Raw genomic sequence first — 227,894 nt, 5'->3', positions numbered from 1 at the left:
CACGAACGACCTGACCCAGACGGTGTGGGGCTTCTCCCGCGACGACGTGGAGGCCTCGTTCTTCACCGCGTACCTGGAGAAGGGCATCTTCGGGGTGTCGCCGTTCGAGACGATCGACAAGGACGGCGTCGGCTCGCTGGTCCGCAGCGCCGTCGCGGCCGGCCGGGCCACCCGCCCGGACCTGAAGCTCGGTGTCTGCGGCGAGCACGGCGGCGACCCGGAGTCGGTGCACTTCTTCCACGAGGCGGGTCTGGACTACGTGTCCTGCTCCCCGTTCCGCATCCCCGTCGCCCGCCTGGAGGCGGGCCGTGCGGCGGCGGAATCGAAGGGCAGCGACAGCCGCTGACCCGGCACCCCACCCCCTGACTCCGGAGCTGTCGTCGGCTCACTCGTACCCTCACCGACCCGACGGCGGCTCCGGAACTCCGAGAAGCGACGGCACCCCGTGCGGGGGTGCCGCCGCTTCGTTTTGTTCTGGGGAAAATAGGTGTTCGACGTTGTGCCTTTTCTTCGTTCAATACGCAAAGATTGTTCAATGCGCAAAGACATGGGCCGCGTTCGGACCGGGGTGCGGCCCATGGATCCCCATCCATGGACCGCACCCGGCTTACCCCCGTCGGGAACGGAGCCGCTCCTTCGCCCACCGCCGCCGAACGAGCAAAACCCCCCACGGCCTTCACTCGCTCTTCCGGTGGCTCCGGATTTCGTACCCGACGTCGTACAGCTTTTCGGGAGGGGGCATGCCGAGGCGAGACGTTTCACCTCTGGCCGAAACCCCGTGGTGACGTGCTGTTACGGATCACCTACCCTTGAGCGGGGGTAATTGCAGGTGCAACAGATGGGGGTTCGGTGTTGCGTATCCATATGTCCGGAGTGGACCTTTCCAAGGTGCGGATGGCCACTCGGCCGGATGCGCTGTGGGAAACCATTCTGAGTTTCCACCGGCTGAGGGACCGGCGTGGTTCCACGGTGTTCGGGAAATGGCGTACGGAGGCCCGGCCCCGGTTGAAAGGTGAAGTACGTCTGCTGGCCGCCCTGATTCCACCGCGCGGCTATTTCCCGGACTTCCTGACGCCTTCTCAGGAAAGCAGCGAGCCGTACGGCATCGAGACCGGAATGGAAGTGCTGCGCAACACCCCGCCCGCGCGGATCCGCGCCGAACTCGCCCTGCTGGGCGCCGGACGCCGCGAGGCGGGCCGCGCCCCGGACGGACGCGCCGAGCCGCTCGGCCGGTTCATCGACGCCCTGCGCGGCTACCACCGTGCCGCGATCGAACCCTACTGGTCGCACATCCGGGCCAGCATCGAGGCCGACCGTGCCATCCGCGGCCGCGCCCTCCTGGACGGCGGGGCGGAAGAGCTGCTCGCCTCCCTCCCGCCCATGATCCGCTGGCGGGCCCCCGTGCTGGAGGCGGACTACCCCGTGGACCGCGAACTGAGTCTGGACGGGCGGGGACTGCTGCTCCAGCCGTCCTACTTCTGCCGCGTCACCCCGGTCGTCTACCGCGACCCCCAGCTCCCGCCGGTCCTCGTCTACCCGGTCACCCACTCCCATGCCCCGGTCTTCACCGAACCGGGGCCCTGGCTCGGCCGGCTCCTCGGCAACACCCGCTCGACGGTCCTGAGCGTCATCGGCAACGGCTGCACGACCAGCGAACTCGCCCTCCGGGCAGGAGTCTCCCTCGCCTCGGCGAGCCAGCACGCCTGTGTGCTGCGCGAGGCCGGCCTGATCCACACCCTGCGGCACGGCAGCTCCGTACTGCACACGCTGACCCCGCTGGGCGGATCGCTGCTCAGGGGCGGCGCACCGCTCGCCCTGTCCTGATGCCGGAAGGTTTCTTCGTGCCGCAGGGCTTCTTCTTCGCCGACACCGATGAGTTCTGCGCGGCCCGGCCGTCTACCTGTCGTAAAACGTTCGAACAGAAGAGTTCGAACAGCGGGGCTCGGACAACAGGGCTCGGACAACAGGGCTCGGACAACAGAGAGAGCGGAACGGCCATGCCTCAGATGATCTTCGTGAACCTGCCGGTCAAGGACCTTGAGACGACCAAGACCTTCTTCGGCAAGCTCGGCTACTCGTTCAACCCGCAGTTCTCCGACGAGAACACCGCGTGTCTCGTCATCAGCGACACCATCTTCGCCATGCTCCTGACGGAGCCCCGCTTCAAGGATTTCACCAAGAAGGAGATCGTCGACGCCTCGAAGTCCGTGGAGGTGATGCTCGCCCTGAGCGCCGAGAGCCGGGAGAAGGTGGACGAGCTGGTCGACACCGCCCTCGCCTCCGGCGGATCGCCCGCCAACGAGCCGGTCGACCTCGGCTTCATGTACGGCCGTTCCTTCGAGGACCCGGACCACCACATCTGGGAGGTCGTGTGGATGGACCCGTCCGCGGTCGAGGGCCAGCAGGGCTGACCGGCCGCGGCGGGCTCAGGGGCGGGGCGTGTCAGGACGTGAGGCCCGGATACGCCACCCCTGTCAGCTGCTCGGACGCCACCCAGAGCCGCTCGCCCGCCACATCGTTCAGCGTCCAGCCCGCACGCCAGGACGGGCCGGGCGCACCGCGCCAGCCGAGCAGCCTCGGCCCGGTGAACGAGTCGGGGCGTACGCCGGGCGCGGTGGCCGCGTACAGAGTGGGCAGCGCACCGGCCGACGCGGGCTGGGCGACGATCCGGTTGCCCAGCTCGAAGATCCGCTCCGCCGCCCTGCGGCTCTCCATCCGGACGCCCGCCGTCTGCAGATTGGTCGCCGCGTACCCGGGGTGCGCCGCGGCGGCCACCAGGTCGCAACCGGCGGCCGAGAGCCGCCGCGCCAGCTCGTGGATGAAGAGCAGATTGGCGGTCTTCGAGCGGCCGTAGGCGATCCAGCGGCGGTAGTTCCGCTCGCTGTTGAGATCCCCGATATCGATGTCGGCCACCGCGTGCACACTGCTGGAGACGCTCACCACCCGCGCCCCGGGAGTGGCGAGGAGCTTCGGGAGCAGCAGTCCGGTGAGGGCGAAGTGCCCGAGGTGGTTGACGCCGAACTGCCTCTCGAAGCCGTCGGCCGTCCTCCCGTAGGGGAGGGCCATCACCCCCGCGTTGTTGATCAGCAGATCGAGCCGGTCGGGCGTGTGGGCCGCGGCGAACTTCCGTACGGAATCCAGATCGGCCAGATCGAGCGGTACGAACTCCACGTCCGCGCCGGTCACGGCCGTCCGGATACGGGATGCGGCCTCCTTGCCGCGCGTCTCGTCACGGCAGGCGAGCAGTACGCGCGCGCCGCGGCGGGCCAGTTCCCGTGCCGTGTTCAGTCCGATGCCGCTGTTGGCTCCGGTGACCACGGCCGTGCGGCCGCTCTGATCGGGGATGTCGCTCGCGTTCCAGCCCTGGCCCATGACCCCCAGCGTACGGCCGCGGCGCACCGGCCGAACGGGCCGGTCGGGCCCGGATTCCGCCGGGCCCGACCGGGACCTTCCGCCGGGCCCGGAAGCCCGGAAACCTCAGAGTTGGCTCAACTCCGCCGCTGTCCGCCCGTATCGGTTGGACGGGGCACGTATCGCCTTTTTAGGGTCGCGACCATGCCCGACATAGCACTCACCACCCTGGTCGTCCTCTGCCTCGCCGCAGCCGCGGCGGGCTGGATCGACGCGGTGGTCGGCGGCGGCGGACTGCTGCTGCTGCCGGCCCTGCTCCTGGGGCTGCCGCACGTCCCGGCCGCACACGTCCTCGGCACGAACAAGGCGATCGCGATCGTCGGCACCTCGGGTGCCGCCGTGACGTACGCACGCAAGGCACCGGTGAAGGTCGCAACGGCCCTGCGGATCGGGCTCGCGGCGCTGGCCGGATCGATGACCGGGGCGTTCTTCGCCGCCGGGATCAGCAGCGAGGTGCTGCGCCCGGTGATCATGGTCGTGCTGCTGGCGGTCGCGGCGTTCGTGATGCTGCGGCCCTCGTTCGGCAGGGCGGCGGACGACGGTGCGCGGCAGAAGGTCACCCGGGCCCGCACCGTCACCGCGATCGTGCTGGTCGGTGGCGGCATCGGCTTCTACGACGGGCTGTTCGGCCCCGGCACCGGAACGTTCCTGGTGCTGGCGCTGACCGCGGTGCTCCACCTCGATCTGGTGACGGCGTCCGCCACCGCCAAGATCGTCAACGTCTGCACCAACGGCGGGGCGCTGGCGATGTTCGCCTACCAGGGCAGCGTGATGTGGCAGCTGGCCGCGCTGATGGCGGTCTTCAATCTGGCGGGCGGGCTGATCGGGGCGCGGATGGCGCTCAGGAAGGGCAGCGAGTTCGTCCGCGGGGTCCTGCTGGTCGTGGTGTTCTCGCTGGTCGCGAAGCTGGCGTTCGACCAGTGGACGGCGTGAGGGGCGGGCGGCCGGCGGAAGGTGTCGGGCGGCCGGGCTTCACCGCACCCCGGTGAGATGCGCGTACGCCACCACATTGCCCCGGTAACCCGTCGTCCTGGAGAAACCGCCGCCGCAGGTGATCAGCCGCAGCGAGGCGTAGGGCGAGGCGCCGTACACCCGCTCGTCGGGGAAGTTCTTGTTCTCGTAGACCTCGACCGCGTCGAGTGAGAACACGGCGGTACGCCCGTCCTGGCGGACCACCTCGACCTTGTTGCCCTTCTGAAGGGTGCCCAGGTTGTAGAAGACCGAGGGCCCCGTCGCGTCGTCGACATGTCCGGCGACGATCGCGCTGCCCTTCGAGCCGGGCGGAGTGCCGTCCCGGTACCAGCCGACGACGTTGCGGTTGTCGGCCGGCGGCACATCGAGACTGCCGTCGGCCCCGAGCCCCAGACGCATCATCGGGGCGTCCACCCGGATGCTCGGGATGCGGATGCGTACGGGCGCCGAGGGCTTCAGCGGTTCGGCGAGCGGGGCCCCCGGCTGCAGCTCGGGGCCGCCCGCGAAGGCCTGGGCGGCGGCCGGCTGGGGCGGGGTCAGCTCGGCACCGGAGCCATGGCGGATCAGCCAGATACCGGCCAGCGCCGCGACGACCAGCAGCCAGCCCTTGCCCTTCTGGGACACGGTCGCCCTCCGGGTGACGGGATACGGACGGCACGGGTCGTTCCCGTCCCGGTGGTACAGGACATTTCCGTCCCGGTGGCGCGCGGCCACCGGGACGGAAACCGGGCGGGTACGGAGACGTGAATCCGTCTCCGTCAGCCGGCTGTCTGCGTGCCGCTCGCCCGGCGACGCAGGAGCCAGGCTCCGCCGACGGCGGTCGCGGCGAGTACGCCGGCGCCCGCCGCGATCTGGGAGGTGTCGGACCGGACACTGCCGCCGACACCTGTTTTGACGTGCCCACTGGGAGTGGCGGGTACGGATGAGCCGTCGCGCCCGGACGACGCGTTGTCGCCACCGGACTGGTTGTCACGCCCGGACGCCGAACTGTCCTGGCCGGACGAGGAGTTGTCGCGTCCTGAGGATGAGCTGTCACGCCCTGACGACGAATTGTCCCGACCGGATGACGAGTTGTCCCCTCCCGATGACGAGTTGTCCCGACCGGAGGACGAGCTGTCGCGCCCTGACGAGGAGTTGTCGCGTCCCGACGACGAACTGTCACGCCCCGACGAGTTGTTCGACTCGGACGACGGGCTGTCGCGCTTTGCCGACCCCTCGTCCCCGGAGCCGGTGGCGAGCCCGGGGATGGCGTTGAGCCCGCCGACGGAGTCGAGCAGCGAGGGTATGTCCAGCCCGGACGGAGTATTGAGCCGCGACCCGGCGGGATTGTCCGTCCCGCCCTCGTCGTCCCGCGCCTCCTGGTCGCCGTTGGCCCGCGGAGCGGCCGCCGAACCGACCCGCAGTGCGCCGGCCTCAGCTGCGTACGCGTACGCAGGCCCGGCGGTGAAGAGGCCGAGCGTGGCAATGGTGACCGCGGAAGCGGCGGTACCGGTCACTAGGCGGGCAGGACGCATGGGGGGTTCCTCCGGCGATGGCGCGAGTAGGTGTGTCCTGACCTCGAGCTAACGGGTGGTCCGCCACCCATGCCTGCTGACACGAAGTCAGCTTTCACCCGAACGGACCGGCGCGTCATCCTTGCCAAACCGCATGTGTGCAGGTCATGGCGGTGATCGAGACGAGGGTGGTCGGTCTCTTACTGCCCGGTGCCGATTGGGTGACACCACCCCGGAGGGGAGTGGCGCACATCACATCCGAACCTCCGTGGCTGTCGGACGAGCGTCCGGCGCCTCAGGCCGGGGCGGCGGCGGACCAGGCGACGACCGGCGGCCGCACCCGGGCGCAGAGCGGCTGCCCCTTCGCGTCGGAGAGCGGCAGCCGCGCGGTGAGGTGCCCGGAGTGCACGGCCGCTTCGAGCACGGTCGGATCGATGTCGGCCAGCATCAGCTTGGCCCGCCGGAACATGGTGAAGACGCCGTTCTCGTCGACCGTGCCCCAGGACAGATAGACGAAGCGCCCGCCGAGCCGGTTCTGCACGTAGGGCCCCTCGATCTCGACACCGTCCCCGGCCGGGGCGACGGTGCAGTCCAGGGTCCACGAGGCCGACGGGGTGTCGCCCGGGTGCAGGCCCAGCAGCTCGCCGGGTCTGTCCTTGCGCTGCACGCCCACGTGGATGTTGTTGGCGCCGGGGAAGCTGGTGCCGGGCCCACAGGTGAGGCCGGGGAGGTGCGAGCCTTCGATATGGATCTGCATGCCCCCATGCTCGCTCGCCCAGGACACCGATCCTCCGCCGGGCCGGAGCCGTGGGGGTCCGGCGTGATGCCGGAGGGCGTCAGACCGTGTCCCACGGCGCACGGTCGTACGCCTGCCCGATCCGCTTCATCAGCTCCTCGTCCACCGTGAACTCGATGTCGTCGATCCGCCGGACCGGTGCGATGCCCTGCGAGTTGGTGAGGAACGCGGAACGGAACGCGGTCAGCCCGTCCAGCGTCACCGGGCGCCGTACGGACTCCAGCCCCGCGCCGGGCAGTTCCTGCTCCAGCAGTGCCTTGGTGATGCCGAGCAGCGAAGGGGCGTCGGGCCAGACGACCGAAGTGCCGTCCCAGAAGCCGATGTTGGTGATCGCCCCCTCCGTCACCACCCCGCCCGGCAGGGTCAGCAGGGCCTCGTCGAAACCGGCGCGTGAGGCGAGCCTTGCGTAGTACGTCTGGCCGAACTCGCCGGGACGCTTGATGTGCGGCACGGTCCGGGCGTACGGAACGGACATCACGGCGTGCGGCTCGGCCGACTTCTGTGCCGGCTCGCGCACCGTGACCATGACGGTCGTCTCCGTGTCGCCCGGCGGCAGGAAGGCGTGCACCCGGGTGGAGGCGTCCCGTACCCCCGCACTGTCCAGCGCGTGGCGGATCAGCTCGCGGACCCGGTCCGCGTCCAGTGCGCGCTCGAACAGCTCCTGGTTGGCGGAGTCCAGCCGGGCCAGATGGAGGGCGAGGCCGCGCACCTTTTTGCCCCGTACCTGCATGGCCGTGAAATGGCCGTAGTTGAGGAAAGCCGGAATCCGTAGATCCGCTTCGGTGGCCGGGTGTCCGTCGAACTCCGCGTACGGGAAGAGAGAGGGAGTCGTCATGCGACCCACCGTATGCCGCGAGAAGCTGGGCCGGCCCTCGGCGGACAGCGCTTGACCTCAACCATGGTTGACATACGAGCCTCTCCGTATGGACCTCATCGCAGCACCCTCATCCCTCGCATCCTCGTCCCTCACGCCGGGGAACGCCTCCACCGCACCCCTGAAGGTCGCGGTCATCCTCGCCAGCAACCGGGAGGGACGGTTCGCCCCCGTCGTCTCCGGCTGGTTCCTCGCGCGCGCCGCCGGTCGCCCCGGCATCGAGACCGATCTGATCGATGTCGCGGAACTCGGCCTCCCGATCGCCCTCTCCCACCGGCCCGACGCCGACGCGCAGGACCGACTGGCCACCGTGGCCGCCAGGTTGGCCGCAGCCGACGCCTTCGTCGTCATCACGCCCGAGTACAACCACTCGTACCCGGCCCCGCTGAAGAACCTCATCGACTGGTACCACGCCGAGTGGCAGGCCAAGCCCGTCGCCTTCGTCTCGTACGGCGGGGTCTCCGGCGGTCTGCGCGCCGTCGAGCACCTGAGGCAGGTCTTCGCGGAGCTGCACGCCGTCGGCATGCGCGAAACCGTCTCGTTCCACAACGCGGGCGCCCTGTTCGACGACGAGGGCAGGCACAAGGACCCGGCCGGCTGCGACGCGGCGGCCAAGGCACTGCTCGACCAGCTGGACTGGTGGGGGCGCGCGCTGCGCGACGCCAAGGCCGTCCGTCCTTACGGCGTCTGACCTGCCGGACGCTGCGCCGCGCCACGATGCCCCCGACAATCGACGCAGGGAGCAAGCACGCCCCGTACCCCACACCGAGGAGCCCGAAGGTGACGACGCCGGCATGGCTGACCGTACTGACCACGACGGACAGCGAGGAGAAGGCCCATTCCCTGGCGCAGGGCGCGGTGGAGGCGCGGCTCGCCGCCTGCGTACAGATCTCCGCGCCCGTCACCTCGGTCTACCACTGGCAGAACGCCATCGAGACCACCGAGGAATGGCAACTGCTGTTCAAGACGACGGCCGAGCGGTACGACGAACTGGAGGCCCATCTCCTGGCGGCGCACGACTACGAAACACCGGAGATCATCGCGATCCCGGTGCTGCGGGGCAGCGCCCGCTACCTCGACTGGGTGTCGGCAGAGGTGGCCCCGGTGGCGGCGCTGTAGAAGCGGCGCTGTAGAGGGGCCGCTGTGGAGGGGCACTGCAGAAGCGGCACCCGCTACCGCTCGTCCGCCGCCAGGGCCTGCGAGATCCCGGGCTCCCGCGGCCCCAGGAAGTGCGGGTCGGGCTTGAACGCGGCGTCCAGCGCCGCCTTCCCCGCCGCGAACACCTCCCGCGTCCCGCCGTAGTACCAGGTCGCATCGTGTACGGCGTCGACGCCGACGCCGTACGCATCGATACCCGCGGTCCGGCACAGTGTGATCGCCCGCCGGATGTGGAACCCCTGGCTCACCAGCACCGCGCGGTCGACCCCGAAGATCTTCTTGGCCCGGACACAGGAGTCCCAGGTGTCGAACCCGGCGTAGTCGCTCACGATCCGCCGGTCCGGCACGCCGTGCGCCCTGAGGTACGTGCGCATGGCATCCGGTTCGTCGTACTCCTTCCGGCTGTTGTCACCGGTCACGAGCACGACCTTCACCTTCCCGTTCCGGTACAGCTCGGCGGCGGCCTTCAGCCGGTTCGCGAGATACGGCGACGGCTTGCCCTGCCAGAGCCCCGCCCCGAACACCATGGCGACCTGCTGCGCGGGCGCGTCCGCGGTCGTCCTGACGCGGGCGTCGGCGACGGAGTACATCCAGGTCGCGGGCGCCAGCGCCGCCACACAGGCGACCATCACCCCCTGCACGGCCCGCCGCTGCCCGCGCCGCGTCCGAGGCCACCGCGGCCTCAACCGCCCGAGCCGCCTCAGCCGTCCCGGCCGCTTCTCCCGCATGGGTGCCCCCTGTTCGTGACCTCTGCCTTGCCGCCCACATGAGCCGTCTCACATGATCGGACGACGGATGCGTAGAAAGGGTTCTCCATCTCCCGGTTCCGTGGACTTCATTACAGTTTTCCGATTCCGCCGCGGACACTTCGAGGGCATTTCGAGGGCATGATGGCTGCCATGAACCGATCCGGAACCGGAACGGACGACTGGGTAGCCGTCGCCGCGTACGAGAATCTGAAGGGCCGACCGCATCCCGCGGCTGCCGTCCGCGCCTGACTGCGGGACCGGGGCATCGACTGGATGCCTTTCGTCGACGACGACCTGCACATCGACCTGGCCTGCGGCCCGGGGCCGGACGGCCACTGGCACGGCTGGATCACCGTACGGATCCGGGCCTCGGCGCTGATTCCGCTCGGCCTCCATCCCGATCAGCCCACCTCACAGCCGGGTTTCCCGCCCGCCCCGGCGTGGTGGCACGCGGCGGCGGAACGGGCGGCCCGGAAAACCCGTTGAGTACGTGCCCGCAGCCCGCGACGCTGACCCCATGTCTTCCCCGCGCTATGTGTTCCTCGACCCGGACGGTACGGCCACCGACTGGCTGTACGTGGTGGTGACGGCCCCCACCGACGTCGTCTACCAGCAGCAGTACGGCGGTACGGCCTGTCGGCAGGGCGAGGCCGAGGGCTTCCTCGTCCCGCTGCACGCGCCCGACGAACTCGGCGCGCTGCGACAGCTCTTCGAGCGGCACTTCCGCGGTGCGGGCACGAGTGGCCGCCCCTGGACGCCGGACGAGCGGGCCGCCCTGCACGGCGCGGTCGAGGGCATCCGCTACTGGTTCAACGACGGCGTCGACGACCATCCCCACGAACTGCGGTGGGACGAGGCCCGGTTGGACGAGACGGACGAGGCGTGGGTGCCCGTGCTCACCCCCGACGGGCCGGGCGTGCTGCTCTGGTGCAACTCGGACTGAGCCCGAACGGAGCCCGATCAGAGCCCCGTCAGAGCCCGAACGGAAGCCCGCGGGCCTCCCAGTAGCATCGGGCAATGCTCCTTCCACGGCTGATCGCCTCCGATCTCGACGGCACGCTCCTGCGCAACGACGGCACCCTCTCGCCCCGCACCCTGCGTGCCCTGCGCACGGCCGAGAGCGCCGGTGCGGAGGTCGTCCTCGTCACCGCCCGGCCGCCCAGGTTCGTCGACCGGCTCGCCGAGGCCGCCGGGCTCGCGGGGACGGCCGTGTGCAGCAACGGGGCGCTGGTGTACGACATCGGGACGCGCACCGTCGTCTCCTCCCGCGCCCTGCCTCTCGCCACCGCCCAACGCGTGGCCACCGCACTCGCCGCCGCCGTGCCCGAGATCGGCTTCGCCCTGGAGACCGGCAACCAGGTCCTGTACGAACCGGCCTACCGGCTGCGGCTCTCCGAGGACCTGGACGCCGAGCTGCCCGTGCCGTCGCTGGCGGACCTGTGGCTGACCGACGTCCCCGTCACCAAGCTGCTCGCCTGGTCGGACCGGCTCGACGCGGACACCCTGCTGGCCGCGGCCAGGGAAGGGACGGGCGACGAGGTGCAGCTGACCCACTCCGGCGGGCGCGGGCTGCTGGAGATCAGCGCGTCCGGTGTCACCAAGGCCGGCACCCTCTCGATGCTCTGCGCCGGGCGCGGCATCGATGCCGCGGAGGTCATCGCCTTCGGCGACATGCCCAACGACCTGACCGTCCTGGACTGGGCGGGTGCCGGCTACGCGATGGGCAACGCCCACCCGAGCGTGCTGGCCGCGATCGGGACGCACACGCTCTCCAACGAGGAGGACGGGGTCGCGCACATCATCGAGCAGGTCTTCGGCGGCACGGCCTGACCCCGAAACCGCTCCACCCGTCACCCTCGCGCAACGGTGCGGCAACCTCGGCCCTGCACCATCGGTCCATGACGGAGTCGGCACCGGCACATCCCGATGAGTCCCTGCCCCTCGACAGCACGGCGCAACTGTTGACCCGAATCACCGCACAGCTCGGCACCCAGCTCAGCCTCGTCTCCCTGAACGGAACCCGACGGCCCGCGCGGGCGCCCGCCCCGGGGCCCGTGCGGCGGATCGCGGCCGGGGCCGTGACGGCCGAATAGCGCCTTCCCCGAGCCGCCCGCCGCGCATCCGCCTGCCCCCTGTTGTCGGTTCGGCCGTTTACTGTCGGACCCATGGACGGCATGGACGACATGGACTGCACGGACGGTACGCAGGGCACTCAGGACCACGGCCCGGCCTCTCACGGCACGGCCCCCTACAGCGCGGCCGACGCCGAGCGCTGGGACACCGAGCCCGACAAACGGCCCGGCCGTACCGCATTCCAGCGTGACCGCGCCCGAGTGCTGCACTCCGCCGCACTGCGCAGGCTCGCCGGGAAGACCCAGGTCGTCACCCCCGGCACCCGCGGCCACGCCTGGGACGCCAGCCCGCGTACCCGGCTCACCCACTCCCTGGAATGCGCCCAGGTCGGCCGAGAACTGGGGGCGGCGCTCGGCTGCGACCCCGATCTGGTCGAGACGGCCTGCCTCGCCCATGACCTGGGCCATCCACCGTTCGGACACAACGGCGAGCAGGCGCTCAACGACTTCGCTTCGGACTGCGGGGGCTTCGAGGGCAACGCCCAGTCGCTGCGCCTGCTGACCAGGCTCGAACCGAAGCGGTTCGTGCCCGACACCCGGACCGGCGAGCTGGTCAGCGTCGGGCTCAACCTGACCCGTGCCGCGCTGGACGCCGCCACCAAATACCCGTGGCCGCGCGGCGGGCACCCCTACGACCCCGGCTCGCCGAAATTCGGGGTGTACGAGGACGACCTGCCGGTCTTCGAGTGGGCCCGCCACGGCGCCCCGAAGGACCGCAAGTGCTTCGAGGCCCAGGTCATGGACTGGTCCGACGACGTCGCGTACTCGGTGCACGACTTCGAGGACGGACTGCACGCCGGGCACATCGACCCCGGCTGTCTCCACTCCGAGCACGAGCGGAACGAGATCTGGGCGGTGGCCATCGGCCGCTACGTCCCGGCGGACACCGCCCCCCAGGAGCTGGCCGACGCCCTGGACCGGCTCATCGGCCAGGACTGGTGGCCGCACGGCTACGACGGATCGGCCGTCGCCCAGGCCCGGCTGAAGGACGCGACGAGTCAGCTGATCGGCCGCTTCTGCCTCGCCGCCGAGAGCAGCACCCGACTGGCGTACGGGACGGGCCGCCTCGGCCGGTACGCCGCCGAGCTCGTCGTCCCCCGCGAGGCGCGCAACGAATGCGCGGTGCTCAAGGCGGTCGCCGACCGGTATGTCATGCAGCGCGCCGAGCAGGAGGCGATCCGCGCCGACCAGCGGATCGTCATCGCGGAACTGGCCGCCGCGCTGACCGCACGCGCCCCGGAGGGGCTGGAGCCGCAGTTCCGGGCGCTGTTCCACGCCGCCCCCGACGACAGGGCCCGCAAGCGGGTCCTGGTGGACCAGATCGCCGCCCTGACCGACGCCTCCGCCCGCTCCCTGCACGCCTCGCTCGCCGGACGCCGCCCCTGACCGCGGCCCCGTCCGGGACAGGCCTGTGACCACTGGGTGTGACCTGATCGGTGTACACCCCCTTTCGCCATCACGCTGCGTGCGGGACGCTCGCAGTCGGGCCCCGCGCAGCTAGCATCGAGGAGGCATCAAGTGGTCGACGCACATCGGACGTTCGTCATCGTCGGCGGAGGACTGGCAGGAGCGAAGGCGGCCGAGACACTCCGGGCGGAGGGTTTCAGCGGCCGGGTGATCCTTCTCGGCGACGAACGGGACCATCCCTACGAACGGCCCCCGCTCTCCAAGGGCTATCTGACCGGCAAGGAGGAACGGGACAGCGTCTTCGTCCACGAGACCGCCTGGTACGCGGGTGCCGACATCGAGCTCCACCTCGGCCAGACCGTCACCGCCCTCGACCGGGAGGCCCGCTCCGTAGAGCTCGGCGACGGGACCGTCGTCCACTACGACAAGCTGCTGCTCGCCACCGGGGCCGAGCCGCGCCGCCTTCCCATTCCGGGTACGGAGCTGACCGGCGTCCACCATCTGCGCCGCCTCGCCCACTCCGACCGGCTGCGCAACGTGCTGGCCGCCCTCGGCCGCGACAACGGCCATCTGGTGATCGCCGGGGCCGGCTGGATCGGTCTTGAGGTCGCCGCGGCGGCGCGCGGGTACGGCGCCGAGGTCACCGTCGTCGAACCCGAGCCGACCCCGCTGCACCAGGCCGTGGGCCCCGAACTCGGCCAGATCTTCACCGATCTGCACAGCGACCACGGTGTCCGCTTCCACTTCGGCGTCCGCCTCACCGAGATCATCGGCCAGGACGGCCTGGTCCTCGCGGTCCGGACCGACGACGGCGAGGAACACCCGGCACATGACGTGCTCGCCGCGATCGGCGCCGCCCCCCGCACCGGCCTCGCCGAAGCCGCGGGGCTCGACATCGCTGCACGCGAGGACGGCGGAGGCATTGCCGTCGATGCCTCCCTGCGTACCTCGGACCCGCACATCTTCGCCGCCGGTGACGTCGCCAACGTGGCCCACCCGCTGCTCGGCGCCCGGCTGAGGGTGGAGCACTGGGCGAACGCGCTGAACAGCGGCCCGGCGGCGGCCCGCGCCATGCTCGGCAAGGACGTCAGCTACGACCGGGTGCCGTACTTCTTCTCCGACCAGTACGACCTCGGTCTCGAATACTCGGGCTGGGCGCCGCCGGGCAGCTACGACCAGGTGGTCATCCGAGGCGATGCGGGCAAGCGCGAGTTCATCGCCTTCTGGCTGAAGGACCGCCGGGTGCTGGCCGGGATGAACGTCAATGTGTGGGACGTCACCGAGACCGTGCAGGAGCTGATCCGCTCCGGCCGGCAGATCGACCCGGACGCGCTGGCGGACCCGGCCGTCCCTCTGGCCTTGCTGGACTGAGCGGAGCCGGGCCGGGCCCGTCCGGTGCGGGCCGGGTCGCCCCGGCTCCCCACGGATCACATCGGCGCGCGGCACAGCTGTCCTACCTCACCCGTAGACTTCACCCGTGGCAGGCAGGATCAATGACGACGACGTGAAGGCGGTACGGGACGCGGTCCCGATCGACGCCGTCGTTTCCGAGTATCTCCAGCTGCGCAACGCCGGCGGCGGCAACCTCAAGGGCCTCTGCCCGTTCCACGACGAGAAGTCCCCCTCCTTCCAGGTCAGCCCGAGCAAGGGTCTCTTCCACTGCTTCGGCTGCCAGGAGGGCGGCGACACGATCGCCTTCGTGATGAAGATCGACCATCTCTCGTTCTCCGAGACGGTCGAGCGCCTCGCCGCCAAGGCGGGCATCACCCTGCGGTACGAGGAGGGCGGGTACAACCCCTCCCACCAGCGCGGTGAGCGCATCCGGCTGGTCGAGGCACACAAGGTGGCCGCCCAGTTCTACGCCGAGCAGCTGGACGGCCCCGAGGCCGAGATCGGCCGGAAGTTCCTCGCCGAGCGCGGATTCGACCAAGCCGCGGCCGCCCATTTCGGCGTCGGCTACAGCCCGGCCGGCTGGGACCACCTCACCCGCTACCTGCGCGGCAAGGGCTTCAGCGACAAGGAACTGATCACCTCCGGCCTCTCCCAGGACGGCAGGCGCGGCCCCATCGACCGCTTCCGCGGCCGGCTGATGTGGCCGATCAGCGACACCTCCGGCGAGGTCGTCGGCTTCGGCGCCCGCAAGCTGCGCGACGACGACAACGGCCCGAAGTACCTCAACACCCCCGAGACCGCGATCTACAAGAAGTCCCAGGTGCTGTACGGCATCGACCTGGCGAAGAAGGACATCGCGAAGGCCAGCCGGGCCGTCGTCGTCGAGGGCTACACCGACGTCATGGCCTGCCACCTCGCCGGGATCACCACCGCCATCGCCACCTGCGGCACGGCCTTCGGCGGCGACCACATCAAGATCCTGCGCCGCCTTCTGATGGACAACGGCAGCGCCCGGGTGATCTTCACCTTCGACGGTGACGCGGCCGGGCAGAAGGCCGCCCTGCGCGCCTTCGAGGACGACCAGAAGTTCGCCGCCGAGACCTACATCGCGATCGCCCCGGACGGCATGGACCCGTGCGATCTGCGCCTGGCCAAGGGCGACGAGGCCGTCCGCGACCTGGTCGAACCCCGCACCCCCCTCTTCGAGTTCGCGCTCCGTCAGATCGTCGCCCGCTACGATCTGGAGACCCCGGCGGGCCGCGCCGCCGCGCTCGACGAGGCGGCACCGGTCGTCGCCAAGATCAAGACGGGCAGCGTGCAGCGCGAGGTCGCCGTCCAGCTGGCCGGCTTCGTCGGCATCCTGGACCAGGAGTACGTCGTGCACCGGGTCAACCAGCTCGCCCAGTGGGCCCGCGGGCGGGGCGACCGGCGAGGTCCCGAGCCGTCCTCCTCCCGCGCCGGCGCGCAGCACCAGCAGGTCCGGGCCCCCGCCGCCCCTTCCGGCCCCGCGCTCAACCTCCGCAGCCCGGCCCACCGCACCGAGCGCGAGCTGCTCAAGCTCGCCCTGCAGCGGCCCGTCCTGGTCTCCCCGGCCTTCGACGCCTACGGGGTGGACGAGTTCACCGCCCCGCCGTACGCCGCGGTCCGCCAGTGCATCGCGGAGGCGGGCGGCGCGGAGCTGGGCGTCCCCGACACCCGCGAGTACCTCGTCCAGGTGCTCGACGCGACCCCCAACGACACGGTGCGCAAGCTGGTCACCGAGCTGGCGGTCGAGGTCTTCCACGGCAAGTCCATCGACGAGGCGTACGCGGGCGAGCACCTGGTCAAGGTCCGCCTGCGCGCCGTCGACCGCCGGATCAACGACGTACAGGGCAGCCTCGCCCGCCTCGGCAGCAATGTCGCCCCGGACCATCTCGCGGCCGCGCAGAACGAGGTCTGGGTCCTCCAGCAGTACGCCCAGTCCCTGCGCAACAACGGCGCCGACGCGCTCTGACGGGGACGGGGCGACCCCCGCGGCGGTGCGCCCGCCGTCACCGTATCCGGCCGGTCACGGACCGGACTCAGAAAGTCCGCGCACGCCCCTCGTGGCAGCGATGTGTCGTACTCCACACTGGGGGCGGTGCCTGAGTCATCGGAGCGCGGCAGGACCACCGGGCGGTGGTCCTCCATCCCCGCGGTCCGGCAGCGATCACCTGGAGGTCGCCCCCGTGCAGACCCGGACCCTGACCCTGACCGAAACCGAGCACGTCTCGGCAATCCCCGCGCAGAACCGGGCCGTGCATCATCCGGAGACCGCGGTGGAGCCGCAGAAGACCGCGGTGGAGCCGCAGATACCGTCCGATCCACCCGATCCACCCGACCCACCCGAGGCACTCATGGAGGAGCTGCCCCAGGCGCCCGAACCGCCCCAGCCGCGGGGCCGCCCGGAGACCGCCGGTCCTTCCTCCGACCTCTTCCGTCAGTACCTGCGGGAGATCGGCCGGATCCCGCTGCTCACCGCCGCCGACGAGGTGGAGCTCGCCCGCCGCGTCGAGGCCGGTCTCTTCGCCGAGGAACGGCTCGCGAGCACCCCCGACCCCGACACCCGACTGGCCGTCGATCTCGACCGGTTGGTGGTCATGGGGCGGGTGGCCAAGCGCCGTCTGATCGAGGCCAACCTCCGCCTCGTCGTCTCCGTCGCGAAACGCTATGTCGGCCGCGGGCTGACCATGCTCGATCTGGTCCAGGAGGGAAACCTCGGACTGATCAGGGCGGTCGAGAAGTTCGACTACGCCCGGGGCTACAAGTTCTCGACGTACGCGACCTGGTGGATCCGGCAGGCCATGTCCCGCGCCCTCGCCGACCAGGCGCGGACCATAAGGGTCCCGGTCCATGTCGTCGAGCTGATCAACCGCGTCGTACGGGTCCAGCGCCGGATGCTCCAGGAGCGCGGCTACGAGCCGACGCCCGAGGAGGTCGCCGACCAGCTCGACCTCACCCCGGAGCGGGTCGGTGAAGTCCTGCGGCTGGCCCAGGAACCCGTCTCACTGCACGCCCCGGTCGGCGAGGAGGAGGATGTCGCCCTCGGCGACCTGATCGAGGACGGCGATGCCGCGTCCCCCGTCGAGTCCGCCGCTTTCCTGCTGCTGCGCGAGCACCTGGAAGCGGTGCTCTCCACGCTCGGCGAGCGTGAACGCAAGGTGGTCCAGCTGCGGTACGGGCTGGACGACGGGCGGCCCCGCACCCTTGAGGAGATAGGCAGGATCTTCGGCGTGACACGCGAACGCATCCGTCAGATCGAGTCCAAGACCCTCAACAAGCTGCGGGACCACGCCTTCGCCGACCAGCTCCGCGGCTACCTGGACTGACCCGCCGCCGCACCCCCGCGCAAGGAGGGCCCGTCCGCCGGACGGGCCCTCCTTGCCGCGATCACTGCTTCTTCCGGTCGGCTTCCTCTAGTCGACCTCGGCGACCGCCTGCGCGAACTGCGCCGAATACAGCCGGGCGTACGCGCCCCCGGCGTCCAACAGCTCGTCGTGCGTGCCCTGTTCGACGATCGAGCCGTTCTCCATCACCAGGATGACGTCGGCGTCCCGGATGGTGGAGAGCCGGTGCGCGATCACAAAGCTCGTACGGCCGTGCGCCAGACGCGCCATCGCCTTCTGGATCAGCACCTCGGTACGGGTGTCGACGGAGCTCGTCGCCTCGTCGAGCACCAGGATCACCGGGTCGGACAGGAATGCCCGCGCGATGGTGATCAGTTGCTTCTCGCCCGCGCTGACGCCGGAGCCCTCGTCGTCGATCACCGTGTCGTAGCCGTCCGGCAGGGTGCGGATGAAGCGGTCGGCGTGGGCCGCCCGCGCCGCCTCCTCGATCTCCTCCCGGGTGACCTTGCGCGAAGCGCCGTACGCGATGTTCTCCGCGATGGACCCGCCGAACAGCCAGGTGTCCTGGAGGACCATGCCGATCCCCGACCGCAGGTCGTCGCGCGACATCTTCGCCACGTCGACCCCGTCGAGGGTGATCCGGCCGCCCGTCACCTCGTAGAAGCGCATCAGCAGATTGACGAGCGTGGTCTTGCCCGCGCCGGTCGGGCCGACGATCGCGACCGTGTGACCCGGCTCGACGTTCAGCGACAGACCCTCGATGAGCGGCTTCTCCGGGTCGTAACGGAACGACACCTTCTCCAGTGAGACGCTGCCCCGCAGCTCCTCGGGATGCTCGCCAGTGCCCGGTGCGGGGTCGGCGCCCTGCTCCTCGGCGTCCAGCAGCTCGAATATCCGCTCGGCCGACGCGACGCCCGACTGCACCAGGTTCGCCATCGAGGCGACCTGGGTCAGTGGCATCGAGAACTGCCGCGAGTACTGGATGAACGCCTGCACATCACCGATCGACAGCGAACCCGAGGCGACCCGCAGACCACCGACGACGGCGATCAGCACATAGTTCAGGTTGGAGACGAACATCATCAGCGGCTGCATGACCCCGCTGTTGAACTGCGCCCTGAAGCCCGCCTCGTACAGCGCCTCGTTCTGCTCGGCGAAGTCCTTCGCGGACTCCTCCTGCCGTCCGAAGACCTTCACCAGGGTGTGTCCGGTGTACATCTCCTCGATGTGGGCGTTGAGCTTGCCCGTCACCTTCCACTGCGCCACGAACTGCGGCTGCGACCGCTTGCCGACCTTCGCGGCCACGACCACCGAGAGCGGCACCGTCACCAGCGCGACCAGCGCCAGCAGCGGCGAGACCCAGAACATCATGACCAGTACGCCGACGATGGTGAGCAGGGAGTTGATGAGCTGGCCCATCGTCTGCTGCATCGTCTGCGAGATGTTGTCGATGTCGTTGGTCGCCCGGCTGAGCACCTCGCCGCGCTTGGCCCGGTCGAAGTAGGACAGCGGCAGCCGCGACAGCTTCGTCTGGATGTCCTCGCGCAGCCGGAACACGACCGCGTTGATGATCCTGATCGACAGCCGGGTCGCTACCAGCATCAGCAGCCCGGCACCGACATAGACCGCCAGTGCCACCAGCAGTACGTCGCCCACAGCGCCGAAGTCGATGCCGTGACCGGGGACGAAGTCCACCCCGGAGAGCATGTCGGCGAGGCCGCTGTTGGTCCTGCGCAGGCCGTCGATGGCCTGCTCCTTGGTCGTTCCCTCCCGCATCCGCCGGCCGACGACCCCGGCGAACACCAGGTCCGTCGCCCTGCCGAGGATCTTCGGCCCGACCACCGAGAGGCCGACGCTCAGCACACAGGCCAGCAGCATCACGTACAGCGAGGTCTTCTCCGTGGCGAAGCGCTTCAGCAGCCGCTTCGAAGAGCCCTTGAAATCCATGGACCGGTCGGTCGGCGCCCCGCCCGCCATCATGCGTCCGCCAGGACCGGCCATTACGCGGCCTCCGCTTCCGTCAGCTGGGAGAGCACGATCTCCCGGTACGTTTCATTGCCGTCCATCAGCTCGTGATGGGTGCCGGAGCCGACGACCCGGCCCTCGTCCAGCACCAGGATCCGGTCGGCGTCGCGGATGGTGGACACCCGCTGCGCGACGATCACCACGGTCGACTCGGCCGTCTCCAGCGCCAGCGCCCCGCGCAGCGCGGCGTCGGTGGCGTAGTCGAGCGCGGAGAACGAGTCGTCGAAGAGATAGATCTCCGGCCGCTGCACCAGCGTCCTGGCGATCGCGAGCCGTTGTCGCTGCCCGCCGGAGACATTGGTGCCGCCCTGCGCGATCGGCGCGTGCAGGCCGTGCTCCAGTTCCTCTACGAACTCCTTGGCCTGCGCGACCTCCAGCGCGTGCCACAGCTCCTCGTCGGTGGCGTCCGGGTTTCCGTACCGCAGGTTCGTCGCGACCGTCCCGGAGAACAGATACGGCTTCTGCGGGACGAGACTCACGGTCTTCGCCAGCAGCGTCGGCTCCAGCGTGCGTACGTCCGTGCCGTCGACCAGCACCTGACCGTCCGTCACATCGAAGAGCCGCGGTACGAGTCCGAGCAGCGTCGACTTCCCGCTGCCCGTCGATCCGATGATCGCGGTGGTCTCGCCGGGGCGGGCCACCAGATCCACCGACCGCAGCACCGGCTCCTCTGCGCCCGGGTAGCGGAAGTTCGCGCCGCGGACCTCCAGATGGCCATGGGCGCGCAGTTCGCGGACCGGCTCGACGGGCGGAACCACGCTCGACTCGGTCTCCAGGATCTCCTGGATGCGCTCGGCGCATACCTCGGCGCGCGGCACCATCATGAACATGAAGGTGGCCATCATCACCGACATGACGATCTGCATCAGATAGGCGAGGAACGCGGTCAGCGCGCCGATCTCCATGCCGCCGCTGTCGATGCGGTGCGCACCGAACCAGACCACGGCGATCGACGACACGTTCACGACCGTCATCACGGTCGGGAACATCAGCGCCATCAGCCGGCCGGTGGACAGTGCCACATCGGTCAGTTCGTTGTTGGCGCCGCGGAAACGCTCCTCCTCGTAACCGTCGCGGACGAAGGCGCGGATGACACGATTGCCGGTGATCTGCTCGCGCAGCACCCGGTTCACGGTGTCGACCCGCTCCTGCATGGTGCGAAACAGCGGACGCATCCGCTTGACGATCAGGCTCACCGCGATGCCGAGCACCGGCACCACCGCGAGCAGCACCGCCGACAGCGGGACGTCCTGGCCGAGGGCCATGATGATGCCGCCGACGCACATGATCGGCGCCGAGACCATCAGCGTGAACGTCATCAGGACCAGCATCTGGACCTGCTGCACGTCATTGGTCGTACGCGTGATCAGGGACGGTGCCCCGAACCGGCCGACCTCACGTGCCGAGAACGACTGCACCCGGTCGAAGATCGACGCCCGGACGTCGCGGCCGAGTGCGGACGCGGTGCGGGCGCCGTAGTAGACGGCCCCCATGTTGCAGACCACCTGGGCGAGGCTGACGGCGATCATGATGCCGCCGAACTCCAGGATGTAGCCCGTGTCCCCCTTGACGACACCGTTGTCGATGATGTCGGCGTTCAGGGTGGGCAGATAGAGGCTGGCGCAGGTCTGCAGGAGTTGGAGGAGGACCAGCAGCAGGATGGGTTTCTTGTACGGGCCGAGAAAGGCCCGCAGGAGTTTTATGAGCACGCGTGTCTCTCGGAGTCGGCAGAGGTCGGGAGTCGACCCATTTTCCGGTACCCCCGACGGGGACAGCGAACGATTTTATTCAAGACCAGGTCAAAAAAAAGACCGAGTACATATGTGGAGGGTCGGTCTCCGTCAGATGTACCCGGTCGGGTCACGCAGGGTGTCCGGCTCAGGACGCGGAGTCGAACGCCCCCGGATGGATCTGGTCCCGCGTCGCCCGGTACTGCTGGAGCACAGCCTGGCCGACCGACGTCTCCTCGCCCGGCTCAAGCACCTGCGCCGCCGCGCCCTGCCAGGCCGGGGGAGTGCGCGGATCGAGCGTCCCCTGTGAGACCCCCAGCGCCCAGGCCGCCTGCCGGGCCGCACCCAGCGCCGCGTACTCGGCGGGCTGCGGCACGACCACCTGCGTACCGAACAGCGCGGGCGCGAGCCCCTGTACCGCGGGCAGTTCGGCCGCCGCACCCAGCAGGAACACCCTGCGCACCTCGACACCCCGCTCGCGCAGCACATCGAGCGCGTCGGCCAGCGAGCACAGCATCCCCTCGAACGCCGCCCGTGCCAGATGCTCCGGCTTCATCGACTCGCGCCGCAGCCCGCACAGCGTCCCCGCCGTGTGCGGCAGATGCGGGGTGCGCTCGCCCTCCAGATACGGCAGGAGTACGAGCCCGGAGGCGCCCGGCGTGGACTTCAGCGCCAGCGCGGACAGTTCCTCAAGGCCCTCGACGCCCAGCATCTCGGCGGTCCCGCGCAGCGCGCGTACCGCGTTCGACGTGTACACCACCGGCAGATGCATCCCGGTCGCGTCCGCGAACGAGGTGATCATCCCGCTCGGATCGGACAGCGCCTCGTGGTGCACCGCCATGACCGAACCCGAGGCGCCCAGCGACACCACCGTGTCACCGGCCCCGACCCCGAGCCCGAACGCCGCCGCCATCGTCTCGCCGGTCCCCGCCGAGATCAGCAGCCCCTCGGGCGTCGTCCCGGCCGCGTCGGACGGGCCGAGCACCTCGGGCAGTGCAGCCTGGCGCCCGAGCGCCAGCTCCACCAGATCGGGCCGGTAGGAACCGCTGCCCGCCGACCAGTAACCGGTGCCGGACGCGGCACCCCGGTCGGTGGTCCGCCGGGCAGGGCGCCCCAGCAGCTGCCACACCAGCCAGTCGTGCGGCTGCAGCACCGAGGCCACCCGCTGGGCCGCCTCCGGTTCGGTCCGCGCCAGCCAGCGCAGCTTCGCCACCGGCTGCGCGGCCTGCGGAACCGACCCGACGGCCTCGGCCCAGGCCTGCCGCCCGCCTAGCCCCTCGACCAGATCGGCAGCGGCGACCTGAGCCCGCTTGTCGTTGCCCAGCAGCGCCGGACGTACGAGATTGCCCTGGTGGTCCAGCGGTACCAGGCCGTGCTGCTGCGCGGAGACACCGATGGCCTGCACGCCTTCGAGCAGCCCGCCCGTGGCCGCCTCACCGAGCGAGAGCAGCCACACCTGCGGGTCGACCTCGGTGGCCTTCGCCTCGACGGGGTGTGCGGCGTACCCCCGGCGCAGCACGGCGCCCGTGTCCGTATCGCAGACGACGATGTGCGTGAAGGCGGAAGAACTGTCCAAGCCGGCGACTATGCCCATACCCAAGATTCTGCCGCACCGCCGGAGCGTTTCCGTACCGGTGGCGCGGCAGTGACCGGGCGGGCCGGGCTAGGTATTGGTGGTGCCCCAGTCGTCCTCGCCGTTGCGGCCGCGGTCGCGCAGCGAGCGCACCCGGTCGGCCACCGAGGCGGGCACCTTGTCGCCGACCTTGTCACTGACCGCGTGGTACGCCTTGCCTGCCAGATCGCGGCCGCTCTGCGCCGCGGACTCGGCGGTGTTGCGCACGGCAGGATTCTGGGCGAACTGACGTGCGGACTTCTTCATCTGCTCGTAGCGCTCGCGCCCGGCCCGCGTGCCGATCACGTATCCGAGGGCCAGTCCGGCGATGAACGTGAGCCGGTACCGCATGGCTGCCACCCTTCCTTGCTCAGTGCAACGCTCACTGCGACGTGTGCTGCCCGCCTACCCGCGGGCACCCGAGATCACCCCGGGCGATACCGATTGGCAAAGCACCCCCCTGCTTGCGCTAATGTATGTGTCGCAGCGAGCGCGCGCCGCCCGGCAGGAGCCAGGCAGGTAGGGTTCGGTGCAAACGCAGCAATCCCCTGTAGCTCAATTGGCAGAGCAGCCGGCTGTTAACCGGCAGGTTACTGGTTCGAGTCCAGTCGGGGGAGCGCGATCCCCTGTAGCTCAATTGGCAGAGCATTCGGCTGTTAACCGGAGGGTTACTGGTTCGAGTCCAGTCGGGGGAGCAGAACGGAAGAGGACCCTGCGGGGTCCTTTTTCGTGTGCCCGGCGCCGGCCCTCCGCCGTGGTGCGTGTGGGGTGCACGTGACTCTTTCGCGTCTACTTCGCTCCGTCCGGAACCGGGCAGGGGACAGCGCTGTCTTCATGGTCATGCGAAGCCGACCATCCGGAGCGAGAGATCGTATGACCGGCTATGCTGCGGCAGACGGCGCGCACACTTGTACGCGCCACGCCGAAAAGGGGCGGTAGCTCAGCCGGTTAGAGCAGCGGACTCATAATCCGTCGGCCGTGGGTTCGAGTCCCACCCGCCCCACCGAGTGTCCCCGGGCAGAATCGTTCTGACCTGGGGAAACGTGTTTTTCGGGGGCGTTTTGCGTGCAGCGGACGTGGCACGGAGGTGCAGCGCACGTGGCTCTCGGGGCAAGTGCGACGAGCCATGCGATGCTGTGGCCTGGCCTTTTCCAGTGCTGTGCTCGTGGAAGAGGTTATGAGTGCTCCCACGGCCCCTCGGCGCGGCGTGCCGCGAGCGAGGTAGGGGCTGCGGCCTCGGCGTCGACCGGGTCGGGTTTGCCCCTGCGGGCGGTGGTTCTTGCGGTCGGCCGGTCGGCGGTAGCCGAGTGGGAGGCTGGGAACCTCCTCTTCATCGATCACCGAACCGACGGCTTCGGGGCCATCGGGGAGATGTCATTCGGAGACCCCGACTACGCGAAACTGTGGCCCAGCCTGCCCGTCATGCTCCGTGACCTGTGCAGCGCGGTGGAAAACCCGACCCCGGTCAGCCTTGCGCGACGCTTTCCTTCTCTTCACGAGAACCGGATGGTCGAGTGGGTCACGGACTGAGGCGAAGGGCCCGTCCGGGGCGGTCCGTTCCGGGCCGGCCGGGGATCTTCCCGGTCCGGCGAGACCCCGTGTCGTAGGCTGCGCCGCGAGAGGCGCGACGAGGGAGTGGGGGCCGGTCATGGATGAGGCACAACGGGCGTGGCGGCGGCTGGCGGGCTGGCTGGAGGCGCATGCCCCCGTGACCGCGGCCTCGGTTCTGGGCCCTGCGGCTGCGGCTGCGGCGGACATCTCCGCGACGGAGGACCGGCTGGGTGTCGCGTTCCCGGCCGAACTGCGGGCCTGGCTGCTGGAGTCGGGGGCCGGAGAGGTCACCGAAGGGGTCGCGCCCGGGAACCGGGACTTTCTGGGGCTCGTGGCCATGGAGCGTACCTATGCGTTCAAGATGGAGATCGAGCGCGACGACCCGTCCGACGATCCGGAGTTCCCCTTCTGGCACGAGCAGTGGATTCCGGTCGTCTCGGACGAGGACTCCTGTTACGGAAAGTTCCTGGACGCGCGAAGCGGCCGGATCGGTTCATTCGGTGACGGGGACGCGCCCTCCTTCGAGGTCCATGCTTCGCTGGCCGGCCTGTTCGACGACACCGTCGCCCTCATGGAGCAGATCTCCGCCGGGGCGTCGCCTACGGCCGGACATGTGGAGGACGGCCGACTCGTCTGGGACTGACGCCCTCACCGCACGGGCAGGGCCCATGGCTCGGACGACGCCATGGGCCCTGCCGCTGTTTCCTCCCGGGTTAATGGGGCTCGCGAAGCGGCTGTGCGAGGTCTTGAATCTGAACCGGTCCAGCTACTGCAAGTGGCTTGCCGGCAGGGAAGCGAGGACGTCCCGGCACAGAGAGGACCGGCTCCTGGCCGAGCGGATCCGCGAGGTCCACCGCGACGAGCGAAGGGCCTGCGGGTCAACGAGAAGCGGGTCGCACGCGTCATGCGGACGTTCTTCATCACCGGGGCGCGGGAGTGCTCATGTCTGGTCCAGGAGCAGAGGCTCACCGGCACCGAGCTGCGCGAGGGTGACGAAGCTGCCCGGAGCGAGATCGCGCGCCGTAGCGATTGACAACGCCGGATGCCGTCGACGGGTGGCTCGCGCACGCGCTGGCCGCGCACCTCGGCCACTACGCCGCCCCGGCTCGATCTCGTCCGCGCGATCGGTCAGCTGCTTGAACCTGCGCTGCTCGGCTTCCCGGGTTTCGGCGGCAGCAACTTCGGCAGCACACTCGGCCTGGACTCAGCCCATTCTGAAACCATCAGTTATTGGGCCATTCAGTCATTTGAGGATTCTGTGGCGTTAGCAGGTGCCACTCGGCGAGATGTATGCGCGTGAGGGAACACTTTGTACCGCCTGTTCGGGCTGGACTCATGTGAGGAGCGTGGACAAGATGGCGACCTTCTCGACGTGCGGCGGGACGGGCATGGCAGTCCCGTGGCTCAAGAGCCACTGATCGCGGAGTTCTTCATGCGGTTGCGACACCTGCACCAGGGTCTCAAGCTCCGAGGAAGCACGGGGCGGCCTGGGAGTCACGAGCCGGCACGCGGCCGTTTCCCACGGCCTCGCGCCTGGCACATTCTTTTGGCCGTGGTCGCGCTGGTCCTCGCCGGAACGGCGTGGATCGCGGTCACCGGTCTGCTCGCCCGGTCCGAACTGCTGGCCGCTCAGCGGTCGCTGGAGACGCTGCGGCGCTCGGTCACGGGTACCGGGGGGAACGCGGAGCCGGCGGCTGCGACAAGGGACCCCGAGGCGGCGATGCGCTCTGCGAACGCGCATGCCGCCCGCGCCCACCGCCTCACCACCGGGCCCGCCTGGTATCTCTTCGCGCAGGCTCCATTCCTCGGCCGGCCCGCGGAGACCGTCCGGGGCGCCGCGAAGGCCGCCGACCGGTTGACTCACGACGTCCTTCCACCGGTCGTGCGCCTCGCTCCCGAGCTGGCCGGAGACTCCCGAAAGGGCGGGTTGGGAGCTCTCCTGTCCGCATTGGGCGGTAAGGCTCCGGAGCTCGAACGAGCGGCGCGGATCGCCGCCGGGACGCGCGCGGAGGTCGACGAACTGCCTCGCACCACCTGGCTGCCCGCAATCGATCGCGCGCGCGTTCGACTCGTTCGACTGCTCGACCGGACCGCCCCCGCCACAGCTGATGCCGCTCTGGCTGCCCGTGTACTGCCGCCGATGCTGGGCGAACAGAGTCCGCGGCGGTATTTTGTCGTCGTCCAGAACACCGCGGAAGCCCGAGGCACCGGCGGAATGCCAGGGGCCTTCGCCGTGCTCACCGCCGTCCGGGGAGAGCTGCGCTTCGAGACCTTCGGCAACGACGACACAGTGACGGGCGCCAACCCCACGGTCGACCTGGGGGCCGAATTCGCCGCCCGCTACAGCCAGGCCGAGCCCACCCGATACTGGGCCAACTCCAATCTCAGCCCGCACTTCCCCTACGCGGCCCGTATCTGGGCGGCAACCTGGCACCAACGCAGCGGTCAGCAAGTGGACGGTGTGGCCGCCTTGGATCCCATCACGCTGGGGCGATTGCTGCGGGCCACAGGCCCGGGACGGCTGCGCGACGGCACGGCGCTCACCGCCGACAACGTGCTGGATCTCACGGAGCGCACGGGCTACGCGCGCTACCCCGATGACGCGAAGCGCAAGGAGTTCCTGCTCGATGTGGCGCGCACGGCAGTCACCACTCTCGCGGACGCCCTCCGCGACCCGCGTCGCCTTCCCGGACTGGTCAAGGCGGCGTATGGCGACGTATCGGAGGGGCGGCTGAAGGTGTGGAGCGCCCGCGAAGACGAGCAACGTCTCCTGTCGACCCGGCCGTTGAGCGGTACGTTGCCCCAGCAGCCCGGCCCCTTCGCCGGACTCGTTGTCAACAACGCCGCGGGTGGCAAGCTCGACTACTACCTTGAGCGAGAACTGAGCTGGGTCCCGGGCCGCTGTACGCCGGACGGCCGCCTCGTTACTGCGCGGATCACTCTCGCAAACCGAGCTCCGGCGTCGGGGCTTCCCGCCTACGTCACCCAGCGGGGCGACAAGCCTGCTCACCGCCCTCGCCCGGGAGACAACCGGCTGCTGGTCTCCTACTACGCCAGCAGGGGTGCACAACTCACCGGTGCGGCCCTCGACGGCCGGTCCACCACGGTGGATATCGGAGAGGAACGCCATCACCCGGTCTACACACTGGACTTGGAGCTGCCGGCGCAGCGCAGCCGCACCCTGACGCTCCAGCTGCTGGAGCCGGTCAGCGACCGCGCCCCCGTGCTGTGGCACCAGCCGCTGGTCACACCCCTGCGAGCCCGGGCGGAGTCCTATCCGGCGTGTGGCGACTGACAGCGGCTGACAGAGCAGCGCGGACCGTGGACACGGGTGGAATCAGACGGCCTGCGTTTCTCCTGAGGCGGCTTCTTTTCGGATTTCCGGAGCTCCGTCCGCCAAGGTGGCGTACACGCTGTCGAACCATGCGGCGGTAGAGGCCATGTCCACCGTCGTGGTGTCGGCGAGCGCTCCGGCGGCGAGCACGGAACGAACTTCCGGACGCATGATGCGCAGGATGGCTTCGGCCAGCCGTTGTGGTGAACCGGGCTGGACCAGGATGCCGTTGTCACCGTCGCGGACCAGGTCGGGGATTCCTCCGACCATCGTGGCCACCACCGGTACACCGGACGCGAGGGCCTCCATGACCACCACGGGCAGCGCTTCGTAGTGGGAGGCCAGAACCAGGGCGTCGGCGGCCGCCACCAGTCGGCCGGCCTGCGGAACCCGCCCCAGGTATCGCATCCGGTCCTGCAGTCCGCGCCGGCGGATGTCCGTGAGCACCTGCTCACGGAGGGGACCGTCCCCCGCCAGGACGAACAATGCGTCAGGGCGCCGATCGAGCACCAGGGCGGCTGCTTCGACCAGCAGCGTGTGGTTCTTCACCGGACGGAAGTTGGCCACGAAGGCCAGTACGAAGGTGTCCGAGGGGATCCCGAACTCCTCCCGCAGCTGGTCCGCTCGCCGCGCCCAGCCACGCTGCGCGGCCACGTCCACCCCGTGGATCCGCGTACGGACCCGGCGAGCGCCCCGCACGGACCTGGAGGCGGCCACCTGCGGTGAGACCGCCACCGTCAGATCGTCCAGATGCCGGGTCGCCTGATTGAGCAGCCTGGTCAGCGGATGGCAACGGACATAGTGCACCGTCGAAACCAGTGCCGGTCGCAGGCGCATCAGACGCAGAGCGGGGCGCAGCACCGCAGCGGGCAGAGGGGAGTGAACATTTACCACATCGGGAGCCAGGCGCCGCACCGTACGGACCAATCCGAGGTAACGCAGCCGCCGCGGACAAGAGCGGAGATCGACGAGTGATACTCCGCAGTCCCGGAGCGCATCCACCAGTTCCTCCGTCGAGGCATCCAGGAAGACCACGGTGTAGTCACGGTCGGTCCGGGGAGACCGGCGCAGGCGTTCCACCAGAAGGACCTCGGCCCCGCCCACGTCGAGGGTCTTGATCACTTCGCAGATACGCGCCATGGTCATCGAGTCGCTTTCCGAAGCCTACGAGGCCCTGTGCCGTCGCGCGTCAGCACAATAGGTGCTGGGTGGCACCCGCAGACGAGGCCTTGGCCCGGTTCCGCGTGTCTCGAGGGGCCATCACCCGAATACCGGACGGCGGACACCGCGGGCACACCCTCTTTGAGGGCGTGCCCGGGGGTGCTGCCGGAGCGCTTTGTCCAGCAGCAGCGTTTCACGCTCGCAGGATGTGGGCCCAATTGTCGATCGCGGAACACCTGGTCCAGGGCATCACTGCGGTGCCGCCGGAGTGCCTGCCGTCCGGGACAGCGTGGCGGCCTTCCGGGCCTCACGTGAATGCGGCACGTCCACCGGCCGGACCGCTCTCGGGCGGCGCCCGGACCCACCGCTGCGTCTCAACTGGACGGCTGCACGGGCGAACCCCTCTGTCGGCCCCCCGGCCGGGACCGCGACGCGCGGCGAAGCGGTCGTGGCAGAGGGGATCCTGAGCAGCAGCCGTACCGCCCCGACGCCCACTGCGGAGGCGGCAAGGAGCGCGATGCCAGGAGCGAGCAACCCGTAGGTCACCAGCGTTGCGGACAGGCAGCCGGCTACCGCGAGGACGCTGAGAAATCGGACGACCTGCTGCACCGTCATCCCCAGGCGCCGCAACCGGTGGGCGATATGGTCCGTGCCGCCCTGCAGCAGGGGCCTTGACTCCCGATAGCGGGACACCATCACCAGCGTGGTGTCCAACGTGGGCACCAGGGTGGCGAGTAGCAGGCTGACGGGTCCGGAAAGGCCGGTGGTGTCACTGTGGAGCACCATCATCGCGGAGGCCAGTGTGAAGCCGAGGAAGAGCGATCCCGCGTCGCCGAGGAAGATCCGTGCCGGATGCCTGTTGTGGAAGAGGAAGCCGACGCAGGCCCCGGTCAGGGCCGCCATCACCACACCCAGGCCATCCGGGCCGTCTGCCGGGACGGTCAGGCAGATGAATCCGCCGATGACGCCACACAGCGATGCTGCCGCGCCGTCCATGTTGTCCAACAGGTTGAACGCATTCGTCACGAAGACGATCCACACGACGGCGAGCACGGCGTCGAAGGCGCCGCCGAAGACCGTCGGATGCCCCCCTGCCAGTACCACCATCGCGGCCATGGACGTCTCGACGCACAGCCGGATCCCCGGCCCGAGCTGGCGCAGATCGTCGATGAGTCCGAGGACGCACACGATCGCCGCGCCGCCGAGCAGCACTGCGAGAACCGGGTCGAAGTCCGCTCGGGCGCGCGCGATGGCGGCACCCGCGACGAGCGTGGCGATCGCGACGGCGACACCGCCGAGGTAGGGCGTCGGCCGGGTGTGCGCCTTACGGGCGTTGGGACGGTCGGTGATCCCATGGCGCAAAGCAAGGCGTCTCAGCGGCTCCGTCAGCAGCAGTCCGAGCAGCAGGGCCGCGGCGCCTGCTGCTGTCGTGACCGCTGTGTTCACGCCGGTCACCTTCGCGCCAGAGCGGTTTCGGCAACGGGCCCGCTGGTGACGGGGGGACGTTGCTCCGGGGTGCCCGGGCCATGTGCCGGCAGGTCGGTGCGCCATTCGGCACGGGCGTCCGCGATCGCGTCCGCTAGTACATCGGTGAGGCTGTGCCGGGGCCGCCAGCCCGTCAGGGTGCGGAGCTTCGTGGTGTCGGGGACTCTTCGTTCCATGTCCTCGAAGCCCGGTCCGTATGCCTCGGCGTAGGACAGATGCTCAACGTGTGAGACGCTTCCGGTCTGAGCGATGATCCGGTCGGCGAGCTCGCGGATGCTGATCTCGTTGTCCGCGCCGATGTTGAAGGTCTCGCCTTCCGTCCCCGGATGATCCAGCAGGAGCAACAGCGCGGCGACGGCGTCGGCGACATGCAGGAAGCAGCGCCTCTGGCGGCCGTCCGCATGGATCGTGAGGGGCTCCCCGCGCACCGCCTGCTGGGCGAATCGCGGGATGACCATTCCGTACGCCGGGCTCTGGCGGGGGCCCACGGTGTTGAAGAACCGGACCACGGTCGATCTCAGCCCTCGCTCCCGGTGGTAGAGGCAAGCCATGATCTCGTCAACTGCCTTGGCTGTGCTGTACGACCACCGGGCCACTGAAGGGCTGCCCAGGATACGGTCGGAGGTCTCGCTCAGCGGTCCGGAGGAATTCTTTCCATAGATCTCCGAAGTGCTGGCGATCAGAACCCTGCGATCGTGACGCAGCGCGGACTGGATGACCGTCTCGGTGCCCTTCGTGTTCGTGATGAACGAACTCAACGGTTGCTCGACGATGAGTTTGACCCCGACGGCGGCAGCCAAATGGATGACGCTATCGCATTCCTGAACCAACTCGTCCACGAGCGGCGCATCCAGCACGGAGCCGTGAATGAATCGGAAACACGGGTTCGCTTCTGCCTGGGCGAGGTTCTCCTGCCTGCCGGTGGTGAGGTTGTCGAGGACAACCACGCTGTGTCCGGCGGCCAGCAATGTGTCCACGAGGTGGGAGCCAATGAAGCCGGCTCCGCCGGTGACCAGGTACTTCGAACAACGATCCATGCGCGGCGTCTCCGGTTCGGGTGGTGGGGTTCTCGGTTCCGCAGAGCTCGTTCACATTGCCGAGCCAACGATGACCTATGCGATGAATAGCGGAAATTGAAACCCCGTCATCTGATGGTGGCCCGCTTCGGCGCGTCTGTCCGTTACGGAATCAGGGTGATGCCGGTCGGACACAGTCCACAGGTTCTGATCGGAGCGGCTTCGCGTGCGTAAATGGGCTCGGCATATGCCGACTTCCCCGCGATTACGGAGTGATGAGCTTGCGTCAGAACAGTGACGCGGACGGTCGAAGGCTGATCGTCGTGGGTCTGGGATACGTGGGCCTTCCCATGGCCGTGCGGGCGGTGGAAGCGGGGTATTCGGTCGTCGGCGTGGACACCGACGAATTGCGCGTCAAGCGCCTGAGCGCCTGCGACTCCTACATCGAAGGCGTCGACGACGCGCGCCTCATGGCCGCCGTGGACAGCGGACGCTTCCGCGGCACCACCGATTACGACGTGATCGACGGATTCGACGTATGCGTCATCACTGTGCCGACCCCGCTGCGTGAGGCCGTACCCGACCTGAGTTTCGTGGAGTGCGCCGGCCGGAGTATCGCCCCGCGCATCACACCCGGCGCCACCGTGGTCCTGGAATCCACCACGTATCCCGGGACGACCGAGAGCCTGCTGCGCCCGCTGTTGGAGTCGGGCAGCGGGTTGAAGGCAGGCGCGGACTTCCACCTCGGCTACAGCCCCGAGCGTATCGACCCCGGGAACCCCGACTGGCACCTGGAGAACACACCCAAGGTGATCTCCGGCATCGACGAAGCGTCGCTGCGCAGTATCGAGCGTTTCTACGGCGACATCGTGGAGCGCACAGTGCCCGTGAACTCCTGCCGGACCGCCGAGTTGACCAAGCTGCTCGAGAACACCTACCGACACGTCAACATCGCGATGGTCAATGAATTGGCCATGGTTGCACGGCAGTTGGGGGCTGACATCTGGGAGGCCGTCGAAGCCGCCAGTACCAAGCCGTTCGGGTTCATGCCGTTCAGACCTGGTCCGGGAGTAGGCGGACACTGTCTGCCGGTCGACCCCTCGTATCTCTCGTGGCAGGTCAAGAGGTTGCTGAGACAGGACCTGCGATTCATCACCCTGGCCAATGAGATCAACGATCACATGCCCGCCCATGTGCTCGGGCGGATCACCCGCGGCCTGAACGAACGCGGCAAGTCGGTCAAGGGCTCGCGCGTACTGCAACTCGGCTTGGCCTACAAGAAGAACACCGGCGACATCCGCGAGTCGCCGGCCCTCGTCCTCGCCCGGTCGCTGCTCGGCCTCGGCGCCCGGCTCGTCGTGGCGGAGCCCCATACCGACTCGTATCTCGTTCCCCCGGAGATCACGCGGGTGGAACTCACCGAGGCGGAGATCCGGGCGGCCGACGTGGTCGTGGTGGCGACCGACCACGATGCCTTCGATTACGCGCTCGTCGAAGAGGCTGGGGCCTACGTTCTGGACACTCGCAATCGCTGCCGGGGGGAGCGGGTGGAGGTGCTCTGACCGCGTCCGCGCCCTGCCCAAGTGACAAGGAGGTGCAGCGCCAGGTGAGCGGTACATCGTCAACGGGGGTCCTGCCGGATGGCACGGGCGCCGAGACCGACGGCACGTCGCCGGCGAAGCGCTGGGGGCACCGGCGCTGGCAGGGGCATCTGAGCACCTTCTGCTCGCTCACCGTCGCCGGCCAGGTCGAGGCGGCGCTGTCGCTCGCCACCACCGCTACGCTGGTCCGGCTCGTCGGCAGTACCGAGGCGGGCGAGGTGCTGTTGACCCAGTCCATGGCATCGGTCTGGTTTCTGCTGTGGGATCCCCGGTTCGAAGACGCGCAGCAGCGGTTCGTCCCCATGGAACAACGTCGTGGCACCGGCCACGGAACCCGGCTGTACCGCCGACTTCTCCAACTGGACATGGCAGCCGGGCTGCTGGCCACGGTCGTGGGTGTGTTTGTCGCGCTGGCGGCTGCGGCCATGGGATGGATTTCCGCCGAACGGCTTTCACTGCTGGTGCCGGCCGTGCTGGCGGCGGGAGCGGCCACGCCTTCGGGCAGCGCCTCGGCCGGTTTCGCGATTGCCGACCAACTCTCGCGGATCGGAGTGATCCGCTTGAAGCTGGCCGTGTTCGGGTGCCTTGTGACGCTGACAGCACTGCTGACCGCCGGCACCGTTGGCTACCTGGTGGCAACCGTGATCACCGGCCTGGTGTCCACGGTGGCGCTCACGGTGGTCGCCTGTCGAGAGGTGTACCGGGCGTGTGGTCCAGCCACCGACGGCCCCGTTTCCATGCCCCGGGGGCTGGTGCCCTTCCTGGTGAAGAGTTCGGCGACCACGTCCGTCTCCCTGGCCTCGGACAGCGGCGTCTCCCTTGTTGCCGGACTGCTCGGCGGCCCAGCCCTTGTGACCTACCTGAAAGTCGCCGCGGCCGCGGGCCGAGTCTTCTCGAGCTTCATCAACCCCGTGGCATCACAGCTCTACCCGCGCCTGGCACGGTCCGGAGCCCATGGGCGACGTGAGGCGGTGATGCGCGACGTCCTCCGCTGCAGCGCTCTGACCGGAGGGATCGGACTGGTCGCGGTGGCGGTCGGGGCTTGTCTCCTCAGCCTTCTCGTTCGCCTGGTGTACGGCCCCGAGTACACCATCGTGTCCACGGCGGCAGTGGTGATGCTGGCGGGTGCCGCGTTGCGCGGCACGGTGATCTGGTCCAAGGTTCTGCCCTCGGCTCTGGGGTTCCCGGGTGTCAGGTTGGTCTTTCTCACCGCAGAGGCTGTCTGTCAGCTCGGGATGCTGGTCGCCGTCATTCAGATCTGCGCCGGTGCGTCGTGCAGGACGCTGGCCTGGGCATGGGGGTTGCTCGGTCTCCTGTCACTCAGCACGGCCGCTTGGTTCGTCGTGCTGTGGTACCTCACCCGGTCGATGTCCGATCCGAATGCCCCAACCGAGCCGGGCCGGTGGGCAAGTGGCCCCCCGTCCAGGTGGCAGAAAGCCCACGGCAGAGACCACGGTGGTCGTCCGCCCGCCCAGCGGCAAGGGCGATGACGCCGTGACGTAGCGGCATCATCGCCCGTTCGCAGGATCGTCGTCGCTGCCGGTGGGTTTCGGTCCGGGACGCCTCCGCCGGCATCCCGCCCGCGGTGCCGCATGCCGATCTGCTACGCGTACGCCGGCAGGGAACGGAACCACTGGACCGTCTCGGCCAGTCCCGTCTCCAGCGGAACCGCCGTGAGATTCGTGAAGAGGCTGCGCAGCACCCCGTCGTCGGCTTGGGAGTCCCGCACATCGCCGCGGCGGGGCTCCACGTGGCGGATCTCGACCGCCAACTCCAGTGATTTGGCGAGGTGATGGGCGAGCTCCAGGACGCTGACCCGGCTACCGAAGGCCAGGTTGACCGGGCTCGCGCACGTCACCTTCTGCAGGACGGCGTCGGCGAGCACCCGGGCGACCGTTCCGACGTAGGTGAAGTCGCGGGTCTGGTGGCCGTCGCCGAAGACCGTCAACGGCTCTCCGCGCAGCGCCGCATCGATGAAGGACGGAACGACCGCGGCATAGGCGTGTCCGGCAGGCTGCAGCGGGCCGTAGACGTTGAAGAAGCGGAAGGCAAGGGCCGGGAGGCCGAAAGCCGGTCCGTAGGCGAGCACGTAGGACTCGGCCGCAAGCTTGCTGGCGGCGTACGGGCTGAGCGGGCGGGTCGGCAGACCCTCGTGTTTGGGCAGGTCGGTGACCGAGCCGTACACCGACGACGAGGACGCGGCGACCAGGTGGGTGTTCCTGCGGCGGCATGCTTCCAGAACGCACATGGTTCCGGTGGCGTTAACTTCGTGGCTCGCGAACGGATCTGCCAGGGAACGCGGCACGGACGGCCGCGCGGCCAGATGGACCACTGCGTCCGCCCCGGCCAGCACATCCTCGAGCAGGTCGCGGTCGAGGATGCTGCCCTCGACCAGTTCCACGTCCGTGCCGGCGATATTGGCCGCCGTACCGGTACTCAGGTCGTCCAGGGCGATGACCTTGCCGACGGAAGGGCGGGAGGCCAGTTCACGGCACAGGTTCGCCCCGATGAATCCGGCGCCTCCGGTCACTACGACGTTCAACGGTTCGCACCTTTCGGTAGGGCTGCCGGCCACCAGCCGCGTGCGACGGCGATGGAGGTATAAAGGTCGTGGGTGTCCTGCACGAGGCGCTCAGCCCCGAACTGCTGTGATGTCCAGGCGCGGGCCTGCTCTCCCATCCGGCGGCGGAGCCGGCCGTCGCGGAGAATCCTGACGGTGTGGCGGGTGAGCGCACCGGCGTCGGGCCGGGCCAGTAGCCCGGTCTGCCCGTCCCGGACCACCTCCGCCACGCTGCCCACGTTTGTGGCCACGGCCGGCACCCCGGCCATTCCCGCTTCGATGAGGCTGACCGGCATGCCCTCGTTGTCCGAGGTGAGCAGCACCAGGTCCGCGGCGGCGTAGACGGTCTCCACATCGGCGCGCCAGCCCAGCAGGTGGAGCGAGTCGCGCGCATCGGCCGCTGCTTCCAGATCGCCGCACAGGTCTCCGTCCCCGCACACCAGGAATTGAGCGGTCGGAACGGCGCGACGTACCTCCCGGACCACCGACAGGAACCGATCGGGCCGCTTGATCCTGGTCACTCGCCCCACATAGGCAACGACGAGGCTGTCCTCGGGGATGCCGAGTTGCTTGCGCGCCTCCGAGCGGCCCGGCGATGCGGCCGGCCTGGTGCCGGGCGGCACTACGGCGTATTGGTCGGGCCGGCCGATGCCGGCGGCCAGGAGGTCGTCGCGGACGCTGCGTCCTACCGCCACCAGGCGGTCGGTGAAAGAGGCCAGGCTGCGCTCGGCCTGCACCACCAGCCGGGTCTTCGCCGGTGAGAAGTAGCCCTGCAGGAGGTGGCCGTGGAACGTGTGCACGCGTACCGGTACCCGCGCGAGCACGGCCGCCGTACGTCCGAGTGCTCCCGCCTTGGCGGTGTGCGTGTGCACGATGTGCGGACGGAAGCGGCGCATGGCGGCGGTCAGTTCTGACAGGGCGCGCAGGTCGTCGGTGGGCCGCACGGCCCGGCCCAGGGCGGGAACCCGGCAGACCTGAACATCCGGAGCCCGCTGATCCACGTAGTCGGCCTCGTCCGGGCCCACGAACCCCGCGTACAGCCGGTGATCGAACAGTGCGCTGTCGAGCCCGCGCATCAGCGTGGAGACCTGCAGGGCCGGACCGCCCACGTTCATACGGGCGATGACCCTCATCACTCGGATGCGGGAAGGTGCGGCATCGGTGGCTCGATCTCGGGGAATCACCATTCAGCCTCACCGCGTTACTGGCCAACCGCTGGGGCGGGCACTGACACAAAACTCAGGATGTGACCCATACTTACCTGTTTGGCCGACGTGACGCTGACGACGTGCCATCTGCCGCGAGAGGGGCACACCTACGGCGTACACCGCATGACGTCGGCCTTCGCGCGGTGCTCTCTCGGCCTGATGTTCCTGAGCTCGGTCACCGGTTCGAGTTGCTTCGGGTCCGCATCTTGGCGCTCTCCCCATGCCGGGCCGAGCCCCATGCCCGCGTAGACGAAGAAAAGCAGCGTCTGCATCGACCCCGCGTACAGGGTCATCTCCGTCAAGGACATGGAGAGCATGGCGACGGTGAACAGCAAAGGCGCCCCCCGTCGGCATGCCAGACGCCGGAGCAGCTCTCCCAGGAACAACACGAGCGCCAGCAGCGCGGGCAGACCTACCGAGGCAAAAACATAGACGAACAGGTTGTACGGCATGACCTGCCGGATTGCGTTCCAGCCCTGAAAATGGACCATTGACGACACGTGGCCCCATCCGCTCCCGAAGGCGGGATTCTTCAGGCCGGAGCTGATTCCGTTGATGACGCTCTGCCTACGGAGAACCGCGCTGAAGGTGTTGAGGTCCAACCACTGTGTGACCAGGTCGACCATCTGCAGCCCTGCCAGCCCGAGGCCTGCGAGAATAGTGACGATCCTGGCCGCTGAAAGCTTCTTTTGCGCCCAGACGACAAGCACGACGACGGTGGCGAACCACACGCTGCGTGTCTGCGTCAGGAAGATCCCGCAAAGGAGTACCGCGCCGACGAACCGCCCTCCCCTGAACCGCAGTTCGGAGGTGAGTAGCGGACACAGCGCGGCCAGCAGAAGCGCGCCGGTCTGAAATGGGTCGCCGATGTCCATCCCGACGAGCCGCGGCTGCCCTTCCAGCACCCCGCCGACAAGGTTGGTGAGGGCGTAGCACAGTACGCCGAGGTAGACGAGCCTCCGATCCGTCCCCCGGCGTGACAGGAGAAGAAACACCGCACAGTAGACGGCGATCCGGAGCAACGGTGTGACGGTCATGCCTGCGAAAAGCGTGGCCAGGAAGGACCAGGCCAGGAACAGTGCGAGCCACAGGCTGACCCATCCGCTGCGTACCGCTGTTGTACGTCGCTGTGCGACAACACGCAGCAGGTGGATGAGCAACAGCACGTCGCTGATGAGCAGCGGACCCGCGAGCGGGGCTTGCAGAGCGGCGATTCCGAGCCCATGGCTCAACACGATGGCGCCGGTCAGTAGAAGTGCGGGCGGCAGGACCATCCCGAGCGTGGTCAGGGTCACCAACGTCGCCGCCACCGGCCATGCCGAGCCCATGACGTTCGCCAGCGAAGCCCCGTCGGGGACGGCCGTTGGTGCACCGGGGCCCCGGTACGTGTGCGTGCTCTGAAGCGCGCTGGTCACCGGCACGGAAATTGCGGCGCCGACCATGAGCAGCACGGTTCGCCAGGACAGGGTCCGCGGCTCCTGCTCTCTTTCCTGTCGGAAGGGCAGCTTCGGGTGCGTCCTCGGCAATGTCACCGGGCCGAGTGTGGCGGCGCGGCGCGGAACTGTGTATACGGCACGCGGGAGCCCGCGTCCCCAGTACGCCGTCGGAGTGTACTGATGTGCCCGGATCGGCCCGCCGACGCCTCCTCCTGCCTCCACCCTGCGACGCTCGTGCCAAAGCGGCGACCTCGGGGGCCTTGGATGCACAGCATGACGAGGACGGCTGCCATCCGGCAGTCCGTCCATGAGCTGCATCGCCTCGGCGATGTCGCGGATGAACTGCTGGGCGCGCTCGTCGAGTTGGAGCAGCGCGTGCACCGGGCAAGCAGCCACTACGACACCGGTCCGTGGCGAGTCGAGAATTTCGCCCGAGACCTACCCGGAAAGCGGGAGCTGAGTCTCGTTGCGATGGCATCGGGGAAACCGATCGGATTCCTGATTGCCTCCCGATGTCCCGACGGCGCGCACATTCACCGCGTGGCCACCGACCCTCGCCACCAGGGCCTCGGCATCGCCTCTCGGCTGCTGGCGCTCCTTCTGGCGCGGGCGTCCGGCGTCGTCACCCTCATCTGCGACCCCCACAACCAGTCGGCGCTTGCTGTCTACGCACGTGCGGGCTTTCGCGTCACCGGCACCACGCCGGAGGGCAAGTTGTCCCTGGCGACTGGCACACCATTCCATCGGTGACCACTTCCCGAGAGGAAGACGTAATGTTCTGCAGCAACCCGATGTTCGAGCGCAGTCTGTTCGTGGGGGCTCATCTCGACGACATCGAGCTGGCGGCCGGAGGGACCGCCGCCCGCCTCGTCGAGGCGGGAGCACAGGTGCGCTTTCTGGTGATGAGCCCATCGGACTACACCAGCTACGACGGGAGCCACTTCCGCGATGCCGGCGTGGCGGTGGCGGAGGGCCGGGAAGCCGCCGCGACGCTCGGCGTCAAGGAGATCGACGTTCTGTCGTTCCCAGCCAAGGACGTGGAAAACCACTCGACCGTCGTGGAGTCGATCAACAAGGTCGTCGATGAGTTCCGTCCGACGATGATCTTCACGCACTGGCCGTTCGATACCCATCGGTCTCATGCCAACACAGCACTCGCGACCATCGCGGCAGGCCGGTACTACAACTCCGTCGTCATGTACGAGCCCATCACCCCGTCGGGCCGCAGCTATGTCGGCTTCCGCCCGCAGCTCTACATGAACATTGACGAAACCATCGAGAAGAAGCTGCAGGCCCTGCGGCAACACCGGTCGGAGTACGCCAAGTACGGCGAGCAGTGGATCGAAGGCGTCGAGGCCCGCTCCCGGTACCGCGGTTACGAGATGCGAGCCCGGTACGGCGAGGCGTTCGAGGTGTCCCGGCTGGAGGGCGTGCTGGTATGAGGGTCACCGTCCACCAGCCCGAACACCTGCCGTGGCTCGGCCTCCTGAGCAAGGTCGCCGCGTCGGACCTGTGGATCGTTCTCGACTCGGTGCCGTACCGGAAGAACTACTTCCAAAACCGCAACCGGGTCCTGCTGGACGGCCGGCCCACCTGGCTGACCGTTCCGGTGACTGCCCCGTTCGGCACGCGGATCTGTGATGTGCGGATCTGCGAGTTGCCCTCCTGGCGGCGGCGCTACCGCGGACGCCTGATCCAGGCGGCGTCCGGGACCCCGGGCACGGACCGTATCGGAGACCTGCTGTCCGTGATCGATTCGGCAGCGCCCGGCGGCTTGCTGGCCGACCTCAATCTCGACGTTGCAGATTGGCTGCTGGCGCAGTTCGACGTCAAGGTGCCGACGGTCCGTTCCTCCGAACTCGGCGCCACCGGAACCAAGTCCGAGCTGATCGTCAACCTGTGCCGGGCGGTAGGCGCCGACGAGTACCTCGCGGGGCCCTCAGGGCGCGACTACCTGGACCTTGACGCCTTCGCCGAGCACGGGATCACGGTACGGTTCTTCAACTTCGACCATCCGACGTACGCTCAGGGCTGCGATCCCTTCGTACCGTGTCTGTCGGCCGTCGATGCCTGGTCGCGGCTCGCCCCCGCCGAGCTGTCGCCGCTGCTGTCCGGCTACCACCTCAGTGCCTCATGACCGCCACGCATGCCCGTCGCCACGGACCTGACGCGGCCCGGGCTCACCGCTGTGACGATCCCGGGGTGCCGCCGGGCGAACGTCGACAACTTTGCGGACGTCCACAGCTGGAACGCGCTGGACGACCGCCGGGCCGCGTCCGGTGCATCTGGGCGGGCCCGCCTTCGACCTGTCGACGACGGCCGATGAACGTGCTCCGACGGCCGCGCCGCACCGCTCTGCTCGGGGCCACTACAGGGCTGCCGAGCTCGCCGGGCCAGAGGGCCACGCGTGGGCACGGCCGGCACCGGAGGACCTTTTGCCCCTGCCGACCCGCTACCGGATCCAGGAGGTGTGATGACCACCCACTCCGCCGTCCCCATGGAACGACAGCGCATCACCGTCGTGACCATCTCGGGCCACCGGCAGCCCGACCTTGAGGACTCCGCCGACTTCCGATCGTGGAACGCGCTGGCCGACCGGCTCGGTCACGCCTGGTGCATCTGGGCGGGCCCGCACCTGGGGTGTGACCGCGGTTCGATGCACGTGGTACGGCACCCGCGCCGCCCGGGGCTGCAGTCCCTGCTCTGGGTGGCCCGATCGGTGCGTCTCGGGGTGCGCCTCGCGCGGGCGGCCGCCCGCAGGGGCGAGACCGTCGTCCTCAACGGGGCAGAGCCCTGGGGCTGGCTGGCGGCATGGGTCGTGTCACTGGTCGTCAGGCGCCCCTGGCTGATGGACGTCCACGGCGACTACCTCGGCCTGCCGGTCGCCTCCCTCGGCCGCTGGCGGAGGGCCGTCCTCGCGCGGGCCGTCCTTACGTTCGCCCGCCGAGCCACTGAGCGCAGAGTGGTGGCCCAGTCGATGGTCGACGCGTTGTCGCGGCGCGGCATCCCCTCCGCTCTTGTGCCGCCGCGCCTCCAGCCGGTCTGGGAGAACCCGCCGGTCCGTACCGGCCCGCCGCTGGCCGGACCCGGTCTTTCCCTCCTCGCGGTCGGGCGGCTCGTGCCGTCCAAGGGATACGACATCCTCCTTACGGCGCTGGCCACGCTTGTCGAGACGGTTCCGACGGCACGGCTGCGCATCGTCGGCGACGGTCCTGAGAAGGCGAGGCTCGTGGCCCTTGCCGAACGACTCGGTCTCGCGGGCAGGGTCACGTTCCTTGGGGCTTGTGGTGTCGACGACGTGCGGAAGGAGTACGCGCGCGCCGACCTCTTCGTCATCTCGTCGAGGGACGAAGGGCTGCCGAGAACCCTGTTGGAGGCGGCGTCTGTGGCCGTTCCCGTCGTGGCGACCCGTGTCGGGGGTATTCCGGCTGCCGTGTCCGGCTGGCCCGGCATCGCGCTGGTCCGCCCTGACGCCGGGTCACTCGCCGAGGGCCTGCGCCGGGTGGCGGCGTCCCCGCCCCGGCCCGAGGACCTGGCCGCCGTACGCCGTGAAGTCCTCGCGGTCCACGCCTTCGCCGCCAACCTCGAGGAACTCGCCGGCCTCTACCGCCGTGTCACGGCCCGGGCTACGGAGTAGCGACCGCCGTGCGCTGTGACGCGCCGCGGCGGCGCAGCACGCGCGCGGGGTTGCCGGCCACGATTGCGTGCTCGGGGACGTCGCGCGTGACGACCGACCCCGCTCCGATCACGCTGCCCGACCCGATGGTCACCCCGTCCAGCAGGATCGAGCGAGCCCCGATCCAGACTTCGTCCTCGACGAGGACGCCTCGGGCTGTGATCGACTGGTGGCGGATGGGGAGGGCGAGGTCGTCGTGTCCGTGGTTGAAGGCGACGATGACGACACCGGTCGCGATGCGGCACCCGTCCCCTACGGTGATCCCGCCGGCGCCGTAGAGGACGACGTGGTTGTTCAGTGAGCAATCGTTGCCGATTGTGATGGAACCGCCCTGTGGGACCAGCTCCACGAGGCGGCCGACGAGAGTCCGCTTACCGATGGCGATGCGGGCATGCTCCTGGAGCACTGCCCGCGGCGAGACGTACGACCCGGTTCCGATGCGTGTACCGCGCAACCGAGGGGGGATGTTGGCACACGCCCGTAGCCACCTCATGGCACCAGCCCCTTGTCGAACGCCACGGCCCGCTGCTTCCTCTCAGATGGTGTCAGTCGCTGCCTTGACATGCTGACCGCGCTTTCCAGGCTGCCGGCATGTCGTGATCCTGCCGAAAAGCCAGAAAGCTGATCGCGTCCAGCAGGTGCGGCGGCCAGGTGGAATTTCCGTCCATGACTTTTCTGAAGTGACTGTGGATTCGAGATTCACGGGAGTCGAACGGAATCGCGGAATCGGTGGAGAGAAAGTCACGGCATGAACTATATGGCACCGACGCCTTGGTGGACCGAGTCGACGCAGGAGCACGACCCGGATCAGATTGGCAAGGAGCTCCGCCGACCCGATCCGCGCGTATCGGCGTTTCGGTGAAGTTCACCCATGCAGGGCCTCATCAATGTGATTTGCGACCTGTTGAATCGGTCGGATGCGACAGGGCCCTAACGGGCTTCCCGAATGTGGCGCACGATATGTCCTAATGTGGAGCGGTACATCTGAGGCGACGTCAATAGGCAGACAGATCGAGGAGGCATCAATGAGCCGAGTGTCGAAGGTTCGTCGTTGGGCCAGGCACTCCGGGGTGGGGCCTGTGATGTCGGTTTTGGGTGGATACGCTGCCATGCGTGCCCTGGGAACCGGCATCCGGAGGTACACCGAGCCGAGCGTCATGGACTTCACCCGCTCCGGTGGGCAGCTGACCACGTCCGCAGCGGATTTTCTCGGGGAGCTCGGCTGGGAAGCGACCGACGTTGAGCGCGTGCTGGACGAGTATCAGGAGGTCACCGAGGAACTGGCTGCTCGCTACGCCGCCACGGAGCTCATCTACCCCCGCACTCACGGCGTGGAGGAGGAGACCAGTGCGGTGCTGTACGGACTCAGCCGACTGCTCAAGCCTCAGTCGGTGGTGGAGACCGGCGTGGCCGACGGCCGATCCTCATGGCTGATCCTCGCCGCACTGGAGCGCAACGGCTCAGGACTGCTGCACAGCTTCGACATCAACCACACCGCCGGCCGGTTGGTCGGCGAACATCCGCAGTGGCGGCTGGAGATCCTCGACCGTGAGGAGCCCGAGTCGTCCTTCCTCGGAGCTCTGGAGCGCGTCGGACGGATCGATCTGTTCTTCCACGACAGCGACCATCTGTATCTTCCGCAACTGTTCGAGTACGGGCAGGCCTGGCCCAGAATGACCGAGGGCGGTGTCTTCGCCAGCGACGACGTCAACTGCAGCAGAGCGTTCCTGGACTTCTGCGGGAGTCGCCGTCAAAGCCCGGTCTTCCTGTTCGACTCCAGGAAGATCACCGGTGCGGTGCGGCTGCCGAGCGTTCCACAGCGGCGCGCTGAACAACTCCAGCAGGTGGGCTAGATGGTCGATGTGATGCGCGGCAGGACACACAGAGACACGGACTCCGCCGAGCCCGGTTCACGTCCGCGGCTCGTCTATGTCGTGCCCCATCTGTCCGAGGACGAGTCCGAACACTTCGCCCACATTCCGGCGTTACTGGCAGCCCTTGGCAAGCGCGTCGACGTCGCGGCCGCTGTGGAACGCGGCAACCCGCCGGCACGACTTGCCGGGGTCCGCCTCCTGATGCGCGTGCCCGGCCGGAGCCGGATCGGCCGGATGCTGGGTACCGCGCTCACGGTCCATCGCCTGTCCCGCGCCGGCTACCGGACCTACTTCCTGCGGTACTCCACCCTCTTCGTGATCGTGCTGATCCTGACCTACCCGCTGTACCGCCACCGCATCCTGCTCTGGCGCAGTGGCCTGCCCGACGTGCGGGGGCCGGAACAGCCCAGGACCTTGCGGCTCAGGGCCCGCGAGTTCCTCAACATGATCACGGCGCGGCTCGTGCACTGCCTGGTGACCGGCCCGGAGACCATGGTGCCGCTGATGGCCGGGCTGTGGGGCGTGCCGAGGCACAGGATGCGGCTGCTCTACAACGACGTCGACGCCGGGCGCTTCGCCCCCCTGGACGGGGAGGCACTCGACGCGGCACGGACACAGCTCGGCTGGGGCGACGACGAGTTCGTCGTGCTCTTCGTGCACCGGCTGTCGTATCGCAAGGGAGTCACCCTCCTCGCACCCCTGTTGGACGCGGTCGCTTCTGCCCCGCAGGTCCGCGACTCCGGCCTCCGGGTCCGGCTTGTGGTCGCCGGGGGCGGCCCGGAGCGACCCCGCCTGGAACGCGAGGCGGCCAACCCGGCGAGGCGCGGACGCATGCAGCTGCTGGGCCCCGTTCCCAATCACGATCTGCCCCGGCTGTACGCGGCGGCGGACGCCGTTGTCATGCCGAGCTACGAGGAGGGCTTCCCGCGGGTGCTGCTCGAGGCGATGGCCTCCGGCACACCGGTGGTGACGACCGATGCAGGCGGTTCGGTGGACGTTGTGGGTACCGACTACCCCTATGTGGCGCCGGTCGGTGACCTCGACGCGCTGGCGGGGCACCTTCGGTCTCTGGTGGCCGCTCCGCGTGCGGACCGGTGCGAGCTGGGGCGGGGGCTGCGGCACCGGGCGCAGAGTGAATTTTCCCCCCAGCGTGTGGCCGAGATGCTCCACGCGCTGCTGTGAGGGTGCGCCGCCGGCCGGATGGGCGGCGGCGCACCCGGCCGGATCAGCCGCGGTCGGCCCCGGCCTGTTGCCGGGCGTGCGCGCCGAAGCGGCGCGCTGCGAGCGCGTAGACGGGGCGCGGCAGCGCGGCCCGCGCGGCGTGAGTGGCCCAGATGTAGGGCGGGCGGTGGAGTCCGAGACGGTAGCGCACCGTGCCTGCAGTGGAGGGCGACTGCGGGCTCACCAGGTTCAGCCACTCCCGCACCGCGCCGTGGCCCCCGTGACTCGTCAGGGAATCGGGGGTGACGAAGCTCTGGCGGTGGTGCCGCAGTCTGTCCTCCACGATCGCGTGCCGATGGGCCTGGCTGGGGATCTTGCGGACGTCGAAGTCGACGTAGATGCTCTGCAGCCGGTTGATCACGCCGCTGTCCAGGAGATCCTCGAGTACATCGCACTCACTGCCTTCGCAGTTGAGTTTGAGGTAGATCTCGTCGTCGGCTGACGTGTTCGTCAGCAGCCAGTCCGTGGCACGTACCAGGGCGATGGTCTCCGCCCGGACGTGCCCGTCGCCCAGCTCGCGCTTGTCTGCATACACACTCGCTCCGAGCAGACCCGTCCCGAACAGGGTCGCCTGCCCTGTGCTGTTGGACAGCCCGGCCGACACGATGTGTGCCCGGGAGTCGCGGAATCCCCGGAGAATGCGTCGGCAGGACTGTGCCGGCTCGAATGAGTAGATCTTCTCGAAGCCCCAGCGGGGGTCGAGGGCGACGTCCAGGGTCTCGCCGTAGTGCCCGCCGACATCGAGGAAGACGCGCATGCTGTCCACCCTCTCCGTGTCACGCCGTGACGGCAGTCGAGCCGTGCAGACGGTCGTGGGAACGCGCGGACAGCCACTTCCACTGGCGCTCGATCCCCTCGTTGAGCGTGACCGAGGCCTCGTAGCCAAGCAGCGCACGTGCCTTCGCAAGATCCGCTTCTGTCACCTGCACGTCGCCCGGCTGGTGCGTGTCATCGTGCACCGGAACCTCGGCCCCGGTGATGTCGGCGATCCGGTTCAGCACGTCGAGCACCGAAACGCTGTCCCCACCGCCCACGTTGACCGCCTCCGCGGTCGCCTCCGCGGTCGCCGCGGCGATGGTGGCTGCGACGGCGTCCGTGACGAAGGTGAAGTCCCGGCGCTGGCGGCCGTCCCCGTACAGCCGCAGCGGTTGTCCCGTGAGGATCCCGCGCAGCATCCGGCCGATGGCCATGTCCGGCCGCTGCCGGGGGCCGTACACGGTGAAGTAACGCAGCGCGATCACACTGGTGGGGCTTGCCGGGGCGAGCGCGTAGGCAAGAGCGAGGCGTTCGGCCGCGAGCTTGGTCACGCCGTACGGTGACAGAGGAGCGCTGACGCACTCCTCGTGCAGGGGCCCTCGGCCGACGGCATCCCCGTACACACTCGAGGAGGAGGCGAGGACAAGACGGGATACGCCCGAGGACACGCATGCATCCAGCAACCGCTGCGTCGCCAGTACGTTGCACGCGAGGTACTCGCCGAAGCCGTCCCCCCACGACGGCCGGACGCCCGGCACGGCGGCAAGATGGAACACGGTGTCCGCGCCGTCGACCCAGGGCTTGATCTCGTCCGTGACGAGGTCGCCTTTGATCAGGCGGAAACCAGGTTGTCCCATCACCCCCTCGAGGTTCTCTGCAGCCATGGCATTGTCGCGGGGCGAGCGCCGGTCGACGCCGAGAACGGTGGTCCCGCGTTGCAGCAGGGTCTCTACGAGGTGTGAGCCGATGAAGCCCGCCGCCCCGGTGACGACAGCGCGTTCGATGCAATGTGCCGTATTCATCACGGATTCCTTCCGTCGGCACGGCACGCACTGCATCGGGCAGTCGCGGGCCGTCACCAGTGAATTGAACACCCCATTTTTACCGATTTGGGGGAATTTTCGGCTTAGACATTCTGGAGAATTCCGGCCATGTGCCCGGGGCTGGAGCGAGGCAGTCAATCCTGGATTTGGATTGCCCTCTCTTCCGTCTCAGACCGCTTCGGCGAGACGTGCTTCCACATCGCGCCGCCGACGGCGGCACACGGCCAGGACATCGGGCCCCGCGGAGAGCGGATCCGGTGCTGGGACAAGCCGGTTGTGGTCCGGGTCGTAGAGCACCACGTCGTAACCGTGGTCATCGAGCCACCAGCGGACCTCACGAACGGTGGAGCCGAAGTGGTGAAGGAACTTGTCGACGAGTTCGAGCATCCACACCGCCGGTTCGCCGTGGGCGACGAGCCGGTCGGCACCACGGAGAGCCAGGTGTTCCGTGCCCTCGACATCGAGCTTGCCCATCGCGAAGGGGCGCTCGGGCAGGGTGTCGTCAAGTCGGCCGAGCCTCACCTGCACGGAGCTGCCGCTGTCGGCCTCGGTCCGGATACGTGAACCCGATCCCCTGACAACGAACGGCACCGTACCCGGTTCCGCTCCGATTGCCATTTCATGGACCGTCACGCATCGCAGGGAATTCGCACGGACGTTTTCCCGCAGCCGTTTCGCAAACGCGGGCACAGCCTCGAAGGCGTGCACGGCTCCGCTCGACCCCACGAGCTTGGCGGCGAGCAGGGTGAACATTCCTTCGTTGGCGCCGCCGTCGATGAAACCGTCTCCTGGACGGAGATACCGTTTCATGAAAGTCATCTCTTCGTAGTCCGGGAGCCCGCCGAAATAGACGAAGCGACCCGGCTGCGTGCTGTCAGGATAGGCGCGGAACGACATGCCGTCGTATACGGACAGGTCCATCGGCCGCCCGACCATCCTCTTCCAGGCCTGCCATCCAGCCATGGCGGCGAAAGCCTGTGCCCTGCGCCCGCGGTTGGCGGGGTGGTCCCAGATCATTCTGGACATGCCGTGAATTGTTGTCGGCACTCGTCTGCTCCTTTTCAGCGCCGGTCATGCGAGTGGGCGCCGCCGTGCCGGCGCCACCCGGTACCACTCCTCGACGCGCTGTGCGACCCTGGGCCAGTCCAGCTCTGCGGCCGCGCGTGCCCCGAGCTCACTCATCCGCGTCCGGCCCGCTTCGTCGTCGAGCACGGTGCTCAGGACATGCACCAGATCCGCCTTCGACCCCGACGGAAAGATCCGGTAGGCGTCGCGGACGGTGACCACCGGATGGAGTGTGGCGTCGGATGAGACCACGACGGGCGTGCCCAGTGCCAGCGCCTCCAACGCCGCCGTGGGCACGCCTTCGCCCTTTCCGGAGAGCCTGCGCGACGCAAGCACGAACACGTTGGCCCGCCGGACCAGGTCGTAGACCTCCTGCTGGTGCAGCGGACCGACCAGCTCGACTCCCGGGCCCGCCGCCGCAAGCCGGCTGAGGCGATCCCGCTCCGGGCCTTCGCCCGCGATTACCAGGCGCAGCCCCGGCCGAATGCGTGCCAGTTCGTGGAACGCCTCAATGAGCAGACCGTGGTTCTTCATCGGGTTCAGCGCGCCGACGCTGACGATCAGGCCGCGCTCACGAGCCGGGGCTTCAGCGGGGGACGGCATGGCGGACAGCTCCAAGCCGCTGGACATGGTGAGGATGCGTTCCCCGTCCACGCCGCGCGCCACGAGGTCGGCGGCAGTTGCCGAGCCCAGGGCAATGAATGCCTTCACATACCGGAAAGAATGCCGGGCGAGCCACTGATGCCGGTCCGCGAGCGCCGCATGGACCGTGAGGAACAGCGGGATTCCAAGCCGTCGGCACACGGGCCCCAGCCAGGCGGTCTCGATGTGGTCGCCGTGCAGATGCACCAGGTCCACGCCGCGCCGAGAGGAGCCGGCGCAGAGGTTTCCTACCGCTGCGGCGGCTTCCGCCGCGAACGCAAATCGTTCGGAAGCCGGCGCCAGCATCCGGGACGGGGCGGTCCTCTGCAACGGCAGCCGCGTGGTTCCGATCGGTACCGTCGCGCCGTGCCGGAACGCCATCGTCACCCGGTTTCCGGCCCTGACCTGATGCCGTGTCAGGCACTCGACATGGCGTTCCATCCCACCCTGCATCGGGGGGACCCGGTAGCTCACCCGCACGATGTGCATCGCCGCGCTACTCCACTTCGCGTGCGGGCTCGTCACCTGACCACCGCTGCGGTCACCGGTGACGGCCGCCCGTGACCTCGTGTGCAATCGAATCACTGAAGGATCGCGGCACAGCGCGCCGCTTGCCGGGTGCCGCGCCGGTCCTCACCGGAAAGGACCAGCGGCGGGACCACGCGCCGAAGCTCGGGCGCCAGGTCCGCGCAGGCGAGGGGTCGGTTCGCAGTGCGCGACCCCGGCCCCTCTGGGCGTACGAACGCCGACCACTTGACAGGCTCGGGCTGCGACTCGCTTCCGTCTCCGCCTCACCCGCCGGGTCGACCGGCGTCCTGACGGAGTCCAGCGGCAACCGGGCACCACCGTGGCGGGCCGGGCGTTCCTGAGCATGCGAGGGAGGTCCGGTGCCGTGTCGTGGGAGCGGCCGGGCCCGGGCATGCGGACGGCGTCCCGGCCGAGCCCGGGACGCCGTGATCCGCCGTGCGGATGTCTCGCTCCGTCATGAACTGCGGCGACGGCGCACGGCCATCAACGTGCCACCACCCGCCGCGATCAGCCCCGCCGCAGTGCCGCCCAGCGCCAGGGCCTTCTCGCTGCCCGTCGCTGCGAGCTGCGGCCGGCTGTCCCAGTGCCCCGGTCCGCCGGATGTGGCGTTTGTGCCGAGCCCACCGCGTCCGCCGGGTTCGCTGCGGCCTGCACGGTGGTCGTCGTCCAGCACTCTGATACGGGTGGAGTACTTCAGTTTGGGGTGACGGCTTTCCAGCTCGAAGGTGTGGCGTCCAGGCTTGGTGCGCCAGGGGATGGTCACCCTACCTGCGACGACTCCCTGCGAGTTCGCCCTGAACCTGCCCAGGACGACCTCGCGCGAGTGCAGCTTTGCGGTGACCAGCTGGCGGGCGGCGAAGCACGTGCTTCGGAAGCGCAGCCTGTCTCCTGCGTGCACCGTGGTGGCGGAGAGGGTCAGACACGATTGCGGTGGGGGATACGGTGGCGGGTTCTGCTGCGCGTAGGCGGCTTGCATCCCCACCAGCGGTGCAGTGACGAGCACGGCAGCTGATGCTGCCGACGCCAGGGCAATCCGCCATTTGGGTGATGTCGTCATCTTCTTCACTCTCCTCTGCTTCAGTTCGGGCCAGGTTGCAGCGTCGGCCGTAAGCAAGATCTGGATGCCAACATTTAGTACATGGAATAAATGAGATATATGTACCGACTGGCGTGGTTCTGTCCAGAAGTCACCCGATGGTGTAGTGCTTGCTTCTCGATGGCCCACGCCGTCACCGTGTGCGCCGCCCGGGGCGTTTGACGGGGCGACACAGGGATGGCTCCCGCAGCTGAAGCGTGCGAGTCCCTATCGTCAGTTGTGTACATAGGGAACAGAAGATTCCATTTCGGGTGGTTCCCTCGGTCCCATGAGGGGTGCAGCGTGGATCTCCACGGATTCTTGAAGGCTCTTGCCAGACGCTGGCCGACCGTCGTGGTCTGTCTGGTTCTCGCGATCGGGGCGGCGCTCGCCGCGACGAGCTTCAGTACACCCGTCTACGAGGCGAGAACCCAGCTCTTCGTCGCCACCCGCACCGGCGAGGACACCACCGAGCTGAACCAGGGGCAGAGCTTCTCGCAGGCGCGCGTCCAGTCGTACGCCGCGATCGTGACCACCCGGCAGGTGACCCGGCCCGTGGTGAAGGAGCTGCGGCTGCACACCACCCCGGAGGAACTGGCGTCCCGGATCACCGCCGTCGCCCCGCTCAACACCGTGCTCATCGACATCACCGTCCGGGACACCAAGCCCGAGCGTGCGGCGCGCATTGCCAACGCCGTGGCGCAGCGGTTCAGCGCGGCCGTCGAACGACTGGAGGCGCCCAAGCGCGCGCACGGTTCGGAGCGGTCCCGAAGCAGCCGTAAGCGCGACGATGCCTCGCCCGTCTCCCTGGGCGTCACCCAGGAGGCCATCGCGCCCACCGGTCCGGTCTCGCCCCGCCCGCTGCTGAACCTGGCCGCAGGAGTACTCAGCGGCCTGCTGCTCGGCGCCGGACTCGTCGCCCTGCGCGAGACCCTCGACACCACGCTCAAGACGAGCGAGGCGCTGGGCGAGCTCACCGCGCTGCCGGGTCTCGGAACCATCCCGTTCGACAGGACCGCCCCCCGGCAGCCGCTCGTCAGCGCCGAGGGGCACTCCAAGCGCGCCGAGGCCTTCCGCAAGCTGCGTACCAACCTTCAGTTCTCACAAGTCGACGACCGGCCCCGGATCATCGTGGTGACGAGTTCCGTGCCCGGGGAGGGCAAGACCAACACCTCAGTGAACCTCGCCCTCTCGCTCGCCGAGGCAGGCGTCTCCACCTGTCTGGTCGACGCCGACCTGCGCCGTCCGTGTGTGGCCCCGACCTTCGGCCTTGTCCAGGACGCCGGTCTGACCACGGTGCTCATCGGACAGGCTCGCATCGAGGACGTGATGCAGAAGGTCGGCGGCCAGCTCTCGGTGCTCGCCAGCGGCGCCGTACCGCCGAATCCCACTGAGCTGCTCGCCTCGGCACGCATGAAAGAGGTGCTGCGCGAGCTGGCGGACACCTACGAGGTCGTGATCCTCGACACCGCGCCGCTGCTGCCGGTCGCCGACACCGTCGGACTCGCCTCGCTGGCCCAAGGCGCGCTGCTCGTCGTCCGCGCCGCGAAGACCAGCCGGGATCAGGTCCGCACTGCCGCGGAATCGCTGGACTGCGTGGGTGTCCGCCTCCTCGGCACCGTCTTCAGCATGGCCCCGGTCTCCAAGGGCGGGCGCTACGGCACCTACGGACGGTACGGCCAACTGCCCGCTCCTCGTGCGTCGGCTCTGCAGAGGGAGGCCGTCACGCCCGCGGGGGCGCGTGGCGCGAGCGAGAAATGAGCCGGGTCCTGTTCGTCTGCACGGGCAACGTGCACCGCTCGGTGCTTGCCGAGCGACTGCTGGCCGCGAAGCTTCCGTCCGGCTCGGCCGTGCGGCCGGAGAGCGCCGGCACAGAGGCGTGGCCCCGGCCCGGCATGGAGAGCTCCACCAGAGCGGTGCTGGAGAAGCTGGGTGGTGACGGCTCCGGCTTCGCGGCCCGCCCGCTCACCGCGGAGCTCGTCGCGGGAGCGGCGCTGGTCCTCGGGCTCGCCATCGAGCACCGGGAGGCGGCCGTGCGGCTCGCGCCGTCGGCGATGCGGCGCTGCTTCACCCTGAAGGAGTTCGTGCGTCTCGCCGCGGGGGGAGTCGACGAAGCGGGGGGCGGGGAAGGCCCGCGGGTCGTGGACGGCTTCGACGTCGTGGTCGCGGCCGCGGCCAGCCGTCGGGGTGGCACCCCGGTCCCGCCGGTCGACGACGACGTTGCGGACCCGTGGGGGAGGGCCAACCCTGTGCTGTACGGGTGCGCCCGCGAGATCGACGGGGTGGTGAGCACGCTGGCCCGGTTGCTGGGCGGCAGGGCCGGCGTCTGAATCGAGGATCCACGGAAGAGTTCGACCGCAAGGATGGGCAGAGTCAAGAGCTGAGCGCTTGGCGCCAGTCTCCACTTTTGAAGATCGGCGGCCTGTCCCTCCGAGGCTGCTATCCAAGTTGCCGTCGGGCTCGCGGGTGCGTGGCTGCCGGTGGATCGGGGGACGGGCAAGCCCCAGCAGTTGAAGGTGGAGGACGGTGCGGTGTGGCAGCTCGGCGACTCCGGGCGCATTCATGTGCCGCACCCTGCGTGTCCCCAACGACATCGACTACGAATGCCTACTCCGCCAGCAGCAACCCGACGGTTCATGGGATCCCGCACCCATCTGGGATGTGGTCTCCGCATCCGGGCTCGGCTACAACCGGGCCCTCGACACTGCGTTCGCCGCCCAGGCCATGCGCCTTACCGTACGACCCACAGCGGACAGGATGACCGTGAAGCCCTCAGCGCCGCCACTCCAGCAAACCACCGTTGCCTGAACCGGCGAAGTCCAGTGGGATCAGCCGGCGCCGGCCTGCTTGCGGATCTGGTCCGGTGACCCAAAACGCTCCTGGCCTCAGCCTCTCGGGCATGGCGGCGACCGAACCCCTGGCGGCCGCGCGGGGGCTGCCGACGTACCCAGTTACAGAGCGTATTCCGCCGTCCGTGGCGAGCGGGCGCCCCATGCGTCTTTGACTGGGGCGTTCGGCGCCATGCGCCTCGTGGTGCACCCGGATGGCGCATACGTTGAGCGGTAGCCGCATCGGTGTTACTGCCGCCTCTTATGCCGTGCTCGGCATCCCGCAAGGCGTGAGGCGATCGCCTCACCGTCTCGGACCGGGCAGGATCGAGGAGGGCGGAGCAGGATCGGACCGGATGGAGATATCCGGTTCACCGGCGAAGCTGCAGGTGAGGCGCGTCACCGGGATAGGTTCGAGCCCCATCTGCCCCACTGCCGCTTTCCCGGCAGAAACGTTATGACCTGCGTATATGCAAGCGACAGGGCCCTCATGGATTCCGTGGGGGCCCTCACCGCAGCCCCGGACGAAGATCAAGTGGGCGCGCCACGGCCCGGCGAGTCGCGTGCCGGATCTCCCGTGCCGTCAGGGGTCGTGCGGGCGGGCCCGATTGGGGGCGCGAGCGTTGCCGTGGGCAAAGGTCTCCGGTCGCGGAAAGCCCCCTGGATCCCAGGCCTCCCGGAGGGTGTGCCAGAGAGTCACATACGACAACGCTACGAAGGTTTATGGTGTTTCATGAGTTTTATCCGAAATACGGCTTGCACGACTTGTTGGTTGTTATGGGTCGTCGTAGTGTCGAAAGTGCCGCAGCAAGAGCAAGGAGCGGCTCAGTAGCACCCTCCAAAGGAGACGAAGATGAACGTACGCAACATCTTCGACCACAGGGACAGGGATTACGGCGGTTACGGACGAGGCCGTGGCCGAGGACGGGGACGCGGATACGGCTGGGGCCGTGGACGCGGTGGCTATGGCCGCGGCGGTTACGGCCGTGGTGGCTACGGTCGCGGCGGTTATGGCCGCGGCGGCTACGGGTGGTACTGACCCCCGACATCCCCGACTCCATCCCCGAATTCGAGGCAGGCCCGCGCTACGGCGCGGGTCGGCCTCGCGGTTTTGGGGTCCGCGCCTATGGAGATGGTCCATAGCCCGAGCACCCGTGAGACGTGACCCCGCATGCGCCTTCGCAGCTCGCTCCGGCCCACAGGGCCTCCCGAAGAGACTTCCCCGGACCCGGTGACGGATGTCCCGATCCGCACGGACCCCATCAGCATCCTCGTGGCGTTCCGTCGCTTCTGGCCGCTGACCAAGGGTGACCGGCACTGGCTGATCATCATCTTCGCGTGCACCATCGTGGCCGCCGTCGCCGAGACCGTCACGGTCCTGCTCTTCGCCAAACTCACCGACACCGCACTGCAGACCGGCTCCGTCAGTGCCTTCTGGAAACCTGCCGGTCAGTGGCTGGCCGTGGCCGTCATCGGTGCGGTGGTGGGATATCTGGGCAACTCGATCGCCGCCTGGGTCGCCGAACGCTTCGTGATGCGGCTGCGGGCACGTGTATTCAGTCATCTCCAGACGCTCCCGCCGCACTTCTACCAGCGCAATCGTCGCGGTGACCTGGTGGAGCGGCTGACCGGTGACGTGGAGGCCATCGAAGAGCTCGTGGTCTCCGGCATCGTCGGGGCGGCCTCCGCCCTGTTCAGCACGGTCTTCTACGCCGCAGCGGCTGTGTGGCTGCGCTGGGACCTGGCCCTCGCCACCTTCGTCATGGTGCCGTTCTTCTGGTTCACGACCACCCGTTTCGCCGCGCCGCTGCGCGCGGTGTCCCGGCGCGGCCGCGCAGCGGACGGTGCCATCACGGCGGTGGTCGAGGAGACCTTGGTCAACGTCGTCATGACGCAGGCGTACAACAGGCAGCACGACGAGGAGGAGCGGCTCCTCACCAAGGCACGCATCCGGCTGAAGGCTGCGGTGAAGGCCGTGCGCCTCACCGAGTTCTACGAGCAACTCGTCGAGGTCCTCGAAACGTTGTGCGTCCTGACGATCATCGGCCTGGGGGCGTGGGAGATCTCCGAGGGGCGGATGACCCTCGGCCAGCTCCTGGCCTTCGCCGCCTTCATCGGCTACCTCTACCCGCCGATCCGCTCACTGGGCCAGCTCGGCCTGACGGCCACCGCGGCGACCGCGGGAGCCGAACGGCTGCTGGAGATCCTCGACGCCCGGCCCACCGTCACCGACCCGGCCGCATCCGTACCCGCCCCGCCCCGGAGCCGCGCGCTCGGCGAGGTGGAGGCACGCCAGGTCTCCTTCCGCTACCCCGGCGGCAGCGAGCCGGTCCTGCGGGACCTCTCGTTCAGCGCGAGCCCGGGGGAACTGCTGGTCATCACCGGGCCCAGCGGTGCGGGCAAGTCGACCCTGGCGGCCCTGCTGCTGAGGTTCTACGACCCGGACGCCGGCAGCATCCGGCTGGACGACGTCTCCGTGGACGAGCTTCCGCTGACGTATCTGCGCCGGAACATCACGCTGCTGCCCCAGGACACGCTCGTCCTGCACGACACCATCGAGGAGAACATCGCCTGCGGACGCACCGATGTGACTCACCGTGACGTCGTGGAGGCCGCGCGTGCGGCCGACGCCCATGCGTTCATCGGCACCCTGCCGGAGGGATATGACACTGTCATTGCGACAGGTACGTCACGACTCTCCGGCGGCCAGCTCCAGCGCATCGCCATCGCCCGTGCCATGCTGCGCGACGCACCCGTCCTCCTCCTCGACGAGCCCACCGCCGGACTGGACAGACTGGCCGCACAGCGCATCCTCGCACCGCTGCGGCGGCTCGCCGAAGGCCGCACCACCATCGTGATCACACACGATCTGGCCCTTGCCGCGGACGCCGACCGCATCCTGGTCCTGGACGAGGGCCGTCTGGTGGAGTCGGGCACGCATACCCAACTCCTGGGCCGGAAGGGTCTGTACGCCGATCTCTTCGAGCGTCGTACCCAACCGCACAACGGCACCGTGTACTCGCCTGCCCGCCCGTCAGGGATTCACTGGCGGTAGACGGGTGGACCAGCGGGTACCCGCCGGTCGTTACCATCCGCTGTGACCGAAACAGCCGAAGAACCTGCACACCGCACACGAATACTCGCCGACCTCACCCCGCTGCGGACCTCCCCCGACTACCGGCGGCTCTGGTTCGGGAACACGGTTTCCTGGATCGGGCAGGGAATGACGGCGCTCGCCGTCTCGCTCCAGGTCTACGACATCACCGGGTCCGCCTTCTCGGTCGGGCTCATCGGCTTCTGTTCGTTCCTGCCGCTGGTCGTCTTCGGTCTGTACGGCGGGGCCGTCGCCGACACCATCGACCGGCGCAAACTGGGGCTGATCAGCTCCTCCGGGTCGTTCGTCCTCTCCATCGCACTGGTCGCCGCCACCGTCGCCGGGGTGGAGCAGGTGGGACTGCTGTACGCGATCGTCGCCCTGCAGGCGGCCTGCTTCGCGGTCAACGCACCGGCCCGCAGCTCGATGATCGCCCGGCTGCTCCCGGCCGAGCAGCTGCCCGCCGCCAACGCCCTCAACTCCATGACCGGCACCACCGGCACGCTGGTCGGGCCGATGCTCGGCGGGATCGTCGTCGGCTGGTGGGGATACCGGGCCGCGTACACCGTCGACGCCGTCACCTTCACTGCCTCGCTGTACGCGATGTGGCGGCTGCCCTCGATGCTGCCGGAGCGCAAGGAGGGCACGGGCGACAAGCGCGCATCCGTCGCGGACGGGCTGCGCTTCCTCGGGACCAGGCCCAATCTGCGGATGACCTTCTTCACCGATCTGTGTGCCATGGTGCTGGCGCATCCCCGGGCGTTGTTCCCCGTCGTCGCCGTGGTCTGGTACGGAGGCGACGCGAAGACCACCGGGCTGCTGGTCGCGGCTCCCGCGCTGGGGGCGCTGCTCGGCGGGGTGTTCTCCGGATGGCTGGGACGCGTCCGTCGCCATGGCCTCGCCGTGCTCCTGGCCGTCGCCTCCTGGGGCACCGCCATCGCGGTCTTCGGGCTGACCAGGCAGCTCTGGCTCGGGCTGCTCTTCCTGGCGCTCGCCGGGTGTGCGGACACCATGTCGATGGTCTTCCGGAACACGATGCTCCAGGCGGCGGTGCCGGACGAGATGCGGGGACGGCTGCAGGGCGTGTTCATCGTCGTCGTGGCGGGCGGACCGCGGCTGGGCGACTTCCTGGCCGGATCGGTCGCCGATCTGACATCGCCCGGTCTGGCGGTGACCGGCGGCGGGATCGCCTGTGTCGTCGCCGTATCGCTGCTGGGACTGCGGTGGCGGTCCTTCGCGCGGTACGACGCGAAGGACCCGCAGCCCTGACGGCTCAGCCCTCGGACGGCCGGGGGCGTACGACGGCGCGGGCGAAGCCCAGCTCCACCAGGTCCTGGGGGCGCAGCCGCAGCTGGCCGGCCGTGTCCCGCACCTCGTCCGGGGTGCGCTTGAGGATTGCCGCCGCCGATTCCGGGGCGATGACGGAGAAATAGCTGTCCGGGGTGACATAGGTGTTCCCCGGCGCCGCCAGGGCCAGTGCGCCGCCCGAACCGCCCTCTCCGATCACCAGCGTCGTGACGGGGACCCGTGCCCCGGCCACCGCCGCGAAGGCGTCGGCGATGGCCGCGCCCGCGCCCGCCCGTTCCGCCTCGGCGTCGTTCGCCGCGCCCGGGGTGTCGATCAGGGTGAGCACGGGAACGCCGAGCCGGTCGGCCAGCCGGATCACCCGGGCCGCCGTGCGGTATCCGGCCGGGCGGGTCGCGGTGCCGCCCTGGGCGACGTACGCGATCGTGCGCCCGTCGCGCCGCCCGAAACCGCAGAGAGTCCCCGGATCCGTACCACCGCAGCGGTCGCCGCTGAGCGGGAGCCGGTGGTCGAAATACCCGTCCAGATACGCCCCGGCGCGCGGCCGCGAGGGGGAGCGGGCCTGCCGGACCGCGTCCCAGCCGGTCGCGGGGAGGCCGGTCACGGAGAGGGCGTCCGGCACGGGGGCGGGGCCGGGGTCCGGGGAGCCGGGGGGCTGGAGCACCTCCAGCCAGCGGGCCACCGTCTCCCGGAGCTCGTCCGGCGGGACGACGGCATCGATCTGGCCCGCGGCCAGCTGGCCCTCGGCGGTGTACGCGTGAGGGTCCGCGTCCGCGGGCCGCACCCGGGATCCGGCGAACCCGACCTGGGCGCCCGGCAGCGCCAGGATCACATCGGCGCCCGCGCCCAGCGTGGCCCAGCCGCCGCCCGTCGTCGGGTCGCGCAGGACCGCGAGCTGCGCGGGGCCGGACGCCCGCAGCCGTGCCGAGGCGCGGGCCACGCGCTGCAGCTGGGTCAGGGCGACCATGCCCTCCTGCATCCGGCTGCCGCCCGTCGCGATCAGCGAGACCAGCGCAAGCCCCCGGGTCCGGGCGGCCTCGTACGCCGCCTCCAGCCGGTCCCCGGTGCGCTGCCCCAGCGAGCCGCCCAGGAATCCGAACTCGAACGAGACCAGGACACAGCGCTGCCCGTCGACGGAGGCGAGGCCGTGGACGACGGACTCCTCCTCGCCGGTGCGGGCGGCGGCGCGGGCCCGAGAGGCGGCGTACCCCTCCCAGGCGAGGGGCCCGTCCCCGGCGGAGTCACGGCCGGGCGCACCGGCTTCGGCCAGCTCCTCGAACTCGGTGGCGACGGCCGCTATCGCCGCCCTCGCCGTCAGCCGGTCAGCCATGGAGCGACCGCTTCATGATCTTGCCGAGGTCGTTGCGGGGCAGCGCGTCCAGGTAGCGGACGGTGCGCGGGCGCTTGTGCGGGGACAGCTGGGCGGCGACATGGTCCGCGAGCTCCTCCGCGGTCGGGGGCGCGGCGGGATCGGCCGCCACCACCCAGGCGACGATCCGCTCGCCCAGATCCGGGTCCGGCTCACCGGTGACGGCGGCCTCGCGGACGCCGGGGTGGTCCAGGAGCGCGTTCTCGATCTCACCGGCGCCGATCTTGTAGCCGCCGCTCTTGATCAGATCGGTGGCCTTGCGGCCGACGATCCGTACATAGCCGTCGGCGTCACGGGTGGCCATGTCCCCCGTACGGAACCAGCCGTCCCCGGTGAGCGCGGCGGCCGTGGCGTCGGGGCGGTTGAGATAGCCGGTGAAGAGGTTCGGGCCGCGCACCTGGATCTCGCCGATGGCATCGGGTGCGGCCGCGTCCCTTGTGAGGACGGTGCCGTCCTCCTCGACCAGGCGGAGCTCCACGCCGCGCAGGGGTGCGCCGACCGTGCCGGGGCGGGGTTCGCCGTCGGCCCGGACGCCGGTGTTCATCAGGGTCTCCGTCATGCCGTACCGCTCGATGACCCGGCGGCCGGTCGCCGCCGCGATCCGCTCGTGGTCATGGACCGGCAGCGCGGCCGACCCGGACACCAGCAGCCGGGCCCCGGCCAGCGCCTTCGCCAGCTCGGCCGCACCGGGGGCGGAGCTGTCGAGGGCCTCGGCCAGCCGGTGGTACATCGTCGGTACGCCGAAGAGCATCGTGCCGCCGGACGAGAGCTCCCGGGCCACCGCTTCGGTGGAGAACCTGCCCAGGTGCCGCACCGATCCGCCCCGGCGCAGCGGGCCGAGCACGCCCAGGATCAGACCGTGCACATGGAACAGCGGCAGGGCGTGGACGAGCACGTCCTCACCGGTCCACTGCCAGGCGTCCTCCAGCGCGTCCAGCGACGCGGCGATCGCCCGCCGCGGCAGGATCGCGCCCTTGGGCGGGCCCGTGGTGCCGGAGGTGTAGACGACCAGCGCCGGGGACTCGGGGGAGGGCTCGGGCAGCGCGACGCCACCGTCCCCGCCCGGAGCCGTATCGGCGTCGACGTCGACATCGATACGCTCCAGCGCGTCCAGCACGGGCGGGAGCACATCGCCCGCCCCGGCCAGCACGGCGGCCGGTTCGCTGTCGGCCACGATGTGCGCGAGTTCGCGCGTCCCCGTCTTCGGGTTGAGCGGTACCGCGGGCACCCCGGCCCGCAGCGCTGCCACGACGGCGACCACGGTCTCGGGCGTGGGCGTGGCCCAGACGGCGACCCGCCCGGCACCGGCCAGACGCGCGGCGAGCACGGTGGACGCGGTGGCCAACCGGTCGTACGTCATGGTGTGTTCGCCGAACCGGGTGGCTTCCCGCTCGGAACCGTCATCCGCCACAAACAAAAGAGAAGTCACCCCCCGCACCCTAGCGGCGCAACACACCCCCGGCCCTACCCCCGCTGAAGCCCCGCATCCGCCCGTACGCGTATACACACCCCGCCAGCGCCAGGTCCGACAGCAGCATGAAGCCGATCGAGTACGACCCCTTCGCGCTGTAGATCGCCCCCATCACCAGCGGCGGCACAAAGCCCCCCAGGCCCCCCATCGCACCGACGATCCCGGTCACGCTGCCGACCTTCGCCTGAGGTGTCACCTGGGAGACCAGCGCGAAGATGCTGCCGCTCGCGGTGCCCAGGCCCGCCGCCATGCAGAGCAGGGCGATCGTGCCGCCGGGGGCCAGTCCCGGGTCGAAGGCCTGGACGATCGCCATCAGGGCCGCCAGAGCGAGTGCCGCCGCCGTGACCAGCGCCGGGTGGACGCGGTCCGAGAGCCAGCCGCCGATCGGCCGGAAGACGACCGTGACCAGGGCGAACCCGGCGGCCTTCGCACCGGCGTCGGTCGGCGAGAGGCCGTACCAGGTCTTCAGATACGTGGGGAGATAGACGCCGAACGCGACGATTCCGCCGAAGCCGATCGCGTACAGCGCGGACAGCTCCCAGGTGACCCGCAGCCGCCCCGCGTCCCCCAGCCGGTGGGCGAGCGAGTCGGTCGGCACCGGGCGGTCCGGGTGGTCGTTGATCAGCACGGCGGCCAGCGCCGCGTACACCACGAGCGCCGCCGCGACCACCAGGAACGGCAGATTGTCGCCGTGCTCGGCGATCCGTGGGGTGAAGTACCCGGACAGGGCGACCCCGCCCATGCCCATGCCGAACACGCCGAGCGCGAGCCCCCGCTCGGCGGGCGGGAACCACGAGTTGACCAGCGGGATGCCGATCGCGAACGTCGTACCGCCAAGACCCAGCAGAAAGCCCACGGCGAGCATCGCCCCGTACGAGTCCCTCGCCGGGATCAGCAGCAGCACGGGCACGATGGTCAGCGCCGAGACCAGCGGGAACATCAGCCGGGCGCCGTACTTGTCGGTGAGCGCCCCCGCCGCGATCCGGCCCAGCGAACCGACCAGTACCGGCACCGCGACCAGCAGCGACTGCTCGAACGAGGTCAGGCCGAGCCGCTCCTTGTACTCCCCGGACATGGGCGCGATCAGATTCCAGGCCCAGAAGGTAAGCCCGAAACCGATCGTGGCCATGACGAGGTTGCGATAGGCGGCGACCCCCGCGCCGACCAGGGCGGCGGGCTGCTTGACGGCTGTGTCCACCCCATCAGTCAAGGGCGGGCGCGGTCCGCGAGCCCGCCGGGCTGCGCCATGCGGGGCAACGCCGCCGGGCGCCGCGCACGGCTGCGGGGAAAGGCCCCGGATGCGCCTTGCGAAGTCATAATCCGGACAAAGCTGCGACAATCGCGGTATGGACCGTCTGGACAGGGAAATCCTAGGCATCCTGCAGGAGGATGCCCGGATCTCGTACCGCGATCTGGGTGTACGGGTCGGGCTCAGCGCCAACGCCGCGGCCGACCGGGTGCGCCGGCTGCGGCGCGACGGCGTCATCCGCGGCTTCACCGTGATCATCGACCCGGCCGCCGACACCCGCACGGGCCTTGTCGTCTTCATCGATGTGTCGCTGCGGATCGACACGACGAACGAGGTGTTCGAGCGGGCGGTGCTCGCCCTGCCCGGCATCACCGAGGTGGTCCATGTGACCGGTGGCCACGACTATCTCGTACGGGCCACCGTCGCCGACACCGCGGGCCTGGACGGACTGCTGCGCAGACTCAAGCGGGAGGCCGGTGTCGCCCACTCCAACACCCGCATCGCGCTCAGAGCGGCGCCTGCCAGATGACGGTCGAGGAGCGCGAGCCGTCCTCGTCGCGGCCGTTGTCCGCGACCGCCAGGCGTACCGCGGCCCGCCCGTCCGGCAGCACGGCCGACGCATCCACCTCCACCTCGATCGCCGACACCCCGGCCCGCCGGTGCGCGGCCGCGAGCGCGCTCCGCAGCGCGCCGAGCAGCTGCCGGTCCACGGGGTCCCGGACCAGTGTGTCGACCGCCCCGCTGAAGTGCACCGACGGCTGGAAGCCGAGAACGGCGGCGGCGCCCCTGGTCTCCCGCAGCACCCGACCGCGGAATGTGGCGGGGGCCTCGGCGGGCGGCTGCTGGAGGGCGAAGATCGCCGTCCGCACCTCCTGAATGGTGGAGTCCAGCTCGTCGACGGCCTTGCCGAGCAGCTCGTCCGTCTCCGGGGCGGCGGCCTTGCGACGGGTCGACTCCAGCATCATCTCGGTCGCGAACAGCCGCTGGACGACGAGGTCGTGCAGATCACGGGCGATCCTGTCCCGGTCCTCGTACACCGCGAGCTGCTCCCGGTCGTGCTGGGCGTCCGCCAGGACCAGGGCGAGCGCGGCCTGCGAGGCGAACTGCGAGGCCAGCAGCCGGTCCACGGCCGTGTACGGGCGGGCGCCGCGCCGCCGGGGCAGGGCGAGGGTGCCGATCAGCCGCCCGCCGCTCTGCAGCGGCAGCATCATGCTGGGGCCGAACCGCGACCGCACATGCGTCGTCATCCGCGGATCGGTGGCCGAGTCGTCGATGAACACCGGCTCCCCGCCCAGCAGCTGGACCAGCACGGCGGAGCCGGGCTCGATGGTCGTACCGACGATCCCGGCGGGGTCGTCGAGCGTGGACGCGGTGACGATCTCCATCCCGCCCTCCGCGGTCGGCTGGAGGATCACCCCGGCGGAGGCGTCGGCGAGCGCCCTGGCCCCCTCGGCGACGGTCATCAGCGCGTCGGTCGCGTTCCCGCCGGTCAGCAGGGTGGTGGTGACGGCGGCCGCCCCCTCGATCCAGCGCTCCCGCTGCCGGGCGGCCTCGTACAGCCGCGCGTTGCCGATCGCGATTCCGGCCTGTGTGGCCAGCACCCGCAGCAGCGCCATGTCCGTATCGGTGAAGTGGCCGGTGCGCTTCTCGGTGAGGTAGAGATTGCCGAAGACCTCGTCCTGCACCCGGATCGGCGCCCCGAGGAAGGAGTGCATCGTCGGGTGGCCGGGCGGCACCCCGCTGGAGCGCGGGTCGGTGGCCAGGTCGTCCGAGCGCAGCGGCTGCGGTTCGTCGATGAGGACGCCGAGCATCCCCGAGTGCCCGTTCGGGAAGCGGCCGATGCGCTGCCGTCCGGCGTCGTCGAGGCCCGTGGTGAACAGCTCGGTGATGGTGGAGCGCTCGGGGTCGAGCACACCGAGCGCGCCGTATCCCGCCCCGGTCAGCGCGGTGGCGGTGTCCACGATCTGCTGGAGGGTGGCCCGCAGTTCGAGATCGGTGCCGATGCGCAGCACAGCTTCCAGGAGCATCGGCAGCCGGGGCGTCCGAGGGGTGCCGGCCGGCTCTTCGCCCACCGGCCCCGCGGACGCGTCCGCCGCCGTCTCGTTCGCCGATTCCTCGGTCATGCGCCGCACCCCCCGCTCTGTTCAGCAGGCGAGCGGGTCGAGAACCATCGGCTGGATCTTGCCGTCCAGCATCGCACCGAGCCCCAGTACGGAGCAGACGTCGGGCCGCTCCGCGATGTGCACGGGCACGCCCGTCGCATCCCGCAGCATCTGGTCGAGACCGGGCAGCAGCGCGCTGCCGCCGACCATCATGATCCCGCAGTCGGCGATGTCGGCCACCAGGTCGGGCGGGCAGTCCCGCAGGATCTTGCCGAGGCCGTCGAGCACCGCGGTCAGCGGGGCGTGGATGGCCTCCCGCACGGCGGCGGTGTCGACCTGCACCGAGCGGGCCAGACCGGTCGCCACGTCACGGCCGTGGATCTCGGTCGTGGCGGGGCCGTGCGCGGTCAGACCGCTGCCGCTGAGCGCCAGCTGGAGCGGGCGCACGGACTGGCTCGGCAGCATCAGGGCGTGGTGCTGGCGCAGATGCTGGATCACCGCGTGATCGATGGCGTCGCCACCGACCGGGATGCGTACGGCGGTCACGATCGAACCGAGCGAGAGCACCGCGATCTGCGTGGTCGCCGCCCCGCACACCATGATCATGGAGGCGGTCGGCTGCTCGACGGGGAGCCCGCAGCCGACGGCCGCCGCGATCAGGGTGTCGACCAGCTCGACCCGCCGGGCGCCCAGTCCGACGAGTGTCTCGACGGTGGCCCGCTGGGCGAGCGGATCGCTGTCGTGCGGGGTACAGGCGGCGGCCCGCAGCCGAGGCTTGCGGCGCAGCTGGCGGCGGAGCTTGTCGCCGAGCAGCTGGCGGAGCATGCGCTGGGCCATGTCGATGTCGATGACGGTCCCGCCGGTGACCGGGCGGACGACCCGGATGTAGTCGGGGGTGCGGCCCGTCATCTGTTCGGCGAGCGTGCCGACGGCGATGAGCGAGCCGGTACGGGTGTTCATGGCGGCGGCGCTCGGTTCGTCGACGACGAGCCCGAGCCCCTTGACGTACACACGGGTCCGCGCGGCCCCGAGGTCGACGGCGACATGGCAACGGCGCAACTGCTCAAGGCTGACGGTCACGGCAGGTTCTCCCGAGAGCGCTGATCGGAGGTACCGGCGGCGGCCGGCTCTCTTCGCATCGTGCGCCGTTCGGAGTCATCGCGCGCGTCGGGATGGGCCGTGGGAGGTACGGGCTGACAGGCCGGCAGAGGAGTGCGGTACGCCGGGATCAGCCGGGCAGAAGTCGCTGGAACAGCCCCCAGGTGAATTCGGCGACATACGGCTCACCAGTGGTGGGCGCGGTGATCGCGAGTGCCCACCGGGTCGGCGCGCTGCCCTCCATCGGACGGGCCGGTGCGAAGGCCCGCGCGACCTCGTCCACCGTGCTCGACCAGGGGCGCAGATCCTCGACCGCACGCAGCTCGGGGCCCTGCGCTCCCTCCGCCCTGACCAGCCATTCGTTCCATACGGCCCCGCCCGGCGCGACCATCACCTCGAAGCGCAGATCGGGCCAGAGCGGCACCGGCCACAGCAGCGCGTCGCACTCCAGGTCGCCGATCGTGCGGTGCACGCAGGACTCGGGCTCGCCGAGCACCGAACGGTAGCGGCGCAGGGCGCCCCGCCCGCGCGGCGCCCGCACCATGGCCTGCCAGCGGCGGTTGGCCTCCCGCATCTCGGCGAGCGAGGCGCTCAGCTCCTGCCGGGCGTCGTCGACGAGGGCGGGCTGGTGGTCGGCCATCCGGCGCAACAGGACAAGCTGGAACTCACGAGGACCAAAAGGTGTGGGCGCGGTCATGGATTCAACGGTTCCACACAGGATCCTCACCTGAGCCACTTTCGGGGTTGTCCTACCGGCATCTAATCTGCGGGCGCGATGGATTACTGCCACCCCTGTCAGCGGCATCTCAATGGCGCCCTGGCCTGTGCCGGATGCGGAACCCCCGCCGAGGCACTGAGCCACTACGCGACGCCCGCGCACTCCGGTCACGAACCGGATGCGGAGCGCGAGACGCCCGCACCGCCCCAGCCCGGGGGCCGACGCCGGGGGCGCAGTGCTGCCCGGTCCGCACGCGGCGCACGGGGTTCCCGCAAGGCGGACCGGAGAGCCGGGACGGAGGGACGCGGCCGCCGCGCACACCGCCGTCGCGGCCGGACGGCCCTGTTCACCGTGCTCGGCGTGGTGCTCGCGGCCGGGGCGCTGAGCCTGGCCGAGCTGGCCATCGAGCCGAACGGCGGCGACGGCGCCTCGGAGTACGTACGCGAATCGGTCTCGGTCACGACCGAGCCCGCCCCGGACCCCTCCGCGAGCGACGCGCCCGAGGGGCCGGGCCCGGTGGACGGCCCCTCCGTGCTCCCGGCCACCGATTCGCATCCCGCCGAGGCCACGGGTACCCGCGGGGCGACGGGCGAGGCCCGCCCGGCGAGTTCCGACGCCGCATCGGCACCGGCCTCCACCGCGCCCTCCGACTCCGCGGACCCGTCCTCCAGCCCCACCGGGGAGACGCCCGGCGATCCCTCGGACTCCCCCCGGCCCAGCGGCAAGCCGACGAAGTCCACGCCTCCGGCCCCGCCCACGCCCAGCCCGACGCCCACGCCGACTCCGTCCGAGCCGTGCTGGTTGTGGTTCTGCTGGTGAGTGGTTCGCCCCGTCGCCCGGCCCCCGGCCGCGCGATGTCCTCAGTCGCGGCGCGGGACTGACTCGCCCAGCATCCGCCGCAGCAGGTCCCGCAGCACCGCCCGGTCCCCGTGCGACAGCTCGGCCAGCGGCTCCCGCGCGAAGGTGAGCGAATCGCGCAGCTCCCGCGCCGTCCGCGCGCCCTTCTCCGTCGGCGCGGCCAGCTTCACCCGCCGGTCGGCCGGGTCCGGCCTGCGCTCCACCAGACCGCGCGTCTCCAACCGGTCGACGATGCCGGTGACGTTCGACGGCTCGCACTTCAGCTTCTCGGCGATCCTGCGCATGGGCAGCGGTTCCAGGGAGAGCAGCCCGAGCACGCGCGCCTGCGCGCCGGTGAGGGAGTGGGCCGCCGCGGCCTCGTCGTACTCCTCGTAGTAGCGCGCCACGACGGTACCGATGAGCTCGACGACTTCGAGGGTCAGAGGGTCTGTGCGAGTGGGGGCCATGACACCCAGAATAGCCGGTTACTTGACAACATGAAATATTTAGGAGCATGGTTGTTTCACAACATGAAGCATTTCCGCTTTCCCCGTCGGCCCCGGCCGGACCGGGCGAAGCTTCCCCCACCCATGAGGCATTGAGGAGACCCCGAGCCCATGTCTGCAGCACTTCCCACGTCCGGCCGTGAATGGCACCTCGTCGCCCGCCCCCACGGCTGGCCGAAGGCCGAGGATTTCGCGCTGCGTGAGGCCCCGGTCACCGCCCCCGGCGAGGGCCGCGTCCTCGTCCGCAATCTGTACTTCTCGGTCGACCCGTACATGCGGGGCCGGATGAACGACGTGAAGTCGTACACTCCGCCCTTCAAGCTCGACCACCCCATGGACGGCGGAGCGGTCGGCGAGGTCATCGCCTCGAACGCACCCGGCATCGCGGTCGGCGACCACGTCCTGCACGGTCTCGGCTGGCGCGAGTACGCCGACGTCCCGGCCAAGCACGCCGTGAAGGTCGACGCCTCGCTCGCCCCGCTCTCCGCCTATCTCGGCGTGCTCGGCATGACCGGACTCACCGCCTACGCGGGCCTCTTCGACGTCGCCTCCTTCAAGGAGGGCGACGCCGTCTTCGTCTCCGGCGCGGCAGGTGCGGTCGGCAGCCAGGTCGGCCAGATGGCGAAGCTCAAGGGCGCCTCACGGGTCATCGGCTCGGCCGGTTCCGACGAGAAGGTCAAGCTTCTCGTGGAGGAGTACGGCTTCGACGCCGCCTTCAACTACAAGAACGGCCCGGTCGCCGAGCAGCTGCGCCAGGCCGCCCCCGACGGCATCGACGTCTACTTCGACAACGTCGGCGGCGAGCACCTCGAAGCGGCGATCTCCTCGCTCAAGCTGCACGGCCGCGTGACCGTCTGCGGAATGATCGCCCAGTACAACGCCACCGAGCCGACCCCCGGCCCGCGCAACCTCGCCCTGGTCATCGGCAAGCGGCTGCGCATCCAGGGCATGCTCGTCGGTGATCACGCCGCGCTCCAGCCGCAGTTCGTCCAGGAGGTCGCCGGCTGGCTGGCCTCGGGCGAGCTGAAGTACCGCGAGACGATTGTCGAGGGCATCGAGAACGGCTTCGACGCCTTCACGGGCCTGCTGCGCGGGGAGAACACCGGGAAGATGGTCGTCTCCCTCGTCTGACGGATGCTCCGGCGCACCCGCTAGGCTCATCCGCAGGCCGTCGCGATCGTGGGCGCGAGTCGCGGCGCACAGCAGAAGGAATTTCCGGCATGGCCATTCAGGACATCACTGTCGCCTACACCGCCGTCGCCACCGCGGAGAACGGCCGTGACGGCCGCGTCTCGTCCGACGACGGCAATCTCGACGTCGTCGTCAACCCGCCCAAGGCCATGGGCGGAAGCGGCGCGGGCACCAACCCGGAGCAGCTCTTCGCGGCCGGCTACAGCGCCTGCTTCCAGGGCGCCCTCGGCGTCGTGGCCCGTCAGGAGAAGGCCGACATCTCCGGCTCCACGGTGACCGCCGAGGTCTCCATCGGCAAGACCGCCGAGGGCGGCTTCGGTCTTCAGGTCGCGATCGTTGCGACCATCCCGAACGTCGACACCGCCACCGCGCAGTCGCTCATCGAGAAGGCCCACCAGGTGTGCCCGTACTCGAACGCCACGCGCGGCAACATCAAGGTCGAGCTGTCGGTCGCCTGACCGCTCGCACCGCCCGCAACAGACCGAGGGCCGCACCCCCGACCGGGTGCGGCCCTCGGCCGTACAGCACGCACACCGCGGCGCAGGCCGCCCCCGCCCCACCAGTACCCTGACGCCATGCGTGATCTAGGGGCGGGCTTCGGCTACTTGATAAAGGGACAGCGGTGGGCCGGCGGGCACGGACGCTGGTTCGGCTTCGGGCTGCTGCCCGGACTCATCACGCTCGTCCTGTACGCGGCGGCGCTCGTCGGCCTCGGCTACGGCGCCGACGACCTGGTGGCCTGGGCGACCCCCTTCGCCGACGACTGGTCATCACCCTGGCTCGGCCTGCTGCGCACCACCCTGACCGTGCTGGTCTTCGTCCTCGGGCTCTTCCTCGCCGTGATCACGTTCACCGCCGTGACGCTGCTGGTCGGCCAGCCCTTCTACGAGTCCCTCTCCGAGCAGGTCGACCGCACGGAGGGCGGCGGGGTCCCCGAGTCCGGGCTGCCGCTCTGGCGGGAACTGTGGATCTCCGCCCGCGACAGCATCCGCGTCCTGGCGCGGGTGGGGCTGTACGCGGTGCTGCTCTTCGCCCTCGGATTCATTCCGGTCCTCGGCCAGACCGTCGTGCCCGTGATCGGGTTCTGTGTCACCGGCTACTTCCTCGCCGAGGAACTCACCGCCGTCGCGCTCCAGCGCCGCGGCATGGTCCTGAAGGACCGGCTGGTGCTGCTGCGTGGCCGCCGCATGCTGACCCTCGGCTTCGGCGTACCGCTGGGACTCGCCTTCCTCGTCCCGTTCGTCGCCGTGTTCCTGATGCCGGGCGCCGTCGCCGGAGCCACTCTGCTGGCCCGTGATCTGGTGGCGCCCGAGGAGGACGGGGACCGGATCCCCACCCCGTACACCCTCGACAAGGACTGAGGAGACCCCGCGCAATGACCGAGATCATCGCCGTCGCCGCCATCACCGTCCTCGCCGTGATCAGTCCGGGCGCGGACTTCGCGATGGTCGTCCGCAACAGCTGCCTCCACGGGCGTACGACGGGACTGCTGTCCGCCGTCGGAGTCGCCGCGGGCGTGCTGTCCACGTCACGTACACGATGCTCGGCGTCGGGCTGCTGATCGCGTCCTCGACCGCCCTGTTCACCGCGATCAAGCTGATCGGCGCGGCTTATCTCGTCTACATCGGGGTGCGGACCTTCCTGGCCCGCAGCGACATCGGCGTCGACCTGGACTCCGCGCCCGGGCTGACCCGGCTCGGGGCCCTGCGCACCGGCTTCCTCACCAATGCGCTGAACCCCAAGACCACGCTCTTCGTCGTGTCGACCTTCACCCAGGTCGTCGGGCCGACCACCGGCCTGTGGCAGCAGGCCGGATACGGCTTGTTCATGTCCGCCGCGCACCTCGGCTGGTTCGGCGTGGTCGCGCTGTTCTTCTCGAACGCGCGACTGCGCACCGCGATGCTGAGGTGGCAGAAGGCCCTCAACCGGACCATCGGATCGGTGCTCGTCGGCCTGGGCGTCACCCTGGGCCTGGGAGGGCACTGAAGACCCCGGCCCGCTGAGCGACGCCCGCCGGACCCCGGGTCAGCTGGTGTGCACCTCCAGCGCGGACCTGACCGCCGACTCCACGGCCCCCTCGATCCAGGCCGGCTTGATCGAGGTGTGGCAGCCCGCGAAGTGCAGCGGCCCCTCGACCGAGCGCACATCGGCGAACAGCTCGGTGTGCTGGCCCGGCAGCAGCACCGAGGCCTCGCCGTACGCGTACGGGTCACGCATCCACGACTGGGTGGCGCCGACACCCGTGTAGAAGACCTCGATGCGCTGCCCGTACACGTCCTGCACCCCGCCCAGGGCGTGCGGGTAGCGCTCGTCGTCGTCCAGCGAGTCCCACTTCAGCGCGTCGTCGGCCCAGCTGTACGAGGCGAGGACGACACCGCCCGCGCTCCGTTCGACCGGGTGGGACGGCTGGAACATGAAGCGGTTGGCGTTGTCGGTGACCGATCCGCCGCCGATGACATGCGCCGCCTCGGGCTGGTTGCGGGCGGTGGCGCGGTACGCCGCGTAGTGCACGCGCTGGTTGGGCGGGAGATGACCGCGCGGTACGGAGGCATGGGCGCCCAGCAGCGAACCGTCGGCCGGCGCCTTGCCCAGCCGGTAGTCGTCGTACAGACCGGGCCTGATCCTCTCCAGCTCGGTCTTCCACTGCTCCTCCTCGAACTCCCACCAGCGGAGGCTGAATTCGAGCAGCACCTTGGTCGCCGCGTCGTAGTGGATCTCGGTGATCGCGCGCCGCTTGCCGTACGAGAGCGCGGGGGCGACGGGGATGTGACGCAGCCCGGAGAACGGCACGGTGATGATCGCCCGGTCGCCGGTGAACGTCTCGCGCACGAGCGGCCTGCCGTTCTTGCCCTCGGACACCGTCTCCACCCGGACGCTGTCCGTGCCGTAACTGATCCTGGTGGCCCGGCGGTCCAGCCGCACGAGGTCCTTGACCCGCTTGTACATCGCGTCGGCCAGGGTTGCGGTGCCGTCCGGCAGCTCGAAGAACGCGGTGTCCGGGCTGATCAGGGAGGCCCCGATGAAGCTGTGCACAAAGGCGAGATGGAGCCGCGAGGTGAGGTTCTCGACCGTGCCGATGAGGTCGATGGTGCGCTCGTCGAGCTTGGCCGCCTCGGTCAGGAAGCGGAACATCGACCAGTGTCCGTACTGCTGGATGACCCGCGCCCAGCCCTCGACGAGCTCGCGGCCCTCCTTGCCCTCGAACTCCTTGCGCACGGGTGCGAAGGCATCCCGCACGATCTGCGCGGCGGTCTTGTTCTCGAACGCCGCGGGGACCCCGAACGAGCGGTTGACCGCCTGCGGCTTCTGCGCGTAGTCGGCCTTGCGCATCCGGATGCCGTTGACATGGATCCAGGTGCGGTTCGCCGGGCGGCCCTCGGCATCGACATCGACCAGATAGAAGCGGCGGCGCTTCAGACCGAAGCTGTCGATGAGCCCGGTCACGAGCGGATGGCTGTCGGGGATGCGCATGGCACCGGCCTCGGCGTACTGCTTCGGGTCGGCGAACGGCGCCTTCGCGTTCTCGTGGCCGCCCTTGCGGAAGGTCTTGATCCGGCCGCCGACGCGGTTGCCGTTGGCCTCGATCACGGTGACGGTGTGCCCGGCGCCGCGCAGCAGATGGGCGGCGGTGAGCCCGGCCGGGCCTGCGCCGACGACCAGCACCTTCTTGGGATCCTTGCGGCTGCGCGGCAGGCCCTTGGACAACAGGATGTCGCGGTAGGCGGGGACCAGCGGCTGGTCCTGTTCGTCGCGTACGAGGATGGCGCGGGCGATGGCCAGGCAGGCGTCCCAGTCCGAACCGGTGGCCGCGGGGGCGAGCGCGGTACCGGATGCGGCGGGGGCGCCGAGGGCGGCCGGAGCGACGGCCTGCGCGGAGCCCGCGGCGGTCGTGGCGAGGGCGGCGGCACCGGCGGCGGCGCCCGTGATCATGGTGCGGCGGGAGGGCAGGCCGGAGGAAGGTCCAGCAGGCTTCGAAGTCATGCCGCCACCCTGAGGCGCCCGGGACCGTGCCCTTTGCCCGAACGCGCGTAGATCACCCGGAAATCACCCGCAGGTGGGGCTTATCGATCTTGTCGTACAGGCGTCGCCGCAGGTCATGTCATGATCGAGGGTTCTCGGCTCCCGTCGTCAGGGCATGTCAGCGCACCGCGAATCCGTACACGGTCGTGGACACGTACTCCTCGCCCGGCCGAAGCACCGTGCTCGGGAACTCGGGCCGGTTCGGGGAGTCCGGGAAGTGCTGGGTCTCCAGCGCGATCCCGGCGCACGGGCCGAACGGCCACCCGTCGAAGTGGTCCGCCGTGTACAACTGCATCCCCGGCTCCGTCGTGCTGACGGTCAGGACGCGCCCCGACGCCGCGTCGTACAGCTCGGCCACCGGGCCCGGTCCGGCCCCGTCCAGCACGAAGTTGTGGTCGTAGCCCGCACCGACCGGCTTCGGCTCGCGGAAGTCGAACCGCGTCCCGTCCACCGGCAGGAACTCGCCCGTCGGCAGCGACTCCGCGTCCGCCGGGGTGATCCGCCCGGCCGAGATCCGCAGCACCTGCCCGAGCGCGCTGCCGCTGTCGTCGCCCGCGAGATTCCAGTACGTGTGGTTCGTCAGGTTCAGCACCGTGGGCGCGTCCGTCGTCGCCCGGTACGCGATCCGCAGCGCCCCGCCCCCGTCCAGGGTGTACGTCGCCGACACCGTCAGGCGCCCCGGGAAGCCCTCCTCGCCGTCCTCGGAGACCAGGGACAGCTCTACGCCGTCCGGCACCGCCCGCGCCCGCCACACGCGCTTGTCGAAGCCCAGGGCCCCGCCGTGCACATGATTGCGCCCCTCGTTGCGCGTCACCCGGTGTGTGTGCCCGTCCAGTTCGAAACAGGCACCGCCGATCCGGTTCGCGTACCGCCCGACCAGCGCGCCGAAATACGGACCGCGGTACGTCTCGTACCCCGCGAGATCCGGCAGCCCGAGCGCGACGCCCGCCCGCACCCCGTCCCTGCCGGGCACCTCGACCGACTGCACGATGCCGCCGTACGTCAGGACACGCACCCGCGTACCGTCCCGCTCCAGCGTCCAGCGGTGCACGACGGTGCCGTCCGCGAGGGTGCCGAACTCTTCCGCACGCGTCACCGTGCTCGAACCTGTGTCCATGATCACGGACCCTACGCCGGAGGCCTGGCCGAAGTGACATTGCGGTAGGCGATCTCCGCCAGCCGCGCCTGCCCGTTCCGCCCCGGGTGGAACCAGTCCCACTGGCTGAGCTGCTTGCCGGTGAACGCGTAGTCGAAGACCGCGTCGCCGTCGTAACGGCAGCGCAGATCCTTCGCGCAGACCTCCCGCAGCGCGTCGTTGTACGCCACGACCCGCTCCTGCACCGAGGCGCGCCGGGCCACGGCGCGTGCGCTCATGTCGTCCGCGTCACCCAGCATCGACTGACAGATCCCCAGCTTCCAGATCTGCTTGCCCAGCTCGTTGCCGCGCCCCGTCGACCAGAGCCGCTTGAGATCCGGCACGCTCGACACGTACACCTGCGCCTTCGGTGCCCCGGACCGCAACTGACGCATCGACGCCTCGAACGACGCCCGGAAGTCCGCCACCGGCGTCATGAAGCGCGCCGTGTCCCGGCAGGCGTCATTGGCGCCGATCATCACCGTCACCAGCTCCGGCTTCTCCTTCGCGGCCAGCGCCATCTGCTCCGGCAACTGCGCGATCCTGGCGCCCGTCTCGGCGTGGTTCCAGCTGCGCGCGGCAGCCCCCGACTTCCCGAGCAGTCGCACGGCGAGGCTGCGCACCCTGCTGTCCGTACCGGTCGCCCAGGACACCTCCGGGCAGTCCGCCAGCACCGAACAGGCATCGAAACCGCGGGTGATGGAGTCGCCGACGGCGGCCACCGACTTCGGACTGCGGTCCCACACGGGGCCCCGCTTGGCGGGCGGCCGCCGCTGCTCGGCCGCCGCGCCCTTCGTCGTCCCGTCCCGGCCGGAGTCGCAGCCGGTCAGAGCGGCCGTGCCGAGCAACGAGACCGCCGCCAGGGCAGCGGCCGCGATACGCGAACGATGGCGGGCGGAACGATCCTGCATCCCTGGGTTCCCCTCGGTTATGCCCCCGGCAACCCCTCGTGGCACCGGTCGGACGGCCCGGGTGCTCGGCAGGGTGAAAGCTGAGCGAATGATGGGCCCAGGACCGACGGTACGTCACACCTCGGACGCCGCCGCGCGGTAACTTTTCCTCGTCGAACCAGCGGCGCGCTCCCTCACCCGGCTCCACTCGGGTGGCTTTCTGTAAATCACATCACGTCACATACTGTCCCTTTTCAGGAGATTCACCCCGATGCTGTTTACTGATGACAACCTCGGGAACCGGCCGAGAAGCGACGGTACGGGCGCGAGGCCGCTGGGGAAGGCGAACTTCGTCCCACACTGGAGGTCCCGGTGACGACACGTGGAGTTCTGTACGTTCACTCCGCACCGCGCGCGCTCTGCCCCCATGTCGAATGGGCGGTGGCGGGTGTCCTCGGTGTGCGGGTACAACTGGACTGGATCAGACAGCCTGCCGCGCCGGGCACCTGGCGCTCCGAGTTCTCCTGGCAGGCCCGGCCCGGCACGGCGTCGAAGCTGGCCTCCGCGCTGCGGGGCTGGGATCTGCTGCGCTTCGAGGTGACGGCGGAGCCGAGTCCCACGTCGGAGGGCGAGCGCTACAGCTCCACGCCCGGGCTGGGCATCTTCCACGCGGTCACCGGCATGCACGGCGACATCCTGGTGCCCGAGGACCGGCTGCGGGCGGCGCTGGCGCGGTCGGTGCGGGGCGAGACCGACCTGGAGGCCGAGATCGCCAAGCTGCTCGGCAAGCCGTGGGACGACGAGTTGGAGTCCTTCCGCCACGCGGGGGAGGGCGCGCCGGTGCGGTGGCTGCACCAGGTGGTGTGAGTCCCCCGGCGTGAATTCCAGCCTCGCCGGCGTTTGAGGCGCGGGGTCCGGGGCAGAGCCCCGGTTCGGGAAGGGGCGGGTCGGGGAAAGCCCCGCGCAGCGGACGAGGCCCGCCTCCCCGAGAGGGGGAAGCGGGCCTCGGCGTACCAGCGGCGGACCGTGCGTCAGACGCTGCGGAACGCCAGAACCACGTTGTGCCCACCGAACCCGAACGAGTTGTTGATCGCGGCGATCGACCCCTCCGGCAGCGGCCGCGGCTCATCGCGCACGATGTCCGCCTCCACCGCGTCGTCGAGGTTCTCCACGTTGATCGTGGGCGGAGCCATCCGGTGGTGCAGCGCCAGGACCGTCATGACGGTCTCGATGCCGCCCGCGCCACCGAGGAGATGACCGGTCATCGACTTCGTCGCGGAGATCGCGACATGGTCGAGGTCGTCGCCCAGCACCTTGCGCAGCGCCTTCAGTTCCGCGACATCGCCCTGCGGCGTCGACGTGGCGTGCGCGTTGAGGTGCACGACCTCCGACGGCTTGAGGTCCGTCTGGTCCAGCAGGTTCTGCATCGCGGCGGCGATGCCGCGACCGGTCGGCTCGGGCTGCGCGATGTGGTGGGCGTCCGCGGACAGCCCCTGGCCCAGCACCTCGCAGTAGATCTTGGCGCCCCGCGCGGCGGCGTGCTCCGCGGACTCCAGGACGACGACGCCGGCGCCCTCGCCGAGGACGAAGCCGTCACGGCCCGTGTCGTACGGACGCGAGGCCTTCTCGGGCTCGTCGTTGTTCTTGGACATCGCCATCATGTTGGCGAACGCGGCGATCGGCAGCGGGTGGATGGCCGCCTCGGTGCCACCGGCGAGAACCACATCGGCACGGCCGGTGCGGATCATCTCGACGGCGTACCCGATCGCCTCCGCGCCCGAGGCGCAGGCGGAGACCGGAGTGTGCACACCGGCCTGGGCGTTGACCTCCAGGCCGACGTTGGCGGCCGGGCCGTTGGGCATGAGCATGGGCACGGTGTGCGGGGAGACGCGGCGTACGCCCTTCTCCTTCAGCACGTCGTACTGGTCGAGCAGGGTGATCACGCCACCGATACCGGAGGCGATGACCGTACCCAGCCGCTCGGGCTGGATCGTGTCGTCCTCACCGGCCTTGCCGGTGAAGCCGGCGTCCGCCCACGCCTCGCGGGCCGCGATCAGCGCGAACTGCGCCGAGCGGTCCAGCTTGCGGGCGAGCGGACGGGGCAGGACGTCGCCCGGGTCGACGGCCGCGAGGGCGGCGATCCGGACGGGCAGTTCGGCGAAACGTTCGCCCTCGAGAGGCTTGACGCCGGAACGACCGGCCATCAGACCTTCCCAGGTCGACGCCGAGTCGCCACCCAGCGGAGTGGTTGCGCCGATACCGGTGACGACCACGGTGCGATTGGTCGAGTTCACTGGAAAATCTTCTCCACGTGTAGAGGGTCGTGAATCAGCGGCGCCACCGCCGGGTGGCGACACAGGAGCCGGCCTGATCAGGCCTGGTGCTTGAGGATGTAGCTGGCGGCGTCGCCAACCGTCTTGAGGTTCTTGACGTCCTCGTCGGGGATCTTGACGTCGAAGCGCTCCTCGGCGGCGACGACGACCTCGACCATGGACAGCGAGTCGACGTCCAGGTCGTCGGTGAAGGACTTGTCCAGCTGGACGTCCTCGACCGGGATACCGGCGATCTCGTTGACGATCTCGGCGAGACCGGTCACGATCTCTTCCTGAGTGGCGGCCATGTTGGCGCTCCTTCGGTGTTTATCTGCAGGGTTTGGACGTCCGGGCCGAAAGGCCTGGTGTGCCTAGGGGAGAGTAACGACCGTCGCGGCGTAGACGAGACCCGCCCCGAAGCCGATGACGAGCGCGGTGTCGCCGCTCTTCGCCTGACCGGTCGCCAGAAGCCGCTCCATAGCGAGCGGGATCGAGGCGGCGGAGGTGTTGCCGGTGGTTTCGACGTCACGGGCGACCGTGACGTTCTCCGGCAGCTTCAGGGTCTTCACCATCGAGTCGATGATCCGCATGTTGGCCTGGTGCGGAATGAAGACGTCCAGGTCTTCCGGGGCGATCCCGGCCGCGTCCAGCGCCTGCTGGGCGACCTTCGCCATCTCGAAGACGGCCCAGCGGAAGACCGCCTGGCCCTCCTGCGTGATGGCCGGGAACTTCTCCGGGCGCTCGGCGTGGAACTCGTCCCACGCCACGGTCTGCTTGATCGTGTCGGACTTGTCGCCCTCGGAGCCCCAGACGGTGGGGCCTATGGCGGGCACCTTGGAGGGGCCGACGACGACCGCGCCGGCGCCGTCGCCGAAGAGGAAGGCCGTCGCGCGGTCCTCCTTGTCGGTGAGGTCGCTGAGCCGCTCCACGCCGATGACGAGAACGTACTCCGCCGAACCCTCGACGATCATGCCCTTGGCGAGGGTCAGCCCGTAGCCGAAGCCCGCGCAGCCGGCCGAGATGTCGAAGGCGGCGGGCTTGCCCGCGCCGACCTTGTGGGCGATCTCGGTCGCGATGGCCGGGGTCTGCTTGAAGTGCGAGACGGTGGAGACGACCACGGCGCCGATCTGTTCGGGAGTGATCCCGGCATCCGCGATGGCCTTTCCGGCCGCCTCGACGGACATCGCGGCCACGGTCTCCTCCTCGGAGGCCCAGTGGCGGGTGGCGATGCCGGAGCGCGAGCGGATCCACTCGTCGGACGAGTCGATCGTCTCGAGGATCACCTCGTTGGGCACGACACGGGTCGGACGGTAGCCGCCGACACCCATGATGCGTGCGTACGGGGCGCCCTTGCTGGGCTTGATCTTCGACATGCTCTCGGGCTCCTTAGGCGCCCGCGTGCTCGGTGATGAGCGCGCGGGCTGCGTCGAGGTCGTCGGGGGTCTTGAGCGCGAGGGTCTGCACACCGGGCAGCGCGCGCTTGGCGAGACCCGTGAGGGTGCCACCGGGGCACGCCTCGATGAGAGCCGTGACGCCCAGCTTCTTGAAGGTCTCCATGCACAGGTCCCAGCGGACCGGGTTGGCCACCTGGCCGACCAGCCGCGAGATGACGTCGTCGCCGATGGTGACCGTGGCTCCGTCGGCGTTGGAGACATATGTCACGGTCGGGTCGCTGATCTTCAGCTCCAGGGCGGCCTCGCGCAGCCGGTCGACCGCGGGCGCCATGTGGTGCGTGTGGAAGGCACCGGCGACCTTGAGGGGCACCACACGGCGCACGCCCTCGGGCTTGTCCTCGGTCAGCGCGGCGATCTGCGCGGCGGTGCCGGCGGCGACGATCTGGCCGCCCCCGTTCACGTTCGCCGGGGTCAGCCCGAGCTTCCGCAGGTGCGGGACCGTCACCTCGGGGTCGCCGCCGAGCAGCGCCGCCATGCCGGTCTCGGTGACCGCCGCGGCGTCGGCCATGGCGAGCCCACGGGTCCGTACGAGACGGAGTGCGGCCTCGTCTTCGATGACTCCGGCGAGGGCGGCTGCGGTGATCTCACCCACGCTGTGACCTGCGACGATGTCGGGCGACGCGTTGAGCGCGGCGGCGGACAGCAGACCGGCGGCGACCAGCAGGGGCTGCGCCACCGCGGTGTCACGGATCTCCTCCGCGTCGGCCTCGGTCCCGTAGTGGGCGAGGTCGAGTCCGATGGCGTCGGACCAGGCCGCGATGCGGTCGGCGGCACCGGGGAGGTCGAGCCAGGGAGTCAGGAAGCCGGGCGTCTGAGCGCCTTGGCCGGGAGCGACGAGTACGAGCACCCTCACACTCTCTCTTGTGAACGGTCCGGAACACCCGTGGGGACAGGGACGAAGAACCGTATGGGGAATTGTTGATGTCTGACAAAAGTCTAGGACTGGGGATCTCTCGCAGCCAAGCGCCCCAGGATCAGGGCGATTCGGAGCGTGAACGCAGAGCGGACATCGGACGGTGACCATCCGGTGACGTCAGTCACACGTCGTAGCCGGTAGCGCACGGTGTTGGGGTGGACGAACAACATCCTGGCCGCACCCTCCAGGCTGCTCGCCTGCTCCAGATACACGCTCAGCGTCTCCAGGAGTGCGGACCCCGCCTCCTCCAGCGGTCTGTAGATCTCCTCCACCAATTGGTCCCGTGCGGCAGGGTCTCCCGCCATCGCGCGCTCCGGCAGCAGATCATCGGCCAGCACCGGCCGCGGGGCGTCCTGCCAGGCACCGCACGCCCTGAGCCCGGCGGCCGCGGCCTGCGCGGACCGGGTGGCCGCCAGCAGGTCGGGCACCACGGGCCCGGCGACGACGGGACCGGCCGCGTACGGGCCGATCAGCGCCTTCGCGACATGCAGCGGGTTGTCGCTGCCGCCCGCGATGACTACGAGGCGGTTGCCGAGCACCCCGGTCAGGACCTGGAGCTTCGCGTGCCGGGCGGCCCGCCGGATCGCCTCCACGGTCAGCTCGCTGTCACCGTCCGGGGCCGTACCCAGCAGTACGCAGACATGCTCGGGGGAGTTCCAGCCGAGCGCCGCGGCCCGGGACACGGCGCCCTCGTCGGCCTCGCCGGACAGCACCGCGTTCACCACGAGCGATTCCAGCCGGGCGTCCCAGGCGCCGCGGGCCTCGGCGGCCTGCGCGTACACCTGGGCAGTGGCGAAGGCGATCTCACGCGCGTAGACGAGCAGCGCCTCACGCAGCACCGACTCGTCGCCGGGCGCGGCGACCTCCTCGATCGCGGCCTCCATGACCTCGATCGTCGTACGCACCATCTCGACGGTCTGCCGCAGGGTGATCGCCCGGGTCAGCTCGCGCGGGGCCGTGCCGAACACATCGGTCGAGATGGCCTGCGGGGTCTCCGGATGCCGGAACCACTCGGTGAACGCCGCGATCCCGGCCTGGGCCACCAGGCCGATCCAGGAACGGTTCTCCGGTGGCATCGCCCGGTACCACGGCAGTGACTCGTCCATGCGGGCGATCGCATTGGCGGCCAGCCGGCCGGAGGACTGCTCCAGCCTTTTCAGGGTCGCGGCATGCAGGTGGGCGGCGTTCGCAGCGGGCTGCTCAGGATCGGGTCGGGGCACGGACACAAGACTGCCTTATCGGACCGTGTGCACGGAGGGCCGGGGCGGCAGCGGGTCGTACTGCCGAGTATCCGCCGGGGGATCCCTCAGCGCTCCGGCAGGGCTACCGTGGGCGGGTGATTTCCGTACACCGCGCCGAAGACCGCTTCCTCGGCGGGGACGAGGCCGCAGGCATCCTGTCCCGGCACGCCTTCTCCTTCGGCAGCTTCTACGACCCGGACAATCTGCGCTTCGGCGCGGTCCTGGCATGCAACTTTGAACACCTCGCGCCCGGCGCGGGCTTCGACGAGCACCCGCACAGCCATACGGAGATCGTCACCTGGGTCGTCGAGGGCGAGCTGACCCACCGTGATTCGGCCGGCCACGCCACGGTCGTACGGCCCGGGGACCTCCAGCACCTCAGCGCCGCCGCCGGAGTACGCCACATCGAGCGCAACGACGGGGACGCCCCGCTGACCTTCATCCAGATGTGGCTGGCCCCGCTCGAACCGGGCGGCGAACCCTCGTACACGATCGTTCCCGGCATAGCCGACGCCACCCCGTACGCCCTCCCGGAAGCGGGCGCGATGCTGCACGTACGCAGACTGGCCCCCGCGGAACGCACGGCGGTCCCGGACGCGGCACGGGCGTACATCCACGTGGTGACCGGGGGCGTACGGCTCGGCAACGAGGAACTGGGGCCGGGCGACTCGGTCCGGATCACCGGCGAGGAGGGCCTTGAACTGGTGGCGCAGGACACGGCCGAGGTGCTGATCTGGGAGCTGTCGGCCTGAGCGCTCCGGTGATCTACCGGAGCCCGTCCACGAAGGTGCGCCAGGCGTCGGCTCCGACCATCAGGACGGGGCCGCCGGGGTTCTTGCTGTCGCGGACGGGGACGGCGCAGGGGAGACCGTCGACGACCTCGACGCAGTCGCCGCCGCTGGTTCCGCTGTAACTGGACTTGCGCCACTGTGCTTCGGCCAGGTCATGGCTGGTCCCCATAGCGTTCCTCCATCACACGAGCGATCAGTGTCGCCGAGTCCTCGGGGGAGAGGGCAGTGGCTTGTAAACGAGCGTAGCCGACCGAACGCTCCTTGATCACCTGGGGATTGGCGGTCATGTGGCCCTGGTCGTAGCTCTCCACGTAGAAGAGATCGGGGTCGTCATCGAACCGGAGAAGGTTGAACGACCCCATCATTCCCGTGTGCTGGCCGACGGAGAACGGAAGCACCTGGATATGCACCCAGGGGTCGTCGCGGAAGTCCAACAGGCGTGTCAGTTGCGCGTGCATGACGACGCGGCCGCCAACCTCCTGGTGCAATGCGGCCTCGCTCAGGACGACCCACAAGGCGGGCGGATTCTCGCGCTTCAGTATCCGCTGGCGGTCCAGACGGGCCGCCACCATCTCGTCAACTTTGCTCGGGTGATCGACACCGAGCAGCGCCCGCGCGTACTCCTCTGTCTGGAGGAGCCCGTACACCAACTGCGCCTGGTACGTGGAGATGTACGTCGCACGCGCCTCCATGTCCGCGTACGGCTGGAACCAGGTGGGCAGTTGGCTGCGCAGGACGAGGCCGACCAGGCGCGAGAACACTCCGTCCGTGCCGAGTGCGGCGTCCACTCGCTCGGAGAAGTCGCGGGTGGGGATCTTCTTCGTGGTCTCGATCTGGCCGATCAGGGAGCCGGTGCAGAAGATGATGTCGCCGAGCTGGCCCTGCTTGAGGCTGTGGGCTTCTCTCTGGCGGCGCAGCTCCCAGCCGTAGTAGTCCAGCGGGGAAGCGCTCGGGTCGAGCGTGTGGATGTTGGCCACGTGGGGACCTCCGGCCTGCAACGCCTCGCGGCGTTCGTTTCGGTACGTAGCCGAGCGTAATCAACGCATTGCACGCTGGTGGCATGAATGAAGCAACTGCTTTACCGAAGGACGGCGTGGAGCCGAACTATCACGCCGATTTCGCGGTGGGTGAGCACTCCGCGCGGCATCTGCGCCACATCCTGCGGCTCTACCTCACCGGCTGGGATCTTTGCGAGGTGGCCGACGCGGCCGAGCTGGCACTCACCGAACTGATCGCGAATGTCGTACGGCACGTCCCCGGCCGCCGCTGCCAGACATTCATCTTCCTGCTCCCGGGCCGGGGTGTTCGCGTCGAGGTGGCGGACGGCTTCCGTCAACTTCCCTGCGTGGCCACGGGTGATGACGAACTCGGCGAGGGCGGGCGCGGGTTGCTCCTGGTCGACGCGCTCACCGACGGCTGGGGCGTGGAGCCGCGCCGCGACGGCACCGGCAAGACGGTGTGGTTCGAGTGTCTGGCCGCGAAGGCGGCGGACCGGCCGGAGGGGACGTGGCTCAGTGGCCGGAACGGAGCTCCGCGAGCACCGCATCCGTGAACACCGGCCACGCCTCGACCGCCCACGGCCCGAAGGCCCGGTCGGTGAGTGCGACGCAGGCCGCGCCCGCGACCGGGTCGATCCACAGGAACGTCCCGGACTGCCCGAAGTGCCCGAAGGTCGCCGGGGACGACGAAGCGCCCGTCCAGTGCGGCGACTTGGAGTCCCGGATCTCGAAGCCGAGTCCCCAGTCGTTGGGGTTCTGGTGGCCGTAGCCCGGCAGCACACCCTTCAGGCCGGGGTGTACGACGGTCTGCGCGGCCAGCACCGTACGCGGGTCGAGCAGCCGCGGCGCCTGCACCTCGGCCGCGAACCGTACGAGATCGTCGACGGTCGAGACACCGTCCTTGGCGGGCGAGCCGTCCACCGTGGTCGCCGTCATCCCCAGCGGCTCCAGCACCGCCTGGCGCACGTACTCCGGGAACGGGATGTCGGTGGCCTTGGCGATGTGGTCGCCGAGCACCTCGAAGCCCGCGTTGGAGTAGAGCCGCCGGGTGCCGGGAGCGGCCGTCACCCGGTGCTCGTCGAAGGCGAGCCCACTGGTGTGCGCGAGCAGATGCCGCACGGTGGACCCCTCGGGCCCGGCCGGCTCGTCGAGCTCGACCGCCCCCTCCTCGTACGCCAAGAGCGCCGCGTAGGCCGCGAGCGGCTTGGTGACGGAGGCGAGCGGGAATCGGTGCGCGGTCGGGCCGTGCGTACCGACGACGGCGCCGTCCGCTCGTACGACGGCGGCCGCCGCGGTGTGGACGGGCCAGTTCTCGATCATCGCCAGGCTGTGCATGCGTACGAGCCTAAAGGGACGCTCGGCGCGGCTCCGAGGGGGTCACCCGGCCGCCTCCGAAACCCGTTGCCGGTTGCGCTTGCTTCGAGTGCACTCCAAGGTTCTAGCGTGGAGGGCATGACGGTGATGGAGAGCACTTCTGCGAAGGTGGACGTATGCGCGGCGGCGCCCAGGGTGCATCCGCGTCCCGAGGGGCAGGACCGCTACACCATCAGCGAGGTCGCCGAATTCACCGGGCTCACCGCGCACACCCTGCGCTGGTACGAGCGGATCGGGCTGATGCCGCACGTCGACCGGTCGCACACCGGGCAGCGCCGCTTCACCAACCGGGATCTGGACTGGCTGGCCTTCGTCGGCAAGCTGCGGCTGACCGGGATGCCGGTCGCCGACATGGTCCGGTACGCGGAGCTGCTGCGCGAGGGCGAGCACACCTTCGAGGAACGGCAGGAGCTGCTGGAGGCGACCCGCCGCGACGTGAGGACGCGGATCGCGGAGCTCCAGGACACCCTCGCCGTTCTCGACCACAAGATCGACTTCTATGCGAGTGCCCGACGGGCGCCGGAAAGGCCCTGTGCCTCATGACTGACAACAAGATCACCACCGTGGAGCTCGGCAGCGGCGGCCCGCAGGTCGGCGTGCAGGGGCTCGGCTGCATGGGCATGAGCGAGTTCTACGGTGAGACCGATGAGTCCGCCGCCCGCGAGACGCTGGAGACGGCGCTGTCGGCGGGCGTCACGCTCTTCGACACCGCGGATGTATACGGTCGCGGCGCCAACGAGACGTTCCTCGCCCCGTTCGTCGGCGCGCACCGGGACGAGATCACCCTCGCCACGAAGTTCGCCATAGAGCGGACCGACGACCCGCAGTACCGGGGAGTGCGCAACGACCCCGCGTACATCCGCCAGGCCGTCGAGGACAGCCTGCGCCGCCTGAACACCGACGTCATCGACCTCTACTACATGCACCGCCGCGACCCGGCCGTTCCGCTGGCCGAGTCCGTCGGTGCGATGGCCGAGCTGGTGCAGCAGGGCAAGGTCAAGCAGCTCGGGCTGAGCGAGGTGACCGGCGCGGAGCTGCGCGAGGCGTACGCCGTGCACCCGATCGCCGCCCTGCAGTCCGAGTGGTCGCTCTTCAGCCGGGACGTCGAGCGCAGCGCCGTGCCCGCAGCCGTCGAGCTCGGGGTGACCGTCGTGCCGTACTCGCCGCTCGGCCGGGGCTTCTTGACCGGGGCGTTCGCGGACGCGGCCAAGGACCTGTCGGAGAGCGACTTCCGCAAGTACCAGCCGCGCTTCACGGGCGACAACGCGAAGACGAACGCCGCCCTGCTGGAGCCCGTCCACAAGATCGCCGCGGCGCACGGGGCGTCGGCCGCGCAGGTGGCGCTCGCCTGGGTGCACCAGCGGGCGCAGGTGCACGGCCTGACCGTGGTGCCGATCCCGGGCACCCGCAAGAGCAGCCGCCTGCTGGAGAACGTGGGCGCCACCCGGCTCACGCTGACCACCGAGGAGCTGGCGCTGCTGGAGCCGATCGCGGGGCGGGTGGCGGGGGACCGGTACCCGGACATGAGCTCGACGTCCACGGCGCGCGAGTAGTCGTTCCCGGCGGGCCGGTTCTGGTGCCCGCCTACAGCTCCGCGAGCAGCTGGGCCTTCTTCGCGGTGAACTCGTCGTCCGTCACCAGACCCGCCCGGTGCAGCTCCCCCAGGTGCCGTATCCGTTCCGCGATGTCGGCCGGATCGCGCCGCCCCGCGCCTGCCAGGACGGCGGCCGGGGTGGCGGGGGCCGGCTGCTTCCTTCGTACGGATTCCAGTACGGCCGCGGCGAACGGCAGCGACTCGTGCACGGGGCCGTAGCCGAGGCCGAAGACCACCGCGGCCGGGTCCTGATCGGGCCGGGCGGGGTGGGGGGTCACCGGCGGCGCACCCCGCACCGCCTCCGTGCCCGCCGCGACCGCTCCCGGGGCAGTGGTCTCCGGGTTCCTCGGAAGCAGGCGCAGATAGCCCTCGAAGGCCTCGGGCGAGCGCCACTCGACGCCGCTCAGCTCCGTCACCGGGAACGTCTGGTCGCCGGCCTTCCACTTCGCCGTGGAGGCGCCCGTCCAGAACCAGCGGAAGGAGATCCGGTCGCCGTCGAAGCCGGCCCGGCCGTCGTACGCCTTGAACTGCATCGGCGCCTCGGGGGTCGCGACCAGGAACCGGTCGGCGCTCTGCGCGGCATCGGGGCCGAGCAGGGCGCGCAGTTCGTCCGCGTAGTACTCGGCGAGCGTCTCGCGCTCGGCGGGAAGCACCAGGCGGTACGGATCGCAGCCGTCCTTCAGCTGCCCGGCCGCGGCCTCCAGCAAGGGATCGGCGCCCGGTCTCGGCACCGCACGCAGGACCACCGTGCCCCGCTTGCCCGGGGTCAGCGTCACCGACGACAGCGCCGCGTACGGGACGCGGCGCTCACGCAGGCTCTGGAAGAGCCTCGGCGTACGTATTCCCCGTTCGAAGCGGATGAGCACGGAGTCGGTGTCGAACTCCCAGGTGGCATGAATTCCGGCCAGCACATCACCCATGTGCCTCATCGTATGCGGCACTTGCCCGCACGTCCCCCCTCGGCGTGAGTCCCGATGCGGGGCTCGCCGCCCGTGTCAGATCCCCTGGCCGCCGCCGGCTCCGTCGTGGCAGGTGCTGTCGGAGCTCGCACAGCTCACCGAGGCGTAGGCGCCCACGCCGATCGCGGCGAAGTTGCTGAGGCTCTCGGTGCCCGGCTCGAAATAGCCGCTGTGTCCGACCGCGCCGCCTGTCGCGGCGATGCGCGCGCCGAAGGCCGGGTCGACCGGATCGGCGCCGTGCCCGAGGCCGCCGAGCTCCAGGTTCGGTACGTCCTCGATCCAGTCGTCGTGGTCCCGCATCGCCCACACCCTGGCGTCGGTGTGCAGCTGAGCAGCGTTCTCCACCCGCATGCCGGGGCTGCCCGCGACCGCGATGTCGGCGACCCTGGAGGGCAGTTCATGCGCGGCGACCCCGCACAGCACCGAGCCGTAACTGTGGCAGAACAGCGAGACCGGGGCGTGCCCGGGCAGCGCGTCCACCAGGGCCTTCAGTCGGACCGCCCCGCGCTCGGCGAGGTTCCCCAGCGCCGCGTCCATGCCGATTCCGGCGGGCGTGGTGTAGTCGGCCCAGGCGATGACGGCGGTACGGGTTCTGGGGCGCGCGGCGCGCTCCGCCGCGTACAGCGACTTCGCCATGCCGACGGGGGCGGCGTTCACCTTGGGGGCGGGCCGCTCCAGCGTCAGCAGGTTGGTGTCGACGCCGGGGACGACCACGGAGATCCGCTCGGCCCGGCCGAGATCACCGAACACCTCCGCGGCGCGTCCCTTTCCGGACGGGTCGAAGGCGAGGATGTGCCGGCCCCGCGCGAGCATCGACTGGAAGCGTTCCATCCGGTGGAGCGCCTCGGCGCGTCCGTCGGGGGAGAGCCTGGCGTCGTGCATGCGCTGCCGCTCGACCGCCCGCGCCTGCACCAGGGCCCGCCGGTTGGCGTGGTAGCGCAGGGTGACCGGGGCGCCGTTCAGATTGCCCACGACCAAGGGGTACTTGTCGGCCAGCGCGGTGCGCTGCGCGGCCGTGAGCGTGGCGAAGAACTGCGCCAGGCGGTGCGGTGGCGCGTCGGCGTCCGGCAGTGCGCGACCTCCTACCCGGTCCCGTGCCCAGGAGGCGAGTGCGAGGGTGCGTGGCTCGTCGGACTGCTGGTGGCGTACGGCGGTCCAGCCCGTGGTCGCCAGCATCACGAACACAACCGCTACGGCGAGGAGCGCGCGCCATGCGGTGAGCGTGGGGGAGGAGTCGAAGGAAGTCACTTCGGCCCAGATTAGGAGACGCGCGACGAGAGCCGTGAAGAGGGTGACGCACATCACCCGGCCGTCGGGAATTCAGGACCCCTCATTTCACGCTGTGTTGCTCCGGGTTGCACTCTCAGACGCGCGGGGCGTCGCTCGGGGCGTCGCATGTGACCGCGGGGGCGCGGCTGTTGTGAAGTCGGTCATGCGGCGGCCTGTGAAGTCGGTCATGGCGCAGTCGGTGAAACGGTTCATGGCGCAGTCGGTGACCGGTTCATGGTGCGGCAGTGAGATGTTCGGTAAAGCGGCGCTGCGACGTTCGGCGAAGCGGCAGTGAGGTGTTCGGCGCATCGGACGGAGGTTCCATGGTGCTAGTGACCGGGCCCGGCTTCGGCCCCCGCCCGCCAGTTCCCGGCCAGGGCCGGCCCGAGCTGGTCCAGGTACGCCTCGGTCAGCGCGCGCAGCGAATCCACGCTGGTGTCCCGCCCCTGCCCCCAGAGCTGCCCGGTCACCCGCATCACCCCGGAGAACGCGGCCACGGCGACCCTCGGCCGCGGGTCCGTCTCGATGTCGAGCCCCTCGCGCTTGGCGATCAGCAGCGCGATCTCGTTCTCCAGGTCCGTGCTGCGCCGCAGGTGGGCGGCGAGCAGCGACGGCGTCGACTCGATCATCCGGAACGTACGCATGTGGAGCTCGACCGTGATGACCGCCTCGATCGCCTCGCCGATGCTGTTCCAGGCGCAGAGCACCGCGCGGCGCATCGCCTCCAGCGGGGCTTCCGCGGCGGGGCGCCTGCGCAGTTCCGAGAGGAAGTACGACTCCACCATCTCCTGTATGGCGAAGGCGGCCGCCTCCTTGCCGGCGAAGTAGCGGAAGAAGGTGCGCTGGGAGACCTCCACGGCGTCGACGATCTCGTCGACCGTGGTCTCCTCGTACCCCTGGGTGGTGAAAAGATCGAGGGCGGCGTGCAGCAGGGCGTCCCGGGTGCGTCGCTTCTTCCGTTCGCGCAGTCCGGTCGGATACGCGGCCCGTTGCCCACCGGTCACTGAACTGGTCCTCTTTCTGTTGCTTTGTCCAGCTCAGCGTACCTGTGAGCTACGTGACAGTTACTGTCTTGTGAAATGGTTTGTCAACTGTCAGCGGCTGACACTAATCTCCCGTGCATGACTAGTCAGACCACCGTCGAAACGGCGTCGCGGGAGCCACAGGAAACCGTCGTGCCCGCACCTGCCAAGGGGCTGCGCGGCCACCCCTGGCTGACGCTCTTCTCCGTGGCCATCGGCGTGATGATGGTCGCGCTCGACGGGACGATCGTCGCGATCGCCAACCCCGCCATCCAGCAGGACCTGAACGCCTCGCTCGCAGACGTCCAGTGGATCACCAACGGCTACATGCTCGCCCTCGCGGTCTCCCTGATCACCGCGGGCAAGCTCGGTGACCGGTTCGGCCACCGCCAGACCTTCCTCATCGGTGTCGTGGGCTTCGCCGCGGCATCGGGGGCCATCGGCCTCTCCAGCAGTGTCGCTCTCGTGATCGCGTTCCGGGTGCTCCAGGGCCTCTTCGGCGCCCTGCTGATGCCCGCGGCGCTCGGTCTGCTGCGCGCCACCTTCCCGGCCGAGAAGCTGAACATGGCGATCGGCATCTGGGGCATGGTGATCGGCGCCTCGACCGCGGGCGGCCCGATCCTCGGCGGCGTGCTCGTCGAGCACGTCAGCTGGCAGTCGGTCTTCTTCATCAATGTGCCGGTCGGCGTGATCGCGCTCCTGCTGGGCCTGGTGATCCTCAGGGATCACCGCGCCGAGAACGCGCCGCGCTCCTTCGACATCGGCGGCATCGTGCTGCTGTCCCAGGCGATGTTCTGCCTGATCTGGGCGCTGATCAAGGGCGCCGAGTGGGGCTGGGGCGACTACAGGACGATCGGCTTCCTGGGTGCGGCCGTGGCCCTGTTCGTGGTCTTCGCGCTCTCCCAGAAGAACGTCAGGGAGCCACTGATCCCGCTGGCGATGTTCCGGTCCGTGCCGCTGTCCGCGGGCGTGGTCCTGATGGCGCTGATGGCCTTCGCCTTCCTGGGCGGGCTGTTCTTCGTCACCTTCTACCTCCAGAACGTGCACGGTCTGAGCCCGGTCGACAGCGGTCTGCACCTGCTGCCGCTGACCGGCATGATGATCGTCGCCTCGCCGCTCGCGGGCGTCATGATCACCAAGTTCGGCCCGCGGGTTCCGCTCGTCGGCGGCATGGTGTGCACGGCGGTTGCCATGTTCGGCATGTCCCAGCTGGAGATCGGCACCGGCACCCTGACCATGTCGATCTGGTTCGGTCTGCTCGGCCTCGGCCTCGCCCCGGTGATGGTCGGCGCCACCGAGGTCATCGTCGGCAACGCCCCGATGGAGCTCTCCGGCGTCGCGGGCGGTCTGCAGCAGGCCGCCATGCAGGTCGGCGGCAGCCTCGGTACGGCGGCGCTGGGCGCGGTCATGGCCTCCCGGGTCGACTCGCAGCTCGCCGACAACTGGGCGGCCGCGAAGCTTCCGCCCCTGCCGCCTGAGCAGCTGGACGCCGCGTCCTCGGCCGTCGAGGTCGGCGTACCGCCGGTGGCCGCCAACACGCCGCCGGAGATCGCGGGGAAGATCGCGGACGTCGCCCATGACACGTTCGTGTCGGGCATGAGCACGGCGTTCATGGTCGCAGGCATCGTCGCGGTGGTCGCCGCACTCGTCGCCACGCTCGCCAAGCGCGGTGCGAATGCCGAGGCCGGCGCTGGAGCGGGCCACATCTGATCGCTCCTCGCGACGCTCCTGCGGCGTCAACACAGTGCGTACAACAGCCCCGCCGGATCGTTCCGGCGGGGCTTGTCGCCTATCAGGGTGGTGTGCCCCGCAGCCCCTTCCCCGGGCGCCGTCCCGCGGGTCAGGGTGCGTGCAAGCGATTCGCACCACCACGGGGGTATTTCCATGCGTACGACCGTTCTTGCCGCCGCCCTGGCCGCCGCCTCGCTGGCCGCCACCGCCCTGATTCCGCAGGCCGAGGCCCACTCCGCGGCCGTCCGGCCCGGAGCGTGCGAAAGCGGTCAGCTCTGTCTCTGGGAGAAGCCGGACTTCACCGGCGCCCGCCAGGTCCATGAGCTGTCCACCATCGACATCGAGAGCTGTGTACCGCTGCCCGCGGGCAGCAAGGTCCAGGCGCTCGCCAACCGCACCGGCCGCCCGGTCACCACGTACCAGTCCGCCGAGTGCGGCGAGACCGGTGAGTTCGAGACCTATCCGGGCGGCGGCACCTGGGTGCCCCGGTCCCCGTACCAGGTCAGGGCCTTCAAGGTCTGGGAGAACTGACCGGACCGGATACGCCGAAGGGCGGCGGGACCGGGAGTCCCGCCGCCCTTCGCGCGTCGTACGCGATGCCTACGCGTCGCCGCCCGCCGCGCCCGGGTGGGCCGCGGTCACATCCAGCAGCTCGTACCGGTCGATCGCCGTCTTCAGCAGCGAACGGTCGATCCGGCCCTGCTTCGCGAGCTCGGTGAGCACCGCGAGGACGATCGACTGCGCGTCGATGTGGAAGAACCGGCGGGCCGCGCCACGGGTGTCGGCGAAACCGAACCCGTCCGCGCCCAGCGACTGGTACGCACCGGGCACCCAGCGCGCGATCTGGTCCGGAACGGAACGCATCCAGTCCGAGACCGCGATGAACGGGCCCTCGGAGCCGGAGAGCTTCCGCGTGACGTACGGGACGCGCTGCTCCTCCTCCGGGTGCAGCAGGTTGTAGCGCTCCACGTCCACGGCCTCGCGGCGCAGTTCGTTCCAGGAGGTCGCCGACCAGACGTCCGCGCGGACGTTCCACTCGTCGGCGAGGATCCGCTGGGCCTCGACAGCCCACGGGACCGCCACACCGGACGCCATGATCTGGGCCGGGATCTCGCCCCGCTCGGCGCCCTTGTAGCGGTACACGCCCTTGAGGATGCCTTCGACATCCACGTTCTCGGGCTCGGCCGGGTGCTGGATCGGCTCGTTGTAGACGGTGAGGTAGTAGAAGACGTCTTCGTTCTCGTCGGGGGTCCCGCCGTACATCCGCCGCAGACCGTCCTTGACGATGTGCGCGATCTCGTAGCTGAACGCCGGGTCGTACGCGACACAGCCCGGGTTCGTCGAGGCGAGCAGCTGCGAGTGGCCGTCCGCGTGCTGGAGACCCTCACCGGTCAGCGTCGTACGACCGGCGGTCGCACCCAGCACGAAGCCGCGCGCGAGCTGGTCGGCCATCTGCCAGAACTGGTCACCGGTGCGCTGGAAACCGAACATCGAGTAGAAGACGTACACCGGGATCAGCGGCTCGCCGTGCGTGGCGTACGCCGAACCGGCGGCGATCAGCGAGGCCGTGCAGCCGGCCTCGGAGATGCCGTCGTGCAGCATCTGACCGGTCGGCGACTCCTTGTACGCGAGCAGCAGATCGCGGTCCACCGCCTCGTACTGCTGGCCCAGCGGGTTGTAGATCTTCGCGCTCGGGAAGAACGCGTCCATGCCGAAGGTGCGGTACTCGTCGGGCGCGATCAGCACGAAACGCTTGCCGATCTCCTTGTCCCGCATGAGGTCCTTCAGGATGCGGACAAACGCCATGGTCGTGGCGATCGACTGCTGACCCGAACCCTTCTTCGCGGTCGCGTACGTCTTGTCCTCGGGGAGGGGCAGCGGCTTCGCACGCACCACACGGGTCGGGACGTAACCGCCCAGGCCCTTGCGGCGGTCGTGCATGTACTGGATCTCCTCCGAGTCGCGGCCCGGGTGGTAGTAGGGCGGGTAGCCCTCGTCCAGCTGCTTGTCCGTGATCGGGATGTGCAGTCGGTCGCGGAAGCGCTTGAGGTCCTCGACCGTGAGCTTCTTCATCTGGTGGGTCGCGTTGCGGCCCTCGAAGTTCGGCCCCAGCGTCCAGCCCTTGACCGTCTGCGCCAGGATCACCGTCGGCTGGCCCTTGTGGGCCTTGGCCGCCGCGTAGGCCGCGTAGACCTTCTTGTGGTCGTGACCGCCGCGGCCCAGGTGCAGGATCTGGTCGTCGGTCATGTCCTTGACCATGTCGCGCAGCCGCGGGTCGTCCCCGAAGAAGTGCTCACGGATGTACGAGCCGGACTCGGTGGCGTACGTCTGGAACTGACCGTCCGGCGTGGTGTTCAGCTTGTTGACCAGGATGCCCGTGCGGTCCTGCGCCAGCAGCGGGTCCCAGGAGCGGTCCCAGACCAGCTTGATGACGTTCCATCCGGCGCCGCGGAACTGCGACTCCAGCTCCTGGATGATCTTGCCGTTGCCGCGCACCGGGCCGTCTAGGCGCTGCAGGTTGCAGTTGACCACGAAGGTCAGGTTGTCCAGGCCCTCGCGGGCGGCGATGGAGAGCTGGCCCAGCGACTCGGGCTCGTCCATCTCGCCGTCACCGAGGTAGGCCCAGACGTGCGACTGGGAGGTGTCGGCGATGCCGCGCGCCTCCATGTAGCGGTTCATCCGGGCCTGGTAGATCGCACCGAGCGGGCCGAGGCCCATCGAGACGGTCGGGAACTCCCAGAAGTCCGGCATCAGCCGCGGGTGCGGGTAGCTGGACAGGCCGTCCGGCGCCTTCGACTTCTCCTGGCGGAAGGCGTCGAGCTGCGCCTCGCTCAGCCGGTCGAGCAGGAAGGCGCGGGCGTAGATGCCCGGGGACGCGTGCCCCTGGAAGAAGATCTGGTCACCGCCCAGACCGTCGTCCTTGCCCCGGAAGAAGTGGTTGAAGCCCACGTCGTACAGCGAGGCCGAGGACGCGAAGGTGGCGATGTGGCCGCCGACGCCGATCCCCGGACGCTGGGCGCGCGACACCATCACGGCCGCGTTCCAGCGGGTCGCGTTGAGGACCTTGCGCTCGATCTCCTCGTCGCCGGGGAAGAACGGCTCGTCCTTCGTGGCGATCGTGTTCACGTAGTCCGTGCTGCGCATCTCCGGCACGGCGACGCGCTTCTCGCGCGCACGCTCGATGAGCCGGAGCATCAGGTAACGGGCCCGCTCGCGGCCTCGCTCGTCGACCGCGGCGTCGAGCGAGTCGAGCCACTCCTGGGTCTCTTCGGGATCGAAGTCCGGGACCTGGCTCGGCAGGCCGCCAATGATGATCGGGTTGCGATCGGATCCGGAAGCCACGCTGTTCCTTCGCTATTAGGTGCTGCTCTACGGGGCCTGGTCACGGGAGAACATGCCCCCGGGATGTATGCATGTACGCCATCACCATCGTGTACCGCGGGGGCGCAAACGTCACCTCTACCGAGGGGTAACCGCCGTGTTGCGAGACATCGCGTCCTGCGCGCGGGGATGGGCTGGTCCAAACCGCAACCATACGCCCAAGCCGTCCAAGCGTTCCCAAAGGATGTTCGACTCCGAATGGCGAACCGAAACGGCATAAGCTGTGGAAGGACGTAAAGGGTGTGACGGTAGCGCCGGGCCCCGCGAGGGACCTGCCGACAGTGCGGCGACGTGACAGGGATCGTCACCGTTTAGGCGGTCTCGCACGCTGGGTACTTGCGCGATCCGCCGCTCCCGTGTGGACTACGGCCAACGCCCCGCGCACGCGCGTGGCTGAAGCATTTTCCGAAACATGATCAGGAGGCAACCCGTGAGCGCGACCGCGGACCACGCGGAGGAGCGGACCAACCCGGCAGCACGCCTGGGGTTCGAGCCCGGACAGGTGGTCCAGGAGATCGGCTACGACGACGACGTCGAGCAGGAGCTCCGTGAGGGCATTGAGGCCACTACCGGCCAGGATCTCGTCGATGAGGACTACGACGACGTCGCAGACGTCGTCCTGCTGTGGTTCCGAGACGAGGACGGCGACCTTACGGACGCGCTGGTGGATGCCATTGGTCTGATCGAGGAAGGCGGCGCGGTCTGGCTGATGACGCCGAAGACCGGCCGTGAGGGATACGTCGAACCGAGCGACATCAACGAGGCCGCTCAGACGGCCGGTCTCTCCCAGACCAAGAGCATCAATGCGGGCAAGGACTGGACGGGCAGCCGTCTGGTCACGCCGAAGGCGGCCAGAGCCAAGCGCTGAACCGGCTGTGCCACGCACTCGCCCTGAAGGCCCCCGACGGCATGCGCCGCCGGGGGCCTTCTGCGTACGGCTGGGGGCCTTTCGCGTACGGCTGCCGGGGTCTCCTCTTTCGTACCGGGCGACCTGGCGACCTGCGGACCGGGCGCGGGATGTGCCCGTGCGGGCGCTGCGCGGCCTGCTGCGGGCTCTGCGTAGGGTGGGAGCCACCCGGACAGCCCAGCCCGGTGAACGTAGCGAAGGGACGCGTTTCATGGCGATCGAGGTCGGCACCCAGGCCCCGGATTTCGAGCTGAAGGACAACCACGGCCGGACCGTGAAGCTCTCCGACTTCCGCGGCGAGAAGAACGTCGTGCTGCTGTTCTACCCGTTCGCCTTCACCGGCGTCTGCACGGGCGAGCTCTGCGCGCTCCGTGACGAGCTGCCGAGGTTCGAGAACGCCGACACGCAGCTGCTCGCCGTCTCCAACGACTCCATCCACACCCTGCGGGTCTTCGCCGAGCAGGAAGGCCTGGAGTACCCGCTGGTCTCGGACTTCTGGCCGCACGGCGCGACCTCGCGGGCCTACGGCGTCTTCGACGAGGAGAAGGGCTGCGCGGTGCGCGGCACCTTCATCATCGACAAGGAGGGCGTGGTGCGCTGGACCGTCGTCAACGGTCTGCCCGACGCGCGCGACCTCAACGACTACATCAAGGCGCTCGACACGCTCTGATCCGGGTCCGGTGGATCCGCGGGCGTCCCTGCCAAAAGCCTGCTCCGGCCGGGAACCGGTCACTAGGATCCACTCGTTGATCGGATGCCAACGCAACGTGGAGGCGCCGGCGCCCGCCGGCCCCCAAGGAAACCAATGGGAGGACTCGTGGGAGTCAGCCTCAGCAAGGGCGGCAACGTCTCGCTGACCAAGGCCGCGCCCAATCTGACCGCGGTCATCGTCGGTCTGGGCTGGGATGCCCGTACCACCACCGGTGGTGACTTCGACCTCGACGCCAGCGCCCTGCTGACGAACGCGGAGGGCAAGGTCGGCAGCGACGGCAACTTCGTCTTCTTCAACAACCTCAAGAGCCCCGACGGCTCCGTGGAGCACACCGGTGACAACCTCACCGGTGAGGGCGAGGGCGACGACGAGGTCATCAAGGTGAACCTGGCCGGCGTTCCGGCCGATGTCGACAAGATCGTCTTCCCGGTCTCGATCTACGAGGCCGAGTCCCGCCAGCAGAGCTTCGGCCAGGTGCGCAACGCGTACATCCGCGTGGTCAACCAGGCCGACAACACCGAGCTGGCGCGCTACGACCTGAGCGAGGACGCCTCGACGGAGACCGCCATGGTCTTCGGCGAGCTGTACCGCAACGGGGCGGAGTGGAAGTTCCGTGCCATCGGCCAGGGTTACGCCTCCGGGCTGCGCGGCATCGCGCAGGACTTCGGCGTCAACGTCTGAGAAGGCGCGACCGGGCCGAGCCGTCCAGGCGCAGCCCCGGCCGCACCGACAGGTACCCCGTCCGGCGCCGCACACCGTGCGGCGCCGGACGCGCTCAACAGCCCGTTCACAGGCTCAACAGACGGTTTCATCGACTCGGGGAGGACACACCATGGGCGTCACGCTCGCCAAGGGAGGCAATGTCTCCCTCTCCAAGGCCGCACCCAACCTCACCCAGGTGCTGGTCGGGCTCGGCTGGGACGCACGATCCACCACTGGCGCCGACTTCGACCTCGACGCCAGCGCGCTGCTGTGCCAGTCGGGCCGGGTGCTCGGCGACGAATGGTTCGTGTTCTACAACAACCTCACGAGCCCCGACGGCTCCGTGGAGCACACCGGTGACAACCTCACGGGTGAGGGCGAGGGCGACGACGAGTCGGTCATCGTGAACCTCGCACAGGTGCCGGCGCACTGCGACAAGATCATCTTTCCGGTCTCGATCCATGAGGCGGACAACCGGGGACAGACCTTCGGCCAGGTCAGCAACGCGTTCATCCGCGTGGTGAACCAGGCGGACGGCCAGGAACTCGCGCGTTACGACCTCAGCGAGGACGCCTCGACGGAGACCGCGATGATCTTCGGCGAGCTGTACCGGTACAACGGCGAGTGGAAGTTCCGAGCGGTGGGACAGGGGTACGCGTCGGGTCTGCGAGGCATCGCTCTAGACTTCGGGGTCAACGTTTCGTAAAGCCGCGCACGGCGCGGGGGAGCCCCGTACACACCCGGGGGAGACCCGTTACATAACACGATGGGGTAGCCAGTGCTTCTGAAAACCTTCGGCTGGTCGTTCGCGATTACCGCGCTCGGCCTGGTCGCAGCGGTGTTCTACGGGGGGTGGGAAGCCTTCGGAGTGGTTGCGATCCTTTCCGTCCTGGAGATCTCGCTGTCCTTCGACAACGCGGTGGTCAACGCCGGAATCCTGAAGAAGATGAATGCCTTCTGGCAGAAGATCTTCCTCACGGTCGGTGTGCTCATCGCGGTCTTCGGTATGCGGCTGGTGTTCCCCGTCGTGATCGTGGCCGTCACCGCCAAGCTGGGCCCGATCGAAGCGGTCGATCTTTCGTTCAACCAGCCCGAGCGCTACCAGGAACTGGTCACGGACGCCCACCCGGCGATCGCCGCCTTCGGTGGCATGTTCCTGCTGATGATCTTCCTCGACTTCATTTTCGAGGAGCGTGACATTCAGTGGCTGCGCTGGATCGAGCGCCCGCTCTCCAAGCTCGGCAAGGTCGACATGCTGTCGGTCTGCATCGCGCTGATCGTGCTGCTGATCTCGGCCATGACCTTCGCGACCAACGCGCACCAGCACGGCGGCGGTCATGTGGACAAGGCGGAGACCGTCCTGCTCGCCGGGGTCGCGGGTCTGATCACGTATCTCGTCGTCGGCGGTCTCTCCGGCTTCTTCGAGAACAAGCTGGAGGAAGAGGAGGAGCGGGAGCACGAGGTCGAGGAGGAGGCCAAGAAGAGCGGCAAGAAGGTCTCCGCGGTCGTACTCGCGGGCAAGGCCGCGTTCTTCATGTTCCTCTACCTGGAAGTGCTGGACGCGTCCTTCTCGTTCGACGGTGTCATCGGCGCCTTCGCCATCACCAACAACATCGTGCTGATGGCCCTCGGCCTCGGTATCGGTGCCATGTACGTCCGTTCGCTCACGGTCTACCTGGTCCGGCAGGGCACCCTCGACGACTACGTCTACCTGGAGCACGGTGCCCACTACGCGATCGGCGCGCTGGCCGTCATTCTCCTCGTCACCATCCAGTACCAGATCAACGAGATCATCACCGGTCTCGTCGGCGTCGTGCTGATCGCCTGGTCCTTCTGGTCCTCGGTCCGGCGCAACCGTGCGCTGGAGGCCGAAGGCGGGGGCGGCGACGCGGGTTCCAAGGCAGAAGTCCCGTCCGGGGTGTGACCCGGTAGGGATTGAGGAACGCTTTCAGCGGGGCGGTCCGTACGGCGACGGTTCTCCGGGAACACCCGGACCCGGCCCTGCGGCCGCCCCGCAGTGATGTGTGCGGGGCCGGTGCACTACCGATACGTGTGGGGGTTGGGGATGGCGTTCTGGGACAGCCTGTGGCCGAGGCGGGAGGCGCAGTTCGAGTCGGGCAACGCGTCGACCAACTCCATCGTGCTCTCCAGGCGGCACGCCACGGTCTCACTGACCAAGCAGGGTGCGCTGACCGGCAATCTGCGGGTCAACCTCTCCTGGCGGATGCGCACCTCCGACATCGAGGGCAGGTCGCGGCAGAGCGGCCGGCTGCTGCGGCCCCTGAAGCTCTTCCAGCCCGATGTGGTCCAGGCGCACACCCAGGGCGTGGTCAACGTCGACCTGGACCTGGGCTGCATGTACGAGCTGAAGGACGGCACCAAGGGCGTGGTCCAGCCGCTGGGCAACCTCATCGGCGATCTGAACGGGCCGCCGTACATCCGGCTCAGCGGGGACGACCGCTTCGGGGCGCCCTCGGGCGAGACCGTCTATGTCAACCTCGACCAGCGCGACCAGATCAAACGGCTGCTGTTCTTCGTCTACATCTACGACCAGACGCCTGCCTTCGACCGTACGCACGCCAAGGTGACGCTCTACCCGGGCAACGGTCCGCGGATCGAGATCGAACTCGACGAACGGGCCCCGCAGGCCCGCTCCTGCGCCGTGTTCACGGTGGAGAACATCAAGGACGAGCTGATCGTGCGGCGCGAGGTGAAGTTCGTGTACGGATTCCAGTCGGAGCTGGACCGGCTGTACGGCTGGGGCATGCAGTGGGGACGGGGCTACAAGACCCGGACCTGAGCGACGCCGGAGCGGGTGCGGTGCGTCCGTCCCCGCCGGGAGCGCGTCAGGACCGTACGAACTGCGGTCCCTGCGGTGGCAGCACGAAATTCGGGTCGGGGGCGGGCGCCGCGGCCGCGGCGGGCTGCGGATAGCCGTAGGCGGGCTGAGCGGCGGCGGCGGGCTGGGCGGCGGGCTGCGGATACCCGTACGCGGGCTGGGAAACGGACTGCGGAGCGTGCTGGGCCACCGCGGGCTGCGGGTAGCCGTAGGCGGGCTGCTGGACCGTGGCCTGCGAGTCGTGAGCCGGCGCGGGCGGGAAGGCGGGCGCGGGCGGCGGGAAAGCGGGCGCGGTCACGGGCGAGAGGTCCGCTGCGGGTGAAGGAGCCGGATCGGGCTCCGCCGCGGCCTCCGCCTCGTCGACCGAGATGCCGAAGGCGGTCGCCAGGCCGACCAGACCGGTCGGATAGCCCTGTCCCACGGCCCGGAATTTCCAGCCATCGCCGCGCCGGTAGAGCTCGCCGCAGATGATCGCCGTCTCCTCGCCGGTCTCCGGCCGCACATCGAAGACGGCGAGCGGGTCCCCGCCCGCCGAGGCCGCGTCGTACAGCAGGATCCGCAGATCGCGCACCTGAGCGAATGCGGCTCCGTCGGAGGACGCCGCGACGACCACCTGGTCGACCGAGGGGTCGAGCGCGTTGAGGTCGGCCTCGATGGTGTCGGTGAGCCCCTCGGGGACACTGCGCTTGGGCAGCCGTCGTACCAGGCCGGAGGGGTGGCGGGGCTGGTTGTAGAAGACGAAGTCCTCGTCCGAGCGCACGCGGCCACTCGCTCCGAGCAGCAGGGCCGAGGCGTCCACATCCGGAACCCCGGCGCCCGGGGTCCAGCGCAGCACGGCCCTTACGGCCATGGCGTCCAGAGGGACGTTCGAGCCTTTCACCATCGCGTGCGTCATGCCCGTCATCCTGCCTGCTGGCTGCCCGTGCGGACAACGCGGGGGTCGCACCGGATATCTCGGCGACGCGTCGGAATCAGGTCGTCCGCAGTACGTGGACCCGTCGGGAAATGGACGAGTTACCCGGAATTCATGCACGTAGGGAACTGTGGACACCCGTCCGTACGTACTATTACCGGCCATACGTTGTCCGGTCGGTCAGGCAGTTCGGGGGAATCACATGCGTCATTTCGGGCATATTGCGCCCGCTGCGAGAGAGGGTCTGTTCTTCCAGGAGCCGCGCGAATTCAGCGCGGACTCGCCGGCCCGCATGCTTTCGGCCGCCCTGGGAGCGACCCTCTACAGTCCTGCCACCAGGCCGAGACTTGCTGACGACGTGATCAAGCAGGCCGGGCGCGGTGTCGTCTCGATGGTGCTGTGCCTGGAGGATTCGATCGATGACTCCGAGGTCGTGGTCGCGGAGGAGAACCTGGTCAGACAGTTCGCCGACCTCGATGCGCGCGGCGCCGAGGTGCCCCTGCTCTTCATCCGGGTGCGGGAACCGGAGCAGATCGTCGACCTGGTGCACCGGCTCGGCGGCACCGTCCGATTGTTGTCCGGTTTTGTACTTCCCAAGTTCACCGAAGAGCGCGGCGTGCTCTTCCTGGAAGCGCTCACCAACGCCGAAAAGGCGAGCGGCCGGCGCCTGTTCGCGATGCCAGTTCTCGAATCCCCCGAGCTGCTGCATCTGGAAACCCGCCGCGAAGCCCTCCAGGGAATCGCCCGCACCGTCAACAAGTACCGCGACCGGGTGCTCGCACTGCGGCTCGGTGTCACCGACTTCTGCTCGGCGTACGGGCTCCGCAGGGCGCCCGACATGACCGCGTACGACGTACAGATCGTCGGCGCTGTCATCGCCGACGTGGTCAATGTGCTGGGCCGGGCGGACGGCACGGGCTTCACGATCACCGGGCCGGTGTGGGAGTACTTCAGGCTCCAGGAGCGCATGTTCAAACCGCAGCTGCGCCGCAGCCCCTTCCTGGAGGGCCGGGCCGAGGAACTGCGTACGGCACTGATCGAGCACGACCTGGACGGCCTGCTGCGCGAGATCGAACTCGACCGGGCCAACGGCCTGCTCGGCAAGACCTGTATCCATCCCTCACACGTCGCGCCCGTGCATGCGCTGTCCGTGGTCAGCCACGAGGAGTTCAGCGACGCACAGGACATCCTGCGGCCGGAGCGCGGCGGCGGTGGCGTGCTGCGGTCCGCGTACACGAACAAGATGAACGAAGTGAAGCCGCACCGCGCCTGGGCCGAGCGGACCCTTCAGCGGGCCGAGGTCTTCGGAGTGGCGAGAGAAGACGTCGGCTTCGTGGAACTGCTGGCGGCGGGCCTCGCGGAATGAGCGGGCCCCGCGGACCGCGCGCGTCGCGTGGAACGAGTGCGCCTCGCGGAACGAGCGTGTCCCGATGAGCGGGCGCGCGGCAAGGAAAGAGACGGCGAACGTGGTGTGGTCGGGCAGCTGGGTGGCGGAGCGACTGGGCGTCGAGCTCGTCGGCGACGGAAGGCCCGACGGCGACAGAGAGCTGAAGGAGCTGCTGGGCCTCGCCCTGCGCCGCAACCCCAAGCGGGCCCACCTGCTCGTGTCGAACGTGCTCGGCAAGCACGTGCCGCAGAAGCCCTCCGTGGTGTACGGCGCCGGATTCGAGCTCGGCCGCCGGGTGCATGAGCTCCTCGGCGACGCCGAGGCGCGCCGGGCGGTCGTGCTCGGTTACGCGGAGACGGCCACCGGTCTCGGCCACGCGGTCGCCGACGGGCTCGGCGTGGCGCCGTACCTCCATTCGACACGCCGCCCCGTCGAGGGCGTGGCACAGGCGGGCGGCTTCGAGGAGTCGCACTCGCACGCCACCTCGCACCTGCTCCTCCCGGAGGACCCGAACCTGCTGGCCGGCGGGCGCGAGGCCATGGACGGCGAGCGGGGCGGCACCGCCGTGGACGGTGTTCCCTCCGACGCGCCGCTGGTGCTGGTGGACGACGAGTTCTCCACGGGCAACACCGTGCTCAACACGATCCGCGCGCTGCACGAGCAGTACCCCCGCAGCCGGTACGTCATCGTCGCCCTGGTGGACATGCGGTCACCGGCCGACCACGGCCGGCTGAGCGAGTTCGCCGCGGAGATCGGCGCGCGCGTCGACCTGGTGGCGAGGAGTTCGGGCACGGTCACGCTCCCGGAGGGCGTTCTGGAGAAGGGCCAGGCCCTGGTCGCCGCCCACGAAGGGGCCGGCTCCGCCACCCCGCGAGCGGCCGTCGGGACAGGGCGCCGCCCGTGTACCCGGGTGGACCTCCAGTGGCCCGACGGCGTGCCCGACGGGGGACGGCACGGCTTCACCCCCGCCCACCGGGCCGCCCTGGAACCCGCCCTTCCGGCCATGGCCGCCCGCATCGCCGCGTCACTGGGCGCTGCCCGCCGCGTACTGGTCCTCGGCTTCGAGGAGCTGATGTACGCCCCCCTCCGCCTGGGCATGGCCCTGGAGGACCACACCGACGCCGAGGTGCGCTACTCGACGACCACGCGCTCCCCCGTCCTCGCCGTGGACGACCCCGGCTACGCGATCCGCAGCCGACTGGTCTTCCCGGCCCACGACAACCCGGCCGACGGACCCGGCGACCGGTATGCGTACAACGTCGCGGGGGCCGGTTTCGACGCCGTGGTCGTCGCCGTCGACTCCACCGCCGACACCCCTGAACTCCACGCCCCCGACGGCCTGTTGGCGCAGCTCGCCGCGCACACCGACCACGTCCTGCTCGCGGTCGTCCCGTCGTACGTCCCCTCTTGCGCCCCGGCGGATGTCCCGGCGGATGTCCCGTGGGGCGTATCCCCGTACGCCTCCGAGCACGCCTCCCCGTACACCTCCGAACGGCAGGAGCCCCCCATGCTGCCCGAGCCCCTCCGCGGACCCGCCTTCTCCTCCTATGCGCCGGACGACGTCGGCTGGCTGCTCCAGGACCTCTCGGACACCGAACTTGAGGCGCCCACCGAGGAGCGCGAGGAGGCGATACAGAGCGGTGGCGCGCACTACGCCGAGTCGCTGCCCGTCGAGTACCAGCCGTCCGCCCAGTACCAGAACCTGTTCAAGGCGGCGCTGGACCTGTCGGCCGCCCGCGTCGCGCGCGCCGTCGGCACCGTCACGGAGACGGTCCTCGCCGAGCGCACCCCTCGTCCCGTACTGGTCTCGCTGGCCAGGGCCGGCACCCCCGTCGGCGTGCTCATGCGCCACTGGGCCCGGCAGCGGCACGGAATCGATCTGCCGCACTACGCCATCTCCATCGTGCGGGGCCGCGGCATCGACGCCAACGCCCTGCGCTGGCTGGCCGCCCACCACGATCCGGCGGACATCGTCTTCGTCGACGGCTGGACCGGCAAGGGTGCGATCACACGTGAACTGTCCGAGGCGCTCGCCGGGTTCGACGGCTTCAACCCGGAGATCGCGGTCCTGGCGGACCCGGGCGGCTGCGTCCGCACCTACGGCACCCGCGAGGACTTCCTCATTCCGTCCGCCTGCCTCAACTCCACCGTGTCCGGGCTGATCTCACGTACCGTCCTGCGCTCCGACCTGGTCGGCCCCGACGACTACCACGGCGCGAAGTTCTACCGGGAGCTCGCGGACGCCGATGTGTCCGGCCACTTCCTCGACACCGTCGCAGACCGCTTCGACGAGGTCGTCGACGCCGTGGACGCCGAGGTCAAGGAGCTCCTCGCGGCCGACCGCGCGCCCACCTGGGAGGGCTGGGCCGCTGTGGAGCGCATCAGCGAGGAGTACGGCATCCACGACGTGAACCTGGTCAAGCCGGGCGTCGGCGAGACGACCCGCGTACTGCTGCGCCGCGTCCCGTGGAAGATCCTCGCCAAGCGCGGCGCGGGCGCGGACCTCGAACACATCCGCCTGCTGGCGGAGCAGCGCGGCGTACCGGTCGAGGAGGTCGATGAACTCCCGTACACCTGCGTCGGGTTGATCCACCCGAAGTACACCAGGGGCGCGACGGGCGCGGACGGCAAGGCGGTGGAGTCGAAGTGACCACCCCGATTGCCGCGACGGCTCCGGAGACCGCTTCGGCCACCGCGGCTGCCCCGGTCACCGAGACCGCTTCGGCCACCCCTGCGACGCTGGTCGCCAGTGACCTGGACCGCACCCTGATCTACTCGACGGCCGCGCTCCAGCTCTCCATGCCGGACGCCGAGGCCCCACGGCTGCTCTGCGTAGAGGTGTACGGCCACAAGCCTCTCTCCTATCTGACCGAGACGGCCGCGAACCTGCTCGACGAACTCGCCAGGACCACGGTCTTCGTCCCGACGACCACCCGCACCCGCGAGCAGTACGGGCGCATCCGGCTCCCCGGCCCCGCACCCCGGTTCGCGATCTGCGCCAACGGGGGACACCTCCTCGTCGACGGCGAATCCGACCCGGACTGGCAGAAGCAGGTGTCCCGCAGGGTCGCCGACGAATGCGCCTCGCTCGCCGAGGTCCGCGCCCATCTCCTGGCCGCGTCCGACCCCGCATGGCTGCTCAAGGAACGGGTCGCCGAGGATCTCTTCGCCTATCTCGTCGTCGAACGTCAGCTGCTGCCCGAGGGCTGGGTCAAGGAACTGGGGGAGTGGGCGGAGCCCCGGGGCTGGACGGTCTCCCTCCAGGGCCGCAAGATCTACGCCGTGCCGGCCCCGCTCACCAAGAGCGCCGCCATGACCGAGGTCGCCCGGCGCACCGGCGCCACGCGCACCCTCGCCGCCGGTGACAGCCTCCTCGACGCCGACCTGCTCCTCGCGGCCGACCGCGCCTGGCGCCCGGCCCACGGCGAACTCGCCGACACCGGCTGGAGCGCCCCGCACGTCAGCGTGACGGGCGCATACGGTGTGGCCGCGGGCGAGGAGATCCTGCGGCACTTCCTCCGGGTCTCGGGCCAGGAGGGACCGACGAGGAGCATGTGATGGCCAAGGGCAACGAAACCAAGATCACGGACGAGCTGTACGCGTACATGCCGGCGCACAACCCACCGCTCGACGCGGTGCAGCGCGAGCTCGTCGAGACCACGTACGCCAGACTGCCCGAGCACGCGGGCATGCAGTCCGCCGAGGAACAGGGACCGCTGCTCGCCTTCCTCGTCCGGCTGACCGGGGCCCGGCACATCGTGGAGGTCGGTACGTTCACCGGCTTCTCCGCCCTGTCGATGGCGCAGGCACTGCCCGCCGGCGGCCGGCTGATCGCCTGCGACATCTCGGAGGAGTGGACCGCCTACGGCCGCGAGGCGTGGGAGAAGGCGGGAGTCGCCGACCGGATCGAACTCCGTATCGCCCCCGCGCTCGACACGCTGAGGGCGATGCCGGCCGAACCGCACATCGACCTCGCCTACCTGGACGCGGACAAGGGCGGCTACATCGCGTACTGGGAGGAACTGGTGCCCCGGATGCGGCAGGGCGGTCTCGTCGTCACGGACAACGTGCTCTTCCACGGCAGGGTGACCGACCCGCGGGCGACGGGCGGAGCGGCGGCGATCAAGGAGTTCAACGACCATGTGGCCGCCGATCCGCGGATGGACAGCGTGCTGCTCACCGTCTCGGACGGCCTGACGCTGTCCCGTAAGCGGTAGAAGCGGCCGGCGCCGGCAGTCCGGCAGCGGCGCGACTCGTGCCGGGCTCCCTCAGCCGCAGCAGCCACCCCCGCAGCAGCCGCCCCCACCCCCACCCCCGCCTCCGGCCGACGGGGCGGCGGGCGCGGACCTGGCCGACGACCCGCCCACGGCCACGGTGGAGAGAAGCTTCACGGTGTCGGCGTGCCCGGCGGGGCAGGAGGCCGGGTCCGAGGACTGAGCCATCGGGCGGCTGAGTTCGAACGTGTCTCCGCAGGAGCGGCAGCGGTACTCGTAACGAGGCATGGCCCCAGGCTATCCGGCACTATCCGGCACCGCCCCGAGGACGGCTAGGGACGGCGTACGACGGGCATCGGCGTCGTCGCCTTCCGCCCCATCCGCATCTCCTGCGCGGCCTCCTCGGGATGGCGGGCCCGCCAGTACGGGTTGTCGTGCGGAAGGCCGCCGCTGACCCGCCCGTACATCCCGAAGACCATCAGCATCAGGCCGACCACGAAGCTGAACAGCACGTTCTGGAGGCGGAAGGCGAGGAAGTTGAAGTCGGTCTCCAGCAGCGCGAGATTGACGAAGCCGCTGAGGATGAAGGCGATGCCCAGAATCATGTTGAGCGTCGAGGCGAAGTTGCCGCCGATCACCATCCCGATGAACAGGAGCAGGCCGACGCAGATGGACAGGACGCTGAGGGCGCCGTTGGTGTTGAGGCCCGCGACGGTGGCTCCGCCGGTGTTGAAGAACCCGATCTTGTCGATCAGCCCCAGGATTCCGAAGGCGAGCAGCACCAGCCCCATCAGCCCCGCACCGACCCGGTAGACGCGGTTGAGTCTGTAGTCGACCGGCAGGTGCTTGTCGAGCCGGGTGGATCTGTGGCGGCGGCGTGGAGTATGTCGTCCGGTGGTGTGCAGTACATGGGTGGCCATGTCGGTCTCCTTCGGGCGTACTACCAGGATCCGCCCACGGAGTTGCCGCCGCACATCAGGCCGCGCGTCACCCGCTGCTGCCGCTACCCGCAACCACTGCCGCTGCCCGCTATCGCTACCCGCTACCGCTGCCGGCCCCGCGCTCCTCACGGATCTCGGAGACCACCCGCGCGGCTGTCCGCCGTACCGCTTCGGTCTCGGTCAGGAAGTGCCAGTAGTCGGGGTGGCGCCCCTCCAGACCGGCGACGGCGCGCTCCAGCCGGGCCACGGCATCGTCCAGCGGACGGGCGTGACGCGGTTCGGGAGTGTTGCGTCCGGCCATGGCCAGGCGCTGGGCGTCCCGGATCGCGAAGCGGGTCCGCTGGATCTCCTGCTGCGGGTCCTTGGCCACGTCGTTCAGCCGGTGCAGCCGGTCACCGGCCGCGGACACCGCCTCGTCCGTGGCGTTCAGCAGGGCGCGCACCGTGCTCAGCCGGGAGGTCGCATCGGCCCACCGCTGCTCGTCGCGCGCCTCGGCGGCTTCCTTCAGCTTCTCCTCGGCCCGCCGTACGTTGACCGCCGCCTGCTCCGGCACGGGCTGGAGATCCTGCCAGCACGCGGCCGAGAACCGCCGCCGCAGCTCGCTCAACACCGGCTCCACGGAGCCTGCCCGGGTCGTCAACGCCTGGGCGCGGGTGCGCAGCGACACCAGCCGGTGGTCGATCTCGGCGGCCCGCTCGGGCAGCTGGGACGCCTCGGCCCGTACCGCCTCGGCATCGCGCAGCACCCGGTCGGCGCGCTGCAGGGTCTCCGCAACGCCGTGCCGGCCTGCGCCCTGGTTGAGCTTGGTCAGCTCGGGAGCGAGGGCGGCCAGACGCGCGGCGAGATCGTCCGCTCGCAGGCCGGACGCCCGCACCGCATCGAGAGCATTGCTCGCACCGAGGAGCGCCTGGCGCGCCCGCTCCACGGCGGGTGCGAGCCGGGCGAGCTGCGTCTCCGCACTGCCCAGCAACGGCCCGAGACCCTGCGCGAACCGGTCCAGCTCGCCCTTGACCCGTACCAGCTCGTCCTTGGCGGTGGTCAGCTCGGTCCTGGCACGGGCGGCGACCGCGGGCTCCAGACCGTCCCGGTCCAGATCGTGTGCGTCGACCGCGGTGATGTACGTATGACTGGCCTCGTCGATCCGCCGCCCGAGAGCGGCGAAGTCGTCCACGGCCTTCCGCGCACCGGGCGAGCTGTCCACCGCGGTGATCGTCTCGATCGAGATCCGCAGATCGCGCTGAGCCGTGTCCAGCTCGTAGAAGGCGGCAGCGGCGGCGTCCTTCGCGGCCTGAGCGTCGGCGCGCTGGCTCTCCCCGCGTCCGCCGAACCAGCGCCGCGTACCGCCACCGGCGAACGCGGCAGGCAGCGCGGCAGCGAGCAGCGGCACAGGCAGCAGCATCAGCACGAGGACATCCTTGACGCCCCTGACGGCGGAACTCCCACCCGCTCTCGCCTGCGGCCGCGCGTGTGTCGCCGTCACATCCCTCTCCCGTGCCGTTTCGCCCTGCCCGGTACATTCTCCCACCAGGTAAGGACGAACACACGGGCCGGTTAGTTCGCGCTTCGGACCGTGATTTGTCCGTTGTCGCTCCGGGCCTTCACCACATGGCTGCTGTCGTCGCTGCGCGGGACGTCCACCGAGACGCGTCCGTTGTCCGCACCGGCGTCCACCGCATACTTCGTGGAACCGCCCGGCAGATCGATGGTGATCCCCCCGTTGTCACTCCTGCTGTCCACGAGATCGGGCACGGAGCTGAACCCGAGCCGCACCCCGCCGTTGTCGGACTGGACCGACACGGACTTGGCCGAGATGCGTTCGGCGACGATGCCCCCGTTGTCGCTCTCCAGCTCAAGGGGCCCACTGGAGTCCCGGACGGTCACCTTGCCGTTGTCGGCGCGCAGCGTAAGAGGAGCGCCGAACCCGGACGCGACGACCTTCCCGTTGTCCCCCTCGACGACCACCGCCACCCCGCGCGGCACCTTCACCCGGTGCTGCGAGGCACAGTTGCTGATCAGCGCGCTGCACTTCACCTGGAGCGTGAGCGTGTCGTCCTGCATCCTCCACCGCGGATCGGGCCCGCTCCCGAGAACGACCCACCCGTCCACATGGCGGGTCACCTCGACCCTCCGCACATCGGCCGGTACGAGCTCCAGAGACGTATTGCCGGACCGGATGGTCAGCGTCTTCCCGCTCAACGCGAACGACTTGCGCTCGGCGGGCGCGTCCCCCGGATCCGTACTGCCGCAGCCGACAAGGCCAAGACCGATGAGCAGGACCCCACCGGACGCGATGAGAGTGCGGGTACGGAATGCCACGATGATCTTTCCCCCAGCTCGCACGCCGGACGGCCCCGACGCTGTCGCCCTCACGGTACGTAAGCAGCCCGCCCACCAGAATCCGGACGGCTACCGTATGAGGGGTAGGGATATCCCCCGAACAACACCACAGCGCCCCCGCACCTCAGGCCGCCCCCACCACCCCTGCCGCCCCTGCGGCCCGTGCTCACTGCGGTGCCCGACTCCGTTTGTGACCGTGGGCCGTAGTCCATGTACGCTGTTGCCTCATCCACGGGTGCGTAGCTCAGGGGTAGAGCGCTGCTCTTACAAAGCAGATGTCGGCGGTTCGAAACCGTCCGCGCCCACCAGTAGGTAGCACGACAAAGGCCCAGGTCACCGGCATCGAACCGGGAGCCTGGGCCTTGATCGTTCCTCCGCGATTCCGGCGGGGGAGTGGCGTCGTGCCATTCACGTGCCAGATGCCTCCTCCGGACCCTCCTCGGCGGGCTCGGCCGGGCGGACCTTTTTGATCTGCTCGTCGACGTGAGCGGCGATCGCGTGGTCCCGCCCGTTGACCAGGTGCTGATAGATCAGCGCGGCCGGCCTCTGCTGATCGTGGCCGGGCTGGCAGTGTTGGCGACCAACCCGGCCCTGTTGGCCACGTTCAAGGTCACCAACCATTGGGCGGTTGGCTTCGCCTCCCGGCTCTGCCCTCCCAGGACAGCCATACAAAGCACCAGCGTCTGTCGGCCAGCCTGCAAGAGTGCTCAGGCGACCGTGTTGAGCGTGTGGTTGAAGCCATGCTCGACAGCGAGCCGCTTCCCACTTGGGAACGCAATCAATTCCAGGACGTGCTGTGGAGCTGACGCCCCGGACCGTGGCCCGGCGCCACGGTCCGTACCGGCGGCGCAGTGCTCAGGTGGTCAGCGGGCCGGTTCACCGTGCCCCGGGCCTGCGCGAGTTTGGTGGCCCACAGCTGGTCGACACGCGAGCGCTCGGTGGCGTTCGGGTAGCGGTTGATGCAGGACGGGCCGGGGCCGCCGCCCGACATCAGCTCACTGCACGGCCCGCTGTAGTCGTCCGGCAGGCCCAGCACGTGCCCGGTCTCGTGGGTGACGACGCGAACCGAGTCGTTCTGCTTGTTCTGGGCGTAGTCAAGGAAGACGTAGCCGCTTCCGCGGCCGTTGGTGTAGGCGTAGGAACCGCTCGGGTCGTTGCCCTCGCGGTAGGAGAAGTCGGCACCGCTCGAAGCCTCCTGGAGCTTGACGTTGGACTCGGAGCTGTTCCAGATCGAGGCCGCGCTCGATATCTGCGAACGGAAGCTCGGTGCCTGGGAGGCGTTGTAGTAGATGGTCACCGCCTGCGCGTTGGGCTGGGCGGCGCGCTTCTCGGCGACCGACTTGAGCACAGCCTCGAAGAACGCCTTGTTGTTCGCGGCCTCCCCAACCGACCCGTCGTACCGCGCCACGGAGGTACCGGCGGAAGCGGACGGGGTGGCGGCCGTGTGAGCGCTCGCCGGCACCGCCGCGCCCAGCGCGCTGGAGGCCAGCCCCAGGCCGAGAGCGAGGGCGAGGAGTCTCGCGGACGTTCGGGACGACTTCATGTGGGGGCTCCTACTCACTCGATGACGCCAAGCGCCCGGTGCGCGGTCGACTCTGCGTGCACTCCGGTTCCGAACTGCAGCGACGTCCTGTGGGTTCGTCATTCTTAGAACGGCTCGACAGGGAGCGCAAAGGGTCCCGTCACTACGTCGCCTCGTAGGTCCCAGGACCTCGCCAGGGCAGTGCGCGGGTCTCCAGTTCGCACATGGCGGCGGGAGGGAAAGCTGTCGCGACGTCAGAAGCCTTACACCACGGGGCAGCGAGCGTGCGGGCCGGCCGGGCGGAATTGCGGGACGTGCGGCGAGATCCGCATTCAGGCCAAATAGGACAAAACATCAGATGTCGTCCACTATGTGTCTACTAAGTACGCCGGTCGGTTGCCGGAGCGCTGTGACCGACGTCATAAGATATGGGCTTCCGTTTCTTTCGCGCTCCACCGGCCCCGAGTCGCCTCCCCAGGGAGTCACCCTCGGCGTTTGGGCGGCATCCCTCACCGCTGAGCCGCCGCCGCTCAGCCCTGATCAGGATGGAAGCCCGGCCCGCCGTGCAGCCCGGTGAGCGGCGTGGGCGAGAGGTCGGCCGGTTCCTCGCCCGCCTCCAGCAGCGTGTACGTCGCACCCAGTGGCTTCGGGACTATGCGGGTCGGGCTGTCGTCCGAAAGCCGCTGGCCGCCGGGTTGCTGCGTATGCGTCCCACTACCTTGATGCCGCTGACCCGCACGTACCCGGCAACACAACTGGGTGAACTGTGGTCTGCGGCGTAACTCCGGCCTGGCGAGGCCCGTCTCGTACGGCATGGGAGACATCAACGCTGTGCTCATGTTGGAGCCTGGGCTGGCGGTGGTGGAGATTGGTGAGGGAGATGCAGCGACGCCGCACGCGATCGGCGCCCGCCGCCGGTCGATGGGCATCGACCGGCGTCCCGGTCGACCACGAGGCGGCGGGCGGCAGTTTGGGTGTCGGGGCAGTCGGTGCACTCCTGGGTGCCCAAGTACGAATCCCGGGCCCCGACTTACTGAACCGTTCCGGGTTCGGTAGAGATCTCAGATATTGGTTGTGACCTGGGGTTTCGTGGTTGCGAGGTAGTGGTTTTTCTCGTATTCGACGGGCGGGACGTGGCCTATTTCACCGTGGAGTCGTCGGTGGTTGTACCAGTCGACGTACTCGGCGGTGGCGAGTTCGACATCGGGCAGTGTCTTCCAGGGCCGTCGGGGCTTGATCAGCTCGGTCTTGAAAAGTCCGATCGTGCTCTCCATCAGGGCATTGACGCTCCTATAGTTGTCAACTCGCGGCGGCGGTCGTTCGTGGGGCGGGTCGGATCAGGTGGTAGACCTCGCGGATGACGTAGCGCTTGAGGCAGCGGATGATCTCGCGTTTCGTCTTGCCTTCGGCGGTGCGGCGGGCGACGTAGTCGATGGTGGGCTGGTGGAATCGCATGCGGACGATGACGGTGCGGTAGATCGCGGCGTTGAGCTGTCGGTGGCCGCCGTGGTTGATGCGGTGCCTGCCGCTGGTCATGCCGGAGCCGGTCGGCACGGGCGCGATGCCGGCGAGCTTGGCGAGGGCGGCTTCGGACTTGATGCGTTCGGGGTTGTCGCCGGTCACGACGAGGATCTCGGCAGCAGTATCGACGCCGATGCCGAAGGGTTCAAGCAGCTGTGGGGCCGCGCGGTGGACCAGATCGGCGATCATTTTCGTCAGGTCCTTGGCCTCGGCGTCGAGGTACTGCCACCGTTTGGCCAGTGTGCGCAGGGCATGACGCAGTGCGTCCTCGGGGCCCTCCAGCTGGCGCGGGCGCAAGGCCGCCAGGTGGCGGGCCAGGGCGATCTGCGTTTTCCCCGCGGTCTCGTTGCGCAGGGGATCGGGAGCGTGGACAAGCATCGCTTTCATGGTGACCATCGCCGCTGTGCGCTGTCCGACGGCCTGGTCGTGGGCGATCTTGAGCTGCCGGATCATCTCGGCTTCGCCGTCTGCGCTCTTGGGGGTGGCCGTCGCGAACCCGGCCAGGACGGCTCGGGCGGCGTTCTCGGCGTCCAGGGTGTCGGACTTTCCGTTCATCCGTCGCAGTCGCCGGTCCGGGCGGCCGGCCTCGACCACCTTGTGCCCGGCCCGTCGAAGGAACGAGGCCAGGGTGGCGCCGTAGGAGCCGGTGCCCTCGATTCCGAAGGCCAGAATCCTGCCGTATGAGCCTGCCCAGTCCAGGAGTTGCTGGAATCCACCGGTGTCGGTGGGAATCGTCAAGGTAGCCAGGATCCCGCCGATGGTGTCCATCACGGCTGCGACGTGCACGTGCTTGTGAGTGTCGACGCCGATCACGACGTGCCCGGACCTGTGCTGCTCGTTGGAGGTCACCGCGTTCCTTCCGGCCGGTAGCGTGGGTGCACGCTGTCGCCGGCCGGACGGACAGGACTGTCACGGGGACGCTTTGACGAGTTGGCTCCAGGCTCCTATGAGGTCACGTCCGTCCGGCGGCAGCGCTTGCTGCGTGCCCGGCCGGACGGTCGACAGATCAACGCCAGGACACCCGCGGGGTCGGTCGTAAGCAAGAGTCAGACCGTCGCGGCCGGGACTACCCGATCCTTGCGGGATCCGGTACGAAGAGAATGACAGTCGTAGGCGTCGCCGACCGATCCGATAGAGGCGGCGATGTCCGCAGTATCCAGATGCTCGGCGAGCCGGAAACTCGTGTACTGCGACCCGGCATCCGAGTGATGTATCAACTCGCCTGCTTGGAACGGGTGTTGATCGCGGTCACGCTGCCACAGCGCCATCTCGAGGGCGTCCAGCACGAACACCGTTTCCTTCACGGTGGCCGCGGACCAGCCGACGATGCGGCGGGAGAAGGTGTCCACGACGAAGGCGACGTAGACGACACCGGCCCAGGTCTTCACGTGGGTGAAGTCAGCGACCCAGCAGCGGTTCGGGGCGAGCGCGACGAAGTCGCGGTCCAGCAGGTCCGGGGCCCGCCCGGCCTGCCCGCCGGGCAGCGTGGTGATCACGCGTGTGCCACGGACCGCTCCGGCGATGTCCATCTCGCGCATCAGGCGTTCGACGGTGCAGCGGGCGACCTGATGGTCTTGCCGGTTCAGTGCACGCCAGATCTTCCGCGCCCCGTATACACGGTAGTTGGCCTCGAAGACCTCACGGATCAATTCCTTGAGTTCCGCGTCGCGCACGGTCCGGGCTGAGGGTGCGGCCTGACGTTTGTGGTGGGCATAGTAGGTGGAGGGGGCGATCTTGCATTCGTGCTCGGTGAGTACGCGGCAGATCGGCTCGACTCCGCCGAAGCGGCCCTTGTGCTCGTCGATGAAGGCTACGAGCGTGTGTGTGGCCGGTCGAGCTCGGCGATGCTTCTATGTCAAGCCACCTGCGGCAGTTCCTGGATGATCTGCTGGTCGTCATGGGCAGCCTCGTCTGCCAGCAGAGCCCGGAAGACCCGGTCGGAGATGCGGCGCCGCAGCAGTCGCAGAGCCTCTTTCACGGTCTTTCCCGCGGCGAGCTGCTTGGCGTAGTACGCAGCGCCGGGCCCGTCTTGACGGACTTGGGTGACGGCAGCCATGTGCAGGGCGTTGTTGATGGTGCGGTTGCCTCCCCGATTGAGGCGGACGCGAACCGTGTTGGAGGACCAGACGGGTATCGGGGCGGTGCCGTTGAACCGGGCGAAAGCGTCCTTGGACTTGAAGCGAGTGGCCCCGGCCGTCTCTCCGAGGATCATCGCCGCCGACAGGGCCCCGCATCCGGGCACCGCCAGCAGATTCGGAGCCAGTTCGCGAACCAGATGCCGTAGCTGGGCCTCCATCGCGTTGATGCGCAGGGTCAGGCGCCGACAATCCTGGACCAGATCCAACGCGATCTCCGCCACGACTCCGCGTCGGGCGACGAGGCCCGCTTCCAAGCTGTCCAGGACGCACAGGCGCTTCAGACCGCGCGAAGGAACGACCAGCTCGGGGTCGATCTCGTGCAGGAACCAACGCAGCTTGTTGGCGATGGCGGTGCGCTGCCGGACCAGAGTGCGTCGGTGATCGGAGCGCAACTTGACCTCGCGGGTCGGGCCGTCCAACTCGGCCTTGGGCAGATCGGGCTCTCGCAGAGCGACTCGAGCCACCGCTTCAGCGTCGATCGGATCAGACTTGCCACGCTCGCGGGCCGAGCGCCGCGCGCCGGCCATCAGTCGCGTGTGCACGCGCACCACCGCGTACCCCGACACCAGTAGGTCCGCCTCGAAACGTCGGGTCAGATGCCGGCAGTCCTCGATAGCGAGTAGGACCTGCTCAAACTGTCCCAGCCAGACGCAGACCTGCCGGCGGCCCCTGGCGGTGGCGTCCACGGTCAGCTGCGTCAGGCGCCTTCCGACCTGGTCCACCGCGACCAGGGTGCGAGTCTTCTTGTGGGAGTCGATACCGACCACGATCACGGGATGCCTCCAACGGGAGTCGGACGAGGTGTCGTCGTTCTCCGCGGGGGCACGCCTCAATCGGGCGAACAGCACGCTTCTATCAGGCCACATCGCGAAGAACGGACACGCCGACGGGGCGGCACATCGCCGAAAAGCCCTCAACTGGCGGGGCAGCAAAGAAAAGAGCCAGCCCCATCGGCATCTGTCACTGTCGCACCGTCACCGGGTCGACGTCTCCAACGATGGCATTGAAGCGAAGAAAGACGCCGCAGCCTTCAGGATCTCGTTCGCCCGCTTCAGCTCGGCGATCTCCTTTTTCATCGCTTTGATCTGCGCGGAATCCTCCGTCGTGGTGCCTGGACGGGCGCCGGCGTCGATCTGGTCCTGGCGGACCCACTTGCGCAGCGTCTCGGTTGTGCCGATACCCAGTTTCTGGGCGACCGCTTTCATCGCGGCCCACTCGGTGTCGTACTCCGGCCGCACCTCGGCGACCATCCGCACCGCACGACGGCGCAGCTCAAGCGGGTACTGGGAAGAACGTGCCATGACTCGATCCTCTCAAATGATCGAGTCCCTACCGAACCCGGAACGGTTCAGTTCGAAGCGGTCCGCGTCCACCGAGGGCGCATAGCAGGGGAGAGTCTGTTTCCGACTATCCAGCTGATCACGGCTGGTGGGTCTCCTCGCTCTCGGAGCCCACGAGGAATCCACATTCAGCCTCACTCAGCAGGAAGTTGCTGAGCGCGCCTGTATCGACCGGGCCACGTGCAATACGAAAGCGCCCCCTCCCGCACGGTACGGAAGGGGATGCAGTGACCAATTTCGATGCTGCCCCGTCGCACACGGCTGATGAAACGGAGGGGGCCGACGGTCCATCGGAAAGACCCCCATACCGTATGGGGCTAAACCGTCCTATCAGTTCATCTATCCGTTACGGAACGACGAGCGAGAACGCCAGGTCTTCCCACTTGTTCGGCATTCCCGTGATTACGTGAATGGTGTCCTTCCGCCCTCCGCACTCGGGGTGCGGCCAGAACGAGATACGAATTCCGTACTCGAAGGAAACGTACTGAAGGGTGGCCACCGGGGTGAGCCTGGTGAGATCCAGGTCCTTGTCCTCCAGTTCGACGCAGTAGCGTCCAGTGGCCGGCTTCGTGACGTTCGCGATCCCCTTGGCCCTGTTGATGCTGCCGTCCGCGTTGATCACCGCAGCGGCCTGCGCATACGGAGCCGTCACCTTGGCGGGGGTCGGCGCGGCAGCTGAGGCGGTGCCCGCCCACGTAACGCCTGCGACGAGACTCACGGCGGCGCTCGACCACACAGCCGTGCGAACCTTCTTGTTCTTGAGCAAGGGTGTCCCCTTTTTTGTCAACCTTCCTGAACTCTTCGAGGAAGGTGTGAATCGGGGGAATAATTTCAGGGATTTTGAGTTCCTTGTGATGCAGAAAGGGTTATGCGTGTGCACTTGATGAGAGTGTTCACTCTTGCATTGGAGATTCTTGATACGGGTTTTCGAAAGGAATACGAAAGCGCCCCCTGCGTCGGCCGAAGCCAGGCAAGGGGCGACGCTCATGAGCGTCGGCGGTCAACGGTCAACGGTCAGCAGGGAGGTCGTGGACGACCGGACTCTGCGCATGGTCCGGGACAGTTGGTGAATCGTGGCGGCTGGGGGCTGTACCTGGCGGGGTACGTCTGCCCATCCGCTCCGCCGTGGCCGTGTGCGTACCGTCCTTCCCTGCGGAGCCGGCAGAACCAGCCGGGTCGGGGCCGCCCTTCGGCCCGGGACGATGGGGTCGGTACCGGCCTTACCGGATGTACGGGACGGGTGGCGTAGAGCCGCTTGGGCCCGGTTCACAAGACCTCAAGGTGTCGGGAGAGGCACTGATACATCAGCTCTTGCAAAGCAGATGTCGGCGGTTCGAAACCGTCCGCGCCCACCAGTACAAAGGCCCCCAACCGATCAGCAGGTGCGGTTACTCACGGCCGGGACGCCGCTTCAGCATGCGGTCCAGATGGCTCACGGCTTCGCGCTGGGTGTCCTGGACGACGTGTAGTGGTGACGTCGGGTATTGGAACTGTCCGAATGCCTCCGGGCTGAGGGGGCGCCCGAGGCGGTTCTGTTCCGGCCCGGGGGCGGCTGTGGTAGGCAGGGCCGGTGATCAGCCGACTTCCTCTCGACGAGCAACTTGAGTCCCTGCGCGCGGTGCTGGCGCGTAACGACGTGCTGATGGAGGTGCTGGCGCGGACTGCGGCGTTGGATCTGCCTGGGTGGTATGTGACGGCGGGATGCCTGTTTCAGACCGTGTGGAACGTGGTCACGGACAGGCCGCCGACCAGCGGTATCAAGGACTACGACGTCTTCTACTTCGACGCCGACGATCTGTCCTGGGAAGCGGAGGATGCCGTGATCAGGACCGGGCGGGAGGTCTTCGGCGATCTGCCTGCGGAGGTTGAGATCCGGAACGAGGCGCGGGTTCACCTCTGGTACGAGGACAAGTTCAAAGTGGTGTGTCCGCCGTATGAATCCACCGAGGCGGCGATCGACAGCTTCGCCGCGACGACGTGCTGCCTGGGAGTGCGTCTGGAGACCGACGGCCGGTGGCGCGTGTATGCGCCGTACGGGCTCTCGGACGTGTTCAACCTCGTCGTTCGTCCGAACCCGGTGCTCGCACCCCGGTCGGTCTATGAGACCAAGGCGGCGCGGTGGCGTCAGCAGTGGCCCGAGCTGGCGGTTTTGGAGTGGCCTTCCGGGAGCGTCATGTCGGCCTCGCCCGTCGGCTGATCTCGAAGGCGTAGGTGGTCCGGTCGCCCGCGGAGAGCCGTTGCCAGGCGACAGCGACGTTGGTGTGGATACTCAGGGCGCGGGCGAGGATCGCGGCGGGGATCTCGGTGGCGAGCTGGAAGAGCGCGGCGCTGCGGGCCTGGCGAGGTGGTCTTCGGGCTTGAGGGTGTTGTTGTGCAGGAGCCGGCATGCGGTGTTCCAGCGATGCTTGTCGTCGAGCGGCTGAGCGGGGCCGTTCCAGCGGACGGCGGGGACCTCGTACTCACGGGATAGCTCTCGCCCCATATGTGACAGCCTTCGTGCGGGCGTGACGGCGAGCTCGTCCTGGATGCTCGGCAGCGCGATGTGCACGGACGAGTCGTCCAGCGCCCGCAGTAGCTGGGCCGGTGCGATCACCGGTGGCGAGACCATCTCACCTCAGGCTTGCGCCAGTTCCTTGATGCCGGGGACTCCGTGTATCGCGGGCGTATCGAAAATCGCATACACCACCGCAACGGCCCTCCGTCTCCAATGGGGGCATGAACCACAACGCATCCCTGTCGGCACCGCCCCGCCGCACGCGCAGGGTCGTGCTCCTCGGCCTGGCGATCCTCGGTGTGGCAAGCGCCGCGTTCGTCGTGCGTGGGCCGCTCATGATGGCCGCTCCGAAGTGCATGGCCGGGCGGTGGCACGGCTGCTTCGACACGTTCAACGGTGTGGTGCTCATGACGTTGGTCGCGCTGCCGTTGGCCGCGCTGGTGGTGTGGGCGCCGGCGCGCCGTCGGAGTGCTGTCGGCGTCGCATCGGCGTGGCGGATGTCGCTGGCCGAGGTGGGCATGGTCCACGGGACGGTGCCGTTCCTATGGATGACCATGATGCCGGGCGCCGGGGCCGGCATCGTCCCCGCCCGGGTGAGCCTGGTACCGCTGCGGGACCTGGTCACGATGGGGCCGCTCGGAATCGTCGGCAACCTGCTGGTCTTTGCGGCGCTGGGGTTCTTCGCGCCGATGCGGTTCGCGGCGCTGGCGTCCGTACCGCGGATCCTCGCGCTCGGGGCGGGCTGCTCGGTCCTGGTTGAAACCGCACAGTACGTCCTGCGGCTGGACCGGGTGTCCTCCGTGGACGACGTACTGGTCAACGCCGCCGGCGCCGTGCTGGCCGCGCTGGCGTCGCGCCGCTGGTGGCGCACTACGGCACATGCGCCGTCGGATCGGCCTCGCCCCGCGCCGGCACCGGCATCGGCAGGCTGAGTCGCGTGTCCGGTGTGCATACGTCTTTGAATACGTCGGCGATATGTTGTGCTGCTTAGGCTTCGGACATGCGCGTACTGATCGTGGAGGACGAGCCCTACCTGGCCGAAGCCGTCCGTGACGGTCTGCGGCTGGAGGCGATCGCCGCCGACATCGCCGGCGACGGCGACTCCGCCCTGGAACTGCTCAGCGTCAACTCCTACGACCTCGCGGTCCTCGACCGCGACATCCCCGGCCCCTCCGGCGACGAGGTCGCCCGCCGCATCGTCGCCTCCGGCAGCGGCATCCCGATCCTTATGCTCACCGCTGCCGACCGGATCGACGACAAGGCTTCCGGGTTCGGGCTCGGAGCCGACGACTACCTCACCAAACCGTTCGAGCTGCGGGAGCTCGTCCTGCGGCTGAGGGCGCTCGACCGCAGACGCGCGTATGCCCGGCCCCCGGTCCGCGAGATCGCGGGCCTGCGGCTCGATCCCTTCCGCCGGGAGGTCTTCCGCGACGGACGCTACGTCGCACTCACCCGCAAACAGTTCGCCGTGCTGGAAGTCCTCGTCGCCGCCGAGGGCGGGGTCGTCAGCGCCGAAGAGCTGCTGGAACGGGCCTGGGACGAGAACGTCGACCCCCTCACCAACGCCGTACGCATCACCGTCTCCGCACTGCGCAAACGGCTCGGCGCACCATGGATCATCGCCACGGTGCCCGGCGTCGGCTACCGGATCGATACCGGTGTGGACACCATCGCCCCCGGCAGTACGCATGCGTAGAGGCCCAGGGCCCAGCGCCCGACTGAAACTCACCCTCAGCTATGCCGGATTCCTCGCCGTCGCCGGCACTCTCCTGCTGGCCGTGGTGTGGGTGTTCCTGCTGCGCTACGTACCCGACAACCCCAAGGGCCTTCTCGGGATCTCGCCCAACCGCTACCTCCTTGTGCACACCTTCGCCCCCGCCGCGGCCGTGGCGATGGCCTTCCTGCTCGTGTTCGGCCTCGTCGGGGGATGGATCCTCGCCGGCCGGATGCTCGCGCCACTCACACAGATCCGGGATGCGGCACGGATGGCCGGGAACGGATCGCTGTCCCACCGGATCCGCATGAAGGGCCGCCAGGACGAATTCCGTGAACTCTCCGACGCATTCGACTCGATGCTCGAACAACTCGAGTCCCACGTCGCCGAGCAGCAGCGGTTCGCCGCGAACGCCTCCCACGAGCTGCGCACCCCGCTAGCCATCTCGCGGACGCTCCTCGACGTCGCCCGCAAGGACCCCACGCGGGACCGGGGTGAACTCATCGAACGCCTGCACGCTGTCAATACACGGGCGATCGACCTCACCGAGGCCCTCCTGCTGCTCAGCCGCGGCGACCGCGGGAACTTCACCCGCGAGAGCGTCGACCTCTCCCTCATCGCCGAAGAAGCCGCCGAAACGCTGCTTCCGCTCGCCGAACAGCGCCGGATCACGCTCGACGTCACCGGCGGGGCGGCCCGGACCAGCGGCTCCGCGGAGCTCCTGCTGCGGATGGTGACGAACCTCGTCCAGAACGCCATCGTCCACAACCTCCCCGCCGGCGGCACCGTGACGGTCCACACCGAGGCGCACGGCGACACGAGCGTGCTGCGGGTCGAGAACACGGGCCGTCGGCTCCCACCGGAACTGGTACCGACCCTCATCGAACCCTTCCAGCGCGGAACGGAACGCGTACGCACCGACGAGCACGCCGGCGTCGGCCTCGGCCTGGCCATCGTGCACAGCATCGTCCGCGCCCACGACGGGACCCTCGACCTCGTCCCCCGCCCCGTCGGCGGTCTCCTCGTCACGGTCCGGCTTCCCGGCACGCCGTAGTCATCGTCCCCGAGCGGGGCCCACCGGATCGGTGCACGGTTGGCAGTCGGGCATCGCGTCGAGCCCGCCCTGTCCCGACTGAAGCACTGGAAGATCCTGCGGGACTGCCGGCCCAAGGACAACGGCGTCGACCAGGCCACGCTCGGTGGTGCGGGCATGAAGGCAGGTTCTCTCAGCAACTCGTAGATACGAATCCAGCTGTACGAGAGCGAGTGCCGCCGCCGGCGTCTGCGGGAGGCGCCGTGCGCCGGGTCGGACGGGGCTTTGTGGAGCAGGGGGTGAACCAGGACCGGGGGAGGGCCCGGGTCCGCCAGGGCCACCGTGCTGTGCCAGATGAAGTAGGACGGGAGGAGCACAAGGCCGCGGCCGTTCAGATGCAGGTCACCGCCCAAGATGTGGTGCTCCACCTCCAGCACCGGGGGCCGCCAGTTCATACGCGGCGCGAGGCTGGACAGCAGGCCCTCGGCGCCGGCGCCGAGGAAGGCGCGGGCCCGTACGGCCTTATGGCTGTCCAGTGGTACGCCCGCAGGGCGTCGGTCAGCGTCCTGCGCTGCTCCGGCTCGGCGAGGCGTGGCAGCCAGGCCCTCCTGCGACTCCGGGGGGCAGGAAGTCGGGGTAGTACGCCGCGCGCGGGAAGGCGGGGAGCAGCAGGGACTCCACTGTGGGCGCGAGGCCGGACTCGGTCAGCCGGTGCGCCGCCGACCGGTACCAGCCGGAGTACGCCCGCCTGCCGCGGCGGGTCTGGAAGCGGTGCAGGCTCGATGCGATCTCCCGCGGCGGGTCTGGCTCCCCGTTTCGGCTCGCCTCCGGGGCAGCCGTACAGCAGAGATGCGCAGCAACCACACCGAATAGGGCGTGTCTCCCAAGCTCTGCATCAGCCCTGCTCCCATCGTTCGATGACGTCGCGGCACATGGCGGTGTGCTCGTCCGACACGAGCAGGACGAGGTTGCCGGCGTGATCGCTGTACTGGATCAGGACGTTGACACCGGCGTCGCCGAGCATGCGGGCAAGCGCGCCGAGCTGTCCGGGTGTCTCCTGGTTCAGCCGGGTCATGGTGACGTCGCGCACGACGGCGGGGCCGAGTCCCACGGCGTTGACAGCGGTCAGGGCGGCGGGGCCGTCGTCGACGAGGTAGTGCGCGACGGCATGCCCGTCGTGGGTGAACACACCACCGCCTTCCAGGCTCACCCCGTTGCTGCCGAGCGCCTGGCCGAGGTCGGCCAGCGCGCCGGGCCGGTTCGGCAAGTGGACCTCAAGGTCTTGCAGGTGGGCGGTCACGAGGCCACCACGGTGGTGGAGACCTTGACCGGGACTGACAGGCTGTTGGCGACGTAGCACTCGTGGTGGGCCCGCACGGCGATCTCTTGGATCTGGGTCTCGTCGGTCCCGGCGGGGACCTTGACGGTCACGTGCAGGTGGATCGTGGCCAGGCGGGCGGGTTTGGCGGTTTGGTCGAGGTGGCTCGTCGCCTCGTCGTCGTAGGCAAGCACGTCCACCCCGGCGCGGGCTGCGGCGCCGAGGAAGGACAGCATCTGGCAGGACGAGGCGGCCATGACGATGAGTTGTTCGGGGTTGAGTCGGTCGGGGTTGCCGCGGAAGGCCGGGTCCGCGCTCAGGTCGACCTGCGTGGTGGCCGGCGTGGTGACGGCGGTGTGGTCGCGCGAGTAGGCGCGGATCCCGACGGCGGTGGAGCCGTCCCAGTGCAGACGGGTGTGGTAGGCGTGCGTGTTCATGCTCGAACCGTAGGTCCGGGACGCTTCGGCACCGGCCGAAGCGTCGTCGTCGTATCGTCACCTTCATGAGCAGGGACCGGGACTTCACGAGAGCGGGCAAGGCGCTTGCCGCCCCCGCGCGCTCGGTGTTCCTGAACCTGCTCATGGACGGCACCGGACGGCCGGCCGGTGAACTGGCCCAGGGGGCCGGGGTGAGCGCCTCGACCGCGTCGGAGCACTTGGCGGTGCTCGTCGATGCGGGTCTGGTGACGTGCGAGGCGCGCGGGCGGTGCCGCTACTACTCGCTCGCCGGCCCGCAGGTCGCCACCGCTCTGGAAGCGCTCGGCGTCCTGGCCGACCCGGCGCCCGTCTCGGGGTATCGACGAAGCCGTCAGATGCAGAACCTGGCCGCGGCGCGGTTCTGCTACGACCACATCGCCGGGCGGCTCGGCATCGCGCTGACGGATGCCTGGACACACCAGGGATGGCTGGCGGACCGCGAGTCGCTCACCCTCACCGACGCCGGCGCTGACGGGCTGCGTGGCATCGGTGTGGATGTCGACGGCGCGATCCGGGCCCGCCGCGCCACCACTCGGGCGTGCCTGGACTGGACCGAACGACGAGCGCACCTTGCCGGTGCCCTGGGTGCTGTAGTCGGCAGACGGTTCCTCAAGGCCGGGTGGGTGGTGCGGCACCGCTCGGGGCGGGGCCTGAACGTCACCGAGAGCGGCCACGATCTCATTTGCGGAATCTGGGGAATCGACCTGGCCGACAAGGCCAGACCGGAACGGTGAGCGGGCTCCACCGCACGCTCGCCCATGCCCAGTGGCACCGAATCCGCCCGGTGGGGACGCGGCCGCACGCACCCGCGACGCGGAGGGCTCGGTTGCCGGTGAGCCGGTGGGGCACGCCGTGGCGACCCTCAGCGCGCGTTCATGAGGAGGCTCAGCAACCGTGCTGCACAATGGCTTTCGCAGATGGTCATGGTTTGCCGATCATTCGTAGACCGTCGCCGCTTGAAGAGCTCGGGCGAGGAACGTCCAGTCACCCGCAGCAGGTGGCTCCTTATCGAAGTTTCGATACCAACCCTCCGAGTCGTTCATCCACGCGGCGAGCCCCGGTTGCAGCGATGGTCGCCGCGCTCGCCCGTGAAGTGATCGTGCTCAACGAGAAGATCGGCGAGATCGACCGGCAGATCGAGGCTTCCTTCCGCCGCCACAAGCAGGCCGCCATCATTGCCAGCATGCCCGGGATGGGCGACCTGCTCGGAGCCGAGAACCTGGCCGCCATCGGTGGCGGCATGGATCTCTTCGGCAGCCCTGATCGCTTGGCGACCTACGCCGGCCTGGCACCGGCGCCTCGGGACTCAGGCAGGGTCAGCGGCAGTCGTCACCGCCCGATATCACCGACGTCTGCAACGGGCTTTGTTCCTGGCAGCCAAGAACAGCATCACCTGCTGCTCGGATTCATGCCGGTACTACGACCGCAAACGAGCCGAAGGCGAGAGGCACACCGAAGCAGTCCTGGCGCTGGCCAGGCGACGAGTCAACGTACTGTGGGCACTTCTCCGAGACCAGCGGCATTACGAACTCACGCCCCCGGTGGCAATCGCCCAGTAGGGTTTCTCGCCGATCGCGAACCTGATCGACCAAAGCCGACTTCTCAGGGAGGATCCCATCAGCATCGACCCATGACGCTGAGGAGACCCCTGTGATCACGCAAGGAGTACAGGTCGCAGGCCGGTGCACTGCCTGCGGAGGCACGACAATCTGCGATGTCGGTCAGTTCTTCGACCGCGGCATGCTCCGCTGGGGCACCGAAGGACGATGCGCGGACTGCCTGAATGGATGGTGCGAGCAAGACAGCGGCCCCGTTACGCCCGAGAACATTCGACAAGCGCTGCTGCAAGCGCACGGGCCAACGCGGCTTCGCCTGTCTGGAGACGTGCCGAACCTCGTTCCCGTGCTGCAAGCCCTCCGCAGTGCACAGGAACTATCCCTGGGCGAAGCACGAGCGCAGGCTGCGGAACTCGCCCGGACCGGTCTCATCGGCACACTCGTCGAGATGGAGGTCCTGGCGGTTCACCTCCGGAGACGAGCCGTCGCGGTGAGCGTTGAACCAGCAGCGTAACCCCGTCTGGACAGCACCCGCTGCGGCTTGACACCGGCATTGAGCAGTCTGGACAGCCCCGTTCACTGGGTTGAGCCCGTGTGCCTTGGGAAGCTGGTGACGATTCTGCAGCGCGGAGGCGCGGATACGGTCCGCAGGGCCGGCCGTGGAGCATTCCGCTGGAGGACAGCGCGTTGCTGGTCGCGGTGTACTGGCACACGAACTTGACGATGCAGCAGCTCGCCCTGTTGTCCAAGGCGTTCAATTCGGCCGCGGATCGCGTCATCGACCGCCTCGGGCCGTCGCTCGCGCTCCAGCCTCGCAAGCGGTTCGCCAAAGGCGCCGTGCTTATCGTGGACGGAACCCTGGTCCCGAACCGGGAGCACACCATCGCGGACCAGCCGAAGAACCACCGGTACTCAACCAACCGCCAGGTCGTCATCGACGCCGACCCCCGACTCGTCGTCGCCGTCGGCCGACCGCTGCCCGGCAGCCGTAACGACTGCAAGGCGTGGGAACTGTCCGGTGCGAAGGCCGCCGTCGGCCGGACCACGGTCATCGCGGACGGTGGCTACCGGGGCACCGGCCTGGTCATCCCGCACCGTCACGAACGCGGCCGGACCGAACTGCCTGCATGGAAGGAGGAGCGCAACACCTCCCACCGCAACGTCCGCGCCCGCGTCGAGCACGCCTTCGCGCGGAAGAAGGCATGGAAGATCCTTCGTGACTGCCGTCTGAAAGGCGACGGCATTCACCACCGCGATGCTCGGCATCGCCCGACTGCACAACCTTGCGCTCACGGGGTAACTCCCGCTCCATATGAGACCAGAGAGGCCCAGGGGAGGCGGCTCCCCGCCTCCCCGGCTCGGAGAATGCTCAGTCGATACAGAATTCGTTGCCCTCGATGTCCAGCATTGGGATGCACGACTCGTTTTCCTCATCGGCATACAGCGTTTGCACGTGGGTGGCGCCGAGCGCGACCAGTCGTGCGCACTCGGCTTCGAGTATGGCGAGGCGCTCCTCCCCCACGAGCCCGGTGCCGACCCGGACGTCGAGATGCACCCGATTCTTGACGGCCTTGCCTTCGGGGACGCGCTGGAAGTACAGGCGCGGGCCCACGCCTGAGGGATCGCTGCAGGCGAACCATGAATCCTGCTCCGCAGGAGGCAGGGTGCGGTTGAAGTCGTCCCAGGTGGCGAACCCCTCCGGTGGCGGCGGTATGACGTACCCCAACACCTCGCACCAGAAACGAGCGACGCGCTCAGGTCCTGCGCAGTCAAAGGTGACTTGGAACTGCTTGATCGATGACATCGGCGCACCATAACAGGGGGCCTCCGCCCGCCGCGTCCGAAGCCGAAGCCTTGAGGATCTTCTGAACTCGGTCCCTTTTCCGCGGGGTCCCGGGCTCATCGGCTCAGAGAGGTCTCCCGCTCCATGCGCGACAGTTTCTCGGGATTGCGCACGGCGTAGAGCCCGGTGATGAGGCCGTCGTCGATACGTACCGCCACGACGGTGTCGATCGCGCCGTCGAGCCGGAGAATCAGCGCCGGGTAGGCATTGACCTGCGCCGGGCGCAGCGACGCTGCGGTGAGCCTGCCCATCCCGGCGGCCATCAGGCGGGCCACCTTGTCGGCCCCCACGACGGGCCGCAGGACGGCCTGCTTGACTCCGCCGCCGTCGCCCAGGAGGACGACATCCGGCGCGAGGATGTCGAGCAGGCCCTGCAGATCGCCCGTTTCGGCCGCCCGTTGGAACGCATCGAGCGCGTCTCGGGTCTCGGTCGGGGAGACGATCCCGCGCGGCCGGCGCGCCGCGACGTGTGCCCGTGCCCGGTGCGCGATCTGGCGGACCGCGGCCGGGCTCTTGTCGACGGCTTCGGCGATCTCGTCGTACCCGAGGTCGAACACCTCGCGCAGCACGAACACCGCCCGCTCGGTCGGCGTCAGCGTCTCCATCACCAGCAGCATCGCCATCGAGACGCTGTCGGCCAGCTCGACGTCCTCGGCCACGTCGGGCGCCGTGAGCAGCGGCTCGGGCAGCCAGGAGCCGACGTAGGACTCCTTACGGCGGCCGAGCGTACGCAGCCGGCTCAGCGCCTGGCGCGTGGTGATCCGGACCAGGTACGCACGCTGCTCCCGCACCGTGCCGAGATCGACACCCGCCCACCGCAGCCAGGTCTCCTGCAGGACGTCCTCCGCGTCGGCGGCCGAGCCGAGCATCTCGTAGGCGACGGTGAACAGCAGGTTGCGATGGGCGACGAACACCTCGGTGGCGGGGTCCGCGCGTCCGCCGTCGGCGAGCTGCCCAGCGGCTTGCTGATCACCTCGCTCGTCCTTCTGGAGCGCGCGGGGGCTTCGGTCACGCTGAAGCCCGAGCATGAGGAGACCCTCAGGGAGGAGAAGGCCGCCTTCGTACGCGCCATGGGATAGCGTCGCCCGGCCTCGACAGGCAGTTGTCCAGCCTGACGCCAGCCACACCAGGCACGGGCGGGAGATCAGAGCGGCCTTGTGCCTCGTACCGCGTTGTTCAGGCCGTCGACGAGACGTCGCAGCCTTGCCCTGCCCGGGGCCTGGGATACGCCCGTGAAGCCGTGGCTGCCTTCGTCGACTGGGCCTTGGAGAATGTCCTGTCGGACAATTTGTTGGTCATTGCGGTCACTCAAGAGGCCAATGTCCGCTCGCGTCGACTGCTTCATCGAGTGGGAAGTGCACCGGGTGCGAAGGCGCCCGGTGCACTCAGGTGGCGGCGTGGACCGGCGCGAGTGCACCGCTGAACCACTGGGTGGTCCGGCGGCAGGTCCGGGGCGTCCCGCTCAGGCGTTGGGGCGCTTGCCGTGGTTGGCCTTCTTCTTCTTGCGGCCGCGTCGCTTGTTGCCTCGCTTGGCCATGCTGGATATCTCCCTCATTCGGAATATTTCGGACCGCCGTAAGTTTAGGTTCGGGCCGGTGCTGCCGCATCAGAGGCGCGGCGGGTGCCGCGTTCATTCCTCAGGGCATGGTCGGTGCGCCCCGGCGTTGTGGGGCCCTTGTGCCGGTAGCCGGACGCGCAGGGCCTCGGTGAACCAGGTGAAGGCCGGTGCAGGGTCGTCCGGGGGCGGCCAGGCGTTGATGACTGCGAGCAGCTGCAAGTACCGCTGCCTGCGCGGGTCGTTCGCCGCTTCCAGCAGGGTCAGCAGTCGGTGGCGCAGAGCGGTGGTGTCGGGGCGGCCGATGTCGTGTGCGTAGCTGGTCATGACCGTGTCGACGATCGGGTCCGCCCGGTGTGAGGCCGGGGTGATGCCGGCTGTCAGTGCCGGGGTGGCGTGGGCGAGGACCGTTGCTGCGGGGTCGCGGCGCAGCGCGGTCGTCGTGCTTTCGGCGCGGTCGGCCGCGTGGTGCTCGGCCATGCTGCGTATGGTGGCGCGGAAATCCGGGTCCTGGGAGAGCTCGGCCAACTCCACCCAGGCCTCCACCTGTTCGGTGTCGGGGGAGTCGGGGAGCTCCGGGGTCATCGAGCGCATGATGCCGGTGAAGTCGGACGACCCGGTGGACCCGGGGGCGGTGTCGGGGGCGCCGAACGCCGTGTCGAGGAAGTCGTCGATCAGGCGTCGGCGTTCGTCCTCCGAGAGCTTGGCCAGCTTGTGCATCAGATCCATCTCCTCAGGTGTGGACCCGCGCCTGGCCACCGTCGTCAGCACCGCGCGCCGCAGGCGCAGTGTGCGGATCTGCACCGCCAGGGACTCGGCGTGCGCTGCGGCGACCTCGGGGAGCGAGAGCTCCCGGTCCACGACCTTCCGGATCGTGGGAAGGTCCAGTCCCAGGTCGCGCAGCGTACGCACCAGGTCCAGGCGTGCGACGGCGTCGATGTCGTAAAGGCGGTGGCCGGCCGGGCTGCGGTGGGTCGGTGGCACGATCCCGCGGTCGGAGTAGAACCGGATGGTCTTGACCGTCAGCCCGGTCTGCCGGGCCAGATCACCGATCGAGTGGAGCGCGTCGCCGTCCATGCCCCCACTCTCATGCCTCCCCCTACGGGAGACTCAAGTCCTGGCACGTCGTAACGTGTCCTTCTCGTCATCCGCGGCAGTTGCACCGTCCCATGGGGGGAATCCATGTCCTACGGCTATCCGCCGACCCCGAAGCAGTCCCGTACCGGATTGATCGTCACGCTGTCCGTGGTGGGCGGGGTGGCCGTCCTGCTGGCCCTGGGTGTGCTGATCGCCGTCTCGGCCGGCAACAACTCGGCGGCGGGCGATTCGAAGACGTCGAAGCCGTCGAAGAGGCCGCCGGCCGGGGCCACGGAGGGCGGTGGTGTGTCCGAGGAGCCCACCGAGTCGCCTGTCGTGGAGGGTACGAAGGCCGAGGACGATGTGCGGATCACCAGCTGTGAGCTCGACTCGGTGACGCAGTGGCCCTCGGCGGGCGTGGAGATCGTGAACCACTCCGGGGAGCGGTCCTCCTACATCGTGAACATCGAGTTCGTGGACGGGCGCGGTACGCGCCACGGCGAGGGGCTGATGTCGTCGTCCAGTCTGGACGCCGGGCAGAAGTCCGTGGGGAAGGCCCAGGGGCTGGGGAAGTTCACGGGCAAGCTCACGTGCAAGGTCGCGAAGGTGTCGCGGTTCCCGGCTTCCTGACCTCGGGCCACCGGTCGCAGTACTCGATGTGGATCGCATGTGCCGTGAGGTGTGTTTCCGCCGCGTCACCCGTACGGGTGCGTCCGGGTGGTCGCTCGGGAGGGCGCCGCGCAGGGTCGGTTCTGTCTTGCAGTCCCGCTCCGGCCAAGGAGTCCCCATGGCACAGTCAGCGCCCACGCCCGACCCGGCTCCTTCCACCGAACCAGGGGGCATCAACCCCTGGGCGGCCGGCGGGATCACGTTCGCCGGTGTGCTGCTTCTCGTCGACGGTGTCCTCGGAGTGATCAAGGGCATCACCGGCATCGCCACCGACGAGGTCTACCGGCGGGTCAGGAACTACACGTTCAAGTTCGACGTGAGCGCATGGGGCTGGATCCACCTGGTCCTCGGCATCGTGCTCGGGATCGTCGGCTGGGGCATCCTCAAGGGCGCCACCTGGGCCCGTGCGCTTGGCGTGGTGATCGCCGCCGTCAACATGGTCGTCAACTTCGTCTGGCTGCCGTACCAGCCGGTCTGGGCGATCATCTCCATCGCCATCGACGCGTTCGTGATCTGGGCCCTGTGCACGGAGACCTCGAAGGCCGTCATCTGAGTCAGCTGTCCGAGCCAGCGAGAGGACCGCCGTGTCAGAGGTGTCAGAGGTGCCGAAGGAGAGCGCGGAAGAACTCGTCGCCCTTGCCGCCGAGGCGTACGTCTACGGGTATCCGCTGGTCCACGACCTGTCGACGGTCGAGGACTTCATGCAGACGGGCTCCGGCCCGCTGCCGCCCGCCCCCTTCAACCACTTCGCGCACGCCGGTCGACCCGCCCCCGCCGACACGCACTTCGTGCCCGGTGACAGCGACACGGTGCTCTCCATCGCCCACCTCGATCTCTCCGGCGGGCCGGTCCTCCTCCATGCCCCCGGCACGGACGGCGCGTACTACGTGCTGCAGTTCGTGGACGCCTGGACCAACAACTTCGCGTACGTCGGCAGCCGCGCCACCGGCACCGGGGCGGGGGACTGGCTCGTCGTGCCGCCCGGCTGGTCGGGCAGCGTGCCCGACGGTCCGCGCGGGGTGATCGACGCACCGACCTCCGTCGTCTCCGTCATCGGCCGCAACGCCTGCAACGGTCCGGAGGACATGGGGCGGGTCCGCGCGCTTCAGGAACAGCTCGCCCTCACCCATCTCGAACCGGGCACCCACCGCACGGGCCTGCCCGCGCCCGACCCCGACGTGCCGGAGTCGCTGCGGTTCTACGAGCAGCTCAGGGTGTGGATGGCCGACTTTCCGCCTTCCGCGGCCGACCAGGCGTATCAGGACCGGTTCCAGCCGCTGGGTCTGCTGGAGGAGGGGCCGTCGCCGTACGTGTCCGCAGACCCCGCTCTCCTACGGGCACTGACCGAGGGCCTCGCCCGGGGCAGGGCGCGGGTGGAGGAGGCGAGCCGGCCCGCGGCGGCGGGCGGGGGCTGGGAGATGGATCCGCATCTCTTCGACTACAACCTCGACCGGCACGGGGTCGGTACCGTCGACTCCCCGCAGTGGCGGATCGCGGACCGGGAGGCCGCCTATCCGGCCAGGGCGGTGGCGGCGCGGAACGCGTTGTGGGGGAGTCACGGGTACGAGGCGGTGTACGCCCACACCGCCCGCGACGCCGACGGGGAGCAGCTGAACGGCGCCCACTCCTATGTGCTGAGCTTCGAGCAGCAGGAGCAGCGGCAGCCGCCGGTCGAGGCGTTCTGGTCCGTGACCACGCACCCGGCCAGTGGCCTCGCCCCGGGTGTCGTATACGGCGAGGGCGGGTCGCCGACGGTGCACATCCGCAGGGAGCGGCCGGACGACCCGGCCGCGGCGGCGAACTGGCTGCCCGCGCCCGACGGGGACTTCCGGCTGGTGCTCGGGCTCCATGTGCCAGGGGCCGGGATCCTCGACGGTACGTACGAGATTCCCGCCGTCGAACGCAGCGGTGAGCAGTGAGCGGTGAGAAATAGGGAGAGGAAGCGGGGGAGACGTCCGGCCGTTGTCAGTGGTCCGGGTCACACTGGAGACATGTGCCGCAGTATCAAGACCCTTCGCCCGCCCGCCCTCCCCGAGGAAGCCACCGAGGAGGAGATCCGGGCCGCCGCCCTGCAGTTCGTACGCAAGGTGTCCGGCTTCCGGGCTCCGGCCGCGCACAACCAGGAGGTGTTCGACCGGGCCGTCGACGAGATCGCCGAGGCGACCGCCAGGCTGCTCGACGGTCTGGAGATACGGGGCGCCGTCAGGGCGTCGTAGTGGCCGTCGCGGGCGCCGTCAGCTGGGCGGCGGTCGCCGCCTCCGCCACCGGGCGGCGCATCACGTACGCGGCCAGCGCGCCCGCCACGAACAGGGCGAGGACCGAGACGGCCGTGCCCACCCAGCTCGCGCCGAGCCACTGGGCGCCGAAGTAGCCGAGGCTCACGCTGTAACCGGCCCAGGCCACGCCCGCCAGGGCCGACCAGGGCAGGAATTCCTTCGCCCTGCGGTGCGCGGCGCCCGCGCCCAGGGAGACGACCGAGCGGCCGGCCGGGGCGAAGCGGGCGATGACGACGAGGATGCCGCCGCCCCGGGCCAGTGCGGCGCCGAGGTGTTCCTGCGCGGAGGTGAGGCGGCGGGAGCGGGCGATGGCCCGGTCCAGGCGCTCGCCGCCGCGCCAGGCCAGCCGGTAGGCGACGAGGTCGCCGAGCACGGAGGCGCTGGCCGCGCACAGGATCAGAGCCAGGAGGGAGGGGACCTCGGGCACCTGCTCGGCGGCCCGCGTCGCGGAGGCCGCGCCCGCGACGGTGGTCGAACCGGCGGCGGCAGCCGTGGCGGCGGCGATCACCAGCACTCCGCTGGGCAGCACGGGCAGAAAGACGTCCAGGAGCACCGAGAGGGCGACCACGGCGTAGATCCATGGGCTGCCGGTCAGTGCACCCACACTCTCAAGCACCTACTACTCCCCGATCCGGAACAACGCCGCGACGTCGCAGGGGAGCGGCAGGAGCGGCAGGGCCAGCTGTACAGCGTACGCCTTGCGTTCATCCGGTGATCGATAAATTACGAGCGATGTTGGGAAGCTCACGTACACCCGGAAACGGGAAGCCAGGGTTCCGGGTGTACGTGACGAACAGCCCTTGAGCGGAAGGGCCCTGCCCGCACGCCTGTCGGGCTGCCGCGGCTGTCAGACCGATACGGCCGGTGCCTGCTCGCGCGTGCGGTCCTCGGCGCTCTCCTCGCCGCCCCGGCTGAACAGCCGGTCCAGCGCCAGCGCGCCGGGGCCGGTGAAGACCAGCAGGAGGAACACCCAGCAGAAGACGGCCGAGGGCTCGCCGCCGTTCTGCAGCGGGAAGAGCGCCTCGGGCTGGTGGACCTTGAAGTACGCGTACGCCATGGAGCCGGAGGAGATCAGGGTGGCGAAACGGGTGCCCAGGCCGAGCACCACCAGGCTGCCGCCGACGAGCTGGATGACCGCCGCGTACCAGCCGGGCCAGGTGCCGGCGGGTATGGATCCGCCGCCCATCGCGCCACCGAGGACGCCGAAGAGGGAGGAGGCGCCGTGACAGGCGAAGAGCAGGCCTACGACGATCCGGAACAGCCCGAGGGCATAGGGCTGAACCTGGTTCAGACGTGTGTGCATGGGGGGAGGCTCCTTCGGTCTGGTGGGGACGTGAACCGATTGAGCGGCCCAGATTAGGGAAACCTCACCAATGCTTGCAAGTTCAACATTTAGTCGACTGGCCGAAAGCCGTCCCGTGGTTGTCGGTCAGGGGTCGGTCAAGCACCGTCTTCAGCTGCGCACCCTTCTTCGTCGCCGTGGCCTGAACCAATGTCAGCGCAGCTTTCCGGCCATGCAGAGTGAGCGTCATGAGCTGATTGCCGAACCACGGTCCGCCGGTCCTGTGCCAGTGGACCGGAGGGGTACCCGTGCGCCCGTGCCGTGCGAGCAGCCGGCCCAGCCGCCGCCCCGCCCGGCTCCAGCCGAAGCGGAAGCCGGCCCGGAGCGCGCCGGGTATCGAGTTGTGCACGGGCGAGCAGGTCAGCTGGAGGACGCGTGCCTCCGGGGCGCCGCCCGGCACCCCGGTGGGCCATACGGGCTCCGCGATGTACGCATGGTGCACATCGCCCGACAGCACGCATACCGTCGCCGGGGCGTCCGGACCCCGGCCCGCCTGCCGGATCAGCTCGGTCAGCTTCCGGAAGGAGTCGGGGAAGGCCGCCCAATGTTCCAGGTCGGAGCGTTGACGCAGCTTCTCGCCGAACCGCGCCCAGCGCCCTTTGGGTCCGCCGCGCTCGCCACGGCACAACGCGGCGTTCCACTGCTCCGCGTCGTGTATGAGCGGCGGCAGGAGCCATGGCAGCGAGGTGCCGATCAGGAGGTGGTCGTACGAACCGGGGTCGGCGAGGGCCTCCTCGCGCACCCAGCGCGCCTCGTCGGCGTCGAGCATCGACCGTCGCTGCTCGTCGAGCTCGCGAGCCGCGCGGGTGTCCACCATCAGCAGCCGGACTCGGCCGAAAACACGCCGGTAGCTCCAGCGCGTACGGGTCGGCTCGGCGTCCGACTCGGCGGCGAACCGGCGCAGCGCCTCGGTGCCGTCCGGGACGGCGCGGACCGCGGCGTAGAGCGGGTCCGCGGCCAGCTCGGCGGGGGAGAGGTTGCCGAGGTGCTGATAGACCCAGTACGACATCAGTCCGCTGACGATCCGCTCGTGCCACCAGGGGGTGGCGCGGACGGCGGCGAGCCAGGCCTCACTGGTGTTCCAGTCGTCCATGACGTCGTGGTCGTCGAAGATCATGCAGCTGGGGACGGTGGAGAGCAGCCAGCGCACCTCGGGGTCGCGCCACGACTCGTCGTAGAGACAGGTGTAGTCCTCGTAGTCCGCCACCTGGGGGCCGGGCGGCTCGCTCAGATCGCGGCGTGCGGCCAGGCGGAGGCGGGTCGCCTGCGAGGTCTCGTCCGCGTAGACCTGGTCGCCGAGGAGCAGCAGTACGTCGGGGCGTTCCGCGCCGGGGTCGTCGGCGAGATGGGCGGCCAGGGTGTCGAGGGCGTCCGGTCCTGCCGGGTCCGGTCCGTGCGAGTGGTGTCCGGGGGCCGGGGGAGCCGCCCACCGGCAGGAGCCGAAGGCGGCCCGGACGGTCCGCTGGTCCGGCTCCTTGGCCAGGGGCGGGGTGGTGATCGTGCTCGGAGGGAAGCGGGAGTCCTCGGGCGGCCACACCCGTCGGTCGCCGAGCAGCACCTCGTACGCCGTCGTCGAGCCCGGCGTCAGGCCCGTCACCACGATCAGCGCGTAGTGGTGGCCGGCGACCGCGAACGTAGGGGAGGAGCCCGACGCGCCGTCCGCGCAACGGACTTCGGCCGTGCACGGCCGGTCCGCCTCGATCCAGACGGTCGCGGTCGAGGCGGTCTCCCAGTCGACGTACCGCAGCAGTGGTCCCAGCCGGAGCCCGGCCATGGTGTGCCTCCTCGCATCGTCCCGGTGTACGGGTACGGAGCCGTGCGGCGTGCACGGCCCCGTACGGTACGGAACGACGGGGGAGGGCGGGGCGGTTCCGCCGGGCGGGTCCGGCCCCTGGATGCGGGCCGGGCGTTGCGGTCCCCGGCCCGCGGTCCGCCTTCGCCGTTGTCCCGGGCGGTCGCTCAGCAGTCGCTCGGTTGTCCTTCGGCAGCCGGACGGCGGCCGGTCAGCAGCCGTTCAGGACCGACTGCAGGGCGCTCTTCTCGGCCGAGTCGACGCTCAGGTTGTAGTAGTGCTTCACATGCACCCAGGCGCGCGTGTACGTGCACCGGTACGCGGTGCGCGAGGGCAGCCAGGTGGCCGGGTCCTGGTCGCCCTTGGACTGGTTGACGTTGTCCGTGACCGCGATGAGCTGAGGACGCGTCAGGTCGTTGGCGAACGACTGTCGTTGGGCGGTCGTCCAGCTGCTGGCGCCCGAGCGCCAGGCCTCGGCGAGCGGGACCATGTGGTCGATGTCCAGATCGGATGCGGCGGTCCAGGTGGCGCCGTCGTACTCCGAGTACCAACTGCCGCTGACGGCCGCACAGCTGGAGTCCTGCGTCACGTTCGTGCCGTCCCGCTTGAGGACGACCTCGCGGGTGTTGCAGGCGCCCGACTGGGTGATCCAGTGCGGGAACTTGTCGCGGCTGTAGCCGGTCGACGAGCCCTCCGCGGAGACCGTCAGCTGGCTCAGATACGTACGGGCGGTCGATGCCGCGACCGGGGTGGGCATGGCCGCCTGGGCGGTGGGGGCGGTGAGCAGTCCGGTGGTTGCGGCGAGGGCGGCGGATGCGGCGACGACAGCGATGCGACGCGCGTAGACACCTGACATGCGAACTCCCTTGAAGTGGGGGGACCTTGGACGGGTGACCCTTGGGGCCCGGCCATCGTGGCGGCGCCAGGTTTCCGTGGGGTGGGCGCCAGGTAACAGGGTGGCGACATGGGCACGTCACATCAAGGGTTCTGACGAACAGCGCCGGAGCACGGGGCGTACGTCCCCATCTGGGTGGGCGTACGTCTCCGTCCGCGTGGGCGCAGGTGCTGATGCACCGGCAATTCGGCTGCACGGCAGGCGGATTCACGCTGCCGGTCCGAGCCGGGTCGGTCATAGGGTTACGGCGTGCTGCTACCGGTCAACATCACGCTCGGTGTCGTCCTCGCCCTGCTGCTCGTGGCGGCGGCCGCCGTCGCCGCCCTGGCCTCGCTCGGCCGGTCGCGCGAGATCCTCCTGGCCGGGCTGCGGGCCGCGGTCCAACTCGCCGCGGTTTCCCTGCTCATCGGCTGGGTGGTCCGATCGCTGCCGCCCCTGCTCGCGTTCGTGGCGCTGATGTACGCCGTGGCGGTACGGACCGCGGGCCGCCGGGTCACCGGCAATCGCACCTGGTGGTGGGCGGCTCTGCCGATCGGGGCGGGGGTCGCGCCGGTGGTCGCCCTGTTGCTGCTCACCGGGCTCGTCCCGGTCCGGGGCATCGCGCTGATCCCGGTGACCGGCATCCTCATCGGGGGTGCGCTGACCGCGACCGTGCTGGGCGGGCGGCGGGCGCTGGACGAGCTGACGACCCGGCGCGGCGAGGTGGAGGCGGGCATGGCGCTCGGGCTGCTCGACCGTGACGCGAGGCTGGAGATCGCCCGGCCCGCGGCGGCGGACGCACTGCTGCCGGGGCTCGATCAGACGCGGACGGTGGGGCTCGTCACCTTGCCGGGCGCCTTTGTGGGCATGCTGCTGGGCGGCGCCTCACCCGTCCAGGCGGGGGCCGTGCAGCTGTTCGTGCTGGTGGCGCTCATGGCCGTGCAGGCGGTGGCCGTCACGACCGTGCTCGAACTGGTGGCACGCGGACGGCTGCACAGGGACTGAGCCCGCCGGGCGGTCGTCGCGCGCCGGTGTGCGGCTGCCGTGCGCTGGTGTGTGGACAGCTATCGCGCGCTGATGTGCAGCCGGATCGAACCGTCGGCCGCCGCTTCCACCCGGAGCTGAGTCAGGTCCTCGACATGCGCGTCGGGCGAGAGCGCCGCGGCACGCGGGCCGACGCCCACGACGCGCATGCCCGCCGCCCGGCCGGCCGCGATGCCCGCCTCCGAGTCCTCGAAGACGACGCAGTCCGCCGGGGCGAAGCCCAGTTCGGCCGCGCCCTTGAGGAAGCCCTCGGGGTCCGGCTTGCTGGCGCCGACGCTCTCGGCGGTGACGCGGACGTCCGGCATCCGCAGGCCGGACGCGGTCATCCGGGTCCGGGCCAGCGCCTCGTCGGCCGAGGTGACCAGGGCGTGCGGGAGCCCGGCGATCGCGTCCATGAAGGCGGGCGCACCGGCGATCGGGACGACGCCGTCGGTGTCGGCGGTCTCCTCGGCGAGCATGACCCGGTTGTCCGCGTAGTTCTGCTCCATCGGACGGTCCGGGAGGAGCACCGCCATGGTGGCGTACCCCTGCCGCCCGTGGACCACCTTGAGGGCGGCCTCCGGGTCCAGGCCCTCCCGCAGTGCCCACCGCCGCCAGCAGCGCTCCACGACGGCGTCGGAGTTCACGAGGGTGCCGTCCATGTCCAGAAGGAGGGCGCGGGCTGTGAGGACGGTGGCCGGCATGGGCGGGCTCCAGGGCGCGGGGGGAGGAGAAGACGCGGGAAAGAGAACAAGCAGCCCCGCCCGCCGGTCAGGGGGTGGCGGGCGGAGGCTACTTTGTTCCATCACGATACAAAAACCTGCCCGAGAAAGCCAATCCTGCCCCGGACGGGCTCCCCGACGGGCCTCTCGGGCTGGGCGGTCAGGAGCGTCCCCGGCCCGTCGTCTCCGCCTCCAGGGCGCGGCGCGTATGGGGTCCGTACACCCCGGACGGGTCGCCCTCGATGGACTTGTAGGACTGGTAGACGCGTACGGCGCGCTCGACCTGGCTCGTGAAGTCGCCGTCGTCCCTGCCGTGGAACAGCCAGATCTCCGACAGTCGCCGTTGCAGCTCGGCCACCGCGGGCCCCCGGTCACCGCGGCGCAGCGTGGGACCGGCCGGTGAGGTGGGCGGTGCTGTCGACTGCGGAGCGCTCGTCTGCGGCGTGGACGCGGGGGGCGAGGTGGTGGCGGACGGTGAGGGTGACGCCGAGGCGCTCGCCGAGCGGGACGCGGAGGCGGTCGCGGACGGTGACGCGGAGGCCGGTCCGGAGGGCGAGGGCGATGCGGAGGCCGATGCGGATGCGGACTCCTGCGCCGGAACGCTCGCCTCGGGGGCGCTCACCACCGTGCTCGGCAGGGCCTGTTCCCGGTCGGCTTCCCCGTTGCCGCTTCCGTCGAACAGCCCGCCCGCGAACGCCGCCGTGCCCACCACCGCGGCCACGGCCGCCCCCACGGCCAGCGCCCCGAAGGGGCGTCGGCGGCGTGGCTGAACGGGATCGTCGGCGGGATCGACGGGTGCGGGTACGGGATTCGGTACGAAGACCGAGTTCAGTGCTGTCGTGCCGGCCGGTGGCGCCTCGGCCGGGGCGACGGCGTCCGGCAGCGGGCCCGCGAGTGGCTCCGTGAGTGGCTCTGTGACCGGGTCTGCCGCCGATGGCCCCCCTGCCGCCGGACCCCCCGGCGCCGGGTCGAGAAAGAGCGGCATCGTCGTGGCCGCGTCCTCCGCGGGATGATGGTGGTGCGATTCCTGCTGGTCCTGCTGTTCCTGCGGCTGCTCGTCGTCCCCCAGTGTCACGTACGGCCGGATCCGTAGCGGATCGAAGTCCTCCGCCGCCGCGACCTCCGCTCTGCGTGCCGCGCGCTCCCCGCACGCGCAGCCTGCGCGGTCCCCGGGTCTCTCGTCCGGTCTGCTGTCCATACCGCAATCCGGGCATACATGTCCGGTCATTATGGGCCCCTCCCCTTGAACTGCCTGCGATTATGCAGCCCGCCGCCGGGATGCCCAATGCCGGACCGGCCGTTCCCGCTCGGCAGGCCATAACCGTGTGGAACGGCCAGGATGGGGATGTAGCGGACCCGAGGAGATGTTCTATGGCCCAGCATCTGAGCCCCCCGGCCCCGGCCCCCGGTGCGGACCGCTCCACGCGGTCGGTCATGGTGGCCATCGGTGCGCTGCTTCTCGGCATGCTTCTGGCCGCCCTCGACCAGACCATCGTCTCCACCGCGCTGCCCACCATCGTCAGCGAACTCGGCGGTCTGGAACATCTCTCCTGGGTGGTCACGGCCTATCTGCTCGCGGCGACCGCCGCGACCCCGCTCTGGGGCAAACTCGGCGACCAGTACGGGCGCAAGAAGCTCTTCCAGACCGCCATCGTCGTCTTCCTCATCGGCTCGGCGCTTTGCGGCATCGCCCAGAACATGCCGCAGCTCATCGGCTTCCGCGCGCTTCAGGGCCTCGGCGGCGGCGGCCTCATCGTGCTCTCGATGGCGATCGTCGGCGATATCGTCGCGCCGCGCGAACGAGGCAAGTACCAGGGCCTGTTCGGTGCGGTCTTCGGTACGACGAGCGTCCTCGGACCGCTGCTCGGCGGCTTCTTCACCGAGCACCTCAGCTGGCGCTGGGTCTTCTACATCAACCTGCCGATCGGCGTCGTCGCACTCCTGGTGATCGCCGCCGTGTTGCAGATCCCGGTCCGGCGTACGCAGCACACCATCGACTACCTTGGCACCTTCCTCATCGCCTCCGTCGCCACCTGTCTGGTCCTCGTCGCCTCGCTCGGCGGCACCACCTGGGCCTGGGACTCGGCGCAGATCGTCGGTCTCGCCGTCCTGAGCGTGCTGCTGCTGACCGCCTTCGTACACGTGGAGCGCCGCGCCGCGGAGCCCGTCATCCCGCTGAAGCTGTTCCGGATCAGGACCTTCACCCTCGTCGCCGTCATCAGCTTCGTCGTCGGCTTCGCGATGTTCGGCGCGATGACCTATCTGCCGACCTTCCTCCAGGTGGTGCACGGCATCACGCCGACGCTGTCCGGTGTGCACATGCTCCCGATGGTGATCGGTCTGCTCCTCACCTCGACCGTGTCCGGGCAGATCGTCAGCCGCACCGGTCGCTGGAAGGTCTTCCCGATCGCGGGCACCGCCGTCACCGCGATGGGGCTTCAGCTCCTGCACCGGCTCACGGAGACCAGCAGCACCCTGGAGATGAGCATCTACTTCTTCGTCTTCGGCGCCGGGCTCGGCCTGGTGATGCAGGTCCTGGTGCTGGTCGTGCAGAACGCCGTCACGTACCAGGATCTCGGCGTCGCCACGTCCGGGGCCACCTTCTTCCGCTCCATCGGCGCCTCGTTCGGTGTCGCCATCTTCGGCACGATCTTCACGCACCGGCTCACCGACAAACTCGCCGCGGCGCTCGACGGCCGCACCATGCCCCCCGGGGTCAGTGCCGAGGGCCTGGCCGCCGACCCGCGCGCCATCGGCCAGTTGCCGCCCGCGCTGCGGCCCTCGGTGTTCCATGCGTACTCGACGTCGATCACCGATGTCTTCCTGTACGCGGCACCCGTCGTCCTGGTCGCCTTCGTCTTCGCGTGGTTCCTCAAGGAGGACAAGCTGCGTGGCTCGGTGACCGCCCCGGAGCCCAGCGAGACCCTGGCGTCGAACCCGGTCGAGCGGTCCTCCTACGACGAGTGCGCCCGGGCCCTCTCGGTGCTCGCCACCCGTGCGGGGCGCCGTGAGGTCTACGAGAAGATCACCGAGAGGGCGGGGTACGACCTGCTGCCCGCGGCGAGCTGGATGCTGCTGCGCATAAAACGGCACGGCACGGTCGAACCGGCCATGCTCGCCGAGACCGCCCCGGTGTCGCTGCGGGTGGTCACCGATGCGGCCCGTCAGCTGGAGGAACGCGGACTGGTCCGGCGCGAAGGCATACAGCTGGTGCTCACCGAGGCCGGCGGGGAAGCGGTGGTGAAGCTCGCGGAGGCCCGTGAGGAGTCGATGGCCGAGCTGCTCGGCGACTGGTGGGGGCCGGAACGGCCGACCGACCTGGTCAGACTCGTCTCGGAGCTGACCGCCGAGGCGAACGGTTCGAGCAGGGACCGGCCGCACTGCCCCGAGCCGAAGCGGGACCACGCGGCCGGACCCGCGTGAACCGCTGGGCGGACACCTACTGGAGCTCCTTGGCGAACCAGTGCTCCGCGTACTGCCGCCGGTGGAACGCCGGGACCTCCCGATAGCCGTGCTTGGCGTACAGCCCCCGCGCCTCGACCAGGTCGTTGCGGGTGTCGAGCCTGATCGTGCGTACGCCGAAGGCGCGCGCCGCGCTCTCGGCGGCCGCGATGAGCAGCCCGCCGCCGCCCGTCCCGCGGTGCTCGGGGCGTACGAACACCCGGGTCAGCTCCGCGGACTCCGCGTCCACCACCAGCAGCCCGATGCAGGCCGCAGGCTTCCCCTCGAACCGGCCGACGACGAACTGCCCGGTGGGCGGGGCGAGCCGGTCGGCGCCGTCATCGGTGAGCCCCTCGTCGATCTCCTCGGCGGTCGCGGGCCGGCCCCAGTAGCGGCCGGCGATCTCTTCGTAGTAGTCGCGACGCAGCAGCGCGGCATCGGGGGAGTCGAAGGGTTCGGGGGCAACGGTCCAGGCCATGCCGGTCATTCTGACTTGAGCACGATCGGAGGAGCGAACGGATAAGTGGTGGAGACTGGTGGACGGGGCAGGGGGAGCGAACGGATCGGCCGGGACGGCGCTTCACTCCGCACGCAAGCGTTCGGATTACGGCAGGCGCCATGCGCCCGCCCTCACCCCAGCGGCGGCGGAACCGTGACCGGCGGCGGAGGCGGCACCGGCCGGTGCCGCCGGGCCCGCACCACCAGCAGCGCCACCACGCCTGCCACCAGCACGGCCCCGAGCAGCGACAGCACCCAGGCGGGGACGCCGCCCACGGTCAGCAGCCTGTCCGTGTACACCATCGTCCTGTACGGGGTGTCGGCCCCGGCCGCGCGCAGTTCGTGATCGCCGTCGATCAGCTCCGGGCGCGGGAACGACTGCTCGATCGCGGTGACGAACACCGGCTTCCCGCCCGTCACCGCCGCCAGCGCCCCGGTGCCGTCCCCTGCCGGCCCCGGGTCGACCCGGCCCGCGTACGTCACCTGCGGAGCACTGCCGCCGATCGCGTCGCGCGGCTCCATCCGGTGCGCCGCCAGGACGTACAGGCCCAGCTGCTGCGGTGTCGAGGCGAGCTTCGACAGCCGCATCGGGTAGACCAACCGGTCGCTGGCGAAGCGCAGCCGCAGTGGTTCGAGGTCGCCGCCGAGGGGCTTGTTGCCGTCCCGGGGCGCGAGGCGGACGGCGACGTACTCCCACTTCTGCTCGACATAGGGCTTCAACGCCGTCGCCAGCCGGTCGGGCAGCTCGAAGCCGTTGTCCGTCAGCCACTTCTGCAGCGCCTCGGGATCGGTCGCGGCCAGCCGCGCCACGTCGAAGGGGCCGAGCCGCTCCCGGCCCACCACCTCGACCTGCGGGGCACCGGCCGAAGGACCGCCGGCCCCGTCCGCGGCGTTGCCCGAGCCGGTGAACGGCCAGTCGTCGGAGTGCGGCCAGAAGTAGTGCCTGGTCGCGTGCACCGGAGCGGTGAGGGCGGCCAGCTCGGAGAAGAGCGACGGATCGCCGAGCTCCACGCTCGCCCGGTGCGGCACCGGCATGATCCAGGCCGCCTCGGGGGCGTCCCCGCGGACCGTGAGCCGCATGACGATCTGCTCGGTACGGCCGTCCCAGCCCACCACCGATGTCTCCCGGTCGACCGAGACCTGGGTCGCCCTGCTCGGGACCATCGCCCCGCAGCCACAGGCGTACGCCGGGCTGATCAGCGATCCCAGCTGCAGCGACACCAGCATCAGCAGCAGTGACAGCGCACGCACCATCCACGCGCGCCTCTCACCCCGCACACGCCGCTTCCCCCCTGCGCACCACATGTCCCGTTTTCCTCCCCGTGATCGGCGAGCACGATCGACGAACACGATCGGCGAACACGGGAGAGGACGTGGCAACCAGCGAAGCGGTTCCGACCCGCTTCCGGCCGGTTCCGCCCTGGTCCGATCGCCCTTCGGTCATTCTTTCGGAAAAAAGCATGATGACAGTCAGGCGAATGGGGGGTTGATTGTGTCTACCTCATAGCGCAATGCGAAGGTTTCACAGCACGCCCAGGACGAGGGACGGGCACCGAAACGGTGGGAGGGTCGGCGCAGCGTGGCGAATGCGGAGCACAGTGTGCGCGGGGACGCGGCGACGGGGGCGAGGACCGGGGCTGCCCGGGCTCTGCTCTGGCTGGTTGCGGCCGCGCTGGCCGTACGGCAGATGGCGGTGGTGCTGCGGCAGCCGCCGGGGGAACGGCTCACCGATCTGGAGACCTGGATCGGTGAGAACGGTGTCCTGCACGTGACGGGCTCGCTGTACGACAGCGACCGGTTCACCGGCACCCCGTTCGCCGGGCTGGTCCTGAAGCCACTGACCCGGATCGCGGAACAGAGCCTGGGCGTCTTCTGGACCTTCGGTTCGCTGCTGCTCGTCGCCGCGCTCGGCATCGTCGCCGCCCGCGCGCTGCCGGGCCCGGTCAGCCGCCGCACCTCGCTGCTGGCCGCCCCCGTCGCGATCAGCCTGCTGATGCTCTCCCTGCCGGTCCGCAACGCGCTCCACCTCGGACAGACCAGCATCCTGCCGGTCCTGCTGGTGCTGCTGGCCTGTTTCACGGTCCGCGGGGAACGCGCCTCGGGCCTCCTGATCGGGCTCGCGGCCGCGCTCCAGCCGACCGTGCTGCTCTTCGCGGCCCTGCTCTGGCTCACCGGCCGCAGGCAGGCCGCGGTGACCGGCGGCGCCGCGTTCGCCGTCTGCACCGCGCTGGCCTGGGCCGCCATGCCGCGCGACTCGTGGACGTACTGGGTGCACCATGTCGCGGGCGCCGGGCTCGGCGACAACGCGGACAGCCTGGCCAACCAGTCCCTGCACGGCGCGCTGCTCCGGTTCGGCCTGGCGGGACCGCTCGAAATCGCGCTGTTCGTGGTGCTGGCCGCTGCCGTCGGCTACGTCGGACTGCGCCGCGCCGTACGGTACGCACGGGACGGGCAGCTGCTGCTGGCCGTCGCCGTGACCGGCTGCGTCGCCGTCGCCGTGTCGCCGACCGCCTGGCAGCACCAGTTGCTGTGGGTGCTGCTCGCGGTGGTCGGCCGGATCGGCAGACGGGCCTGTGACCGGCTGGTGTGGCCCGCGGTCGTGGTGCTCGTGCTCACGCTGCCGGGGAAGATGCTGCTGCCGAACATGGCGGTGGTCTTCCCCGTACGCGACAACGTGCTGCTGATCGCGGCGCTCGGCGCGGCCTGCGCCGCACCGTTCCTGCCGCGCACCTCGCCGTACTGGCAGCAGCCGATCCCCACGGACCACGCGGTCCCGGTCGCGTCCCGCTGGGGCCGCATCCCCCTGCTGCCGTTCTGGCAGCGGGTGCTCAGCCGGCCTAACCTGCTGCTGGAGCTGCTCCTGATCAGGGTCGTGTACTCCGCGTACGCGCACGTCAGGCTCGCGGCGACGGCAGGCCGTGCCACCGCCGAGCACCACGGCCGCCAGGTCCACTCCCTCGAACAGTGGCTGCACATCGACATCGAGCGCTGGGCCAACCAAGCGGTCGTGAGGGTCGGCTGGCTGAGGGACTTCTTCGACTACTACTACTCGACGTTCCACTTCATCGTGCCGCTGACGATCCTCGGTGTGCTGTACGTGCGGCGCCCCGCGGACTACCGCTGGGTCCGCAGCTCCATCGGCTTCGCCACGATCCTCGCGCTGGCCGGCTTCTGGCTCTACCCGCTGGCCCCGCCGCGGCTGATGCCCGGGCTCGGCTTCATCGACACGGTCCATGGCGTCCAGGACTTCGCGAAGCCGGACTACGGAACGCTGACCTCGATGACCAACCAGTACGCGGCGATGCCCTCGCTGCACTTCGGGTGGTCGCTCTGGTGCGGCGTGGTCATCGTCATGCTGGCCCCGAAACCGTGGATGAAGGCGCTGGGACTGCTGCACCCGCTGTTCACGGTCTCCGCGATCGTGGCCACGGCCAATCACTGGGTGCTGGACGCGGTGGGCGGTGCGGCCGTCGTCGCACTCGGTTTCGGGTTGACGTACGTGCTGTCGGGGCCGCGTAGGCTGCGGCTGCCGGGCGTGCCCGGGGCGGCGAAACCGCAGGACGACGCCGGGGTGGCGGTGCCGGTTCCGAGGTCGACCGACGACGCGGTGGGCAGCAGACAGCACTGATCGCACGGAGCCCGTGAGGGGCCGTGCGGAGCCGCGGAGGGCCGAAGGGGTGCCGGGACGACATACATCGCTCCGGCACCCCTTCGGCGTGGATCGCCGCCTGACCAGCATCCGCCCGACGGCCCCGGTCCGCCACTCGAACGGCTCAGGGGGCAGGCGTTCCAAGGGCCCAGGCGGCGACGGACAGTGTGGCCATGGACACCACCGTCGAGGCGACCACGGAGTTGCGGGCCACGCGGGTGTCCAGGCCGTACTGCTGGGCGTAGACGAAGGCGTTCTGAGCGGTCGGCAGCGCGGAGCAGAGCACGACGGCCAGCAACTGGTGGTCCGGCAGACGCAGCAGCGCGCCGCCGACGACGAAGGCGATCAGGGGCTGGACCAGTGTCTTGAGCACGACGGCCACCACGACCTCCGCGCGCTGCGTGTGCTGCGTGTGCTGCGTGCGCGCCGGGCGTTCCGCGGGTTGATCGTCGGCCGTCGGGCGGCCGTTCAGGGACAGGCCCAGCGTGATCAGGGCCGTCGGCACGGCGGCGGCGCCGAGCAGGTCGCAGGAATGGGCGAGCGCGTGCGGCAGCCGCAGTCCGAGCGCGGAGACGACGACACCCAGCAGCGAGGCCATGATGATGGGGTTGCGGACGGGCATGGTCAGCATCCGCCGGACCACGAGGCCCTTTCCGGAACCCTTCCCCGTGCCCGTCCCCGTGTCCAGCAGCGTCAGGATCACCGGGGAGACCAACAGCACCTGGAACAGGATGATCTGGGCGACGAACGACGCGTCGCCGAGCACCTGGACCGCCACCGGTATCCCTAGGTTGGCGGAGTTGACGTAGCCGGACGCCATGCTGCCGATCGCCCGGTCGGCCGTGCCCCGGCCGAAGAACCGGCCGGCCGCCACGAAGCCGAGTCCGCAGACCAGCGCCGTACCCGCGGCGAAGGCCACCATCGAGGGGTTGGTGAAGGCGTCGAGCCGTGCCCCGGAGACCATGGTGAACAGGGCGGCGGGCATGGCCACATGGAAGACGAACCGGCCGAGTACCGCTTCCGCGTGTTCGCCGAGGAGACCGCTGCGGCCGACCGCGTAACCGATGGCTGTGAGCGTCCAGATGGGGGCGAAAGCGGAGAGCAGGGCGTGCATTCCCGCCATGATCCTCGTGCCGTTGTGCGCTTCCCGCGCTGGGGTTCGAGGTCCGTGCGGGTACGGACGGCGGGGGCCGGGGCGTGAGGGGGAGGCCCCCGCCGTCCGAGGCTGCCGGAAGCGGTCAGCTGCCGGAAGCGGTCACCTGGAGCTGCTTGATCCCGTTGAGCCAGGCCGAGCGCAGCCGACGCGGGGCGCCGGTCAGCCGCAGATCCGGCAGCACATCGGCGATCGCGTTGAAGATCAGGTCGATCTCCATCACGGCAAGGGACTTGCCGAGGCAGAAGTGCGGACCGCCGCCGCCGAAGCCGAGGTGGGGGTTGGGATCGCGGGTGATGTCGAAGCTCTCCGGGTTCTCGAAGACCTCGGGGTCGTTGTTGGCCGAGGAGTAGAACAGCCCGACCCTGTCGCCCTTCTTGATCTGCTGCCCGCCCAGCTCCAGGTCCTCGGTGGCGGTCCGCTGGAAGGAGACGACGGGGGTGGCCCAGCGGACGATCTCCTCGGCGGTCGTGTCGGGCCGCTCGCTCTTGTAGAGCTCCCACTGATCGGGGTGGGTGAGGAAGGCGTGCATGCCGTGGCTGATGGCGTTACGGGTGGTCTCGTTCCCGGCGACGGCGAGCAGGATCACGAAGAAGCCGAACTCGTCGGAGGAGAGGTTCCCCTCGCCCTCTGCGGCGACCAGCTGGGAGACGATGTCCTTGGCCGGACACTCCTTGCGGGCGGCCGCCAGATTCATCGAGTACGAGACGATCTCCATGGCCGCCTCGGTGCCGACCTCCTCGGTGATCGCGTACTCCGGATCGTCGTACGCGGCCATCTTGTTGGACCAGTCGAAGATCCTGGACCGGTCCTCCTGCGGTACGCCGATGAGTTCGGCGATGGCCTGGAGCGGCAGTTCGACGGCGATGTTGGTGACGAAGTCGAACGAACCGTCGTCACCCGCGGCGGCGAGAGCGGTCTCCACGATCAGGCGGGCGCGGCCGCGAAGGGCCTGTTCCAGGGAGCGTATCGCCCGTGGTGTGAAGCCCCGCTGGACGATCTGGCGGACCCGGGTGTGCTCGGGCGGGTCCATGTTCAGCATGATCAGCTTCTGGACCTCGATCTGGTCGCGGCTGATCGACTTGTTGAACCGGATGACCGCGGTGTTGGTGTTCGAGGAGAAGAGTTCGGGGTGGGTGGAGACGTACTTGACGTCCGCGTGCCGGGTGACGACCCAGTAGCCCGCGTCGTCGAAACCGGAGATACCGGCCGGCTGGGTGCACCACCAGACCGGCGCGCTCTGCCGCATCTGCGCGAACTCCGGGTGCGGGACGCGGGCCTGTAGCAGGTCGGGGTCGGTGAAGTCGAACCCTTCGGGCAGATGGGGGCAGGGCATCGGCAACTCCAGGTCGGGCCGAGAGTCGCCCGAGCAATGTCTGACGACCCATCAGAAGTTGCCCGAAAGGTAGTAACGAGTTCTACAACTCGCAAGAGGGGTGGCCCGATCTGTTGCGTGAAGAGTGGGTGAGGCAGGTATGAAGCGGGCGCAAGGTGCGTGCAAGGCCCTTGCGTACCGGGGGTAAGCCTCATAAGACTGCTGTAGAACTAGAACGCGTACTAGTTCTGCCCGCGGGCGCCGGGACGCCCCTGCGGAAGTGCGAGGAGAGGACGAGCTCATGGCCGCGGAACCCGTCATCGTCGAAGCCGTACGCACCCCCATCGGCAAGCGCGGAGGCGCGCTCGCCAATCTGCATCCCGCCTATCTGCTGGGCGAGACCTATCGAGAACTCCTGGGCCGCACCGGTATCCACGCCGACTGCGTCGAACAGATCGTCGGCGGCACGGTCACCCACGCCGGCGAACAGTCCATGAACCCGGCCCGCAACGCCTGGCTCACCGTGGGCCTTCCGTACGAGACCGCCGCCACCACCGTGGACTGCCAGTGCGGCTCCTCGCAGCAGGCCTCCCACATGGTCGCCAACATGGTGGCGGCCGGAGTCATCGACATCGGCATCAGCTGCGGTGTCGAGGCCATGTCGCGGGTGCCGCTGGGCAGCGGCTCCAAGCACGGACCGGGCAAGCCCTGGCCCGACGAGTGGAACGTCGACCTGCCCAATCAGTTCGAGGCCGCCGAGCGCATCGCCCGCAATCGCGGACTCACGAGGCAGAACGCCGACTCGCTCGGGCTGATCTCGCAGGAGCGGGCCGCCGTCGCCTGGGCCGAGGAACGCTTCAAACGCGAGACGTACGCGGTCCAGGTGCCCACCACCGAGGACGAGCAGGCGGCCGGGCAGGGCATGTGGCGTCTGGTCGACCGGGACGAAGGGCTGCGGGACACCACGATGGAGGGGCTCGCCCGGCTCAAGCCGGTCATGCCCACCGCCATCCACACCGCGGGCAACTCCTCGCAGATATCCGACGGCGCCTGCGCGATCATGTGGGCGTCCAAGCGGATGGCGCGCGCCCTCAAGCTCAGGCCGCGCGCCCGGATCGTCGCGCAGGCGCTGGTCGGCGCCGACCCGCACTTCCACCTCGACGGACCGATCGACGCGACCCGCGCGGTGCTCGGCAAGGCCGGGATGTCGCTCAAGGACATCGACATCGTCGAGATCAACGAGGCCTTCGCCTCGGTGGTGCTGAGCTGGACCCAGGTCTTCGAACAGGATCTGGAGAAGGTCAACGTCAACGGCGGAGCCATCGCGCTCGGCCACCCGGTGGGAGCCACCGGAGCCCGGCTGATCACCACGGCCCTGTACGAGCTGGAGCGCCGGGACAAGGAGTTCGCGCTGATCACGATGTGCGCGGGCGGAGCCCTCGCGACGGGCACGATCATCCAGCGGCTGTAGCGCGCCTAAGGGGTGCGCCCGCTCAGTACGGCACGTGCGTGGCGAACGCGGCGGTCGGGCCGAACAGCGTGGTGTACCCGTCCTCGTGCTGGCGGCGGTGGCGCCCGGACCGGCTCACCTCGGTGAGCGGGGTCGTGAGCGTGAGCAGCCCGTCGTTGGCGAGTTCCTGTACGCGCATCAGCAGCGCCCGTACCTCCAGGCCGAGTTCGGCGGCGACCGTCTGCACGTCGAGGCCGGACTCCCAGCTCCACAGCAGTACGGAATCCATGCTGGGCGACCAGACGACCGTGTTCTCCGTCTCGACGGGCGGCATCGCGGGAAAGGGCGGGGCCGAGACCGGAGGTGGCGCCACCGGTGGTACGTCCGGTGGTACGACGATCATCTCCTCGCGCGGGTGCGGCAGAGGAATCTCGGGTGCGCAAAGAGGCTCGGCAGCCGCTTCCCGTGCTGCCTGCGCGGGCCGGCTCAGGAGTTCCTCGGCGAGGGACCGTGCGTCACTGCGGCCCACCGTGCGTCGGGCCAATCGCACTTCACGCTCGTTCAGGCCCATCAGGTCCGCGATCGAGCCGTCGTCGCCGACCGTCACGGCGAAGGCCGCAAGCGTTCTGCTCCGCTCCGCCTGCGCCTCGTCGAGCAACGCCTGTGCCTGGCGCATGCGTTCATCGCTCGCGCAGAACGCTTCCGCCAGCACGGAGTTCCTGTCCCAGAATTCTCGAGGTTCCACGTAGGAGACAACGCTCCGACGGCTGACGGGAACGGACAGCCAGGCAGAATGCGCCCAAATGGAGCAATGAGTAATCAAGACGGCCAAGTTGCTTGAATCCATCCCGGAGCGCGGCGAAGGCCCCGACCGGTGGGTCGGGGCCTTCGTATGAGCCTGCGGGGTGCCGCCGGCTCAGTACCAGTGGTTGGTCTGCCAGAACGACCAGGCGGCGCACGGGCTGCCGTAGCGGGAGTTCATGTAGTCCATGCCCCACTTGATCTGGGTCGAGGGATTGGTCCGCCAGTCGGAGCCGGCCGAGGCCATCTTCGAGCCGGGCAGGGCCTGGACGAGGCCGTAGGCGCCGGACGAGGCGTTGGTCGCGCTGGGGTTCCAGCCGCTCTCGTGCTGGACGATGTTGCTGAAGCACTGGTACTGCGCGGCGTTGCCGATCATCGACTTCGCCGTGTCCTGCGCGCTCGCCGCGACGCCGGTCGGCGCGGTGGCCGGTGCGGCCATGGCCGGGGTGACGCCGAGGCCCAGGCCGGTGGCGCCGAGGAGTACGGCGGTACCGGCGACGACGGACTTGCGGCGGGCGGTGCGGGGCAGGGCGAGGATGCTGCGGGCGAACGACACAGGCGTCCTAACGTTCGGGAACAGGGCTGTCGCGTACCGGTCCGGATCGTGCGGTGCTGCGGGTGGACCGGTCTCGTCCGACCGCGGTCCGATGTGCTGGACCGGGCGGTGCTCGGCGACGTGCTCCAGTGTTAGCGGCGCCGTTCGGCCGTGGCAACGACCCCTGGTACGAGCCCGCCTCGCACCCGGAGTCGAAAGTCCCGTACTGCCTGAGTCGCCCCAAATGCGTCATGGCAGGTCAAGGGGGATACCGGATGGTCTGTACGGGGGCCGGGCGGCTACTACCCCGGGCCGTGGAGGACCAAGGGCCTGTGGGAGTCCTCACTCGCCGGGGGCGTCGAATGTGACCTGGGCCTCGAAGGCGGCGCGGCGCGTGGCCCGGCGCAGTGCCTTCAGCAGCGTCGCGCCGACGGTCAGGGTCAGCACCAGGGTGAGCGCGGCCCGGCCCAGGTCCCAGCCGAGCGACGTGGCCGTGCAGTAGGCCAGGAAGCGCACCAGGTTCTCCGCCAGGGGATCACCCGCGTGGAACGAGATCCCCGAGCCGGCCGGGGGCACCACCGTCCATCCGTACAGGTTCATCACCGTGCCGTACGCGAAGGACGCCACGAACCCGTACACCGCGAGCATCAGCAGCTCGGCCCGCCCGCGCAGCCGGTCCGGGCCCGGCAGCAGGCCCGCGCCCATCGCGAACCAGCCCATCGACAGCATCTGGAACGGCATCCACGGCCCCACCCCACCGGTGAGCAGCGCGGACGCGAACATCGTCACCGAGCCGAGCACGAAGCCGAAGCCCGGTCCGAGCACCCGGCCGCTCAGCACCATCAGGAAGAACATCGGCTCCAGGCCCGCCGTGCCCGCCCCCAGCGGACGCAGCGCGGCGCCGACCGCGGCCAGCACGCCCAGCATCGCCACCGCCTTCGCGTCGAGACCGGAGTCCCCGATCATCGCGACGACCACACCCACCAGCAGCGGCAGCAGCGCGGCGAACAGCCACGGCGCATCCTCGGAGTGCGCCAGACCGGAGTCCGCACCGGCCAGCAGCGGCCAGCCGAACGCGACCACACCGATCGCACTGATGAGGACGAGCGCGGCGATCGCACGCGGCCCGAGGCGCACCGGCCGTGTCCGGCGCCCGACCGTGCCCCTTGCGCTCATGACGCGGCTCCCAGCGCGCCGCGCACCTGCGTCACGGTCAGCCACTCCTGCGGGGCGAGGATCTTCGCGGTCTGCGGGGCGAACGCCGGGGAGGAGACCACCACCTGCCGGGTCTCCCCGTCCGCGACGACCTCCCCGTCGGCGAGGATCACCACCCGGTGCGCCAGCTCGGCGGCGAGCTCCACGTCGTGCGTGGCCAGGACGATCGCATGACCCTCGGCCGCGAGGCCGCGGAGCACCCCGACCAGCCGGGCCTTCGCCGCGTAGTCCAGGCCACGGGTCGGCTCGTCCAGAAGCAGCAACGGGGGCCTCGCGGTGAGCACGACGGCCAGCGCGAGCGCGAGCCGCTGGCCCTCGGAGAGATCACGGGGATGGGTGTCGTCCGGTACGCCGGGCAGCAGCTCGGAGACCAGGGCCCGGCAGCTGCCCGCGGCGGCGCCCGCGTCGGCGTCGGCCGCGGCGCACTCGGCGGCGACGGTGTCCGCGTACAGCAGATCTCGTGGTTCCTGCGGTACGAGCCCGACCCGGCGCACCATCTCGCGCGGCTGCGTACGGTGCGGGATCCGGCCGCCGACGAGGACGGTGCCCGCGGTGGGCTCGACCATGCCGACGAGCGTGGCCAGCAGAGTGGACTTGCCCGCCCCGTTGCGTCCCATCAGGGCGACGGTCTCACCGGGGGAGACGGTGAGCGTCACCCGGCGCAGCGCGTCGACACGCCCACGCCGTACGCCGAGACGTTCGACCCGGACCGTGACATCGACGACCGGCGCGGGAGCCGCGGCGGCGGTCCGCGCGCCCCGGCCCAGCAGCCGGGCGAGGGCGCCGCGCCGTACGGGAGCGGCGGGCAGCGGTGTCACGGCCGCCCCGGCCGTTTCGGCCGGTATGGGCGACGGAGCGGCGGGCGGCCGTGCCTGCGCCAGCCGCTCGCGCAGGTCCGCCGCCCGGCGCCGCGCGTCGCGGACCGAGAGCGGCAGCGGCTCCCACCCCGCCAGCCGGCCCAGCGCGACGACCGGCGGATGGACCGGGGAGACGGCCATGACGTCCGCGGGCGCGCCCATGACCGGGGCGGCGCCCGGCGACGGCAGCAGGACGACCTGGTCCGCGTACTGCACCACCCGTTCGAGCCGGTGCTCCGCCATCAGGACCGTCGTACCCAGGTCGTGCACCAGCCGCTGCAGCACCGCGAGGACCTCCTCGGCCGCCGCCGGGTCCAGTGCGGACGTCGGCTCGTCGAGGACCAGGACCTTCGGATGCGGGGTGAGGACGGAGCCGATCGCGACCCGCTGCTGCTGTCCGCCGGAGAGCGTGGCGATCGGCCGGTCGCGCAGACCCGCCAGACCCAGCAGATCGAGGGTCTCCTCGACCCGCCGCCGCATCACATCGGGGGCGAGACCCAGCGACTCCATCCCGTACGCCAGCTCGTCCTCGACGGTGTCGGTGACGAAGTGGGAGAGCGGGTCCTGGCCCACCGTGCCGACCAGATCGGCGAGTTCGCGCGGTTTGTGGGTGCGGGTGTCGCGCCCGTCGACCGTCACCCGGCCGCTCAGCGTGCCGCCGGTGAAGTGCGGCACGAGACCGGACACGGCGCCCAGCAATGTCGACTTGCCGACCCCGGACGGGCCGACGAGCAGCACCAACTCGCCCTCCGGGACGGTCAGATCGACCCCGGAGAGGGTGGGGTGCTGCGCCCCCTCGTACCGCACCGAGACCTGCTCGAACCGGATCACTGGCTCTCCTTGGAACGCGGGGAACGCGGGGCGCCCACCGTGGGCGGCACGGGCGCCACCACCGCGGGCAGCAGCCCGGTCAGCACCGCGGCCGCGGGCCACAGCGGAAGCACCGGCGTGACCAGCGGGACGACCCCGGGGCGCAGCGCCTCCGCGTCGACACCGCCCGCCCAGATCATCGCCACGGCCACCGCGACCCCCGAACCCGTCACCAGCCAGGCCCGCACACCCCACCGGTCGGGCCGGTAGCGGGTACGGACCGAGCGGGCCCCGCCGAGCCGCAGCCCGGCCATCGCGGCGACGAGCCCGGCGATCAGCAGCGGCAGCCCGTACACCGCACCCTGCGCGGCCAGCAGACCGTACGTACCCGCGCACACCCCGAGCAGCCCGCCGAGCGTGAGGACGTTCGTGGTGTGCCGGACGGCGGGCGGGACCTGAGCCGTACGCCCGTATCCGCGCGCGTCCATCGAGGCCGCCACCGCGACCGACCGTTCCAACGCGCCCTCCAGGACCGGCAGTCCGATCTGGAGGACCGCCTTGATGCCGCCGGTCGGACGGCCCCGCAGCCGACGCGCGGTGCGCAGTCGCACCACATCGGCGACCATGTTCGGCGCGAACGTCATCGCGACGACGACGGCGACCCCCGCCTCGTACAGCGCACCCGGCAGCGACTTCAGCAGCCGGGCCGGGTTGGCCAGCGAGTTCGCCGCACCGACGCAGATCAGCAGGGCGGCCAGCTTCGCGCCGTCGTACAGCGCGAAGACCAGCTGCTCGGCGGTGACCCGGCCACCGATCCTGACGCCCTTCGCCCAGTCGGGCAGCGGGACTTCGGGAAGCGTGAACACCGCGTGCGTCCCCGGGATCGGCGAACCGAGGAAGACGGAGAAGACCAGCCGCACACCGATGACGAACAGCCCGATCTTGATGAACGCCCCGTACGAACGGGCCCACGGCGCGTCCGTACGGCGTGCCGCGACCACATAGCCGGCCACCCCCACCAGCAGCCCGAGCAGCAGCGGATTGGTGGTCCGGGACGCGGCGGTGGCCAGACCCAGTGCCCACAGCCACCAGGCCCCGGCGGGCAGGGCGTTGCTCCGGGTCGCCCCGGGGGCGCGCAGCGGGCGGTGCAGCCGGGCCGGGCCGGTGGTCGGGGCGGTCATCGGCGGCGGCGGGCCTGCACGACTGCGGCTGTGCCGAGGAGGAGTACGGCGCCGACCCCGACGAGCACCCCGGCGGACGGGCCGCCACCGGAGCCGCCCGAGGACGCAGAGGCGGAAGCGGAAGCAGAGGCGGGCGCGGAGGCGGCAGGTGTCCCGTGTCCGTCGTTCGAAATCTGTTCGCCGCAGCCCGAGTTCGGATAGCCGGATATGGCGCACAGCAGCGCGTCGCTGCTGTAGCGCAGCGGCTTGGCCACCGAGGCGAGCGCCTGCGCGGTGCTCGCGTCCGGGGCGACCCGCGCGCACGCCGTGCGCAGTGCGGGCGGTGTCTCTCCGGCAGGGGCGTCCGACGCCGTGCCCGGGTCGATGACCAGCGCGATCCGCTTGGTGCCGTCCTTCGCCGGGGTGTCCGCGCAGATCTGCGCGAAGCCGGGGGAGCGGCGCGGCGTCGCCGAGTCCTGGGAGTCCTCGCTCACCGAGAACCGGAAGCCCTGCACCGTGCCGTCGTCCGGCCGGACCAGGGACGGGCCCTGGGTGGCGTACGTCCAGCCGGTGCCGGAGCCCTCCCAGAACGACCAGTACCGGTAGCCGGCCGCCTGGGCCGTCCCCGCGCCCAGCACGGCCAGGACGGCGCCCAGGACCATCAGCAGGGCGGTGGCTCTTCCCGCACGCCTCACAGCTGCTGGTTCTTCCGGCGGCCGCTGATCAGGAAACCGGCGCCCGCACCGACGACCAGGCCGATGCCGACGTACCACCACACGCCGCCGATGACGTCGTCGCCGCTGTGGACCTGATCCTTCTCCGTGGCCACGTATCCGGTGTCGGTGGACGGGTCTGGTGTCGTGATCGCCGCGGGGGCGGGACCGGTCGCGTTCAGCTTGTCGACCAGGTCGACGCCGCCGAAGTCGCGGGCGTCGGCGCCGGTCGCGTGCGCGGCCAGGACCAGCTGCGCGTAGGCGGCGGGGCCGTTCTGCTCGGCCCAGGACCCGGAGTTCTTCTTCAGCCAGGCCACGGCCGGGGCCGCCTTGTCCTGGTGCCCCGCGGCGGACAGCGCGACGACCGCGTCCGCGGTGTTGCCGAAGTCGGGCTGCGGGGCGGAGTCCTCGGCGCCGGGCATCGGAGCCAGGTCCAGATGGCCGGTGGCGGCGAGGGCGCCGGAGAGGAAGTGGGCGCCGTTCTGGGCGGCCTGCTCCGGCGTGGGAGCGGACCCTGGACGGCAGCTGGGCGCCTTGCCCGCGGCGTTGTTCCCGACGGCCAGGGCCTTGCCCATCGCGCCGAGCACGGCGGCCGCGGTGGCGTCCGCGTTGGCGGTGAGTTTCCCGGCCTTGTCGGGCTGGTAGGCGAAGGCGCCGCCGTCCTTGCCGCCGCACGGGATCGCGAGTGCGAGCAGCGGGGTGTAGGGGGTCTTGCCGCCGGGCGTCGTGATGTCTCCGAGCCGCTGCCCCTGCCGGGCGAGGGCGCCGATCACCAGGGAGGTGGAGTTGGCGTCACTGGGCGCGCCCGCGGTGTAGCCCCAGCCGCCGTCCTCGTTCTGTACGGACTTCAGCCAGCGCACCGAGTTGTTCACGATGTCCCGGTGCCCGCCCACCTCGACGAGCGCCTGGGTGGCGGCCGCGGTGGCATTGGTGTCCAGCACCGTCTTCGCGTCGCACGGCACGGAGACATCGGGCCGGTACGCGGCGTAGGCGCCGTCGGCGCACTGCTGGGCGATCAGCCAGTCCACCGACTTCGTGGCGGGCGTCACGCCCTCGACCCGCTGGGCCAGGAAGGCCAGCGACTGCCGCCAGACACCGTCGTACGTGGGGTCCTTCGTGCCGTACAGCCCGGAAGGCAGCGCGACGGACGGCGAGGGCGTCGGGGACGGCGCCGCCACCGCGACCGGGGCAGCGGCCGCACAGAGCACGGTGGCGGTGGCGGCGAGCGTTGCTGCGCTGCGGCGTACGGTCATGGCGGGCGGTGCCTCTCCTGTGGGAGGAACCGGGCACAGGCACGCTTGCGCACCAGGCTCCGGCTCCGTATTCCTCGACGGTGCCGACCACCGGGGTTCCGGTGGTGCGAGCCGGTCACGACCGCGGACAGGGCATTCCGACTCACCGTCTCCTACGACGGTTCACGGCTGCGTGGTCAGTGCCGGATTTGCACCGGCTTCCCCCTGAACGGGCATGATGACGACTGGCACACTCTACCGGGACGCGGATTCCCCGGACCGGGGTGGGCGGGAGAGGCCTGGCAGGCGGGGCAGCGGATCAGCTCCTGATGACCGCCAGTGCCTCGTCGCGGACCCTGGCCATGGTGGCCCCGTCCCGGGCCTCGACGTTCAGGCGCAGCAGCGGCTCGGTGTTGGAGGGGCGGACGTTGAACCACCAGTCGGCCGCCGTGACGGTCAGGCCGTCGAGCTCGTCGAGGGTGACTCCCTCACGGCCCGCGTAGGCGTCCGCGAGCACGGCGAGGCGCCCGGCCCGGTCGGCGACCGTGGAGTTGATCTCGCCGGAGGCGGCATAACGGTCGTACCCCGCGACCAGCGCGGACAGCGGACCGTCCTGCCCGCCGAGGGCCGCCAGCACATGCAGGGCGGCCAGCATCCCGGTGTCGGCGTTCCAGAAGTCCTGGAAGTAGTAGTGCGCGGAGTGCTCGCCGCCGAAGATCGCCCCGGACCTGGCCATCTCCGCCTTGATGAAGGAGTGCCCCACCCGCGTACGCACCGGGGTGCCGCCGTGCTCACGTACCACCTCCGGCACCGTCCACGAGGTGATCAGATTGTGGATGATCACCCCCGAGTTGCCGTGGCGGGCCAGTTCCCGGGCCGCCACCAGAGCGGTGATCGCCGACGGCGGGACCGGATCGCCGTGCTCGTCGACGACGAAACAGCGGTCCGCGTCCCCGTCGAAGGCGATACCGAGGTCGGCGCCCTCGTCCCGCACCCGCTGCCGGAGGTCGACGATGTTGGCCGGGTCCAGGGGGTTCGCCTCGTGGTGGGGGAAGGTCCCGTCCAGCTCGAAGTACATCGGTACGAGATCCAGCGGGAGGTCCGCGAAGACCGTGGGCACGGTGTGCCCGCCCATCCCGTTGCCCGCGTCCACCACCACCTTCAGCGGCCGGATCTTCGTCACGTCCACCAGGGACAGCAGATGGGCGGCGTAGTCCCGCAGGGTCTCGCGCTCGCCGACCGCGCCCGGCACCGCGACCGGCTCCGGCGCGCCCGACTCCTGCCAGGCCTCCACCAGCTCACGGATCCGCGACAGACCGGTGTCCTGGCCCACCGGCGCCGCGCCCGCGCGGCACATCTTGATGCCGTTGTACCGGGCCGGGTTGTGCGAGGCCGTGAACATCGCCCCCGGCAGATCCAGCGCCCCCGACGCGTAGTACAGCTGGTCGGTCGAGCACAGCCCGATCAGCGTCACCGCCGCGCCACGGTTCGACGCACCCCGCGCGAAGGCGGCTGCGAGCCCCGGCGACGAGGGCCGCATGTCATGCCCGATCACGATCGCCTCCGCGCCCACGACCTGCACGAACGCAGCCCCGAACAGCGCGGCCAGCGACTCGTCCCACTGGTCGGGAACAACCCCTCGTACGTCGTACGCCTTGACGAGCTGTGACAGATCAGCCATGGGAATGACCGCTTTCTTCCTTGGTGGAGAGCCAGACGGCGGCGTCCGGCGGGAGGGTGCGTCCGGACAACGGGGCGCTGCTCAGTACGGGGCGGCCGGGCAGGCCGAGGGCGTCGAGCGACAGCGGACCGGGTCCGAGGTTCACCACGCACCCCAACTCGCCCCGCCGGAAGGCGAGAACGCGGTCACCGGGAGCGGAGTACCAGCGCAGGGCCGCGTGCGCGCCGGCCGGGTGCTCGCGGCGCAGACGCAGCGCGGCGCGGTAGAGGGCGAGGGTGGAGTGCGGGTCGGCGAGCTGGGCCGCCACCGTGTGGCCGGCCCAGCCCTCCGGCTGGGGAAGCCAGCAGTCGTCCGGGGCGGCGGTGGTGAAGCCGTAGGGTGGCCGGCTGCCGGACCAGGGGACCGGGGCGCGGGCGCCGTCGCGTCCCCGGTCGGTGTGACCGGAGCGTTCCCACAGCGGATCGCGTATGCGGTCGTCGGGAATGGCGGCCTGGGGCAGGGCGAGTTCCTCACCCTGGTAGAGGTAGACGGCTCCGGGGAGGGCCAGCATCAGCAGGGCGGCGGAGCGGGCCCGCAGCTCGGAGCCGTAACGGGTGACGGGGCGTACCGCGTCATGACTGGAGAGGACCCAGGTGACGGGCGCGCCCACGGACGCGGTGGCCGCGATCGACTCGTCGATGACCTCGCGCAGCACCTTCGCCTCCCAAGGCGCCTCCAGGAACGCGAAGTTGAAGGCCTGCTGCATCTCGTCCCCGCGTACGTACCGGGCGAGGCGCTCCGGTGCGAAGACGGCCGACTCGGCCACCAGTACACGGTCCGCCGGGGCGACGGCGCCCGGCGGGGCCGGGTGGGTGCTGAGAAGGGCGCGCCACTCGCGGTAGAGGGGGTGCAGTTCCTCCTGGTCGTAGTACGGCATGAGGTGGTTGCGCAGGGGGTTCTGGTGCTGGCCGGGGCCCGCGTCGGGCAGGCCCTCGGCCTTGAACAGGGCATGGGCCACGTCCACGCGGAAGCCGTCCACGCCCTGGTCCAGCCAGAACCGCAGCACGTCGGCGAAGTCCGAACGCACCTGAGGATTGCGCCAGTTGAGGTCCGGCTGTTCGGGGGCGTGCAGATGGAGGTACCAGTCGCCGTCGGCGGTACGGGTCCAGGCCGGGCCCCCGAACGCCGACTGCCAGTCGTTCGGGGGCGACACGCCGTCCGGCCCCTGCCCGCGGCGGAACAGATAGCGGTCGCGGGCCGCGCAGCCCGGTCCCCCCGACAGCGCCTCCCGGAACCACGGGTGCGCGTCGGAGGTGTGGTTGGGGACCAGGTCGACGATGACCTTCAGGCCGAGCCCGTGGGCCCGCCGGGTGAGCGCGCCGAAGTCGTCGAGCGTGCCGAGGTCCGGCGCGATGCCCGTGTGGTCGGCGATGTCGTAGCCGCCGTCGGCCAGGGGAGAGGGATAGCAGGGGGTGATCCATACGGCGTCGGCGCCCAGGTCCCCGATGTGACCGAGGCGTTCGGTCACGCCGGGGAGGTCCCCGGTCCCGTCGCCGTTCGAGTCGGCGAAGGACCGGGGGTAGACCTCGTAACAGACGGCGTCCCGCCACCAGGTCATGCGCCGCTTCCTTCGGCGAGGGCGCAGGCAGGCCCCTGGAGAGGGGCGGGCCGCGCGGGAATTGTGACCCGCTGCTGTGTGCCGGTCCCGGCCGCGAGCGTCGCCGCCCGGGCCACGGCCACGGCGGTCAGTCCCGAGTGGGCATCCGCGACCGGCGCGCCGCCGCCGCGGGCGCTGTGCAGCAGATCGGCGACGGCGGCCCGCACGCTCTGCGCGTACACATACGGCTTGCGCATCTCGCCGCCGAGGTCGATCACGGCCTCGACGCGGTGCGGGACCGTGCGTTCCACACCCCGGCCGCGGGCGGGCCGGGTATCGCCCGCATCGCGGTGCACGGTGACCGTGATGCGCTCGCCGCCGTGCGGCCGGGCTCCCGGAACGTTCAGCAACTCGCCGAATCGGCCCGGGAGTTGCTCCCAGCGCTCGGCCTCCTGATCGCCGACCCAGGCCGTGATGGTGGCGTACGTCGGGATCCACCCGGTGATACGGGTCTCGGCGAAGCCGTGGTCCAGGCGCATCAGCTGGCGTTCGCAGCGGTGGGCGTGGGTGAAGGAGTGCAGATGGGTGGCGAGCACTCCGCCCGGGTGCACGGCGTCCGCGATCACCATGTCGACGGGTCCGCCCGGACGGCGTACCGCCGTCGCGCGGACCGATTCGGGCTCGCTGCCCAGCAGTGCACGGGCCGCGTCGAAGAAGTGGACGCCGTGCTCGACGAAGATGCCGCCGCTGTGCTCCGGGTCCCAGAACCAGTGGTCGGGGCCGAGGTCCTGGTCGGCCGCGTCGTTCTCGAACAGGAAGCGGCGCGGCGCATCCAACAGCCCCTCGGCGATGAGCCGTTGTACAACGCGCAGCACCGGGTTGTAGCGCAGGACATGGTCGACGACGAGCGTGCCGGCCGAGCGGTCCGCCTCGTCGCGCACCCGGGCGGCGTCCTCGGTGGTGGTGGCGAGCGGCTTCTCGCAGAAGACGTGCCTGCCCGCGCGCAGGGCGGCGACGGCCATCTCCGCATGGGTGGCCGGCGGGGTGGCGAGAGCGACGATGTCCACGCCCTCGGCGTCGAGCAGGGCGTCGAGCCCGTCCAGGGCGACGACACCGTGACGGTCGCCGAGCGGCTTCGCGCGCGAGGGCTCGGGATCGGCGACGGCGGCGATGTGCAGACCGGGCAGGCCGGCCACGGCGTCCAGGACGTACGCCCCGAACGATCCGCAGCCGACCAGCCCGAGGCCGAGGGACGGCACCGTCACGAGGTGCGCTCCAGCAGGGCGACCCCGATGTGGGCGTCGGCCATGCCGTAGAAGACGTACAGCTTGCCGTCGACCTCCTCGATGGCCGTGGGGAAGACGACGTTCGGGACGGTGCCGGAGCGCTCCTCCTCCGTCTCGGGTGCCATCAGCGGCTGGTCGGAGCGTGCGATGACCCTCGACGGGTCGGCCGGGTCGAGGATCATCGCCCCGGCGGCGTAGGACACCTTCTGGTTCTGCACGAAGGGGTCCTCGATCGAGCCGGAGACGCCGTGGTGGATGAGCAGCCAGCCCTCCTCGACACGGATCGGCGCCGGGCCTCCGCCGATCTTCAGGGCCTCCCAGGAGTACTCGGAGAGGGCCACCAGACGGTGCTGACGCGGGCGGGTGAGGGCGCGGATGTCCTGCTCCACCTCGGCGACCGGGACGTACGAGATCCAGATTCCGGGCCGCTCGTCGGTCACTCCCGCCGGGAGGTGGACGCCCTCGCCGGGGCGGAACCAGCCGAGGTCCCACATGGGGCGGTGCAGCATCGCGTACGCCATCTCGCCGTCCGGGCCCGGGACCGGCTCGGGGAAGTGGACGACGTCCTTGTTCGGGAAGAGGTTCAGATCGGTGTCGAGGTCCGGCTGGTAGGCGAACTGGACCGGGCCGAGACGCGTCCAGTCCGTGAGGTTGTCGGAGACGGCGAGCGCCGGCTTGGGACCGAGCGGGCCGTAGGCGACGTACGACATGACGTGCTTGCCGAGGGAGGGGATCCAGGTGACGCGGGGGTCCTCGACACCGGCGTTGTTCTTGCCGCGCTCCCAGCCCTCGTCGGGGGCGAGCACCACGCCGCGGCGCTCGACGCCGGAGGGGACACCGTCGGTGAAGGTGACTTCGGCGAGACCGACGCGGGAGACGTTGCCGTCGGCGACCAGGCGCGGCAGCAGGTGCAGCGTGCCGTCGGGGGTGCGGCCGGAGGCCGGGTTGAGGACGCCCTCGACCTCGTCGGCCTCACCGGGCAGCGGTGACATCACGACGCCCTTGCGGACCAGTCGGAAGGGGATGTGCGTGGGGGTGGAGGTGCTCATGCGGGGTTCAGCCCTTTGTTCCGGAGTCGATGTCGGTGGAGGTGAAGTGGCGCTGGAAGAGGAGGAACAGGGCCACGGCGGGGGCGGCCAGCACACAGGCACCGGCCATCAGCGCGCCGGTCGGATTGGAGACCGTGCCCTGGAGGTTGGAGAGGAAGCCGGCCAGGGAGACGGCCAGCGGCTGCATGTCGGCGTTCTTGGTGACCAGGAAGGGCCAGAGGAATTCGTTCCACGGACCGATGAAGGTCAGCAGGACGCCGCTCAGCAGCGCGGGCCGGGCCATGGGGACGGCGATCCGCGTGAGGATCGTCAGTTCGCCCGCTCCGTCGATGCGGGCCGCCTCGAAGAGCGAGGCGGGCATCTGGAGGAAGAACTGGCGGAAGAGGAAGACCGCGGTCGAGTTGATCGCGAACGGCAGGATCATGCCGAGGTAGTTGTCGCCGAGGCCGTAGTCGCGGACGACCAGGACGTACAGCGGCAGCATCAGCAGTTGGAACGGGATCATCTGGACCAGCAGCAGGGTGGCGAAGACGGTGCCGCGGCCGCGGAAGTGCAGCTGGGCGAGGGCGTATCCGGTGAGCAGCCCGAAGACCAGGGTGCACAGAAGTACGCCGCCGGTCATGATGCCCGAGTTCAGCAGTGAACGGCCCAGCGAGATGGCGCCGTTGATCGCCGCGTAGTTTCCGCCGGTGACGTCGGCGGGGACGGCGGAGGAGAGGGCGCCGGTGGTGGTGGCCCGGAGCGACCCGACCACCATGTAGTAGAAGGGGAAGAGGAAGGCGAGGGCACCGGCCAGGAGGACCAGGAGCCGGACCCTGCGGCCCAGCCGGTTGTGCGCCCGCGGGGGCGTGGTGGCGGCAGTTGTGCTCATGGTGTCAGTTGCCCCTCTCGGTGAGCCTGCGGGCGAGCAGGGAGACGGCGAGCACGAAGGCCACCAGTACGACGCCGAGCGCGGCGGCGAAGTCGGGGTGCCCCTGCTCGATGCCCTTCTGGTACATGAGCAGCACCGGGGAGGCGGAGGCATGGTCGGGGCCGCCCCCGCCGGTCAGCAGATAGGGCTCGCTGAAGAGGTTCGCGCCGGTGATGACCGCGTAGATGACGACCAGGGTGGTCGCGGGGCGGACACCCGGCACGGTGACGGAGAAGAACTGGCGGATGCGGCCCGCCCCGTCGACGGACGCGGCCTCGTACAGCTCCCTGCCGACGTTCTGCAGTGCGGCGAGGTACAGCATCACGAAGAAGCCGAGCTGCTTCCAGGTGACGAAGAAGGCGATCACCGGCATCGCGAGCGTCGAGTTGACCAGCCAGGACGGATCGGGGGCGAGGTCGCCCAGCAGGTTGTTGACCAGTCCGCTGCCGCCGAACAGGAACTGCCAGACCGCGACCAGGGCCACGCTCGCGGTGACGTACGGAACGTAGTAGGCGGCCCGGAAGAAGGACCGGAACGGCAGCTTGGCATTGAGCGCCGAGGCGAGGACCAGGGATAGGCCCACGGTCAGCGGCACATTGATGACCAGGAAGACCAGGATGTTGAGGAAGGCCTGGCCCACCACCGGATCCGTGAACACCGCCCGGTAGTTGTCCAGTCCCACCCAGGGGGTGTCGGCGTCGGCGCCGGGGGCGGTGAAGTAGAAGCGGTGGAAGGAGATCCACACCGTGTAGACGAGGGGAACCGCGAAGACGGCGAGTACGAACACCACGTAAGGGGTGACGAAGAGCGCGCCTATGCGCGAAGTGCCGCGCCGGGCGGGGGCCTTGGCTTGGAGAAGGTTCATGGCGGGCCTCAGTACTCGGCGAGGATCTTGGTGATCCTGACGTCGGCATCGTGCAGGGCGGCTGCGGTGGACTGACGGCCGAAGATCACCGATCGCGTCCAGGCGTCGCGGAACGCCTGCCACATGTCGATCGATCCGGGCACGTTGGGGACCTCGACGACGCGCTCCGCCTGGTCGGCGAAGGCCTTGTAGGACGGGTTCTCGGCGAAGAAGCCGGGATACGTGGAGACCAGGTGCTCGCGCATCGGCATCTGGCCGGTGACGGCGAGGAACCTGCCGTCCTGTTCCTTCGACGTGGCGAACTTCAGCACGTCCCAGGCGGTGGCCCGGTTCTTGCAGGAGCTGTACATCCCGATGGACTTCTCGTCGCCGAAGGTGTGGATCTCGCTCGCGGGCCTGCCGTCGGAGGTCGGGACCGGGACGACTCCCCAGTCCAGGCTGTCCTTGTAGGCCGCGACGGCCCAGGGGCCGACCGTCGACATCGCGGTCTTCTGCTCACCGAGCGCGTCGCCCGGGTAGGACTCCTGCGGGGCGAGCTTCTCCGCGTACATCTGCCGCCAGAAGGCGGCCACCCGGCGGCCCGCCGCCGTGTCGAACTGCGGCTTGCCGTCCTCGACCAGCTGCTTGCCGCCGCTCTCGGCGATGAAGGCCGGGTAGAAGTCGAACCAGGACTGGAAGAACTCACTGCTCGGCGCGGGCCAGATCGCGGCCTCGGCGGCGCCGCTCCTGACGATCTTCCGGGAGGTCTCCAGGAATTCGTCGTACGTGGTGAGCCGGGGGTGCTCCGGGTCGAGCCCGGCCTTCTTGAAGATCTTCTTGTTGTAGAGGATCATCCCCGGATTGCTCTTCCACGGCATCTGGTAGTACGAGCCGTCCGCGGAGCGGTACTGGGCGGCCAGCGGACCGGTGCGCCCCTCGATGTACTTCGCGCCGTCGGGGAAGTCGCTCAGCGGGACCAGTCCGGCCTGCTTCTCGAACTGCGGGACGGCCGCGGGTGAGGTGTTGAACACCAGACAGGCGGTGCTGCCTGCGATGATCGAGGCGCTGATCGCCTCCTCGGAGGTCTTGCCCGCCGGAATGCTCTGCGCTGTGATCCTCTGATCGGGGTGCTGCCGGTTCCAGTCGGCGACCATCTTTTCGCCCCACTCGACCTCTTGGGCGTTGTTGGACAGCCAGACGGTGATCGGTCCGCGCGATGCGGCGGCGGTGACCGCATCGGGCCCCGACCGGGCGCAGGCCGTTGCCGTGGCCGACAACGCGAGTACGAGCAGCGCGTAGGCCGTTCTCCTCAGCATGAGTGTCTCCGAACTCTGCGCGCCCGGCTTCGTTGCCGGGCGGATACCCCGCCACTTCTCGGGCGGCCCGCTCGCGACTAGTACTCCAGCCGTAGATCGTGATCTTCATGTCTGATTCGCGGCTTGTCGTCGGTAATGGCTGGCTTGGGCTCGGGCCTGGTGGCGGCGTCGCCAGGCGGACCAGGCGAGCCGGTGGGCTACCTCGCGCACGGGCCGGACGACCAAGGTGATGAACAGTCGCTGGATCTCGTTGCAGGTGAGCGGGATAAGTCCGTCAGGTGCGGGGCGCCGGGCGTGTTCGTCGGCGCGGACAACGGCGAGGAAGGCGTGAGCGAGCATGGCCAGGGTGACCCAGCGGGACCAGGAGGTGTAGCGGCGGACTTGGTGCTCGTCGAGTCCGGCCAGGCCCTTTCCGGACTGGAAGGTCTCCTCCACCCGCCACCTTGATCCAGCGACGCGGACCAGGGTGTTCAGGGGCGCCGGGTCGGGTGAGAAGCAGCGGTAGTAGGCGAGTTCACCGGTGGTGCGGTTGCGGCGGATCAGCAGCTGGCGGCTGCCGGGGCGGGGTTCGGCCAGGTCGATGACGACCCAGTCGTAGAAGCGGTGTCCCTTGGCGCCGGCCCCTGCCGACAGCTTCTGCCAGGCCCGCTTCGGCACCCTCGCGGCCAAGGCATCCGCGCGGAACCTCCCGGCACCGGTGGTGACTTCGTGAGAGCAAGCGACCGCAAGCACGTAGCCGGTGCCGCGCTCTTCAAGCGCGGACCGCAGCTTCGGGTTGCCGCCGTAGACCTCGTCCCCCGCGACCCAGCCCACGCGGTGCCCGGCGTCGAGGAACCGGTCGATCATGCGGGCGGCCAGCTCCGGCTTGGTCGCGAAGACGGTGTCCTCGCCCAGGCCAGCGGCCCGGCAGCGGTCCGGATCCGCAGTCCAAGAGCGCGGGATGTACAGCTCACGGTCCACCGCCGCGTGCCCGCGGCGGCCCGCATAGACGAGGTAGACCGCGACCTGCGCGTTTTCGATTCTCCCGGCAGTGCCGGTGTACTGGCGCTGGACACCGACGGTGTGCGTGCCCTTCTTCACGTCCCCGGTCTCGTCGACCACCAGCACCGCATCCTCATCGTGCAGATGATCCAGCACGTACTCACGCACGTCATCACGTACGCGGTCGGCATCCCACCTGGCCCGGCCGAGCAAGTGCTGCATGCCGTCTGGACTCGCCTCCCCGGCCCACTCGGCGATCGACCAGCAGTTCTTGCGCGGCAGGTCCGACAGCAGCCCCAGCACCAAGTCCCGTACCCGGAGCCGGGGTTCAACCCGAGCAAACCGGCCCGCTATCCGGCCCATCAGGGCCTCGAACGTCTCCTGCCAGCGGGCAGGGTCTACGCTGTGGCTCGCGGCCACCGCACTATCTTGAAGAGTCCACACACCTCACCAAGATCACGCGGTGGCTGTCCTGTTCCCGCGACGAACGACGAGAGCACGGAGTCCTGCTGGTACTGGGGCCCTAAACCCGATGGATCCCGAGCCGAAGATTGCCGGACACCGGCAATGTGCAGAGGTCCGCCGCGCATGCATGCTGATGTCTGCCAACAGAAACGGGGACGTCAGTGGAAGCAACCACAGCCCGCAGCGTGGCGCGTGCACGCATGGGATCGGGTCTGGTAGTGACGGTCCTCCTGCTGCCCTTCGGCGGCTACGGGTTGGCCAGGGCGGGGATAGTCCCCGACGGCGCACCGATCGTGCTCGGCCTGCTGTCCGCGATCGCCGGCTTCATCCTCCTGACCGCAATGTGCGAGGAGAAAGCACCGTTCCGGCACTCATCGTCGCACCTGACTGCGCACACCCTGACCGGCGAACGGTCCGTCGACCTCAACCGGATCACCACCGTCCGGCTGCTGACGACCTTCTCGTACGGCAGCGTGTACCGGACCTTGTTGGTGCGCGACGCCCACGGTGTGCGCCTGGGTATCACGACCGAGAGAAGCCGCAGGAAGCTGCGCCGAGCGATCGAGAAGGCAGACGCGAACGCCGCGCGAGGTGTCCCCAGGCCCCGTGTGAGCCGTGCGGCCCGGGCACATCTGGGCCTTGCCCCAGGGCGAGGGCTCGTCGGCCACACGGTTCTCGCCTTTCTGCTTCTGACGGTGTCCGGGAGCCTGTACGTGGTTGCTGTACTCCGACTCGGCGGGCAGTAAGCCTTCCCCGTAATGACTGATGAGGCCGCCACAGCCACTACCACGACGACCTAACTCCTGATCACGATCTACGGCTGGAGTACTAGTCGCGCGGTGCGGGACCGATCGAGCCTCGTGGCAGGAATTCGGCGGGCGGCAGCTCCACATCGGGGGCGCTGCCGTCGGCGATCACCGCGTCGAGCGCGCGGGCGGCCGCCGCTCCCCAGCCCTGGGCGTCCACGCGGGCGGAGGTCAGGGGAGGGTGGGTGTACTGGGCCAGCATGGTGTCGTCGTAGCCGACGATGGAGAGCCGGCCGGGGACCGGCACGCCCAGCTCCTGGGCGACGGCCAGACCGGCGGTGGCCGCCAGGTCGTTGCCGTAGACGATCGCGGTGGGCGGTGTGTCGAGGGCCAGCAGCTCGCGGGTGGCCGCGGCGCCGCCCTCGGCGGTGAAGCCGCCGGGACGCAACGGGCCCTCGGGCAGGCCGAGTTCGCGCAGGGTGTCCGCCCAGGCGGCGCGGCGGTGCTGTGCGTGCCGGAACTCCTGGGGACCTTCCACGTGCGCGATGCGGCGGTGGCCCAGCTCGGCCAGGCGGCGGATCGCGGCGACGAACGCGGGCCGGTCGTCGAGCGTGACCGCGCACGGCCCGTCGACCCAGTCGCGGCGGCCCACCGCGACGGCGGGCAGACAGAGTGCGGTGAGCAGGGCGGGACGCGGATCGTCCTGGCGGATGTCGGTCAGCAGTACGCCGTCGACGCGCCGGTCGGCCGAGAGGCGCTCGTACACATCGCGCTCCTGGTCGGCCGGGGTGACGTGCAGGACGAGGCCGTCGCCGCGCTCGGCGAGTACGGACTCCACACCTGCGATGAAGGCCGGGAAGAAGGGGTCCGCGCCGATGAGTCCCGGCTCGCGGGTCACCACAAGACCGAGAGCCCCCGCCTTGCCGAGCGACAGCGCCCGCGCCGGCCGGCTGGGCGTCCACCCGAGCTCCTCGGCGGCGGCCAGGATGCGCGCCTTGGTCTCCTTGGCGAGACCGGGCCGGTCGTTGAGCGCGAAGGACACCGAGCTACGGGAGACGCCTGCGCGTCGCGCCACATCAGCGATGGTGGGCCGCTGCCTCATGACGCCTCCTTCGGATCCAGTCTCGTCTAAACCGGTTTAAGTGATCCGGCGAGCGTCACTAAACCGGTTTGAATGAGGGAAGTCAATACCTCTGGCATCACTCGGGCGGGCGGGTTGTCCGGCCTCGGGACGGTGATGCCGGAGGTGTGGGCGGGCGTCTGTGGGGGGATGTCAGCGGGTCTGCGCCGAGCAGGAGCTATGAATCACACCGCGACGGCGCACCGCGAGGGGTGGCCGCTCGGCGCAAAGGCGCCGCGAGCCCGTGACGCGGCTCACCGGCACGCCGTCGCGTTTCACACCGCGGTGCTCGCCCGCACCGAGCACTCGCACCGCCACACCGCTCACCCGCGCTGCCGGCCCGCACCGATCACCCGCGCCGCCAGCCCTCACCGCTCACTCGCACAGCCCGCCCCCCCACCGCGTAATCACACCGCGATGTACGTAACCGGCTCGCTCCCCGCCACCGCCTCCGCGCGCCCCAGCTTCACCAGCCGCCGCAGATGCGCCTCCGCCTCCGAAACGGCGATGTTCCGCGAGCCGTGCGGGATCTGCTCCCAGGGCCGGTTCCACTCCATCCGCTCGGCCAGCTCCCACGGCGTGAGCGGGGCGGCCAGCAGGCCGAGCAGCCCGGTCAGCCGCTCCTCGTGATGGTCCAGGAGTTGCTGCACGCGCGCCGCGGCATCCGTGAACGCGTGCTGATGGGCGGGCAGCACCTCGGCGACCCCGAGCCTGCCGATGCGCTCCAGGGAGTCGAGGTAGTCCCCGAGAGGGTCGGTCACGGTCGCGTCGTCCGGGTCCTCGTACAACCCGATGTGCGGACTGATCCCCGGCAGCAGATGATCCCCGGAGAAGAGCCGTCCCCGGCCGGGCAGATTCCCCGGATGCTCCTCCTCCAGATGCAGGCAGACATGGCCGGGCGTGTGCCCCGGCGTCCAGATGGCCCGCAGCCTGCGGCCCGCCAGGCCGAGGAGCTCACCGGGCACGATCTCCCGGTCCGGAAGCGCGGCCCGCAGCCCGGGCAGGGTACGCATCCGGCCACCTCTCGCCGCGGCGGCGGCCCGCAGCGGCGCGAGATGTTCCTCGGGTGCGCCGACCGCGGTGAGCTTCGCCGAGAGATACGTCAGCCAGGTGCCCGGCCCGGACTCACGGGTCCGGCGCACGATCGCGGTGTCCGCCGCATGCATGGCGATCCAGGCACCGGACGCCTCGCGCACCTGCCCGGAGAGACCGTGGTGGTCGGGATGGTGGTGGGTGATGACCACACCGTGGATGTCGCCGACACCCACCCCGACGGCGGCGAGCCCGTCGACGAGCGTGTCCCACGCCTCCGGATCGTCCCAGCCCGTGTCGATCAGGACCGGTCCGCGATCGGTGTCGAGGACATGCACAAGGGTGTGGCCGAGCGGATTGTCCGGGATGGGGACCTTGATGCTGTGCACGCCCCCGCCGTGGTCGGTCACCTGTGTCATGGGCTCCCCATTTCTCGCTCCGAGTCATGGCCGGCGCACCGGGCGCACGACTGTGCGGTGCACCGCGCCCACTGTAACGAGAACTTGTTTCAGTAGTAGCCCCAGTCGACCATCTGTCAAGTGCGCCTGAGGAGCCAGGCGTTCACCCCGAATGCGCGGACCCGGCACAGGCGCCGGTCGTCAGCCGCCGGCCCACCCACGAGAGATCGCGCATCACGACCACCTGCCTCGGCACCTTTCTGCCCTCTCACCTCTCGGGGCCCGCCGCACAGGCCAACGGCGGTGCGATCGTCTGGGCATCCGCGCCCTCGCCGACCCACAGCCAGATGAACAGCGCGGCGGTCGCCTCCACCAGCCCCGCCCGTTCGAGTCCGCCCCCGGCCACCGGCTCGCAGCCCACGTCCCGCACCAGCTCGCGTACGAGCGCGAGTGCTGCCTCGTCGTCCCCGCAGACCGGAACGGCGAGGGGGCGTCCGTCGAAGACGGGCGGGTTCATGCGCCACACGTTCTCGTGGCAGAGGTTGAACGCCTTGACGACATGGGCGCCGGGTGCTGCCGCGGCCAGTCGTCGCGCCGCCGAGATGCCGTTGTCCGTCAGCAGACGGAAGCCGGGCCCGACCGGATTGGAGCAGTCGAGCAACACCTTCCCGTTCAGGGCCGCGCGCAGCCTCTCCGCCACATCCTCCCCCGCGCCGTACGGCAGCGCGGCGAGTACCACTTCACCGAACTCGGCCGCCGCGTGCAGACTCCCGTGCCGCACGCCGCCCCCGATGCGAGCCGCGAGCTGCTGTGCCTTGTTTTCGTCCCGTCTCCCCACGACCACCTCGTGCCCTGCCCGCGCCCAGTGCGTGGCGAGCGCGTCCGCCATGTTGCCCGTTCCCAGCACGCCGATCTTCATCGAACGCCCCTCTCCGCATCTGTTCCTGCTGATTCGGGACGACACGAGATCCTGTCTGACAAAGGTTCTCGGAGCCAGAGTCCGCGATCGAGTCCCTGACGAGGCCCTGCGAGCGGCCGGTCACGGACCGGTTGCGAGAGCCGAACAGTCTTTAGCCGTGTCCTCGATCCGCTCGCATTGGGTTGGGTCAGACGTTTGTGAGCCGGATTCGCGAGCAACCGTGGCGCACTCGTTCATCTTCTGGACACCTTGAGTGCTCCTGCAATACACCCACGATTCTCATGGGCTCCTCATGTGCGGTTGATTGCGTCTCTTCTGGCCGGCTGGTCCGGACCGTACGACGAGGAGGCGTAGGTGTCACGAGCCGCAGGGGCAGAAGAGGACGGGCAGCCGCTGCATGTGGCCAGCAGGCTGCATGCGTTCAACCGGTTCGAGTTGAAGTATCTGGTGCCGGTCGAGCAGGCCGCGGAGATCCGGGATGAGCTGGGTGAGCGGATGGACCGTGATCTCAACAGCCCGGTGGGCGGCTACGGCGTGTGGAGCTTGTACTACGACACTCCACAGCTGCGGTTCTACTGGGAGAAGATCGAGGGGCTGAAGTTCCGCCGCAAGCTGCGGATCCGTCACTACGGAGATCTCGACGGGGTCACCGACGAGTCGCCGGTGTGCGTGGAGATCAAGCAGCGCGTCAACCGGGTCACGCAGAAGCGGCGGATCACCCTGCCGTACGGAGTGGCGCGGCGCCTGTGCGACGGCCGCGAGATGGTCGACCACAGTGCGAAGGAGAGCGCCTTCATCCAGGAAGTGCTTGACCTGATTGTACGGCTGAATCTGCAGCCCACCGCGATCACCGGCTACCAGCGTGAGGCTCTGGTGGGCCGGAACGCCGACACCGGTCTGCGGGTCACCTTCGACCGGCGCGTACGCGGCCGGGACCGGGACCTCCACTTCGGCACGCCCACCCCGGAGAACCGGTTCACCATCCCGCCGCACATGTCGGTGATGGAGATCAAGGTGAACGAGCGCACCCCGCACTGGATCACCGATCTGACGGCCCGACGCAACCTCAACCTGGTCCGGATCTCCAAGTACGTCCAGTCCGTCGAGGCGTTCGGCCTCGCGCCGCGCTCGGTCTTCCACATCAATGAGGCGGACTTCCCGCCGCCTTCCCCCGTCGAGCAGCAGTCGCACACGCTGCTGAAAGCAGGAGCACAGTGAATTTCGATCTGCAGGAACTCAGCGGGACGTTCAGCGTCGCCGACGTCGTGTTGGCGATGGCGCTGTCGTTCATCCTGAGCGCGGTGATCGGCTACACCTACCGGTACACGCACCGCAACGTGTCCTACAGCCAGTCCTACGTCCAGACCCTCGTGATCGTCGGCATGGTCGTCGCGCTGATCATGCTGGTGGTCGGCTCCAACCTGGCACGGGCGTTCTCCCTGGTCGGTGCGTTGTCGGTGGTCCGGTTCCGTAACGCGGTCAAGGAGACCCGGGACGTCGGCTTCATCTTCCTGACCATGGCGATCGGCATGGCCTGCGGTGCCCGCTTCTACACGCTGGCCGTGGCCGGCGCCATCGTGGTGTGCGTCGTCATCCTGGTCATGTTCAAGTTCAACTGGTTCGCCCTGAACGTGCAGCGGCAGGTCGTCAAGGTTCAGGTCCCGCCGGGCGAGGACTACGGCCCGGCGATCAGCGACGTCCTGATCAAGTACACGACTGAGTACGAGCTGGTGAGCACCGAGACGATCCGCGGCGGCGCGTTGACCGAGGTGTTCTACACCGTGCGGATGAAGAAGGGCGCCGAGCCCGGTGATCTGGTGTCGGCGCTGCAGGAGCGTACGTCCGGGCAGCGGGTGACGGTCCTGACCGGTTACGACACCACGGACCTGTGATGACCGGCGACAAGCGGGACCCGGTGGTGCCGGTACGCAAACGGCGGGTGAAGGACCGGCTGCCGGTGCGGCTGCGCCACCACTGGAAGCCGGCCGGGGCGCTGTGCGCGGGACTCGCGGTGGCGGTCTACTTCTTCGGCGACGCCCGCGTGTCGCCGTACGTGACCTCCTCCTCACGGGTGGAGGCCGACGCCATCACACAGAACATCGAAGGCACTGTCGACCTCTACGACGCGTCGGTGTCCCACTCGATCCAGCTCACCTACGAGCAGACCGACTTCGACAAGATGATGAAGGAGTTCAAGGACGAGGGCACGAAGGACTACATCTCGGCCGATCTGACGATCGACGGCGTCCATCTCGAGGACGTCGGGATCCGTCTCAAGGGGAACTCCACCCTGTCGTCCCTGCGGGGCAACGGCAAGGGCATGCCCGGTGGCGGCCGGAACATGCCCGGCAACGCCGGTGGCCAGCAGGGCGGCCCGCCCGGCGCCGATCAGGGCGCGGGCGGGGGCCGGGACCGCGGCCAGAACACCGGCGGCGGTCCCGGCACCATCGAGCAGCAGCCCGGCCAGAAGACCGAGAACGGTGCGACCGGCGGCCCTCCCGCCGCCACCGCAGGCCAGGACGGTACGGCCGGGGCTCCCGCGGGCGGGCAGAAAGGCACGGGTGGGGCTGCGACCGGAGGTCAGGACAGCACCGGAGGTGCCGCCGGAGGTCAGGGCGGTACGGGCGGGGCTGCCGGTGGTAGTCAGGGCAACGCAGTCGGGGGACCCGGCGGGATGGTTCAGTACGACCTGTCCGCGAAGAAGCCCGAGGAACTGCCCTGGCTGATCAAGATCGACGAGTACATCGAAGGACGCGCCTACCAGGGCGAGCGGGAGATCTCGCTGCGCCCGGGCGCCGACGAGCAGGTGCCGTTGAACGAGGCGCTGTCGCTGTCGCTGACCAAGTCCTCCGGACAGCCTGCCGAGGCGTACAGCTTCAGCTTGGTGCAGGTGAACAACCGGCCCGCGGTTTCCCGTCTGATGGTCGACAACCCGGACACCGAGTACGCCGAGGCCATCGGCGACGGCAACGGGATGCTGTACAAAGCGCGGGCCGGCGGAAGTTTTGAGTACCGCGGGGATGACCCGTCCGACTACGAGACGTCCTTCCGCCAGCTCAACAAGGTCGGCAGCCAGGACCTGGAACCGCTCATGAAGTTGATCAAATGGACGGACAAGGCTTCCGATAAGGAGTTCGAGGAGGAACTGCACAAGTACGTCGACGTCGACTCGCTCGCCACGTACATCGCCACGCAGAACCTCCTGCTCAACTTCGACGACATCTCCGGTCCCGGTAAGAACTACATGCTCTATTACGACCTGGACACCAAGAAGTTCTCCGTCCTGGGGTGGGACTACAACCTCACCTTCTCCGGAGACGCCACCGCCGGCCCGGACGACAAAATAGGCATGGGCGGCGGCCGCGGGCAGGGAGGAGAAGGGCAGAACGGCGAAGGCGCCCCTGAAGGTATGCCCCAGATGCCGGAGGGAATGCCGGAGGGAATGCCGGAGGGAATGCCGGAGGGAATGCCGGAGGGAATGCCGGAGGGAATGCCGGAGGGAATGCCAGGTGGCGGGAACGGCGAAGAGGGCCGGGGTGGCTTCATGAGCGGGAACGGCCTGAAGGACCGGTTCCTGGAGTCCGACGCCTTCGACGCGGTCTACAAGGCGGCGTACAAGAAGGTCTACGCCAAAACCTTCGCCTCCGGTACGGCGGCCAAGGCTCTGGACACCATCGCGGACCAGGCCCGTGAGGCGGCCGGCTCTTCCAAGGAGCTGGACGCCGCCGTGGAGAAGCTGCGCACCACGGTGACCGAGCGCACCACGGCGCTTGCAAAGAACAAACAGGTCGCCGGATGATCCCGGAGCCCGGGACGCCCCCCGTCCCGGGCTCCGGGATCTCTCACAGCCGGTGCCGCTACTCTCGCGCGGCACCGCCTTCTACCCCAGTGAGCCGCACATGTCCCGCCTCGCCTCCGGGCCCGCTTCGGCCCGGTCCACCATCCTCGTGGTCGAGGACGACCCTAGTATCCGCACCCTGCTCACCACCGCCCTGAGGGCCGCCGGGTACGCCGTCGTCCTGGCCGTCACCGGCCAGGAGGCCATGTTCAGGGCAGGCGACCGGCAACCCAACCTGATCATCATGGACGTGATGCTGCCCGACGCCGACGGCTTCGACCTCACCCGGCAGCTGCGCGCCGAGGGAGTGTACACACCGGTGCTGTTCCTCACCGCGCGCACCGAGGTCGAGGACCGCATCATCGGCCTCAGCTCCGGCGGTGACGACTACGTCACCAAACCCTTCCATGTCCAAGAAGTGCTGTTGCGCATCCGAGCGATCCTGCGCCGCGCCGCAGCCCCGGCAGCTCCGGCCCGCACCCGGCCTCCCCTGCGCTATGCCGATCTCGTCCTCGACGAGGACGCTCACACCGTCCACCGCGCCGGCCGGCCGCTGCAACTGTCGCCGACCGAGTTCCGGCTGCTGGCCTGCCTGATGGCGCAGGCCGACCGGGTGCTCGACAAGGGCGAGATCCTGCAGGAGGTGTGGCAGTACGACTTCGCCGGCGACACCCGGATCGTCGATACGTACATCAAGAACCTGCGCCGTAAGGTCGACGCCACCTCACCCGCCCTGATCCATACCGTCCGGGGCGTCGGCTACTGCCTGCGCCTGACCAACAGCGGCAGCACCGAAACACCTCGCTCATGAGGAACCTCGCCAGCCCCCCGCGCTCGCTGCGCACCCGGCTCGTGCTCATAGCCACTGTCCTGGCGACCTGCGCCGTGCTGCTGTGCCAGACCGCCGGACTGACCGTGCTGCGCTCCTGGCTCACCGACCAGGTCGACGACCGGCTCACCGGCTTCCGGCCGCCAACCCGCCTCTACGAGGACATCGCCGACAACGGCCGGCTGCCCAGGCCCAAGGGCGACGATGCCCTGCCCTCGGACTACCGCGTCTACTTCTACGACTCCGACGGACGCCTGCTGGACGACTCCCTGGGCCTCACCGACGACCGAGGGCCGCGCCTCCCCACCCACGCCGCCGAGCTGGGCCTGCGCAACGACGAGCTCGCCACTGTCGAGGCCCGCGACGGCGGAGGCAGCTGGCGCATCGTCACCGACTCCGGACCCGACGGCATGCGGGCCGTGGTCTCCCTGCCTCTGGACACCGTCGACGGCGCGACCACCAAGCTGCTGTGGTTCAGCGCGTTCCTCGGCCTGGTCGTCGCCGCCGGGGTCGCCGTGCTCGGCAACGCCGCCGTACGCCTGGGCCTGCGGCCCCTCTCCCGCGTCGAGGGCACCGCCCAGCAGATCACCGACGGGGCTCTCGACCTACGCGTCCCCGACACCGACCCCGCCACCGAGGTGGGCCGGCTGGGACAGGCCCTCAACACCATGCTCGACCGGCTGCGCACGGCTCTGCACCGCACCGCCGCCTCGGAGCGGCAGATGCGCCGGTTCATGGCAGACGCCGGACACGAACTGCGCACCCCGCTCACCGCCATCCAGGGATTCGCCGAACTCCTCCACGACGACCCCCGCATGCCCGCCGAGCGGCGCACCGAGGCCCACGCGCTGATCGCCGCCAACGCCAACCGCATGAGCCGCCTGGTCGACGATCTCTTCCTGCTCGCCAAACTCGGTTACGCACCCGGGCCCCATCCCGAACCCGTGGACCTGCTCTCCCTGGCCGCCGACAGCATCACCAGCACCGCTGTACGCCACCCCACACGCACCATCACCCTCGAACCGCTCCGCACCGGCTCCGCCGACACCAGAGGCCAGGAACTCGACGTCGTCGAGGCCGTCGGCGACGCCCACCAGCTCGCCCAAGTCGTGACCAACCTGCTGGACAACGCCTGCGCCCACACCCCCGCCTCCGCACGCATCCACGTACGCGTCGGCACCATCCGCACGAGCCCCGCCGTCGGAGGCGTCGACCGGCCCGGCCGCACCAGCGTCACCCCCGCTCTTCCCCACGGAACCGCCGCCGCGGTGATCGAGGTCGCCGATACCGGCCCCGGCCTCACCCCCGACGACGCACAGCATGTCTTCGACCGCTTCTACCGCGCGGCCCCCGCGGACGCTGACGAGCCCGGCAGCGGCCTCGGCCTCGCCATCGCCGCCGCGATCGCCGAAGCCCACCAGGGACGCACGGAACTCGACACCCGGCCAGAGGCCGGATGCACCTTTCGCCTTCTTCTGCCCGCGCATTGAGGAAGCTCACCGATGAGACTGACGACCCTGCGCATCACCAGCACCCGCACCGCCGCCGCACGGCTGGACAACAACCGTCGTACCCTCCTGCCCTTCTCCGACGTCGGCACCCTGCTCACCTGCGAGTCATGGCAGGAGCACGCCGCCGCACCTGGAGAACTCCTCACCCCCACCCACGCTCCGACCGCCACCGGACCACTCACCACACGGCTGGCGACCTTCACACAGGCAGAGGTGAACTACGCCACGCGCGCCAAGGAACTGAACACGCCGCCACCAGCGATACCCCGACTGCTGACCACCCCCGTCGCCGCTCTCGCCGGTGACCGGGACACCCTTCGGCTCACTCCCGCACCGGACATCCAGTGGGGCGTCGAACTCGGAGTCGTGATCGGTCAGTACACCTCCCGCGTCCCCAGGGCGAGAACGCTACGAAGCGTCGCCGGTTACACCATCGTCAACACCATCGCGGCGATCGGCTGGCCGGCCGTCGTCGCCATAGGCCCGCAGCTCGTCACCCCCGACGAACTGCCCCCCGGCGCCCGCGGACTCACCCTGACCGCGACCCTCGACGGCCGCCTGAGACAGAAGGCCAACACCTCCGACCTGCTCTTCGACGTCGCCACCCTCATCGAACGCGTCAGCGCTCGCACCACACTCATGCCGGGCGATCTGATCACCACCGGAACCCCAGCGGCGACAGGCACCGGCCAACTTCACGACGGCAGCAGCATCACCGTCGCCATCAAAGGAATCGGTGAACTTCGCAACACCGTGGGAGTGTCATGAATTAGGTGGGAACTTCACCGGAAGGGACACCTGATGACGATCCAGAAGACTCACTGGATCAGGACGGTTGCCCGTGCCGCCGGTGTCCGTCAGGGCACTGTCTCGCCCGGTGTGCGGGAACTCGATTCCGGTGATCCCCCGTTGGGACGTGTCCGCAGAGCCGGCGGCGGCCGCAAACGCGTCGTCGACCTGAACCCAGCCGCCCGGGATGCGCTTCTCACGCTGGTCGAGCCGGATGTTCGCGGGGATCCCATGCCGCCGCTTCGCCGGACCACCAAATCCACCCGCCGGCTCGCCGAGCAGCTGACCCGCCAGGGCCACCGGATCTCCGCGGACTCGGTGGGCGATTTCCTACGCGAGGAGGGCTTCAGCCTGCAGAGCAACGCCAAGACCCTGGAAGGCAAGCAACACCCCGACCGGGACGTGCAGTTCCACTACCTCAACGAACAGACCCGCAACCACCAGGACAGCGGGGAGCCGGTGATCAGCGTGGACACGAAGAAGACATCTCACGGCGCTAAGTGGTCGCCTCCGGAGGTCCTTCGGGGGTTGACTCCGGAGGCGGCGTCGTGTGGGGCTGGTCTGATGTCGGGGGCTGCGAGGTAGAGGGCGCAGGCGCAGTCCAGAGCGTGCCGCCTCCGGGGCCTGGGGTCCTCAGACGGGGCGCTTGGCCATGACGACCACGCCCGGCCCGGTCTGCTCATCCGCAGGGAGCCGGAGTTCGGCGACCGGGTGCAGTCCGGCCTGCTCGATCAGGTCCACGAGCTGCTCCGGCCGCCACTTGTGCGTGGTCCAACGAACGGGCACTCCTCCGTAGGCCTCGGTGCGCACCGCATCCTCGTCGCCGACGTGTGTGGCGGCGATGAAGTGCCCGCCCGGCTTCAGGGCGTGCGCGAAATGGGCGAGGACCTGTGGAAGGACATCGCGGGGGAGGTTGAACAGTGACCACCACCCGAGCACGCCGCCGAGGGAGGCTTCACCGAGGTCGAGCTCGGTGGCGGAGGCGACGCTGAAGCGGCATTGCGGATGAAGACGGCGCGCGTTCTCGATCATGCGGGGAGAGAGGTCTACCCCGGATACGTCGAGTCCGCGTTCGGCGAGGTAGCCGGTCACCGTGCCGGGGCCGCAACCGACGTCGAGGACGGGCCCGAGCTCGCCCACGGTGTCGGCGAAGGCGTCGATCGACGCCTTGAGCCAGGGATGGCGACGGATGTCACCCATGCCCGTCGTCACCACCATGTGGGCGTAGTTGTCGGCCACCTGGTCATAGGACTCACGGACGACGTCGAGATCGGCTGGGCGGTCAATATGGTGTGCGCGCATCAGCCAACAATAGGACGGTGGCCTTGTGGAATCCGGGGGCGTGGGTATGACGGTCATCCTGCCCGACGAGTCCCGCCACGGACACGGCAGACTGCGGTCCCGGTGATCCACTTCTCCCGATCGGCCTGCCTGCCACGCCTGTTGCCCTCGCCCGTCCGATCGTCCTGACCAACGCCGAACGTGAGCGGTTGAAGAAGGCGGCCTACGGTCACAAGACCGCGTACCAGGCCCGGCAGCGGGCCGCGATCGTGCTGCACGCGGCCCGCGGGCGCCCCAATGCGCACATTGCCCGCGAGACGGGCCTGCACCTGGACACCGTGCGGACCTGGCGCAACCGCTTCGCCGACGGCCGGCTGCCAGCCCTGGCCGACCGCAGGCGCTCGGGGCGCCCGGCCCGTTTCACCCCCGTGCAGGTCGCCGAGGCCAAGGCCCTGAACCGGGCGGAGCCGATCCCCGGGTGTGGCTCACTGAAGACCCGTGCTGCGGACCCGGAGGCGATCCTCGAAGAGGAACCGCTGAGCCGCTTCCTCCTGCAGTTCACCCTCAATGAAGCCATGAATGCCGCCCCCTACCACGCATCGACCTACCGCATGCCGACCGCGAGCCTTGACGCGCTGTGGGGCATGCTGCGTCCCATACCCCTGAGTCCGTTCCTGCCGACCTACACGGCCGAAAGGTTCTTCGTGGCCCCGGGCTTGCTCACGCAGGTCAGCTGCGACGAGAACGAGGCGGTCGTGAGCTTCGGCGCGCTCCACCGCGGAACTCTGCCGCCACTTCTAGAACATGGGTTTCACTGGTCCTGCTTTGACGGGTGAGACATGAGAGCCGGGACGAGGTCTTTGTGCACGGTCGATCGGGCACCGAACTTCTTCGGCATCTCCCACCGCTGCCCGCCCGTCTTGAACCGCCGGATCACGCCCCCGAACTGCTGTCGCAAACCGCTCCGGATACGGCCCTTCCGGCCAACTCCCCGTCCTGCGCGCGTGTCGGCGGGGGTGTGGAATCGATCCGATGGTGAGCCCGATGGGAGCTGTCCCGGCCGTGGACTCCTGGAACTGGAACTGGTATCAGTTCTGACACAGAGTCAGGAAATGTGCCGGGTCGCGGGAGGCAGCAGCCATGAGCGAGCTTGTCGAACACGGAAAACTGTTCATCGGCGGGGAGTTGGTCGATCCGCTGGGCCGGGATGTCATCGAGGTCATCTCCCCGCACACCGAACAGGTCATCGGCCGGGTGCCGCATGCCTGCGAAGCGGATGTGGACCGGGCCGTCGCCGTTGCGCGGCGGGCGTTCGACGAGGGGCCCTGGGCGCGGATGGCTCTGGACGAGCGGATCGCTGTGGTCGGGCGGATCAAGGACGCGTTCGCCGTGCGGTACGAGGAGATCGCCCGGGTCATCAGCTCGGAGAACGGCACCCCGTACACGTCCGCTGTCATGGTGCAGGCGCTCGCCGCGATGATGGTGTGGGACGCGGCGATCACCGTCGCCCGCACCTTCCCGTACGAGGAGCGGCGGGACGGGGTTCTCGGGCCGCTGCTCGTACGGCGGGAGCCGGTCGGGGTGGTCGCGGCCGTCGTGCCGTGGAACGTTCCGCAGTTCACCGCCGCCGCCAAGCTCGCACCCGCGCTGCTGGCCGGCTGCTCCGCCGTGCTCAAGGTCTCGCCCGAATCCCCGCTGGACGCCTACATCCTGGCGGAGATCGCCGCCGAGGCCGGGCTGCCGGAGGGGGTGCTGTCGATCCTGCCGGCCGAACGCGAGGTCAGCGAGTACCTGGTCGGGCATCCGGGCGTCGACAAGGTGTCGTTCACCGGGTCCGTGGCCGCGGGGCGCCGGGTGATGGAGGTCGCATCCCGCAACCTCACCCGGGTGACGCTGGAGTTGGGCGGGAAGTCCGCCGCCGTCATCCTCCCCGACGCCGATCTGGACGCGGCCGTCGCGGGCATCGTCCCCTTCGCCTGGATGATCAACGGCCAGGCGTGCGTCGCCCAGACCCGCATCCTCGTCCCGCGCTCCCGCTACGACGAGATGGCCGAGGCGTTCGCCGCAGCGGCGGGCGCGCTGAAGGTCGGCGACCCGCTCGATCCCGCCACCGAGATCGGCCCCCTCGTCGCACAGCGCCAGCAGCGGCGCTCCCTCGACTACATCCGGATCGGCCAGGACGAGGGCGCCAAGATCCTTACCGGCGGCGGCCGTCCGGCGTCCCAGGAGCGTGGCTGGTACGTCGAGCCGACCCTCTTCGGTGGCGTCGACAACTCCATGCGCATCGCCCGCGAGGAGATCTTCGGCCCCGTCATCTGCCTTCTGCCGTACGGTGACGAGGCCGAGGCCGTACGGATCGCCAACGACTCCGACTACGGCCTCAGCGGCAGCGTCTGGACCGCCGACACCGAGCGCGGCATCGACATCGCCCGCCGGGTCAGGACGGGCACGTACAGCGTGAACACCTTCAGTCTCGACATGCTGGGCCCGTTCGGGGGCTACAAGAACTCCGGACTGGGACGGGAGTTCGGCCCCGAGGGATACGGCGAGTTCTTCGAGCACAAGATGATCCATCTGCCGGCCGGATACGAGGGGGCGTGATGGGGGACCGCTGGGCCGTGGAGGTCGACCGCAACATCTGCATCGGCGCCGGGATGTGCGTGAACCACGCCCCGGGCGGATTCACGCTGGATTCCGCCCGGCAGTCCCATCCGGCGGATCCGGAGACCGATGCCAACGAGCAGGTCCTCGCCGCGGCCGAGGGGTGCCCGGTCGAGGCGATCACGATCACACTGATCGGCTCGGGAGAGGTCGTCTTCCCGCCGGAGGAGTAGGAGGAGTAGGAGGAGCAGGAGGAGTAGAGGGAGGAGCAGGCGGGGAAGGGGGAACACGGTCAGAAGTCAGTCCGCATGACGGCCCCGCCCGAGTGTGGACCTGTTCACCTTGGCGACCCCCGCGCTCGCGCGCGAAATCGATCGTGGCGCGTGCGGGCGCGCACGTGATGCCGCGGCGGCGGAAGCCCTTGCGGGTGATGAAACGCTGGTACGCAGTCGGCAGCGTGGCGGGCCGGGAAGCTGCCGGACACTGCACAAGCAAGTGCAGCTCGGCCGGTGGCAGGATTCCGCGCATGACCAATGTCCGGGAGGTGACCTGCCGTCCGCGTGGGAAGCGCACCCTGTGGTCCTTCGTCGGACTCGGAGCGGCCGGGGCGATCCTGGCCGCGGTGTGCACGGCGTACTGGGGCCCGGACGTGTGGCTGGGCGTCGGCCTGCTTCTCGCGCTGGTGGGCATCGCGTCGCTCCGCGCGGTCACAGCCCGGGTGAGCGCCGACGCGTACGGCCTGCACTTCCGGACGCTGCTGCGCCGCCGGGATGTGCCGTGGCGCGATGTCGCCGACGTGCGCGTACGCCTGAAGTACGTGAACAACCCCCGGATCCCGGAGACACGTCGCGTCAGCCTTTTGCTGCGCAACCGGCGCACGTGGCTGCTTCCCCTGCCGCAGAGCCGGTCCTGCGACGACCGCCCGGACTTCGACGCGAAGCTGGACGCGCTCCGTGCGCTGCACCGCCTCTACGGAGCCCCGGAGTCGAGCCACGTCCCCGTCGTCTCGTCCCGCACCGCCGGGCGCGGCTGGGCCGGATCGGTGGGCCTGTGCGTGCTGCTGCTCGCGTGCGCGGGCCTGGCCGCGTGGTTCGTGCCGAGTACCGCGTCCGATGCGCAGGCGTGGAAGTCGGCCACCCCGTGCACCGCAGAGACGCCCGCAACGGAGCGAGGCGAGTGCCTGGCCACCCTGCCGGCCGTGATCGCGCAGACCGAGGCCAACCGGCCCAAGAAGCGCAGCTGGCTGTACTTCGCCGACAGCCGGCCGCTGGAGCGACTCGCGGTCCCGCGAGAGGCCGCCCAGGGGTTCCGGCCCGGCGACAGCGTCGAACTGACCTTCTGGCGCGGCGAGGTGAGGGAGGTCGCCGGAGAGAGCCATGTGTGGCGCGAGCACATCCCCGCTGCCGGGGAACCGGCCGTCATCGCGGCCGGATGCGTCCTCGCCGCGGGCTACCCCGGGGCCCAGGTGCTGCTGCGCCTGCGCGGGCGCCGACTGCCCGACGACGAGGTCCTCCCGTCGGCCCATCCGTTCGCGGGCGCGCTCGTCGGTACCGCCCTGTGGCTGGTGCCGCTCTGCTACCTCCACCCCACGACCCTGCTCACCTCTCCTGTAGCGATCACATGGGCGGTCGCGGGCTTGTCGGTCACGCTGGGCCTCTTCACCTGGGCCTGGCGCGCCACCCGCGTCCGTACGCCTGGAGAGGCCGCAGCGGCCACAGCGATCGAGGAGTCCGCCGAGGACGGTGTGTTCCTGGCGGCCTGCTTCCTGGAACACACCGACTACAACCCGCACGGCTTCGGCACCCACATCGTCCTCGGAGGCGGCCCGCCCGCGGTGACACCCCACCCGGGCCCGGGCCGGTTCGCGGCGAGACGGATACCGGTGGAGCGGCTCACCGTCAAGGAGTTGCGGCGCGCCCGCGGCGGCGACGGCGACACCGTCCCCAGAAGCTGGCACATCGCCGAACTCGATGACGCGGGCAAGCCGGTCCGCCTCGCTGCCGCCCCGGCCGACCTGACCCGCATCATCCGCGAGCTGGGCCCTGCGAAGACGCCCGTGAACACCGAGCCATGACCGTCTCCGCTGCGGTCCGCCTACGCCGTGCAGCCGGTGTCCGCGATCACGAAGTAGCCCGCTGGTGACTCCTTCAGCGTGTGCGTGACGAAGACGTTGTACAGGCCCATGTTCTCGTTCGAGCCGTTCGCGTACACGTAGCCGCCCGTGGTGTGTGCCCTTCCCGCCGTCACATGCGCGTAGTTGGTGGCCGTGTAGCACTGTGCGGGTATGCCGCCGGTCGTGGTCGCCGTCACCTGGGGGGAGGTCGCGCCGGGTGTGCCCGAGCCGTCGGCCGCCGCCACGGTGTACGTGTACGTGGTACCGGCGCCGAGGCCCGTGTCCGTGTACGTCGTGGAGGTGGGCGAGGCGACCTTCGTACCGTTGCGGTAGAGCGCGTACGAGGCCGCGTCCGGGACAGCGTTCCAGGACAGGGAGGCGCTGTTCGTCGTGACTCCCGTGACCCGCAGACCGGACGGGGCGGGGAGCTGGCCGCCACCGCCGGGAGTGTCCTGGTCCAGGCCCCAGAAGACGCCCGTGTAGTACGTCGAGCAGATGGCGCTCAGGAAGTACGCGGCGGTCGTTCCGCACTGGGCGGTGCCCGAACCGGGGCTCACGGCCAGGCCGTGGCCCATGCCGGAGACGGAGTACGTCTCCACCGCGGGCTTCCCGGAGGCGTCGTTGTAGATGCTGCGGGTCGTGTTGCCGGGCAGCGTGTCGGTGGACGACGGGGTCTGGCCGATGCCCCAGACGTTCGTCCACTGGTCGCGCAGGGCCGTGGCGTTGGCGGGGTACACCGTGTAGTCGGAGGTGCCCTGCCAGATCGCCACGCGGGGCCAGGGGCCCGAGTAGCCCGGGTAGGCGGCGCGCACCTTATCGCCCCACTGCGCGGGTGTCAGCTGCTGCGGTCCCGTCTGGCAGCCGGACGCGGCCGCCTGGCTCGTCGCGCACTGGGCGGGCAGGCCCGAGGCCACGGAGCCGCCCGCGAACACGTCCGGGTACGCGGCCAGCAGGTCAGCGGTCATGCCGCCGCCCGCCGAGAGCCCGGTGACGTACACCCGGCGCCCGTCCGAGCCGTACTGCTGCTTCGCGTGCTCCACCATCTGCACGATCGAGGCCGCCTCGCCCTTGCCCCTGCTGTCCTCGGCCGGGTCGAACCAGCCGAAGCAGGACAGCGCGTTGTTGGCGGACGTGGTCTGCGGGAAGACCACGGCGAAGCCCCACAGATCCGCGTACTTCGGCCAACCCGAGTTGGTGTAGTAGGCGTTGGCGGTCTGCGTGCAGCCGTGCAGGGCGATCACCAGGGGTGCGTTCGCGGGCAGATCCGCGGGGGCGTACTCGTACATCTGAAGGTTGCCGGGGTTCGAGCCGAAGTTGGTGACCTGCTGCAGGCCACCGGCGGCAGCGGCCGGCTGGGCGGCTCCCACGGTGCTCAGCGTCGCCGCGACGAGGGCGAGAGCGGCCGTGGACGCGACGCGCCGGAGCAGGCGTCGCAGGATCGATGGGCGCACGGGTGCCTCCCTGTTCGGAATGCTCGAAGTGTTCGGACAGTGCGGGCCGGTCTTGTGATGAGTGCGGGGCGGACGCTATGAGGCCCGGTCACCCGCGCCCATGGCCCCGGCGGACACTCCCCGGTCCCGGCTGTGTGCTGCGCCGCTCTTGCGCACGTCGACTCGAAGAGCGCTCCAACACGCGGACTCCCGGTCGACGCCCGCACTGGACGAGAGCCTGGACGCGGTGGACCTGGAGCTGACAGCGGAGCAGTGGGCGGCGCCGGACGCGGCCCGCTGACGGCCCCGGCCCGGGCCCGCACCATGTACGCCGCCACCATGGCGACGTACGACGGTGTGTGCACCGACCCCGTGTGACGTGGGCTTCGGTCTCCTTACGGTGACGACCATGGAGACTCCCCAGAGCCCGGACCGCGGGCCCGCCCCGCACGCAGCCCCGCCCGCCGTCCCGCCGTCACCGGCCGGTCCCTCGCCTACGCCCGCAGACCGGCTCCTCGCCGGGCGCACCGCCCTGGTGACCGGTGCCGCGAGCGGCATCGGACGGGCCTGCGCACAGGCCCTGGCCGCCGCGGGCGCCCATGTCCATGTGGTGGACAAGGCCGCCGATGCCGCCAAGGACCTGGCGGAGACGATCGGCGGGACGGCGTGGGTGGTCGACCTCTCCGTCCCCGACGCGGTGGACACGCTGCCCGCCGACGCGGACATCGTGGTCAACAACGCCGGGCTCCAGCACGTCGCCCCGGTGCACGCATTCCCGCCCGACCGCTTCGCCCTGATCCAGCGCGTCATGGTGGAGGCGCCGTTCCGCATCTTGCGCCGGACCCTGCCGGGCATGTACGAACGCGGCTGGGGACGCGTGGTCAACATCTCGTCCGTGCACGGCCTGCGGGCCAGTCCCTATAAATCGGCCTATGTAACGGCAAAGCACGCACTGGAGGGACTCAGTAAGGTGGTCGCGCTCGAAGCGGCGGAGCACGGGGTGACGAGCAACTGCGTCAGCCCCGGTTACGTACGCACCCCCCTGGTCGAGAACCAGATCGCGGACCAGGCCCGTACGCACGGCATCTCCGAGGCGGAGGTGGTGGGCCGGGTCATGCTGGAGCGCAGCGCGATCAAGCGCCTGATCGAGCCCGACGACGTCGCCGAGGCCGTGCTGTGGCTCTGCGGGCCGCGTACCGGGCACATCACCGGCACCTCGCTCTCCATGGACGGCGGCTGGACCGCCAACTGATCCCACCGTCCACTGCCACCTCCACGACCCCTACGACCCCCACGAACCCCCACGACCCCTAAGAACGATGGCCGCCCATGTCTGAACCGTCCGCCTCCGCCGCGCCCCACCTGCGGCGCCTGCTCGACCTGCTGGCCGACGACGCCCCCGCCGAGGCGCTGGGCGCCGTCTCCTCGCAGGCGCGGGCCGCCGGTGTGCCCGCGGGCGATCTGGCGGAGGTGGAGCGGGCCACCGCCACCGCCCTGCGGATCAGGGGCGCCCTGCGCCAGCACCGGCGCCGCGAGCTCCAGCTCACCGCGCTCTTCGACACCGCGGGCGACCTCGCCGCCTCCCGCGACCTGGACGAGGTGCTGAAGGCCATCGTCCGCCGGGCCAGGATGCTGCTCGGCACGGACACGGCGTATCTCACGCTCCCCGACGAGGAGGCGGGGGACACGTACATGCGGGTCACAGACGGGTCGGTGTCGGTGCTCTTCCAGCGCCTGCGGCTGGAGCTCGGCCACGGGCTCGGCGGTCTGGTGGCGCAGACCGCGAGCCCGTACGCCACCCCCGATTACCGTACCGACGACCGCTTCCACCACACCCGCAACATCAACGCCGGGGTGCTGGACGAGGGGCTCGTCGCCATCCTGGGCGTGCCCCTGCTCCTCGGCTCCAGCCGCGGCGGCACGGGAAAGGTCATCGGCGTCCTCTTCGCCGCCGACCGCGCCCCGCGCGTCTTCAGCCCCGACGAGGTGGCCCTGCTGTGCTCGCTCGCCGCACACGCCGCGATCGCCATCGACACCGCCGCCGCGCTCGACGACACCCGGTCCGCACTGGACGAGCTGGCCGGGGCGAACGCCGAGCTGGCCGAGGCGAACGCGGCCGTACGGGCCCACTCTGCGGCCATGCAGCGGGCCGAGGAGTCCCACGACCGGCTGACCGACCTGGTCCTGCGCGGCGGTGACGTCAAGGATGTCGCCTCGGCGGTCGCGGGTCTGCTGGACTCCCCGCTGACCATCCACGACCCCGGCGGTCGGCCGCTGGCGGCCGTACGGCCCGACGGCACGGACTTCGCCGTCGACAGCATGGACGCCGGATGGCTGGCCGAGACCGCCGAGGCGTCCCGTACGGGCGCCCGCGCCGTGCACCGCGACGGCCGGTGGATCTGCGCGGTCCTCGCCGGACGGGAACTCCTGGCCGGTCTGGTCCTGCACCGGCGCGCACCGCTCGACGACTCCGACCGGCGGCTCTTCGAGCGGGCCTCCGTGGTCACCGGACTGCTTCTGCTGCTGCGGCGCACGGTCGCCGAGACCGAGAACCGGATCCGCGGTGAGCTGATCACCGATCTGCTCACCGAAGCGAACCGCGACCCGGCCGGACTCGCCGAACGCGGCCGGCGCCTCGGCATCGACCTCGACCGCCCGCACCTGCTGCTGGTGGCCGAGGGCGGCGCCCGGGAGCGGCTGGCCCCTGCCGCGATGCGCTATCTGTTCGGCGGGGAGATCCACGGGGTGAGCGCCGAACACGCGGGAAACGTGGTGCTGTTGATCGAGGCCGGTGACGCCGGACCGGCCGCCGGAGACGCGGCGCGCGCGGCGGCGGCCCAGCTCGGGCAGCTGATCCAGGCCCCCGTCACCGTCGCCGCCACCGGGCCTGCCCGCGGCGCCCACGAGCTGGCCTCCGCGTACGGGGAAGCCGCCCGCTGCCTGCGCGCCATGCGGGTGCTGGGACGTACCGGGGAAGGCGCGTGCGTCGACGAACTCGGCTTCCTGGGCGTGGTGTTGGGCAACGCCCAGGACGTCGACGGCTTCGTCACGGCGACCCTGGGGCCGCTGCTGGAGTACGACGCGCAGCGCGGCACGCATCTCGTGCGTACGCTCGGCGCCTATTTCGGGTCCGGCGGCAGCCTCATCCGGGCCAAGGACGAACTCCACGTGCACGTCAACACGGTGGTGCAGCGGCTGGACCGGGTGCAGGTGCTGCTGGGGCGGGACTGGAACGAGCCCGGGCGGGCGCTGGAACTGCAACTCGCGTTGCGGCTGCATTTGTTGACGGGGGAGCGGGAGCGGTAGGGGGCGGGTGGGGTGCGCTGCGTTGTGTGTGTCCTCAAGCGCCGGACGGGCTTGACTTCGCCCGGCCTCAAGCCCCGGACAGGGCCAGCAGATGGCGGGCGATCTCGCCGCCACCCCGTTCTCCCGTCAGCAGCGTGTAGTGGTTGACGTCCCTCACCGGTACCGGTGTCACCCCCGTGCCGTCCAAGTCGGCCGCTGCCAGGCGGGTCTCGTCGTACAGGCCCTGTTCCTCGTTCATCAGGCCCCGCTGCGCCCACAGCAGCGTCGCCGGGGCCGGTAGCTTCCGTACCGCTGTCAGGACCTCCTCGTCGAAGAGGCCGATGCCGTCGGTGCGTACCGCCTCGATCCGGCACGTGGAGCGCATGGCCGGTTCGTCCCCGGTCAGATCGCGCTGGATGTACGCGTCCACCTCGTCCGACCACGCGTCCGCGAACGCGGGGTGCGCCTGCCAGAACGAGCGGTACGCGGCCCGGTCGGGGAAGGTCATCGACAGCCGGTCCATGGCCGGGCCGATCACCGCCGTCATCAGCTCGTCCGGCAAGAGGTGCGTGGGGGCGGGGAAGCCGATGCCGCCGTCCACCAGCAGCAGCGGCCCGAACCGTTCCGGGTGCCGTACGGCTGCCAGCGCCGCCACGAACGCGCCCATCGAGTGGCCCGCGAGCACCACCCGGTCCAGGCCCAGGGCCTCGGTCAGGGCGGCGATGTCATCGGTGTGCGTGGCGATTCCGTACGGTCCCGGCAGGGCGGAACTTCCCGCGCGGCCGCGCAGATCCGGGGCGATCAGGGTGATCCGGCCGTCCAGCAGCCTTGCCACCGGGCCCCAGGACAGCGCGTTGGCCGTGATGCCGTGCAGGGCGACGACGACCGGCGCGTCCGGCTCGCGGGCCGGCCACCGCAGTACCGCCAACTCGCCCCCGGTCACGGGGACCTGCATCTCTTCGTACGCAGTCACGGGCGTCCGTTCTCCTTACCGGTGGCCGGGAGTGTTTCGGTGGTGGCGGGACCGCGGCGTACCGCTGCCAGCCGGGACGGCAGCCGGGCCAGGCCGCCCGGCAGCAGGTGTACCACGGCCACGAACAGCACCCCGAGCAGGAACAGCGGCTGCGAGAGCGGCACCCGCAGCACCGCGGGCAGATCGGCGACCGCGCCCGACCCGGCCAGATCGCCGAGCCGGTGATCGGCCCAGGTGTAGAGGATGCCGCCGACCATCGGGCCCCAGCGGGTGCCCGATCCGCCCAGCACCACCATCACCAGCAGGGAGAGGGTGAAGTCGGACGTGGTCGTCTGCGGGGTCGAGCCGCCGGTGAGCAGCAGGTGCACCAGACCGCCCAGCGCGGCCAGCGCGCCCGCCAGGACGAACGCCGTCAGCTTGAAGCCGTACGGCTTCAGCCCCAGGACCTCCACCCGGCGTTCGTTCTCTTTGATGCCCTCCCAGACCCGCCCGGTGGGGGAGCGGACCGCCCAGTGGACGACGGCCAGGGTGAGGACCAGATAGCCGAGCGCCACCCAGTAGAGGTTCGCGGTGTTCTCGATGCCCACGAGCCAGGACGGCAGCAGATCGGCGGGGGCGGCCCGGCCCTCCTCGCCGCCGGTGAGACCACCGGGGTTGCGGGAGACCAGGATCGAGCCCGCCTGGGCGAAGGCCAGCGTCACCATGGAGAAGCCGATGCCGGTGACCCGCAGGCTCACCGACCCCAGGACCAGCGCGAGCACTATCCCGGAGCAGAGGCCGAGCAGCGCGGACACGGCGAACGGAAGGCCCGCCTCCAGCAGGAACAGATTGGTGGCGTAGCTGCCCGTGGCGAAGTAGAGGGCATGACCGAAGGAGAGCAGCCCGGTGCGGCCGAGCAGCAGGTCGTAACCCGTCGCCAGCGCGCCGAACAGCAGGCAGGTGGCGAGGAGTTGAAGACTTCCGGCGCTGCCTAGCGGGCCGTCCAGGAGGCCCGGCAGCGGCAGTGCGCTGTAGGGGGCGACGAAGAGGACCAGCAGTGCGGCGGCGGGCCACCAGCGGCGCAGCAGCCGGGCGGTGTTCCCGGCGACGGGCGCGGCCGTGTGCTGCTCGCCGGTGCGTTCGTGTGTCTCGGTGGCGGTGCTCACGCGAGCCTCCCGGTCAGTCCGCGCGGCCGTACGAGCAGCAGCGCGGCGAGCAGGACGACGACGGCCAGGTCGCCGAGGCCCGCTGCGGTGTAGTAGTTGGCGAACTGCTGGACCAGGCCGATGACGACGGACGCCACGGCGGCGCCGGTCACCGAGCCCATGCCGCCGGTGACCACCACGACGAACGCGAAGATCAGCAGCGAGGTGCCCTGACGGGGGTCGACCGAACCGAAGTACAGGCCGCCGAGCGCCCCGCCGAGCGCGGCGGCGCAGCCGCCGATCGCGAAGACGAGCGTGAACGCCTTGCGCACGTCGATCCCCAGGGCGGTGACCATCGCCCGGTCCTCGACCCCGGCCCGTACCACCAGACCGTGCCGGGTGCGCCCGAGGAAGAGCCGCAGCGCCACGAGGACCACGACTGCCGCCGCGACCAGCACGAGACGGTTGACCGGGACCTCGGCGCCGAGCAGCCCGAAGGTGCCGGACAGCGCCTTCGGCCCGGGGAAGGTCCGGGCGTCCGAGCCCCAGATCCCCGACAGCAGCGCGGGGACGGCGAGCCCCACCCCGACCGTGGCGAGCACCTGCTCGCGCGGCCGGGTGTAGAGCGGGCGGACGACGGCGAGTTCCAGCAGCACGGCGGCCGCGGTGCCCACCGCCGTACCGAACAGGACCGCGAGGACGAAGCCCGCACCGCCGGGGCCCGCGCCGGGCAGATGGCCGGACGCCGCCCACCAGGTGCCGTACGCGCCGATGGAGAGCAGCGCGCCGTGCGCGAAGTTGAGCACGTCCATCAGGCCGAAGATCAGTGAGAGCCCGGAGGCGATCAGGAAGTAGAGCGCTCCCAGACCGAGTCCGGTCATGGTGAGCAGTACGACGGTGGACATCAGGAATCCGCCTCCACGGAAGATGCTTCGGTGGCCGTGGCCGGGCCGTGTCCCACGCCCAGCAGGCGCCGTGCCGCTTCCGCATCGCCCAGCAGCTCGGCGGCCGGTCCCTGGTGGGCCGTGCGGCCGTCGGCGAGCACCGCGCAGTGCTCGGCCAGGCGCCGTACGACGGCGAGGTTCTGCTCCACGAGCAGCACCGGCACCGCCTCGGCGGCCCGCTCCAGCACCTGGGCGACCTCGGTGACCACCTTCGGCGCCAGGCCCTTGGTGGGCTCGTCGGCGATGATCAGCCGGTTGCCGTTCAGGAGTGTGCGGCCGATGGCCACCATCTGCTGCTGCCCGCCGGACAGCGTCCCGGCCAACTGCCGCTCCCGGTGCTTCAGTTCGGGGAACAGTTCATGGACGAGCGCGTACGCGGGCTCGCCCGCGCCGCGCCGTTCGGCCAGGCGGAGATTCTCCGCCACGGTCAGTCCGGCGAAGATGCCCCGGTCCTCGGGGGCGTAGCCGATGCCCAGCCGCACCACGCTGTGGGTGGGCATCGACACGGTCTCCCCGTCGTCCAGCCGCACACTGCCGGTGCGCGGGACGAGGCCGAGGATGCCGCGTACCGTCGTGGTCTTCCCGGCGCCGTTGCGGCCGAGGAGCGCGGTCACCCCGTGCCGGGCGACGTCCAGGTCCACGCCGTGCAGGATGTGCCGGCCGCCGATCAGGACCCGCAGGTCCCGTACGGCGAGCAGGGTCTTTGTCGTCACAGCCCCTCCCCGAGATAGGCCTGCTGCACGGTCGGGTCGGCGGTCACGGCCTCGGGGGTGTCCAGTGCCAGCAGCCGGCCGTGGTGCATCACGGCGAGCCGGTCGGCCAGACCCAGCAGGACGTCCATGTGGTGCTCGACCATCAGGACGGTGCGGCCCTCGTCCCGGTGCAGGGTGCGGATCAGCTCGGTCAGCGCGGGGACCTCCTCCGCGCTGACCCCGGCCATCGGCTCGTCGAGCAGCATCAGCCGCGGCTCGCCCACCAGCAGCACCGCCAGCTCCAGCTTCCGCTTCTCGCCGTGCGACAGCTCGGACGCCATCGCCCGCGCCCGGTGGCCGAGGCCGGTGCGCTCCAGTACGCCGTCCACCTCGGCGGTGTACGAAGAGGCGCGCCGCCACAGCCGGTACGAGCCGCCCCCGGCCGCCTGGGCGGCCAGCCTGACGTGGTCGGCCACGCTCATCCCCGGCCAGAGGCTGGACGTCTGGAACGTGCGGCCGATGCCGCGCCGGGCCCGCGCGTGCGCGGGGCTGTCCGTCATGTCCGTACCGTCCAGCGCGATCGTGCCCGACGTGGCCATGGTCAGCCCGCTGATCAGGTTGAACAGCGAGGTCTTGCCGGCCCCGTTGGGGCCGATGAAGGCGAGGAACTCGCCCTCGTGGACGCTCAGCGTGATGTCCTCGACGATCGTCGCCCCGCCGACGCCCCAGCCGAGCCCGGCCAGTTGAAGCACCGGGGCGGTGGCCCGCGGCCCGTCCGGGTGCCGCGCGGTGATGTCCGGTACGGCCATCGGTCAGCCCGCCGAGGGCTTCTCGGGCGGCGCCACCTCGTCCATCGGCTCGGTGCTCACCAGCTCCGGCCGAGCAGCGGTGCCCGTTCCCTTGAGCTTCGCGACGAACATCGGCTGCACCAGCGCGTGGTCCTCGGCGCGGACCTGCTCCTTGCCCTTCACCCCGTCGAAGCTCCAGCCCTCCAGAGCCTTGACCATGGCGGCGGAATCGGCGCCGCCGCCCTCCTCGACGGCACGCACGACCATCTGGGCGGCGGTGAAGCCGTCGGGGGTGAACAGGTCCGGGGTGCCGCCTGCCTCGGTGACCGAGTCGAGCATGGCCTTCTCGACGGCGTTGTTGCCGCCCGCGCCCGGGAAGTAGTGCGCCAGGAACGACACCTTGGACCCGGCGTCCCCGAAGATCGGGTACGAGGCCGTTCCGGCGAGACCCGTGACGACCTTGCCCGCCCCCAGCACGCCCTGCTGGTCCAGCGCGGTCCACAGCGCCGGTGCGGTGGAGCCAGCCCAGGCGACGAAGACCAGATCGGGGCCGCCCGCCTTCACCTGCCGGGCGAACGGGGTCAGGTCCGTGGCGCTGGGCGGAGCCAGTACGGAGCCCACCTTCGCGCCCTCGGCGCCGAGGACGGCCTTCACGGCGGTGACGTTCGCCTGGCCGAAGGTGGAGTCCTGGGCCAGCACCGTGACCTTCTTGCCCTTGGCCTCGCCGAGCATCGCACCGGCCGTGAGGATGTCCTGGTAGGACTGCCGGCCCGAGCGGAAGGTGTAGTCGTTGATGCCGGTCACGGCGTCGGTGGCGGCCGGGCCGCTGATGTACAGGACCTTGTTCTGGGCGGCGAGCGGCGCCATCTGGAGGGCCACACCGGAGTCGGTGGTGCCGGCCAGCACCTTGTAACCCTTGCCGATCAGGTTCTTGGCGGCGGAGACCGCCTTGCCCGGGTCGCCCGCGTCGTCCTGCTCGGTGACCTCGATACGGTGCCCGGCGACCTTCCCGGTGCCCTTGGTCGCGTAGTCCAGGCCCGCCATGAACCCGTCGCGGTACTGCTTGCCGTAGTCCGCGAGCAGCCCCGTACGGGAGTAGACCAGGCCCACCTTCACGGTCTGGTTCTTCGCGTCCTTGCCGGACGCCGTGTCGCTCTCGCCCGCCTTCCCGGCGGCGGTGCACCCGACCAGCAGGAGACCGGCCGAGGCCAGCGTGACGACGGCGGAGAGGGATCTGTGGTGACGGACGGTGCCTGTGGCTCTGCGACGCATGGTGACCGGCTCCTCGGCGTATGCATGTGATGTCGCCGAACCGTATGAACACCGTGCCGCCGTCGACATGGTGCAGGACACCCCACCTGACGCGGTGCACATGTGGGGGCCGCACATGAGCCGCGGTCAAGAGCCGTGCCCGGGGCCGCACTTGGCGGGCGTGCGGTACGGCCCGCGGGTACGTGCCCGGGGAGTGGTGACGAAGGACGCGCTACCGGGTCTCCGGGGTCGCCGTCACGTCGATCAGCCGGCACACCGTCTCGATGTCTATCTTCACCTGCGCGATCGACGCCCGCCCCGACAGCCAGGTGATCAGCGCCGAGTGCCAGGTGTGCTCGATGACCCGCACCGCGGACAGCTGCTCCGGCGTCGGATGCTCCAGGCCCATCGCGTCCAGGATGATCGCCGTCGTGATCCGCGAGACGGTGTCCACCTCCGGGCTCACGCTGCGGTCCGCGAAGGTCAGTGCCCGCACCATCGCATCCGCCAGATGCGGTTCGCGCTGCAGCGCGCGGAACGCCCGCATCAGGGTGTCGGCGACCCGCTGCGCCGCGTCGTCCCCGGCCGGAGGGCGCTTGTGCAGCGTCGTGTGCATGCGCTGGAGCTGGTCCTGCATGGTGGCGACCAGCAGATGGATCTTGGACGGGAAGTAGCGGTACAGCGTGCCCAGGGCGACCTCGGCGGCCTCCGCCACCTCCCGCATCTGCACCGCCTCGAAGCCGCCCCTGCTGGCGAGCTGGGCGCTGGCGTGCAGGATGCGGCGGCGGCGGGCCTCCTGCCGCTCCGTCAGGGGCGGCGATGCCTGCTTGGCTTCCGCTGTCATGTGTCCCCCATCCATGGCTTCTGTCCGCAACCGGAGGGAGGCGCTCGGTCTCCCGGCGGCGCACAGCATGCCAGGGCGGCCGGTCGTGGCGCGAATCACCTGATCCGGCCGTTGCACCGACGCTACCTGCCGGTAGATTCGTAGCTCATTGAACGTTCCAGTCTGAAACTTGTTCTAGATTAGCGCGAGCGGTTACGCTCCGGCGAAAACGCAGTGAGAAGGGGGCCGAGTGTGACCGCTGAGGCCATAGAGACGGGCCCCCGCACGGGCAGCGACACGCCGGGCACCGACGGCGACAGGCCGTTGCGCATCGCACTCCTCACCTACAAGGGCAACCCGTTCTGCGGCGGCCAGGGCGTCTACGTACGCCACCTCGGCCGCGAGCTCGCCCGCCTCGGCCACAGCGTCGAAGTGATCGGCGCCCAGCCCTATCCGGTGCTCGACGAGGGCGTCCCGCTCACCGAGCTGCCGAGCCTGGACCTCTACCGCCAGCCCGACCCGTTCCGCACCCCGAAGCGCGGCGAGTACCGGGACTGGATCGACGCCACCGAGGTCGCCACCATGTGGACCGGCGGCTTCCCGGAACCGCTCACCTTCAGCCTGCGTGCCCGCCGCCATCTCGCCGCCCGTCGCGGCCAGTTCGACGTCATCCACGACAACCAGACCCTCGGGTACGGGTTGTTGGCGGACCTCGGCGCCCCGCTCGTCACCACCATCCACCACCCCATCACCGTCGACCGGCAGCTGGATCTGGACGCCGCCGACAGCCGGCGCCGCCGCGCCTCCGTGCGCCGCTGGTACGCCTTCACCCGCATGCAGAAGCGAGTGGCGCGCAGGCTGCCGTCGGTGCTCACCGTCTCCGGCTCCTCCAAGCAGGAGATCGTCGACCATCTCGGGGTGCGGCAGGACCGGATCCATGTCGTGCACATCGGCGCGGACACCGACCTGTGGTCGCCCGACCCGTCGGTCGCCGAGGTGCCCGGCCGGATCGTCACCACCTCCAGCGCCGACGTCCCGCTGAAGGGCCTCGTCCACCTCGTCGAGGCGCTCGCCGAACTCCGTACCGAGAACCCGCAGGCGCACCTCGTGGTCGTCGGCAAGAGGGCCGAGGACGGACCCGTCGCGCAGGCCATCGAGCGGTACGGACTCCAGGACGCCGTCCGGTTCGTCAAGGGCATCAGCGACGCCGAACTCGTCGACCTGGTGCGCAGCGCCGAGGTCGCCTGCGTCCCCTCGCTGTACGAAGGGTTCTCGCTGCCCGCCGCCGAGGCCATGGCCACCGGCACCCCGCTCGTCGCGACCACCGGCGGTGCGATCCCCGAGGTCGCGGGTCCGGACGGCGAGACCTGTCTGGCCGTGCAGCCCGCCGACGCCGGGGCCCTGGCCGCCGCGCTCGCCCGGCTGCTCGGCGACCCGGAGCTGCGGGCCCGGCTCGGCGCCGCGGGCCGCGCCCGGGTGCTGGCCCGGTTCACCTGGAAGCAGGCGGCCATCGGCACCGCGGAGCTCTACCGGCAGGCGATCGCCGCCCGCGCCGCCACCACGCAACCCGGCGGCCGACGGTGACCCCGCGGCCCGCCCCCGCTGTCCCCGCCCCCTGAACCCCTCGACCGCGAAAGCAGGCACTCGTGCTGACCGTGGACTTCACCCGCTTCCCGCTCGCCGCAGGTGACCGGGTGCTCGACCTGGGCTGCGGCGCCGGACGCCATGCCTTCGAGTGCTACCGGCGCGGCGCCCAGGTCGTGGCACTCGACCGGAACGGCGAGGAGATCCGCGAGGTCGCGAAGTGGTTCGCGGCGATGAAGGAGGCCGGCGAGGCCCCCGCCGGTGCCACCGCCACCGCGATGGAGGGCGACGCGCTCAATCTGCCGTTCCCCGACGAGTCCTTCGACGTCGTGATCATCTCCGAGGTAATGGAGCACATCGCCGACGACAAGGGCGTGCTCGCCGAGATGGTCCGGGTCCTCAAGCCCGGCGGCCGGATCGCGATCACCGTGCCGCGCTACGGCCCCGAGAAGGTCTGCTGGACGCTCTCCGACGCGTACCACGAGGTCGAGGGCGGCCACATCCGGATCTACAGGGCCGACGAGCTCCTCGGCAAGATCCGCGGCGCCGGCCTCAAGCCGTACGGCACCCACCACGCCCACGCCCTGCACTCGCCGTACTGGTGGCTCAAGTGCGCGTTCGGCGTGGACAACGACAAGGCGCTGCCGGTCCGTGCGTACCACAAGCTGCTGGTCTGGGACATCATGAAGAAGCCCGCCGTCACCCGGGTCGCCGAGCAGCTGCTCAACCCCGTCGTCGGCAAGAGCTTCGTGGCGTACGCGACCAAGCCGCACCTGCCCGTGGCCGCCGCCGAGGGCCTCTCGAAGGCCGAGGCGTGACCACTCCCGAGCAGACCGAACACCTCGTGCTGCCCGGAGTCCTCACCGCCGAGGAGGCCGCCGAGACCGTCGCCGCCCTTCTCGCCGTGCAGTGCGAGGACGGTGCGCTGCCCTGGTTCCGCGGCCACCACCTCGACCCGTGGGACCACACCGAGGCCGCCATGGCCCTCGACGCGGCGGGCGAGCACGCCGCCGCGGAACGCGCGTACGAGTGGCTGGCCCGGCATCAGAACGAGGACGGCTCCTGGTACGCCGCGTACCAGGACGGAGACCCGCAGCGGCCGACGGACCGCTCGCTGGAGACCAACTTCTGCGCGTACGTGGCCGTCGGCGTCTGGCACCACTACCTCGCCACCGGCGACGACACGTTCGTCGACCGGATGTGGCCGACCGTCTACGCCGCCGTCGAATTCGTGCTGCGGCTCCAGCAGCCCGGCGGCGAGATCGGCTGGAAGCGCGAAGCCGACGGAACCCCCGTCGCCGACGCGCTGCTGACCGGCTGCTCCTCCATCCACCAGGCGCTGCGCTGCGCACTGGCCATCGCCGAACGGCGCGAGGAGCCGCAGCCCGACTGGGAGCTGGCGACCGGTGCGCTGGCCCATGCGATCCGCAACCACCCCGAACGCTTCCTGGACAAGAGCCGCTACTCGATGGACTGGTACTACCCGGTCCTCGGCGGCGCGCTCACCGCGGCGGCCGCCAAGGAGCGGATGGAGGAGAGCTGGGACCGCTTCGTGGTCCCCGGCCTCGGGGTGCGCTGTGTGCTGCCCAACCCGTGGGTGACCGGCGGCGAGAGCTGTGAACTCGCCCTGGCGCTCTGGGTGATGGGCGAGTCCGACCGGGCGCTGGAGATCCTCCAGTCCATCCAGCATCTGCGCGCCGAGGGCGGCATGTACTGGACGGGGTACGTCTTCGAGGGCAACCGGGCGTTCTGGCCCGAGGAGCTCACCACCTGGACCGCCGGTTCGCTGCTGCTCGCGGTGGCCGCGCTCGGCGGCGACGAGGCGACCACCTCGGTCTTCGGCGGCGAACACCTGCCGCGCGGGCTGGAGCCGGACTGCTGCTGAGGCGGCCGTCGCAGGGCCACGGCCCACGGCTCAAAGGCTCACGGCACCGCGGGGAAACCCGGACGGCGTCCCCGAGTGGCACGCCGCCGGGGGCCGGGCGAGCCTTACCGGGAGTGCCGAAAGGCGTCACTCACCGTAAAGATCGCCGTGATGCGCCCGGCCAGGGAGGCCCGCTGTGCCCAGTTCCGCCGTGAACTGTCCCGTACCGCTCAGCCGACTGCTCGTCTCGCTGCTGCTGTCCTGCGCCGTGCTGGTGGGCGCCACCGGCTGCGGCGGCGACAGCGGGAGCAAGACCGCGAGCAGCTCCGCATCCCCGAGCGGCACGTCCTCGGCCGAGGCACAGAAGTTCGCCAAGACGCGGTTCGTCGCCAACGCGGGGCTCGCGGCCGGTGCCACGTACCAGTGGATCGTGAAGCCGTACCGCGCGGGCAAGTTCAAGAAGGGCGCGGACGGGCGCACGTTCGCTCTGGTCAAGGCAGGGCTCGCGGGCGGCTTCGCCTACAACCGGCTGAAGGCCGCCGCCGTCAACGCCAAGGGCGACCCGCTGCTGTCGAAGGCGGTCGCGCCACTGACGGCGGGCATCGAATCGCTCAAGGGGCTCGGCAACAAGCTTCGCAAGGGCGAGGCGGGCGAGGGCGACATCGGCGCCTTCGAGAACGTGATCACCGGCATCAAGGACGCGGGAAAGAGCGCGGGCGCCGAGGTGAAGGACAAGGTGCCCACCACCTCCCAGCTGGGCGGATAATCATATGCAGGAGGGGGTGCGGCGCATTATGGTGCGCGGAATGAACTCACTGCCGCATGACCTCTACTGTGACGAAATCATCGCCCGCACCGACGCCTTGAGGGCGGTGCTCAAGGGCGCCGACCTCGATGCGACCGTACCGACCTGCCCCGACTGGACCCTGCGCGACCTCGCCGTCCATGTCGGCGGCGCGCACCGGTGGGCGGGCGAGATCGTCCGCACCCGGGCCACCGAAGAGGTCCCCGACGAACGGGTGCCGGAGTTCACGCCCGAGGGCGACGACCCCGCCGTGCTGGACGCCTGGCTGGCGGACGGCGCGGCGAAGACCGCCGAGGCGATGCGGGCGGCCGGCCCGGACCAGGAGGTCTGGTCCTGGGCGGGGGAGAAGAACACGGGCTTCTGGGCGCGTCGCATGGCGCACGAGTCGATCGTCCACCAGGCCGACGCGGCGCTCGCCGCGAAGACCGGCTACGAGGTGCCTCCGGAGCTGGCCGCGGACACCATCGAGGAATGGCTGGAGATCGTCGCCTTCGCGCAGGCCGAGGGTGATCCGGAGGCCGCCGAACTGTGCGGCGGCGGGCGCTCGATCCATCTGCACGCCACGGACGTCCCGGAGGCCGAGTGGCTGATCGAGTTCGGTGAGGACAGCTTCAGCTGGCGGCGCGCCCATGGGAAGGCGACCGTGGCGCTGCGGGGCACGCTCACCGACGTCATGCTGGTCTTCAACCGGCGTCTCGCCCCGGACAGCGACCGCGTCGAGGTGCTGGGGGACGCGGAGCTGCTGGACTTCTGGCTGGAGCGCGCCTCGTTCAGCTGAGCGCCGGCCACCGGGTCCCGACTGCCGTCCCGCTGTGCGGGCGGCTCGGGGCTGAGCGAAGCTGGAAGGGAACAGCCGTAGTGTCCGGCGGCCCCGCAGGAGGTGCCGATGGAGCCCGCGCGCGCCCTGAAGCGGATCGCCTTCCTGCTGGAACGCGGCAGGGCCGACACCTACCGCGTACGGGCATTCCGCACGGCCGCCGACGCCGTCGCGGCCATGGCGGACGGTGAGGCCGCACAGGCGATCCGCGAGGCGACGGCCGGGAAGGTGCCCGGCCATCTGGAGCGGCTGGAGGAGGAGGCCGCCGCCGCTCCTCTCCCCGAGGGCGGTGAGCACGTCCTCGCCCTCCAGCGCGGTGACTGCCATCTGCACTCCGACTGGTCGGACGGCGGCGGCCCGGTCGAGGAGCTGGGCCGCACGGCGGCAGAGCCGGGCCATGAGCGGGCGGTCCTCACCGATCACTCGTCCCGGCGGAACGCGTCATCACGACATGGCCGGCCGAAGAAATGCCGGCCCGGTCGCGCGGGGGCACGGTCCCGGAGCGGGCCCGCTCCGGGGCGGACGGGGTGTACGGGGCCGTCGGGGCGGCCCCGGGACAGGAACGGTGAACCCATGACGGCCACAAGCGTGCGAGGCATCGACCACATCGGGGTCACGGTCCCCGACCTGGAGACCGCCACCCTCTTCCTCGTCCGGGCGTTCGGCGCCGAGGTGCTGTACGACACCCTGCACCGCCACGACACCCCGCAGGGCGGGCCGGACGTCGAGCGAAGGCTCGGAGTCCCGGCGGGCACCCAGCAGCTGGCGATCCGGATGCTCGCCCTTCCCGGCGACGGCCCGGGCATCGAGCTGTTCGAGTTCGAGGGCCCCCGCCGTGAACCCCCGGTGCTGCCCTGCGACTTCGGCTGGCAGCATGTGGCGCTCTACGCCGACGACCTGGACGCGGCCGTACGGGACTGTGTCGCCGCGGGCGCCTTGCTGCTCGCCGAGGCGCAGCCGCTGTCCGGCCCCGAGGCGGGGGAGCGCAACCGGTTCGCGTATCTGCGCACCCCGTGGGGCAGCACCCTCAAGCTCCTGACCTACCCCGACCCCCAGCCCTGGGAGCACACCGCGACCCGGCGGCGGATACGTCCCGCGCCGGTCGCCCTCAGTTGAGTTCGGCCAGGACCCGCAGGGTGTGCGGGTCCGGCGCCGTCACCAGCAGATCGGTGACCGGCCCCTTGCGCCACAACTCCAGCCGCTCCGCGATCCGTTGCCGGGGTCCGACGAGCGAGATCTCATCGGCGAACGCATCGGGAACCGCCAGCACGGCCTCCTCCTTGCGCCCTTCGAGGAACAGCTGCTGGATGCGCCGCGCCTCCTCCTCGAAACCCATCCGTGCCATCAGATCGGCATGGAAGTTACGGGCCGAGTGCCCCATCCCCCCGATGTAGAAACCGAGCATCGCCTTCACCGGAAGCAGCCCCTCGGCGACATCGTCACAGACCTGCGCACGGGCCATCGGCGCGATCATGAACCCGTCGGGCAGATCCGTGAGCGAGGCCTCGTACACATCGGTGCGCAGCGGCGACCAGTACAGCGGCAGCCAGCCGTCGGCGATCCGCGTGGTCTGCGCGATGTTCTTCGGCCCCTCCGCCCCCAGCAGCACGGGCAGTTCGGACCGCAGCGGGTGGGTGATCGGCTTCAGCGGCTTGCCCAGACCGGTGGCGTCCGGACCGTTGTACGGGTGGGAGTGGAAGCGCCCGTCCAGCTCCACAGGGGCCTCGCGGCCCAGCACCTGGCGGATCACGTCGACGTACTCGCGGGTCGCGGTCAGCGGGCTTTTCGGGAACGGCCGCCCGTACCAGCCCTCCACCACCTGCGGCCCGGACAGGCCCAGGCCGAGCATCATCCGGCCGCCGGAGAGATGGTCGAGGGTCAGGGCGTGCATGGCGGTCGCGGTCGGGGTGCGCGCCGCCATCTGCGCGATGCCGGTGCCGAGCCGGATACGGGAGGTGTGTGCGGCGATCCAGGTCAGCGGGGTGAACGCGTCCGAGCCCCAGGCCTCCGCCGTCCACACCGATCCGTACCCCAGCTCCTCGGCCTCCCGGGCCAGCTCCAGATGGGCGGGGTCCGGGCCGCGGCCCCAGTATCCGAGCGCGAGTCCGAGCCGCATTCCGCTGCCTCCCAGCCGTCCTGACGGAACGTCAGGTCATTGGCGCACGGACGGAGCGTACGACAGCGGCCCCCCGCCCGGAAGGGGCGGGGGGCCGCTGTGCGTACTGCGTGCGTATGACGGAAGCGCGGACTCAGCCGCGCTGGATGCCCGTGGTGTCCTGGAGCACACCACGACGGCCGTCCTGCGTCTGGGCGATGAGGCCGGGACCGCGCTGCTCCACCGCGAGATACCAGGTGCCGGGCGCCAGTTCGGCGATCGGCGACGGCGAGCCGTCCTCCCCGTACAGCGGGCGGGCCACCGGCACCGCGAACCAGAACGGCGTGAAGTCACCGGCCGGCGCACCGGCCGCCGGGGCCTGCTGGGTCTGCTGCGGCTCCGGCTGACCAGGCTGCGGCTGACCGGCCTGCGGGTGCGCGCCGTACGGCTGCGGCTGACCCGGCTGGCCGCCGTACGGCTGCTGCTGGGCGCCGGGGTAGCCGTAACCCTGGCCGGGCTGCGGCTGACCGCCGTACGGCGGCTGCACTGCCTGCGGGCGCGGGGCGCCCATCAGCGGGGCCTTGAGCGCGGGGACCAGCGGAGTGGCGACCGCGCCGCCCGCGAGCACGAGCGTCCCCAGCAGACCGAGGATCATGCCGGCGCCCGCGTCGCTGGCGTCGATGGTCGTCCAGAAGGCCGTCCACAGAGCGAAGACGGCGAGGGCGGCACCGAACTGGCCAAGGTCGAAGCCGAGAACCTTGCGGGCCGGCATGGCGCGGCCCACAACGATCAGCGCCGCGCTGATGATTCCGGCCAGGAAGACGCTCATGAGGATCCCGAGCGCGTCCCATGCGTTCGGGGCGTCGAAAGTGGAGCAGTTGAGGCCCGCAGGGCAATCGAAGCCGGAGAGGTCGAGGAAAGAGGCGATGAACAGCACCACCGCTGCTCCGATCACCACGCCGTCGCCTCGAGTGAGGGAGCGGATATTCACGTGAAGGTCCTTAGTCGATCGTCTCGTCGGGGCGGTCGTCGCTGCCGCCGGTGGGGCGGGCACGGCGCGAAGCTCGGGGGCGGCTCCCCATCGTACGGATGAATCTATCGTCTGCCCGGACGGGTTGTGTCCCTGCCCGGACCTTGGACGCACTTCCCCCTGTTTCACCTCGGAACCACCATTTGCTACCCCTTCAGATAGCTGCTGATGCCGTCGGCGATGCCCTGCGCCGCTTTCTGGCGCCAACTCGCGCTGGTGAGCAGGGCGGCGTCCTTCGGATCACGCATATTGCCGCATTCGATGAACACTTTGGGCACGGTCGACAAATTCAGTCCGCCCAGGTCCTTGCGGGTGTCCAACCCGGTATTGCCGCCCACGTAATTGGAAGGCGCACTTCCGGTAGCGCGCACGAAGAGACCGGCGATCCGGGTGCCGAGATCGCGCGAAGGACCGACGATCTTCGAGGTGTCCGCCGCTCCGCCGCGTACCGGCGCGGGGAGAATCACATGGAAGCCGCGGTTGCCGACCGCGGAACCGTCCGCGTGCACGGAGACCACCGCATCGGCCTTCGCCTCGTTCCCGATCCGGGCCCGCTCGTCGACGCACGGCCCGTACGGGCGGTCGTCGTCGTACGTCAGCACGACCTTCGCGCCCTGCGCCCGCAGGAGCGCGCGCAGCCGGTGCGACACATCGAGGGTGAACCGGGCCTCCGCGTAACCGGAGTCGGTCGATGTGCCGGTGGTGTCGCACTCCTTGTGCGTGGTGCCGATGTCCACCTGGCGGTTGATCTCGCGGGTGTGCAGATGGTTGTTCGGGTTGTGCCCGGGGTCGATGACGACGGTCTTCCCGGACAGCGGCCCCGAGGTCCTGCCGCCCGCGGACTTCGAGGGCGACGCGGACGCAGTCGGCGATGCGGACGTCTTCCCCGGAGCCGGAGCCGGAGCGCTCTGTGAGGGCGGGGCCGACGGCGGCGCGGCGGACATACCGCTGCCGCCCTGCCGGGGCCGGGCCTGCGCCCCGCCGCTGTCACCGCCCGCGCCGCAGCCCGCGGCACCCAGGCACACGGCTGCGAGCGCGGCGGCGACGATCAGGGGCCAGCGGCGCGGGGTCGGGGAAACGCTCTCGTCGTACGGCACCCCGCGATGCTATCGGGGGCGCCGGTCTCAGATCCCCGTTCCCGTGCGGCGCAGCACGCGCAGCGAATCCGTCACCGAGACCTCGGTGAACGCACCGGAGGCCAGCGCCCGCAGATAGACGCGGTACGGGGCCTGGCCGCCGTGCGCGGGGTCCGGGAACACATCGTGGATCACCAGCAGTCCGCCCTCGGCGACATGCGGTGCCCAGCCCTCGTAGTCACCGTTCGCGTGCTCGTCGGTGTGACCGCCGTCGATGAAGACGAGGCCGAGCTTCCCGCCCCACACGGCCGCGACCTGCGGAGACCGCCCGACGAGCGCCACGACCTGGTCTTCGAGACCCGCCGCGTGCAGGGTCCTGCGGAACGTCGGCAGCGTGTCCATCCGGCCGACCTCCGGGTCCACGACGGTCGGGTCGTGGTACTCCCAGCCGGGCTGCTGCTCCTCGCTGCCGCGGTGGTGGTCGACGGTGAGAGCCGTCACCCCGGCCGCCCGGGCGGCGTCGGCGAGCAGGATGGTGGAGCGCCCGCAGTACGTCCCGACCTCAAGGACCGGCAGCCCCAGCGCGGCGGCCTCGACGGCGGCCCGGTACAGCGCGAGTCCCTCGACCACCGGCATGAAGCCCTTGGCGGTCTGGAAGGCGGCGAGAATCTCGGGCTTGGGCTCGGCGACGGACTCGGCGGGCACGGGTTCCTCCTGGTGGGGACGGTTCTGCGGGGTACGCGTTCGACGGCGCCCCATCGTGCCGTACGCCCCCGCCGAAGGCATCGGCGGGGGCGTACGGGGGGTAACACGGGGCGGAGGCCTCATCCGCTCACGACGACACCGCGGTGCGGCGCTCCGGTGCGCCGGCCGTCAGCACCAGATCGGTTTCGACCGGCAGTCCGTTGCCGGGGTGGGCCGCCGGGTAGGCGCGCGGTGCGTATCCGGCGGCCGATCCGGCGAGCACGTAATTGCCGTCGGCCGGGGCGGGCAGCGTGTAGTGGCCGTTCTCGTCCGCCACGGTGAGACCGGCCTGCCGGCCCCGGTGGTCGATCAGCGTCACATTGGCACGGGCCACCGGCGCACCGGCCGCGTCCAGCACCCGGCCGCGGAAGCCGCCCGAGCCGGTGACCTGGCGGGAGGCGGGGGATGCGGGGGCCTGAGCCTCACCCTCGCTGCTCGCCAGCAGCACCGGGCGCATCGCATCGCGCTGCGACGGCAGGAACGCGGCCAGCACCAGCCCGACCACCACGGCGCCCGTCGCGATCAGGAACGAGATGTGGAACCCCTCCATAGAGGGCAACGACACCCCGCCCGTCCGCACCGAGGTGTTCGCCAGCACCATGCCGATCACGGCGCTCGACACCGATGTGCCGATCGACCGCATCAGGGTGTTCAGGCCGTTGGCGGCACCCGTCTCGGACGGATCGACGGCCCCGATGATCAGCGCGGGCAGCGAGGAGTACGCGAGTCCGATACCGGCCCCGAGCACCACCGCGATCACCACGGTCTGCCAGGCGGCGCTCATCAGGCCGAGCCCGGCCCCGTAACCGATCGCGATGATCAGCATGCCGAGCATCAGCGACACCTTGGGGCCGCGGCGGGCGGACAGCCGGGCGTAGAGCGGGGCGACGAACATCATCGTCAGGCCGAGCGGCGCCACGCACAGCCCGGCGACCACCATCGACTGGCCCAGGCCGTATCCGGTCGAGGTCGGCAGCTGGAGCAGCTGCGGCAGGACCAGCGAGACGGCGTAGAACGCGACCCCGACCATGATCGAGGCGAGATTGGTGAGCAGCACCTCGCGCCGGGCCGTGGTCCGCAGATCCACCAGCGGCGCCGGGCTGCGCAGCTCGAAGAGACCCCACAGGACCAGGATCACCAGGGACGCGGCGATCAGGCCGAGCGTGGTGCCCGAGGTCCAGCCCCAGTCGCTGCCCTTGGTGACGGGCAGCAGCAGGCAGACCAGACCGAGCGAGAGCCCGAGTGCGCCGGTGAGGTCGAAGCGGCCGGGGGCGCGCAGCGTGGTCTCCGGCACGGCGAGGACGGTGAGTGCCATGGACAGCACACCGAGACCGGCCGCGCCGAAGAACAGGGTGTGCCAGTCGAAGTGCTGGGCGACCAGCGCGGCGGCGGGCAGCGCGAGTCCGCCGCCCACCCCGATCGAGGAGCTCATCAGCGCCATCGCCGAGCCGAGCTTCTCGCGCGGCAGCTCGTCGCGCATGATCCCGATGCCCAGCGGGATGGCACCCATGGCGAAGCCCTGGAGCGCGCGCCCCACGATCATGATCACGAGATCGTCGGTGAAGGCGCACACCAGCGAGCCGATCACCATCACGGCGAGGCTGGCGAGCAGCATCTTCCGCTTGCCGTAGAGATCGCCGAGCCGCCCCATGATCGGGGTGGCGACGGCCCCCGCGAGCAGGGTCGCGGTCATCACCCAGGTGGCGTTGGACGGGTCGGTGTGCAGAAGGGCGGGCAGATCCTTGATGACGGGGACGAGCAGGGTCTGCATCACCGCGACGGTGATACCCGCGAAGGCGAGTACGGGGACGACACCGCCGCCCGCCTTGCGCGGACGCGGATCGGGGAGTTCCCCGGCGTGCTGTTCGTTCGTCGTCTGTGCCATGCGTGCGGCCTCCGGCAGCGTGATCGGGAGTGACGTGAAGAGGCGTGCGGGCCTTCCGGCGGGCAGCACCGACCGCCGGGTGTGTGTAGGGTGAAACCTTCTCCGTGTCCGCGGTATTCCGGTGAACCCGGCACGAACGGGACACGGCTGCGGCGCCGGGTGCGGACCCCTCCCGAATCGCGCGGTGATCCGGGCCGAGGCGCGCGGTGGTGCGGACGTCATCCGACCTTCCGTCAGAATGGAACGTGTTCTACTCTTGCGCCGTTCCAGTGGCTGCGACCGGCGAGGATCCGCATGGGCATCGGAATCACCGAAGAACAGAGGGAGTTGGCGCAGTCCGTACGGGGGTGGCTGGCGCGGGCCGTGCCGCCGGAGGAGATCCGCAGGCTTCTCGACGCGGACGCCCCCAGCGCCCCCGGCGTGCGCCCCGGGTACTGGGACGGGCTCGCGGAACAGGGGCTTGCCTCCATTCATCTGCCCGAGGCGTACGGGGGCGGGGGTGGCCGGATCCTCGATCTGGCCGTGGTCCTGGAGGAGGCGGGCCGGGCCGCGCTTCCCGGCCCGTATCTCGCGAGCGCCCTCGCCTCGGCCGTGCTGCACGCGTCGGGCGCGGGCGAGCCGGTGGGGGACCTTGCGGCCGGTACGCGTATCGGCCTGCTGCGGGCCCTCGCCGCCGGTACGCGCATCGGCGCCGTCGCCCTCGGCCCCGGCAGCCTCACCGCCGTGGAGCACGAGGGCGGCCTTCTGCTCGACGGCCTGACCCCGCCGGTCCTCTGCGGCGCCGACGCCGACCTCCTGCTGCTCCCCGCCGCATCGGCCACCGGCACCCTCTGGCTCGCCGTCGACTCCACCGCCGAAGGGCTGACCGTCCGCCCGCACCGCGGCGCCGACCCGACCCGCCCCACGGCCGAGATCCGCGCCGAGGGCGTATGCGTGCCCGCGGGACGTGTCGTACGCACCGGCACCGCACACGTCCGCGACCTCGCCGCAGTCCTCTTCTCCGCCGAAGCTTGCGGAACCGCGGCCAGGGCGCTGGAGACCGCCGTCGAGCACGCCAAGGTCCGCGAACAGTTCGGCCGTCCCATCGGACGGTTCCAGGGCGTCAAGCATCTCTGCGCCGACATGCTCGTACGGGTCGAGCGGGCCCGTGCGCTGGTGTGGGACGCGGCACGGGCCGCCGACGAGGAGGGAGCGGACCCGGACGTACGGTCCATGACCGCCGCCCTCGCCGCGTCGGACGCCCTGGACGCCGCGTACGGCTGCGCCAAGGACTGCATCCAGATCCTCGGCGGCATCGGCTTCACCTGGGAGCACGACGCCCATCTGTATCTGCGTCGGGTCCTGGTCGCCCGGCAGCTGCTGGGGGCCGGTGACGCCCACCGGCTGCGGGCCGTCCGGCTGGCCGGGGGCGGGGCGCGCCGCGAACTCGTCCTCGAACTCCCCGCCGGGGCAAAGGCCCACCGGGCCGGGGCGCGGAAGGCCATCGCCGCCGCCCGCGGCCTCGACCCGAGGGCCGCCCGCCGCGCCCTCGCACCGACCGGCTACGCCGCCCCGCACCTCCCCGCCCCCTACGGGCTGGGCGCGGGCCCCGTCCAACAACTCGCCGTACAGCGTGAACTGAAGGAACAGGGAGTGAAGCCGAGCGACCTCGGGATCGCGACCTGGGTCGTCCCCTCGCTCATCGCCCACGGCACGGCCGAGCAGCAGGACCGCTATCTGCTGCCCACCCTGCGCGGCGACCTCCTGTGGTGCCAGCTGTTCTCCGAACCCGGCGCGGGCTCCGACCTCGCCTCGCTGCGGACCAGGGCCGAGCGGACGGAGGAGGGCTGGCGGATCAACGGGCAGAAGGTGTGGACCAGCGCCGCCCGAGGCGCCGACCACGGCATTCTGCTGGCCAGGACCGACCCGGACGCCCCCAAGCACCGGGGGATCGGCTGCTTCGTCGTCGACATGAAGAACACCGAGGGCATCGACATCCGTCCGCTGAAGGAGATCACCGGCGACTCCCTCTTCAACGAGGTGTACTTCGACGACGCCCTGCTGCCCGCCGACGCCCTCGTCGGCGCGATCGACGACGGCTGGCGGGTCGCCCGCACCACGCTGGGCAACGAACGCGTCCACATGGCCGACCAGATGACGTTCGACACCGGCCTGGAGGCGCTGATCGCCCGCTCCGGCGAACTCGACGACACCTACCGCGCCCGCATCGGAACGCTCGCCGCCGAGGCCCACGCACTCGCCTGCATCGCACTGCGCACCACCTTGCGACAGGTCTCGGGTCTCGAACCGGGCGCGGGAGCCTCCGTCCGCAAACTCATCCAGACCACCCACCAGCAGAAGGTCGCCGAACTGGCCCTCGAACTCCTCGGCCCCGCCGGTGCGGCAGCCGAAGGGGCGGGGGAGCGGGCCGTGCACGGCTTCCTGATGTCCCGCTGCCTGACCATCGCGGGCGGCACCACCCAGGTTCAGCTCAATGTCGTCGCCGAGCGCATCCTCGGCCTCCCGCGGGACTGATCCGCCCGCAGCAGATACTCCCGGTGTGATGATGAGTCGGATTCGGGCGTGACCGATTGTCGGCTGACCACGCGGACCGGGTAGGCGCCTGGAACGTCGCACTCAGGGCCGGGCTGGCCCTTCCCGACGTGGCCTGACCAACCGTTGGGAGAAGCCCCCTGGTTTTATCCGGGGGAGGAGTCACCAACGAACTCCTCACCTACGAGGCGCTCGGCCTGTGCGGCGAGGGCGAGTCCGGAAAACTCGTCGAGTCCGGGGCCACCACGTACGGCGGGCGGTGGGTGGTCAACCCGTCCGGCGGGCTGATCTCCAAGGGGCACCCGCTCGGCGCCACCGGAATCGCCCAGGCCGCCGAACTCACCTGGCAGCTACGGGGGGAGGCGCGGGGCAGGCAGGTGCAGGACGCCCGGGTCGGCCTGGCCCACAACATCGGGCTCGGCGGGGCGGCGGTGGTGACACTGCTGCGCCGCTAGGTCCTGTACGGAGTTCAGATCACGGTTCGGGCAATCCGCAGCGCGGAACCGTGTGCGCTTGATAGGCCATCAGGTATGGCACGTGGCGATGTGACCGATGAGCAGTGGTCCCTGATTGAGCCCCACCTCCCGCTGGGAGTATCCGGACCCATACCTGACCTGCGAAAACACTTCAACGCGACGATGTGGCGGTTCCGCACCGGCAGCCCCTGGCGAGACGTGCCTGCCGAGTACGGTCCGTGGTCGAGCGTCTACGACCGCTTCCGTATCTGGACGCGCGAGGGCGTCTTCCAGCACCTGATGGAGACGGTCATCGGTTATGCCGCAGAACGCGGTGAGGCAGACCTGTCGCTGGTCAGCGTGGACTCTGCTACCTCCCGCGCTCACCACCACGCCGCCGGGATGGTTCTGGACGAAGAGCAGTTGGAAGCGCTGGTGGAGGCCGCAGAGTCCGAAAAGGGGGCGGGAAGAAGGGACGGGAGCCGCAATACGATCAGGACGGGGACCCGGAACGAGCCGAGCGGCAGCGGTTGCGGCGACGCCGCCGGGCCCGTTTGAAGGCTGCTGAGCTCGGTCGTTCCCGGGGCGGGCTGACCAGCAAGGTGCACTTGTCAGCCGAACGGCGCTGCCGTCCACTGTCGTTCGTCCTCACCCCCGGCCAGGCCGGTGACAGCCCGCAGTTCGCGCGGGTCGTGGACAAGATCAAGGTCCGTGGCAGGAGGGGCCGGCCCCGCACCCGCCCGGACGCGGTCGCCGGCGACAAGGCGTACTCCTCCCGCCGCAACCGCGCCTACCTGCGCAAACGCCAAATCCGGGCGGTGATCCCGGAGAAGGCGGACCAGACGGCCAACCGCAAAAAGAAGGGCTCGCGCGGAGGCCGCCCCGTCAGTCACGACGCCGAGCTGTACAAGGACCGCAACACGGTCGAGCGGTGCATCAACCGGCTGCGCAACTGGCGCGGGATCGCCACCCGCTACGACAAGACTCCCGAGAGCTACCTGGCCGGACTCCACCTGTGCGGCACGATGCTGTGGCTACGCGGCATCACCCGACGAGCATGATCTGAACTCCGTACAGGGCAGATTCTCGGGGTCCTCGCAACACCTGATGGCTTACGTGGTCGTCAGTAGATCACGCAGACGCTCGGCTGGAGTTTTCCAGCCGAGCGTTTTGCGTGGGCGGCCGTTGAGTTGCTGAGCGACGTGTTCGAGGTCTTCGGGGCTGTGCACGGACAGGTCGGTGCCCTTGGGGAAGTACTGCCGTAGCAGGCCGTTGGTGTTCTCGTTCGATCCGCGCTGCCAGGGTGAGTGCGGGTCGCAGAAGTAGACCGGAACACCGGTGGACACGGTGAACTGCTTGTGCGCGGCCATCTCGCAGCCCTGGTCCCAGGTCAGCGAGCCGCGCAGGTGCTCGGGAAGGGTCTGGATCAGGGGCACCAGCACGTCACGGACTTCCTCGGCGGTGTGCCCGCCGGGCAGGTGGCCGAGCATGACATAGCGGGTGGAGCGCTCGACCAGGGTGACGATCGCGCTCTCGTTGCGGGTGCCGACGATCAGGTCGCCTTCCCAGTGGCCGGGAACCGCCCGGTCTGCGACCTCGGGCGGCCGCTCGGAGATCATCACCATCTCGTCGACGAACCGGCGCGTTCGCTGGTCCGGGCTGCGGTGCGGCTTGCGGCGGGTGCGCCCGGTGCGCAGCGCTGCCGCGACTTCACGGCGCAGTCCGCCACGGGCCTGCACGTAGATCGCCTGGTAGATCGTCTCCGGACTCACGCGCATGCTCTCGTCGTCGGGGAACTCGGTGACCAGAGCGTGACAGATCTGCTCAGGTGACCACTGCTGCTGCAGCTTGTGGGCGACGTAATCACGCAGCGGACCGTCCGTAGCGAGCTTGGACGCCTTGGGCCTCGGACGGCTCTTCGCCCACGCCCGCTGTGCCCGGTGCGGCTGATAGACGCCCTCGACCGAATGGGCGTCGATCTCCCGCTTGACCGTGGAGGCCGGTCGGCTCAGCGCTCGCCCGATCGCCCGCAGCGATTGACCCTCACGACGCAAGTCAGCGATCAACTCCCGCTCCGCCACCGTCAGGAACCGGTGGTGCAGCTCGGCCTCGACCGCCGCAACGGACGGCTCCCGCGATGCGGCACTGGTGGTTGTCACACCGGTCTTGTAATCGATCCGGCGCCCGTCCGGGTGCAGGCGCGCGCCGTTGCTCTTCCTGATACCACGGTCCCAGTCCCGCGCAGTGCGTTCATGGACCCCGACCAGTGCCGCGGCCTCCCGCTGCCGGACCCCGGACGCGCGAAGCCTGTCGTACTCCACTCGCCCCGGATGCCCGGCCGCGCCCGGCTTCCCACGCCCACGCACGCCGGCTTTCCGCGCCCACCCGGCCGCCGTGTGACGGCTCACCCCGACCACCCGAGCAGCCCCCGCGACACTGCCGTTCTCCCGGTCCAGCGCCTCGAAGAACCTCACCTTCAAGCCCTCAAAATCCACGATCCCCGCAACTCCCTGAAGACCAGGGTGTTGCGGGGATCGCTAGAACCCGCCCAGGACCTAGGGCCCTTTCGTTTGGATCGTGCCGGGCCATTGGGCCGAGCCCGGCTCCGCCCCAATACCGATGTACGGGGCGCAGGGCGGCTGCGAGTATGACGGGCATGGTTGACGTCACGACGCCCGCACCCCTGCAGCAACGGCCCACGCCCCGCACCTGGGCGGCGGTTCTCGCCGCCTGTATCGGCCAGTTCCTCGTCGTGCTCGACGTATCCGTCGTCAACGTCGCCCTGCCGTCCATGCGTTCCGACCTGGGGATGAGCGCCACCGGACTGCAATGGGTGCTCAACGCCTACTCGATCGCCTTCGCCGGATTCATGCTGCTCGGCGGACGGGCCGCCGACATATACGGCCGCAAGCGGATGTTCCTCATAGGCCTCGGCCTGTTCACCGTGGCCTCCCTGGCCGGCGGGCTCGCCCAGGAGAGCTGGCAGCTGCTGGCCGCCCGTGCCGCGCAGGGGCTCGGCGCCGCCGTGCTCGCCCCCGCCACCCTCACCCTGCTCACCACCACCGTTCCCGAGGGCCCGGCCAGGACGAAGGCGATCGGCACCTGGATGGCCGTCGGTGCGGGCGGCGGCGCGGCGGGCGGGCTGATCGGCGGGGTGCTCACCGATCTGCTCTCCTGGCGCTGGGTGCTGCTGATCAATGTGCCCGTCGGTGTGCTCGTCCTGGCCGGTGCCGCGGTCCGGCTCGCCGAGGGCCGGGCGGGCGACCGCCGACGGATCGACTTCCCGGGCGCGCTCCTGGTCACGGCGGGCCTCGCCCTTGTCGCGTACGGCATCGTGCAGACCGAGGAGTCGGGCTGGGCGGCTGCCGCGACCCTGGTGCCGCTGCTCGGCGGGGTGGCCCTGCTGACCGCCTTCGTGGTGGTGGAGGCCAGGACCGCGGAGCCGTTGATGCCGCTCGGGGTGCTCGGGGCTCGGGCGGTGACGTCGGCGAACGCGGCGATGTTCGTGATCGGCTCCGCGACGTTCTCGATGTGGTACTTCATGACCGTGTACGCCCAGACCGTGCTGGGCTACACCCCGCTGCAGGCCGGACTCGCCCTGATGCCCACCTCGTTGGCGGTCGTCCTCGGCTCGAAGTGCGCGCCCCGCGTGATGGCCCGGGTCGGCGCGAAGAACCTGGCGCTCATCGGCACGGCCGTCGCCGCCGCCGGCTTCGGCTGGCAGTCCACGATGGGCGCCGACGGCACGTACCTCACCTCGGTCTGTCTGCCCGGCGTCCTGATGATGGCCGGTGCGGGCCTGGCGTCCACCCCGCTCGCCTCCCTCGCCATCACGGGCGCGGCCCCCGGCGAGGCCGGTCTGGTCTCCGGCCTCGTCAACACCTCCCGCACGATGGGCGGTGCGCTCGGCCTCGCCGCGCTCTCCACCGTCGCCGCGGCACGCACCGCGGGCGGCACCGGGGCGCAGGAGCTCACGGCCGGCTACGCGCTGGCGTTCCGGACGGCCGGCACGGTGCTGCTGGGCGGGCTGCTGCTGATGGCGCTGTGGCTGCCGCGTCACGGAGACGGCGCCCGGCGCTGACCCATGAGACCGTCGGGGCCGCACCCGGCCCCACCCCCCGGTCCTCTACAGCCACCCCTGCTGCCGCGCCGCCCGGACCGCTTCCATCCGGTTGCGGGTGCCCGTCTTGCCGATCGCCGACGACAGATAGTTCCGTACCGTCGACTCCGACAGATGCAGCTTCGCCGCGATGTCGGCGACCGTCGCCCCGTCCACCGAGGCGTTCAACGCGTCCCGCTCCCGCGCGGTCAGCGGACTCGGTCCGGCGCTGAGCGCGGCGGCGGCCAGCGCCGGGTCGATGACCGTCTCACCGCCCAGCACCCGGCGGATCGCGGCGGCGAGCTCCTCGACCGGGCCGTCCTTGACCAGGAACCCCGCGGCCCCCGCCTCCATCGCCCGGCGCAGATAGCCGGGGCGGCCGAACGTGGTGAGGATCAGCACCCGGCAGTCCGGCACCTCCTCGCGCAGATCGGCGGCGGCGTCCAGCCCGCTGCGGCCCGGCAGTTCGATGTCCAGGAGCGCCACATCGGGGCGCGACAGCAACGCCGCAGCCACGATCTCGTCCCCGGCGCCCACCTGGGCCACGACCTCGATGTCCGGCTCCAGCCCCAGCAACAGGGCGAGCGCGCCGCGCATCATGCCCTGGTCCTCGGCGAGCAGCACCCGCACGGACTTGGCCGGACGGTGATCCTGCGGCATCTCGTTCACGGGCCCAGCGTATGGCCGGAGGCACTATCGGCAGCCGTATCCTCGCCCGCCGGATCCGGGCCGTCCACCGGGAGCTGTGCGGTGAGCACGAAGCCTCGCTCCGGGCCCGGGCCCGCCCGCAGTGAGCCGCCCGCCGCGGCGAGGCGCTCGGTGAGGCCGGTCAGTCCGGTGCCGCCGATGCCGGGCGTGGCCGGTGCGCCGGAGCCCCGGCCGTTGTCCGTGACCGTCAGCCGGACCCGTTCGGTGGTGCCGTCGACCACGAACGAGCAGGTGGTGGCGTGGGAGTGGCGTACGACATTGGTGACGGCCTCCCGCACCACCCAGCCCAGCAGCGCCTCCGTCTGCGGGGCGAGCGGCGGTCCGGAGCGACGGAGCACGGGTTCGATACCGGCGGCGGTCAGCGCGGATCCGGCCCGGTCCAGTTCGGTGGCCAGGCTCCCCTCGCGGTAGCCGGTGACGGCCTCGCGGATCTCGGTGAGGGCCTGGCGGCCGATGGACTCGATGTCCGCGACCTGGGCGAGCGCCGCATCCATGTCGCGCGGCGCGAGGCGGCGTGCGGCCTCCGACTTGACCACGATCACGGACAGCGTGTGGCCCAGCAGATCGTGCAGATCGCGGGAGAACCGCAGCCGCTCCTTCTCGACGGCGCTACGGGCCAGCTCCTGCCGGGTGGCGCGCAGTTCCGTCACGGTCTCCGCGAGGGTGAGGATCGCGGCGGTCACCGCGCCCGAGATGAAGGTCCCGTACCCGATCGTCCACGGAGCCGAGCCGCCGTCCCCGCGCCACACCGCGATGAGGCAGGCGACCACGGCCAGGGAGAACAGGCCGATGACCAGCCGGCGGCGGCGCAGGATGGTGCCGCAGGCCAGCGCGAGCAGCGGGAAGAACAGCAGCCAGCTTCCGCCGTAGCCGATCGCGAGGCCGAAAGTCACGGCGGCCATCGCCGCGAGCAGCCAGTAGGACACCGGGCTCTCGTGCTTCCTCCTGTCGAAGCCGCGGAACACCACCGAGATGTAGAGGGAGTTGAAGGTGAGCAGCCCGAGACCGCCGAGCCAGGGGTTGGGGGCCTCGCCCTGGAAGAGGTTGGAGAAGGCGCCCATGCCCATCAGCAGCCAGGGCAGCAGGGTGTACGGCCCGGGCGGGCCGGGGCGCCGGTTCTCGCGCCGCCGTGCGCGCCGCTCCCGCCATGTGCACGCCCGCGTATCCGTCGACGTACCCATTGCCGACGTACCCGTCCGGTTTCTGGACATGTTCGTTCCTGTCACGCGGTCCTCTCGTGTCACGCGGTCCTCGCCGACCGACGGTACGAGATCACGGCGTACGTACCGAACAGCAGGAGCCACGCACCGAGCACGGCGATCGTGCCGGTGCCGGGCGCGTGACCCCCGGTGGTCGCCCAGCCCAGGTCGGCGAACCGGTTGGCGGGGGTGAACCTGCCGATGTGACGCAGCCACTCGGGGAGCAGCTCCAGCGGGAACCACAGCCCGCCGACGATCGCGAAGCCCGTCAGACAGGCCACGTTGACGACGCCGGTGCCCTGCGGGGTGAGCCGGTAGCCGTTGCCGAGGCCGAGCAGGGTGAACGGCAGGGCGCCGATCCACAGCAGCAGCGCCAGCACGGCCCACTGCCAGGCGGCCAGTCGTACCCCGTTGACCAGTGCGCCGGCCAGCAGCACCGTCAGGATCGTCGGCAGGACGGTCACCGAACCGCTGATCGCCCGGCCCACGACCGCCTGCGCGGGGGCGAGCGGGGTGACCCGCAGCTGCTGGAGCCAGCCAAGTGTCCTGTCGGAGGCGACGCCCGTACCGATCGCCATGGCGGAGCCCAGCGCTCCGTACGCGGCCATGCCGACCATCGAGACAGTTTTCCAGCCGTCGACGCCCTCGCCGCCGCCGATGTTGGTGAAGAGCAGGTACATCATCACCGGCATCCCGGTCCCGAAGATCAGGAAGAAGCCGTCACGCAGGGTCCGGCGCACTTCGAGCACGATGTAGCGGAGCATCACACGGCCTCCCTCTCGGAAGCGGAAGCGGGCGCGGACGCGGACGCGGTGAGAGCGAGGAACGCGTCCTCCAACGTGGCCCGGCAGACCTGGAGATCACGGATCGCGCCGAGGCGGGCCAGCTCCACCACGGTGGCGTCCGAGTCCGCCGTGTGCAGCAGCGCCCGGTTCCCGGACACCTCGGCGGTCACGACGCCGGGCAGCAGCTCCAGGCCCTCGGCCGGCCGCCCCGCCAGGTCGAAGGAGACCAGACTGCTGCCCGCCGCGCCCCTGATCGTGTCGCCGCTGCCGTCCGCGACGACCCGGCCCCGGTCGATGACGACGATCCGGTCGGCGTTCTCGTCGGCCTCCTCCAGATGATGGGTGGAGAAGAGGACCGTGTTGCCGCGCCGTGCGTAGGCCCGCATCGAGTCCCAGAACGTCCGGCGCGCCTCCACGTCCAGGGCGGCGGTCGGCTCGTCCAGGACGATCAGCTCCGGGTTGCCGGCCAGCGCGACGGCGAAGCGGACGCGCTGGGTCTGGCCGCCGGAGAGCTTGTCGACGCGCCGGTTCGCGTACGCGGAGACTCCCGCCAGCGAGAGCGCCTCGGCCACCGGCATCGGCCGCGGGTACGTCGAGGCGACGAAGGTGATCAGTTCGCGGACGGTGACCCGCTGGACGGGCCGCCCGTCCTGGAGCATGGCGCCGACCAGACCGGCCCGTACCGCCTGGCCGGCGGTCCGGCCCAGGACCCGCACACTGCCGGATTCCGGCTCGTCCAGGCCCAGCAGAAGGCCGATGGTGGTGGACTTGCCCGCACCGTTGCGGCCGAGCAGGGCGACGGTCTCGCCGCGGCCGATGGACAGATCGATCCCGTCCACGGCCCGTACGGTCCGCCCCGCCCGGCCGAATGTCCTGATCACCCCGGTGAGAACCACCGCGGCTCCGCTCCCCGTTGTCTGCTTCATGACCACGACGTTACGGAGGGCGCCCGGGGCCCCGGCAGAGGTGTGTGTACGGACTTCGCGATGACATATGTCATGGTGCCGGCCGACCGGAGGAGCCATGTCTGACGCAGCGTCAGCATCGGTCTTCACAACTGCTGGGCGCTGCGTTATACATGGGAGTCATCGGCTAGAACGCGTTCTAGAACAGGCGTGGCTGCCGGTCCCGCACGACCTCGGTGCGGCCGACGGTGCGGACGGCCGCACCGAGGTCTTCCCACCATCAAGGAGCAGCTTCCCCATGCCCATTGATGCCGAAAAGGCTGTCGCCGCCGAGCCCCGGACCGCCGAGATCTCCTGGGGTCACAAGGACGTTCAGCTCTACCACCTGGGAATCGGCGCGGGCGTCCCCGCCACCGACCCCGGCGAACTGCGCTACACCCTGGAGTCCCGGCTCCATGTCCTGCCCTCCTTCGCCACCGTCGCGGGAGCGGGAGCGGGAGCGGGAGCGGGAGCGGGCACGGTCGTCGGCGGCGCACTCTCCTCGCGCGGCGTCGACATCGACCTCGCCGCCGTCCTGCACGGCGGGCAGAGCGTACGGGTGCACCGGCCGATCCCCGTGAAGGGCAGCGCCGTACAGACCTCGAAGGTCGCCGCGGTGTACGACAAGGGCAAGGCGGCCGTCCTCGTCCTGCGTACCGAGGCCGCCGACGGCGAGGGACCGCTGTGGACCAACGACGCCCAGATCTTCGTCCGGGGCGAGGGCGGCTTCGGCGGCGAACGCGGCCCGTCCGAACGGATCGCGTACCCCGCCGTCGCCCCCGGCCACGAGGTGGAGCGCCCGATCCGCCCCGACCAGGCGCTGCTGTACCGCCTTTCCGGGGACTGGAACCCGCTCCACGCCGACCCCGATTTCGCCGCGAAGGCAGGCTTCGACCGGCCGATCCTGCACGGTCTGTGCACCTACGGCATGACGCTCAAGGCCGTCACCGACACGGTGCTCGGCGGCGATGTGACCCGTATCCGCTCCTACCGCACCCGTTTCGTCGGGGTCGTCTTCCCCGGCGAGACCCTCCGCATCCGGATGTGGACCGGGAAGGACCACGTCCGGGTCGAGGCACGGGCCGTCGAGCGGGACGGTGCCCCGGTCCTCGGCGACACCTTCGTCGAACACTCCTGAACCAACTCCAAGAGGTCCACAGGCCGGCGATCCACAGGCCGACGATGCACAGACCAGCGATGCACAGGCCCGTGATCCACAGGCCCACGAGGGGAGCCGCACCATGCGCGCAGCCGTACTGCACGAGACAGGTCAGGACAAACTGGAGGTTTTCGACGACGTCGAGGCGGTGGGCTTCGGCCCCGGCAAGGTCAGGCTCCGCATCCGGGCCACCGGACTGTGCCACTCCGATGTCTCCGCGATGAGTGGCGTGCTACCGCAGCCCGCCCCCTTCATCCCGGGCCACGAGGGCGCGGGCGAGGTCGTCGACGTCGGCGACGGCGTCACCGGGCTGAGCGCGGGGGACCGGGTGCTGGTCTGCTGGCTGCCCGCGTGCGGGGCGTGTCCGTCCTGCAGGCGCGGCCAGACGCAGCTGTGCCTGGCCGGTTTCATGAACGCGGGCACCCCCAACTTCAAGCGCCCCGGCACCGATGTCTTCGGCTTCGCGGGCACCGGCACCTTCACCGAGGAGGTCGTCGTCGGCGCGGGCTGCGCGGTGCCGATCCCCGACGACGTGCCGTTCGAGATCGCCGCGCTGATCGGCTGCGGGGTGACCACGGGGCTGGGCGCGGCCATCAACACCGCACGGGTGGAGGCCGGTTCGTCGGTCGCCGTGATCGGCTGCGGCGGGGTCGGCATCTCCACGATCCAGGGCGCCAGGGTGCAGGGCGCCGCCCAGATCGTGGCCGTGGACCCGGTCGCGTCCCGGCGCGAGGCGGCCCTCCGGTTCGGCGCGACCGAGGCGGTCTCCCCGGACGGACTCACCGACGCCAAACAGCGGATCACCGCGGGCGAGGGCTTCGACTACGTCTTCGAGGTCGTCGGCAACTCGGCCACCGCCCGCACGGCGTACGAGCACACCCGGCGCGGCGGCACCCTCTGCATCGTCGGCGCGGGCGCGATGGACGACAACTTCCAGGTCAACATGTTCGAGCTGTTCTTCGACGAGAAGCGGATCCTGCCCTCCATGTACGGGGGAGGGGACGTGCTCCGCTCGTACGAACGGGCCATCGCGCTCTGGCGGGCCGGCCGGATCGACCTCGCCTCGATGATCACCCACCGGGTGCGGCTCGACGGCATCAACGACGCCCTCGACCAGATGAGGACCGGTGAGTCGCTGCGTACCTGCGTCGAGCTCTGACCGCAGGCCGACCCGCATGCTCCGAGAGGACTCCAGAGGTTTCGATGTCACAACCCCTTCCCCTGAACGGCCTGTCCGTGATCGTCACGGGTGCGGGCCGCGGCCTCGGCCGCGCCGAAGCGCTGGAACTGGCGAGGCTCGGCGCGTCCGTCGTCGTCAACGACTACGGGCAGCCGGGCCGTGACGGCTCCGGTGAGGCGTCCGCGACCCCCGCGGAGGAGGTCGCCGAGGAGATCCGGGCGGCGGGCGGCCGCGCCGTCGCGCACCTCGGCGACGTCTCCGACCACGAGCAGGCCCGCGCCCTGGTGGAGCTGGCCGTCGACACGTACGGAAAGCTGGACGTCCTGGTCAACAACGCGGGCATCCTGCGCGACCGGATGGTCTTCTCGATGACGGAGGACGAGTGGGACTCCGTCATCAGGGTCCACCTCAAGGGCCACTTCAACACCACGCACTTCGCCGCGTCCCACTGGCGCGCCCGCTCCAAGGAGTCCGGCGGCCCGGTCCACGGGCGGATCGTCAACACCTCGTCGGAGGCGTTCCTGGCCGGTTCGGCGGGCCAGCCGAACTACGCGGCGGCCAAGGGCGGCATCGTCGGCCTCACCACCTCCACGGCCCTGGCCCTGGCCAGGTACGGCGTCACCGCCAACGCCATCTGCCCGCGGGCCCGCACCCGGATGACCGAGGACGTCTTCGCGGGCCTCCAGGAACCGGCGGACGGCCGGCTCGACGCGCTCGCCCCCGAGCACGTCTCGCCACTGGTCGGCTATCTGGCCTCCCCGGCGGCCGCCAAGGTCAACGGGCAGCTCTTCGTGGTGCACGGCGGGATGGTCGCGATCGTCGAACGCCCAAGGGTGGCGGCGAAGTTCGACTCCTCGAAGGAGACGTTCTCCTTCGACGAGCTGGACGAGCTGCTCTCCCCGTACTACGAGGACCGCCCGACGGGTGAGACCTTCGCCGCGGCCGAGGTGCTCGGCCTGAAACGGGACTGACCGCAACGGAAAGGGGTGGGCCCCGGCAACCGGTCATCGGCTGCCGGGGCCCACCCGTCCCTCGTCGATCTTCCGTGCGGTCAGGCCGCCCGGCTGCCTCCGCCGTTGTCCCCCTCGCAGGCGCGGCGGTGGCGGCCGTGCGGCTGCGCCGACGCGTCGTCCATCGATACGCCCCCTCGGTGCTTTCCGGAGCCGCCGGCTTCGGCCCGTTCCGCGTCCGCCCCCGGCGGGCGCGTCTGGGTCGTGTCGGTTCGGGCTTCAGACATGTGGGAAGTCACCCCGTTGTGATCGCTTACGTGTGTGTCACCAGGGCCGATCGCGCCACCGCAACACGGCACGGTCACCGTCGGCGACCGTCGGATACGGCTGCGTAGCCCAGGTCCGGATTTTAACCAGGCACCATGCGCCCCATGAGAGGCGCCTGCCCCAGCGGAACCGGCTTGCACATCGGAAGAGGCGCAGCGGCGGCGGACGGTTGCATACCGCTTTCCGCAGCTGCTTCCATACCCGCTTCCATGCCCGCTCCCGTGCCCGTTTCCGCTCCCGCCCACGCCGCCGGTTCCGCGCCGCGTTCCCCGTCCACCGGTGCCTCCAGCAGTGCCACCCCGCACGCCACGTTCTCATTGGCGTACGGAAGTCTGAGCACGCCCTCCCGGGTCCATACCCCGCGACCGGCCTGCCACCCCTCGGGGGCGGCGAGTTGATGCAGCCGGCGCCCCGCCGGGCGCCATACCCCGAGCCAGCTGCCCACCGCCCCGTCGATCCGCAGGGCCACCGCACAGCTCTCCGGCATCAGCATCTGCCCCGGCTGTACGGCGAACGGCGTCACCGCCACATCGGCCGGGCGCAGACACTCCGGGAAACGCACCGGCAGGCAGCTGCCCAGCACCCCCCACCCGAGCCGGTCGTGCCCCGGCGCGTCCGAGCGGATCAGCAGCAGCCCGCTGTCCGCGTCGGCGAGCAGCAGCCGGTCGTTGCTCTCCGGCGCGATCTGCAGCAGCGGCGTCACCTCGCCTCCCCGCTCCAGGTCCACGGCAACGGCCTTGACCGGCCCGCCGCCCGGCATCTCCCGGTCCAGGGCCAGCATCCGCCCCGCCCGGTCCAGCCAGACCCCGCCCGAGCAGCGCCCCTGGACCTCCGCGACCCGTTCGGGACCGAACGCGCCGCCCGCCACCAGCCAGACGGCGGTGGAGTGCGCACCGACCGACAGGGCGTACGCGCTCGCACCGTCCGGCGACGGCGGCAGCAGCGTCAGATCCGCGCATCCGACGGCGCCCAGCGGCAATTCACCGGTGCCGGGGCCGGTCGGATAGAGCAGCGAGAACGCATGCCGGTCCGCGACCCGGCGCCGGATCAGCACCCGCCCGTCGGCCAGCGGCAACACGTCCGAGTCCGGCTCCTCCGGCTGATCGAGGGGGAGCGGCACGGCGTACGGCTCGTGCCCGTCGAGCGTCCAGCGCTCCACGAACCACGCCTGCGCGGCCTCTTCGGACGGCTCCGCGCCGACGTCGCGGAGGGCGAGCCGGGCCGCGTACGAACCGTCCGCGGCGATCGTGAACGCGGGCGGCGCCCCCGGTGTGTCCGGCTCGTCGTTCTCCAGCACCGCGTCTCCGGCATCCCCGGTGTCTCCGGCGCTCGCGGAGTCTGCGGCGGCCCCGGTCGCCCCCGCGGTCTCGTTCTCGATGGCACAGGCAGTCATGGACTGGTCACCTCCGGCAACCGAAGCTAGTTTTCGCACTTCCTGCCGAACAACACGAGACCCGCCACTTCACACATAAGGGTGGTGATGCCCGGATTCGCCTGAGGGGCAGGGGGCGCCTGTGCTTGCCACGGGACGGGTGCATAAGGTTAGGCAGCCCTAAGCAATACCTGTGTGACCCTCGACTGGAGCAAGTGATGTCCCTTCGTCACCGCGGCACTGCCGCAGTCGGCCTGGCAGTGGCTGCCGCCCTTTCCCTCTCGGCCTGCGGGGGCGGCGACGGAGGCTCGGACGCCTCGGCCAAGTCAGGGAACGGCGGTGACAAGAAGGCGGCCGTCGCGACGGGCGGCAAGGACTTCGCCGACGCCGCGAAGAAGACGGCGGAGTACGGCACGGACGCCGAGCCAGGCCAGTTCCCCCGGACCCTCACCCACGCCATGGGCAGGACCGAGCTGAAGTCCGCGCCCAAGCGCGTCGTCGTGCTGGACGTCGGCGAGTTCGACAACGTCGTCTCGCTGGGTGTGAAGCCGGTCGGCTACGCCCCCTCCGAGGGCGACGCGGCCATCCCCTCGTACCTGAAGAAGAACGCGGGCAACCCGAAGAATGTCGGCACGATCAACAACCTCAACCTTGAGGCGATCGCCGGTCTGAAGCCCGACCTGATCCTCGGCAGCCAGCTGCGCGCCGCCGACAAGTACGACGCGCTCTCCAAGATCGCGCCGACCGTGTTCTCCATCCGCCCGGGCTTCACCTGGAAGCAGAACTACCTCCTCAACGCGGCGGCGCTGGACAGGACCGCCAAGGCACAGAGCGAGCTGGACGCGTACGAGGCGAAGGCGAAGAAGCTCGGCGAGGACGTCGGCCCGGACAAGCCGACCATCTCCATGGTCCGCTACATGCCGGACCGGATCCGCCTCTACGCCAAGGCGTCCTTCATCGGCACCATCCTCGGCGACGCGGGTCTGCCCCGGCCGAAGAACCAGCAGATCGAGGACCTCGCCGTGGAGGTCAGCCCGGAGAGGATCGACGAGGCCGACGCCGACTGGATCTTCACCGGCGTCTACGGCGACGTGAAGGCCACCAAGCGCGACACCACCCAGTCCAACCCGCTGTGGAAGAACCTCAAGGCGGTCAAGGACGGCCGGGCCAAGGACGTCTCCGACGAGACCTGGTACCTCGGCCTCGGTGTCACGGCCGCGAACCTGGTCCTCGACGACCTCCGCGCCGACCTCGTGAAGTAACGATTTCTTAGCAGGCTGTGGCCCGTGCGCACGGGTCATCGAAGCCATGGGCGACGGGGCACGCAGGGCAGGTAGCCTTTCCTTGTGCCCCGTCTGTCTGAAGTCCTCGCCGAGCTCGACGCTCTCTGGCCGCCCGAGTGGGCCGAAGACTGGGACGCGGTCGGTACCGTCTGCGGAGATCCCGGCGCACAGGTCGACCGGGTGCTCTTCGCCGTCGACCCCGTCCACGAGATCGTCGACGAGGCGATCGGGCTCGGCGCCCAGCTGATCGTCACCCACCACCCGCTCTATCTGCGGGGTACGACGACGGTCGCGGCCGACACCTTCAAGGGCCGGGTCGTGCACACCCTCATCAAGCACGACATCGCGCTGCACGTCGCCCACACCAACGCCGACACCGCCGACCCGGGCGTCTCCGACGCCCTCGCCGGTGCGCTCGACCTGCGTGTCGACGGCCCCCTCGTGCCGGACCCCTCCGACCCCAAGGGCCATCGCGGCCTCGGCCGGATCTGTGTGCTCGACCACCCCGAGAGCCTGGCCGACCTCGCCGCCCGCGCCGCAGCCCGGCTGCCCGCCACCGCGCAGGGCATCCGGCTCGCGGGCGACCCGTCGGCGACGGTACGCACCGTCGCGGTCAGCGGCGGCTCCGGCGACGGCCTCTTCGACGCGGTGCGCGCCGCCGGTGTCGATGCCTTCCTCACCGCCGACCTGCGCCACCACCCGGCCTCCGAGGCCGTCCAGCGCTCCCCGCTGGGCCTGCTCGACGCCGCCCACTGGGCCACCGAATGGCCCTGGTGCGAACAGGCCGCAGCGCAGCTCGACGCGATTTCCGACCGCCACGGATGGGACCTGCGGGTCCATGTCTCGAAGCAGGTCACCGACCCCTGGACCACCACCACCCACCACTCTTCTGGAGCCCCCAACTGAACGCCGCGCCCGCCGACCAGATCCGACTCCTCGACGTCCAGGCCCTCGACGTACGCCTGTCGCAGCTCGCGCACCGGCGCAAGTCGCTGCCCGAGCACGCCGAGATCGAGTCGCTCACCAGCGACCTCGCGCAACTGCGTGACCTGCTGGTCGCCTCGCAGACCGAGGAGAGCGACACCGCCCGCGAGCAGACCAAGGCGGAGCAGGACGTCGACCAGGTGCGCCAGCGCGCCGCCCGCGACCAGCAGCGCCTCGACTCCGGTGCGGTCACCTCGCCCAAGGACCTGGAGAGCCTCCAGCGCGAGATCGCCTCGCTGGCCAAGCGTCAGGGCGACCTGGAGGACGTCGTCCTCGAAGTGATGGAGCGCCGCGAGTCCGCCCAGGAGCGCGTCACCGAGCTGTCCGACCGGGTCTCCGCCGTCCAGGCCAAGGTCGACGACGCGACCGCCCGCCGTGACGCCGCGACGAAGGAGCTGGACGAGGAGGTCGCGACCGTCACCAAGGAGCGCGGGCTCGTCGCCGGTTCCGTCCCCGCGGACCTGCTGAAGCTGTACGACAAGCTCCGCGTCCAGCAGGGCGGGGTGGGCGCCGCCCGCCTCTACCAGCGCCGTTGCGAGGGCTGCCGCCTGGAACTGAACATCACCGAGGTCAACGATGTGAAGGCGGCCTCCCCGGACACCGTCCTGCGCTGCGAGAACTGCCGTCGCATCCTGGTCCGTACGTCGGAGTCGGGCCTGTAATGACCCAGCCGCGCCAGTTCGTCATCGAGGCCGACGGCGGTTCCCGGGGCAATCCCGGGCCCGCCGGTTACGGTGCGGTCGTCATCGACCCGTTGACGGGGGAGACTCTCGCCGAGGCCGCCGAGTACATCGGCGTCGCGACGAACAACGTCGCCGAGTACAAGGGCCTCATCGCGGGCCTGAAGGCGGCGAAGGCGCTGGTGCCGGACGCCTCGGCGGACGGTGCGCTCCAGGTGCGGGTCCGGATGGACTCCAAGCTGGTCGTGGAACAGATGTCGGGCCGCTGGAAGATCAAGCACCCCGACATGAAGCCGCTCGCGGCACAGGCGGCGCGAATCCTGCCGGCCTCCGCCGTCACGTACGAGTGGATCCCGCGCGAGCAGAACAAGCACGCGGACCGGCTCGCCAACGAGGCGATGGACGCGGGCAAGCGCGGCAAGCAGTGGGAGCCGTCCTCGTCGACGGCCGCGCTCGACACGCCCCGGCTCACGACGACCGCCGACCTGCCGCCCGTCTCGGGCCCGCCCGGCGACGCGGCGGCGGGCGCGGCCAGGGCCCGCGCGGCCCTGGCCTCCCGCCCGGGAGCGGCACCCTCCGCCACCCCCCAGGTGGGCTGGGGCGCTGCGCCCGACCTCGGCGCGCCCGCCACCTTCGTACTGCTGAGGCACGGCGAGACGGCCCTCACCCCCGAGAAGCGGTTCTCGGGCAGCGGCGGCAGCGACCCCGAACTCTCGACGACCGGCCGCGACCAGGCCGAACGCATCGCCCAGTCGCTGGCCGCCCGCGGCACGATCGAGGAGATCGTCAGCTCCCCACTGCGCCGCTGCCGCGAAACGGCGGCCGCGGTGGCGGCCCGGCTCGGCCTGGAGGTCCGGATCGAGGACGGCCTGCGCGAGACGGACTTCGGCGCCTGGGAGGGCCTGACGTTCGCCGAGGTACGCGAGCGCTACGGCCCCGACCTGGACGCCTGGCTGGCCTCCGCGAAGGCCGCCCCCACCGGCGGCGGCGAGAGCTTCGCCGAGGTGGCCCGCCGCGTCGCAACCACCCGCGACCACCTCACCGCCCGCTACACGGGCCGCACGGTCCTCCTGGTCACCCACGTGACACCGATCAAAACCCTGGTCCGCCTGGCACTGGGCGCCCCGCCGGAAGCCCTGTTCCGCATGGAACTCTCGGCGGCCTCGGTGTCCGCGGTGGCGTACTACGCGGACGGGAACGCATCAGTCAGGCTGCTGAACGACACGTCACACCTGAGGTAGCGACACGAAAGCCCCCGCGAGGCGCGAGGCTGCCGCTTCCGGGCCCCCGGCCCCGGTTCCGGGGGAGGGGCGGGTAGGGGGAAATCAGCCGCGCAGCGCCGCCGCCTCGCTCGCCAGCCGTTCCACCCGCGCCCAGTCCCGCGCCGCCACCGCATCCGCCGGGACCATCCAACTGCCGCCCACGCAGCCGACGTTGGGCAGCGCCAGATAGGACGGCGCGGAGGCGAGCGCTATACCGCCCGTCGGGCAGAACCGGGCCTGTGGCAGCGGCGAGGAGAGCGCCTTCAGATACGCCGTGCCGCCCGCCGCCTCGGCCGGGAAGAACTTCATCTCGGTCACCCCGCGCTCCAGCAGCGCGACCACCTCGGACGTCGTCGAGACACCCGGCAGGAACGGCACCCCCGACGCCTTCATCGCGTCCAGCAGCGTCTGTGTCCAGCCGGGGCTGACCAGGAAGCGGGCCCCCGCGGCAACGGTCTCGGAGACGTTGCGTACGGAGATCACCGTGCCGGCCCCGACCACCGCGCCCGGCACCTCGGCCGAGATCGCCCTGATCGTGTCCAGCGCGGCGGCGGTGCGCAGCGTCACCTCGATGGCCGGGAGCCCGCCCGCGACCAGCGCCCGGGCGAGCGGCACCGCGTCGGCGGCGTCCTCCAGGACGACAACGGGGACGACGGGGGCAAGGTCCAGCACGGAGGAGGTCATGCGCTCATCTTGCCGCGCCCACGGCATAATACGCAACGAACGTTGCGCATGTTGCAACGCGGTGAGCCCCCGCTCAGTGGATCTCGGTCACCACGACATCGAGCGACCACGTCCGCCCGGCCCGCGCGGGGGCCTCGGCCTCCACCACGTACCCCAGCTCCCGCAAGGTCTTCACCAGCTCCGCGGGCCCCTTCGGCCGGGCACCGGCCACCAGCAGATCGCGGACCATCCGACCCTTCGTCGCCTTGTTGAAGTGGCTGACCACGGACCGCTTCTCGACCCCGTCCACCATCTGGGAGTGCAGCACCCGCACGCTCGCCGTGCGCTCCGCCATCGCCCCCTTCGGCTTCCAGGCCGCCGTGTACGCCGAGGACCGCAGGTCCAGCACGAGGCCGTCCCCGGCCGCCTCCGGCATGACCTGCGCCATCGGGTCGCGCCAGTACGCCCCGAGCGCACCCAGCCCCGGCAGCTTCACACCCATCGAGCAGCGGTACGAAGGAATCCGGTCGCCCACCCGCACGGCGCCCCACAGCCCGGAGAAGACCAGCAACGACCTTCCGGCCCGCCGCCTGGCCGCCGTGTCCAGGGAGGCCAGGCCCAGGGCGTCGTACAGCACCCCCGTGTAGATCTCCCCGGCCGGACGCGTCCCCGCCGTCCGCAGCTCCACGTTCTTCGCGATCTCGCCGCGCAGCCCCTCGCTCAGCCCTAGCACCGCACGGGCCTTCTCCTCGTCCGCCGCACACAGCTCGACCAGCTCGTCGAGGACCGCCGCCCGCGCCGCGGCCAGCCCCGGCAGCGACAGCGACTCCGGCTTCAGGGGTGCTCCGCGCCCCGACGCGGCCTTTCCTTCGGAGGGCGGCAACAGCACGAGCACGGCGGTTCTCCTTCGTACGTAGGCACAGGTAAACGGGGCGCGGAGGCCCGCGAACCAGCGTACGGGGACACCACTGCCGCACTCGCCGCCGCCCGGGATGCCGCCGGGACCACCCCGCCATACGCTCGGTCCATGCCCCGCCGCCATCTCCATATGACCGGGCCGGCCGAGACCCCGCTGAGGGCGGCCCTGTGCAAACTGCGCACCGAGCTCGAACTGCCCGACGGCTTCCCGCCCGACGTCCTCGCCGAGGCGGCACAGGCGGCGAGGGCCCCGGCGGTGCCGGCTCACGAGGACGCGACGGACCTGCCGTTCTTCACCATCGACCCGCCCACATCGACCGACCTCGACCAGGCCATGCACCTCGAACGCCGCCGCCACGGCTACCGCGTGCACTACGCCATCGCCGATGTCGCCGCCTTCGTACGCCCCGGCGGCGCGCTCGACACCGAGGCCCACCGCCGGGTGACGACCCTCTACTTCCCCGACGGCAGGGTGCCGCTCCACCCCACCCCGCTCGCCGAGGGCGCCGCCAGCCTCCTGCCCGGACAGACCCGCCCCGCCCTGCTCTGGCAGATCGACCTGGACGCCGAGGGCGGCGCCGTAGCCACCCATGTACGCCGAGCCCTCATCCGGAGCCGGGCCAAACTCGA

General features: G+C 70.2%; 212 protein-coding genes, 4 tRNA genes, 10 pseudogenes and 1 riboswitch (2 of these 227 only partly in view). Of the genes and pseudogenes, 108 read left to right on the top strand and 118 right to left on the bottom strand.

Annotation, left to right across the window (positions count from 1 at the left end; translation table 11 throughout):
* The 3 genes from ppdK to OG507_RS12840 form a co-directional block, all read left to right on the top strand.
* On the top strand, positions 1–346 hold the end of the coding sequence (ppdK, locus tag OG507_RS12850) for a pyruvate, phosphate dikinase (protein WP_327367327.1). It extends 2,417 nt beyond the left edge of the window; the window shows 346 of its 2,763 coding nt (coding positions 2,418–2,763); its start codon lies off the left edge, out of view; it ends in the stop codon at positions 344–346.
* 503 nt (positions 347–849) lie between these two features.
* A complete protein-coding gene (locus OG507_RS12845) occupies positions 850–1,824 on the top strand; it encodes an ArsR/SmtB family transcription factor (RefSeq protein WP_327367326.1) in 975 nt (324 codons plus the stop codon).
* A gap of 173 nt (positions 1,825–1,997) precedes the next feature.
* Positions 1,998–2,411, top strand: a complete 414-nt coding sequence (locus tag OG507_RS12840; RefSeq protein ID WP_327367325.1) for a VOC family protein — start codon at positions 1,998–2,000, stop codon at positions 2,409–2,411.
* A gap of 31 nt (positions 2,412–2,442) precedes the next feature.
* On the opposite strand, the gene OG507_RS12835 is transcribed toward OG507_RS12840, so the two are convergent.
* The gene (locus OG507_RS12835) at positions 2,443–3,372 is read right to left on the bottom strand and encodes an oxidoreductase (protein ID WP_327367324.1); all 930 of its coding nucleotides are present in this window, start codon (positions 3,370–3,372) and stop codon (positions 2,443–2,445) included.
* 183 nt (positions 3,373–3,555) lie between these two features.
* Here OG507_RS12835 and OG507_RS12830 point away from each other — a divergent pair, with 183 nt between their 5' ends.
* Entirely contained in the window at positions 3,556–4,344 is a 789-nt protein-coding gene (locus tag OG507_RS12830; RefSeq protein ID WP_327367323.1) for a sulfite exporter TauE/SafE family protein, read from the top strand.
* A 39-nt stretch (positions 4,345–4,383) separates the two neighbouring features.
* On the opposite strand, the gene OG507_RS12825 is transcribed toward OG507_RS12830, so the two are convergent.
* The 4 genes from OG507_RS12825 to OG507_RS12810 form a co-directional block, all read right to left on the bottom strand.
* On the bottom strand, positions 4,384–5,007 hold the full coding sequence (locus tag OG507_RS12825) for a class F sortase (protein WP_327367322.1): 624 nt from the start codon (positions 5,005–5,007) through the stop codon (positions 4,384–4,386).
* Between the two features lie 134 nt (positions 5,008–5,141).
* Positions 5,142–5,897, bottom strand: coding sequence for a hypothetical protein (locus OG507_RS12820; RefSeq protein WP_327372245.1), 756 nt, complete (start codon positions 5,895–5,897; stop codon positions 5,142–5,144).
* 274 nt (positions 5,898–6,171) lie between these two features.
* Positions 6,172–6,633, bottom strand: coding sequence for a DUF5990 family protein (locus tag OG507_RS12815; RefSeq protein WP_327367321.1), 462 nt, complete (start codon positions 6,631–6,633; stop codon positions 6,172–6,174).
* A gap of 79 nt (positions 6,634–6,712) precedes the next feature.
* Positions 6,713–7,507, bottom strand: a complete 795-nt coding sequence (locus tag OG507_RS12810) for an aminotransferase class IV family protein (RefSeq protein WP_327367320.1) — start codon at positions 7,505–7,507, stop codon at positions 6,713–6,715.
* An 88-nt stretch (positions 7,508–7,595) separates the two neighbouring features.
* Here OG507_RS12810 and OG507_RS12805 point away from each other — a divergent pair, with 88 nt between their 5' ends.
* Both OG507_RS12805 and cutA read left to right on the top strand, forming a co-directional pair.
* Positions 7,596–8,237, top strand: a complete 642-nt coding sequence (locus OG507_RS12805) for an NADPH-dependent FMN reductase (protein WP_327367318.1) — start codon at positions 7,596–7,598, stop codon at positions 8,235–8,237.
* A gap of 89 nt (positions 8,238–8,326) precedes the next feature.
* The gene (gene cutA / locus OG507_RS12800; protein WP_327367316.1) at positions 8,327–8,665 is read left to right on the top strand and encodes a divalent-cation tolerance protein CutA; all 339 of its coding nucleotides are present in this window, start codon (positions 8,327–8,329) and stop codon (positions 8,663–8,665) included.
* Positions 8,666–8,718: 53 nt separating this feature from the next.
* Here cutA and OG507_RS12795 read toward each other — a convergent pair whose 3' ends face one another.
* Complete coding sequence (locus OG507_RS12795; protein WP_327367315.1) at positions 8,719–9,432, bottom strand: SanA/YdcF family protein; 714 nt, start codon at positions 9,430–9,432, stop codon at positions 8,719–8,721.
* A gap of 294 nt (positions 9,433–9,726) precedes the next feature.
* Between OG507_RS12795 and OG507_RS12790 the strand changes: the two genes are divergently transcribed.
* The 8 genes from OG507_RS12790 to OG507_RS12755 all read left to right on the top strand — a co-directional run bounded on the left by OG507_RS12790 (position 9,727) and on the right by OG507_RS12755 (position 17,731).
* Positions 9,727–9,939, top strand: coding sequence for a hypothetical protein (locus OG507_RS12790; RefSeq protein WP_327367314.1), 213 nt, complete (start codon positions 9,727–9,729; stop codon positions 9,937–9,939).
* Positions 9,940–9,970: 31 nt separating this feature from the next.
* Positions 9,971–10,396 (top strand): DUF6210 family protein, encoded by a 426-nt coding sequence (locus OG507_RS12785; RefSeq protein ID WP_327367313.1) that lies wholly within the window; start codon positions 9,971–9,973, stop codon positions 10,394–10,396.
* 89 nt (positions 10,397–10,485) lie between these two features.
* Entirely contained in the window at positions 10,486–11,283 is a 798-nt protein-coding gene (locus tag OG507_RS12780; RefSeq protein ID WP_327371954.1) for a Cof-type HAD-IIB family hydrolase, read from the top strand.
* 68 nt (positions 11,284–11,351) lie between these two features.
* A complete protein-coding gene (locus OG507_RS12775; RefSeq protein WP_442810974.1) occupies positions 11,352–11,546 on the top strand; it encodes a hypothetical protein in 195 nt (64 codons plus the stop codon).
* Between the two features lie 90 nt (positions 11,547–11,636).
* Positions 11,637–12,971, top strand: a complete 1,335-nt coding sequence (locus OG507_RS12770) for a deoxyguanosinetriphosphate triphosphohydrolase (protein WP_327371953.1) — start codon at positions 11,637–11,639, stop codon at positions 12,969–12,971.
* Between the two features lie 132 nt (positions 12,972–13,103).
* Positions 13,104–14,363, top strand: coding sequence for an NAD(P)/FAD-dependent oxidoreductase (locus tag OG507_RS12765; RefSeq protein ID WP_327367312.1), 1,260 nt, complete (start codon positions 13,104–13,106; stop codon positions 14,361–14,363).
* Between the two features lie 106 nt (positions 14,364–14,469).
* The gene (gene dnaG, locus OG507_RS12760) at positions 14,470–16,377 is read left to right on the top strand and encodes a DNA primase (protein WP_327367311.1); all 1,908 of its coding nucleotides are present in this window, start codon (positions 14,470–14,472) and stop codon (positions 16,375–16,377) included.
* Between the two features lie 214 nt (positions 16,378–16,591).
* Entirely contained in the window at positions 16,592–17,731 is a 1,140-nt protein-coding gene (locus OG507_RS12755) for an RNA polymerase sigma factor (RefSeq protein WP_442810973.1), read from the top strand.
* Between the two features lie 87 nt (positions 17,732–17,818).
* Here the strand turns inward: OG507_RS12755 and OG507_RS12750 are convergent, their stop codons facing one another.
* The 4 genes from OG507_RS12750 to OG507_RS12735 form a co-directional block, all read right to left on the bottom strand.
* Positions 17,819–19,750, bottom strand: coding sequence for an ABC transporter ATP-binding protein (locus OG507_RS12750; RefSeq protein WP_327367310.1), 1,932 nt, complete (start codon positions 19,748–19,750; stop codon positions 17,819–17,821).
* Positions 19,750–21,483: an ABC transporter ATP-binding protein gene (locus tag OG507_RS12745; RefSeq protein ID WP_327367309.1), complete on the bottom strand. Its 1,734-nt coding sequence runs from the start codon at positions 21,481–21,483 to the stop codon at positions 19,750–19,752. The genes OG507_RS12750 and OG507_RS12745 overlap by 1 nt, the downstream gene beginning before the upstream one ends.
* 169 nt (positions 21,484–21,652) lie before the next feature.
* Entirely contained in the window at positions 21,653–23,098 is a 1,446-nt protein-coding gene (locus OG507_RS12740) for an FGGY family carbohydrate kinase (RefSeq protein WP_327367308.1), read from the bottom strand.
* Positions 23,099–23,167: 69 nt separating this feature from the next.
* Positions 23,168–23,467 carry a YtxH domain-containing protein gene (locus tag OG507_RS12735; protein WP_327371951.1) on the bottom strand — a complete coding sequence of 100 codons (300 nt, stop codon included), beginning with the start codon at positions 23,465–23,467 and terminating at the stop codon, positions 23,168–23,170.
* A gap of 193 nt (positions 23,468–23,660) precedes the next feature.
* Between OG507_RS12735 and OG507_RS12730 the strand changes: the two genes are divergently transcribed.
* The 7 genes from OG507_RS12730 (at position 23,661) to OG507_RS12700 (ending at position 27,962) form a co-directional block, all read left to right on the top strand.
* Positions 23,661–23,733: transfer RNA gene (locus OG507_RS12730), tRNA-Asn, on the top strand.
* A 5-nt stretch (positions 23,734–23,738) separates the two neighbouring features.
* Positions 23,739–23,811 (top strand) — tRNA-Asn (locus OG507_RS12725).
* A gap of 234 nt (positions 23,812–24,045) precedes the next feature.
* Positions 24,046–24,119, top strand: a tRNA-Ile gene (locus tag OG507_RS12720).
* A gap of 269 nt (positions 24,120–24,388) precedes the next feature.
* Positions 24,389–24,646 carry a hypothetical protein gene (locus OG507_RS12715; protein ID WP_327367306.1) on the top strand — a complete coding sequence of 86 codons (258 nt, stop codon included), beginning with the start codon at positions 24,389–24,391 and terminating at the stop codon, positions 24,644–24,646.
* A gap of 118 nt (positions 24,647–24,764) precedes the next feature.
* Positions 24,765–25,310 carry an SMI1/KNR4 family protein gene (locus OG507_RS12710; RefSeq protein ID WP_327367305.1) on the top strand — a complete coding sequence of 182 codons (546 nt, stop codon included), beginning with the start codon at positions 24,765–24,767 and terminating at the stop codon, positions 25,308–25,310.
* 261 nt (positions 25,311–25,571) lie between these two features.
* Positions 25,572–25,700 carry a hypothetical protein gene (locus tag OG507_RS12705; protein ID WP_327367304.1) on the top strand — a complete coding sequence of 43 codons (129 nt, stop codon included), beginning with the start codon at positions 25,572–25,574 and terminating at the stop codon, positions 25,698–25,700.
* A gap of 519 nt (positions 25,701–26,219) precedes the next feature.
* Positions 26,220–27,962: a DUF4012 domain-containing protein gene (locus OG507_RS12700; RefSeq protein WP_327367303.1), complete on the top strand. Its 1,743-nt coding sequence runs from the start codon at positions 26,220–26,222 to the stop codon at positions 27,960–27,962.
* A 42-nt stretch (positions 27,963–28,004) separates the two neighbouring features.
* Here the strand turns inward: OG507_RS12700 and OG507_RS12695 are convergent, their stop codons facing one another.
* From OG507_RS12695 to OG507_RS12685, 3 genes are all read right to left on the bottom strand, one after another.
* Entirely contained in the window at positions 28,005–29,147 is a 1,143-nt protein-coding gene (locus OG507_RS12695; RefSeq protein WP_327367302.1) for a glycosyltransferase, read from the bottom strand.
* Between the two features lie 264 nt (positions 29,148–29,411).
* A complete protein-coding gene (locus OG507_RS12690; RefSeq protein WP_327367301.1) occupies positions 29,412–30,608 on the bottom strand; it encodes an MraY family glycosyltransferase in 1,197 nt (398 codons plus the stop codon).
* A 5-nt stretch (positions 30,609–30,613) separates the two neighbouring features.
* Positions 30,614–31,684: an NAD-dependent epimerase/dehydratase family protein gene (locus OG507_RS12685; RefSeq protein ID WP_327367300.1), complete on the bottom strand. Its 1,071-nt coding sequence runs from the start codon at positions 31,682–31,684 to the stop codon at positions 30,614–30,616.
* A 254-nt stretch (positions 31,685–31,938) separates the two neighbouring features.
* Between OG507_RS12685 and OG507_RS12680 the strand changes: the two genes are divergently transcribed.
* Positions 31,939–33,225: a nucleotide sugar dehydrogenase gene (locus tag OG507_RS12680; protein ID WP_442810972.1), complete on the top strand. Its 1,287-nt coding sequence runs from the start codon at positions 31,939–31,941 to the stop codon at positions 33,223–33,225.
* Between the two features lie 44 nt (positions 33,226–33,269).
* Positions 33,270–34,754, top strand: coding sequence for a lipopolysaccharide biosynthesis protein (locus tag OG507_RS12675; protein WP_327367298.1), 1,485 nt, complete (start codon positions 33,270–33,272; stop codon positions 34,752–34,754).
* 113 nt (positions 34,755–34,867) lie between these two features.
* Here OG507_RS12675 and OG507_RS12670 read toward each other — a convergent pair whose 3' ends face one another.
* The 3 genes from OG507_RS12670 to OG507_RS12660 form a co-directional block, all read right to left on the bottom strand.
* Positions 34,868–35,806, bottom strand: coding sequence for an NAD-dependent epimerase/dehydratase family protein (locus OG507_RS12670; RefSeq protein WP_327367297.1), 939 nt, complete (start codon positions 35,804–35,806; stop codon positions 34,868–34,870).
* Positions 35,803–36,957, bottom strand: coding sequence for a glycosyltransferase (locus OG507_RS12665; protein WP_327367296.1), 1,155 nt, complete (start codon positions 36,955–36,957; stop codon positions 35,803–35,805). Before OG507_RS12665 ends, OG507_RS12670 begins: the two co-directional genes overlap by 4 nt.
* 182 nt (positions 36,958–37,139) lie before the next feature.
* Positions 37,140–38,474 carry an O-antigen ligase family protein gene (locus OG507_RS12660; RefSeq protein ID WP_327367295.1) on the bottom strand — a complete coding sequence of 445 codons (1,335 nt, stop codon included), beginning with the start codon at positions 38,472–38,474 and terminating at the stop codon, positions 37,140–37,142.
* A gap of 258 nt (positions 38,475–38,732) precedes the next feature.
* Here OG507_RS12660 and OG507_RS12655 point away from each other — a divergent pair, with 258 nt between their 5' ends.
* The 4 genes from OG507_RS12655 (at position 38,733) to OG507_RS12640 (ending at position 42,105) form a co-directional block, all read left to right on the top strand.
* The gene (locus OG507_RS12655; RefSeq protein WP_327367294.1) at positions 38,733–39,218 is read left to right on the top strand and encodes a GNAT family N-acetyltransferase; all 486 of its coding nucleotides are present in this window, start codon (positions 38,733–38,735) and stop codon (positions 39,216–39,218) included.
* Positions 39,215–39,910, top strand: coding sequence for a PIG-L deacetylase family protein (locus tag OG507_RS12650; protein WP_327367293.1), 696 nt, complete (start codon positions 39,215–39,217; stop codon positions 39,908–39,910). The genes OG507_RS12655 and OG507_RS12650 overlap by 4 nt, the downstream gene beginning before the upstream one ends.
* Positions 39,907–40,605 (top strand): WbqC family protein, encoded by a 699-nt coding sequence (locus OG507_RS12645; protein WP_327367292.1) that lies wholly within the window; start codon positions 39,907–39,909, stop codon positions 40,603–40,605. Before OG507_RS12650 ends, OG507_RS12645 begins: the two co-directional genes overlap by 4 nt.
* 336 nt (positions 40,606–40,941) lie before the next feature.
* Entirely contained in the window at positions 40,942–42,105 is a 1,164-nt protein-coding gene (locus OG507_RS12640) for a glycosyltransferase (RefSeq protein WP_327367291.1), read from the top strand.
* On the opposite strand, the gene OG507_RS12635 is transcribed toward OG507_RS12640, so the two are convergent.
* Entirely contained in the window at positions 42,095–42,598 is a 504-nt protein-coding gene (locus tag OG507_RS12635; protein ID WP_327367290.1) for an acyltransferase, read from the bottom strand. The two genes, OG507_RS12640 and OG507_RS12635, sit on opposite strands and share 11 nt — an antisense overlap.
* A 655-nt stretch (positions 42,599–43,253) precedes the next feature.
* On the opposite strand from OG507_RS12635, the gene OG507_RS12630 reads away from it, so the two are divergent.
* Both OG507_RS12630 and OG507_RS12625 read left to right on the top strand, forming a co-directional pair.
* Complete coding sequence (locus OG507_RS12630) at positions 43,254–43,997, top strand: class I SAM-dependent methyltransferase (protein ID WP_327367289.1); 744 nt, start codon at positions 43,254–43,256, stop codon at positions 43,995–43,997.
* Complete coding sequence (locus tag OG507_RS12625) at positions 43,998–45,200, top strand: glycosyltransferase family 4 protein (protein WP_327367288.1); 1,203 nt, start codon at positions 43,998–44,000, stop codon at positions 45,198–45,200.
* Positions 45,201–45,243: 43 nt separating this feature from the next.
* On the opposite strand, the gene OG507_RS12620 is transcribed toward OG507_RS12625, so the two are convergent.
* The 5 genes from OG507_RS12620 to OG507_RS12600 form a co-directional block, all read right to left on the bottom strand.
* Positions 45,244–45,996: an FkbM family methyltransferase gene (locus OG507_RS12620; RefSeq protein WP_327371950.1), complete on the bottom strand. Its 753-nt coding sequence runs from the start codon at positions 45,994–45,996 to the stop codon at positions 45,244–45,246.
* Between the two features lie 19 nt (positions 45,997–46,015).
* The gene (locus tag OG507_RS12615) at positions 46,016–47,176 is read right to left on the bottom strand and encodes an NAD-dependent epimerase/dehydratase family protein (protein WP_327367287.1); all 1,161 of its coding nucleotides are present in this window, start codon (positions 47,174–47,176) and stop codon (positions 46,016–46,018) included.
* Between the two features lie 30 nt (positions 47,177–47,206).
* A complete protein-coding gene (locus tag OG507_RS12610) occupies positions 47,207–48,064 on the bottom strand; it encodes an FkbM family methyltransferase (protein WP_327367286.1) in 858 nt (285 codons plus the stop codon).
* 45 nt (positions 48,065–48,109) lie between these two features.
* Positions 48,110–49,186, bottom strand: a complete 1,077-nt coding sequence (locus tag OG507_RS12605) for a glycosyltransferase family 4 protein (RefSeq protein WP_327367285.1) — start codon at positions 49,184–49,186, stop codon at positions 48,110–48,112.
* A 541-nt stretch (positions 49,187–49,727) separates the two neighbouring features.
* A complete protein-coding gene (locus OG507_RS12600) occupies positions 49,728–50,339 on the bottom strand; it encodes a hypothetical protein (RefSeq protein ID WP_327367284.1) in 612 nt (203 codons plus the stop codon).
* 312 nt (positions 50,340–50,651) lie between these two features.
* Between OG507_RS12600 and OG507_RS12595 the strand changes: the two genes are divergently transcribed.
* From OG507_RS12595 to OG507_RS12580, 4 genes are all read left to right on the top strand, one after another.
* On the top strand, positions 50,652–52,109 hold the full coding sequence (locus tag OG507_RS12595; RefSeq protein ID WP_327367282.1) for a polysaccharide biosynthesis tyrosine autokinase: 1,458 nt from the start codon (positions 50,652–50,654) through the stop codon (positions 52,107–52,109).
* Positions 52,106–52,678 carry an arsenate reductase/protein-tyrosine-phosphatase family protein gene (locus tag OG507_RS12590; RefSeq protein WP_327367281.1) on the top strand — a complete coding sequence of 191 codons (573 nt, stop codon included), beginning with the start codon at positions 52,106–52,108 and terminating at the stop codon, positions 52,676–52,678. The genes OG507_RS12595 and OG507_RS12590 overlap by 4 nt, the downstream gene beginning before the upstream one ends.
* A 1,669-nt stretch (positions 52,679–54,347) precedes the next feature.
* The gene (locus tag OG507_RS12585) at positions 54,348–56,231 is read left to right on the top strand and encodes an ABC transporter ATP-binding protein (protein WP_442810971.1); all 1,884 of its coding nucleotides are present in this window, start codon (positions 54,348–54,350) and stop codon (positions 56,229–56,231) included.
* 42 nt (positions 56,232–56,273) lie between these two features.
* Entirely contained in the window at positions 56,274–57,539 is a 1,266-nt protein-coding gene (locus OG507_RS12580) for an MFS transporter (protein WP_327367279.1), read from the top strand.
* Between the two features lie 4 nt (positions 57,540–57,543).
* On the opposite strand, the gene OG507_RS12575 is transcribed toward OG507_RS12580, so the two are convergent.
* Genes OG507_RS12575 through OG507_RS12565 form a run of 3 tightly spaced genes read right to left on the bottom strand, consistent with a single transcriptional unit; the run spans position 57,544 to position 61,613 of the window.
* Positions 57,544–58,905, bottom strand: coding sequence for a carboxyl transferase domain-containing protein (locus OG507_RS12575; protein ID WP_327367278.1), 1,362 nt, complete (start codon positions 58,903–58,905; stop codon positions 57,544–57,546).
* The gene (locus OG507_RS12570; protein WP_327367277.1) at positions 58,898–60,373 is read right to left on the bottom strand and encodes an acyl-CoA synthetase; all 1,476 of its coding nucleotides are present in this window, start codon (positions 60,371–60,373) and stop codon (positions 58,898–58,900) included. The genes OG507_RS12575 and OG507_RS12570 overlap by 8 nt, the downstream gene beginning before the upstream one ends.
* A 10-nt stretch (positions 60,374–60,383) precedes the next feature.
* Complete coding sequence (locus OG507_RS12565) at positions 60,384–61,613, bottom strand: MFS transporter (RefSeq protein WP_442810970.1); 1,230 nt, start codon at positions 61,611–61,613, stop codon at positions 60,384–60,386.
* A 148-nt stretch (positions 61,614–61,761) separates the two neighbouring features.
* Between OG507_RS12565 and OG507_RS12560 the strand changes: the two genes are divergently transcribed.
* The gene (locus OG507_RS12560; protein ID WP_327367276.1) at positions 61,762–62,193 is read left to right on the top strand and encodes an Lrp/AsnC family transcriptional regulator; all 432 of its coding nucleotides are present in this window, start codon (positions 61,762–61,764) and stop codon (positions 62,191–62,193) included.
* Here the strand turns inward: OG507_RS12560 and OG507_RS12555 are convergent.
* From OG507_RS12555 to OG507_RS12545, 3 genes are all read right to left on the bottom strand, one after another.
* Positions 62,171–63,787, bottom strand: coding sequence for a GAF domain-containing sensor histidine kinase (locus OG507_RS12555; RefSeq protein WP_442810969.1), 1,617 nt, complete (start codon positions 63,785–63,787; stop codon positions 62,171–62,173). The two genes, OG507_RS12560 and OG507_RS12555, sit on opposite strands and share 23 nt — an antisense overlap.
* A 21-nt stretch (positions 63,788–63,808) precedes the next feature.
* A complete protein-coding gene (locus OG507_RS12550; protein WP_327367275.1) occupies positions 63,809–64,846 on the bottom strand; it encodes a rod shape-determining protein in 1,038 nt (345 codons plus the stop codon).
* A 148-nt stretch (positions 64,847–64,994) separates the two neighbouring features.
* Entirely contained in the window at positions 64,995–65,561 is a 567-nt protein-coding gene (locus tag OG507_RS12545) for a hypothetical protein (protein WP_327367273.1), read from the bottom strand.
* 78 nt (positions 65,562–65,639) lie between these two features.
* On the opposite strand from OG507_RS12545, the gene OG507_RS12540 reads away from it, so the two are divergent.
* A complete protein-coding gene (locus tag OG507_RS12540) occupies positions 65,640–66,401 on the top strand; it encodes an SCO2400 family protein (protein ID WP_327367271.1) in 762 nt (253 codons plus the stop codon).
* Positions 66,402–66,442: 41 nt separating this feature from the next.
* Here OG507_RS12540 and OG507_RS12535 read toward each other — a convergent pair whose 3' ends face one another.
* Entirely contained in the window at positions 66,443–66,886 is a 444-nt protein-coding gene (locus OG507_RS12535) for a MarR family winged helix-turn-helix transcriptional regulator (RefSeq protein ID WP_327367270.1), read from the bottom strand.
* 150 nt (positions 66,887–67,036) lie between these two features.
* Between OG507_RS12535 and OG507_RS12530 the strand changes: the two genes are divergently transcribed.
* The 4 genes and pseudogenes from OG507_RS12530 to OG507_RS12515 all read left to right on the top strand — a co-directional run bounded on the left by OG507_RS12530 (position 67,037) and on the right by OG507_RS12515 (position 70,102).
* A complete protein-coding gene (locus tag OG507_RS12530) occupies positions 67,037–68,056 on the top strand; it encodes an NADP-dependent oxidoreductase (protein WP_327367269.1) in 1,020 nt (339 codons plus the stop codon).
* An 89-nt stretch (positions 68,057–68,145) separates the two neighbouring features.
* Positions 68,146–68,574, top strand: a complete 429-nt coding sequence (locus OG507_RS12525) for an organic hydroperoxide resistance protein (RefSeq protein ID WP_327367268.1) — start codon at positions 68,146–68,148, stop codon at positions 68,572–68,574.
* A gap of 117 nt (positions 68,575–68,691) precedes the next feature.
* A complete protein-coding gene (locus tag OG507_RS12520) occupies positions 68,692–69,477 on the top strand; it encodes an EI24 domain-containing protein (RefSeq protein WP_327367267.1) in 786 nt (261 codons plus the stop codon).
* Positions 69,478–69,491: 14 nt separating this feature from the next.
* Positions 69,492–70,102, top strand: a pseudogene (locus tag OG507_RS12515) (LysE family translocator).
* Positions 70,103–70,141: 39 nt separating this feature from the next.
* Here the strand turns inward: OG507_RS12515 and OG507_RS12510 are convergent.
* The 3 genes from OG507_RS12510 to OG507_RS12500 form a co-directional block, all read right to left on the bottom strand.
* Positions 70,142–72,097, bottom strand: coding sequence for an FAD-dependent oxidoreductase (locus OG507_RS12510; protein ID WP_327367266.1), 1,956 nt, complete (start codon positions 72,095–72,097; stop codon positions 70,142–70,144).
* Between the two features lie 157 nt (positions 72,098–72,254).
* Positions 72,255–73,253 carry an aldose epimerase family protein gene (locus OG507_RS12505; protein WP_327367265.1) on the bottom strand — a complete coding sequence of 333 codons (999 nt, stop codon included), beginning with the start codon at positions 73,251–73,253 and terminating at the stop codon, positions 72,255–72,257.
* 11 nt (positions 73,254–73,264) lie between these two features.
* Positions 73,265–74,182: an SGNH/GDSL hydrolase family protein gene (locus tag OG507_RS12500; RefSeq protein ID WP_327367264.1), complete on the bottom strand. Its 918-nt coding sequence runs from the start codon at positions 74,180–74,182 to the stop codon at positions 73,265–73,267.
* A gap of 351 nt (positions 74,183–74,533) precedes the next feature.
* Here OG507_RS12500 and OG507_RS12495 point away from each other — a divergent pair, with 351 nt between their 5' ends.
* On the top strand, positions 74,534–75,028 hold the full coding sequence (locus OG507_RS12495; protein WP_327367263.1) for a DUF3145 domain-containing protein: 495 nt from the start codon (positions 74,534–74,536) through the stop codon (positions 75,026–75,028).
* Between the two features lie 164 nt (positions 75,029–75,192).
* Here OG507_RS12495 and fabF read toward each other — a convergent pair whose 3' ends face one another.
* The 5 genes from fabF to OG507_RS12470 form a co-directional block, all read right to left on the bottom strand.
* Positions 75,193–76,455: a beta-ketoacyl-ACP synthase II gene (gene fabF / locus OG507_RS12490; RefSeq protein WP_327367262.1), complete on the bottom strand. Its 1,263-nt coding sequence runs from the start codon at positions 76,453–76,455 to the stop codon at positions 75,193–75,195.
* 77 nt (positions 76,456–76,532) lie between these two features.
* Positions 76,533–76,781: an acyl carrier protein gene (locus OG507_RS12485; protein ID WP_327367260.1), complete on the bottom strand. Its 249-nt coding sequence runs from the start codon at positions 76,779–76,781 to the stop codon at positions 76,533–76,535.
* A 63-nt stretch (positions 76,782–76,844) separates the two neighbouring features.
* The gene (locus OG507_RS12480; protein WP_327367259.1) at positions 76,845–77,846 is read right to left on the bottom strand and encodes a ketoacyl-ACP synthase III; all 1,002 of its coding nucleotides are present in this window, start codon (positions 77,844–77,846) and stop codon (positions 76,845–76,847) included.
* A gap of 13 nt (positions 77,847–77,859) precedes the next feature.
* A complete protein-coding gene (locus tag OG507_RS12475; RefSeq protein ID WP_327367258.1) occupies positions 77,860–78,774 on the bottom strand; it encodes an ACP S-malonyltransferase in 915 nt (304 codons plus the stop codon).
* An 89-nt stretch (positions 78,775–78,863) separates the two neighbouring features.
* Positions 78,864–80,063, bottom strand: coding sequence for a PucR family transcriptional regulator (locus OG507_RS12470; RefSeq protein ID WP_327367257.1), 1,200 nt, complete (start codon positions 80,061–80,063; stop codon positions 78,864–78,866).
* 116 nt (positions 80,064–80,179) lie between these two features.
* On the opposite strand from OG507_RS12470, the gene OG507_RS12465 reads away from it, so the two are divergent.
* Positions 80,180–80,836 (top strand): pirin family protein, encoded by a 657-nt coding sequence (locus OG507_RS12465; RefSeq protein WP_327367256.1) that lies wholly within the window; start codon positions 80,180–80,182, stop codon positions 80,834–80,836.
* Positions 80,837–80,849: 13 nt separating this feature from the next.
* On the opposite strand, the gene OG507_RS12460 is transcribed toward OG507_RS12465, so the two are convergent.
* Positions 80,850–81,044: a DUF397 domain-containing protein gene (locus OG507_RS12460; RefSeq protein WP_327367255.1), complete on the bottom strand. Its 195-nt coding sequence runs from the start codon at positions 81,042–81,044 to the stop codon at positions 80,850–80,852.
* Positions 81,028–81,852: a helix-turn-helix domain-containing protein gene (locus OG507_RS12455; protein WP_327367254.1), complete on the bottom strand. Its 825-nt coding sequence runs from the start codon at positions 81,850–81,852 to the stop codon at positions 81,028–81,030. The genes OG507_RS12460 and OG507_RS12455 overlap by 17 nt, the downstream gene beginning before the upstream one ends.
* Positions 81,853–81,935: 83 nt before the next feature.
* Here OG507_RS12455 and OG507_RS12450 point away from each other — a divergent pair, with 83 nt between their 5' ends.
* Positions 81,936–82,427, top strand: a complete 492-nt coding sequence (locus tag OG507_RS12450; protein ID WP_327367253.1) for an ATP-binding protein — start codon at positions 81,936–81,938, stop codon at positions 82,425–82,427.
* Here the strand turns inward: OG507_RS12450 and OG507_RS12445 are convergent.
* Positions 82,387–83,208 carry a serine hydrolase domain-containing protein gene (locus OG507_RS12445; protein ID WP_327367252.1) on the bottom strand — a complete coding sequence of 274 codons (822 nt, stop codon included), beginning with the start codon at positions 83,206–83,208 and terminating at the stop codon, positions 82,387–82,389. The genes OG507_RS12450 and OG507_RS12445 overlap by 41 nt on opposite strands.
* 117 nt (positions 83,209–83,325) lie before the next feature.
* On the opposite strand from OG507_RS12445, the gene OG507_RS12440 reads away from it, so the two are divergent.
* Positions 83,326–83,790 (top strand): MerR family transcriptional regulator, encoded by a 465-nt coding sequence (locus OG507_RS12440; RefSeq protein WP_327367251.1) that lies wholly within the window; start codon positions 83,326–83,328, stop codon positions 83,788–83,790.
* A complete protein-coding gene (locus OG507_RS12435; protein ID WP_327367250.1) occupies positions 83,787–84,800 on the top strand; it encodes an aldo/keto reductase in 1,014 nt (337 codons plus the stop codon). The genes OG507_RS12440 and OG507_RS12435 overlap by 4 nt, the downstream gene beginning before the upstream one ends.
* Before the next feature lie 31 nt (positions 84,801–84,831).
* On the opposite strand, the gene OG507_RS12430 is transcribed toward OG507_RS12435, so the two are convergent.
* The 3 genes from OG507_RS12430 to OG507_RS12420 all read right to left on the bottom strand — a co-directional run bounded on the left by OG507_RS12430 (position 84,832) and on the right by OG507_RS12420 (position 88,073).
* Entirely contained in the window at positions 84,832–85,761 is a 930-nt protein-coding gene (locus OG507_RS12430) for a DUF4429 domain-containing protein (RefSeq protein WP_327367248.1), read from the bottom strand.
* 75 nt (positions 85,762–85,836) lie between these two features.
* Complete coding sequence (locus OG507_RS12425) at positions 85,837–87,048, bottom strand: alpha/beta hydrolase (RefSeq protein ID WP_327367247.1); 1,212 nt, start codon at positions 87,046–87,048, stop codon at positions 85,837–85,839.
* Positions 87,049–87,398: 350 nt separating this feature from the next.
* The gene (locus OG507_RS12420) at positions 87,399–88,073 is read right to left on the bottom strand and encodes a TetR family transcriptional regulator (protein WP_327367246.1); all 675 of its coding nucleotides are present in this window, start codon (positions 88,071–88,073) and stop codon (positions 87,399–87,401) included.
* Between the two features lie 117 nt (positions 88,074–88,190).
* Here OG507_RS12420 and OG507_RS12415 point away from each other — a divergent pair, with 117 nt between their 5' ends.
* Both OG507_RS12415 and OG507_RS12410 read left to right on the top strand, forming a co-directional pair.
* A complete protein-coding gene (locus OG507_RS12415) occupies positions 88,191–89,801 on the top strand; it encodes an MFS transporter (RefSeq protein WP_327367244.1) in 1,611 nt (536 codons plus the stop codon).
* A 174-nt stretch (positions 89,802–89,975) separates the two neighbouring features.
* Positions 89,976–90,353, top strand: coding sequence for a peptidase inhibitor family I36 protein (locus OG507_RS12410; RefSeq protein WP_327367243.1), 378 nt, complete (start codon positions 89,976–89,978; stop codon positions 90,351–90,353).
* A 69-nt stretch (positions 90,354–90,422) separates the two neighbouring features.
* On the opposite strand, the gene aceE is transcribed toward OG507_RS12410, so the two are convergent.
* Positions 90,423–93,164, bottom strand: a complete 2,742-nt coding sequence (gene aceE, locus OG507_RS12405) for a pyruvate dehydrogenase (acetyl-transferring), homodimeric type (RefSeq protein ID WP_327367242.1) — start codon at positions 93,162–93,164, stop codon at positions 90,423–90,425.
* A 469-nt stretch (positions 93,165–93,633) separates the two neighbouring features.
* Between aceE and OG507_RS12400 the strand changes: the two genes are divergently transcribed.
* From OG507_RS12400 to OG507_RS12375, 6 genes are all read left to right on the top strand, one after another.
* Complete coding sequence (locus tag OG507_RS12400; RefSeq protein ID WP_327367241.1) at positions 93,634–94,071, top strand: DUF3052 domain-containing protein; 438 nt, start codon at positions 93,634–93,636, stop codon at positions 94,069–94,071.
* 250 nt (positions 94,072–94,321) lie between these two features.
* Positions 94,322–94,780, top strand: a complete 459-nt coding sequence (locus OG507_RS12395; protein WP_327367240.1) for a peroxiredoxin — start codon at positions 94,322–94,324, stop codon at positions 94,778–94,780.
* 147 nt (positions 94,781–94,927) lie between these two features.
* Entirely contained in the window at positions 94,928–95,503 is a 576-nt protein-coding gene (locus OG507_RS12390; RefSeq protein ID WP_203185949.1) for a TerD family protein, read from the top strand.
* A 151-nt stretch (positions 95,504–95,654) separates the two neighbouring features.
* A complete protein-coding gene (locus OG507_RS12385; RefSeq protein WP_266361694.1) occupies positions 95,655–96,230 on the top strand; it encodes a TerD family protein in 576 nt (191 codons plus the stop codon).
* A 72-nt stretch (positions 96,231–96,302) separates the two neighbouring features.
* On the top strand, positions 96,303–97,448 hold the full coding sequence (locus tag OG507_RS12380; protein ID WP_327367239.1) for a DUF475 domain-containing protein: 1,146 nt from the start codon (positions 96,303–96,305) through the stop codon (positions 97,446–97,448).
* Between the two features lie 141 nt (positions 97,449–97,589).
* Positions 97,590–98,324, top strand: a complete 735-nt coding sequence (locus OG507_RS12375; protein ID WP_327367238.1) for a TerD family protein — start codon at positions 97,590–97,592, stop codon at positions 98,322–98,324.
* Between the two features lie 46 nt (positions 98,325–98,370).
* Here the strand turns inward: OG507_RS12375 and OG507_RS12370 are convergent, their stop codons facing one another.
* Positions 98,371–99,258, bottom strand: a complete 888-nt coding sequence (locus OG507_RS12370; protein ID WP_327367237.1) for a TerD family protein — start codon at positions 99,256–99,258, stop codon at positions 98,371–98,373.
* A 220-nt stretch (positions 99,259–99,478) separates the two neighbouring features.
* Here OG507_RS12370 and OG507_RS12365 point away from each other — a divergent pair, with 220 nt between their 5' ends.
* From OG507_RS12365 to OG507_RS12350, 4 genes are all read left to right on the top strand, one after another.
* Positions 99,479–100,642, top strand: coding sequence for an HpcH/HpaI aldolase/citrate lyase family protein (locus OG507_RS12365; RefSeq protein WP_327367236.1), 1,164 nt, complete (start codon positions 99,479–99,481; stop codon positions 100,640–100,642).
* A 64-nt stretch (positions 100,643–100,706) separates the two neighbouring features.
* Positions 100,707–103,313 (top strand): phosphoribosyltransferase, encoded by a 2,607-nt coding sequence (locus tag OG507_RS12360; protein WP_327367234.1) that lies wholly within the window; start codon positions 100,707–100,709, stop codon positions 103,311–103,313.
* On the top strand, positions 103,310–104,221 hold the full coding sequence (locus OG507_RS12355) for an HAD family hydrolase (protein ID WP_327367233.1): 912 nt from the start codon (positions 103,310–103,312) through the stop codon (positions 104,219–104,221). Before OG507_RS12360 ends, OG507_RS12355 begins: the two co-directional genes overlap by 4 nt.
* On the top strand, positions 104,221–104,880 hold the full coding sequence (locus OG507_RS12350; protein ID WP_327367231.1) for an O-methyltransferase: 660 nt from the start codon (positions 104,221–104,223) through the stop codon (positions 104,878–104,880). The genes OG507_RS12355 and OG507_RS12350 overlap by 1 nt, the downstream gene beginning before the upstream one ends.
* A 51-nt stretch (positions 104,881–104,931) precedes the next feature.
* On the opposite strand, the gene OG507_RS12345 is transcribed toward OG507_RS12350, so the two are convergent.
* The 4 genes from OG507_RS12345 to OG507_RS12330 all read right to left on the bottom strand — a co-directional run bounded on the left by OG507_RS12345 (position 104,932) and on the right by OG507_RS12330 (position 108,134).
* Complete coding sequence (locus OG507_RS12345) at positions 104,932–105,165, bottom strand: FmdB family zinc ribbon protein (protein WP_327367230.1); 234 nt, start codon at positions 105,163–105,165, stop codon at positions 104,932–104,934.
* Between the two features lie 44 nt (positions 105,166–105,209).
* Positions 105,210–105,797, bottom strand: a complete 588-nt coding sequence (locus tag OG507_RS12340) for a DUF4383 domain-containing protein (RefSeq protein ID WP_327367229.1) — start codon at positions 105,795–105,797, stop codon at positions 105,210–105,212.
* Positions 105,798–105,912: 115 nt separating this feature from the next.
* Positions 105,913–107,298, bottom strand: a complete 1,386-nt coding sequence (locus OG507_RS12335; RefSeq protein WP_327367228.1) for a hypothetical protein — start codon at positions 107,296–107,298, stop codon at positions 105,913–105,915.
* A gap of 71 nt (positions 107,299–107,369) precedes the next feature.
* On the bottom strand, positions 107,370–108,134 hold the full coding sequence (locus OG507_RS12330; protein ID WP_327367227.1) for a DUF4097 family beta strand repeat-containing protein: 765 nt from the start codon (positions 108,132–108,134) through the stop codon (positions 107,370–107,372).
* Positions 108,135–108,388: 254 nt separating this feature from the next.
* Here OG507_RS12330 and OG507_RS12325 point away from each other — a divergent pair.
* Positions 108,389–108,463, top strand: a tRNA-Val gene (locus OG507_RS12325).
* Between the two features lie 100 nt (positions 108,464–108,563).
* Here the strand turns inward: OG507_RS12325 and OG507_RS12320 are convergent.
* The 9 genes and pseudogenes from OG507_RS12320 to OG507_RS12275 form a co-directional block, all read right to left on the bottom strand.
* The gene (locus OG507_RS12320) at positions 108,564–108,776 is read right to left on the bottom strand and encodes a hypothetical protein (RefSeq protein ID WP_327367226.1); all 213 of its coding nucleotides are present in this window, start codon (positions 108,774–108,776) and stop codon (positions 108,564–108,566) included.
* A gap of 157 nt (positions 108,777–108,933) precedes the next feature.
* Entirely contained in the window at positions 108,934–109,698 is a 765-nt protein-coding gene (gene snpA / locus OG507_RS12315; protein ID WP_442810968.1) for a snapalysin, read from the bottom strand.
* A 1,040-nt stretch (positions 109,699–110,738) separates the two neighbouring features.
* Entirely contained in the window at positions 110,739–110,951 is a 213-nt protein-coding gene (locus OG507_RS12305) for an IS3 family transposase (RefSeq protein WP_442810967.1), read from the bottom strand.
* 25 nt (positions 110,952–110,976) lie between these two features.
* Positions 110,977–112,047 carry an IS110 family transposase gene (locus OG507_RS12300; RefSeq protein WP_327367225.1) on the bottom strand — a complete coding sequence of 357 codons (1,071 nt, stop codon included), beginning with the start codon at positions 112,045–112,047 and terminating at the stop codon, positions 110,977–110,979.
* Positions 112,048–112,244: 197 nt separating this feature from the next.
* A pseudogene (locus OG507_RS12295) lies at positions 112,245–113,012 on the bottom strand (IS3 family transposase); the annotation flags it as partial.
* A 41-nt stretch (positions 113,013–113,053) separates the two neighbouring features.
* Complete coding sequence (locus OG507_RS12290) at positions 113,054–114,184, bottom strand: IS110 family transposase (protein ID WP_327367224.1); 1,131 nt, start codon at positions 114,182–114,184, stop codon at positions 113,054–113,056.
* A gap of 165 nt (positions 114,185–114,349) precedes the next feature.
* A pseudogene (locus tag OG507_RS12285) lies at positions 114,350–114,637 on the bottom strand (transposase); the annotation flags it as partial.
* Positions 114,638–115,022: 385 nt separating this feature from the next.
* Entirely contained in the window at positions 115,023–115,442 is a 420-nt protein-coding gene (locus tag OG507_RS12280; RefSeq protein WP_327367223.1) for a hypothetical protein, read from the bottom strand.
* A 622-nt stretch (positions 115,443–116,064) separates the two neighbouring features.
* Positions 116,065–116,142, bottom strand: a pseudogene (locus OG507_RS12275) (integrase); the annotation flags it as partial.
* A gap of 104 nt (positions 116,143–116,246) precedes the next feature.
* On the opposite strand from OG507_RS12275, the gene OG507_RS12270 reads away from it, so the two are divergent.
* Positions 116,247–116,873 carry a nucleotidyltransferase family protein gene (locus OG507_RS12270; protein ID WP_327367222.1) on the top strand — a complete coding sequence of 209 codons (627 nt, stop codon included), beginning with the start codon at positions 116,247–116,249 and terminating at the stop codon, positions 116,871–116,873.
* Here the strand turns inward: OG507_RS12270 and OG507_RS12265 are convergent.
* On the bottom strand, positions 116,848–117,063 hold the full coding sequence (locus OG507_RS12265) for a hypothetical protein (RefSeq protein WP_327367221.1): 216 nt from the start codon (positions 117,061–117,063) through the stop codon (positions 116,848–116,850). The genes OG507_RS12270 and OG507_RS12265 overlap by 26 nt on opposite strands.
* Positions 117,064–117,391: 328 nt before the next feature.
* Here OG507_RS12265 and OG507_RS12260 point away from each other — a divergent pair, with 328 nt between their 5' ends.
* From OG507_RS12260 to OG507_RS12245, 4 genes and pseudogenes are all read left to right on the top strand, one after another.
* Positions 117,392–118,102: a VanZ family protein gene (locus OG507_RS12260; RefSeq protein ID WP_327367220.1), complete on the top strand. Its 711-nt coding sequence runs from the start codon at positions 117,392–117,394 to the stop codon at positions 118,100–118,102.
* Between the two features lie 68 nt (positions 118,103–118,170).
* Positions 118,171–118,866: a response regulator transcription factor gene (locus OG507_RS12255; protein ID WP_327367219.1), complete on the top strand. Its 696-nt coding sequence runs from the start codon at positions 118,171–118,173 to the stop codon at positions 118,864–118,866.
* Entirely contained in the window at positions 118,859–119,938 is a 1,080-nt protein-coding gene (locus OG507_RS12250) for a sensor histidine kinase (RefSeq protein ID WP_327367218.1), read from the top strand. The genes OG507_RS12255 and OG507_RS12250 overlap by 8 nt, the downstream gene beginning before the upstream one ends.
* A 54-nt stretch (positions 119,939–119,992) precedes the next feature.
* Positions 119,993–120,124, top strand: a pseudogene (locus tag OG507_RS12245) (IS5/IS1182 family transposase); the annotation flags it as partial.
* Between the two features lie 351 nt (positions 120,125–120,475).
* Here the strand turns inward: OG507_RS12245 and OG507_RS12240 are convergent.
* Genes OG507_RS12240 through OG507_RS12230 form a run of 3 tightly spaced genes read right to left on the bottom strand, consistent with a single transcriptional unit; the run spans position 120,476 to position 121,672 of the window.
* Positions 120,476–120,781, bottom strand: a complete 306-nt coding sequence (locus tag OG507_RS12240) for a hypothetical protein (RefSeq protein WP_327367217.1) — start codon at positions 120,779–120,781, stop codon at positions 120,476–120,478.
* Positions 120,782–120,812: 31 nt separating this feature from the next.
* On the bottom strand, positions 120,813–121,217 hold the full coding sequence (locus OG507_RS12235; protein WP_327367216.1) for an ACT domain-containing protein: 405 nt from the start codon (positions 121,215–121,217) through the stop codon (positions 120,813–120,815).
* On the bottom strand, positions 121,214–121,672 hold the full coding sequence (locus tag OG507_RS12230) for an OsmC family protein (protein WP_327367215.1): 459 nt from the start codon (positions 121,670–121,672) through the stop codon (positions 121,214–121,216). The genes OG507_RS12235 and OG507_RS12230 overlap by 4 nt, the downstream gene beginning before the upstream one ends.
* A 65-nt stretch (positions 121,673–121,737) precedes the next feature.
* On the opposite strand from OG507_RS12230, the gene OG507_RS12225 reads away from it, so the two are divergent.
* Entirely contained in the window at positions 121,738–122,445 is a 708-nt protein-coding gene (locus tag OG507_RS12225; protein ID WP_327367214.1) for an ArsR/SmtB family transcription factor, read from the top strand.
* A gap of 201 nt (positions 122,446–122,646) precedes the next feature.
* Here the strand turns inward: OG507_RS12225 and OG507_RS40375 are convergent, their stop codons facing one another.
* Entirely contained in the window at positions 122,647–122,778 is a 132-nt protein-coding gene (locus OG507_RS40375; RefSeq protein WP_442811098.1) for a DUF7660 family protein, read from the bottom strand.
* Between OG507_RS40375 and OG507_RS12220 the strand changes: the two are divergent.
* Positions 122,775–123,270 (top strand): annotated as a pseudogene (locus OG507_RS12220) (transposase); the annotation flags it as partial. The gene OG507_RS40375 and the pseudogene OG507_RS12220 overlap by 4 nt on opposite strands.
* 581 nt (positions 123,271–123,851) lie before the next feature.
* Positions 123,852–124,567 (top strand): annotated as a pseudogene (locus OG507_RS12215) (transposase).
* Between the two features lie 69 nt (positions 124,568–124,636).
* Here the strand turns inward: OG507_RS12215 and OG507_RS12210 are convergent.
* The gene (locus tag OG507_RS12210) at positions 124,637–125,071 is read right to left on the bottom strand and encodes a VOC family protein (RefSeq protein WP_327367213.1); all 435 of its coding nucleotides are present in this window, start codon (positions 125,069–125,071) and stop codon (positions 124,637–124,639) included.
* 95 nt (positions 125,072–125,166) lie between these two features.
* Positions 125,167–126,024 carry an RNA polymerase sigma-70 factor gene (locus OG507_RS12205; protein WP_327367212.1) on the bottom strand — a complete coding sequence of 286 codons (858 nt, stop codon included), beginning with the start codon at positions 126,022–126,024 and terminating at the stop codon, positions 125,167–125,169.
* Between OG507_RS12205 and OG507_RS12200 the strand changes: the two genes are divergently transcribed.
* Both OG507_RS12200 and OG507_RS12195 read left to right on the top strand, forming a co-directional pair.
* Positions 126,010–126,189, top strand: coding sequence for a DUF6086 family protein (locus OG507_RS12200; protein WP_327367211.1), 180 nt, complete (start codon positions 126,010–126,012; stop codon positions 126,187–126,189). The genes OG507_RS12205 and OG507_RS12200 overlap by 15 nt on opposite strands.
* Positions 126,190–126,212: 23 nt before the next feature.
* Positions 126,213–126,533: a GNAT family N-acetyltransferase gene (locus OG507_RS12195; RefSeq protein ID WP_327367210.1), complete on the top strand. Its 321-nt coding sequence runs from the start codon at positions 126,213–126,215 to the stop codon at positions 126,531–126,533.
* A gap of 39 nt (positions 126,534–126,572) precedes the next feature.
* On the opposite strand, the gene OG507_RS40370 is transcribed toward OG507_RS12195, so the two are convergent.
* On the bottom strand, positions 126,573–126,647 hold the full coding sequence (locus tag OG507_RS40370) for a 50S ribosomal protein bL37 (protein WP_099504217.1): 75 nt from the start codon (positions 126,645–126,647) through the stop codon (positions 126,573–126,575).
* A gap of 93 nt (positions 126,648–126,740) precedes the next feature.
* Complete coding sequence (locus OG507_RS12190; RefSeq protein WP_327367209.1) at positions 126,741–127,742, bottom strand: helix-turn-helix domain-containing protein; 1,002 nt, start codon at positions 127,740–127,742, stop codon at positions 126,741–126,743.
* Between the two features lie 105 nt (positions 127,743–127,847).
* Here OG507_RS12190 and OG507_RS12185 point away from each other — a divergent pair, with 105 nt between their 5' ends.
* The 4 genes from OG507_RS12185 (at position 127,848) to OG507_RS12170 (ending at position 130,627) form a co-directional block, all read left to right on the top strand.
* Positions 127,848–128,372, top strand: a complete 525-nt coding sequence (locus tag OG507_RS12185; protein ID WP_327367208.1) for a hypothetical protein — start codon at positions 127,848–127,850, stop codon at positions 128,370–128,372.
* Between the two features lie 157 nt (positions 128,373–128,529).
* Positions 128,530–128,964: a DUF7144 family membrane protein gene (locus OG507_RS12180; RefSeq protein ID WP_327367207.1), complete on the top strand. Its 435-nt coding sequence runs from the start codon at positions 128,530–128,532 to the stop codon at positions 128,962–128,964.
* Between the two features lie 31 nt (positions 128,965–128,995).
* Positions 128,996–130,330: a DUF1254 domain-containing protein gene (locus tag OG507_RS12175; RefSeq protein WP_327367206.1), complete on the top strand. Its 1,335-nt coding sequence runs from the start codon at positions 128,996–128,998 to the stop codon at positions 130,328–130,330.
* 72 nt (positions 130,331–130,402) lie between these two features.
* Positions 130,403–130,627: a DUF2277 domain-containing protein gene (locus tag OG507_RS12170; protein WP_327367204.1), complete on the top strand. Its 225-nt coding sequence runs from the start codon at positions 130,403–130,405 to the stop codon at positions 130,625–130,627.
* On the opposite strand, the gene OG507_RS12165 is transcribed toward OG507_RS12170, so the two are convergent.
* The 4 genes from OG507_RS12165 to OG507_RS12150 all read right to left on the bottom strand — a co-directional run bounded on the left by OG507_RS12165 (position 130,614) and on the right by OG507_RS12150 (position 134,677).
* Entirely contained in the window at positions 130,614–131,303 is a 690-nt protein-coding gene (locus tag OG507_RS12165; protein WP_327367203.1) for a DedA family protein, read from the bottom strand. The genes OG507_RS12170 and OG507_RS12165 overlap by 14 nt on opposite strands.
* A gap of 231 nt (positions 131,304–131,534) precedes the next feature.
* Positions 131,535–131,990: a DoxX family protein gene (locus OG507_RS12160; protein ID WP_327367202.1), complete on the bottom strand. Its 456-nt coding sequence runs from the start codon at positions 131,988–131,990 to the stop codon at positions 131,535–131,537.
* An 82-nt stretch (positions 131,991–132,072) separates the two neighbouring features.
* Entirely contained in the window at positions 132,073–133,803 is a 1,731-nt protein-coding gene (locus OG507_RS12155; protein ID WP_327367201.1) for an alkaline phosphatase D family protein, read from the bottom strand.
* Between the two features lie 229 nt (positions 133,804–134,032).
* On the bottom strand, positions 134,033–134,677 hold the full coding sequence (locus tag OG507_RS12150) for an HNH endonuclease family protein (protein ID WP_327367200.1): 645 nt from the start codon (positions 134,675–134,677) through the stop codon (positions 134,033–134,035).
* Positions 134,678–134,965: 288 nt separating this feature from the next.
* On the opposite strand from OG507_RS12150, the gene OG507_RS12145 reads away from it, so the two are divergent.
* Entirely contained in the window at positions 134,966–135,700 is a 735-nt protein-coding gene (locus OG507_RS12145; RefSeq protein WP_327367199.1) for an ABC transporter permease, read from the top strand.
* Positions 135,701–135,759: 59 nt separating this feature from the next.
* Here the strand turns inward: OG507_RS12145 and OG507_RS12140 are convergent, their stop codons facing one another.
* Positions 135,760–136,422, bottom strand: coding sequence for an HAD-IA family hydrolase (locus OG507_RS12140; RefSeq protein WP_327367198.1), 663 nt, complete (start codon positions 136,420–136,422; stop codon positions 135,760–135,762).
* Positions 136,423–136,600: 178 nt separating this feature from the next.
* Positions 136,601–137,638 carry a peptidoglycan-binding domain-containing protein gene (locus OG507_RS12135; RefSeq protein WP_327367197.1) on the bottom strand — a complete coding sequence of 346 codons (1,038 nt, stop codon included), beginning with the start codon at positions 137,636–137,638 and terminating at the stop codon, positions 136,601–136,603.
* A gap of 173 nt (positions 137,639–137,811) precedes the next feature.
* On the opposite strand from OG507_RS12135, the gene OG507_RS12130 reads away from it, so the two are divergent.
* Positions 137,812–139,863 carry an MFS transporter gene (locus tag OG507_RS12130; protein WP_327367196.1) on the top strand — a complete coding sequence of 684 codons (2,052 nt, stop codon included), beginning with the start codon at positions 137,812–137,814 and terminating at the stop codon, positions 139,861–139,863.
* A gap of 16 nt (positions 139,864–139,879) precedes the next feature.
* Here OG507_RS12130 and OG507_RS12125 read toward each other — a convergent pair whose 3' ends face one another.
* Entirely contained in the window at positions 139,880–140,359 is a 480-nt protein-coding gene (locus OG507_RS12125) for a GNAT family N-acetyltransferase (RefSeq protein ID WP_327367195.1), read from the bottom strand.
* 152 nt (positions 140,360–140,511) lie between these two features.
* The gene (locus OG507_RS12120; protein WP_327367194.1) at positions 140,512–141,633 is read right to left on the bottom strand and encodes a DUF2330 domain-containing protein; all 1,122 of its coding nucleotides are present in this window, start codon (positions 141,631–141,633) and stop codon (positions 140,512–140,514) included.
* 394 nt (positions 141,634–142,027) lie between these two features.
* Between OG507_RS12120 and OG507_RS12115 the strand changes: the two genes are divergently transcribed.
* Entirely contained in the window at positions 142,028–144,007 is a 1,980-nt protein-coding gene (locus OG507_RS12115) for a bifunctional glycosyltransferase 87/phosphatase PAP2 family protein (RefSeq protein ID WP_327371947.1), read from the top strand.
* 145 nt (positions 144,008–144,152) lie between these two features.
* Here OG507_RS12115 and OG507_RS12110 read toward each other — a convergent pair whose 3' ends face one another.
* Together OG507_RS12110 and OG507_RS12105 are read right to left on the bottom strand one after the other, a co-directional pair.
* The gene (locus OG507_RS12110; RefSeq protein WP_327367193.1) at positions 144,153–145,151 is read right to left on the bottom strand and encodes an AEC family transporter; all 999 of its coding nucleotides are present in this window, start codon (positions 145,149–145,151) and stop codon (positions 144,153–144,155) included.
* Positions 145,152–145,266: 115 nt separating this feature from the next.
* Complete coding sequence (locus OG507_RS12105) at positions 145,267–146,517, bottom strand: cytochrome P450 (RefSeq protein ID WP_327367192.1); 1,251 nt, start codon at positions 146,515–146,517, stop codon at positions 145,267–145,269.
* A 280-nt stretch (positions 146,518–146,797) separates the two neighbouring features.
* On the opposite strand from OG507_RS12105, the gene OG507_RS12100 reads away from it, so the two are divergent.
* Complete coding sequence (locus OG507_RS12100; RefSeq protein WP_327367191.1) at positions 146,798–147,967, top strand: steroid 3-ketoacyl-CoA thiolase; 1,170 nt, start codon at positions 146,798–146,800, stop codon at positions 147,965–147,967.
* 22 nt (positions 147,968–147,989) lie between these two features.
* Here OG507_RS12100 and OG507_RS12095 read toward each other — a convergent pair whose 3' ends face one another.
* The 15 genes from OG507_RS12095 to OG507_RS12025 form a co-directional block, all read right to left on the bottom strand.
* Positions 147,990–148,658, bottom strand: a complete 669-nt coding sequence (locus tag OG507_RS12095) for a hypothetical protein (RefSeq protein ID WP_327367190.1) — start codon at positions 148,656–148,658, stop codon at positions 147,990–147,992.
* 204 nt (positions 148,659–148,862) lie between these two features.
* Positions 148,863–149,303 carry a transglycosylase SLT domain-containing protein gene (locus tag OG507_RS12090; RefSeq protein ID WP_327367189.1) on the bottom strand — a complete coding sequence of 147 codons (441 nt, stop codon included), beginning with the start codon at positions 149,301–149,303 and terminating at the stop codon, positions 148,863–148,865.
* Positions 149,304–149,624: 321 nt separating this feature from the next.
* Complete coding sequence (locus OG507_RS12085) at positions 149,625–150,458, bottom strand: ECF transporter S component (RefSeq protein WP_327367188.1); 834 nt, start codon at positions 150,456–150,458, stop codon at positions 149,625–149,627.
* A complete protein-coding gene (locus OG507_RS12080; RefSeq protein ID WP_327367187.1) occupies positions 150,455–152,185 on the bottom strand; it encodes an ABC transporter ATP-binding protein in 1,731 nt (576 codons plus the stop codon). The genes OG507_RS12085 and OG507_RS12080 overlap by 4 nt, the downstream gene beginning before the upstream one ends.
* Entirely contained in the window at positions 152,182–153,345 is a 1,164-nt protein-coding gene (locus tag OG507_RS12075; protein WP_327367186.1) for an energy-coupling factor transporter transmembrane component T, read from the bottom strand. Before OG507_RS12075 ends, OG507_RS12080 begins: the two co-directional genes overlap by 4 nt.
* The gene (locus tag OG507_RS12070; protein ID WP_442810966.1) at positions 153,342–154,019 is read right to left on the bottom strand and encodes an SCO2322 family protein; all 678 of its coding nucleotides are present in this window, start codon (positions 154,017–154,019) and stop codon (positions 153,342–153,344) included. The genes OG507_RS12075 and OG507_RS12070 overlap by 4 nt, the downstream gene beginning before the upstream one ends.
* The gene (locus OG507_RS12065) at positions 154,016–155,290 is read right to left on the bottom strand and encodes a prenyltransferase/squalene oxidase repeat-containing protein (RefSeq protein WP_327367185.1); all 1,275 of its coding nucleotides are present in this window, start codon (positions 155,288–155,290) and stop codon (positions 154,016–154,018) included. Before OG507_RS12065 ends, OG507_RS12070 begins: the two co-directional genes overlap by 4 nt.
* Positions 155,291–155,420: 130 nt before the next feature.
* Positions 155,421–155,494, bottom strand: a riboswitch (cobalamin riboswitch).
* A gap of 94 nt (positions 155,495–155,588) precedes the next feature.
* On the bottom strand, positions 155,589–156,950 hold the full coding sequence (locus OG507_RS12060) for a phosphomannomutase/phosphoglucomutase (RefSeq protein ID WP_327367184.1): 1,362 nt from the start codon (positions 156,948–156,950) through the stop codon (positions 155,589–155,591).
* Complete coding sequence (locus tag OG507_RS12055) at positions 156,943–158,547, bottom strand: glycoside hydrolase family 13 protein (RefSeq protein ID WP_327367183.1); 1,605 nt, start codon at positions 158,545–158,547, stop codon at positions 156,943–156,945. The genes OG507_RS12060 and OG507_RS12055 overlap by 8 nt, the downstream gene beginning before the upstream one ends.
* The gene (locus OG507_RS12050; RefSeq protein ID WP_327367182.1) at positions 158,544–159,791 is read right to left on the bottom strand and encodes a Gfo/Idh/MocA family protein; all 1,248 of its coding nucleotides are present in this window, start codon (positions 159,789–159,791) and stop codon (positions 158,544–158,546) included. The genes OG507_RS12055 and OG507_RS12050 overlap by 4 nt, the downstream gene beginning before the upstream one ends.
* The gene (locus OG507_RS12045; RefSeq protein ID WP_327367181.1) at positions 159,788–160,861 is read right to left on the bottom strand and encodes a glycoside hydrolase family 130 protein; all 1,074 of its coding nucleotides are present in this window, start codon (positions 160,859–160,861) and stop codon (positions 159,788–159,790) included. Before OG507_RS12045 ends, OG507_RS12050 begins: the two co-directional genes overlap by 4 nt.
* 7 nt (positions 160,862–160,868) lie before the next feature.
* Complete coding sequence (locus tag OG507_RS12040) at positions 160,869–161,732, bottom strand: carbohydrate ABC transporter permease (RefSeq protein WP_327367180.1); 864 nt, start codon at positions 161,730–161,732, stop codon at positions 160,869–160,871.
* A gap of 4 nt (positions 161,733–161,736) precedes the next feature.
* Positions 161,737–162,636 carry a carbohydrate ABC transporter permease gene (locus OG507_RS12035; protein ID WP_327367179.1) on the bottom strand — a complete coding sequence of 300 codons (900 nt, stop codon included), beginning with the start codon at positions 162,634–162,636 and terminating at the stop codon, positions 161,737–161,739.
* A gap of 8 nt (positions 162,637–162,644) precedes the next feature.
* On the bottom strand, positions 162,645–163,931 hold the full coding sequence (locus OG507_RS12030) for an extracellular solute-binding protein (RefSeq protein ID WP_327367178.1): 1,287 nt from the start codon (positions 163,929–163,931) through the stop codon (positions 162,645–162,647).
* A gap of 105 nt (positions 163,932–164,036) precedes the next feature.
* Positions 164,037–165,275: an IS701 family transposase gene (locus tag OG507_RS12025; RefSeq protein ID WP_327371945.1), complete on the bottom strand. Its 1,239-nt coding sequence runs from the start codon at positions 165,273–165,275 to the stop codon at positions 164,037–164,039.
* A gap of 287 nt (positions 165,276–165,562) precedes the next feature.
* On the opposite strand from OG507_RS12025, the gene OG507_RS12020 reads away from it, so the two are divergent.
* A complete protein-coding gene (locus OG507_RS12020; protein ID WP_327367177.1) occupies positions 165,563–166,123 on the top strand; it encodes a hypothetical protein in 561 nt (186 codons plus the stop codon).
* Positions 166,124–166,205: 82 nt separating this feature from the next.
* On the opposite strand, the gene OG507_RS12015 is transcribed toward OG507_RS12020, so the two are convergent.
* The 3 genes from OG507_RS12015 to OG507_RS12005 all read right to left on the bottom strand — a co-directional run bounded on the left by OG507_RS12015 (position 166,206) and on the right by OG507_RS12005 (position 169,592).
* Positions 166,206–167,225 carry a LacI family DNA-binding transcriptional regulator gene (locus OG507_RS12015; RefSeq protein WP_327367176.1) on the bottom strand — a complete coding sequence of 340 codons (1,020 nt, stop codon included), beginning with the start codon at positions 167,223–167,225 and terminating at the stop codon, positions 166,206–166,208.
* Positions 167,226–167,650: 425 nt separating this feature from the next.
* Entirely contained in the window at positions 167,651–168,694 is a 1,044-nt protein-coding gene (locus tag OG507_RS12010; protein WP_327367175.1) for an MBL fold metallo-hydrolase, read from the bottom strand.
* 247 nt (positions 168,695–168,941) lie between these two features.
* The gene (locus OG507_RS12005) at positions 168,942–169,592 is read right to left on the bottom strand and encodes an NADPH-dependent F420 reductase (RefSeq protein ID WP_327367174.1); all 651 of its coding nucleotides are present in this window, start codon (positions 169,590–169,592) and stop codon (positions 168,942–168,944) included.
* 354 nt (positions 169,593–169,946) lie between these two features.
* On the opposite strand from OG507_RS12005, the gene OG507_RS12000 reads away from it, so the two are divergent.
* The 7 genes and pseudogenes from OG507_RS12000 to OG507_RS11970 form a co-directional block, all read left to right on the top strand.
* Positions 169,947–170,810, top strand: coding sequence for a polyphosphate polymerase domain-containing protein (locus OG507_RS12000; protein ID WP_442810965.1), 864 nt, complete (start codon positions 169,947–169,949; stop codon positions 170,808–170,810).
* A complete protein-coding gene (locus OG507_RS11995) occupies positions 170,807–171,484 on the top strand; it encodes a DUF4956 domain-containing protein (RefSeq protein ID WP_327367173.1) in 678 nt (225 codons plus the stop codon). The genes OG507_RS12000 and OG507_RS11995 overlap by 4 nt, the downstream gene beginning before the upstream one ends.
* The gene (locus OG507_RS11990; RefSeq protein ID WP_327367172.1) at positions 171,484–173,391 is read left to right on the top strand and encodes a CotH kinase family protein; all 1,908 of its coding nucleotides are present in this window, start codon (positions 171,484–171,486) and stop codon (positions 173,389–173,391) included. The genes OG507_RS11995 and OG507_RS11990 overlap by 1 nt, the downstream gene beginning before the upstream one ends.
* Before the next feature lie 100 nt (positions 173,392–173,491).
* Entirely contained in the window at positions 173,492–174,241 is a 750-nt protein-coding gene (locus OG507_RS11985) for a response regulator transcription factor (RefSeq protein WP_327367170.1), read from the top strand.
* Positions 174,238–175,749: a sensor histidine kinase gene (locus OG507_RS11980; protein WP_327367169.1), complete on the top strand. Its 1,512-nt coding sequence runs from the start codon at positions 174,238–174,240 to the stop codon at positions 175,747–175,749. Before OG507_RS11985 ends, OG507_RS11980 begins: the two co-directional genes overlap by 4 nt.
* Before the next feature lie 12 nt (positions 175,750–175,761).
* On the top strand, positions 175,762–176,538 hold the full coding sequence (locus OG507_RS11975; protein WP_327367168.1) for a fumarylacetoacetate hydrolase family protein: 777 nt from the start codon (positions 175,762–175,764) through the stop codon (positions 176,536–176,538).
* Between the two features lie 57 nt (positions 176,539–176,595).
* Positions 176,596–177,069, top strand: a pseudogene (locus tag OG507_RS11970) (ISAzo13-like element transposase-related protein); the annotation flags it as partial.
* A 123-nt stretch (positions 177,070–177,192) separates the two neighbouring features.
* Here the strand turns inward: OG507_RS11970 and OG507_RS11965 are convergent.
* Positions 177,193–177,861: a class I SAM-dependent DNA methyltransferase gene (locus OG507_RS11965; RefSeq protein WP_326770244.1), complete on the bottom strand. Its 669-nt coding sequence runs from the start codon at positions 177,859–177,861 to the stop codon at positions 177,193–177,195.
* A gap of 188 nt (positions 177,862–178,049) precedes the next feature.
* Between OG507_RS11965 and OG507_RS11960 the strand changes: the two genes are divergently transcribed.
* The 4 genes from OG507_RS11960 (at position 178,050) to OG507_RS11945 (ending at position 182,515) form a co-directional block, all read left to right on the top strand.
* A complete protein-coding gene (locus OG507_RS11960; RefSeq protein WP_327367167.1) occupies positions 178,050–178,676 on the top strand; it encodes a helix-turn-helix domain-containing protein in 627 nt (208 codons plus the stop codon).
* Between the two features lie 304 nt (positions 178,677–178,980).
* Entirely contained in the window at positions 178,981–180,441 is a 1,461-nt protein-coding gene (locus OG507_RS11955; RefSeq protein ID WP_327367166.1) for an aldehyde dehydrogenase, read from the top strand.
* Positions 180,441–180,674 (top strand): ferredoxin, encoded by a 234-nt coding sequence (locus tag OG507_RS11950; RefSeq protein ID WP_327367165.1) that lies wholly within the window; start codon positions 180,441–180,443, stop codon positions 180,672–180,674. Before OG507_RS11955 ends, OG507_RS11950 begins: the two co-directional genes overlap by 1 nt.
* 293 nt (positions 180,675–180,967) lie before the next feature.
* Positions 180,968–182,515 carry a PH domain-containing protein gene (locus tag OG507_RS11945; RefSeq protein WP_327367164.1) on the top strand — a complete coding sequence of 516 codons (1,548 nt, stop codon included), beginning with the start codon at positions 180,968–180,970 and terminating at the stop codon, positions 182,513–182,515.
* 20 nt (positions 182,516–182,535) lie between these two features.
* Here OG507_RS11945 and OG507_RS11940 read toward each other — a convergent pair whose 3' ends face one another.
* On the bottom strand, positions 182,536–184,005 hold the full coding sequence (locus tag OG507_RS11940; protein WP_327367163.1) for an extracellular catalytic domain type 1 short-chain-length polyhydroxyalkanoate depolymerase: 1,470 nt from the start codon (positions 184,003–184,005) through the stop codon (positions 182,536–182,538).
* A gap of 148 nt (positions 184,006–184,153) precedes the next feature.
* Here OG507_RS11940 and OG507_RS11935 point away from each other — a divergent pair, with 148 nt between their 5' ends.
* The 3 genes from OG507_RS11935 to OG507_RS11925 all read left to right on the top strand — a co-directional run bounded on the left by OG507_RS11935 (position 184,154) and on the right by OG507_RS11925 (position 187,290).
* Entirely contained in the window at positions 184,154–184,285 is a 132-nt protein-coding gene (locus OG507_RS11935) for a hypothetical protein (protein ID WP_327367162.1), read from the top strand.
* Between the two features lie 108 nt (positions 184,286–184,393).
* On the top strand, positions 184,394–185,236 hold the full coding sequence (locus OG507_RS11930; RefSeq protein WP_327367161.1) for a 3-hydroxybutyrate dehydrogenase: 843 nt from the start codon (positions 184,394–184,396) through the stop codon (positions 185,234–185,236).
* A gap of 77 nt (positions 185,237–185,313) precedes the next feature.
* Positions 185,314–187,290 carry a helix-turn-helix domain-containing protein gene (locus OG507_RS11925; protein ID WP_327367160.1) on the top strand — a complete coding sequence of 659 codons (1,977 nt, stop codon included), beginning with the start codon at positions 185,314–185,316 and terminating at the stop codon, positions 187,288–187,290.
* A 67-nt stretch (positions 187,291–187,357) separates the two neighbouring features.
* On the opposite strand, the gene OG507_RS11920 is transcribed toward OG507_RS11925, so the two are convergent.
* The 7 genes from OG507_RS11920 to OG507_RS11890 all read right to left on the bottom strand — a co-directional run bounded on the left by OG507_RS11920 (position 187,358) and on the right by OG507_RS11890 (position 193,885).
* Entirely contained in the window at positions 187,358–188,224 is an 867-nt protein-coding gene (locus OG507_RS11920; RefSeq protein ID WP_327371943.1) for an alpha/beta fold hydrolase, read from the bottom strand.
* A 14-nt stretch (positions 188,225–188,238) separates the two neighbouring features.
* Positions 188,239–189,387 carry a branched-chain amino acid ABC transporter permease gene (locus OG507_RS11915; RefSeq protein WP_327367159.1) on the bottom strand — a complete coding sequence of 383 codons (1,149 nt, stop codon included), beginning with the start codon at positions 189,385–189,387 and terminating at the stop codon, positions 188,239–188,241.
* Positions 189,384–190,271, bottom strand: a complete 888-nt coding sequence (locus tag OG507_RS11910; RefSeq protein ID WP_327367158.1) for a branched-chain amino acid ABC transporter permease — start codon at positions 190,269–190,271, stop codon at positions 189,384–189,386. Before OG507_RS11910 ends, OG507_RS11915 begins: the two co-directional genes overlap by 4 nt.
* The gene (locus OG507_RS11905; RefSeq protein WP_327367157.1) at positions 190,271–191,023 is read right to left on the bottom strand and encodes an ABC transporter ATP-binding protein; all 753 of its coding nucleotides are present in this window, start codon (positions 191,021–191,023) and stop codon (positions 190,271–190,273) included. Before OG507_RS11905 ends, OG507_RS11910 begins: the two co-directional genes overlap by 1 nt.
* Positions 191,020–191,811, bottom strand: coding sequence for an ABC transporter ATP-binding protein (locus OG507_RS11900; protein ID WP_327367156.1), 792 nt, complete (start codon positions 191,809–191,811; stop codon positions 191,020–191,022). Before OG507_RS11900 ends, OG507_RS11905 begins: the two co-directional genes overlap by 4 nt.
* A 3-nt stretch (positions 191,812–191,814) precedes the next feature.
* Complete coding sequence (locus OG507_RS11895) at positions 191,815–193,062, bottom strand: substrate-binding domain-containing protein (protein WP_327367154.1); 1,248 nt, start codon at positions 193,060–193,062, stop codon at positions 191,815–191,817.
* 211 nt (positions 193,063–193,273) lie between these two features.
* On the bottom strand, positions 193,274–193,885 hold the full coding sequence (locus OG507_RS11890) for a TetR family transcriptional regulator (protein WP_327367153.1): 612 nt from the start codon (positions 193,883–193,885) through the stop codon (positions 193,274–193,276).
* A 231-nt stretch (positions 193,886–194,116) separates the two neighbouring features.
* Here OG507_RS11890 and OG507_RS11885 point away from each other — a divergent pair, with 231 nt between their 5' ends.
* The 6 genes from OG507_RS11885 (at position 194,117) to OG507_RS11860 (ending at position 200,050) form a co-directional block, all read left to right on the top strand.
* Complete coding sequence (locus OG507_RS11885; RefSeq protein WP_327367152.1) at positions 194,117–195,448, top strand: glycosyltransferase family 4 protein; 1,332 nt, start codon at positions 194,117–194,119, stop codon at positions 195,446–195,448.
* A 62-nt stretch (positions 195,449–195,510) separates the two neighbouring features.
* A complete protein-coding gene (locus tag OG507_RS11880; protein ID WP_327367151.1) occupies positions 195,511–196,266 on the top strand; it encodes a class I SAM-dependent methyltransferase in 756 nt (251 codons plus the stop codon).
* Positions 196,263–197,333 (top strand): prenyltransferase, encoded by a 1,071-nt coding sequence (locus tag OG507_RS11875; RefSeq protein WP_327367150.1) that lies wholly within the window; start codon positions 196,263–196,265, stop codon positions 197,331–197,333. Before OG507_RS11880 ends, OG507_RS11875 begins: the two co-directional genes overlap by 4 nt.
* A 190-nt stretch (positions 197,334–197,523) precedes the next feature.
* Complete coding sequence (locus OG507_RS11870) at positions 197,524–198,078, top strand: hypothetical protein (RefSeq protein WP_327371942.1); 555 nt, start codon at positions 197,524–197,526, stop codon at positions 198,076–198,078.
* A 40-nt stretch (positions 198,079–198,118) separates the two neighbouring features.
* Positions 198,119–198,895, top strand: coding sequence for a maleylpyruvate isomerase family mycothiol-dependent enzyme (locus OG507_RS11865; protein WP_327367149.1), 777 nt, complete (start codon positions 198,119–198,121; stop codon positions 198,893–198,895).
* A 108-nt stretch (positions 198,896–199,003) separates the two neighbouring features.
* Complete coding sequence (locus OG507_RS11860) at positions 199,004–200,050, top strand: VOC family protein (RefSeq protein ID WP_327367148.1); 1,047 nt, start codon at positions 199,004–199,006, stop codon at positions 200,048–200,050.
* Here OG507_RS11860 and OG507_RS11855 read toward each other — a convergent pair.
* The 5 genes from OG507_RS11855 to OG507_RS11835 form a co-directional block, all read right to left on the bottom strand.
* Positions 200,043–201,050, bottom strand: a complete 1,008-nt coding sequence (locus tag OG507_RS11855) for an LLM class F420-dependent oxidoreductase (RefSeq protein ID WP_327367147.1) — start codon at positions 201,048–201,050, stop codon at positions 200,043–200,045. The two genes, OG507_RS11860 and OG507_RS11855, sit on opposite strands and share 8 nt — an antisense overlap.
* A 133-nt stretch (positions 201,051–201,183) precedes the next feature.
* Positions 201,184–202,020, bottom strand: coding sequence for a DUF5336 domain-containing protein (locus tag OG507_RS11850; protein WP_327367146.1), 837 nt, complete (start codon positions 202,018–202,020; stop codon positions 201,184–201,186).
* Positions 202,021–202,205: 185 nt separating this feature from the next.
* Positions 202,206–203,156 (bottom strand): N-acetylmuramoyl-L-alanine amidase, encoded by a 951-nt coding sequence (locus OG507_RS11845; RefSeq protein ID WP_327367145.1) that lies wholly within the window; start codon positions 203,154–203,156, stop codon positions 202,206–202,208.
* A gap of 27 nt (positions 203,157–203,183) precedes the next feature.
* The gene (locus OG507_RS11840) at positions 203,184–203,771 is read right to left on the bottom strand and encodes a class I SAM-dependent methyltransferase (protein WP_327371941.1); all 588 of its coding nucleotides are present in this window, start codon (positions 203,769–203,771) and stop codon (positions 203,184–203,186) included.
* A 196-nt stretch (positions 203,772–203,967) separates the two neighbouring features.
* Positions 203,968–205,764, bottom strand: a complete 1,797-nt coding sequence (locus OG507_RS11835) for an MFS transporter (RefSeq protein WP_327367144.1) — start codon at positions 205,762–205,764, stop codon at positions 203,968–203,970.
* A gap of 294 nt (positions 205,765–206,058) precedes the next feature.
* Between OG507_RS11835 and OG507_RS11830 the strand changes: the two genes are divergently transcribed.
* The 3 genes and pseudogenes from OG507_RS11830 to OG507_RS11820 all read left to right on the top strand — a co-directional run bounded on the left by OG507_RS11830 (position 206,059) and on the right by OG507_RS11820 (position 209,812).
* Complete coding sequence (locus OG507_RS11830; protein ID WP_327367143.1) at positions 206,059–208,278, top strand: acyl-CoA dehydrogenase; 2,220 nt, start codon at positions 206,059–206,061, stop codon at positions 208,276–208,278.
* A 185-nt stretch (positions 208,279–208,463) separates the two neighbouring features.
* Positions 208,464–208,751 (top strand): annotated as a pseudogene (locus OG507_RS11825) (thiolase C-terminal domain-containing protein); the annotation flags it as partial.
* Positions 208,752–208,826: 75 nt separating this feature from the next.
* A pseudogene (locus OG507_RS11820) lies at positions 208,827–209,812 on the top strand (IS5 family transposase).
* Positions 209,813–209,863: 51 nt separating this feature from the next.
* Here OG507_RS11820 and OG507_RS11815 read toward each other — a convergent pair.
* Entirely contained in the window at positions 209,864–211,072 is a 1,209-nt protein-coding gene (locus OG507_RS11815; RefSeq protein WP_442811097.1) for an IS30 family transposase, read from the bottom strand.
* A gap of 326 nt (positions 211,073–211,398) precedes the next feature.
* Between OG507_RS11815 and OG507_RS11810 the strand changes: the two genes are divergently transcribed.
* Positions 211,399–212,832, top strand: coding sequence for an MFS transporter (locus OG507_RS11810; protein ID WP_327367142.1), 1,434 nt, complete (start codon positions 211,399–211,401; stop codon positions 212,830–212,832).
* Positions 212,833–212,877: 45 nt separating this feature from the next.
* Here the strand turns inward: OG507_RS11810 and OG507_RS11805 are convergent, their stop codons facing one another.
* Genes OG507_RS11805 through OG507_RS11790 form a run of 4 tightly spaced genes read right to left on the bottom strand, consistent with a single transcriptional unit; the run spans position 212,878 to position 216,468 of the window.
* On the bottom strand, positions 212,878–213,510 hold the full coding sequence (locus OG507_RS11805; protein ID WP_327371939.1) for a response regulator transcription factor: 633 nt from the start codon (positions 213,508–213,510) through the stop codon (positions 212,878–212,880).
* Between the two features lie 5 nt (positions 213,511–213,515).
* Positions 213,516–214,739 (bottom strand): sensor histidine kinase, encoded by a 1,224-nt coding sequence (locus OG507_RS11800; protein ID WP_327371938.1) that lies wholly within the window; start codon positions 214,737–214,739, stop codon positions 213,516–213,518.
* A gap of 59 nt (positions 214,740–214,798) precedes the next feature.
* Positions 214,799–215,521, bottom strand: coding sequence for an ABC transporter permease (locus OG507_RS11795; RefSeq protein WP_327367141.1), 723 nt, complete (start codon positions 215,519–215,521; stop codon positions 214,799–214,801).
* Positions 215,521–216,468 (bottom strand): ABC transporter ATP-binding protein, encoded by a 948-nt coding sequence (locus tag OG507_RS11790; RefSeq protein WP_327367140.1) that lies wholly within the window; start codon positions 216,466–216,468, stop codon positions 215,521–215,523. The genes OG507_RS11795 and OG507_RS11790 overlap by 1 nt, the downstream gene beginning before the upstream one ends.
* A 277-nt stretch (positions 216,469–216,745) precedes the next feature.
* Between OG507_RS11790 and OG507_RS11785 the strand changes: the two genes are divergently transcribed.
* The 3 genes from OG507_RS11785 (at position 216,746) to OG507_RS11775 (ending at position 219,796) form a co-directional block, all read left to right on the top strand.
* Complete coding sequence (locus OG507_RS11785) at positions 216,746–217,624, top strand: MaoC/PaaZ C-terminal domain-containing protein (protein WP_327367139.1); 879 nt, start codon at positions 216,746–216,748, stop codon at positions 217,622–217,624.
* 103 nt (positions 217,625–217,727) lie between these two features.
* Positions 217,728–218,804, top strand: coding sequence for a Zn-dependent alcohol dehydrogenase (locus OG507_RS11780; protein WP_327367138.1), 1,077 nt, complete (start codon positions 217,728–217,730; stop codon positions 218,802–218,804).
* 44 nt (positions 218,805–218,848) lie between these two features.
* The gene (locus tag OG507_RS11775; RefSeq protein ID WP_327367137.1) at positions 218,849–219,796 is read left to right on the top strand and encodes a 3-oxoacyl-ACP reductase; all 948 of its coding nucleotides are present in this window, start codon (positions 218,849–218,851) and stop codon (positions 219,794–219,796) included.
* An 80-nt stretch (positions 219,797–219,876) separates the two neighbouring features.
* Here the strand turns inward: OG507_RS11775 and OG507_RS11770 are convergent, their stop codons facing one another.
* Positions 219,877–220,062, bottom strand: a complete 186-nt coding sequence (locus OG507_RS11770; RefSeq protein WP_327367136.1) for a hypothetical protein — start codon at positions 220,060–220,062, stop codon at positions 219,877–219,879.
* Positions 220,063–220,184: 122 nt separating this feature from the next.
* Complete coding sequence (locus tag OG507_RS11765) at positions 220,185–221,495, bottom strand: hypothetical protein (RefSeq protein WP_327367135.1); 1,311 nt, start codon at positions 221,493–221,495, stop codon at positions 220,185–220,187.
* 197 nt (positions 221,496–221,692) lie between these two features.
* On the opposite strand from OG507_RS11765, the gene OG507_RS11760 reads away from it, so the two are divergent.
* The 4 genes from OG507_RS11760 to OG507_RS11745 all read left to right on the top strand — a co-directional run bounded on the left by OG507_RS11760 (position 221,693) and on the right by OG507_RS11745 (position 225,662).
* A complete protein-coding gene (locus tag OG507_RS11760) occupies positions 221,693–222,736 on the top strand; it encodes an ABC transporter substrate-binding protein (RefSeq protein WP_327367134.1) in 1,044 nt (347 codons plus the stop codon).
* Between the two features lie 84 nt (positions 222,737–222,820).
* Positions 222,821–223,663: a Nif3-like dinuclear metal center hexameric protein gene (locus tag OG507_RS11755; protein ID WP_327367133.1), complete on the top strand. Its 843-nt coding sequence runs from the start codon at positions 222,821–222,823 to the stop codon at positions 223,661–223,663.
* A complete protein-coding gene (locus OG507_RS11750; RefSeq protein ID WP_327371937.1) occupies positions 223,660–224,403 on the top strand; it encodes a zinc ribbon domain-containing protein in 744 nt (247 codons plus the stop codon). Before OG507_RS11755 ends, OG507_RS11750 begins: the two co-directional genes overlap by 4 nt.
* A complete protein-coding gene (locus OG507_RS11745; protein WP_327367132.1) occupies positions 224,403–225,662 on the top strand; it encodes a bifunctional RNase H/acid phosphatase in 1,260 nt (419 codons plus the stop codon). Before OG507_RS11750 ends, OG507_RS11745 begins: the two co-directional genes overlap by 1 nt.
* A gap of 84 nt (positions 225,663–225,746) precedes the next feature.
* Here the strand turns inward: OG507_RS11745 and eda are convergent, their stop codons facing one another.
* Positions 225,747–226,367, bottom strand: a complete 621-nt coding sequence (gene eda / locus OG507_RS11740; RefSeq protein ID WP_327367131.1) for a bifunctional 4-hydroxy-2-oxoglutarate aldolase/2-dehydro-3-deoxy-phosphogluconate aldolase — start codon at positions 226,365–226,367, stop codon at positions 225,747–225,749.
* A 73-nt stretch (positions 226,368–226,440) separates the two neighbouring features.
* A complete protein-coding gene (gene yaaA / locus OG507_RS11735; RefSeq protein WP_327367130.1) occupies positions 226,441–227,241 on the bottom strand; it encodes a peroxide stress protein YaaA in 801 nt (266 codons plus the stop codon).
* Between the two features lie 132 nt (positions 227,242–227,373).
* On the opposite strand from yaaA, the gene OG507_RS11730 reads away from it, so the two are divergent.
* Positions 227,374–227,894 carry the 5' portion of an RNB domain-containing ribonuclease gene (locus OG507_RS11730; protein ID WP_327367129.1) on the top strand. The gene runs 922 nt beyond the window's last position, so only the first 521 of its 1,443 coding nucleotides appear in the window; it begins with the start codon at positions 227,374–227,376; its stop codon lies beyond the right edge, outside the window.

It is taken from the genome of Streptomyces sp. NBC_01217, assembly GCF_035994185.1.
Lineage (GTDB): Bacteria > Actinomycetota > Actinomycetes > Streptomycetales > Streptomycetaceae > Streptomyces.
The sequence above is the reverse complement of the archived record's forward strand: the minus strand, read 5'-3'. Positions and strand labels throughout refer to the sequence as shown.

What these genes read in the sequence shown, in the direction of transcription:
- OG507_RS12840 (WP_327367325.1), top strand. Translation starts at nt 1,998, where the DNA reads ATGCCTCAGATGATCTTCGTGAACCTGCCGGTCAAGGACCTTGAGACG.
- OG507_RS12835 (WP_327367324.1), bottom strand. Translation starts at nt 3,372, where the DNA reads ATGGGCCAGGGCTGGAACGCGAGCGACATCCCCGATCAGAGCGGCCGC.
- OG507_RS12830 (WP_327367323.1), top strand. Translation starts at nt 3,556, where the DNA reads ATGCCCGACATAGCACTCACCACCCTGGTCGTCCTCTGCCTCGCCGCA.
- OG507_RS12820 (WP_327372245.1), bottom strand. Translation starts at nt 5,897, where the DNA reads ATGCGTCCTGCCCGCCTAGTGACCGGTACCGCCGCTTCCGCGGTCACC.
- OG507_RS12815 (WP_327367321.1), bottom strand. Translation starts at nt 6,633, where the DNA reads ATGCAGATCCATATCGAAGGCTCGCACCTCCCCGGCCTCACCTGTGGG.
- OG507_RS12810 (WP_327367320.1), bottom strand. Translation starts at nt 7,507, where the DNA reads ATGACGACTCCCTCTCTCTTCCCGTACGCGGAGTTCGACGGACACCCG.
- OG507_RS12805 (WP_327367318.1), top strand. Translation starts at nt 7,596, where the DNA reads ATGGACCTCATCGCAGCACCCTCATCCCTCGCATCCTCGTCCCTCACG.
- OG507_RS12795 (WP_327367315.1), bottom strand. Translation starts at nt 9,432, where the DNA reads ATGCGGGAGAAGCGGCCGGGACGGCTGAGGCGGCTCGGGCGGTTGAGG.
- OG507_RS12790 (WP_327367314.1), top strand. Translation starts at nt 9,727, where the DNA reads ATGCCTTTCGTCGACGACGACCTGCACATCGACCTGGCCTGCGGCCCG.
- OG507_RS12785 (WP_327367313.1), top strand. Translation starts at nt 9,971, where the DNA reads ATGTCTTCCCCGCGCTATGTGTTCCTCGACCCGGACGGTACGGCCACC.
- OG507_RS12775 (WP_442810974.1), top strand. Translation starts at nt 11,352, where the DNA reads ATGACGGAGTCGGCACCGGCACATCCCGATGAGTCCCTGCCCCTCGAC.
- OG507_RS12770 (WP_327371953.1), top strand. Translation starts at nt 11,637, where the DNA reads ATGGACTGCACGGACGGTACGCAGGGCACTCAGGACCACGGCCCGGCC.
- OG507_RS12750 (WP_327367310.1), bottom strand. Translation starts at nt 19,750, where the DNA reads ATGGCCGGTCCTGGCGGACGCATGATGGCGGGCGGGGCGCCGACCGAC.
- OG507_RS12740 (WP_327367308.1), bottom strand. Translation starts at nt 23,098, where the DNA reads ATGGGCATAGTCGCCGGCTTGGACAGTTCTTCCGCCTTCACGCACATC.
- OG507_RS12735 (WP_327371951.1), bottom strand. Translation starts at nt 23,467, where the DNA reads ATGCGGTACCGGCTCACGTTCATCGCCGGACTGGCCCTCGGATACGTG.
- OG507_RS12710 (WP_327367305.1), top strand. Translation starts at nt 24,765, where the DNA reads ATGGATGAGGCACAACGGGCGTGGCGGCGGCTGGCGGGCTGGCTGGAG.
- OG507_RS12705 (WP_327367304.1), top strand. Translation starts at nt 25,572, where the DNA reads ATGCGGACGTTCTTCATCACCGGGGCGCGGGAGTGCTCATGTCTGGTC.
- OG507_RS12695 (WP_327367302.1), bottom strand. Translation starts at nt 29,147, where the DNA reads ATGACCATGGCGCGTATCTGCGAAGTGATCAAGACCCTCGACGTGGGC.
- OG507_RS12685 (WP_327367300.1), bottom strand. Translation starts at nt 31,684, where the DNA reads ATGGATCGTTGTTCGAAGTACCTGGTCACCGGCGGAGCCGGCTTCATT.
- OG507_RS12680 (WP_442810972.1), top strand. Translation starts at nt 31,939, where the DNA reads ATGAGCTTGCGTCAGAACAGTGACGCGGACGGTCGAAGGCTGATCGTC.
- OG507_RS12665 (WP_327367296.1), bottom strand. Translation starts at nt 36,957, where the DNA reads ATGAGGGTCATCGCCCGTATGAACGTGGGCGGTCCGGCCCTGCAGGTC.
- OG507_RS12660 (WP_327367295.1), bottom strand. Translation starts at nt 38,474, where the DNA reads ATGGTCGGCGCCGCAATTTCCGTGCCGGTGACCAGCGCGCTTCAGAGC.
- OG507_RS12655 (WP_327367294.1), top strand. Translation starts at nt 38,733, where the DNA reads ATGCACAGCATGACGAGGACGGCTGCCATCCGGCAGTCCGTCCATGAG.
- OG507_RS12645 (WP_327367292.1), top strand. Translation starts at nt 39,907, where the DNA reads ATGAGGGTCACCGTCCACCAGCCCGAACACCTGCCGTGGCTCGGCCTC.
- OG507_RS12640 (WP_327367291.1), top strand. Translation starts at nt 40,942, where the DNA reads ATGACCACCCACTCCGCCGTCCCCATGGAACGACAGCGCATCACCGTC.
- OG507_RS12630 (WP_327367289.1), top strand. Translation starts at nt 43,254, where the DNA reads ATGCGTGCCCTGGGAACCGGCATCCGGAGGTACACCGAGCCGAGCGTC.
- OG507_RS12625 (WP_327367288.1), top strand. Translation starts at nt 43,998, where the DNA reads ATGGTCGATGTGATGCGCGGCAGGACACACAGAGACACGGACTCCGCC.
- OG507_RS12620 (WP_327371950.1), bottom strand. Translation starts at nt 45,996, where the DNA reads ATGCGCGTCTTCCTCGATGTCGGCGGGCACTACGGCGAGACCCTGGAC.
- OG507_RS12610 (WP_327367286.1), bottom strand. Translation starts at nt 48,064, where the DNA reads ATGTCCAGAATGATCTGGGACCACCCCGCCAACCGCGGGCGCAGGGCA.
- OG507_RS12605 (WP_327367285.1), bottom strand. Translation starts at nt 49,186, where the DNA reads ATGGAACGCCATGTCGAGTGCCTGACACGGCATCAGGTCAGGGCCGGA.
- OG507_RS12590 (WP_327367281.1), top strand. Translation starts at nt 52,106, where the DNA reads ATGAGCCGGGTCCTGTTCGTCTGCACGGGCAACGTGCACCGCTCGGTG.
- OG507_RS12585 (WP_442810971.1), top strand. Translation starts at nt 54,348, where the DNA reads ATGCGCCTTCGCAGCTCGCTCCGGCCCACAGGGCCTCCCGAAGAGACT.
- OG507_RS12575 (WP_327367278.1), bottom strand. Translation starts at nt 58,905, where the DNA reads ATGGCTGACCGGCTGACGGCGAGGGCGGCGATAGCGGCCGTCGCCACC.
- OG507_RS12560 (WP_327367276.1), top strand. Translation starts at nt 61,762, where the DNA reads ATGGACCGTCTGGACAGGGAAATCCTAGGCATCCTGCAGGAGGATGCC.
- OG507_RS12555 (WP_442810969.1), bottom strand. Translation starts at nt 63,787, where the DNA reads ATGACCGAGGAATCGGCGAACGAGACGGCGGCGGACGCGTCCGCGGGG.
- OG507_RS12545 (WP_327367273.1), bottom strand. Translation starts at nt 65,561, where the DNA reads ATGACCGCGCCCACACCTTTTGGTCCTCGTGAGTTCCAGCTTGTCCTG.
- OG507_RS12540 (WP_327367271.1), top strand. Translation starts at nt 65,640, where the DNA reads ATGGATTACTGCCACCCCTGTCAGCGGCATCTCAATGGCGCCCTGGCC.
- OG507_RS12535 (WP_327367270.1), bottom strand. Translation starts at nt 66,886, where the DNA reads ATGGCCCCCACTCGCACAGACCCTCTGACCCTCGAAGTCGTCGAGCTC.
- OG507_RS12530 (WP_327367269.1), top strand. Translation starts at nt 67,037, where the DNA reads ATGTCTGCAGCACTTCCCACGTCCGGCCGTGAATGGCACCTCGTCGCC.
- OG507_RS12525 (WP_327367268.1), top strand. Translation starts at nt 68,146, where the DNA reads ATGGCCATTCAGGACATCACTGTCGCCTACACCGCCGTCGCCACCGCG.
- OG507_RS12520 (WP_327367267.1), top strand. Translation starts at nt 68,692, where the DNA reads ATGCGTGATCTAGGGGCGGGCTTCGGCTACTTGATAAAGGGACAGCGG.
- OG507_RS12510 (WP_327367266.1), bottom strand. Translation starts at nt 72,097, where the DNA reads ATGACTTCGAAGCCTGCTGGACCTTCCTCCGGCCTGCCCTCCCGCCGC.
- OG507_RS12505 (WP_327367265.1), bottom strand. Translation starts at nt 73,253, where the DNA reads ATGGACACAGGTTCGAGCACGGTGACGCGTGCGGAAGAGTTCGGCACC.
- OG507_RS12500 (WP_327367264.1), bottom strand. Translation starts at nt 74,182, where the DNA reads ATGCAGGATCGTTCCGCCCGCCATCGTTCGCGTATCGCGGCCGCTGCC.
- OG507_RS12485 (WP_327367260.1), bottom strand. Translation starts at nt 76,781, where the DNA reads ATGGCCGCCACTCAGGAAGAGATCGTGACCGGTCTCGCCGAGATCGTC.
- OG507_RS12480 (WP_327367259.1), bottom strand. Translation starts at nt 77,846, where the DNA reads ATGTCGAAGATCAAGCCCAGCAAGGGCGCCCCGTACGCACGCATCATG.
- OG507_RS12460 (WP_327367255.1), bottom strand. Translation starts at nt 81,044, where the DNA reads ATGGGGACCAGCCATGACCTGGCCGAAGCACAGTGGCGCAAGTCCAGT.
- OG507_RS12450 (WP_327367253.1), top strand. Translation starts at nt 81,936, where the DNA reads ATGAATGAAGCAACTGCTTTACCGAAGGACGGCGTGGAGCCGAACTAT.
- OG507_RS12445 (WP_327367252.1), bottom strand. Translation starts at nt 83,208, where the DNA reads ATGCACAGCCTGGCGATGATCGAGAACTGGCCCGTCCACACCGCGGCG.
- OG507_RS12440 (WP_327367251.1), top strand. Translation starts at nt 83,326, where the DNA reads ATGACGGTGATGGAGAGCACTTCTGCGAAGGTGGACGTATGCGCGGCG.
- OG507_RS12435 (WP_327367250.1), top strand. Translation starts at nt 83,787, where the DNA reads ATGACTGACAACAAGATCACCACCGTGGAGCTCGGCAGCGGCGGCCCG.
- OG507_RS12430 (WP_327367248.1), bottom strand. Translation starts at nt 85,761, where the DNA reads ATGGGTGATGTGCTGGCCGGAATTCATGCCACCTGGGAGTTCGACACC.
- OG507_RS12415 (WP_327367244.1), top strand. Translation starts at nt 88,191, where the DNA reads ATGACTAGTCAGACCACCGTCGAAACGGCGTCGCGGGAGCCACAGGAA.
- OG507_RS12410 (WP_327367243.1), top strand. Translation starts at nt 89,976, where the DNA reads ATGCGTACGACCGTTCTTGCCGCCGCCCTGGCCGCCGCCTCGCTGGCC.
- OG507_RS12395 (WP_327367240.1), top strand. Translation starts at nt 94,322, where the DNA reads ATGGCGATCGAGGTCGGCACCCAGGCCCCGGATTTCGAGCTGAAGGAC.
- OG507_RS12385 (WP_266361694.1), top strand. Translation starts at nt 95,655, where the DNA reads ATGGGCGTCACGCTCGCCAAGGGAGGCAATGTCTCCCTCTCCAAGGCC.
- OG507_RS12375 (WP_327367238.1), top strand. Translation starts at nt 97,590, where the DNA reads ATGGCGTTCTGGGACAGCCTGTGGCCGAGGCGGGAGGCGCAGTTCGAG.
- OG507_RS12370 (WP_327367237.1), bottom strand. Translation starts at nt 99,258, where the DNA reads ATGACGCACGCGATGGTGAAAGGCTCGAACGTCCCTCTGGACGCCATG.
- OG507_RS12365 (WP_327367236.1), top strand. Translation starts at nt 99,479, where the DNA reads ATGCGTCATTTCGGGCATATTGCGCCCGCTGCGAGAGAGGGTCTGTTC.
- OG507_RS12360 (WP_327367234.1), top strand. Translation starts at nt 100,707, where the DNA reads ATGAGCGGGCGCGCGGCAAGGAAAGAGACGGCGAACGTGGTGTGGTCG.
- OG507_RS12350 (WP_327367231.1), top strand. Translation starts at nt 104,221, where the DNA reads ATGGCCAAGGGCAACGAAACCAAGATCACGGACGAGCTGTACGCGTAC.
- OG507_RS12345 (WP_327367230.1), bottom strand. Translation starts at nt 105,165, where the DNA reads ATGCCTCGTTACGAGTACCGCTGCCGCTCCTGCGGAGACACGTTCGAA.
- OG507_RS12340 (WP_327367229.1), bottom strand. Translation starts at nt 105,797, where the DNA reads ATGGCCACCCATGTACTGCACACCACCGGACGACATACTCCACGCCGC.
- OG507_RS12320 (WP_327367226.1), bottom strand. Translation starts at nt 108,776, where the DNA reads ATGGTTGGTGACCTTGAACGTGGCCAACAGGGCCGGGTTGGTCGCCAA.
- snpA (WP_442810968.1), bottom strand. Translation starts at nt 109,698, where the DNA reads ATGAAGTCGTCCCGAACGTCCGCGAGACTCCTCGCCCTCGCTCTCGGC.
- OG507_RS12305 (WP_442810967.1), bottom strand. Translation starts at nt 110,951, where the DNA reads ATGGAGAGCACGATCGGACTTTTCAAGACCGAGCTGATCAAGCCCCGA.
- OG507_RS12265 (WP_327367221.1), bottom strand. Translation starts at nt 117,063, where the DNA reads ATGCCGGCTCCTGCACAACAACACCCTCAAGCCCGAAGACCACCTCGC.
- OG507_RS12260 (WP_327367220.1), top strand. Translation starts at nt 117,392, where the DNA reads ATGAACCACAACGCATCCCTGTCGGCACCGCCCCGCCGCACGCGCAGG.
- OG507_RS12255 (WP_327367219.1), top strand. Translation starts at nt 118,171, where the DNA reads ATGCGCGTACTGATCGTGGAGGACGAGCCCTACCTGGCCGAAGCCGTC.
- OG507_RS12250 (WP_327367218.1), top strand. Translation starts at nt 118,859, where the DNA reads ATGCGTAGAGGCCCAGGGCCCAGCGCCCGACTGAAACTCACCCTCAGC.
- OG507_RS12230 (WP_327367215.1), bottom strand. Translation starts at nt 121,672, where the DNA reads ATGAACACGCACGCCTACCACACCCGTCTGCACTGGGACGGCTCCACC.
- OG507_RS12225 (WP_327367214.1), top strand. Translation starts at nt 121,738, where the DNA reads ATGAGCAGGGACCGGGACTTCACGAGAGCGGGCAAGGCGCTTGCCGCC.
- OG507_RS12210 (WP_327367213.1), bottom strand. Translation starts at nt 125,071, where the DNA reads ATGTCATCGATCAAGCAGTTCCAAGTCACCTTTGACTGCGCAGGACCT.
- OG507_RS12200 (WP_327367211.1), top strand. Translation starts at nt 126,010, where the DNA reads ATGGGCGACGAACACCTCGGTGGCGGGGTCCGCGCGTCCGCCGTCGGC.
- OG507_RS12190 (WP_327367209.1), bottom strand. Translation starts at nt 127,742, where the DNA reads ATGGACGGCGACGCGCTCCACTCGATCGGTGATCTGGCCCGGCAGACC.
- OG507_RS12185 (WP_327367208.1), top strand. Translation starts at nt 127,848, where the DNA reads ATGTCCTACGGCTATCCGCCGACCCCGAAGCAGTCCCGTACCGGATTG.
- OG507_RS12180 (WP_327367207.1), top strand. Translation starts at nt 128,530, where the DNA reads ATGGCACAGTCAGCGCCCACGCCCGACCCGGCTCCTTCCACCGAACCA.
- OG507_RS12170 (WP_327367204.1), top strand. Translation starts at nt 130,403, where the DNA reads ATGTGCCGCAGTATCAAGACCCTTCGCCCGCCCGCCCTCCCCGAGGAA.
- OG507_RS12160 (WP_327367202.1), bottom strand. Translation starts at nt 131,990, where the DNA reads ATGCACACACGTCTGAACCAGGTTCAGCCCTATGCCCTCGGGCTGTTC.
- OG507_RS12155 (WP_327367201.1), bottom strand. Translation starts at nt 133,803, where the DNA reads ATGGCCGGGCTCCGGCTGGGACCACTGCTGCGGTACGTCGACTGGGAG.
- OG507_RS12150 (WP_327367200.1), bottom strand. Translation starts at nt 134,677, where the DNA reads ATGTCAGGTGTCTACGCGCGTCGCATCGCTGTCGTCGCCGCATCCGCC.
- OG507_RS12140 (WP_327367198.1), bottom strand. Translation starts at nt 136,422, where the DNA reads ATGCCGGCCACCGTCCTCACAGCCCGCGCCCTCCTTCTGGACATGGAC.
- OG507_RS12135 (WP_327367197.1), bottom strand. Translation starts at nt 137,638, where the DNA reads ATGGACAGCAGACCGGACGAGAGACCCGGGGACCGCGCAGGCTGCGCG.
- OG507_RS12130 (WP_327367196.1), top strand. Translation starts at nt 137,812, where the DNA reads ATGGCCCAGCATCTGAGCCCCCCGGCCCCGGCCCCCGGTGCGGACCGC.
- OG507_RS12125 (WP_327367195.1), bottom strand. Translation starts at nt 140,359, where the DNA reads ATGGCCTGGACCGTTGCCCCCGAACCCTTCGACTCCCCCGATGCCGCG.
- OG507_RS12120 (WP_327367194.1), bottom strand. Translation starts at nt 141,633, where the DNA reads ATGGTGCGTGCGCTGTCACTGCTGCTGATGCTGGTGTCGCTGCAGCTG.
- OG507_RS12110 (WP_327367193.1), bottom strand. Translation starts at nt 145,151, where the DNA reads ATGGCGGGAATGCACGCCCTGCTCTCCGCTTTCGCCCCCATCTGGACG.
- OG507_RS12105 (WP_327367192.1), bottom strand. Translation starts at nt 146,517, where the DNA reads ATGCCCTGCCCCCATCTGCCCGAAGGGTTCGACTTCACCGACCCCGAC.
- OG507_RS12100 (WP_327367191.1), top strand. Translation starts at nt 146,798, where the DNA reads ATGGCCGCGGAACCCGTCATCGTCGAAGCCGTACGCACCCCCATCGGC.
- OG507_RS12085 (WP_327367188.1), bottom strand. Translation starts at nt 150,458, where the DNA reads ATGAGCGCAAGGGGCACGGTCGGGCGCCGGACACGGCCGGTGCGCCTC.
- OG507_RS12075 (WP_327367186.1), bottom strand. Translation starts at nt 153,345, where the DNA reads ATGACCGCCCCGACCACCGGCCCGGCCCGGCTGCACCGCCCGCTGCGC.
- OG507_RS12065 (WP_327367185.1), bottom strand. Translation starts at nt 155,290, where the DNA reads ATGACCGTACGCCGCAGCGCAGCAACGCTCGCCGCCACCGCCACCGTG.
- OG507_RS12060 (WP_327367184.1), bottom strand. Translation starts at nt 156,950, where the DNA reads ATGGCTGATCTGTCACAGCTCGTCAAGGCGTACGACGTACGAGGGGTT.
- OG507_RS12055 (WP_327367183.1), bottom strand. Translation starts at nt 158,547, where the DNA reads ATGACCTGGTGGCGGGACGCCGTCTGTTACGAGGTCTACCCCCGGTCC.
- OG507_RS12045 (WP_327367181.1), bottom strand. Translation starts at nt 160,861, where the DNA reads ATGAGCACCTCCACCCCCACGCACATCCCCTTCCGACTGGTCCGCAAG.
- OG507_RS12040 (WP_327367180.1), bottom strand. Translation starts at nt 161,732, where the DNA reads ATGAGCACAACTGCCGCCACCACGCCCCCGCGGGCGCACAACCGGCTG.
- OG507_RS12035 (WP_327367179.1), bottom strand. Translation starts at nt 162,636, where the DNA reads ATGAACCTTCTCCAAGCCAAGGCCCCCGCCCGGCGCGGCACTTCGCGC.
- OG507_RS12030 (WP_327367178.1), bottom strand. Translation starts at nt 163,931, where the DNA reads ATGCTGAGGAGAACGGCCTACGCGCTGCTCGTACTCGCGTTGTCGGCC.
- OG507_RS12025 (WP_327371945.1), bottom strand. Translation starts at nt 165,275, where the DNA reads ATGGGCCGGATAGCGGGCCGGTTTGCTCGGGTTGAACCCCGGCTCCGG.
- OG507_RS12015 (WP_327367176.1), bottom strand. Translation starts at nt 167,225, where the DNA reads ATGAGGCAGCGGCCCACCATCGCTGATGTGGCGCGACGCGCAGGCGTC.
- OG507_RS12010 (WP_327367175.1), bottom strand. Translation starts at nt 168,694, where the DNA reads ATGACACAGGTGACCGACCACGGCGGGGGCGTGCACAGCATCAAGGTC.
- OG507_RS12005 (WP_327367174.1), bottom strand. Translation starts at nt 169,592, where the DNA reads ATGAAGATCGGCGTGCTGGGAACGGGCAACATGGCGGACGCGCTCGCC.
- OG507_RS11990 (WP_327367172.1), top strand. Translation starts at nt 171,484, where the DNA reads ATGACCGGCGACAAGCGGGACCCGGTGGTGCCGGTACGCAAACGGCGG.
- OG507_RS11985 (WP_327367170.1), top strand. Translation starts at nt 173,492, where the DNA reads ATGTCCCGCCTCGCCTCCGGGCCCGCTTCGGCCCGGTCCACCATCCTC.
- OG507_RS11980 (WP_327367169.1), top strand. Translation starts at nt 174,238, where the DNA reads ATGAGGAACCTCGCCAGCCCCCCGCGCTCGCTGCGCACCCGGCTCGTG.
- OG507_RS11975 (WP_327367168.1), top strand. Translation starts at nt 175,762, where the DNA reads ATGAGACTGACGACCCTGCGCATCACCAGCACCCGCACCGCCGCCGCA.
- OG507_RS11965 (WP_326770244.1), bottom strand. Translation starts at nt 177,861, where the DNA reads ATGCGCGCACACCATATTGACCGCCCAGCCGATCTCGACGTCGTCCGT.
- OG507_RS11955 (WP_327367166.1), top strand. Translation starts at nt 178,981, where the DNA reads ATGAGCGAGCTTGTCGAACACGGAAAACTGTTCATCGGCGGGGAGTTG.
- OG507_RS11950 (WP_327367165.1), top strand. Translation starts at nt 180,441, where the DNA reads ATGGGGGACCGCTGGGCCGTGGAGGTCGACCGCAACATCTGCATCGGC.
- OG507_RS11945 (WP_327367164.1), top strand. Translation starts at nt 180,968, where the DNA reads ATGACCAATGTCCGGGAGGTGACCTGCCGTCCGCGTGGGAAGCGCACC.
- OG507_RS11930 (WP_327367161.1), top strand. Translation starts at nt 184,394, where the DNA reads ATGGAGACTCCCCAGAGCCCGGACCGCGGGCCCGCCCCGCACGCAGCC.
- OG507_RS11925 (WP_327367160.1), top strand. Translation starts at nt 185,314, where the DNA reads ATGTCTGAACCGTCCGCCTCCGCCGCGCCCCACCTGCGGCGCCTGCTC.
- OG507_RS11920 (WP_327371943.1), bottom strand. Translation starts at nt 188,224, where the DNA reads ATGCAGGTCCCCGTGACCGGGGGCGAGTTGGCGGTACTGCGGTGGCCG.
- OG507_RS11910 (WP_327367158.1), bottom strand. Translation starts at nt 190,271, where the DNA reads ATGTCCACCGTCGTACTGCTCACCATGACCGGACTCGGTCTGGGAGCG.
- OG507_RS11900 (WP_327367156.1), bottom strand. Translation starts at nt 191,811, where the DNA reads ATGGCCGTACCGGACATCACCGCGCGGCACCCGGACGGGCCGCGGGCC.
- OG507_RS11895 (WP_327367154.1), bottom strand. Translation starts at nt 193,062, where the DNA reads ATGCGTCGCAGAGCCACAGGCACCGTCCGTCACCACAGATCCCTCTCC.
- OG507_RS11890 (WP_327367153.1), bottom strand. Translation starts at nt 193,885, where the DNA reads ATGACAGCGGAAGCCAAGCAGGCATCGCCGCCCCTGACGGAGCGGCAG.
- OG507_RS11865 (WP_327367149.1), top strand. Translation starts at nt 198,119, where the DNA reads ATGAACTCACTGCCGCATGACCTCTACTGTGACGAAATCATCGCCCGC.
- OG507_RS11860 (WP_327367148.1), top strand. Translation starts at nt 199,004, where the DNA reads ATGGAGCCCGCGCGCGCCCTGAAGCGGATCGCCTTCCTGCTGGAACGC.
- OG507_RS11855 (WP_327367147.1), bottom strand. Translation starts at nt 201,050, where the DNA reads ATGCGGCTCGGACTCGCGCTCGGATACTGGGGCCGCGGCCCGGACCCC.
- OG507_RS11840 (WP_327371941.1), bottom strand. Translation starts at nt 203,771, where the DNA reads ATGCCGGTGGTCGAGGGACTCGCGCTGTACCGGGCCGCCGTCGAGGCC.
- OG507_RS11835 (WP_327367144.1), bottom strand. Translation starts at nt 205,764, where the DNA reads ATGGCACAGACGACGAACGAACAGCACGCCGGGGAACTCCCCGATCCG.
- OG507_RS11830 (WP_327367143.1), top strand. Translation starts at nt 206,059, where the DNA reads ATGGGCATCGGAATCACCGAAGAACAGAGGGAGTTGGCGCAGTCCGTA.
- OG507_RS11810 (WP_327367142.1), top strand. Translation starts at nt 211,399, where the DNA reads ATGACGGGCATGGTTGACGTCACGACGCCCGCACCCCTGCAGCAACGG.
- OG507_RS11805 (WP_327371939.1), bottom strand. Translation starts at nt 213,510, where the DNA reads ATGCCGCAGGATCACCGTCCGGCCAAGTCCGTGCGGGTGCTGCTCGCC.
- OG507_RS11800 (WP_327371938.1), bottom strand. Translation starts at nt 214,739, where the DNA reads ATGGGTACGTCGACGGATACGCGGGCGTGCACATGGCGGGAGCGGCGC.
- OG507_RS11795 (WP_327367141.1), bottom strand. Translation starts at nt 215,521, where the DNA reads ATGCTCCGCTACATCGTGCTCGAAGTGCGCCGGACCCTGCGTGACGGC.
- OG507_RS11790 (WP_327367140.1), bottom strand. Translation starts at nt 216,468, where the DNA reads ATGAAGCAGACAACGGGGAGCGGAGCCGCGGTGGTTCTCACCGGGGTG.
- OG507_RS11785 (WP_327367139.1), top strand. Translation starts at nt 216,746, where the DNA reads ATGCCCATTGATGCCGAAAAGGCTGTCGCCGCCGAGCCCCGGACCGCC.
- OG507_RS11780 (WP_327367138.1), top strand. Translation starts at nt 217,728, where the DNA reads ATGCGCGCAGCCGTACTGCACGAGACAGGTCAGGACAAACTGGAGGTT.
- OG507_RS11775 (WP_327367137.1), top strand. Translation starts at nt 218,849, where the DNA reads ATGTCACAACCCCTTCCCCTGAACGGCCTGTCCGTGATCGTCACGGGT.
- OG507_RS11770 (WP_327367136.1), bottom strand. Translation starts at nt 220,062, where the DNA reads ATGTCTGAAGCCCGAACCGACACGACCCAGACGCGCCCGCCGGGGGCG.
- OG507_RS11765 (WP_327367135.1), bottom strand. Translation starts at nt 221,495, where the DNA reads ATGACTGCCTGTGCCATCGAGAACGAGACCGCGGGGGCGACCGGGGCC.
- OG507_RS11760 (WP_327367134.1), top strand. Translation starts at nt 221,693, where the DNA reads ATGTCCCTTCGTCACCGCGGCACTGCCGCAGTCGGCCTGGCAGTGGCT.
- OG507_RS11745 (WP_327367132.1), top strand. Translation starts at nt 224,403, where the DNA reads ATGACCCAGCCGCGCCAGTTCGTCATCGAGGCCGACGGCGGTTCCCGG.
- eda (WP_327367131.1), bottom strand. Translation starts at nt 226,367, where the DNA reads ATGACCTCCTCCGTGCTGGACCTTGCCCCCGTCGTCCCCGTTGTCGTC.